Source organism: sulfur-oxidizing endosymbiont of Gigantopelta aegis (genome assembly GCF_016097415.1).
GTDB lineage: Bacteria > Pseudomonadota > Gammaproteobacteria > GRL18 > GRL18 > GRL18.
On record NZ_JAEHGE010000001.1, the window covers coordinates 2,831,701 to 3,062,386 of the forward strand.

214 protein-coding genes and 29 pseudogenes (1 of these 243 cut by a window edge) are annotated in these 230,686 nt (G+C 39.1%); 72 read left to right on the top strand and 171 right to left on the bottom strand.

Annotation, left to right across the window (positions count from 1 at the left end; all coding sequences use genetic code 11):
• A protein-coding gene (gene sat, locus JEU79_RS14300) for a sulfate adenylyltransferase (RefSeq protein ID WP_198264636.1) crosses the window boundary here: on the top strand, positions 1-840 show its 3' portion. It extends 351 nt beyond the left edge of the window; 840 of the gene's 1,191 nt are visible here — the last part of the coding sequence; its start codon lies off the left edge, out of view; it ends in the stop codon at positions 838-840.
• A 139-nt stretch (positions 841-979) separates the two neighbouring features.
• On the opposite strand, the gene JEU79_RS14305 is transcribed toward sat, so the two are convergent.
• The 11 genes from JEU79_RS14305 to JEU79_RS14355 form a co-directional block, all read right to left on the bottom strand.
• The gene (locus tag JEU79_RS14305; RefSeq protein WP_198264637.1) at positions 980-1,444 is read right to left on the bottom strand and encodes an FHA domain-containing protein; all 465 of its coding nucleotides are present in this window, start codon (positions 1,442-1,444) and stop codon (positions 980-982) included.
• A 114-nt stretch (positions 1,445-1,558) separates the two neighbouring features.
• Positions 1,559-3,118: a serine/threonine-protein kinase gene (locus JEU79_RS14310; RefSeq protein WP_281400914.1), complete on the bottom strand. Its 1,560-nt coding sequence runs from the start codon at positions 3,116-3,118 to the stop codon at positions 1,559-1,561.
• 90 nt (positions 3,119-3,208) lie between these two features.
• Positions 3,209-4,231 carry a serine/threonine protein kinase gene (locus JEU79_RS14315; RefSeq protein ID WP_198264639.1) on the bottom strand — a complete coding sequence of 341 codons (1,023 nt, stop codon included), beginning with the start codon at positions 4,229-4,231 and terminating at the stop codon, positions 3,209-3,211.
• Between the two features lie 319 nt (positions 4,232-4,550).
• Entirely contained in the window at positions 4,551-6,671 is a 2,121-nt protein-coding gene (pnp, locus tag JEU79_RS14320; RefSeq protein ID WP_198264640.1) for a polyribonucleotide nucleotidyltransferase, read from the bottom strand.
• 188 nt (positions 6,672-6,859) lie between these two features.
• On the bottom strand, positions 6,860-7,126 hold the full coding sequence (rpsO, locus tag JEU79_RS14325; RefSeq protein ID WP_198264641.1) for a 30S ribosomal protein S15: 267 nt from the start codon (positions 7,124-7,126) through the stop codon (positions 6,860-6,862).
• 261 nt (positions 7,127-7,387) lie between these two features.
• Complete coding sequence (truB, locus tag JEU79_RS14330; protein WP_198264642.1) at positions 7,388-8,371, bottom strand: tRNA pseudouridine(55) synthase TruB; 984 nt, start codon at positions 8,369-8,371, stop codon at positions 7,388-7,390.
• Positions 8,372-8,386: 15 nt separating this feature from the next.
• Positions 8,387-8,812, bottom strand: a complete 426-nt coding sequence (gene rbfA, locus JEU79_RS14335; protein WP_198264643.1) for a 30S ribosome-binding factor RbfA — start codon at positions 8,810-8,812, stop codon at positions 8,387-8,389.
• 96 nt (positions 8,813-8,908) lie between these two features.
• Positions 8,909-11,485, bottom strand: a complete 2,577-nt coding sequence (infB, locus tag JEU79_RS14340; RefSeq protein WP_198264644.1) for a translation initiation factor IF-2 — start codon at positions 11,483-11,485, stop codon at positions 8,909-8,911.
• A gap of 23 nt (positions 11,486-11,508) precedes the next feature.
• On the bottom strand, positions 11,509-13,080 hold the full coding sequence (nusA, locus tag JEU79_RS14345; RefSeq protein ID WP_198264645.1) for a transcription termination factor NusA: 1,572 nt from the start codon (positions 13,078-13,080) through the stop codon (positions 11,509-11,511).
• 40 nt (positions 13,081-13,120) lie between these two features.
• On the bottom strand, positions 13,121-13,582 hold the full coding sequence (gene rimP, locus JEU79_RS14350) for a ribosome maturation factor RimP (RefSeq protein WP_198264646.1): 462 nt from the start codon (positions 13,580-13,582) through the stop codon (positions 13,121-13,123).
• A 329-nt stretch (positions 13,583-13,911) separates the two neighbouring features.
• Entirely contained in the window at positions 13,912-15,075 is a 1,164-nt protein-coding gene (locus JEU79_RS14355) for an HPP family protein (protein WP_198264647.1), read from the bottom strand.
• A 186-nt stretch (positions 15,076-15,261) separates the two neighbouring features.
• Between JEU79_RS14355 and JEU79_RS14365 the strand changes: the two are divergent.
• The 3 genes and pseudogenes from JEU79_RS14365 (at position 15,262) to JEU79_RS14375 (ending at position 16,802) form a co-directional block, all read left to right on the top strand.
• Positions 15,262-16,175: pseudogene (locus JEU79_RS14365) on the top strand (HDOD domain-containing protein).
• Between the two features lie 118 nt (positions 16,176-16,293).
• Positions 16,294-16,500 (top strand): annotated as a pseudogene (locus JEU79_RS28670) (transposase); the annotation flags it as partial.
• A 107-nt stretch (positions 16,501-16,607) separates the two neighbouring features.
• Positions 16,608-16,802 carry a hypothetical protein gene (locus tag JEU79_RS14375; RefSeq protein ID WP_198264650.1) on the top strand — a complete coding sequence of 65 codons (195 nt, stop codon included), beginning with the start codon at positions 16,608-16,610 and terminating at the stop codon, positions 16,800-16,802.
• A 176-nt stretch (positions 16,803-16,978) separates the two neighbouring features.
• On the opposite strand, the pseudogene JEU79_RS28675 reads toward JEU79_RS14375, so the two are convergent.
• Positions 16,979-18,121, bottom strand: a pseudogene (locus tag JEU79_RS28675) (IS3 family transposase).
• A gap of 92 nt (positions 18,122-18,213) precedes the next feature.
• Between JEU79_RS28675 and JEU79_RS14405 the strand changes: the two are divergent.
• From JEU79_RS14405 to JEU79_RS14415, 3 genes and pseudogenes are all read left to right on the top strand, one after another.
• Positions 18,214-18,921: pseudogene (locus JEU79_RS14405) on the top strand (IS3 family transposase); the annotation flags it as partial.
• Between the two features lie 289 nt (positions 18,922-19,210).
• Positions 19,211-19,813: pseudogene (locus JEU79_RS14410) on the top strand (IS3 family transposase); the annotation flags it as partial.
• A gap of 183 nt (positions 19,814-19,996) precedes the next feature.
• Complete coding sequence (locus JEU79_RS14415) at positions 19,997-20,908, top strand: hypothetical protein (RefSeq protein WP_198264656.1); 912 nt, start codon at positions 19,997-19,999, stop codon at positions 20,906-20,908.
• 40 nt (positions 20,909-20,948) lie between these two features.
• Here the strand turns inward: JEU79_RS14415 and JEU79_RS14420 are convergent, their stop codons facing one another.
• The 3 genes from JEU79_RS14420 to cysM form a co-directional block, all read right to left on the bottom strand.
• Positions 20,949-21,626, bottom strand: coding sequence for a YdbL family probable chaperone protein (locus JEU79_RS14420; RefSeq protein ID WP_198264657.1), 678 nt, complete (start codon positions 21,624-21,626; stop codon positions 20,949-20,951).
• 116 nt (positions 21,627-21,742) lie between these two features.
• Positions 21,743-23,803 carry a hypothetical protein gene (locus tag JEU79_RS14425; protein ID WP_214660577.1) on the bottom strand — a complete coding sequence of 687 codons (2,061 nt, stop codon included), beginning with the start codon at positions 23,801-23,803 and terminating at the stop codon, positions 21,743-21,745.
• A 264-nt stretch (positions 23,804-24,067) separates the two neighbouring features.
• Positions 24,068-24,958, bottom strand: coding sequence for a cysteine synthase CysM (gene cysM, locus JEU79_RS14430; RefSeq protein ID WP_198264659.1), 891 nt, complete (start codon positions 24,956-24,958; stop codon positions 24,068-24,070).
• A gap of 106 nt (positions 24,959-25,064) precedes the next feature.
• Between cysM and JEU79_RS14435 the strand changes: the two genes are divergently transcribed.
• Entirely contained in the window at positions 25,065-25,409 is a 345-nt protein-coding gene (locus JEU79_RS14435) for an Hpt domain-containing protein (RefSeq protein WP_198264660.1), read from the top strand.
• 4 nt (positions 25,410-25,413) lie between these two features.
• Here JEU79_RS14435 and JEU79_RS14440 read toward each other — a convergent pair whose 3' ends face one another.
• The 6 genes from JEU79_RS14440 to JEU79_RS14465 all read right to left on the bottom strand — a co-directional run bounded on the left by JEU79_RS14440 (position 25,414) and on the right by JEU79_RS14465 (position 28,853).
• Complete coding sequence (locus tag JEU79_RS14440) at positions 25,414-25,947, bottom strand: hypothetical protein (protein WP_198264661.1); 534 nt, start codon at positions 25,945-25,947, stop codon at positions 25,414-25,416.
• 48 nt (positions 25,948-25,995) lie between these two features.
• On the bottom strand, positions 25,996-27,063 hold the full coding sequence (gene aroG, locus JEU79_RS14445; RefSeq protein ID WP_198264662.1) for a 3-deoxy-7-phosphoheptulonate synthase AroG: 1,068 nt from the start codon (positions 27,061-27,063) through the stop codon (positions 25,996-25,998).
• Positions 27,064-27,172: 109 nt separating this feature from the next.
• A complete protein-coding gene (locus JEU79_RS14450; RefSeq protein ID WP_198264663.1) occupies positions 27,173-27,604 on the bottom strand; it encodes a rhodanese-like domain-containing protein in 432 nt (143 codons plus the stop codon).
• Between the two features lie 242 nt (positions 27,605-27,846).
• Positions 27,847-28,191: a hypothetical protein gene (locus tag JEU79_RS14455; RefSeq protein ID WP_198264664.1), complete on the bottom strand. Its 345-nt coding sequence runs from the start codon at positions 28,189-28,191 to the stop codon at positions 27,847-27,849.
• 88 nt (positions 28,192-28,279) lie between these two features.
• On the bottom strand, positions 28,280-28,522 hold the full coding sequence (locus JEU79_RS14460; protein ID WP_198264665.1) for a hypothetical protein: 243 nt from the start codon (positions 28,520-28,522) through the stop codon (positions 28,280-28,282).
• 34 nt (positions 28,523-28,556) lie between these two features.
• Positions 28,557-28,853, bottom strand: a complete 297-nt coding sequence (locus JEU79_RS14465; RefSeq protein WP_198264666.1) for a hypothetical protein — start codon at positions 28,851-28,853, stop codon at positions 28,557-28,559.
• A 49-nt stretch (positions 28,854-28,902) separates the two neighbouring features.
• Between JEU79_RS14465 and JEU79_RS14470 the strand changes: the two are divergent.
• A pseudogene (locus JEU79_RS14470) lies at positions 28,903-30,049 on the top strand (IS3 family transposase); the annotation flags it as partial.
• 232 nt (positions 30,050-30,281) lie between these two features.
• On the opposite strand, the gene JEU79_RS27495 reads toward JEU79_RS14470, so the two are convergent.
• Complete coding sequence (locus JEU79_RS27495; RefSeq protein WP_281400916.1) at positions 30,282-30,413, bottom strand: hypothetical protein; 132 nt, start codon at positions 30,411-30,413, stop codon at positions 30,282-30,284.
• Positions 30,414-30,435: 22 nt separating this feature from the next.
• Complete coding sequence (locus JEU79_RS14475) at positions 30,436-30,687, bottom strand: hypothetical protein (RefSeq protein WP_198264667.1); 252 nt, start codon at positions 30,685-30,687, stop codon at positions 30,436-30,438.
• 813 nt (positions 30,688-31,500) lie between these two features.
• Here JEU79_RS14475 and JEU79_RS26580 point away from each other — a divergent pair.
• From JEU79_RS26580 to JEU79_RS14480, 3 genes and pseudogenes are all read left to right on the top strand, one after another.
• Positions 31,501-31,659 (top strand): annotated as a pseudogene (locus JEU79_RS26580) (transposase); the annotation flags it as partial.
• Positions 31,647-31,865 carry a hypothetical protein gene (locus JEU79_RS26585; protein ID WP_214660600.1) on the top strand — a complete coding sequence of 73 codons (219 nt, stop codon included), beginning with the start codon at positions 31,647-31,649 and terminating at the stop codon, positions 31,863-31,865. The pseudogene JEU79_RS26580 and the gene JEU79_RS26585, both read left to right, overlap by 13 nt.
• On the top strand, positions 31,766-32,575 hold the full coding sequence (locus JEU79_RS14480) for an IS3 family transposase (RefSeq protein WP_198263365.1): 810 nt from the start codon (positions 31,766-31,768) through the stop codon (positions 32,573-32,575). Before JEU79_RS26585 ends, JEU79_RS14480 begins: the two co-directional genes overlap by 100 nt.
• 291 nt (positions 32,576-32,866) lie before the next feature.
• Here the strand turns inward: JEU79_RS14480 and JEU79_RS14485 are convergent.
• The 13 genes and pseudogenes from JEU79_RS14485 to rpoE form a co-directional block, all read right to left on the bottom strand.
• Positions 32,867-33,457: pseudogene (locus JEU79_RS14485) on the bottom strand (ion transporter); the annotation flags it as partial.
• Between the two features lie 43 nt (positions 33,458-33,500).
• Positions 33,501-34,238 carry a pyridoxine 5'-phosphate synthase gene (gene pdxJ / locus JEU79_RS14490; protein WP_198264669.1) on the bottom strand — a complete coding sequence of 246 codons (738 nt, stop codon included), beginning with the start codon at positions 34,236-34,238 and terminating at the stop codon, positions 33,501-33,503.
• Between the two features lie 57 nt (positions 34,239-34,295).
• Positions 34,296-35,093 (bottom strand): DNA repair protein RecO, encoded by a 798-nt coding sequence (recO, locus tag JEU79_RS14495; protein ID WP_198264670.1) that lies wholly within the window; start codon positions 35,091-35,093, stop codon positions 34,296-34,298.
• The gene (era, locus tag JEU79_RS14500; protein WP_198264671.1) at positions 35,083-36,015 is read right to left on the bottom strand and encodes a GTPase Era; all 933 of its coding nucleotides are present in this window, start codon (positions 36,013-36,015) and stop codon (positions 35,083-35,085) included. Before era ends, recO begins: the two co-directional genes overlap by 11 nt.
• A 92-nt stretch (positions 36,016-36,107) precedes the next feature.
• Positions 36,108-36,782, bottom strand: coding sequence for a ribonuclease III (rnc, locus tag JEU79_RS14505; RefSeq protein WP_198264672.1), 675 nt, complete (start codon positions 36,780-36,782; stop codon positions 36,108-36,110).
• Entirely contained in the window at positions 36,779-37,165 is a 387-nt protein-coding gene (locus JEU79_RS14510) for a DUF4845 domain-containing protein (RefSeq protein ID WP_198266022.1), read from the bottom strand. Before JEU79_RS14510 ends, rnc begins: the two co-directional genes overlap by 4 nt.
• Before the next feature lie 66 nt (positions 37,166-37,231).
• Positions 37,232-38,095 (bottom strand): signal peptidase I, encoded by an 864-nt coding sequence (gene lepB / locus JEU79_RS14515; protein WP_198264673.1) that lies wholly within the window; start codon positions 38,093-38,095, stop codon positions 37,232-37,234.
• 58 nt (positions 38,096-38,153) lie between these two features.
• Positions 38,154-39,956 (bottom strand): translation elongation factor 4, encoded by a 1,803-nt coding sequence (gene lepA / locus JEU79_RS14520; protein WP_198264674.1) that lies wholly within the window; start codon positions 39,954-39,956, stop codon positions 38,154-38,156.
• Positions 39,957-40,044: 88 nt separating this feature from the next.
• Positions 40,045-40,281, bottom strand: coding sequence for a glutaredoxin family protein (locus JEU79_RS14525; protein ID WP_198264675.1), 237 nt, complete (start codon positions 40,279-40,281; stop codon positions 40,045-40,047).
• A 5-nt stretch (positions 40,282-40,286) separates the two neighbouring features.
• Positions 40,287-40,844, bottom strand: coding sequence for a SoxR reducing system RseC family protein (locus JEU79_RS14530; protein ID WP_198264676.1), 558 nt, complete (start codon positions 40,842-40,844; stop codon positions 40,287-40,289).
• The gene (locus JEU79_RS14535; RefSeq protein ID WP_198264677.1) at positions 40,837-41,856 is read right to left on the bottom strand and encodes a MucB/RseB C-terminal domain-containing protein; all 1,020 of its coding nucleotides are present in this window, start codon (positions 41,854-41,856) and stop codon (positions 40,837-40,839) included. The genes JEU79_RS14530 and JEU79_RS14535 overlap by 8 nt, the downstream gene beginning before the upstream one ends.
• A gap of 113 nt (positions 41,857-41,969) precedes the next feature.
• Positions 41,970-42,746: an RseA family anti-sigma factor gene (locus tag JEU79_RS14540; RefSeq protein WP_198264678.1), complete on the bottom strand. Its 777-nt coding sequence runs from the start codon at positions 42,744-42,746 to the stop codon at positions 41,970-41,972.
• Between the two features lie 114 nt (positions 42,747-42,860).
• Positions 42,861-43,445, bottom strand: coding sequence for an RNA polymerase sigma factor RpoE (gene rpoE / locus JEU79_RS14545; protein ID WP_198264679.1), 585 nt, complete (start codon positions 43,443-43,445; stop codon positions 42,861-42,863).
• A gap of 276 nt (positions 43,446-43,721) precedes the next feature.
• Here rpoE and nadB point away from each other — a divergent pair, with 276 nt between their 5' ends.
• Positions 43,722-45,356, top strand: a complete 1,635-nt coding sequence (gene nadB / locus JEU79_RS14550) for an L-aspartate oxidase (protein ID WP_198264680.1) — start codon at positions 43,722-43,724, stop codon at positions 45,354-45,356.
• A 208-nt stretch (positions 45,357-45,564) separates the two neighbouring features.
• Here the strand turns inward: nadB and JEU79_RS29105 are convergent, their stop codons facing one another.
• The 7 genes and pseudogenes from JEU79_RS29105 to sdhC form a co-directional block, all read right to left on the bottom strand.
• Positions 45,565-46,107, bottom strand: a complete 543-nt coding sequence (locus tag JEU79_RS29105) for a protein YgfX (protein WP_484637202.1) — start codon at positions 46,105-46,107, stop codon at positions 45,565-45,567.
• Entirely contained in the window at positions 46,040-46,309 is a 270-nt protein-coding gene (locus JEU79_RS14560; protein ID WP_198264682.1) for an FAD assembly factor SdhE, read from the bottom strand. The genes JEU79_RS29105 and JEU79_RS14560 overlap by 68 nt, the downstream gene beginning before the upstream one ends.
• Positions 46,310-47,008 (bottom strand): succinate dehydrogenase iron-sulfur subunit, encoded by a 699-nt coding sequence (locus JEU79_RS14565; RefSeq protein ID WP_198264683.1) that lies wholly within the window; start codon positions 47,006-47,008, stop codon positions 46,310-46,312.
• A 3-nt stretch (positions 47,009-47,011) separates the two neighbouring features.
• Positions 47,012-48,787: a succinate dehydrogenase flavoprotein subunit gene (gene sdhA, locus JEU79_RS14570; protein WP_198264684.1), complete on the bottom strand. Its 1,776-nt coding sequence runs from the start codon at positions 48,785-48,787 to the stop codon at positions 47,012-47,014.
• 27 nt (positions 48,788-48,814) lie between these two features.
• Positions 48,815-49,147 carry a succinate dehydrogenase, hydrophobic membrane anchor protein gene (gene sdhD / locus JEU79_RS14575; protein WP_198264685.1) on the bottom strand — a complete coding sequence of 111 codons (333 nt, stop codon included), beginning with the start codon at positions 49,145-49,147 and terminating at the stop codon, positions 48,815-48,817.
• A gap of 316 nt (positions 49,148-49,463) precedes the next feature.
• A pseudogene (locus tag JEU79_RS14580) lies at positions 49,464-50,621 on the bottom strand (IS3 family transposase).
• A 101-nt stretch (positions 50,622-50,722) separates the two neighbouring features.
• Positions 50,723-51,127 carry a succinate dehydrogenase, cytochrome b556 subunit gene (gene sdhC, locus JEU79_RS14585; RefSeq protein WP_198264686.1) on the bottom strand — a complete coding sequence of 135 codons (405 nt, stop codon included), beginning with the start codon at positions 51,125-51,127 and terminating at the stop codon, positions 50,723-50,725.
• A 155-nt stretch (positions 51,128-51,282) separates the two neighbouring features.
• Here sdhC and ygfZ point away from each other — a divergent pair, with 155 nt between their 5' ends.
• Together ygfZ and JEU79_RS14595 are read left to right on the top strand one after the other, a co-directional pair.
• The gene (gene ygfZ / locus JEU79_RS14590; protein ID WP_198264687.1) at positions 51,283-52,338 is read left to right on the top strand and encodes a CAF17-like 4Fe-4S cluster assembly/insertion protein YgfZ; all 1,056 of its coding nucleotides are present in this window, start codon (positions 51,283-51,285) and stop codon (positions 52,336-52,338) included.
• A 299-nt stretch (positions 52,339-52,637) separates the two neighbouring features.
• Positions 52,638-53,483 carry an HDOD domain-containing protein gene (locus JEU79_RS14595; protein ID WP_198264688.1) on the top strand — a complete coding sequence of 282 codons (846 nt, stop codon included), beginning with the start codon at positions 52,638-52,640 and terminating at the stop codon, positions 53,481-53,483.
• Between the two features lie 300 nt (positions 53,484-53,783).
• Here the strand turns inward: JEU79_RS14595 and lysS are convergent, their stop codons facing one another.
• Both lysS and prfB read right to left on the bottom strand, forming a co-directional pair.
• A complete protein-coding gene (gene lysS / locus JEU79_RS14600; protein WP_198264689.1) occupies positions 53,784-55,301 on the bottom strand; it encodes a lysine--tRNA ligase in 1,518 nt (505 codons plus the stop codon).
• A gap of 79 nt (positions 55,302-55,380) precedes the next feature.
• Positions 55,381-56,479 (bottom strand): peptide chain release factor 2 gene (gene prfB, locus JEU79_RS14605; RefSeq protein ID WP_198264690.1). Its coding sequence is split into 2 segments (ribosomal slippage): positions 55,381-56,403 and positions 56,405-56,479, totalling 1,098 coding nucleotides; the frame shifts between segments, so codons are not numbered across the junction.
• Between the two features lie 207 nt (positions 56,480-56,686).
• On the opposite strand from prfB, the gene JEU79_RS14610 reads away from it, so the two are divergent.
• Positions 56,687-57,256, top strand: coding sequence for a hypothetical protein (locus JEU79_RS14610; protein WP_198264691.1), 570 nt, complete (start codon positions 56,687-56,689; stop codon positions 57,254-57,256).
• A 13-nt stretch (positions 57,257-57,269) separates the two neighbouring features.
• Here JEU79_RS14610 and recJ read toward each other — a convergent pair whose 3' ends face one another.
• Genes recJ through crcB form a run of 4 tightly spaced genes read right to left on the bottom strand, consistent with a single transcriptional unit; the run spans position 57,270 to position 61,169 of the window.
• A complete protein-coding gene (recJ, locus tag JEU79_RS14615) occupies positions 57,270-59,075 on the bottom strand; it encodes a single-stranded-DNA-specific exonuclease RecJ (RefSeq protein WP_198264692.1) in 1,806 nt (601 codons plus the stop codon).
• Entirely contained in the window at positions 59,075-60,394 is a 1,320-nt protein-coding gene (serS, locus tag JEU79_RS14620; RefSeq protein ID WP_198264693.1) for a serine--tRNA ligase, read from the bottom strand. The genes recJ and serS overlap by 1 nt, the downstream gene beginning before the upstream one ends.
• Positions 60,395-60,408: 14 nt before the next feature.
• Positions 60,409-60,738 carry a DUF190 domain-containing protein gene (locus tag JEU79_RS14625; protein ID WP_198264694.1) on the bottom strand — a complete coding sequence of 110 codons (330 nt, stop codon included), beginning with the start codon at positions 60,736-60,738 and terminating at the stop codon, positions 60,409-60,411.
• Between the two features lie 56 nt (positions 60,739-60,794).
• Positions 60,795-61,169 (bottom strand): fluoride efflux transporter CrcB, encoded by a 375-nt coding sequence (crcB, locus tag JEU79_RS14630; protein ID WP_198264695.1) that lies wholly within the window; start codon positions 61,167-61,169, stop codon positions 60,795-60,797.
• Positions 61,170-61,613: 444 nt separating this feature from the next.
• Here crcB and JEU79_RS14635 point away from each other — a divergent pair, with 444 nt between their 5' ends.
• Positions 61,614-64,412, top strand: a complete 2,799-nt coding sequence (locus tag JEU79_RS14635) for a hybrid sensor histidine kinase/response regulator (protein ID WP_198264696.1) — start codon at positions 61,614-61,616, stop codon at positions 64,410-64,412.
• On the opposite strand, the gene JEU79_RS14640 is transcribed toward JEU79_RS14635, so the two are convergent.
• Complete coding sequence (locus tag JEU79_RS14640) at positions 64,403-65,398, bottom strand: IS30 family transposase (protein ID WP_198263143.1); 996 nt, start codon at positions 65,396-65,398, stop codon at positions 64,403-64,405. The genes JEU79_RS14635 and JEU79_RS14640 overlap by 10 nt on opposite strands.
• 404 nt (positions 65,399-65,802) lie before the next feature.
• Between JEU79_RS14640 and JEU79_RS14645 the strand changes: the two genes are divergently transcribed.
• The 5 genes and pseudogenes from JEU79_RS14645 (at position 65,803) to JEU79_RS14660 (ending at position 71,949) form a co-directional block, all read left to right on the top strand.
• Entirely contained in the window at positions 65,803-66,849 is a 1,047-nt protein-coding gene (locus tag JEU79_RS14645) for a cytochrome-c peroxidase (RefSeq protein WP_198264697.1), read from the top strand.
• On the top strand, positions 66,846-69,620 hold the full coding sequence (locus JEU79_RS14650) for a DAHL domain-containing protein (RefSeq protein WP_198264698.1): 2,775 nt from the start codon (positions 66,846-66,848) through the stop codon (positions 69,618-69,620). The genes JEU79_RS14645 and JEU79_RS14650 overlap by 4 nt, the downstream gene beginning before the upstream one ends.
• Positions 69,621-69,700: 80 nt before the next feature.
• Positions 69,701-70,630, top strand: coding sequence for a phosphate/phosphite/phosphonate ABC transporter substrate-binding protein (phnD, locus tag JEU79_RS14655; protein WP_198264699.1), 930 nt, complete (start codon positions 69,701-69,703; stop codon positions 70,628-70,630).
• Positions 70,627-70,761: a hypothetical protein gene (locus JEU79_RS27500; RefSeq protein WP_281400919.1), complete on the top strand. Its 135-nt coding sequence runs from the start codon at positions 70,627-70,629 to the stop codon at positions 70,759-70,761. The genes phnD and JEU79_RS27500 overlap by 4 nt, the downstream gene beginning before the upstream one ends.
• A 31-nt stretch (positions 70,762-70,792) precedes the next feature.
• A pseudogene (locus tag JEU79_RS14660) lies at positions 70,793-71,949 on the top strand (IS3 family transposase).
• Positions 71,950-72,837: 888 nt separating this feature from the next.
• On the opposite strand, the gene JEU79_RS14665 reads toward JEU79_RS14660, so the two are convergent.
• Positions 72,838-73,647 carry a hypothetical protein gene (locus JEU79_RS14665; RefSeq protein WP_198264700.1) on the bottom strand — a complete coding sequence of 270 codons (810 nt, stop codon included), beginning with the start codon at positions 73,645-73,647 and terminating at the stop codon, positions 72,838-72,840.
• Between the two features lie 301 nt (positions 73,648-73,948).
• On the opposite strand from JEU79_RS14665, the gene JEU79_RS14670 reads away from it, so the two are divergent.
• Positions 73,949-74,977 carry a transposase gene (locus JEU79_RS14670; RefSeq protein WP_198264701.1) on the top strand — a complete coding sequence of 343 codons (1,029 nt, stop codon included), beginning with the start codon at positions 73,949-73,951 and terminating at the stop codon, positions 74,975-74,977.
• 341 nt (positions 74,978-75,318) lie between these two features.
• On the opposite strand, the gene JEU79_RS14675 is transcribed toward JEU79_RS14670, so the two are convergent.
• The gene (locus JEU79_RS14675) at positions 75,319-75,546 is read right to left on the bottom strand and encodes a hypothetical protein (RefSeq protein ID WP_198264702.1); all 228 of its coding nucleotides are present in this window, start codon (positions 75,544-75,546) and stop codon (positions 75,319-75,321) included.
• Positions 75,547-75,694: 148 nt separating this feature from the next.
• On the opposite strand from JEU79_RS14675, the pseudogene JEU79_RS28680 reads away from it, so the two are divergent.
• A pseudogene (locus JEU79_RS28680) lies at positions 75,695-76,853 on the top strand (IS3 family transposase).
• Between the two features lie 494 nt (positions 76,854-77,347).
• On the opposite strand, the gene JEU79_RS14695 reads toward JEU79_RS28680, so the two are convergent.
• The 22 genes and pseudogenes from JEU79_RS14695 to JEU79_RS14820 all read right to left on the bottom strand — a co-directional run bounded on the left by JEU79_RS14695 (position 77,348) and on the right by JEU79_RS14820 (position 95,402).
• A complete protein-coding gene (locus tag JEU79_RS14695) occupies positions 77,348-77,656 on the bottom strand; it encodes a polyketide synthase dehydratase domain-containing protein (RefSeq protein ID WP_198264703.1) in 309 nt (102 codons plus the stop codon).
• A 48-nt stretch (positions 77,657-77,704) separates the two neighbouring features.
• On the bottom strand, positions 77,705-77,992 hold the full coding sequence (locus JEU79_RS14700) for a hypothetical protein (protein WP_198264704.1): 288 nt from the start codon (positions 77,990-77,992) through the stop codon (positions 77,705-77,707).
• Positions 77,989-78,252: a hypothetical protein gene (locus tag JEU79_RS14705; protein WP_198264705.1), complete on the bottom strand. Its 264-nt coding sequence runs from the start codon at positions 78,250-78,252 to the stop codon at positions 77,989-77,991. Before JEU79_RS14705 ends, JEU79_RS14700 begins: the two co-directional genes overlap by 4 nt.
• An 8-nt stretch (positions 78,253-78,260) precedes the next feature.
• Positions 78,261-78,635, bottom strand: coding sequence for a hypothetical protein (locus JEU79_RS14710; RefSeq protein ID WP_198264706.1), 375 nt, complete (start codon positions 78,633-78,635; stop codon positions 78,261-78,263).
• 364 nt (positions 78,636-78,999) lie between these two features.
• Positions 79,000-79,263, bottom strand: coding sequence for a hypothetical protein (locus JEU79_RS14715; protein WP_198264707.1), 264 nt, complete (start codon positions 79,261-79,263; stop codon positions 79,000-79,002).
• Positions 79,244-79,381, bottom strand: coding sequence for a hypothetical protein (locus JEU79_RS25780; protein WP_214660580.1), 138 nt, complete (start codon positions 79,379-79,381; stop codon positions 79,244-79,246). The genes JEU79_RS14715 and JEU79_RS25780 overlap by 20 nt, the downstream gene beginning before the upstream one ends.
• 145 nt (positions 79,382-79,526) lie before the next feature.
• A pseudogene (locus JEU79_RS28685) lies at positions 79,527-79,745 on the bottom strand (ketoacyl-synthetase C-terminal extension domain-containing protein); the annotation flags it as partial.
• 52 nt (positions 79,746-79,797) lie between these two features.
• Positions 79,798-79,997 (bottom strand): annotated as a pseudogene (locus JEU79_RS28690) (hypothetical protein); the annotation flags it as partial.
• Positions 79,969-80,124 carry a hypothetical protein gene (locus JEU79_RS28695; RefSeq protein WP_198264708.1) on the bottom strand — a complete coding sequence of 52 codons (156 nt, stop codon included), beginning with the start codon at positions 80,122-80,124 and terminating at the stop codon, positions 79,969-79,971. The pseudogene JEU79_RS28690 and the gene JEU79_RS28695, both read right to left, overlap by 29 nt.
• Positions 80,121-80,276: a beta-ketoacyl synthase N-terminal-like domain-containing protein gene (locus JEU79_RS14740; protein WP_281400920.1), complete on the bottom strand. Its 156-nt coding sequence runs from the start codon at positions 80,274-80,276 to the stop codon at positions 80,121-80,123. Before JEU79_RS14740 ends, JEU79_RS28695 begins: the two co-directional genes overlap by 4 nt.
• A gap of 214 nt (positions 80,277-80,490) precedes the next feature.
• Positions 80,491-81,128, bottom strand: a pseudogene (locus JEU79_RS14750) (IS3 family transposase); the annotation flags it as partial.
• A 16-nt stretch (positions 81,129-81,144) separates the two neighbouring features.
• Entirely contained in the window at positions 81,145-82,140 is a 996-nt protein-coding gene (locus JEU79_RS14755) for an IS30 family transposase (protein WP_198263143.1), read from the bottom strand.
• A gap of 36 nt (positions 82,141-82,176) precedes the next feature.
• A complete protein-coding gene (locus JEU79_RS14760; RefSeq protein WP_214660582.1) occupies positions 82,177-82,332 on the bottom strand; it encodes a hypothetical protein in 156 nt (51 codons plus the stop codon).
• A gap of 24 nt (positions 82,333-82,356) precedes the next feature.
• Complete coding sequence (locus tag JEU79_RS14765) at positions 82,357-82,578, bottom strand: hypothetical protein (protein ID WP_214660583.1); 222 nt, start codon at positions 82,576-82,578, stop codon at positions 82,357-82,359.
• 156 nt (positions 82,579-82,734) lie between these two features.
• Positions 82,735-82,881, bottom strand: coding sequence for a hypothetical protein (locus JEU79_RS14770; protein ID WP_198264713.1), 147 nt, complete (start codon positions 82,879-82,881; stop codon positions 82,735-82,737).
• A 33-nt stretch (positions 82,882-82,914) separates the two neighbouring features.
• Positions 82,915-85,848, bottom strand: coding sequence for a non-ribosomal peptide synthetase (locus tag JEU79_RS14775; protein WP_198264714.1), 2,934 nt, complete (start codon positions 85,846-85,848; stop codon positions 82,915-82,917).
• An 81-nt stretch (positions 85,849-85,929) separates the two neighbouring features.
• A complete protein-coding gene (locus tag JEU79_RS14780; RefSeq protein WP_198264715.1) occupies positions 85,930-87,237 on the bottom strand; it encodes an OmpP1/FadL family transporter in 1,308 nt (435 codons plus the stop codon).
• A gap of 402 nt (positions 87,238-87,639) precedes the next feature.
• Complete coding sequence (locus JEU79_RS14785; protein WP_198264716.1) at positions 87,640-91,806, bottom strand: efflux RND transporter permease subunit; 4,167 nt, start codon at positions 91,804-91,806, stop codon at positions 87,640-87,642.
• An 87-nt stretch (positions 91,807-91,893) separates the two neighbouring features.
• Complete coding sequence (locus JEU79_RS14790; protein WP_214660584.1) at positions 91,894-92,889, bottom strand: efflux RND transporter periplasmic adaptor subunit; 996 nt, start codon at positions 92,887-92,889, stop codon at positions 91,894-91,896.
• Positions 92,886-93,158: a hypothetical protein gene (locus JEU79_RS14795; protein ID WP_198264718.1), complete on the bottom strand. Its 273-nt coding sequence runs from the start codon at positions 93,156-93,158 to the stop codon at positions 92,886-92,888. The genes JEU79_RS14790 and JEU79_RS14795 overlap by 4 nt, the downstream gene beginning before the upstream one ends.
• Positions 93,159-93,411: 253 nt before the next feature.
• Positions 93,412-94,428: pseudogene (locus tag JEU79_RS28700) on the bottom strand (IS3 family transposase); the annotation flags it as partial.
• A 506-nt stretch (positions 94,429-94,934) separates the two neighbouring features.
• On the bottom strand, positions 94,935-95,402 hold the full coding sequence (locus JEU79_RS14820) for a hypothetical protein (protein ID WP_198264721.1): 468 nt from the start codon (positions 95,400-95,402) through the stop codon (positions 94,935-94,937).
• A 194-nt stretch (positions 95,403-95,596) separates the two neighbouring features.
• Here JEU79_RS14820 and JEU79_RS14825 point away from each other — a divergent pair.
• Positions 95,597-96,757 (top strand): annotated as a pseudogene (locus JEU79_RS14825) (IS3 family transposase).
• A 200-nt stretch (positions 96,758-96,957) separates the two neighbouring features.
• Here the strand turns inward: JEU79_RS14825 and JEU79_RS14830 are convergent.
• From JEU79_RS14830 to JEU79_RS14870, 9 genes are all read right to left on the bottom strand, one after another.
• On the bottom strand, positions 96,958-97,194 hold the full coding sequence (locus JEU79_RS14830) for a hypothetical protein (RefSeq protein WP_198264722.1): 237 nt from the start codon (positions 97,192-97,194) through the stop codon (positions 96,958-96,960).
• A 1-nt stretch (position 97,195) separates the two neighbouring features.
• On the bottom strand, positions 97,196-97,723 hold the full coding sequence (locus tag JEU79_RS14835; RefSeq protein WP_198264723.1) for a DNA methyltransferase family protein: 528 nt from the start codon (positions 97,721-97,723) through the stop codon (positions 97,196-97,198).
• Positions 97,690-98,076 carry a cupredoxin domain-containing protein gene (locus JEU79_RS14840; protein ID WP_198264724.1) on the bottom strand — a complete coding sequence of 129 codons (387 nt, stop codon included), beginning with the start codon at positions 98,074-98,076 and terminating at the stop codon, positions 97,690-97,692. Before JEU79_RS14840 ends, JEU79_RS14835 begins: the two co-directional genes overlap by 34 nt.
• Entirely contained in the window at positions 98,064-98,447 is a 384-nt protein-coding gene (locus JEU79_RS14845) for a hypothetical protein (protein ID WP_198264725.1), read from the bottom strand. Before JEU79_RS14845 ends, JEU79_RS14840 begins: the two co-directional genes overlap by 13 nt.
• Positions 98,448-98,577: 130 nt before the next feature.
• Positions 98,578-99,555: an IS1595 family transposase gene (locus tag JEU79_RS14850; RefSeq protein WP_198264726.1), complete on the bottom strand. Its 978-nt coding sequence runs from the start codon at positions 99,553-99,555 to the stop codon at positions 98,578-98,580.
• 84 nt (positions 99,556-99,639) lie between these two features.
• Positions 99,640-99,888 carry a hypothetical protein gene (locus tag JEU79_RS14855; protein WP_198264727.1) on the bottom strand — a complete coding sequence of 83 codons (249 nt, stop codon included), beginning with the start codon at positions 99,886-99,888 and terminating at the stop codon, positions 99,640-99,642.
• A gap of 225 nt (positions 99,889-100,113) precedes the next feature.
• Positions 100,114-100,257, bottom strand: a complete 144-nt coding sequence (locus JEU79_RS14860) for a hypothetical protein (RefSeq protein WP_198264728.1) — start codon at positions 100,255-100,257, stop codon at positions 100,114-100,116.
• Position 100,258: 1 nt separating this feature from the next.
• Complete coding sequence (locus tag JEU79_RS14865) at positions 100,259-100,576, bottom strand: hypothetical protein (RefSeq protein WP_198264729.1); 318 nt, start codon at positions 100,574-100,576, stop codon at positions 100,259-100,261.
• Positions 100,540-101,172: a hypothetical protein gene (locus tag JEU79_RS14870; RefSeq protein ID WP_198264730.1), complete on the bottom strand. Its 633-nt coding sequence runs from the start codon at positions 101,170-101,172 to the stop codon at positions 100,540-100,542. Before JEU79_RS14870 ends, JEU79_RS14865 begins: the two co-directional genes overlap by 37 nt.
• Positions 101,173-101,318: 146 nt before the next feature.
• Here JEU79_RS14870 and JEU79_RS14875 point away from each other — a divergent pair.
• Positions 101,319-102,464: pseudogene (locus tag JEU79_RS14875) on the top strand (IS3 family transposase); the annotation flags it as partial.
• 280 nt (positions 102,465-102,744) lie between these two features.
• Here the strand turns inward: JEU79_RS14875 and JEU79_RS14880 are convergent.
• The 22 genes from JEU79_RS14880 to surE all read right to left on the bottom strand — a co-directional run bounded on the left by JEU79_RS14880 (position 102,745) and on the right by surE (position 123,836).
• Positions 102,745-103,182 carry a hypothetical protein gene (locus JEU79_RS14880; RefSeq protein ID WP_198264731.1) on the bottom strand — a complete coding sequence of 146 codons (438 nt, stop codon included), beginning with the start codon at positions 103,180-103,182 and terminating at the stop codon, positions 102,745-102,747.
• Positions 103,183-103,249: 67 nt separating this feature from the next.
• A complete protein-coding gene (locus tag JEU79_RS14885) occupies positions 103,250-103,540 on the bottom strand; it encodes a hypothetical protein (protein WP_198264732.1) in 291 nt (96 codons plus the stop codon).
• Between the two features lie 498 nt (positions 103,541-104,038).
• Positions 104,039-104,350, bottom strand: a complete 312-nt coding sequence (locus JEU79_RS14890) for a hypothetical protein (protein ID WP_198264733.1) — start codon at positions 104,348-104,350, stop codon at positions 104,039-104,041.
• Positions 104,351-104,367: 17 nt separating this feature from the next.
• A complete protein-coding gene (locus tag JEU79_RS14895) occupies positions 104,368-105,393 on the bottom strand; it encodes a nucleoid-associated protein (RefSeq protein WP_214660585.1) in 1,026 nt (341 codons plus the stop codon).
• 198 nt (positions 105,394-105,591) lie between these two features.
• The gene (locus JEU79_RS14900; protein WP_198264735.1) at positions 105,592-106,962 is read right to left on the bottom strand and encodes a M18 family aminopeptidase; all 1,371 of its coding nucleotides are present in this window, start codon (positions 106,960-106,962) and stop codon (positions 105,592-105,594) included.
• A gap of 3 nt (positions 106,963-106,965) precedes the next feature.
• Positions 106,966-107,445 carry a DUF2846 domain-containing protein gene (locus JEU79_RS14905; protein WP_198264736.1) on the bottom strand — a complete coding sequence of 160 codons (480 nt, stop codon included), beginning with the start codon at positions 107,443-107,445 and terminating at the stop codon, positions 106,966-106,968.
• 74 nt (positions 107,446-107,519) lie between these two features.
• Positions 107,520-108,539: a quinone-dependent dihydroorotate dehydrogenase gene (locus JEU79_RS14910; protein WP_198264737.1), complete on the bottom strand. Its 1,020-nt coding sequence runs from the start codon at positions 108,537-108,539 to the stop codon at positions 107,520-107,522.
• 136 nt (positions 108,540-108,675) lie between these two features.
• Positions 108,676-108,963 carry a hypothetical protein gene (locus JEU79_RS14915; protein ID WP_198264738.1) on the bottom strand — a complete coding sequence of 96 codons (288 nt, stop codon included), beginning with the start codon at positions 108,961-108,963 and terminating at the stop codon, positions 108,676-108,678.
• Between the two features lie 88 nt (positions 108,964-109,051).
• Entirely contained in the window at positions 109,052-109,798 is a 747-nt protein-coding gene (locus tag JEU79_RS14920; protein WP_214660586.1) for a PilZ domain-containing protein, read from the bottom strand.
• Positions 109,799-110,060: 262 nt separating this feature from the next.
• Entirely contained in the window at positions 110,061-110,666 is a 606-nt protein-coding gene (locus JEU79_RS14925; RefSeq protein ID WP_214660587.1) for a hypothetical protein, read from the bottom strand.
• Between the two features lie 77 nt (positions 110,667-110,743).
• Positions 110,744-111,508 (bottom strand): GGDEF domain-containing protein, encoded by a 765-nt coding sequence (locus JEU79_RS14930; RefSeq protein ID WP_198264741.1) that lies wholly within the window; start codon positions 111,506-111,508, stop codon positions 110,744-110,746.
• 22 nt (positions 111,509-111,530) lie between these two features.
• Positions 111,531-111,905, bottom strand: a complete 375-nt coding sequence (locus JEU79_RS14935) for a DUF1987 domain-containing protein (protein ID WP_198264742.1) — start codon at positions 111,903-111,905, stop codon at positions 111,531-111,533.
• Positions 111,902-112,504, bottom strand: a complete 603-nt coding sequence (locus JEU79_RS14940) for a SiaB family protein kinase (protein WP_198264743.1) — start codon at positions 112,502-112,504, stop codon at positions 111,902-111,904. Before JEU79_RS14940 ends, JEU79_RS14935 begins: the two co-directional genes overlap by 4 nt.
• Positions 112,505-112,525: 21 nt before the next feature.
• Positions 112,526-113,170, bottom strand: a complete 645-nt coding sequence (locus tag JEU79_RS14945; RefSeq protein WP_214660588.1) for a PP2C family protein-serine/threonine phosphatase — start codon at positions 113,168-113,170, stop codon at positions 112,526-112,528.
• A 58-nt stretch (positions 113,171-113,228) separates the two neighbouring features.
• On the bottom strand, positions 113,229-114,137 hold the full coding sequence (locus JEU79_RS14950) for an IS1595 family transposase (RefSeq protein WP_198264745.1): 909 nt from the start codon (positions 114,135-114,137) through the stop codon (positions 113,229-113,231).
• 128 nt (positions 114,138-114,265) lie between these two features.
• Entirely contained in the window at positions 114,266-119,134 is a 4,869-nt protein-coding gene (locus JEU79_RS14955; RefSeq protein ID WP_198264746.1) for an AAA family ATPase, read from the bottom strand.
• 213 nt (positions 119,135-119,347) lie between these two features.
• Complete coding sequence (gene rpoS / locus JEU79_RS14960) at positions 119,348-120,193, bottom strand: RNA polymerase sigma factor RpoS (RefSeq protein ID WP_198264747.1); 846 nt, start codon at positions 120,191-120,193, stop codon at positions 119,348-119,350.
• Positions 120,190-120,552 (bottom strand): hypothetical protein, encoded by a 363-nt coding sequence (locus JEU79_RS14965; RefSeq protein ID WP_198264748.1) that lies wholly within the window; start codon positions 120,550-120,552, stop codon positions 120,190-120,192. Before JEU79_RS14965 ends, rpoS begins: the two co-directional genes overlap by 4 nt.
• A 154-nt stretch (positions 120,553-120,706) precedes the next feature.
• Positions 120,707-121,573, bottom strand: coding sequence for a peptidoglycan DD-metalloendopeptidase family protein (locus JEU79_RS14970; RefSeq protein WP_214660589.1), 867 nt, complete (start codon positions 121,571-121,573; stop codon positions 120,707-120,709).
• A gap of 151 nt (positions 121,574-121,724) precedes the next feature.
• A complete protein-coding gene (locus JEU79_RS14975; RefSeq protein WP_198264750.1) occupies positions 121,725-122,306 on the bottom strand; it encodes a YqaA family protein in 582 nt (193 codons plus the stop codon).
• A 37-nt stretch (positions 122,307-122,343) separates the two neighbouring features.
• Positions 122,344-123,003, bottom strand: coding sequence for a protein-L-isoaspartate(D-aspartate) O-methyltransferase (locus JEU79_RS14980; protein WP_198264751.1), 660 nt, complete (start codon positions 123,001-123,003; stop codon positions 122,344-122,346).
• 83 nt (positions 123,004-123,086) lie between these two features.
• Entirely contained in the window at positions 123,087-123,836 is a 750-nt protein-coding gene (surE, locus tag JEU79_RS14985; RefSeq protein ID WP_198264752.1) for a 5'/3'-nucleotidase SurE, read from the bottom strand.
• A gap of 226 nt (positions 123,837-124,062) precedes the next feature.
• Here surE and JEU79_RS14990 point away from each other — a divergent pair, with 226 nt between their 5' ends.
• Positions 124,063-124,614: a Smr/MutS family protein gene (locus tag JEU79_RS14990; RefSeq protein ID WP_198264753.1), complete on the top strand. Its 552-nt coding sequence runs from the start codon at positions 124,063-124,065 to the stop codon at positions 124,612-124,614.
• Here the strand turns inward: JEU79_RS14990 and JEU79_RS14995 are convergent.
• The 4 genes and pseudogenes from JEU79_RS14995 to JEU79_RS15005 form a co-directional block, all read right to left on the bottom strand.
• Positions 124,611-125,177 carry a thioredoxin family protein gene (locus JEU79_RS14995; protein ID WP_343075012.1) on the bottom strand — a complete coding sequence of 189 codons (567 nt, stop codon included), beginning with the start codon at positions 125,175-125,177 and terminating at the stop codon, positions 124,611-124,613. The genes JEU79_RS14990 and JEU79_RS14995 overlap by 4 nt on opposite strands.
• A 57-nt stretch (positions 125,178-125,234) precedes the next feature.
• A pseudogene (locus tag JEU79_RS28060) lies at positions 125,235-125,387 on the bottom strand (thioredoxin fold domain-containing protein); the annotation flags it as partial.
• A gap of 201 nt (positions 125,388-125,588) precedes the next feature.
• Positions 125,589-125,933, bottom strand: a pseudogene (locus JEU79_RS15000) (DDE-type integrase/transposase/recombinase); the annotation flags it as partial.
• Positions 125,870-126,040, bottom strand: coding sequence for a hypothetical protein (locus JEU79_RS15005; protein WP_198263505.1), 171 nt, complete (start codon positions 126,038-126,040; stop codon positions 125,870-125,872). The gene JEU79_RS15005 and the pseudogene JEU79_RS15000, both read right to left, overlap by 64 nt.
• Before the next feature lie 83 nt (positions 126,041-126,123).
• Between JEU79_RS15005 and JEU79_RS15010 the strand changes: the two genes are divergently transcribed.
• On the top strand, positions 126,124-126,993 hold the full coding sequence (locus JEU79_RS15010) for a GGDEF domain-containing protein (RefSeq protein ID WP_198264756.1): 870 nt from the start codon (positions 126,124-126,126) through the stop codon (positions 126,991-126,993).
• Positions 126,994-127,269: 276 nt separating this feature from the next.
• Positions 127,270-127,554: a hypothetical protein gene (locus JEU79_RS15015; RefSeq protein ID WP_198264757.1), complete on the top strand. Its 285-nt coding sequence runs from the start codon at positions 127,270-127,272 to the stop codon at positions 127,552-127,554.
• A 58-nt stretch (positions 127,555-127,612) separates the two neighbouring features.
• On the opposite strand, the gene rluB is transcribed toward JEU79_RS15015, so the two are convergent.
• The 10 genes and pseudogenes from rluB to JEU79_RS15065 all read right to left on the bottom strand — a co-directional run bounded on the left by rluB (position 127,613) and on the right by JEU79_RS15065 (position 137,863).
• Positions 127,613-128,701 (bottom strand): 23S rRNA pseudouridine(2605) synthase RluB, encoded by a 1,089-nt coding sequence (rluB, locus tag JEU79_RS15020; RefSeq protein ID WP_198264758.1) that lies wholly within the window; start codon positions 128,699-128,701, stop codon positions 127,613-127,615.
• A gap of 201 nt (positions 128,702-128,902) precedes the next feature.
• Positions 128,903-131,386, bottom strand: a complete 2,484-nt coding sequence (locus tag JEU79_RS26595) for a hypothetical protein (protein ID WP_246540324.1) — start codon at positions 131,384-131,386, stop codon at positions 128,903-128,905.
• A gap of 215 nt (positions 131,387-131,601) precedes the next feature.
• Positions 131,602-132,618: an SMC-Scp complex subunit ScpB gene (scpB, locus tag JEU79_RS15030; RefSeq protein ID WP_198264759.1), complete on the bottom strand. Its 1,017-nt coding sequence runs from the start codon at positions 132,616-132,618 to the stop codon at positions 131,602-131,604.
• 47 nt (positions 132,619-132,665) lie between these two features.
• On the bottom strand, positions 132,666-133,499 hold the full coding sequence (locus tag JEU79_RS15035; protein ID WP_198266029.1) for a segregation and condensation protein A: 834 nt from the start codon (positions 133,497-133,499) through the stop codon (positions 132,666-132,668).
• Between the two features lie 126 nt (positions 133,500-133,625).
• Positions 133,626-133,892: a DUF2442 domain-containing protein gene (locus JEU79_RS15040; RefSeq protein WP_198264760.1), complete on the bottom strand. Its 267-nt coding sequence runs from the start codon at positions 133,890-133,892 to the stop codon at positions 133,626-133,628.
• Positions 133,893-133,904: 12 nt separating this feature from the next.
• Positions 133,905-134,170: pseudogene (locus tag JEU79_RS15045) on the bottom strand (DUF4160 domain-containing protein).
• A gap of 32 nt (positions 134,171-134,202) precedes the next feature.
• Positions 134,203-135,420 (bottom strand): tryptophan--tRNA ligase, encoded by a 1,218-nt coding sequence (locus tag JEU79_RS15050; protein ID WP_425511181.1) that lies wholly within the window; start codon positions 135,418-135,420, stop codon positions 134,203-134,205.
• A 203-nt stretch (positions 135,421-135,623) separates the two neighbouring features.
• Positions 135,624-136,313 (bottom strand): site-2 protease family protein, encoded by a 690-nt coding sequence (locus JEU79_RS15055; protein ID WP_198264761.1) that lies wholly within the window; start codon positions 136,311-136,313, stop codon positions 135,624-135,626.
• Between the two features lie 68 nt (positions 136,314-136,381).
• Positions 136,382-137,002 (bottom strand): L-threonylcarbamoyladenylate synthase, encoded by a 621-nt coding sequence (locus JEU79_RS15060; RefSeq protein ID WP_198264762.1) that lies wholly within the window; start codon positions 137,000-137,002, stop codon positions 136,382-136,384.
• A gap of 33 nt (positions 137,003-137,035) precedes the next feature.
• Positions 137,036-137,863: a PHP domain-containing protein gene (locus tag JEU79_RS15065; RefSeq protein ID WP_343074974.1), complete on the bottom strand. Its 828-nt coding sequence runs from the start codon at positions 137,861-137,863 to the stop codon at positions 137,036-137,038.
• A 258-nt stretch (positions 137,864-138,121) separates the two neighbouring features.
• Here JEU79_RS15065 and JEU79_RS15070 point away from each other — a divergent pair, with 258 nt between their 5' ends.
• From JEU79_RS15070 to JEU79_RS28705, 6 genes and pseudogenes are all read left to right on the top strand, one after another.
• Entirely contained in the window at positions 138,122-138,724 is a 603-nt protein-coding gene (locus JEU79_RS15070; RefSeq protein ID WP_198264763.1) for a septation protein A, read from the top strand.
• Complete coding sequence (locus JEU79_RS15075; RefSeq protein WP_198264764.1) at positions 138,724-139,023, top strand: YciI family protein; 300 nt, start codon at positions 138,724-138,726, stop codon at positions 139,021-139,023. The genes JEU79_RS15070 and JEU79_RS15075 overlap by 1 nt, the downstream gene beginning before the upstream one ends.
• Before the next feature lie 57 nt (positions 139,024-139,080).
• Positions 139,081-139,890 (top strand): peptidylprolyl isomerase, encoded by an 810-nt coding sequence (locus JEU79_RS15080; protein WP_198264765.1) that lies wholly within the window; start codon positions 139,081-139,083, stop codon positions 139,888-139,890.
• A 183-nt stretch (positions 139,891-140,073) separates the two neighbouring features.
• A pseudogene (locus JEU79_RS15085) lies at positions 140,074-140,268 on the top strand (transposase); the annotation flags it as partial.
• Positions 140,269-140,352: 84 nt separating this feature from the next.
• A complete protein-coding gene (locus JEU79_RS27505; RefSeq protein WP_281400922.1) occupies positions 140,353-140,484 on the top strand; it encodes a hypothetical protein in 132 nt (43 codons plus the stop codon).
• 24 nt (positions 140,485-140,508) lie between these two features.
• Positions 140,509-140,838, top strand: coding sequence for an IS3 family transposase (locus JEU79_RS28705; RefSeq protein WP_198266032.1), 330 nt, complete (start codon positions 140,509-140,511; stop codon positions 140,836-140,838).
• Here the strand turns inward: JEU79_RS28705 and JEU79_RS15095 are convergent.
• The 8 genes from JEU79_RS15095 to JEU79_RS15130 form a co-directional block, all read right to left on the bottom strand.
• Complete coding sequence (locus JEU79_RS15095; protein WP_198264767.1) at positions 140,753-142,633, bottom strand: methyl-accepting chemotaxis protein; 1,881 nt, start codon at positions 142,631-142,633, stop codon at positions 140,753-140,755. The genes JEU79_RS28705 and JEU79_RS15095 overlap by 86 nt on opposite strands.
• Positions 142,634-142,721: 88 nt before the next feature.
• A complete protein-coding gene (locus tag JEU79_RS15100; protein ID WP_198264768.1) occupies positions 142,722-143,144 on the bottom strand; it encodes a rhodanese-like domain-containing protein in 423 nt (140 codons plus the stop codon).
• A 162-nt stretch (positions 143,145-143,306) separates the two neighbouring features.
• The gene (locus JEU79_RS15105; protein WP_198264769.1) at positions 143,307-144,566 is read right to left on the bottom strand and encodes an HD-GYP domain-containing protein; all 1,260 of its coding nucleotides are present in this window, start codon (positions 144,564-144,566) and stop codon (positions 143,307-143,309) included.
• 18 nt (positions 144,567-144,584) lie between these two features.
• Entirely contained in the window at positions 144,585-145,286 is a 702-nt protein-coding gene (gene lolD, locus JEU79_RS15110) for a lipoprotein-releasing ABC transporter ATP-binding protein LolD (RefSeq protein ID WP_198264770.1), read from the bottom strand.
• On the bottom strand, positions 145,279-146,526 hold the full coding sequence (locus JEU79_RS15115) for a lipoprotein-releasing ABC transporter permease subunit (protein ID WP_198264771.1): 1,248 nt from the start codon (positions 146,524-146,526) through the stop codon (positions 145,279-145,281). Before JEU79_RS15115 ends, lolD begins: the two co-directional genes overlap by 8 nt.
• 80 nt (positions 146,527-146,606) lie before the next feature.
• Positions 146,607-147,380, bottom strand: coding sequence for a DNA/RNA nuclease SfsA (sfsA, locus tag JEU79_RS15120; protein ID WP_198264772.1), 774 nt, complete (start codon positions 147,378-147,380; stop codon positions 146,607-146,609).
• The gene (locus JEU79_RS15125; protein ID WP_198264773.1) at positions 147,377-148,564 is read right to left on the bottom strand and encodes an aminotransferase class I/II-fold pyridoxal phosphate-dependent enzyme; all 1,188 of its coding nucleotides are present in this window, start codon (positions 148,562-148,564) and stop codon (positions 147,377-147,379) included. Before JEU79_RS15125 ends, sfsA begins: the two co-directional genes overlap by 4 nt.
• A gap of 68 nt (positions 148,565-148,632) precedes the next feature.
• Positions 148,633-149,430, bottom strand: a complete 798-nt coding sequence (locus JEU79_RS15130; RefSeq protein WP_198264774.1) for an HAD-IA family hydrolase — start codon at positions 149,428-149,430, stop codon at positions 148,633-148,635.
• A 409-nt stretch (positions 149,431-149,839) separates the two neighbouring features.
• On the opposite strand from JEU79_RS15130, the gene dksA reads away from it, so the two are divergent.
• Positions 149,840-150,277, top strand: coding sequence for an RNA polymerase-binding protein DksA (gene dksA / locus JEU79_RS15135; RefSeq protein ID WP_198264775.1), 438 nt, complete (start codon positions 149,840-149,842; stop codon positions 150,275-150,277).
• Positions 150,278-150,363: 86 nt separating this feature from the next.
• Here dksA and JEU79_RS15140 read toward each other — a convergent pair whose 3' ends face one another.
• A complete protein-coding gene (locus tag JEU79_RS15140; RefSeq protein ID WP_198264776.1) occupies positions 150,364-150,693 on the bottom strand; it encodes a DUF3579 domain-containing protein in 330 nt (109 codons plus the stop codon).
• Positions 150,694-150,948: 255 nt separating this feature from the next.
• Here JEU79_RS15140 and gluQRS point away from each other — a divergent pair, with 255 nt between their 5' ends.
• The 4 genes from gluQRS to JEU79_RS15160 all read left to right on the top strand — a co-directional run bounded on the left by gluQRS (position 150,949) and on the right by JEU79_RS15160 (position 155,263).
• A complete protein-coding gene (gene gluQRS, locus JEU79_RS15145; RefSeq protein WP_198264777.1) occupies positions 150,949-151,860 on the top strand; it encodes a tRNA glutamyl-Q(34) synthetase GluQRS in 912 nt (303 codons plus the stop codon).
• A 184-nt stretch (positions 151,861-152,044) separates the two neighbouring features.
• Positions 152,045-152,518: a hypothetical protein gene (locus tag JEU79_RS15150; protein WP_343074975.1), complete on the top strand. Its 474-nt coding sequence runs from the start codon at positions 152,045-152,047 to the stop codon at positions 152,516-152,518.
• A 181-nt stretch (positions 152,519-152,699) separates the two neighbouring features.
• Positions 152,700-154,652: an acetate--CoA ligase gene (acs, locus tag JEU79_RS15155; RefSeq protein WP_198264778.1), complete on the top strand. Its 1,953-nt coding sequence runs from the start codon at positions 152,700-152,702 to the stop codon at positions 154,650-154,652.
• 275 nt (positions 154,653-154,927) lie between these two features.
• On the top strand, positions 154,928-155,263 hold the full coding sequence (locus JEU79_RS15160; RefSeq protein WP_198264779.1) for a phage protein NinX family protein: 336 nt from the start codon (positions 154,928-154,930) through the stop codon (positions 155,261-155,263).
• A 22-nt stretch (positions 155,264-155,285) separates the two neighbouring features.
• Here JEU79_RS15160 and JEU79_RS15165 read toward each other — a convergent pair whose 3' ends face one another.
• On the bottom strand, positions 155,286-155,849 hold the full coding sequence (locus JEU79_RS15165; RefSeq protein WP_198264780.1) for a DNA-3-methyladenine glycosylase I: 564 nt from the start codon (positions 155,847-155,849) through the stop codon (positions 155,286-155,288).
• A 145-nt stretch (positions 155,850-155,994) separates the two neighbouring features.
• Here JEU79_RS15165 and JEU79_RS15170 point away from each other — a divergent pair, with 145 nt between their 5' ends.
• Entirely contained in the window at positions 155,995-156,174 is a 180-nt protein-coding gene (locus tag JEU79_RS15170; protein ID WP_198264781.1) for a YjfB family protein, read from the top strand.
• A gap of 120 nt (positions 156,175-156,294) precedes the next feature.
• On the opposite strand, the gene JEU79_RS15175 is transcribed toward JEU79_RS15170, so the two are convergent.
• From JEU79_RS15175 to JEU79_RS15185, 3 genes are all read right to left on the bottom strand, one after another.
• Positions 156,295-157,851 (bottom strand): SulP family inorganic anion transporter, encoded by a 1,557-nt coding sequence (locus JEU79_RS15175; protein ID WP_198264782.1) that lies wholly within the window; start codon positions 157,849-157,851, stop codon positions 156,295-156,297.
• 151 nt (positions 157,852-158,002) lie between these two features.
• Positions 158,003-159,169: a M20 aminoacylase family protein gene (locus JEU79_RS15180; protein WP_198264783.1), complete on the bottom strand. Its 1,167-nt coding sequence runs from the start codon at positions 159,167-159,169 to the stop codon at positions 158,003-158,005.
• A gap of 11 nt (positions 159,170-159,180) precedes the next feature.
• A complete protein-coding gene (locus tag JEU79_RS15185) occupies positions 159,181-159,636 on the bottom strand; it encodes a hypothetical protein (protein WP_198264784.1) in 456 nt (151 codons plus the stop codon).
• Positions 159,637-159,772: 136 nt separating this feature from the next.
• Here JEU79_RS15185 and JEU79_RS15190 point away from each other — a divergent pair, with 136 nt between their 5' ends.
• Positions 159,773-160,192, top strand: coding sequence for a hypothetical protein (locus JEU79_RS15190; protein ID WP_198264785.1), 420 nt, complete (start codon positions 159,773-159,775; stop codon positions 160,190-160,192).
• Between the two features lie 86 nt (positions 160,193-160,278).
• Here JEU79_RS15190 and JEU79_RS15195 read toward each other — a convergent pair whose 3' ends face one another.
• The gene (locus JEU79_RS15195) at positions 160,279-160,878 is read right to left on the bottom strand and encodes a GAF domain-containing protein (protein ID WP_198264786.1); all 600 of its coding nucleotides are present in this window, start codon (positions 160,876-160,878) and stop codon (positions 160,279-160,281) included.
• Between the two features lie 236 nt (positions 160,879-161,114).
• Here JEU79_RS15195 and JEU79_RS15200 point away from each other — a divergent pair, with 236 nt between their 5' ends.
• Positions 161,115-161,594, top strand: coding sequence for an Hsp20 family protein (locus tag JEU79_RS15200; RefSeq protein WP_198264787.1), 480 nt, complete (start codon positions 161,115-161,117; stop codon positions 161,592-161,594).
• A 66-nt stretch (positions 161,595-161,660) separates the two neighbouring features.
• Here the strand turns inward: JEU79_RS15200 and JEU79_RS15205 are convergent, their stop codons facing one another.
• On the bottom strand, positions 161,661-161,885 hold the full coding sequence (locus JEU79_RS15205; protein WP_198264788.1) for a hypothetical protein: 225 nt from the start codon (positions 161,883-161,885) through the stop codon (positions 161,661-161,663).
• A 142-nt stretch (positions 161,886-162,027) separates the two neighbouring features.
• Here JEU79_RS15205 and JEU79_RS15210 point away from each other — a divergent pair, with 142 nt between their 5' ends.
• Complete coding sequence (locus JEU79_RS15210) at positions 162,028-162,192, top strand: rubredoxin (RefSeq protein ID WP_198264789.1); 165 nt, start codon at positions 162,028-162,030, stop codon at positions 162,190-162,192.
• A gap of 235 nt (positions 162,193-162,427) precedes the next feature.
• Here JEU79_RS15210 and JEU79_RS15215 read toward each other — a convergent pair whose 3' ends face one another.
• Positions 162,428-162,694 carry a hypothetical protein gene (locus JEU79_RS15215; protein ID WP_214660590.1) on the bottom strand — a complete coding sequence of 89 codons (267 nt, stop codon included), beginning with the start codon at positions 162,692-162,694 and terminating at the stop codon, positions 162,428-162,430.
• 245 nt (positions 162,695-162,939) lie between these two features.
• On the opposite strand from JEU79_RS15215, the gene JEU79_RS15220 reads away from it, so the two are divergent.
• Positions 162,940-163,293, top strand: a complete 354-nt coding sequence (locus JEU79_RS15220) for a YebG family protein (RefSeq protein ID WP_198264791.1) — start codon at positions 162,940-162,942, stop codon at positions 163,291-163,293.
• Between the two features lie 178 nt (positions 163,294-163,471).
• On the opposite strand, the gene JEU79_RS15225 is transcribed toward JEU79_RS15220, so the two are convergent.
• Complete coding sequence (locus JEU79_RS15225) at positions 163,472-163,810, bottom strand: hypothetical protein (protein ID WP_198264792.1); 339 nt, start codon at positions 163,808-163,810, stop codon at positions 163,472-163,474.
• A 261-nt stretch (positions 163,811-164,071) separates the two neighbouring features.
• Here JEU79_RS15225 and JEU79_RS15230 point away from each other — a divergent pair, with 261 nt between their 5' ends.
• Positions 164,072-164,575, top strand: a complete 504-nt coding sequence (locus tag JEU79_RS15230) for a pseudouridine synthase (RefSeq protein ID WP_198264793.1) — start codon at positions 164,072-164,074, stop codon at positions 164,573-164,575.
• Between the two features lie 232 nt (positions 164,576-164,807).
• Here the strand turns inward: JEU79_RS15230 and JEU79_RS28710 are convergent.
• Positions 164,808-165,954, bottom strand: a pseudogene (locus tag JEU79_RS28710) (IS3 family transposase); the annotation flags it as partial.
• A gap of 77 nt (positions 165,955-166,031) precedes the next feature.
• Positions 166,032-166,250: pseudogene (locus tag JEU79_RS15250) on the bottom strand (transposase); the annotation flags it as partial.
• A 38-nt stretch (positions 166,251-166,288) separates the two neighbouring features.
• Between JEU79_RS15250 and JEU79_RS15255 the strand changes: the two are divergent.
• Entirely contained in the window at positions 166,289-166,774 is a 486-nt protein-coding gene (locus tag JEU79_RS15255) for a pseudouridine synthase (protein WP_198264796.1), read from the top strand.
• Positions 166,774-168,165 carry a nucleotide 5'-monophosphate nucleosidase PpnN gene (gene ppnN / locus JEU79_RS15260; RefSeq protein ID WP_246540327.1) on the top strand — a complete coding sequence of 464 codons (1,392 nt, stop codon included), beginning with the start codon at positions 166,774-166,776 and terminating at the stop codon, positions 168,163-168,165. The genes JEU79_RS15255 and ppnN overlap by 1 nt, the downstream gene beginning before the upstream one ends.
• Positions 168,166-168,323: 158 nt before the next feature.
• On the opposite strand, the gene JEU79_RS15265 is transcribed toward ppnN, so the two are convergent.
• The 5 genes from JEU79_RS15265 to galU form a co-directional block, all read right to left on the bottom strand.
• Positions 168,324-168,713: a hypothetical protein gene (locus JEU79_RS15265; RefSeq protein WP_198264797.1), complete on the bottom strand. Its 390-nt coding sequence runs from the start codon at positions 168,711-168,713 to the stop codon at positions 168,324-168,326.
• Between the two features lie 44 nt (positions 168,714-168,757).
• Positions 168,758-168,997 carry a hypothetical protein gene (locus tag JEU79_RS15270; RefSeq protein ID WP_198264798.1) on the bottom strand — a complete coding sequence of 80 codons (240 nt, stop codon included), beginning with the start codon at positions 168,995-168,997 and terminating at the stop codon, positions 168,758-168,760.
• A 100-nt stretch (positions 168,998-169,097) separates the two neighbouring features.
• Positions 169,098-171,500, bottom strand: a complete 2,403-nt coding sequence (locus tag JEU79_RS15275) for a lytic transglycosylase domain-containing protein (protein WP_198264799.1) — start codon at positions 171,498-171,500, stop codon at positions 169,098-169,100.
• Between the two features lie 43 nt (positions 171,501-171,543).
• Positions 171,544-172,095 carry a DUF2058 domain-containing protein gene (locus JEU79_RS15280; protein ID WP_198264800.1) on the bottom strand — a complete coding sequence of 184 codons (552 nt, stop codon included), beginning with the start codon at positions 172,093-172,095 and terminating at the stop codon, positions 171,544-171,546.
• Between the two features lie 30 nt (positions 172,096-172,125).
• Positions 172,126-172,950 carry a UTP--glucose-1-phosphate uridylyltransferase GalU gene (gene galU, locus JEU79_RS15285; protein ID WP_198264801.1) on the bottom strand — a complete coding sequence of 275 codons (825 nt, stop codon included), beginning with the start codon at positions 172,948-172,950 and terminating at the stop codon, positions 172,126-172,128.
• Between the two features lie 210 nt (positions 172,951-173,160).
• Between galU and JEU79_RS15290 the strand changes: the two genes are divergently transcribed.
• On the top strand, positions 173,161-174,105 hold the full coding sequence (locus tag JEU79_RS15290; protein WP_198264802.1) for a phosphatidate cytidylyltransferase: 945 nt from the start codon (positions 173,161-173,163) through the stop codon (positions 174,103-174,105).
• 123 nt (positions 174,106-174,228) lie between these two features.
• Here JEU79_RS15290 and JEU79_RS15295 read toward each other — a convergent pair whose 3' ends face one another.
• The 3 genes from JEU79_RS15295 to JEU79_RS15305 all read right to left on the bottom strand — a co-directional run bounded on the left by JEU79_RS15295 (position 174,229) and on the right by JEU79_RS15305 (position 175,997).
• Positions 174,229-174,900, bottom strand: coding sequence for a PEP-CTERM sorting domain-containing protein (locus tag JEU79_RS15295; RefSeq protein WP_198264803.1), 672 nt, complete (start codon positions 174,898-174,900; stop codon positions 174,229-174,231).
• A gap of 86 nt (positions 174,901-174,986) precedes the next feature.
• Complete coding sequence (locus JEU79_RS15300; protein WP_198264804.1) at positions 174,987-175,175, bottom strand: hypothetical protein; 189 nt, start codon at positions 175,173-175,175, stop codon at positions 174,987-174,989.
• A 174-nt stretch (positions 175,176-175,349) separates the two neighbouring features.
• Positions 175,350-175,997, bottom strand: a complete 648-nt coding sequence (locus JEU79_RS15305; RefSeq protein WP_198264805.1) for a hypothetical protein — start codon at positions 175,995-175,997, stop codon at positions 175,350-175,352.
• 111 nt (positions 175,998-176,108) lie between these two features.
• Between JEU79_RS15305 and JEU79_RS15315 the strand changes: the two are divergent.
• Both JEU79_RS15315 and mutS read left to right on the top strand, forming a co-directional pair.
• Positions 176,109-176,992 (top strand): annotated as a pseudogene (locus JEU79_RS15315) (IS3 family transposase); the annotation flags it as partial.
• A 490-nt stretch (positions 176,993-177,482) separates the two neighbouring features.
• The gene (gene mutS, locus JEU79_RS15320) at positions 177,483-180,023 is read left to right on the top strand and encodes a DNA mismatch repair protein MutS (protein WP_198264806.1); all 2,541 of its coding nucleotides are present in this window, start codon (positions 177,483-177,485) and stop codon (positions 180,021-180,023) included.
• A gap of 288 nt (positions 180,024-180,311) precedes the next feature.
• Here mutS and JEU79_RS15325 read toward each other — a convergent pair.
• Positions 180,312-181,455: pseudogene (locus JEU79_RS15325) on the bottom strand (IS3 family transposase); the annotation flags it as partial.
• A gap of 345 nt (positions 181,456-181,800) precedes the next feature.
• Between JEU79_RS15325 and JEU79_RS15330 the strand changes: the two are divergent.
• The 8 genes and pseudogenes from JEU79_RS15330 to JEU79_RS15385 all read left to right on the top strand — a co-directional run bounded on the left by JEU79_RS15330 (position 181,801) and on the right by JEU79_RS15385 (position 188,469).
• On the top strand, positions 181,801-182,001 hold the full coding sequence (locus JEU79_RS15330; RefSeq protein WP_198264807.1) for a hypothetical protein: 201 nt from the start codon (positions 181,801-181,803) through the stop codon (positions 181,999-182,001).
• An 11-nt stretch (positions 182,002-182,012) separates the two neighbouring features.
• The gene (locus JEU79_RS15335; protein WP_198263330.1) at positions 182,013-182,177 is read left to right on the top strand and encodes a hypothetical protein; all 165 of its coding nucleotides are present in this window, start codon (positions 182,013-182,015) and stop codon (positions 182,175-182,177) included.
• Positions 182,178-182,203: 26 nt separating this feature from the next.
• Positions 182,204-182,482 carry a hypothetical protein gene (locus tag JEU79_RS15340; protein WP_214660591.1) on the top strand — a complete coding sequence of 93 codons (279 nt, stop codon included), beginning with the start codon at positions 182,204-182,206 and terminating at the stop codon, positions 182,480-182,482.
• A complete protein-coding gene (locus JEU79_RS15345; RefSeq protein WP_198264808.1) occupies positions 182,476-183,144 on the top strand; it encodes a hypothetical protein in 669 nt (222 codons plus the stop codon). The genes JEU79_RS15340 and JEU79_RS15345 overlap by 7 nt, the downstream gene beginning before the upstream one ends.
• On the top strand, positions 183,141-183,329 hold the full coding sequence (locus JEU79_RS15350; protein WP_198264809.1) for an IS66 family transposase: 189 nt from the start codon (positions 183,141-183,143) through the stop codon (positions 183,327-183,329). The genes JEU79_RS15345 and JEU79_RS15350 overlap by 4 nt, the downstream gene beginning before the upstream one ends.
• 191 nt (positions 183,330-183,520) lie before the next feature.
• Positions 183,521-184,678 (top strand): annotated as a pseudogene (locus JEU79_RS28715) (IS3 family transposase).
• A 535-nt stretch (positions 184,679-185,213) separates the two neighbouring features.
• Positions 185,214-185,998: pseudogene (locus JEU79_RS28065) on the top strand (phosphate/phosphite/phosphonate ABC transporter substrate-binding protein).
• 98 nt (positions 185,999-186,096) lie between these two features.
• Positions 186,097-188,469, top strand: a complete 2,373-nt coding sequence (locus JEU79_RS15385; RefSeq protein WP_214660593.1) for an EAL domain-containing protein — start codon at positions 186,097-186,099, stop codon at positions 188,467-188,469.
• Between the two features lie 117 nt (positions 188,470-188,586).
• On the opposite strand, the gene JEU79_RS15390 is transcribed toward JEU79_RS15385, so the two are convergent.
• From JEU79_RS15390 to JEU79_RS15420, 7 genes are all read right to left on the bottom strand, one after another.
• Positions 188,587-189,195 carry a DUF938 domain-containing protein gene (locus tag JEU79_RS15390; protein WP_198264813.1) on the bottom strand — a complete coding sequence of 203 codons (609 nt, stop codon included), beginning with the start codon at positions 189,193-189,195 and terminating at the stop codon, positions 188,587-188,589.
• Positions 189,195-190,361 carry a GNAT family N-acetyltransferase gene (locus tag JEU79_RS15395; RefSeq protein ID WP_198264814.1) on the bottom strand — a complete coding sequence of 389 codons (1,167 nt, stop codon included), beginning with the start codon at positions 190,359-190,361 and terminating at the stop codon, positions 189,195-189,197. Before JEU79_RS15395 ends, JEU79_RS15390 begins: the two co-directional genes overlap by 1 nt.
• Before the next feature lie 38 nt (positions 190,362-190,399).
• Complete coding sequence (locus tag JEU79_RS15400) at positions 190,400-191,044, bottom strand: type IV pili methyl-accepting chemotaxis transducer N-terminal domain-containing protein (RefSeq protein ID WP_246540332.1); 645 nt, start codon at positions 191,042-191,044, stop codon at positions 190,400-190,402.
• 314 nt (positions 191,045-191,358) lie between these two features.
• Complete coding sequence (locus tag JEU79_RS15405) at positions 191,359-191,877, bottom strand: tetratricopeptide repeat protein (RefSeq protein WP_198264816.1); 519 nt, start codon at positions 191,875-191,877, stop codon at positions 191,359-191,361.
• A 187-nt stretch (positions 191,878-192,064) separates the two neighbouring features.
• Complete coding sequence (gene mrcB / locus JEU79_RS15410) at positions 192,065-194,413, bottom strand: penicillin-binding protein 1B (protein WP_198264817.1); 2,349 nt, start codon at positions 194,411-194,413, stop codon at positions 192,065-192,067.
• Between the two features lie 8 nt (positions 194,414-194,421).
• Positions 194,422-195,831, bottom strand: a complete 1,410-nt coding sequence (gene cysS / locus JEU79_RS15415) for a cysteine--tRNA ligase (RefSeq protein WP_198264818.1) — start codon at positions 195,829-195,831, stop codon at positions 194,422-194,424.
• Between the two features lie 19 nt (positions 195,832-195,850).
• Complete coding sequence (locus JEU79_RS15420; RefSeq protein ID WP_198264819.1) at positions 195,851-197,545, bottom strand: glutamine--tRNA ligase/YqeY domain fusion protein; 1,695 nt, start codon at positions 197,543-197,545, stop codon at positions 195,851-195,853.
• A 439-nt stretch (positions 197,546-197,984) separates the two neighbouring features.
• Here JEU79_RS15420 and JEU79_RS15425 point away from each other — a divergent pair, with 439 nt between their 5' ends.
• Positions 197,985-198,533 carry a peptidylprolyl isomerase gene (locus JEU79_RS15425; protein ID WP_281400925.1) on the top strand — a complete coding sequence of 183 codons (549 nt, stop codon included), beginning with the start codon at positions 197,985-197,987 and terminating at the stop codon, positions 198,531-198,533.
• Positions 198,534-198,595: 62 nt separating this feature from the next.
• Here the strand turns inward: JEU79_RS15425 and JEU79_RS15430 are convergent, their stop codons facing one another.
• Positions 198,596-200,188, bottom strand: coding sequence for a hypothetical protein (locus tag JEU79_RS15430; RefSeq protein ID WP_198264821.1), 1,593 nt, complete (start codon positions 200,186-200,188; stop codon positions 198,596-198,598).
• 122 nt (positions 200,189-200,310) lie between these two features.
• Here JEU79_RS15430 and JEU79_RS15435 point away from each other — a divergent pair, with 122 nt between their 5' ends.
• From JEU79_RS15435 to JEU79_RS15445, 3 genes are all read left to right on the top strand, one after another.
• Positions 200,311-200,919, top strand: coding sequence for a glutathione S-transferase family protein (locus tag JEU79_RS15435; RefSeq protein ID WP_198264822.1), 609 nt, complete (start codon positions 200,311-200,313; stop codon positions 200,917-200,919).
• Between the two features lie 121 nt (positions 200,920-201,040).
• Positions 201,041-201,532, top strand: coding sequence for a peptidylprolyl isomerase (locus JEU79_RS15440; RefSeq protein WP_198264823.1), 492 nt, complete (start codon positions 201,041-201,043; stop codon positions 201,530-201,532).
• Positions 201,533-201,696: 164 nt separating this feature from the next.
• Entirely contained in the window at positions 201,697-202,437 is a 741-nt protein-coding gene (locus JEU79_RS15445) for a UDP-2,3-diacylglucosamine diphosphatase (protein WP_198264824.1), read from the top strand.
• Here JEU79_RS15445 and JEU79_RS15450 read toward each other — a convergent pair.
• The 5 genes and pseudogenes from JEU79_RS15450 to JEU79_RS15470 all read right to left on the bottom strand — a co-directional run bounded on the left by JEU79_RS15450 (position 202,434) and on the right by JEU79_RS15470 (position 207,418).
• Positions 202,434-203,438 (bottom strand): HupE/UreJ family protein, encoded by a 1,005-nt coding sequence (locus tag JEU79_RS15450; protein ID WP_198264825.1) that lies wholly within the window; start codon positions 203,436-203,438, stop codon positions 202,434-202,436. The two genes, JEU79_RS15445 and JEU79_RS15450, sit on opposite strands and share 4 nt — an antisense overlap.
• Positions 203,435-204,289: a peptidyl-prolyl cis-trans isomerase gene (locus tag JEU79_RS15455; RefSeq protein ID WP_198264826.1), complete on the bottom strand. Its 855-nt coding sequence runs from the start codon at positions 204,287-204,289 to the stop codon at positions 203,435-203,437. Before JEU79_RS15455 ends, JEU79_RS15450 begins: the two co-directional genes overlap by 4 nt.
• A gap of 120 nt (positions 204,290-204,409) precedes the next feature.
• Positions 204,410-205,390, bottom strand: a pseudogene (locus JEU79_RS15460) (DUF3604 domain-containing protein); the annotation flags it as partial.
• A pseudogene (locus JEU79_RS15465) lies at positions 205,390-206,336 on the bottom strand (IS1595 family transposase). The pseudogenes JEU79_RS15460 and JEU79_RS15465, both read right to left, overlap by 1 nt.
• A 53-nt stretch (positions 206,337-206,389) precedes the next feature.
• Positions 206,390-207,418 carry a DUF3604 domain-containing protein gene (locus JEU79_RS15470; RefSeq protein ID WP_198264828.1) on the bottom strand — a complete coding sequence of 343 codons (1,029 nt, stop codon included), beginning with the start codon at positions 207,416-207,418 and terminating at the stop codon, positions 206,390-206,392.
• A 403-nt stretch (positions 207,419-207,821) separates the two neighbouring features.
• Here JEU79_RS15470 and JEU79_RS15475 point away from each other — a divergent pair, with 403 nt between their 5' ends.
• A complete protein-coding gene (locus tag JEU79_RS15475; protein WP_198264829.1) occupies positions 207,822-208,748 on the top strand; it encodes an MBL fold metallo-hydrolase in 927 nt (308 codons plus the stop codon).
• A gap of 148 nt (positions 208,749-208,896) precedes the next feature.
• Here the strand turns inward: JEU79_RS15475 and JEU79_RS15480 are convergent, their stop codons facing one another.
• From JEU79_RS15480 to acnB, 9 genes are all read right to left on the bottom strand, one after another.
• A complete protein-coding gene (locus JEU79_RS15480; RefSeq protein WP_198264830.1) occupies positions 208,897-209,706 on the bottom strand; it encodes a hypothetical protein in 810 nt (269 codons plus the stop codon).
• Between the two features lie 30 nt (positions 209,707-209,736).
• The gene (locus JEU79_RS15485; protein ID WP_214660595.1) at positions 209,737-210,804 is read right to left on the bottom strand and encodes a DUF1853 family protein; all 1,068 of its coding nucleotides are present in this window, start codon (positions 210,802-210,804) and stop codon (positions 209,737-209,739) included.
• A 59-nt stretch (positions 210,805-210,863) separates the two neighbouring features.
• Complete coding sequence (locus JEU79_RS15490; RefSeq protein WP_198264832.1) at positions 210,864-212,069, bottom strand: O-succinylhomoserine sulfhydrylase; 1,206 nt, start codon at positions 212,067-212,069, stop codon at positions 210,864-210,866.
• Between the two features lie 120 nt (positions 212,070-212,189).
• Positions 212,190-213,149 (bottom strand): spermine/spermidine synthase domain-containing protein, encoded by a 960-nt coding sequence (locus JEU79_RS15495; protein WP_198264833.1) that lies wholly within the window; start codon positions 213,147-213,149, stop codon positions 212,190-212,192.
• Entirely contained in the window at positions 213,149-213,526 is a 378-nt protein-coding gene (locus tag JEU79_RS15500; protein ID WP_198264834.1) for a hypothetical protein, read from the bottom strand. Before JEU79_RS15500 ends, JEU79_RS15495 begins: the two co-directional genes overlap by 1 nt.
• Before the next feature lie 99 nt (positions 213,527-213,625).
• Positions 213,626-214,276 (bottom strand): hypothetical protein, encoded by a 651-nt coding sequence (locus tag JEU79_RS15505; RefSeq protein ID WP_198264835.1) that lies wholly within the window; start codon positions 214,274-214,276, stop codon positions 213,626-213,628.
• A gap of 138 nt (positions 214,277-214,414) precedes the next feature.
• Positions 214,415-216,037 (bottom strand): alkaline phosphatase family protein, encoded by a 1,623-nt coding sequence (locus JEU79_RS15510; protein WP_198266034.1) that lies wholly within the window; start codon positions 216,035-216,037, stop codon positions 214,415-214,417.
• Between the two features lie 67 nt (positions 216,038-216,104).
• Entirely contained in the window at positions 216,105-217,052 is a 948-nt protein-coding gene (locus JEU79_RS15515) for an IS1595 family transposase (RefSeq protein ID WP_198262526.1), read from the bottom strand.
• Between the two features lie 298 nt (positions 217,053-217,350).
• A complete protein-coding gene (acnB, locus tag JEU79_RS15520; RefSeq protein WP_198264836.1) occupies positions 217,351-219,885 on the bottom strand; it encodes a bifunctional aconitate hydratase 2/2-methylisocitrate dehydratase in 2,535 nt (844 codons plus the stop codon).
• A 282-nt stretch (positions 219,886-220,167) separates the two neighbouring features.
• Here acnB and JEU79_RS15525 point away from each other — a divergent pair, with 282 nt between their 5' ends.
• From JEU79_RS15525 to ppk1, 8 genes are all read left to right on the top strand, one after another.
• Positions 220,168-221,079, top strand: coding sequence for an ABC transporter ATP-binding protein (locus JEU79_RS15525; RefSeq protein WP_198264837.1), 912 nt, complete (start codon positions 220,168-220,170; stop codon positions 221,077-221,079).
• Positions 221,076-222,062, top strand: coding sequence for an ABC transporter permease (locus JEU79_RS15530; protein WP_198264838.1), 987 nt, complete (start codon positions 221,076-221,078; stop codon positions 222,060-222,062). The genes JEU79_RS15525 and JEU79_RS15530 overlap by 4 nt, the downstream gene beginning before the upstream one ends.
• A gap of 115 nt (positions 222,063-222,177) precedes the next feature.
• Positions 222,178-223,545, top strand: coding sequence for an adenylosuccinate lyase (gene purB / locus JEU79_RS15535; RefSeq protein ID WP_198264839.1), 1,368 nt, complete (start codon positions 222,178-222,180; stop codon positions 223,543-223,545).
• Positions 223,546-223,814: 269 nt separating this feature from the next.
• On the top strand, positions 223,815-224,276 hold the full coding sequence (locus JEU79_RS15540) for a GNAT family N-acetyltransferase (protein WP_198264840.1): 462 nt from the start codon (positions 223,815-223,817) through the stop codon (positions 224,274-224,276).
• Positions 224,277-224,287: 11 nt separating this feature from the next.
• Positions 224,288-224,797, top strand: coding sequence for a DUF7931 domain-containing protein (locus JEU79_RS15545; RefSeq protein WP_198264841.1), 510 nt, complete (start codon positions 224,288-224,290; stop codon positions 224,795-224,797).
• Positions 224,798-224,847: 50 nt separating this feature from the next.
• Positions 224,848-225,744, top strand: coding sequence for a hypothetical protein (locus JEU79_RS15550; protein ID WP_198264842.1), 897 nt, complete (start codon positions 224,848-224,850; stop codon positions 225,742-225,744).
• 62 nt (positions 225,745-225,806) lie between these two features.
• Positions 225,807-227,312, top strand: coding sequence for an exopolyphosphatase (gene ppx, locus JEU79_RS15555; RefSeq protein ID WP_198264843.1), 1,506 nt, complete (start codon positions 225,807-225,809; stop codon positions 227,310-227,312).
• Positions 227,313-227,345: 33 nt separating this feature from the next.
• Positions 227,346-229,499: a polyphosphate kinase 1 gene (gene ppk1, locus JEU79_RS15560; protein WP_198264844.1), complete on the top strand. Its 2,154-nt coding sequence runs from the start codon at positions 227,346-227,348 to the stop codon at positions 229,497-229,499.
• A gap of 75 nt (positions 229,500-229,574) precedes the next feature.
• On the opposite strand, the gene JEU79_RS15565 is transcribed toward ppk1, so the two are convergent.
• Both JEU79_RS15565 and JEU79_RS15570 read right to left on the bottom strand, forming a co-directional pair.
• Positions 229,575-230,201 (bottom strand): hypothetical protein, encoded by a 627-nt coding sequence (locus tag JEU79_RS15565; protein ID WP_198264845.1) that lies wholly within the window; start codon positions 230,199-230,201, stop codon positions 229,575-229,577.
• Positions 230,202-230,304: 103 nt separating this feature from the next.
• Positions 230,305-230,634, bottom strand: a complete 330-nt coding sequence (locus JEU79_RS15570; RefSeq protein WP_198264846.1) for an Hpt domain-containing protein — start codon at positions 230,632-230,634, stop codon at positions 230,305-230,307.
• Positions 230,635-230,686: the final 52 nt, after the last annotated feature.

Sequence of the window (230,686 nt, forward strand, 5' to 3'; positions counted from 1 at the left end):
GAAGCTGTTGAAGAATTCAGTGATGACGATATCGCTTTGATTTCTGAAAAAGTCTATGCCCCTAGCCCTGATGAAGCACACCCGGGTGTTGATGCCTTTGTTGCACAAGGTAAAGTCTGTCTTTCAGGTTCTATCCAGGTATTAAACTTCTCTTACTTTATCACTGAATTTCCTGATACTTTCCGTACTGCCGTTGAAATTCGTAATGAAATTGCTGAACGCGGCTGGAACAAAATTGTTGCATTCCAAACACGCAACCCAATGCACCTGGCACACGAAGAACTTTGTCACATGGCAATGGATCGTTTAGAGTGTGATGGCTTAGTCATTCACATGTTATTGGGTAAACTTAAGCCCGGCGATATTCCTGCACCGGTACGTGATGCCGCTATTCGTAAGATGGTTGAATTGTACTTCCCTAAGAACAGTGCCATGGTAACCGGTTACGGTTTTGATATGTTGTATGCCGGTCCTCGTGAAGGCGTATTGCATGCTCTTTTCCGTCAAAACATGGGTGCTACCCACTTCATCATTGGTCGTGACCATGCTGGTGTTGGTGATCACTATGGTGCATTTGATGCACAAACTATCTTTGATAATGACGTCCCTGAAGGCGCATTAGAAATTGAGATTTTCAAAGCTGATCACACTGCTTATTCTAAGAAATTAGATAAAGTTGTTATGATGTGTGAAGCACCTGATCATACTAAGGATGACTTTGTATTGTTATCAGGTACTAAGGTACGTGAAATGTTAGGTAATGGCATTGCGCCACCTAAAGAGTTCTCACGTCCTGAAGTCGCTCAAATCTTAATGGACTACTATGAAAGCATCAAGTAATTGAGCGCTTCATAAGCAGCAAAAAAAAGGCCTAATCTAGCAATAGATTAGGCCTTTTTTTTGCTTTACTTAAACGTTACAAGCTATGATATTTTACAAGCTATGATCTAAAACCATAGCAGCTCAATCCTAGCAGCCTCTAAAAACCAAAGAATGCTTTAAATTTCTGAAAGAAAGTTAAAGGCTTGCGACTCGTTCTACTGGTAGTACGCTGGGTCACTTTACTTTTTGATAACTCGTCTTGAAGTTGTTGTTGAAAATCAGCCGACATCATGACAGTAGCTTCACTCTGATCGTCTGAGCCTGCGGTACTAAAAATAGATTGATGGAAAAATATGATCTGATGTTTACCCATACCAATAATATCCCCATCATTTAAGTTCTGCTGGATAATCTTCTTATCATTGACAAAAGTACCATTGGTACTTTTCATATCTTCCAGTATCACCCCATCGTCCGTGTCATGAATAGTGGCATGATGTGTACTGACTGCAAGATTATCTATCGCAATATCATTCGCAGGGGTTCGACCAATTGTTATTCTTGCTTTATCCAGAACAAATTCCTGAACATCCTGCCCGTCAAATCGTAAAACCAGTCTCATTTTTTCTCCCAAGCAAATAATTTCTTAACAAATTCGTGTAAAAACACGTTTTATAAATATTTTTGTTAATAATAGACCATTATTTCGATATTTACCTTGATGAAGAACTATTTATTACAAATTATTAAAAAAACTTTTCACTTTATTAAGTACCCGCTTTGGCTCATTTTGTAAATTAGCTTCTTTTTGCAGTTCAATCAGTCTTTCATTATTGGTATCAATGCTCAAACCACGGCTAATATGTGCCTGTGCTTTTTGGTAATTGTATTTTTCCAATTCAGCTCTGGCTAATATTTCATAGCGATAAACCACATCGTTAATGCCTTTTTTAGCCAATTTGTTTTTCCTATCTAATTCCAACACTTTTTGAAAATAATAGAGGGCATTATCGTTCAACGGGGTGGTTAATTGGTATTTTTTTAATGAATTATTACCCTTGCTGAGTAATTTACTAATAGTGTGTTTCTTATTAAGGCGCTTTTGGTGTGCTAATTTTTTCTGTATTTCAAGCTCTTTTTTTATTCTGGACAATTCAAAATTTGTTTGTTCAAGTAAAGTTTTTTGCTCCAGATGCTGCTGCTCTACTGCTTGGACTCGTAATGCTTCAAGTTGTGCATCTAAATTGCTTTTTTCTTGTGCCTTGAGTTTATCAGAGTCATTTAATACCAAACCTGAGGTATCCTCGATAATATTTTTTTCAAAAAACTGTTGCCATAATAAATCCTTATAAAACCAAAAGCTGGTTAATAAGGCTAATAAAAAGAAAATAGGTAGAAATAATACTTTTCGTTGTGTCGCCTGCATATTTTTTTTGTTTTTTGCAATATATTCCACCACGACCTCAGTATCGATTAACTTGGTATCTGACGAGCGTGTAAGATCCGGATGATCTTTTAAGTATTGCGTAATAAAGCGGGTGACTAGTTTTGTATCTGAAAGACGATCATCAGGTGACTTGGCTAACAAACTATCTAACAATGGCTGAAGTTCTTTGTAGGGTGCAGGAAGTTCGGGAATCGGATCTTGAATACTATTAGCAATGGTTTCAATTTCAGTTTTTCCAGTATAGGGCTTCTCTCCCAATAACATTTCATACATCATGATACCGAGACTATAAATATCCGTCCGATAATCAAATGGCTTACCTTGTATTAGTTCTGGTGAAGCATAGGTTGGACTGGCATAGAGTTCATCATTAGACAAATCCACTTCTTTCTTAGGCTCGACCCGATGAGAGATACCAAAGTCAGTCAGCAAGGGACAGCTACCCCGAAATAATATATTGCCCGGCTTGATATCACCATGAATAATACCCTGCTTATGAATGACATGCAGCGCATCAGAAACTTTACTGATAATTTCAAGTACAGTATAGGTATCAAGACGTTTTAAAAGACGAGTTTCCAGATCACCATCGGGGAGGAATTCCATGGCAAGAAAATTATTTTTGCCAATGCTGACAACATCATAAACAGTAATGATATTAGGATGTTTTAAAGAGGCAATGATCCGCCCTTCATCGATAAAGCGCTTTTTTATTGCCTCATCAAGTTTAGGGTTTAAAAACTTAAGAACCACCTGACGCTGTAATGAGGCTTGTTCTGCTAGGTAGATGGCTGCCATGCCACCTTTTGCAAGAAGTTTTATTACATTGTATCCAGCAATCGACTTCATATAATATTGTAACTATTGTCCTAATAACCAAAAAAGGATTTAGCCTAGGATAAGCCATAAATCATTATAGAAAAAACGATTTGCTCGCAACTAAATCACAAAGTGCCAAACTGACAGTGCAACTATAACAGAAAACAGTACAACAAGCAGAGGTAATAACATTTTTGATGAACTTATTGTCTCCGGTAGGCTTGTTGATGAGCTAGAATTAGAACTAGAATCAGAGACATATTCTAATACCACATCACCGTTAGCATTATTATCAATATCACTATTTTGCTGATTTTTTGTTTCAGAAGTATTAGGATGATCACGTAGATATTTCTTTATATAACGTGAAATCATCCGGGCATCGCCAATACGTTCATCCGGATCTTTTGCCAACATATGATCTAATAAAGGCTGCAATGATTTCAAATTATCAGGGAATAAGGGAATGGGCTGCTGAATGCTATTAGCCACTAATTCAGCCGGTGAGGCACCATTATAAGGCTTACTACCCACCAACATCTCATACATCATTACACCCAAGCTATAAATATCAACCTTATGGTTGAAACTTTGATTCTGCATAAGCTCTGGACTTGCATAACTAGGGCTGGCAAGAATATTGGCTGGCGAGTCATCCTTGGATGTTTCACTAGAGGAATAAGCAAGTTCGATACGCTTTGAAATGCCAAAATCAGTAATAACCGGACAGTCATCACTTCTAAAGACAATATTGGCTGGTTTAATGTCACCATGAATAATACCCTTGCTATGCACCAGATGCAAAGCATCTGATAGTTCAAGAATAATTTCCAAAACAGTATGTTTATCAATACCTTGAGCAATCCTTGTTTCTAAATCACCACCTTCTAAATATTCCATCGCATGATAAAAATGAATGCCCACACGACCGACATCAAAAACTGGGATAATATTAGGATGTTTTAAGGAAGCAATAATGCGACTTTCATCTAAAAAATGCTCCAACAAGGTCATGTCGAGTTTTGGATCTAAGATTTTTAAAGCGACTTGTCGCTTCAGTGATTCTTGCATGGCGATATAAACAGTTGCCATACCACCCTTAGCGAGAATGCTTTGTATTTGATACCCTTTGATAACACTCATAATGAAATAATCTATCACCTTCAAGTCGATAAACTGAGCAAAAACTGAGTAAGGACTTATTATATAATTTAAGTTTGACTACGAATACTTAGAAACAAATAGTTATAAATGAATTGTAGCTTATTTTTTGCTTAGTCTTTGTAATCTGAAACTGACATTAGCGTTTGGCTTGCTAAAATTATAGGACAGAATTTTAAGAATTGTAGGTTTTGAAGCAGTTTATGTGAAATTTATGAAGTTTGTCTATAGAAGGGGTAAAAACCTTCATTAACCACAAAAATAGCGATTAATGAAAAGTTTTTATGTCACTTAAAATCGCTTATTCTTCGCTAGTCGTTTCTGCACTTGCAGCTGCATCAGCAACAATTGCTTTCATACTCAGACGAATACGACCCTGCTTATCAATTTCAAGCACTTTAACATCAACAAATTCACCTTCAGTGAGCTTGTCAGTCACATTGTTCACACGTTCTTCACAAATTTGTGAAATATGAACCAAACCATCTTTACCTGGAATGATAGTAACAAAAGCACCGAAGTCCATGATCTTAGTCACACGACCATTATAGATTTTACCCACCTCAACATCTTGAGTAATTTCTTCGATACGACGCTGACATTCTTGAGCAGCAGTATTATCAGTAGAAGATATTTTAACAATGCCTTCTTCATTAATATCAATATTACAACCCGTCTCTTCGCTCAAACCTTTGATAGTTGAACCACCCTTACCTATCACATCACGAATCTTATCTGGATTGATTTGAATCGTCAGGATACGAGGTGCGAAATCAGACATATTAGTATTAGCACCAGAAATAACCGCATTCATCTGACCTAAGATGTTTATACGAGCATCTTTGGCTTGTTCCAAGGCGATTTCCATGATTTCTTTGGTGATACCTTCGATCTTAATATCCATTTGCAGGGCATTAACACCATTTTCAGTACCGGCTACTTTAAAGTCCATATCGCCTAAGTGATCTTCATCTCCCAAAATATCCGTCAGTACAGCAAAACCATCATCCTCTTTAATAAGACCCATCGCAATACCGGCAACAGGTGAAGAAATTGGTACGCCTGCATCCATCAAGGATAAGCTAGTACCACAAACAGAAGCCATAGAGCTGGAACCGTTAGATTCGGTAATTTCTGACACCACGCGAATGGTATAGGGAAATTCTTCCACGGTAGGTAATACCGCAGCAACACCACGTTTAGCTAAGCGACCATGGCCAATTTCACGACGTTTTGGTGTACCAACACGTCCGGTTTCACCAACACTGTATGGAGGGAAGTTATAATGCAACATGAAGGAGTCTTTATAACTTCCTTCTAAAGCATCAATAATCTGTGCATCACGGGCAGTACCCAAAGTCGTTACAACCAAGGCCTGAGTTTCACCACGAGTGAACAAAGCTGAACCGTGAGTACGCTCTAAAACGCCGGTACGAATGTGTAAAGGACGCACAGTTTTAGTATCACGACCATCAATACGAGGATTGCCAGCAATAATACTGCTACGCACAACATTCTTTTCCAGTTTGTAGAATGCACCAGACACATCAGAGTCTGTCCATTTTGCATCATCACCACTAGCTAGCTTGTCAATCAGAGCAGCACGCACGTCATCAAGCGTATTTAAACGCGCTAGCTTATCACTAATTTTATAGGCATCACTGACAGCAGTTTCACATTCAGCCTTAACCGCATCGACTAACGCTTGATCAACAGCAGCAGGTGTATATTCTGAACGTGTATTACCGACTTCAGCAACAAATGCTTTTATTTCATTAATCACTGTTTGGAATTGCTCATGGCCATACATGACCGCACCCAACATAACTTCTTCTGATAACTCATCAGCTTCTGATTCAACCATTAATACTGCGGTGTCAGTACCAGCAACCACTAAGTCCAACTCTGAATCATCTAACATTTCACGGCCGGGGTTCAGTACATATTGCTCGTCAATATAACCCACACGACAACAACCAATAGGACCATTAAAAGGTACGTCAGCTAATGACATAGCAGCAGAAGCACCAATCATTGCTGGAATATCAGGATCAATATCAGGGTTAAGAGAAACAACCGTACAGATAACCTGAACTTCGTTATAATAAGCTTTAGGGAATAATGGACGTAGGGGACGGTCAATTAAACGTGAAATTAAAGTTTCATTTTCACTAGGACGACCTTCACGTTTGAAAAAACCACCGGGAATTTTACCCGCAGCATAAGCTTTTTCTTGATAGTCTATGGTTAAAGGGAAAAAATCAGCACCAGGACGTGCGTCTTTTTTAGCCACGACAGTAACAAAAACTGAGGTACCCCCTACGCTGACCATCACTGCGCCAGATGCTTGACGGGCGATTTCGCCAGTCTCTAGTGTTACGGTGTCTTGTCCAAACTGAAATGTTTTTGTAATTGGTGTCACGCTATTTTTACTCCGTTCATTCGGCTGATTTGTGCCTGAAATCAAAATGCGCTAAAAATCAGCACTCTAAATCAGACAATTTAGAGTGTGACTCAATTTTTTTAGAAAGGCATTTTGATTCAGATACATTATGAAGTGCTTATTTTTATCAATTTTTTTAAAACTAATCTTTCAAGAACTAATAGAGATTACTTACGTAAACCTAATTTAGTAATCAGTGAACGATAACGCTCGCTGTCTTTTTTCTTTAAATAATCAAGCATTTTTCTACGCTTGCTAACCATTCTTAATAGACCCTGACGTGAATGGTGATCATGGATATGAACTTTGAAGTGTTCAGTCAGATCAGTAATCTTTGCGGACAATAAGGCCACTTGTACTTCTGGTGAACCCGTGTCGTTAGTGCCACGGCCATGTTCTTTTACTATTTCGCTTTTTTCTTCTACAGAAATCATTTACTACTCCTAAAACATTAAAGGATCAGAAAAAACAAATAAACAGTTGATTCTATTTACTTATTTAAACCAATGTACTCAACTAAAGAATTTATTAGATAAAGGATGAAACTATCACGTTAATTTAAACGTTAATTTAAACGTTAATTTGTAAGCTAAACTTACATGCTAACTCATAGCATCAAACAAGGCGTGTATTTTACCTGCTCAACTTGTTTAAAACAAGCAAGCATAGGCTTTTAATGACAATAATTATCAGCTTTATAAAAATAGCAGTCTTTTGGGCTTAAGTTGCATTTCATTATTATCATTTTTGACGGGAATTGCTAGGGCAATCAGGATGTTATTATAATAAAGTCGATAGTCACTTGAATGCTTTGTTAAGTCACTATCAGGCTGAAAATCAATATTAATCCCATGTTGAATTTTATCAAACTCTGCTGCATTAATTTCAATACTGGGAAAATTTTGTATGGCAGTATCAGTGGGCAATAAGAGTTGATCCATTGCCGTATAATCCTGCTCTTCAGGTATAGTTTCCAGCCCTTCTTCAGGTTTAAAACGTGTCAATAAGTCATCTAGAGTAATGGCCTGAGATAAGAGAAAAGGGCCGGAGTCTATGCGTCTTAAAGCACCAATATGCGCACCGCAACCTATTTTAGTGCCTATATCTTCACATAGGGTACGAATATAAGTCCCTTTAGAGCAACGAACTTCTATTTCAATAAAAGGCTTATCACTGTCTTTTGTTAAATCGTAGCTGAGTAACTTGATGCTAAATAGAGTGATGGGGCGTGATTTTCGTTCGATAACGATACCCTTGCGAGCATATTCATAGAGAGGTCGGCCATTGTGTTTCAAGGCCGAAAACATGGGTGGTGTTTGCTCTTGAGGGCCTTCAAAATCAGCTAGTATAGCCAATAAGTCACTTTCTAATAATTCTGGTACCGGTGTTTCACCAATAATATCACCATCAGAGTCACCGCTAGTCGTCACTTGGCCTAGAATGCATTTAGCACGATAGCTTTTATTAGAGTCGAGAAGATAGTGAGAAACTTTGGTGGCTTCCCCTAGGCAAATGGGCAAAACACCCGTTGCTAAAGGATCAAGACTACCGGTATGACCTGCTTTTTGAGCAAAAAACAGTCGTTTAACTTGTTGTAGGGCTTTATTAGATGACATTCCAGTGGGTTTATCTAATACTAGAATACCATTAACGAGACGGCCTTTTTTTCTTCGTGCCATTAATTGACTACTTTATCAGCTCGTTTTATCAGACTTATCATGATCGCTACGATCTTCATCTGTAGCAATGGCATTATCAATGAGTTGAGTTAATTGTGCACCATGTAAAACTGACTCATCATAGCGAAACTCTAAGCGAGGAACAATGCGTAATTTAATGCGCTGACCTAGTTCATAACGTAAAAAACCCGACGCTTTAACCAAAGCTTCTTTTACTTTAGCCTTATCTTCAGTGCGTTTCTCTTCGCTGCTCTTACTCTCATCATTATCAGTACTAATAATAGTGTAAAAGATTTTTGCAAATCCTAGATCTCGGGTCACATCGACCGCTGTTATAGAAACAAATGACAAACGAGGATCTTTAACATCCCGGGTTAGCATCGTTGCTAGTTCACGTTGAATAAGTTCACCCACGCGGCGACTACGATTAAAATCAGCCATTCCTAATCCCTATTTCTTAGAGCAATCTATTCTTTAAGAGCACTTTTTTATGAGCTATTTTTTAAGAACTACTCTTTAAGAGCTACTCTTTATAAACTAAAGTGTCCGCTTAACTTGGACTCGTTCATAGACTTCAATCTGATCGCCGGGTTTGACATCGTTATAGTTTTTCACGCCGATACCACATTCCAGTCCCGATTTAACTTCCTGAACATCATCTTTGAAACGTCTTAGTGATTCTAGCTCGCCTTCATAAATGACCACATTTTCACGTAGTACACGGATTGGGCTGCTACGCTTAAGCGTTCCATCAATGACCATACAACCCGCAATAGCACCGAGTTTAGGTGAACGGAAGACATCACGCACTTCTGCAAGTCCCATGATAACGTCTTTAAATTCAGGCGCTAACATACCGGTCATGGCAGTGGTGATTTCATCAATGATGTCATAAATAACACTATAATAATGTAAATCAACCGCTTCATTTTCGATGATACGCTTAGCAGAAGCATCTGCTCGAACATTAAAGCCTATAACTATCGCATTAGAAGCAACTGCAAGTTGCGCATCAGACTCATTAATTCCACCCACACCATCAGAAACGATAACGACTTTAATTTCATCCGTAGAGAGTTTTTTCAGCGCATCAGAAATTGCTTCAACGGAACCTTGAACATCGGCTTTTAGAACGATATTGAGGTTTTGTACATGGCCATTTTCCATTTTACTAAACATATTTTCAAGCTTAGCCGCTTGTTGACGAGCCAGTTTAACATCACGGTATTTACCCTGACGGAATAAAGCAACTTCACGCGCCTTACGCTCGTTTTTAACGACTAGCACTTCAGAACCTGCAGTCGGTGTACCGGAAAGACCCAATATTTCAACAGGAATTGAAGGCCCTGCTGACTTAATGATTTTGCCATTTTCATCCATCATGGCACGAATACGGCCATAATCCTGACCAGCGATAACCATATCACCCTTACTCAATAAACCACCTTGAATAAGAACGGTAGCCACTGTACCACGGCCTTTATCTAAACGAGACTCAATGACAACACCTTTGGCAGGGCCATTAGGTATCGCTTCGAGTTCCATCATTTCAGCCGTCACAGATATTGCGTCTAACAAGTCATCAATACCCTGCCCTGTTTTTGCAGAAACGGGCATAAACATCACATCACCACCCCAATCTTCCGGGATAACATCCAGTGCTGATAATTCATTTTTAACCCGTTCAGGATCGGAGTCTTCTTTATCAATTTTATTCACTGCGACAATAATAGGCACATTAGCCGCTTTAGCATGTTGAACCGCTTCTTTTGTCTGTGGCATCACACCATCATCAGCGGCAACCACAACAATAACGATATCGGTTGCATTGGCACCACGTGAACGCATTGAGGTGAAGGCAGCGTGTCCTGGTGTATCCAAAAAGGTAATCATTCCCTTACCTGTCTCAACGTGATATGCACCAATGTGCTGAGTAATACCACCCGCCTCACCATCGGCCACTTTTGCTTCACGAATATAATCAAGCAAGGAAGTCTTACCATGGTCAACGTGACCCATAATAGTCACCACAGGGGCACGAGGTGCTTTTTCACCATCAAGATGTTCTTCCATCAGGTTTTCTTCAATTTCTTCCTCTTTCATTAGAACGGGCTTATGACCCATTTCTTCAATAAGGATAGAAGCTGTTTCTTGATCAAGCATTTGGTTAATCGTCACCATACTGCCCATATTCATCATTATCTTGATGATTTCACCGGCTTTAACCGACATTTTTTGTGCTAAATCGCCCACTTTAATAGTTTCGGGGATCGCAACATCGATAACCTTAACTTCTGTTGGCATTTCAAAAACATGGCGCGTCTCGATATCTGGATCGTTAAAACGTTTCTTTTTACCACGATTATTTCCAAAGCGACCGCCTTTGCGTGACTTATTACCGGCAGCACCCGTATTAGAGCCTTTTTTAGGTGCATCTTTCGAAGTAAATTTCTTAGGCTTATCGGGATGGCGTTTTTTAGCTGCCGCAATTTTTTCATCAGGACTGGGTGCTCTAGGCGCTTCTTTAAGAATCGGCTTAGTTTGTTTGCGTGCCAATTGCTCTATTTCACGTGTCTCTTTGATCTTGTCTTGCTTTTGCTGTTGAGTCTTTTCCTGCGCCGCTATTTCCGCAACACGTTTTTTAGCCTCTTCTTCTTTCGCTAACTCATCTGCTTTCTTCGATTCTAAAGCAGATTCATGTTTGACCTTATCATCAAGGTCTTGTTGTGCTTTTGTTTCTTGTGCAACACGACGCGCCTCAAGTAATTCAGCATCCGCAGTATTTGGCGTTTCATCTAAAGAACTACGCTTAACATAAGTACGCTTTTTTCTAATTTCGACTTTAACTCTGCTACTCGACTTGCTAGCACCTGAGCCCGATGCAGAAGTCAATTCACTGGTTGTCTTACGCTTTAAAGTGATTTTATTCGGTGATGCCTTACTGACAGAACCGTGTTTGTCACGTAAATAATTTAATAATTCCTGCTTTTGCTCATCACTGATCAGCGACTCGGAATTCTCAACTTTAATTCCAGCACTGTGCATCTGTTCTATTAGACGTTCAACGGGCGTGCCGACTGTTTCGGCAAATTGTGCAACTTTTGTTTCTGACATTGTATAAATCTCCTCGCCCTAAATTACTGCTTATCTTCAGCGTCTGATGTTACGTTTGTTTCATTAGCGTCTGATGTGTTTTCTGTAGTCGTAGTATCATCGGCATCTTCAGCAAACCATGGCGCTCTTGCTGTCATAATAAGATCAGCTGCCACTTTTTCATCCATTGCCTGAACCTCTAATAGTTCATCAATTGATTGTTCGGCCAGATCTTCCATCGTAATGATACCTCTTGAAGCCAATTGATGTGCTAATTGCTCCGTCATACCATCCATAGTCAATAAATCTTCAGCGGGTTCTGTATCACCCAGCTGCTCTTCATCTGAAATTGCCTTAGTCAACAGAACATCCTTTGCCCGTTCACGCAATGCCATCACAGTGTCTTCATCTAAGTTATCTATATCCAGCATTTCCTGTAAAGGAACATAGGCCACTTCTTCAAGGGAAGTAAAACCTTCATTGAGCAGGATAATGGCTAAATCTTCATTAACATTCAGATCTTCCATTAACTGATTGAGAATGTTCTGGGTTTCTTCTTCATTTTTGTTTTCAGCATCTTCAACGGTCATGACATTTAATGTCCATCCCGTCAGTTGAGAGGCTAGCTTGATATTCTGTCCATTACGACCAATTGCCTGAGACAATTGCGACTCATCAACTGCAATATCCATAGAATTACTTTCTTCATCAACGACAATGGATTTCACTTCTGCCGGAGACATCGCATTAATAACAAATTGCGCTTCATTTTCATCCCAGAGAATAATATCAACGCGTTCACCTGCCAATTCATTTGAAACCACTTGCACACGTGAACCACGCATACCCACACAAGCACCCACTGGGTCAATACGGTCATCATGCGCTTCTACGGCAATTTTTGCGCGTAAACCCGGATCACGCGCAGCATTATGAATTTGAATTAAATCTTCACCTATTTCCGGCACTTCAATTTTAAATAACTCAACTAAATATTCTGGAGAAATACGGCTCAGGCTTAATTGCGGCCCTCTGGACTGGTTAGTCGCTTCATATAAATAGCCACGAATTCTATCACCATTTCGGACGGGTTCACGTGGAATCATATCTTCACGCTTAATGATGGCATCAATATTATTACCAATATCGACAATGACATTGCCACGTTCGATGCGTTTTACGACACCCGAAATGAGTTCGCCAATACGTTCCTGGTATTCGTCAGCTACTTTTTTGCGTTCTGCTTCACGTACTTTCTGCACGATAACCTGTTTTGCGGTTTGCGCGGCAATGCGGCCAAATTCAACTGAGTCCATCGGTTCTTCAATAAAGTCACCAAAGGCAATACCCGGATTATCATCAATTACACGAGTATATAAAACCTGACGGTCATAATATTCAAAAGGCTCTGTTTCATCATCCAGAACCTGCCAGCGTCGAAATGTTTCATAGTCGCCCGTTTCACGATCAATCGCGACACGCACCTCGATTTCTTTACCACTTTTTTTCTTAGTAGCAGAGGCTAATGCCGTTTCAAGCGCATCAAAAATGATTTCTTTTTCAATGCCACGCTCGTGAGAAACAGCATCTACGACTAGAAGGATTTCTTTGCTCATATTTTCACCTTAACAATTTCCAGTATTGTCAGTAATAGTATTAAAATTTTGCCACAATATTTGCTTTGTCTATATCAGAAAAAGGCACAGATAAATTATCACCATCAATTTCAAAGATGATATTGTTATTCTCTATAGCAATTATCTTACCTGTAAACTTGCGTTGACCATTCTCAAGTTGTGGACGAATGGTCTTAAACTTAACATCTTCGCCAATAAATCGTTCATATTGTGCCAATTTAAAGAGTGGTCTATTGAGTCCAGGAGAAGATATTTCCAAAGCATACTCAGTAGTAATTGGATCTTCTACATCTAGCACGGCACTCAATTGACGACTGACTTCAGCACAATCATCAACCCCCACTCCGTCTTCTGCATCGATAAAAACACGTAAAGTTGAATGGCGTCCCTGAGACATAAATTCCAAGCCCACAAACTCATAGTCCATAGAGCTGACAATAGGTTCCAGCAGTTCTTCTAATTGTTGTGTTTTAATGGCCATTTTATAGCTATCTCAGATATTTTTCTTGCACAAATAAAAAATGGGCCAAAGGCCCACTTAAAAAATCACTGTCTGTTATAAAAGCAAACAAAACAGCTTAGGAGAATCTATTCTTCCCCTAATAATACGTTAAACAATCTATGTCGTTAAAGTATCAAGTTAAGCACTAAGCCTAATAATAAGCTCTTGAAAACAAGCACCTTATAACAACAGTAAATTATTTGGCTAGATTATAGGGATATATTCACTTCATGGCAAGTAGTTTTTATTAAAATCAAAGTGATTATAATATAACTTGCAGGCCCATTAAAACAGGCATTAGCGAGAATTTATTGATCACTATTTTGAAAAGCCAATAATAGATCTTTTGGCGTAATGATTCCGACCAATTTATAATGCTCATTTATCACTGGCAAATGATGTATCTGATGAGAATAAAATAGCTCAAAAAGATCCAGAATATGCTGTTTTTCATTAATAGTAATCGCAGGCTTAGTCATTAAATGCCCTGCAAATTCAGGTTTTTCTGTTTTAGAACCATCAGTTTTTAAAATAAATTCAGATAGTTGACTTATAATACTCGATTTGAAATTAACTTTGATCTGATTAAGAAAGTCATCCATACTAATAACGCCTAATACATGGCCTACTCGATCAATGACCGGAAATGCATGTACTCGATATTCAACTAATAACTCCCAGACCTGTTCAATATCCGTATCATAATCAACACTGATCACATTAGAGGTCATTATATCCCGACATAGAATTTCGCCCATTTTCTTTTTATGCGTATGCATAAGCGATAAATTGAATATTTTATTCAATTCATCTTCTGATACATCAATAAACACATCCATTTCTTTTAAGGCATTATGTAAATCATTGCGATGTAATAGATTGGGTCGATTCAAAGCATCTTCCTGAGTGTTATCACTGTGTTTTTTGCTTTTACCTAAGTCCTTAATACCATTGGGATAACAACGATTGGGCAATAAATTATTAATGATCAAAGCCCAAATAAGCATGACAATAATATTAATAGTAATCGGTGTCAGCATATACCAATACCCCAAATCTGCGATAGCACTGCCACCCACAACGGCTGTTAAGGCGGTTGCGCCACCCGGCGGATGTAAAGAACGTGTTAAATACATAACAAAAATGGCGAGAGAAACAGCTAATGACGCGGCTATTAAAGGATCTGAAATGAGCTTTGCAATGGAAATACCTATAAATGCCGATAGCAAATGACCGGCGATAAAGGGCCATGGCTGTGACAGAGGCCCTTTAGGGACGGCAAAAAGTAACACCGCCGAAGCCCCCATGGAGGCCACTATCCAGGGCAAGGCATAAGCATCTAAAAATTGTTGGCTAACCAACATAATAAGACCAATACTAACCAATGCGGCCAATGCTGAGATAACTTTTTCATTGACAGAAACGGTTGTCTTAGCGGGACCAAATAATGCTAAAATTTGTTTAAGATTCATATTTAAATAATATTGTTAATAAAATTGTTAATTCAGAGAGAAAAAATACGATAAAGTGCTATAGTCAAATAACACAACACTCTGCAATGCTCTGAGTTTTATCAATTAGAGTGTTCGTTTAATATAGTGTGCGTTTTAAAATAGTATGCTTTTTAATATAGATTGATCTAACGAATAGTGAAAATAATGACAGAAATTGATCTCATCATAAATCAGTTTATTCTTGAGCAAGGTAAATTATACACTTTACCTGAAATCTATCATCAAATAGATAAAAAAATACAGTCCAAAACAGCATCCATTAATGAAATTGAAAATATCATTAGTACGGATGCAATTTTAACAGCCAAAGTTTTAAAAATGGCCAATAGTTCTATCTATGCCTTTAGGGCTGAAATTAGCACATTAAATCGTGCCCTTACATTGATAGGCATCAATGAAATAAAAACATTATTCTTGTTGAGTCAATGTCTGGTAATTTTAGCAATGCCTCACAATGCCCCAGCATTAAGTTTGAATCCTTTTGGCTACGCAGCATTTATTTAGCATTAATCGCTAAGCGCCTTGCGCTAAAAATCAAACTGTCAAACCCGGATAAACTCTTTGTTGCAGCAATTATGAGTAGGCTGGGGCAGCTAATTTGTTGTTCCACCATGCCTGCAAAAGTCACTCAAATTCTTGACTCACATATAAAAACACCGAATGAGGCTGAACTTGACATCGAAACAAGAGTTTTAGGTTTTACCTACAACCAACTCAGTGCAAAAATATTATCCCATTGGAAGCTTCCCGAAGAAATCATTCTCAGCCTCCAACATTTACATGAACCACACATTGTAGCCGATCCGACATTGCAAATGGAAAATGCCATTTTAAATGTAGCGACTATTGTTAGTGGATTACTTGAAATTGATGATTTAAGTTCAGGGATTGAAGATAACAATGAACAAGCAAAGCTTTATCTAGCTCAAATACATCCTGAGATACAAGCGAACCTCGATCTCACTACCGAAAACATGGATACTCTTTTATTTGAAATAGAATTGGATGCACTGGAAATTTTGGGAATTATTTTTCCCAATACATCTCTTATATTTTAGAGAAACTATTTACTACTTAATGTGGCTATACTTAACCGGACACACAACTTAAAATAACTAAAAGATAAAAAGTGTGACCTAAAATGAATGATCAAACAAAAAACCGAATAAAAGCTATACATCAGAATTTAAAGAATCAGCTGTCAAATTAGCTAATGAGACGGATCAACCCGTTTCTCAGACTGCCAGGGAGCTAGGTGTTAATGTAAATACTCTACATACCTGGATCAGTAAATATTCCAAACCGGTGAAGACGGTAGCCAATAGAAGTGATGAACACATTTATGATGAAGTAAAACGTCTGAAAAAGAATTGGCAAAAGTGATTCAGGAGCGTGATTTATTAAAAAGGCCACAGCGTACTTTGCAAGGGAAACTTTGTGAAGTACGCATGGATAACTGATCAGGCTAAAGATTACCCGGTAACGATTCTGTGCCGTTTTATGGATGTTTCCGTAGTTGCTATTATGATTGGGTTAGCTCTCCTAAAACGGATAGAGAGAAAGAAAATGAAGTGATGTGTCAACACTTTTCCGGACAGTTTTCTAAATATTTTTTGGCTGTTTCAAGTGATTTTTGTCATTTTGTATTTCCTATCATTTTAGTTTCTCATGTTAACTTTAAATAGATGAAGAGAAAGGGCTTTGCCCTCTGGAACGATAGAGCCGTTCCATTCACCCAAGGTATTTTCACAACGGTAATGATCCTGTTACAATATCTTCACGGCACAGGCTGAGGAGCCGATGGCCGTCAACGGTAATGGGCGGCATTTATGTCGCCTTTTACCCTCTTCAATCAATCGATTTAAGCTATTTCCTGCTGTATTTCATAATCGATTGGTGACAAATAATCATTAGCCGAATGAAGTCGCTCCCGATTATAAAATACCTCAATATATTCAAATATTGCCTGCTTTGCTTCTACTCTGGTTTTGAATCGACAATGGTGCGTCAATTCAGTTTTCAAACTATGAAAGAAGCTCTGATACAGCATTGTCCCAGCAATTTCCTTTGCGGCTCATAGACTGAATTATGTTATGATCCGACAATATTTTTCTATGACTATCAGAGGCATATTGGCTACCTCGGTCAGTATGCCAAAGCAATCCATCCATTGGTTTACGCTTCCATATGGCCATCAGTAAGCATCATTGACTAGCGGCTTTCATTCGCTCATCCATCGACCAGCCAACAATTTGCCTAGAGAATAAGTCAATGACAACCGCTAAATATAACCAGCCTTCCTTGGTGGCAATATAGGTAATATCACCCACATAGTAGCGATCAGGTTGAGAGACAGTAAACTCTCTTCCAGTAAATTTGGAGATATACGCTTATTATGCTTGGAATTAGTCGTCGCTTTAAAGCGTCTCTTCGTTTACAAAACAAACCGGCTTTTTCATTAATCGACCAATTCTCCGGCGGCTTATATGAACGCCTTTTTCAGCCAGTTTTCTTTTAAGACGACGGGTTCCATAAGTCTTGCGACTGTCTTCAAACAGTTTTTTAGCTGCTCAGTAAGCGCTTCATTTTCTTTCTCTATCCGTTTTAGGAGAGCTAACCCAATCATAATAGCAACTACGGAAACATCCATAAAACGGCACAGAATCGTTACCGGGTAATCTTTAGCCTGATCAGTTATCCATGCGTACTTCACAAAGTTTCCCTTGCAAAGTACGCTGTGGCCTTTTTAATAAATCACGCTCCTGAATCACTTTTGCCAATTCTTTTTCAGACGTTTTACTTCATCATAAATGTGTTCATCACTTCTATTGGCTACCGTCTTCACCGGTTTGGAATATTTACTGATCCAGGTATGTAGAGTATTTACATTAACACCTAGCTCCCTGGCAGTCTGAGAAACGGATTGATCCGTCTCATTAGCTAATTTGACAGCTGATTCTTTAAATTCTGATGTATAGCTTTTATTCGGTTTTTGTTTGATCATTCATTTTAGGTCACACTTTTTATCTTTTAGTTATTTTAAGTTGTGTGTCCGGTTAAGTATAGCCACATTAAAGCGCTTACTGAGCAGCTAAAAAACTGTTTGAAGACAGTCGCAAGACTTATGGAACCCGTCGTCTTAAAAGAAAACTGGCTGAAAAAGGCGTTCATATAAGCCGCCGGAGAATTGGTCGATTAATGAAAAAAGCCGGTTTGTTTTGTAAAACGAAGAGACGCTTTAAAGCGACGACTAATTCCAAGCATAATAAGCGTATATCTCCAAATTTACTGGAAAGAGAGTTTACTGTCTCTCAACCTGATCGCTACTATGTGGGTGATATTACCTATATTGCCACCAAGGAAGGCTGGTTATATTTAGCGGTTGTCATTGACTTATTCTCTAGGCAAATTGTTGGCTGGTCGATGGATGAGCGAATGAAAGCCAAGCTAGTCAATGATGCTTTACTGATGGCCATATGGAAGCGTAAACCAATGGATGGATTGCTTTGGCATACTGACCGAGGTAGCCAATATGCCTCTGATAGTCATAGAAAAATATTGTCGGATCATAACATAATTCAGTCTATGAGCCGCAAAGGAAATTGCTGGGACAATGCTGTATCAGAGAGCTTCTTTCATAGTTTGAAAACTGAATTGACGCACCATTGTCGATTCAAAACCAGAGTAGAAGCAAAGCAGGCAATATTTGAATATATTGAGGTATTTTATAATCGGGAGCGACTTCATTCGGCTAATGATTATTTGTCACCAGTCGATTATGAAATACAGCAGGAAATAGCTTAAATCGATTGATTGAAGAGGGGTAAAGGCGACATAAATGCCGCCCATTACCGTTGACGGCCATCGGCTCCTCAGCCTGTGCCGTGAAGATATTGTAACAGGATCATTACCGTTGTGAAAATACCTTGGGTGAATGGAACGGCTCTATCGTTCCAGAGGGCAAAGCCCTTTCTCTTCATCTGTTTAAAGTTAACATGAGAAACTAAAATGATAGGAAATACAAAATGACAAAAATCACTTGAAACAGCCAAAAAATATTTAGAAAACTGTCCGGAAAAGTGTTGACACATCAATGGGATTGGTTTCAGTGGCACCAAAACCCAATACCAGCAAGCCTTGCAAAGTAAATAACCTCTATCCATATTTGCTCAAAGGAATTGATATTAATAGGAATAACCAGGTTTGGTGCACAGATATCACGTATTTACGGATGCCACATGGATTTGTCTACCTAAGTGCTGTTATGGACTGGAGTAGCCGTTTTGTGCTGTCCTGGGAAGTGTCAACCAGCATGGAAGAAAGCTTTTGTATCAGTAGTCTGGAAACAGCACTGCGACGATATGGAAAGCCAGAAATCTTCAATACGGATCAAGGTGCTCAATATACTAGCAGAGCATTTACAGGTGTTCTAAAGGCCAATGATATAAAAATCAGCATGGACGGCAAAGGCAGAGCAATGGATAACATTATGATTGAACGACTCTGGCGAAGTGTAAAATATGAGGAAATTTACCTCAAGGATTACCAAAGTATTGATGAGCTAAAGAGCTCATTAAAGGAATATTTTGAGTTTTACAACCATGAACGACCACACAGTACACACGGTGGAAAAACGCCTGCAGAGATCTATGGCGTGATGAAAGAAGTTGTTCCAGACTTAAAACGGGCAGCATGATGAGAGGATAATCAACTTTACTGGCAACCGCCTTGTCCACATATCCACAGGCCAAGCCAGTAGCCCTGAGATATATCGCAAGCGTCTCTGGACTACTGGCAGACCTGTGGATATGTGGATAAGACTAATACTATAAATAACCAACAGAATTATATCTTAATATTTGAGAAAGCTGTCTTGACAATGGGGTCCACTGTAGTTTTCTATACCAATGAATTAAAAAATACCTACTATTCTTTCTCAATAAAACCCGAAATATCAACCGTTAAAATAGCGTTCAAGCCAAAAACAGAAGAGCCCTCATTGGTTTCCTATAATCCGGGCATGCTTGACTCTGAGCCTAATATTTCAAAATCCTATAAATTTAAACCATTAAACAAAGCAATACAAAATGATAATCCGGCCTGGTTAGGAAAAAAGTGGCCTGGAGATAAAACCAATTGGTCTAATGATTTCCCCTTTTACATCAATGTATTTATTCAGGATGCCAACCAAAAACAATCATCCTCTGAAAATAGAGATGCCGTTTTTTCCATAAAAACCAATCTAACACCCTTTATTACACAAAATATTACAGCAATAAAGTTATCTTTACTGGAAAGAAATAAAAGCCAACTTGATCAATTTATTGCATTCCATCAACAAGCAATGGATGCTAAAACTGAGGGGGATGATAAATTTTATTTAAGTGTTAATAAGGCCTTTAAATTATCCAAAGACCGTCAAGCCAATAAACATAGCAGTCATTTGCATGGGGAGTTGACGCTCTATTTACCAAAAACATTTAAAAGTCATTTAGAGCCTTATACATCCTTGGGACAAACAATTGATCTAGGGGAACTCAGTATAAAAAGCATTCGCCTTGATGGCAAACAGATTACCTTTGAGATCAGAGGTGAATTGCAAAAACTGGTGCAATTAAAACTGTATAATAAGGCTGATGAATTAATATCTGAGGTGTTTGAGTTACAGCATATTGAGAACAACAAAGCACATCTAAGCCTCGCTTATCAGGGCAATATTGATAAATTTAAAGTCGTTATGGCGCAAAGTCTGGCCGAAAAGAAATATCCCTTTTCTTTTTCGGACCAGTAATAACACACTTTTTAATATCGAATGGCTATTTACATTGCCCTTATTTACGTTGCCATTGCCCCGATGCATTCTGATACATCCAGCCTGATGCGATCTTATTTATCCAGGTTTTGCTAAAAGTTTTCTGAATATCAGCTTGCCATTCTGGGTGTCCATTAGCCGTCGCTATTTCCGTATACAATGCCATTCTATCGCTATTCTCAGACTTCACTAATTTTTTTACCGTCGATTTTTGTTTAATGGATAAACCTTTTTGACTGACGATGGCAATTAAGCCATTATTCGTAAATCCTACGGCACCAGAATTGTAATAAGCACTCAGTTTTGATTGTCGCTTGCCCATACTTTTGCGAATAGAATTGATTTTCGGCGTATTAATAGAAATGTTTGCCTGTCCTGCAGCAGATGCCGTAGGAACAAAGAAATCAACAATAGCAACTAAGGCTCTGGTAGAAAAAGGACGTGCTTGATTAGCGGGATTAAAATTAAGTAAACCTTGACTATTATTAACATCAGTTTCAGAATTTTTCTTCTGCCCATCTACAGGTCTTACGGATTTTAAAACATCATCAACAATCAACTCAGCCGCTTTTTCTGCGGCCGCCGCAGGAAAATAGATGTTTATCGTGACACAGGATACTGCGGTCAGGCTAAAGAATAATAGGGCAAATAAGTGATTAAGAGGATAGCTTCGTAAAGTATTTGTTGCTGTTTTCATAGTTTCACCAATACGGGTCATGTTAATGTCTAATGTTTAATGTTTTCGATAGTATTGCATAGTTTTACTGAATCAAAACTGAATTAGTGCTTTGATTCTCAATGAGCAGTCATCAATTACTCAATAGTGGCCTCATTGGCAAGTTGAATAGCTTTTAGGCGTGATGTTAGAGTTGACCAACTGACCTGCCGTTGAAAGCCCATAACGTCAATTCTGGGAATGCCACCACCTTTAACAATATAGTAGCTATTTCCCTTTGCTTCAACTCCGGACATCTGACAAACATTGTTTTTTAGTTTACAACTTAAACCGATCTTGTCATAGCGAAAGGATTCAAAAAAGCTTAAAAAGGTGCGTGACAATAAACCTGAAGCACCACCCAAACTAGAGATATTATCAATGGCTGTCTGACTTATACGATGCCGACTATCATCATTTTCAGGTGTTTTGAGGCTCGCATCAAAAGCAACGGGTTCCCAGGCACTGAGCTCAAGATCATGTAAATAACCACCAATACGCCCTTCTATTTGTCCAAAATTATAGGTTTTTGTCAATGATTCTAGGCTCAGGTTTATTAAATCGATATTGGCAAACAATTGTGCATAATCTTGTAAGGGTTCATCAATTCGCAAATCTTTTATAATGACAACTCCATCAAAGACTTTAAGCATTAATGCGCCACCTACCGTTAAATATTGTTCATTATAGGTGGTTGATGGAATCACTGCAGATAAACTTCCAGCTAATAAGGGCCAGTCATAATGTTCCGACAATAATGCTAATGACACGGGTTTGATCATCCCATCAACGGTTAAAGTCATCCCTTTGCTATGAGCTTCCTTATTTTTTTTAGATATGGCTTTATTAGATATGTTTTTTTGAGCAGTCCCTCGATTCTGGTGGGCTAATGAGGGATGAATATGGTCAATTTCAAGACTATTGATATGTAAGGCACCATCAAAAATAGGAATGTCTGTCCCTTTTAATAAGCTTAGATAGTCATTATGAAATACAAAATCAAATTTTGCTGCACCTAATGGTAATCCATTGAGTAATAGTTCCTGCCATGATAGATAACTATTCACCGCAGCCTTTGAGGATTTATTATTCCAGTTTAGCTTACCGTTGAGTGCAACCATTGCCAAGTTTTCATTTAATTCAACTGAAAAATCCCTAAATTTTGTATTCGCTGTTATTTTATTTTTATTGATCCTGAAGTGAGCAGTCAGTGCTCCTTCAACTTTAATTTCTTCATAGTCAGTACCTGATAAAATATTATTGAGATAATATTGATTAAAGCCAGCGAGATTGATAATCTCTAAAGAACTATCCAATTGTTTGAATTGCAGCGGTTTCTTATAATCTAACCAGCCTTTAGCATTAAGCTCGATAATCCCTTTTGAGCCTAAACTTAATTGTGCAACATGAATTCGCTGATTATTATAAATCGTAAATCGACTACGCAGTTTTTCTTTACCTGTTAAAGAAACATAGGTGTCACTTTGTAAGATCTCACCCGATAATGCATTAACAGACAAGCTCACATCATAGTCAGCCTTTGATGTTTTTTTCTTATTTTGTTTTAAATTGATAGCACTGGAAAAATTCAGGGCTAAATTTTCTGCCATATCATCACCATATTGATAATGTAGCTCCGATATTTTTCCTTTAATTTTAAGCACATTTAAAACACTTTCTGAAGATGTGTTATTAAAATATCCATTAGCCTGGCCGGAAAAGCTTACAATAGCACCTGCCTCTGCTAATTTTTCCGCCATTTCAGATAATTCATATTGTTTTAAATAATCCTGAATCAATGTTTTGAAATATTTATAATCCAGATCGATAGCCTTAAATGACGTAGACCACTTATCATTAGTGAGTTTAATTGCCAGTGATAATTCTGACTTAGATAAGTGTAAATTTTCCAGTGCGAATTCCAGACTATTCTTAGGCTTATCAAAATTGAAGGTAAAATCGGACTCTACTTCTGTCTGATTAATTAAACCTTTGAAGGCAATTTTCCCTTGCTGGCAGCTAATGAGCATTTCTGACAGCACTAGATCTGGGCATGAAATCGTTAATTGACTAACATTTTGATAGGGCGGAGGTAATTTTAACTGAGAAGAATTAATAATGAGTTTTAATGGTGACGATGACAGATCAATTGAAACCATTAATTCATCAAGTTTTAATTGTTGCAAAAATTCAATTTGCTGCTTATTTTGTGAGTCTGAAAGTAGTTGGGCTAGAGATACTTGCCCAATATTTAATTGTATGTTTTTAATCGAAAAACTACGCAGAGAAAATGATAATGCCGATAAAATGATGAGAGTTTGTAATACCCCAATAGCGCTTCGGCGGGAAAAAAAAGAACACTTTACCCTTTGCATGGATTTTAGCATTAAATAGCCACCAGAATTATCAGCATAAAGTTTTCATTATGCTGGAAAAACCCCCGTTGAAAGGTATCGATCACCTCGGTCACAAATGATAGCCACAATCGTTGCGTTTTCAATAGTGGCTGATAATTTTAAAGCAGCAGCGACAGCACCGCCAGAAGAGACCCCGGCAAAGATACCTTCTTCTGCCGCTAAACGTCTGACCGTCGTTTCTGCTTCATCCTGACTGACATCCAATAATTGATCAACTTCATCAGCAGAATAAATCTTAGGTAAATATTCTTCTGGCCAACGACGAATACCCGGTATTTTAGAACCTTCTTCTGGTTGCACACCGACAATTTGAATCATTTCATTTTTTTCTTTTAAAAAACGCGATGTGCCCATTATTGTACCCGTCGTTCCCATGGCACTGACAAAATGCGTAATTTCACCCTCAGTATCACGCCATATTTCAGGCCCCGTCCCTAAGTAATGGGCAATTGGATTATCAGCATTGGAAAACTGATCCAACACAATCCCCTCGCCCTTTGCTTCCATTTCTCTGGAGAGATCAATCGCGGCTTCCATGCTGCCTTCAGCAGGCGTTAGAATAATCTCTGCACCAAAAGCCTTCATGCTACCGCGACGTTCTTCACTCATGTTGTCAGGCATAATGAGGATCATTCTATAGCCCTTGATTGCCGCCGCCATCGCCAGCGCAATTCCGGTATTACCACTGGTCGCTTCAATCAGCGTATCACCCGGCTTAATATCACCTCGCTGTTCAGCACGTTTTATCATACTCAAAGCAGGACGATCTTTAACCGAACCTGCTGGATTATTGCCTTCAAGTTTGACCAAAATCTGGTTTGTCGTATTTCCGGGTAAACGCTGTAAGCGGACTAATGGGGTGTTGCCTACAAATTCTTCAATCGTGGGATAATTCATACTGTTCCAATATAGATAATGGTATCGTTTTTTTAATAAGATGCGGGTTATTTTAACGCTTTATGCTATATTCGTAAAATATAGCATACATTATAGGAAAGTTTATATGTCACAAAGTTTAGCCATACTTGATCAACAAAAAGCGCTAGAACGCGTTTCAGGTAATAAAAAATTAGCGGATGATTTATTAGCCATGTTGATAAAAGAACTGCCTGACTATAAACTGACCATCAAAGCTGAACTGCAAAAACAAGATAAAGAAGAACTGCGTAAGATAATCCACAAAATCCATGGTGGCCTGCGCTATTTGGGTGCTCCCGCATTGATGGATATCATCAGTCAAACAGATTATCAGTTATTTGACTTAAGTGACGACCAACTGAATAGTAATATTGAAACAATTTTCATGGAAATAGATCGCTTGCTTGAACTGGGGAAATATCCCGAGTAAATGGCTAACGACGGGCATTTACCTCAAGTAACTTAATCTTCCATTGCAATGAGTCAACATCAATTGTCTTGTCTTTTTTAGATTCAGACAAATTTTTGGCAAAAAGCTCTGGTTCTAATAAAATATGGCTGTCAATTTTTTTACTTTGCTGGGCAGCTAGGCGGGTATCAATTTTATGCTTTAATTGCAGTACCGACTGACAATTATTGGGGGTTGGACATTTGAATAATGATATTTGCAATATAATTGACTGTAGACGATAACGTGGCGAGTTATTTTTTATCTCTGCATTGAGTTTATAGAAGTTACCATAAGACCATTTGTGCTCAACCGTTGAAAGCTCAACCTGCTCCAAAGGAATTAGATGCTTTTTCTTTTCAACACGATTATCTTCTTGGAAATAGAAAAATACAGCGGTAATAACCATCACCAGTGCCAGTGCAATAACGACTTTACCAAAAGTGGGTTTCTTAATAGTGATATAGACCAATAGAAAAACAACAATTAAACTAACAACAGCACCAATAACAAATCCCATCCATCTACTCCATTATGCTCTCCCCATTATCATGGGAAGAGAAAATTATTAGTCACTCGACTGTTGCAAACGACGTTGCTGAACTGCTTTTGATAGTTGTTTCAATACGTTAAGACTATCTTCCCAATTGATACATGCATCGGTGATACTCTGACCATACTGAAGGTCTTCTTTATTATTGCAATTCTGACGCCCTTCAACTAAATGGCTTTCTATCATCGCACCAATAATACGCTTATCACCATCAGCAACTTGTTGACTGACGTTTTCAGCCACATCAATTTGTTTCTTAAATTGTTTCTGGCTATTGGCATGACTAAAGTCAATCATCAAATTGGGTACCAGAGAAGAGCTTTCCATGTCTTGTGCCACCGCTTCGACATGAGAGGCATCATAATTTGGCTCGGCACCACCACGTAAAATAATATGACAATCTTCATTACCTGAGGTGGAAAATATCGCCGATTTACCTTGTTTCGTGACCGATAAAAACACATGTGGCCGACTTGATGAAGAGATTGCATCAATGGCAACACGACTACCACCATCAGTGGCATTTTTAAATCCAACAGGACACGATAAACCTGAAGCCAATTCACGATGTACCTGACTTTCGGTTGTCCGGGCGCCAATGGCTCCCCAGCTGATTAAATCTGCCACATATTGTGGAGAAATCAGATCCAAAAATTCTGTTGCTGTGGGAATTCCCATGTTATTAACATTCACTAGAAATTCACGAGCAATTCCCAAACCCTTATTAATTTTAAATGAACCATCTAGATCAGGATCATTAATAAGACCTTTCCAACCGACAGTCGTTCGCGGTTTTTCAAAATAAACACGCATTACGATTAATAAATCGTCACTTAATTTTTCCCGGGTGGCTTTTAATAAGTGGGCATATTCAGTCGCTGCTTTAACATCATGAATAGAACATGGGCCGATAATAATAATTAGCCGATCATCTTCACCGCTTAGGATCTTATGAATTTCCTGACGCGCATTTGACACCGTTATTTTGGCATTTTCTGTACTTGGAAATTGCTCATGAATTTTTTCCGGAGCAATTACTTCATTTATACCAAGAATACGTAAATCGTCAGTTACAATAGTCATACCAAATTTCCAAATGGTTTATTAAAAATAATCTTAAGGCGTATTTAAGCCACAAAATCGGTGATTATAGCACAATAAAAAAAACAATAATCCGTAACACAAAGAATTATTATTTAACTGAAATGACTTTATTGCCTTTTTGAATCCAGTTTTTTATGCCGCGCTGCACATGATAAACCTGAGTATAGCCTAATTTCTTATCTAAAAAATGAGCAACTGTACCGGTTCGATTTCCGGTCCGACAAATTAAAATAAACTTGTCATTTTTAGCCACTATTTTATCCAATGCTTGTAACCATGTTTCAACATTATAATTACCTTTGGAGTCAAAAAAAGTAATTAAGTGACTATTTTCAACAATACCGGTCGATTGCCATTCATCATAGCGACGAAGATCAATAATGGGGACATTATCTGCAAGCATTTGTTTAAGTTGTTTATTACCTAAATTCACTACCTCAGCGGCAACATCAGATAAAAAGAACAGGGAAATAAAACAGACAGTCAAAAATGAATTAATTAGTTTGGCACGACAGATCATAGCAAAATCCTAAAATGAGGCCCTAAAAGATAAAACCGGATTTTAGCATATACTAATATATTTTGACAAAGAGAAGGAAAAAAACCAGCAAAACTCGGTGAAGTAACTTATTCTTATGAATTAAGCTGAAAACAGCATTTTTTGTTTGCCTGATGCTTTTTAAAATTTTTTTTGTTCTTTCTTTCTAAATAGCAGGCACGGGAGATGCTGCGTTTAATCGACGCATTTTCCCTAAAATAGGTTTATTTTCTTATTTTTACAGGTCTCATCTCCTCATAATCGTCTCTGTACAATAAAAAATCCATTAAATGTTCCCAGGAGTCCATCACAAAAAAGGTAATAACCCCTCTGAACTTTTCCCACATTAATTTTTTAGAGCCAAACTTTTTACGACAAGCTTGATAAGCCCCATCGGTTAATTCAAAAATTTGATGGAAATAAAAAGCCAGCAAGGTTAACAGATACATATTAAAGCTCAGGTGCTTCTTCCCATGACCATAATTATGCTCAATGTGATAGCCTTGGTTCTTTAATGTGTTGAAACATTCGTTTTCTATTTTCCAACGACATCGACCCGCCTGGGTCATTGTTTGAATATTATGTTCACTGATCTTTATGTCGGTGACCCAGCTATTTCGGTAGATAATTTTCCCTGCGGTATTGGTGAGGGTATATTCAAAAAGTTAACTTCAATGGCATTTTTTCGCCATGTAAATGGACATTATTTTTCCATCGATAATGATGTTGGTGCCCTTTTTCGTCAATCCAGTCCATTGATGGGAGTTCAGAAAATGCTTCAAGCCATTCAAATAAATATGTGTGATCACCAGGTTTGGCAACCAATAAATAATGCATCATTTCTTCAATTATATCTTCTATCATAGGTTGATGTGACATCAAACCATCACCACAAATCATAAATCCTTGTCTTGGATGTGCTTTTTTAGATTGGCTATAAAACGTTTGGCTGCATTACTTTCACAATCCTGTTTTTTGTACCATCCGTATTTTGTATTGCTTCAGGCATGACAGGGAGCACTTGTTTTTTATCGGGGTGCATAATGGCACCTTGTAAAACAGCATGACTGTAGGTTATTTCACCCGTTCTATGTTCTTTATGAAGACAACAGTCACAATGGATTTGCTTAGAGGAATAATATTGCGTGCCATCAATAACACAAAGCAATGTGTTGGGTAATATGGCATACTCTTCAAGATGCTTAATGTGGCTATACTTAACCGGACACACAACTTAAAATAACTAAAAGATAAAAAGTGTGACCTAAAATGAATGATCAAACAAAAAACCGAATAAAAGCTATACATCAGAATTTAAAGAATCAGCTGTCAAATTAGCTAATGAGACGGATCAACCCGTTTCTCAGACTGCCAGGGAGCTAGGTGTTAATGTAAATACTCTACATACCTGGATCAGTAAATATTCCAAACCGGTGAAGACGGTAGCCAATAGAAGTGATGAACACATTTATGATGAAGTAAAACGTCTGAAAAAGAATTGGCAAAAGTGATTCAGGAGCGTGATTTATTAAAAAGGCCACAGCGTACTTTGCAAGGAAACTTTGTGAAGTACGCATGGATAACTGATCAGGCTAAAGATTACCCGGTAACGATTCTGTGCCGTTTTATGGATGTTTCCCGTAGTTGCTATTATGATTGGGTTAGCTCTCCTAAAACGGATAGAGAGAAAGAAAATGAAGCGCTTACTGAGCAGCTAAAAAACTGTTTGAAGACAGTCGCAAGACTTATGGAACCCGTCGTCTTAAAAGAAAACTGGCTGAAAAAGGCGTTCATATAAGCCGCCGGAGAATTGGTCGATTAATGAAAAAAGCCGGTTTGTTTTGTAAAACGAAGAGACGCTTTAAAGCGACGACTAATTCCAAGCATAATAAGCGTATATCTCCAAATTTACTGGAAAGAGAGTTTACTGTCTCTCAACCTGATCGCTACTATGTGGGTGATATTACCTATATTGCCACCAAGGAAGGCTGGTTATATTTAGCGGTTGTCATTGACTTATTCTCTAGGCAAATTGTTGGCTGGTCGATGGATGAGCGAATGAAAGCCAAGCTAGTCAATGATGCTTTACTGATGGCCATATGGAAGCGTAAACCAATGGATGGATTGCTTTGGCATACTGACCGAGGTAGCCAATATGCCTCTGATAGTCATAGAAAAATATTGTCGGATCATAACATAATTCAGTCTATGAGCCGCAAAGGAAATTGCTGGGACAATGCTGTATCAGAGAGCTTCTTTCATAGTTTGAAAACTGAATTGACGCACCATTGTCGATTCAAAACCAGAGTAGAAGCAAAGCAGGCAATATTTGAATATATTGAGGTATTTTATAATCGGGAGCGACTTCATTCGGCTAATGATTATTTGTCACCAGTCGATTATGAAATACAGCAGGAAATAGCTTAAATCGATTGATTGAAGAGGGGTAAAAGGCGACATAAATGCCGCCCATTACCGTTGACGGCCATCGGCTCCTCAGCCTGTGCCGTGAAGATATTGTAACAGGATCATTACCGTTGTGAAAATACCTTGGGTGAATGGAACGGCTCTATCGTTCCAGAGGGCAAAGCCCTTTCTCTTCATCTGTTTAAAGTTAACATGAGAAACTAAAATGATAGGAAATACAAAATGACAAAAATCACTTGAAACAGCCAAAAAAATATTTAGAAAACTGTCCGGAAAAGTGTTGACACATCAGCTTATGTCGTCTGAGTCGTTCAAATAAATCTTTAAATGCAGGTGCAAATGTTTTAGAGGGTATGAGATCCAAAATGTCTCTTAGTTGACTATTTTTAGGAATTTTTCAACATTAAAAGAGTGCGTAAATTATTTTGATTCTGTTCCTCTTCCATCTGTTTCTGAAATTCACTTAAAGAGGGATCTTGAAAATACATGCAGGCAAAAGCACTCATAAGCACATCATGTTGACTGTAATCACACTTTCCTTGTACTCGGCTATCTTTGATTGCATGAAAGTGCAGTGAGATGGCCTGTTTCAGGGCAGAAAAACTTAAATGTTTTTTTTGCTGACTTAAAGAGGCCAAAATTCACAGTACCAAGCATATAAAAGGGAAATGTTTTTTAACATGAAGTCATTCAACCAATTGAAAAACAAGAGTTTGATCTCTTGTTTCTCAAAATGCAAGCTTTTTATTCGATTTTTTTAATTTTGCTAAAGTTACTGCGAAAAGTTTTTTTATTTCTGCTTGGTAAGCACCACTACAACTCAATTGGTCATCTCAGCGAGAATTGCTGGAAAAAACTTATGTTTTATGTATGGGGGCTTATTAAAGAGTATGAGCGTAGTGCTATCAGTTATTACTGAACTGAATTCTAGGCATGAAATTGTGCTGGATTTTAATATTGCTGCGCTTCGTGCCTCAGCAGCACCCTACACTTGTGCGAGTGATATTTGTAAGACAGTAGGATGCTGCTGAGGAACGAAGCGCATCACAAATGCTACAAACTAAACAATATTGTTAATTATTCACCAAAACACAGGTTAATTAAACGGTATTTAAAAAACTTATGTCTATGCTGATTTTTTATACTGGAACAGTCATTAACACAAGAAATACGCAGGCTAACACAAATAAAGTCATCATCTCATCTACCCTGACTAAAAAATGAGAATGTCCCTATACTTGAATCCATACTTACTCGAGAGTTAAGATTATATTATGATTTCAGGTAAACTAATTCCGTGAATAATGTGGCTATACTTAACCGGACACACAACTTAAAATAACTAAAAGATAAAAAGTGTGACCTAAAATGAATGATCAAACAAAAAACCGAATAAAAGCTATACATCAGAATTTAAAGAATCAGCTGTCAAATTAGCTAATGAGACGGATCAACCCGTTTCTCAGACTGCCAGGGAGCTAGGTGTTAATGTAAATACTCTACATACCTGGATCAGTAAATATTCCAAACCGGTGAAGACGGTAACCAATAGAAGTGATGAACACATTTATGATGAAGTAAAACGTCTGAAAAAGAATTGGCAAAAGTGATTCAGGAGCGTGATTTATTAAAAGGCCACAGCGTACTTTGCAAGGGAAACTTTGTGAAGTACGCATGGATAACTGATCAGGCTAAAGATTACCCGGTAACGATTCTGTGCCGTTTTATGGATGTTTCCGTAGTTGCTATTATGATTGGGTTAGCTCTCCTAAAACGGATAGAGAGAAAGAAAATGAAGCGCTTACTGAGCAGCTAAAAAACTGTTTGAAGACAGTCGCAAGACTTATGGAACCCGTCGTCTTAAAAAGAAAACTGGCTGAAAAAGGCGTTCATATAAGCCGCCGGAGAATTGGTCGATTAATGAAAAAAGCCGGTTTGTTTTGTAAAACGAAGAGACGCTTTAAAGCGACGACTAATTCCAAGCATAATAAGCGTATATCTCCAAATTTACTGGAAAGAGAGTTTACTGTCTCTCAACCTGATCGCTACTATGTGGGTGATATTACCTATATTGCCACCAAGGAAGGCTGGTTATATTTAGCGGTTGTCATTGACTTATTCTCTAGGCAAATTGTTGGCTGGTCGATGGATGAGCGAATGAAAGCCAAGCTAGTCAATGATGCTTTACTGATGGCCATATGGAAGCGTAAACCAATGGATGGATTGCTTTGGCATACTGACCGAGGTAGCCAATATGCCTCTGATAGTCATAGAAAAATATTGTCGGATCATAACATAATTCAGTCTATGAGCCGCAAAGGAAATTGCTGGGACAATGCTGTATCAGAGAGCTTCTTTCATAGTTTGAAAACTGAATTGACGCACCATTGTCGATTCAAAACCAGAGTAGAAGCAAAGCAGGCAATATTTGAATATATTGAGGTATTTTATAATCGGGAGCGACTTCATTCGGCTAATGATTATTTGTCACCAGTCGATTATGAAATACAGCAGGAAATAGCTTAAATCGATTGATTGAAGAGGGGTAAAAGGCGACATAAATGCCGCCCATTACCGTTGACGGCCATCGGCTCCTCAGCCTGTGCCGTGAAGATATTGTAACAGGATCATTACCGTTGTGAAAATACCTTGGGTGAATGGAACGGCTCTATCGTTCCAGAGGGCAAAGCCCTTTCTCTTCATCTGTTTAAAGTTAACATGAGAAACTAAAATGATAGGAAATACAAAATGACAAAAATCACTTGAAACAGCCAAAAAAATATTTAGAAAACTGTCCGGAAAAGTGTTGACACATCAGACTGCCATGGTTTCATACATCACATCAGTCCAGTCCTCAAAGGTCATCACACGGAACAATGTCAGCATTGAAATAGAAATATCATCCCATAACACCGGATTGATAGTAGCGAAGAAGGTACTGCCTATTGCTGCATAGATATAAAAGATAATAAACATCAATGCCACAATATAACCCAGTTGTGGCATTGCTTTGAGCAGTGAATTGAGCAGCATTTTAAGTTCAGGAATTATAGAAACCATTCTTAACACCCGAAAAATTCGAATCAAGCGCCCAATAATAGCTAATTCACTGTCTTCCACGGGAATTAAACTGGTAATAACAATCACGGTATCAAAAATATTCCAGCCCTGTTTAAAAAAATTCCGTTTCTTATCTTCACCTAAAAAACGAATAACAATTTCTGTGAGAAAGAAAAAGGTGATAAACCAATCCAACAAATGAATAAACCATAGGGTGGTTGGCGAGATATCATAGGTTTTAGCACCAATAACCAGTGCTGAAAAAATAATAATTGAAATAACAAAGAGTTCAAAAATTTTATTACTGCGAATACGATTAAATTTCGCTTGTAGTGATAATGACTGCATAATTTATACTTATTGACTTAAAAATTGGTTTTGATAACTAATTTTAGCGACGCGCATCTAGCATTAGTCCCTTCATATCCTTAATAGCCTGATCAAGACCACAAAATAACGCCTGAGCGATGATGGCATGGCCAATATTCAACTCTTCAATATCCATCAATGCTGCAATTGCTTGGACATTATGATAATGCAATCCATGTCCAGCATTGACTTGTAAGCCGAGTGACTTAGCATATAAAACGCCTTCTTTAATGCGTTCAAATTCCTTTTTTTGCTCTTTGCCCTGATAGTCAGCATAGTGACCGGTATGAATTTCAATCACTGGTGCTTTAACCTGTGCTGCGGCATCGATTTGTTTTTTATCCGCGTCTATAAACAATGAAACTCTGATATCAGCCGCTGCTAGACGTTGACAGGCATCAGTCATTTTATCTATCTGTGAAGCCACATCTAAACCACCTTCGGTGGTAAGTTCAGCTCTTTTTTCTGGCACCAAACAACAATCAGAGGGCTTCACTTTTTCAGCGATGGCCAGCATCGGATCAGTGACAGCCATTTCAAGATTCATGCGTGTTTGTAAGACATCGTTAATCAAGTACACATCACGCTCTTGTATATGCCGCCTGTCTTCACGTAAATGCAAAGTGATGGCATCGGCCCCTGCAAACTCAGCATCCATTGCCGCTTTTACTGGATCAGGATATCGCGTTCCCCTCGCCTGTCTCAAAGTGGCAATATGGTCAATATTAACACCCAGTAAAATTTCCGGTGAATTGCTCAAGTTTATATCCTCTTATCTAAATTTTATATCTGTTATATATTAAAAAAAGACGAATGTTTAACAATATAATTGCTTAAACATCTCACGACTTTTTAATGGCTGACTACCCAATTGCTCAGCAAGCGCCCATTTTAATAGTTGTTTACTTTCTTGCAAGGTTTTCTGATCATTTAATTGTGCCTGTGACAAATTCAATAAGGTTTTACCACTAATCAGCAAACTTTTTGTCCCTTCAAGTGGATTTTCAGTAGGTCCTGCATCTATAAAGTAATGATAGTTTTTGTGACTTTCAATGCTGCTACCGGTATTAATATCCAGCTCAAAGTTCAAACCATAACCAAGATATTCCAATAGCTTGAGTTCAAATAACCTTAAAGGCAATTCAAGATTCATCATTTCTGAGGCATGTTGGGATTGTTGTTGAGGCTTTTTGTTAGAAGATTGTGAAAAAAGACTAATAATATGAATATAAAGCTCAAAGATTTCAGTGCAGTCTGAGTGAGTAGGCAGAAGACGCAATAATAATTCGTTAAGATAATAGGCACAATAGAGTGATTTACCGGATAAGCGCCATAAATTCAAAGAATTGTCACTTTCTTCACATAATTCAACGCTTTTTAAAGTCAGCAAATCCCCCTTGCCAACTAAGGATATTTTCAGTTTTTGGAAGGGTTGTAATAAGACAACTTGATTGTTTTTAGCACTTTTACCTTTATTGCCTTTTATGCCTCTGGCAATAGCACTGACTTTACCAACATCCTGAAGAAATAAATTAACAATAACACTGCTATCGCGATAGCTATAAGAATGCAGGACTATCGCAGTTTTATCATCGAGTACGACTCTAGAATGCATCTGTTTTTAAATAATCAAAATAACCTAAACTTTTAAGTGCTTTTTGATCATCAGACCAGCCATCTTTCACTTTAACCCATAGTTTTAAAAACACCTTTTTATCGTACAAGTGCTCCATGGACTTTCGTGCTTGTTTGCCCACTTCTTTCAGTTGTTGGCCTTTGTGTCCAATAATAATGCTTTTTTGATTCCTACGCTCTACCCAGATAACAGCGGATATTTTGATGATCTTTTCTTCTTCTTCAAAGGCTTCGACTTCGACTGCAATCGCATAGGGTACTTCCTGGCCTAATAAACGCATTAATTTTTCACGTATCAGTTCTGAAGCAAGAAAACGATCTGATTTATCCGTTATTTGCTCTTCTGGAAAATAAGCAGGCGATAAATTCAAGTCAGACTCAATATGCGCTTCAAGTTCAGCAACATTCTTACCCTTGGCAGCTGAAACAGGTACGATATGGGCAAAATTGAGGCGCTGACTCAGCTGTTCAAGAAAAGGTAATAAAATCTCTTTATCTTTGATTTTATCAACCTTATTTACCGCCAGGATAATAGGCTGATCGCAGGGCTTGAGTAATTCAATAACATATTCATCTTCTTCCGTTAGCTTAATGCCATCGACAACAAAGACAATCACATCAACATCGTTTAAGGTAGACATGGCTTCTTTGTTCATATAAGTATGAATCGCACCCTTATGTTTTTGGTGCAAGCCCGGTGTATCAATATAAACTGACTGTGCTGTTTTTGTGGTTTTTATGCCTAATAAGCGATGCCGTGTTGTCTGCGGTTTTTTTGAGGTAATACTTAAATGAAAGCCCAAAATGTAATTCAATAAAGTAGATTTACCCACATTGGGACGACCAATAATAGCCACATAGCCACTTCGATAATTGTCAGGGTATTCAGTTTTTGTCATCATTTAATTAAAATTCACGTAGTTGATAAAAGAGTTGATAAAAGAGTTGATAATATAATTGGTAAAAAAGCTAATTAAGGATTGAGCATAAATGCTTATTCAAATTGAATTTTTTCCAACATCAGCTCAGCACTTTTCTGCTCTGCTGCACGTCGGCTACTACCTTCAGCAGTAATGTTGAGTTTAAGTTCTTTGACATGGCAATCAACTTGAAAAATCTGCGCATGTTCTTTGCCATTCACTGAAACAACTGTATATTTAGGCAATTCGAACTTTTTGGCTTGTAGTTGTTCTTGTAAGCGAGTTTTGGGATCTTTTAAATCCAAAGACTTAATATTATCAAGACGTTCTTTATACCATGACAATATACACGCTCTAGCTTCATCAATATTCGAATCAAGTGTTATTGCACCAATAATAGCTTCCATCGCATCGGCCAAAATTGAGGCACGTCGAAAGCCACCGCTTTTAAGCTCACCACCACCTAAGCGGAGGTATTCACCAACGCCCAGTTGACGAGCGATACTGGCTAGCGTATCCCCTTTTACCAATAAAGAACGATAGCGACTCAGATTACCTTCATTTTCATCACTAAAACGTAGGTAAAGCTCTTCAGCCATCACATAGCCAATTACTGAATCACCAAGAAATTCAAGGCGTTCATTATTGTTTTTACCTATACTACGATGACTTAAAGCGGTTTTGAGCAATGATGTTTGATTAAAGGTATAGCCTAATTTCTTGCTTAAACTGTCCAGATTAGTATTCAATTACGAACCAATTCAACCGATTTATTACGTTCAATCACAATAAAAATACTATTAGCAAATTTGATTTTATCATCATATTCAAGGTAGACCGTAACCGTATTATTTGACTTTACTATTTCAAAATCATCTTTAGTGATACTTCTCACTTGATTTACAATCATCCTGTTTTCTATCAGTCGCCAAATTTGACGCTTTGATTTTTGCGTGATGCCCGGTTCCTCTTTTAGAGACTCCAAAATGCGATTCATAGTATTATTACTGATTAAATAAGGCGTAATAATCATCGCTAGATAAGCAAAAAACAAAAAGATGGTAATGACAACCATCCAGCCTACCATGGTAAAGCCTTTTTGTTGTCTGTAATTGAATCGCTGTTTAAGCATTATTTTATCCCTTTTCACCAAGATTATTCACAATATGATATATTTAAGTATAGTAAATCAGAACATTTATTCAATTGAATTGCCAATGCGTTGCCAATAAAGACCTTGACCTACGTCCCAATTAAACCAAATCATAAAGGCTTTGCCAACCAGATTGGCTTCTGGCACTAAACCCCAAAAACGGCCATCATGGCTTTCATCACGATTATCACCCATAACAAAATAATGTCCTTCTGGCACCACCATATCAATCGTGCCATTTTTATAGAATTCGGGCACATACATGTGGCTGAGTTCAGGCTTGCCCGGTACTAATAACAAATCATGTTTCACACCTAATAAATCTTCATTAATTAAGCGAGCACCATTCATTTTTTCACCTGAACCCATGCCCTTATAAGCACCTAAACTCGTCTGACTCATCAGTTTATCATTGATATAAAGTGTTTTATTTTTATAAACCACATGATCACCGGGTATGCCAATGACACGCTTAATAAAGTTAATTTTTGGATTAACTGGAAAACGAAATACCGCCACATCACCATTTTTAGGATGCCCTGAATCAATAATCGTGGTATTTAAAACAGGTAGTTTGACACCATAGCTGAATTTATTCACCAGAATAAAATCACCTACCCATAAATTGGGCATCATGGATTGTGATGGAATGCGGAATGGCTCAAAAATAAAAGAACGAAGCACTAACACAATGAAAAAAACTGGGAATAATGATTTAGCATAGTCAATAATAACCGGATCAGCCAACATAGCATCACGTTCAAGCTCAGTAATCTCTTTCCCTTTACTCGCTATCGCTGCCTGTTGTTTAGCCTGACGGTCTTTTTCCCATAAAAATTTATCTAATAGCCAAATAACACCTGACACAAAGGATAATACGACCAATACTAATGCTATATCAAAATCCATTCTTTTCTCTTTTTTACTTTAAAAATTTGTAATTGTTTAGTGTTACTTGCATATCAACCTAATCCTTACCAATATGCAATACGGCTAAAAATGCTTCTTGAGGAATTTCCACACTACCAACTTGCTTCATGCGCTTTTTACCGGCTTTTTGTTTTTCCAGTAATTTACGCTTACGACTAACATCACCACCATAACATTTGGCGGTGACATTTTTTCGTAAGGCTTTCACATTGGTTCTAGCGATGACTTTAGAGCCGATAGCAGCCTGAATGGCAACATCAAACATTTGCCGTTGAATTAACTCTTTCATTTTTTCAGTTAAATCTCTGCCACGACTCAGGGCTAAATCTTCATGAATAATTATTGATAAGGCATCAACCGATTCACCATTAATCAAAATATCCATTTTAACGAGTTTCGCCGCTTCAAAACGCTCAAAATGATACTCAAGAGAAGCAAAACCACGACTAACGGATTTAAGGCGGTCAAAAAAGTCCAAAACAACTTCATTCATAGGCATTTCAAAGGTCATGTTGACCTGATTACCCACGTATTGCAATTTCTTTTGTACGCCACGTTTTTCAATACACAGACCAATCACATTACCAACATATTCATGAGGTAATAGGATATTAGCTGAAATAATCGGCTCTCGAATTTCATCAATAGTGGAACGATCGGGTAAAGCGGCAGGATTATCCACTTTTATAGTCTCACCCTTAGTCGTCAACACTTCAAAAATAACCGTGGGCGCAGTAGTGATCAAATCCAGATCATATTCACGTTCTAATCGTTCCTGAACAATTTCCATGTGTAACATACCCAGGAAACCACAACGAAAACCAAAGCCTAGTGCCTGAGAAACTTCTGGCTCAAAAAACAAGGCAGCATCATTGAGTTTTAACTTAGATAAGGCTTCACGCAGTCCCTCATAATCATCCGAGGTAACGGGGAAAAGTCCGGCAAAAACACGCGGCTGGATTTCTTTAAATCCTTTTAAGGGTTTATCACAGGGATGAGCAGCGGCAGTAAGCGTATCACCAACAGGTGCACCATAGATGTCTTTAATGCCGGCAATAACATAGCCTACTTCACCAGCCGTTAAATACTCTTTAGCTTCACGTTTAGGTGTAAAGATGCCTACACCATCAACCGTGTGAGCACGTCCGGTAGACATCACTAACATCTTATCGCGACGCTTAAGTGTACCCTGCATGACTCGCACTAAAGAGACCACGCCCAAATAAGAGTCAAACCAGGAATCAATAATTAATGCTTGTAAGGGTGCTTCTCTGTCTCCTTCTGGTGCAGGAATATGTTTAACCAAATACTCTAATAATTCTTCAACGCCTTCACCCGTTTTAGCACTACACTGCGGTGCTTCCATCGCATCAAGACCAATGACTTCTTCAATCTCAGTAATCACTCTATCAGGATCAGCAGCAGGCAAATCAATTTTGTTCAAAACAGGTAGGACTTCTAGCCCCTGTTCAATGGCAGTATAACAATTAGCCACACTTTGCGCTTCAACCCCTTGAGAGGCATCGACAACAAGCAAGGCACCATCACAAGCCGCTAAAGAACGGGAAACTTCATAGGAGAAATCAACATGACCGGGAGTATCAATGAAGTTAAGCTGATAGGTGTTACCATCTTGTGACTTGTAGTCCAGCGAAACGCTCTGCGCCTTAATGGTGATGCCACGTTCACGTTCAATATCCATCGAATCCAGAACCTGAGCTTGCATCTCACGATCAGTCAGACCTCCACAGAGGTGTATTATCCGATCAGCCAAAGTGGACTTACCATGATCAATATGGGCAATAATTGAAAAATTACGTATAAACTCTAATTCAGCCACTCAGTCTCCAGAAGAAAATTCTTTTTTGTCTATTAATAGGCGGAGAATGATAACAAAAAAAGGCGCAAAAGTAGAGCGGTAGCCCTTATTATTCACTCAGGGCTTGTTCAAAAGCTATTTTATCAAAAAAATAGTGACAGATTTCATTTTCCTCAGCATCACAAAGCACGGGTATTAAAATCCCATACCTTTTTTGTAGCTCCGGATCTTTGTCAACATTAATCATTTCGATGGAAATATTATGGCTGGATTCATAGGGCTGGAGTAATAAATACATGTCATCACAAAGGTGACAGCCAATACGGTAGAAAAACTTAAAATGCATAAAGCTTAGCTATCATATTGTATTTTGATGGGCTTAATATTAATGGGTACAAAGTCAGAGAGTTTCTTTAAAATAACTGGCTCATACTGAGCGGCAATAGCGCTATCTGAGCTTGGTTGTGAGCTATCCTGTGAAGAAGGATCAGGAGCGCATCGGGTCAATAAACGCGATATTTTGAACCCCAAAACAAGACCTAACAATGCGCCAATAATCGAAAACAGATCAACGCCTTCTGGCCACCAGCTTTTTGCACTAAAAACAGCTAAACCCGCAAATAAAATCATACTGGCTAGGGGTAATAAATACATAAGAAATGAGCCATTGAGTAAGGCTGATTCTTGTAAACCAATTAAGACACGATCACCCTCTTTGAGCTTTTGAGTCGCTAAACTATCAGGATTCAAGCAACGTACATAGGTGGTTTTATTACCCAGAACTTTAGACAATAATTGTGTCCCACAGCCATTTTTTACCGAACAATGTCCACAACTACTTTGCCGCTGAGTTTGCACCCAAACATATTGTTGTTCACATTTAATCACAACGGCCTGTTCTTCAATCATCGTTTTTGCTTAATGATGGATATTCATTATCCTTAATTTTGATTGCTTTAAGAAAATGTAAGGTACTGAGCACCGGCACCGCACCAATGACAGTCATCTGTGAATTACCTTTATTTCTTCCAGCCACATTAACGGGTCCCAATTGCACAACACCGTTAATCTGTTTTGTATCTGCTTCATTGTCTTCAATAAAAATTGACACCGCAGATAAGCCGTCACTGAGTTGAAATTGATGCGCTAGATGCTGATTATTATTAATAATGCCTTTACGAAAAGAAATGACTTGATAGCCTGGTGGGATTTTACCTGCATAAAAATGCTTACTAAAGGCCATATCCAAGCCTTGAAACTGTGTCTGACAAGTATTTAAAGGCTCAGTGCGCTCGACTTTTGCCACTAATGAATTAATTTTTATGTCGGTAAAGAAATATTGCTCAACCGCTTTTCCATTCTGGTCTAATAATTGATATTTTAATAAGGTAGCAGTTTTAGGTTCAAACCATAAATGATAACTATAACGATAGGCATCTTTGCTTTTGATTGACAAACCAATTGCAGGAATTCCCGCAACTATTTTATCGCCAGACAAAGTAAAGTCATAATTTTCACTCAGGACTGAATAATAATTATTGATTCGAAAAGGAAAGCTGGAAGACAGTGCCTGAAATTGATAAGCCCAATTATTATCCAATAAACAATATTGGTTTTTAAGCACTCTTGAAGTCATTTTCTTCTGGCTATCCATGGGCAAGAGTTGCTCAACAATATCACCATTGTCATCGAGTTCTCTATGGACTTTGATCGTTTGCACATCATCCTGGAAAAAGTAGACAAAGGTACCGTCGTATAGCTGTCTTGGACCATTCTCAACAAATTGCGTTAATAATGTTTCAATGGATACGTCAGTATTCGATTTTTCCTGGGCATAAGCAGATTTTTCTTGAGCATAGGCAAGAGTTGAGGAAAGAAAAAATGCCGCGATAAAGACTTTCCAGTAATAAGATTTTGTCATCATTGCAAGTATGAACCTGATGCTCATTTTTTGTGTCATATATTTTTTACCATAACATAACTCTATCGCAGAAAGCTCTGCAAAAACGCATACTTGCAACAAACAAAAAACTATTATTGGCTTATTTGATAGGTTGCAGTACGAATTTTAGGTTGTAGATTATAAGCCGCACGTTGTCGTTCATGTTCATTAACATATTGGCGGACTTGTCTTGAAAGCGCTGGATCAGCTTCTATCCATTTATATTGCTGCTTGGTATTTACGCCATTCCCACTCACTGAACCGAACGATGGATTCATGGAAACATAAGATGCTGGCAAATTATTGGCGGCACGAATTAAAGATGACTGACCAACAGAGGAAGCATTTACTATTGGCGCAATCTGCATTGAGTTAGAAGCAAAGTTATTCGCCCCCAATTGACTGCTGGCAAGATTGACGGCACGATCAGTGTTTGAATTCATGTCTGGATTAAGGTTAGTCACATTCTGTAGTGCAAATAAAGTAACAAACATCACCGAAGCAGCAACGGATAAGCCACTCAGAGTTCTGTTTTCTGATACTTTTTTGAACAGGTTCTGCCAAGCAGTCAGTTTTTCTACATCAGTTGTTTCCGTTGATTGCAAGGTCACTGCAGCATCGACAAAGTGCGCGGGCAATCCATCCAAAGTAGCACTGATATTCCCTGTCAGATCAGTCATTGAAAACGATTGTACGACTTCATTATGTAAATGGTCACTGCCTGATTGCATTCTAATATATTGTTGCTTAAAATCAGGATCACTCAGCAAGGCATCAATAACTTGAGACGTTTCTTGAGTAGATTGTTCAGCATCAATAAAGGCTGATAGCATTTCGTTAGCATGCTGTTCGTTGGTTTGCACTGGCATATTCATCTCATCATCTTAAAAAAACAGTCACAAAATAATTAAAGCGCTCTTAATACGAGTACTTTCTTAACGAAAGCAGCTTTAATAAAAACACTTTTAACAAGTGTACTTACTCTAAAGCAAGGCTTTAATTTCATTATCAATCGCCTCCCTGGCCCTGAAAATCCTTGAACGAACAGTCCCCACGGGACAATCCATAACATCTGCAATCTCGTCATAACTCATACCTTCGAATTCACGCAGACTGATGGCAACTTTCAATTCATCCGGTAAATCTGAGATCACCTGATTAATTGCCTCTTTAATCTGTTCAGTTGCTAAGACCGCTTCGGGTGTTGCATTATCATGCATCACGCTTCCACCATCATAAAATTCCGCATCAGCCGCATCGACATCCGTTCTCGGTGGTCTTCTGCTTTGTGCAGTCAAATAATTTTTTGACGTATTGATTGCAATTCGGTAAAGCCAGGTATAAAAGGCACTATCGCCCCTGAAGCGAGGCATAGCCTTATACGCTTTGATAAATGATTCTTGCACCACATCTAAAACATCGTCACGATCATGAACATAAGGCAGTACCAATTTGGCCAATTTATGCTGATATTTGATCACTAATAAATCAAATGCACTTTTATCACCGCGTTGTACTCGTTTCACAATCTCCAGATCAATTTTATTCTGCGATTCATTATCGCTCATCAGCTTCCCATTTTTCCATTTGAAGAGGTATACTCAAACCGTATTATAAAACAAATTAGCGCATAAGTGACCGAGTTTACAGTAATAAATACCTCACAAATGAATAATTGCTCGTTCTTGCTTATTATGACCGAGGCAATAGCAATAAGTTCACTTGCAACTCACTTTTATTGATGTGAATCAAGCAATAAAACCCACATTATTTGTTACTAGGTTTAAAACTATTAATTGTGCATAATATAGGCAGTTATATGAAGAGACTTATTAGCTAAAATTATGAATAACACATGTTTTGATGTCATTATCATTGGTACTGGTGCAGCAGGCTTAACGGTGGCTCTGGAGTTAGCAGATAAAATCAACGCTACAAGCCCTAAAGAGCAAACGCCAAAACCCAGTATTGCACTCATTTCCAAGGGGCCTATTCAGGAAGGCTCAACACTCTATGCACAGGGTGGGATTGCTGCTGTTCTGGATGAAGATAATGACAGTATCAGCTCTCATATCAATGACACCATCAATGCCGGTGCTGGATTATGCCATCCAGAACGGGTTAAATACACCATTGAACAGGGTAAAGAAGCCATACAATGGGTGATAGCAAAAGGCGTGAAATTTTCCCATGAAGCACAAACTGACGACTATCATCTGACTCGTGAAGGGGGTCATAGTCATCGACGTGTTATACACGCAGCCGACGCAACAGGCAAAGCACTTTCCGATGGTCTTTTGGCACAAGTGAAGCGAAACCCACACATACAAACCCTTGAACATCACATGGTTGTGGATCTAATTTTATCCAGCAACGCATCAAATCCCAAGCAATGCGTTGGCATTTACTTACTCAACACCAAAACAGATAAGGTCACAGGAGTCCCTGCAAAATTCACTATTTTAGCAACCGGTGGTGCCAGTAAGGTGTATTTGTATACCAGTAATCCAGATAGTTCTACAGGGGATGGCATTGCCATGGCCTGGCGAGCAGGATGCCGGGTTGTTAATATGGAATTCAATCAATTTCATCCGACCTGTCTCTATCACCCCAAGGCTAAATCATTTCTAGTTTCCGAAGCCCTACGGGGTGAGGGTGCAAAACTGACCTTGCCTGATGGTAGTGCATTTATGCACAAATTTGATGAACGTGAAGAATTAGCTCCACGGGATATTGTCGCTCAGGCCATTGATTATGAGATGAAACGCACCGGTTCTGATTTTGTTTATCTGGACATTAGTCATAAATCAGCTGATTTCATTAAATCACACTTCCCGACGATTTATAAACGCTGTTTATCTTATGGGATTGATATTACTCGTGAACCCATGCCCGTTGTCCCTGCGGCACACTATACCTGTGGCGGTGTAATGACCGATCTCAATGGCCAAACCGATATTAGCAATCTATATGCGATTGGTGAAACCGCTTTTACCGGTTTACATGGTGCAAATCGCATGGCAAGCAATTCCTTACTTGAATGTTTGGTATTTGCGAGGGCGGCGGCTAACAATATTAGTCTTGAACTAAAAGATTATGAATGTGAACCATTATTACCTGCCTGGGATGATAGTCGGGTAACGGGCTCTGAAGAAGTCGTGGTAGTGACGCATAACTGGGATGAATTACGACGTTTTATGTGGAACTATGTCGGTATTGTACGTAAAAACAAACGTTTATTATTAGCCAAGCAACGGGTTAAATTATTACAGCGTGAAATTGATGACTATTACCGTCAATATCATATTAATGGTGATTTAATTGAGTTACGGAATTTGGCCACTGTGGCAGAATTGATCATTGATAGTGCAATGCAAAGAAAAGAAAGTCGTGGCTTGCATTATACTTTGGATTATCCGTTTAAGGATGATAAGAAATTCTTACACGATACGGTATTAGTGCCAGAAAACTATTCTTAATACCCTTCAAATTATAAACCTAAAATAATCAGTTGAATCGTAGCGAGAGCGACTTAGTTGCTGAAGATTAAGGGTTTTACAGGTTATTTTGGCTTTATTCGTAGTCACCCTACGGGTGAAGTCAAAATATTCTGGAAAATCCTTAAGATTCAGTGCATAAGGCGGTCGCAGTAGGTTCAACTGATTTTTTTAGGATAAATATAACCAGTCACTTATTATCAGGCGCTTTGTGAAAATTTATAAAACGTAAATGGCGTTTCAGCTCTCTGAATTTTTCTTTAGTCAGTCTATTTTTGGTAAGAATGATTGAATGTTGATTGAGGATATTGAGTTTTTGCCAAAGTGATTCTGGGCTTTGTGGCTTTAAATTGAGAATGACTAAATGCTCTGTAAGAATGGTATCTTCGCTAATATCAGCCTTAAATACCCGATCATTATTGAGCTGCACATAACACCAGCCTAACTCGGTAAAAACCAGTTGTTTAATTGCGCTCGGTAAACTGAGCAGTATGTGTTGACGAAAAATTATTTGGCAATAAAAAGCTAAAATCACTATAAGGGGCAGTAATTGCCAGAAGTTTAGCGGCAATTGCAGTAAGGCAATCAATAAAAGTAGAAAGAAGCTAAGATAACAGTGGCTCAAGGCCGAGCTTAGAGACTCAGTAATTGAGTTCTGCTTCAGCTTAAAGACTAACCCGCTGGCGGGTAGCTGTTCTAATTGTTTGGACAATATCCCTAAGTCCATGATCATCCGGCTCGTCTGTTCCCATAAGATAGTCAAATAATACCGGATCGATGACCTTTAATAAATCAACAAAGTCACTTTTTTTGTCTGTGGATAAATTTTCATAGTCATTTTCTAAAAAATCATTTAAAAAAAGTTCCAGTTCCAACATACCACGACGACATTGCCAGCGTAATCTATCTTTATTAGGGAGGTTAATATTTGCCATTTAAACCATTTTCTTCAGCATCAGTTTTTTAATATGACCAATGGCCTTGGTTGGGTTAAGGTGTTTAGGACACACGTCAACACAATTCATAATGGTATGACAGCGGAATAATTTATACGGCCCTTCCAATTCCTCCAAGCGCTCTTCTGTCGCCTGATCACGACTATCTGAGAGAAAACGCCAAGATTGTAATAAGGCTGCCGGCCCCATGAATTTATCAGGGTTCCACCAGAATGAGGGGCAAGAAGTGGAACAACAAGCACAAAGTATGCACTCATAGAGGCCATCGAGTTTATCGCGTTGCTCCGGTAATTGTTTAAATTCAACTTCAGGGATAGGATCTTTAACAATGAGCCAAGGTTTAACTGCTCGGTATTGGGTATAAAACTGAGTCATGTCAATAACGAGATCACGAATGACCGGCATACCCGGTAAAGGGCGAATAACAATAGGCGTTTTTAAATCATCCACTGCCGTGACACAGGCTAAACCATTGCGACCATTAATATTCATACCATCTGAGCCACACACACCCTCACCACAGGAATGACGAAAAGAAAGACTTTGATCTTGTTCGTTTTTGATCCGTAATAAGGCATCACGCAGCATTGTGCCAGGCTCTACATCATGCAAGTCATATTGCTGCATATAAGGTTCAGCATCATTTTCTGGATTATAGCGATAAATAGTAAACTGCATGGCTTAGTAAACCCGTTCTTTAGGAGGAAAAGTATCAACCGTCAACGCTTTGGTTCGAACCGGCTTATAAAGTAATTTATTGTCCTGCATATAATACAGACTGTGTTTCATCCAGCTTTCGTCATCACGTTTGGTGAAATCAATACGCGAATGCGCGCCTCGACTTTCTTTACGTGCCTGAGCACTGATAACCGTTGCCAGACCAATTTCTATCAAATTTTCCAATTCCAATGCTTCAACACGAGCGGTATTAAAGACCGAAGAATGATCCGTTATAAAGGCTTTGTTTAGTTTCTCCTTAATACGTTTAACATCTTCTACACATTCAATAAGGACATCATCGGTGCGAAAAACTCCGCATTTTTCTTCCATAACACGCATCAGTTCGGCTTTTAATTCAGGTACAGAATAGGATTCCTCCGCAGGATCTTTTTTCTGCTCCCAACGCTCTAATCGGGCTAGGGCATCATTGATGCAATCATCCGATAAAATTTCATGATAACGATGTGATTTAAGGTACTCAATAATATGATTGCCCGCAGCACGACCAAAGACCACGATATCCAATAAAGAATTACCCCCCAGGCGATTAGCGCCATGAACGGATGCGCAGGCACATTCACCCGCTGCATACAAACCGGGTATGGCTTCTTCACCTCCTGTGCCGGCAGGAACAACTACTTCACCATGGCGGTTTGTAGGAATACCACCCATAGTATAATGTGCCGTTGGGAAAACAGGGATGGGTTCTTCGATGGGATCGATACCCAAAAAAGTCATACTGGTATCACGGATTCCCGGCAGGCGTTTTTTAATGACTTCACTGCCTAGATGATCCAGTTTTAATAATACATAATCTTTGTTGGGTCCACAGCCACGACCATCTCTGATCTCAATGGCAATGGCTCGACTAACCACATCCCGTGAAGCCAAATCTTTGGCATGAGGCGCATAGCGTTCCATAAAACGTTCGCCATCACCATTAACCAAATAGCCGCCTTCACCGCGCACACCTTCGGTGATCAGCATCCCTTTACCCGCAATGCCCGTGGGATGAAATTGAAAAAACTCCATGTCTTGCAAAGGAATGCCTGCTCTTAAAGCCATCGCCATGCCATCGCCGGTATTAATACTGGCATTGGTATTGGTACGGAACAACTGCCCTGCTCCACCGGTGGCAATCAAGGTGGTTTTTGCTTCAATAATAATTTTTTCACTGGTTTCAATATCATAAGCAATAGCACCTAAGACATCACCGGCATCATTCTTTAACAAATCCACAGCAAAATATTCATCGAAAAAATGCGTCTTGGCACGTATGTTTTGTTGATAGAGGGAATGTAACATGGCATGACCAGTACGATCAGCAGCGGCACAGGTACGAGCTGCCTGATCGCCACCAAAATCCTGGCTTTGACCACCAAAAGGACGCTGATAAATCTTGCCATTTTCTAAGCGTGAAAATGGCACACCAAAATGTTCCAGTTCGATTACGGTATTAGGGGCAGCACGGCACATATATTCGATGGCATCCTGATCACCCAGATAATCACTGCCTTTCACCGTATCATACATATGCCAATGCCAATTGTCTGGTGTGACATTGCCTAAGGCCGCATTCATACCGCCTTGTGCCGCCACAGTATGAGAGCGAGTCGGGAAAACTTTGGAGACTACCGCGACTTTGGTATCTGCCTGAGACAATTGTAATGCTGCTCTTAAGCCCGCACCACCAGCTCCAATCACTAACGTATCAAATTTTCTTCTAATAATATTCATTTAAGATGCCGTAGCGCCCTCGTGCAATTAAAGCGAAAAAAGTATTCGTAACATACCCAGACTGATGATGATAAGGAAAAAACTAATACAGGTTAAACTTAATAAGCGTAGACTATCATTACTTACATAATCCAAAACAATGTCTCTCATTCCTACCCAGGCATGGACTGCAAGATGGATAAAAAAGAGCCCTGATGCCGTGTTCATTAGCGGATGTGAAAACCATTCAAGCCATGCAACATAAGTCATTTCACTGGTCGTTAATATGACGCCCAAGAAATAAAGAATATAAAGCGCCATAAAAGCAGCGGTTAGCCGTTGAAACAGCCATGCTTGAAGGCCTTTTGCCTGATAAGTCATATTTGCCTACACCTATTTAGCATAATGATGTGTCAACACTTTTCCGGACAGTTTTCTAAATATTTTTTTGGCTGTTTCAAGTGATTTTTGTCATTTTGTATTTCCTATCATTTTAGTTTCTCATGTTAACTTTAAACAGATGAAGAGAAAGGGCTTTGCCCTCTGGAACGATAGAGCCGTTCCATTCACCCAAGGTATTTTCACAACGGTAATGATCCTGTTACAATATCTTCACGGCACAGGCTGAGGAGCCGATGGCCGTCAACGGTAATGGGCGGCATTTATGTCGCCTTTTACCCCTCTTCAATCAATCGATTTAAGCTATTTCCTGCTGTATTTCATAATCGACTGGTGACAAATAATCATTAGCCGAATGAAGTCGCTCCCGATTATAAAATACCTCAATATATTCAAATATTGCCTGCTTTGCTTCTACTCTGGTTTTGAATCGACAATGGTGCGTCAATTCAGTTTTCAAACTATGAAAGAAGCTCTCTGATACAGCATTGTCCCAGCAATTTCCTTTGCGGCTCATAGACTGAATTATGTTATGATCCGACAATATTTTTCTATGACTATCAGAGGCATATTGGCTACCTCGGTCAGTATGCCAAAGCAATCCATCCATTGGTTTACGCTTCCATATGGCCATCAGTAAAGCATCATTGACTAGCTTGGCTTTCATTCGCTCATCCATCGACCAGCCAACAATTTGCCTAGAGAATAAGTCAATGACAACCGCTAAATATAACCAGCCTTCCTTGGTGGCAATATAGGTAATATCACCCACATAGTAGCGATCAGGTTGAGAGACAGTAAACTCTCTTTCCAGTAAATTTGGAGATATACGCTTATTATGCTTGGAATTAGTCGTCGCTTTAAAGCGTCTCTTCGTTTTACAAAACAAACCGGCTTTTTTCATTAATCGACCAATTCTCCGGCGGCTTATATGAACGCCTTTTTCAGCCAGTTTTCTTTTAAGACGACGGGTTCCATAAGTCTTGCGACTGTCTTCAAACAGTTTTTTAGCTGCTCAGTAAGCGCTTCATTTTCTTTCTCTCTATCCGTTTTAGGAGAGCTAACCCAATCATAATAGCAACTACGGAAACATCCATAAACGGCACAGAATCGTTACCGGGTAATCTTTAGCCTGATCAGTTATCCATGCGTACTTCACAAAGTTTCCCTTGCAAAGTACGCTGTGGCCTTTTAATAAATCACGCTCCTGAATCACTTTTGCCAATTCTTTTTTCAGACGTTTTACTTCATCATAAATGTGTTCATCACTTCTATTGGCTACCGTCTTCACCGGTTTGGAATATTTACTGATCCAGGTATGTAGAGTATTTACATTAACACCTAGCTCCCTGGCAGTCTGAGAAACGGGTTGATCCGTCTCATTAGCTAATTTGACAGCTGATTCTTTAAATTCTGATGTATAGCTTTTATTCGGTTTTTTTGTTTGATCATTCATTTTAGGTCACACTTTTTATCTTTTAGTTATTTTAAGTTGTGTGTCCGGTTAAGTATAGCCACATTATAATCATTTTTTGCATAATCATTGTTTTAGCCTTTTCAAAAGAGTATAACTGCGCAGATAACGGCCACCACAAAACCACCTATCATTACAAATACAGCACTTTTTTGTGCCATTTCTCTTTTAATAGCAATATCAAAATCTAATAAAAAATACCGAATGCCGGCCAGAAAGTGATGTGCCAAGGCCCAAATAGCAATCAGCCAGAAAATTTTTGCCAGAGGACTTTGAAGTTCAGCCTTCGCCAGCGCAAAACCCGCCTCACTTGTCAGTGATAATTGTAATAAATACAGTAAATAAGGAATGGTGAGAAAGAGAAAAACACCTGCAGCTCTATGACCCACCGACATCACTGCTGACATAGGAAATTTAACTGAAAGCAAGTTAAGATTTTTAGGTCGCTTTCTTGGATGATTCGTATGTGGTTGACTGGGATCCAGCATTATGTTCCTTAGGCAAAGCCTAATAATATGCAGTACATTTAATAGGGCTATTCACAAGACAGGTGTAAAAAAAAATTGATCGGCTCACAAACATTGATTACTCGTTAAAACGTCATTATATATAGCATATACAATAATCAGAGTAGATCAAGCCCATGTCAAACAATTGGTACAATTTCCTTAGTCCTTTAGGGGCTATATTTAATGACGATAAAGAAGTCAGCTTTAACGCATCCGAACAATCCACTATTAGTTCATTGCAAGGTGATTTATATTTAACCGATTTATCCTATCTGGGATTAATTGAAGTCAGTGGTGATGATAAAAAAACCTACTTACAAGGGCAATTGACCAATGACATCAATGCCATCAGCTCAACATTGTCCCATCTAAGCGGTCTTTGTACGCCCAAAGGTCGTTTACGCGCATTATTTACCATCTTTGCACAGGGCAACAAGCTTTACTTGCAACTGCCTTATCCTTTATTAGAAGAAACACTCAAACGTCTTAAAATGTTTGTCATGATGAGTAAGGTTGAACTGACCAATGTTTCCGACAGCCTGATAAAAATTGGCGTTTTTGGCCAGCAGGCCATCAATCAACTCAAAGCATCTAATTTATCCATCCCCGGCGAGCCCAATATGGTCACCGAAACAGATGGTATTCAATTAATTCGCCTTGCCGGTGAAACTCCCCGCTTTGAATGTATTGGCTGTGTGGAAAAAATAACGGCATTATGGCAAGCATTACAGCCTAAAGCACAACTCATTAACACCAGTCATTGGCGTATTATGGATATTGAAGCAGGTATTCCCAACGTCTTTGCCAGTTCAAAAGAAGCCTTTATCCCACAGATGCTTAATTTACAGATTTTAAACGGCATCAACTTCAAAAAAGGCTGTTATACCGGTCAGGAAGTCGTTGCCAGAATGCAGTACCTGGGTAAACTTAAACGCAAAATGTACCGTGCTCATTGCGATGCAGAGCAAAATGTCCTACCCGGCGATTTGCTCTACTCTGAAAAATCCAAGAGTGGTCAGGGGGCGGGTCATATTGTTGATGCACAATTATCACCCAAGGGTGGTTTGGATTTGCTTGCTGTTATTACTAGCGATGCGGTTGATAATAATGACATTTTTCTTGATGAGGCGATGCAGCTACCACTAACAATTGTAGATCTACCTTATTCGCTTGAAATTGAGGAAAGTTAGTCTAATTGATGCGGTTCGTGCTTCACCACATCCTATGCCCTGTTCATACGTAGGGTGGGCATGGCTTCATTTGCCCACGCTGACTCAACTCCTTATTCACACTTTCAGCGTGGGCACAAAAAGCGTGCCCACCCTACGCATAAACCAGTAGGATGCGGTGAGGTGCGAACCGCATCAATACCTACTTATTTAAAAATTTTCAGATCGACAGCACATAATTTTTTATTTTTCTTCAATTATATGCTATACCTAAAGTCAGTAAATATTTTAATAACATTTTCAATACATAAAGGTTTCCCTTGAGTAATAAAGTTCTTGAAGATAAATTTTATGTTGCCCTATTAGATGACCTGGAAAAACAAAAGCTGGTCTTGCCCATATTGCCTGAGGTCGCATTAAAAGTACGTGACGCTGTTGCTGACGAAGATGCCAGTGCCAAGCAAATTGCAGAAGTCATTAGCTTAGATCCGGTGATTGCTGCCCGCATGATTCAGGTAGCCAATAGTCCATTATTGCGTGGTTCACAAAAAACGGACACTGTGGAACAAGCCATCACTCGAATGGGTCACTCGCTGGTAAAATCCATGGTCACCACCATGGCAATGGAACAAATCTTCAAAGCGACCAACCCGATCACTAAAAAATATATGGATGAGATTTGGACTCAAAGTACCCAAGTCGCATCCATCGCCTCGGCTATGGCCAAGCACTTCACCAAACTTAAGCCTGATCAGGCCATGCTAGCAGGCTTGGTGCATAATATTGGTGCCTTGCCCATCTTAACTCGGGCAGAAGAAATTCCAGCATTGGTTCAGGATGAAGAAGTTTTTAAATCCCTATTAGATCGTTTATCTGGGCCAGTAGGGACGTCCATTATGCAGAACTGGCATTTTCCAGAGGATCTGATTGCAGTCGCAAATGAACACAATAATTATCAATATGATAGTGAGAAAATTGATTATATCGATGTCGTTATTGTGGCTAAGTTACAAAATCTGGCCGATACCGATCATCCCGATGCACAATTAGACTGGAATACCATTCCGTCTTTTTGTAAGTTAGGCTTGGCCGGTGAAACGGAAGTGCTTGAGATTGAAGATGTGATTATTGAAGAGATTGAAATCACCCAACAGTTGTTTAGTTAAACCTAAAATAATCAGTTGAATCGTAGCAAGAGCGACTTAGGTGCTGAAGATTAAGGGTTTACAGGTTATTTTGGCTTTATTCGTAGTCACCCTACGGGTGAAGTCAAAATGTTCTGGAAAAACCTTAAGATTCAGTGCATAAGGCGGTCGCAGTAGGTTCAACTGATTTTTTTAGGTTAAAGGCTATGGGTAGGTCTAGTAGGATGTGGTGAGGCACGAACCGCATCATTGGTTTTAAACGAATATCTTAAATAAATGGCTTTGATGCGGTTCGTACCTCACCACATCCTACCTGTGCAATTAGGCTTCAGGCCTCATGTGCGGAAACAATAACACGTCTCTAATTGATGGTGCATCGGTCAATAACATCACCAATCGATCAATACCAATACCCTCACCTGCTGTAGGTGGCATTCCATGTTCTAAAGCAATGATATAATCTGCATCAAAATGCATCGCTTCATCATCACCGGCCTCTTTTTCTTCAACCTGTTTCTTAAAACGCTCGGCCTGATCTTCAGGGTCATTTAACTCAGAAAAACCATTAGCTAATTCACGGCCACCAACAAAAAATTCAAAGCGATCAGTCACAAACGGGTCGTCATTATTACGTCTTGCCAAGGGTGAAACTTCAGTGGGATAAGCAGTAATAAAAGTAGGTTCCAGCAAACGATCTTCAACCGTTTTCTCAAAAATTTCAATTTGTACCTTGCCCAAACCATAACCGTCTTTTAGAGGAATATCTAAAGACTCGGCAATCTGACGTGCGCTATCAATATCATCTAACTGACTTTCAGTCAGCTCAGGATTGAAATGCAAAATTGACTCTTTAATGGTCATCCGGGTAAAAGGCTTACCAAAATCAACTTCCATGCCCTGATATTGAAATACCGGACTGCCTAATACGCTTTGCGCCAAACCACGAAGCATTTCTTCAGTAATATCCATCAGATCATGATAATCAGCATAGGCCTGATAAAACTCAATCATGGTGAACTCAGGATTATGTCGCGTTGACAAACCTTCATTTCTGAAATTACGATTGATTTCAAATACCCGTTCAAAACCACCGACAACCAAACGTTTTAAGTATAATTCTGGAGCAATGCGTAAAAACAATTCCATATCCAAGGCATTATGATAGGTCGTAAACGGACGTGCCGTTGCACCACCAGGAATCGCCTGCATCATCGGCGTTTCAACTTCCATAAAATCTTTTTGTAACATGAAATTACGAATATAGGTAATGATCTTAGAACGTAGGGCAAACGTCTTACGGGTTTCAGCACTGGTGATCAAATCAATATAACGCTGACGATAGCGTGTTTCTTGATCAGACAAGCCTTTAAATTTTTCTGGTAACGGACGTAAGGCCTTGGTTAATAGCTCAATACTATCCACTCTAACCGATAGTTCATCTGTTTTAGTTTTAAACAACACACCTTTAGCGCCAATAATGTCACCCAAATCCCATTTTTTGAACTGTTCGTTATAAAACCCTTCAGGCAATGAATCACGCTGGACAAATAATTGTATCGAGCCGGACATGTCCTGAATAGTGGCAAAACTGGCCTTGCCCATAATACGTTGTAACATCATACGACCGGCAACAATGACTGACACATTTTTTTCAGCCAGTTCTTCTTTAGTCAAAGAGTCATAATCTTCATGTAATTTTTCAGCTAAGGAATCACGACGAAAATGATTAGGAAAGGCATTGCCCTGCTCTCTCAATTTAGCTAATTTTTCACGTCGTTGCGCAATTAGCTTATTTTCATCAACAGGTTCTTTCGCTTGTTCTTGTGCAGATTCTGACATCTATTTACTCACTTAAATATACTTGCAAATTAGTTTAATTTTTTAAAATTCTAATGACCATTCATTAAAATACATCAACTCACATATTAGACTTTAATGAAGCCTCAACAAAGGGTCTTAAATCGCCATCGAGTACCGCTTGGGTATTACTCGACTCATGTCCGGTGCGTAAATCTTTAATACGCGACTGATCCAATACATAGGAACGAATCTGGCTACCCCAGCCAATATCCGACTTAGTTTCTTCTAATTCTTGTTTTTCTGCATTACGCTTTTGCATTTCAACTTCATACAGTTTAGCTTTGAGCATTTTCATCGCAGCAGCTTTATTTTTATGCTGAGAACGATCACTTTGACACTGTACCACGACATTAGTCGGTAAATGAGTGATACGAATAGCAGAATCGGTTTTATTAATATGCTGACCACCCGCACCACTGGCACGATAGGTATCAATGCGTAAATCCGCAGGGTTGATATCAATGTCAATGTCATCATCCACTTCAGGGTAGGCAAACACCGATGCAAAGGAAGTATGACGGCGATTACCTGAATCAAAGGGTGATTTTCTCACCAGACGATGCACGCCGGTTTCTGTTCTTAGCCAACCAAAAGCATACTCACCCGTGAACTTAATAGTCGCACCTTTAATGCCCGCGACATCACCATCAGAGACTTCCAAAACTTCGGTTTTAAAACCTTCTTTTTCGCCAAAACGTAAAAACATTCTGAGCAACATACTGGCCCAATCCTGAGCTTCCGTTCCGCCCGAACCAGACTGAATGTCAATAAAGGCATTATTGGCATCCATTTCACCGGAAAACATCCGTCTGAATTCAAGCTCTTCGACTTCTTTTTCTAATTCATCCAATTCGGCAATAATATCACTGACAGCCTCTTCATCATCTTCTGCCAATGCCATTTCCAGTAATTCACCAATATCGGCCAAGCCGGAAAATAAGGTTTCTAAGCCATTGACTATTTTTTCCAGAGTAACTTTTTTCTGCCCTAAAGCCTGAGCATTTTCAGGGTTGTCCCAAACCTGCGGAGATTCAAGCTCTAAATTGACTTCTTCAAGTTGTTCTTTGCGCAGATCAAAGTCAAAGATACCCCCTAAGCAGTTCTGAACGCTTGCTTATATCAGAGATTCTGGATTTTAATCCCGTGGTTTCGATCATGTGTTTGCCTAAATGCCAGTATAATTAAAGAATTCTTAAAATAGCCCGACATTTTACACCAGAATGGCCTAATATCTTAGATATTTATGCGACAAAACTCAGAATAAATAACAAATAAATGTATTTTTTCAATAAATTGACTGCAATTGTTAATTTTACATCTATAATTGAAAGAAATTATAGAAAATTCAGCTTTTAAGGAACATCATGACGACTTCTACGACAGGTTCATCCGCATTAAATCCTGATTTAGACTGGAGCCAATTAAAAGAAACGGTATTAATGCTCAATTTATCCGTGGCGCAAATTGATCAGTCGATGAATGAAGGTAATGCCTCAGTCGATACCCTGGCCAGTTCATTCACAACTTTGGCAAGTAATTTAAGTGAAATTCAAAACTCTGTCACACAGCTGAATGAAGGTGATAATAGTGAACAAATAAAACAAGCAATACAACATTCAGCGGCCACTGCATTAGACAAAGTTCAATCAGCCATTATCGCCTTTCAATTTTACGACAAACTCACTCAACGACTGGATCATGTCAGCCAGAGTTTATCTTCGCTAACGGCCTTGATTGCAAACCCTGCGGCATTATATTCACCACCTGAATGGCAAGCCTTGCAAGAAGCTATTCGCAGCAAATACACCATGGAAGAAGAACGCAGAATGTTTGACAAAGTGCTGTCTGGTATTCCCATTGAAAAAGCCTTAGAAGAATTTAAAACAGAAATGGATAACAAGGCTGAGGAAGATGATGATATCGAGCTTTTTTAACATTTTTATAGAATTATAAACTGGCATGTTCGATATGCAATTGAATGGAAAAATTGCCTCGATAATAATTCTCTTTGAGTTGATAAACAGCTCGAATCAACTGCCCTTGCACAAAGGGAAATGGATCAGATTTTTTTTCTAAAGCACGAAACCATACGGCTCGAAATACGTGTTTTTCAGTGGCTAAGTCTAACATTAAATGGTTAGCCTCAGAACCAATTGCGCGAATACTCTGGACTTTAAAATCACCTTCAAAAATCGGCACTTCAAACTCTCGGCCATAAGGTTCTAAATACTTTAAATCCGCAATCGTCTGAAAGCTCATATCACTTTCGTCCAATTCACCATCGGTTAAAATAATCGGTCTAAGATTGTCACTTCCCTCTAATTGCAGCGCTACTGCAGCATCAAACAAGCCCCTAAAGGCATCGACTGATTCACTATTCAATTTTAAACCCGCAGCGCCTTTATGACCGCCAAAGCCTAATACCATTTCTGGATGCGCATTAGCCACCTGTTCAATGGCATCACGGATATGTACGCCGGGTATAGTACGAGCAGAACCGGTGTGTTTTTGCTTATCATTGGTTGGACTCAAAACAATCACCGGGCGACCAAATTTATCCATCAATCTTGAAGCCACAATCCCCTGCACACCGGCATGAAAGGCATCATCATAAATCACTAAAGACCATTTTTGGCTGACCAATTGCTCTTTTGCCAGGCGATAGGCAATTTCCAGCATATCCTTTTCAGTGTCTTTACGGGTTTGATTATCCTTATCTAATTCCTGTAAATATTGCATGGACTTCATCGCTGTTGGGGCACAAAGATAATGCAATGCCATATAGGGATCGGACATGCGACTGCGGGCATTAATTCTAGGCCCTATCTGAAAGCCTAAATCCTCTGCAGTAAAGACCTGAAAGTCTCGATCAAGTAGTTTTTTTATCACTTGCCAGCAGGGTCGTTGCAATTGGTTCATGACTTTTAAGCCGACATTCACCACTGCGCGATTAATCGGGCTACTTAAGGACACAGCATCAGCCACCGTACCCAAAGCAACAAAGTCCAATAAGCCCGATAGTTTTGCCGTGTTTTTAGCAAGCGAATCTGCTTGAATTAAATGTGTGCGTAATTGGCTCATGAGCAACCAACTCACCATACAGCCCGCAATGGTATTATCAGGATAATCACAATCATCACGGGTAGGATTAATGGTAGCCAGAGCGGAGCCAGGAATTCCTTCCTGTGGTATTGCATGGTGATCAGTCACAATCACATCAATGCCCCGCTGTTTAAGCTGGGCTATTTGCAACTCATCAGAAGAGCCACAATCAGCACTAATGATTAAATCAGGTAGCGTATCATCATTAAGAATACGCTCGATTAAGCCCTGACTAATGCCATAACCATCTTCTATGCGATGACCGATTAGGTGCAGAATGTTTTTTTCTTCAACAACAAAATAATCTCGTAGAGCATGAAATAAAATAGCATGTGAAGTAATACCATCCACATCATAATCAGTGAGCAAGCCTATGGTTTCATCCTGCTTTATCGCCAGAGCAATACGTTGCACCGCAATATCACTGTCTTTTAATAAGGCCGGTGAAGCAATATTTTTTAATGAGGGCGTAACGAGAGCTTCTAAGGACTGAGCAGGATCGGTCAAAGAATTATGAGTTAAAGCGCTGCGATTCGCAACAATTCTTGCTTGCAAAGAAGATAAGGACAAGGTTTGCGAAAGAGTCATTACCCGTTCAGCAAAGCTTGTCTCGTCCTGTCCCGCATGACGGGAAACAATTTCAGGTACCACTAACGTATAACTTCCAAGCCACCCATATAAGGAATTAACGCATCAGGCACTTTAATTGAGCCGTCTTCTTGTTGATAATTTTCAACAATAGCAACCAATGTACGCCCTACAGCCAGGCCAGAACCATTCACAGTATGGACTAATTCAGGCTTACCCGTTGCTTTATTACGCCAGCGAGCCAGCATACGACGTGCCTGAAAATCGGCGAAATTACTACAGGATGAAATTTCACGATAGGTTTGTTGTGCGGGCACCCAAACCTCTAAATCAAAGGTCTTAGTGGCAGAAAAACCAATATCACCGGTACAGAGCGCCATGACTCGATAAGGTAAATTGAGTAATTGCAGAATTTTTTCCGCATGACCCAATAATTCATCTAAAGCCGCCATCGAGTTCTCCGGCTTAACGATTTGCACCAATTCTACTTTTTCAAACTGATGCTGACGAATCAGGCCACGCACATCCTTACCATAAGCACCGGCCTCAGAACGAAAGCAAGGGGTATGCGCTGTTAAGCGTAAGGGCAATTCGGACTCTTCCAAAATAGATTCACGCACCATATTGGTCACCGGCACTTCAGCCGTTGGAATCAAATGTAATTGCTTGTCGCCCTGAATGGTTTCATCATCGGATTCCATCGCAAACAAATCTTCTTTAAATTTGGGTAATTGTCCGGTGCCTCTCAATGCCTCGGGACGCACTAAATAAGGCACATAGTTTTCGCTATAGCCATGCACTTCGGTGTGAGTATTCAACATCAGTTGAATCAGGGCGCGATGCATTCTCGCTAATGCACCTTTTAAGGTGCTAAAACGTGCTCCCGATAGTTTGGCAGCCGTTTCAAAATCCATTAAACCACCCTTTGCATTCCAGCCATCACCCAGAGCAGCACCTAAATCCACATGATCCTTAAGCTCAAAAGCGAACTCAGGAATATCACCCCAACGGCGCAATTCCACATTGTCATCTTCATCTTTGCCATCCGGCGTTGATTCATGCGGCACATTTGGAATAGTCATAAAAATGGCATTGGTTTCATCTTGCAGCTCTTTAAGACGCGCTTCTGCCACTTTTAATTCATCGGCCATGGTTGCGACCGCAGCAAATATTTCACTGGCATCTTCACCGTTCTTTTTTGCGATACCAATTTCTTTGGATTTACTTTTGCGTTCTGCCTGTAATGCCTGAGTTCTGGCTTGCAACACTTTACGTTCGGCTTCCAATTCTGATATTCTTCCAGTATCCAGAGTAAAACCTCGTCTAGCCAATTGTGCAGCAATTTCATCGAGGTTATTTCTTAAATTTTTTGGATCCAGCATGTTATATAATATTCCTAAGCTAAATGTTCGAAGGAAAGATTCACTTCCCAACTGATAATATGTGCATTACTTATTTTTTGATGGACAAAATCAATGAGTTCTTCTGATTTTTCACTTTTATGGTAAAACTCAATAACAATAGGCAAATGACCGGACAAATCCAGCAAACTGTTTTGATGAATATGCCCCTGATCGCCAAAACCAGCAATACCACGAAAAATAGTAGTGCCAATAACATCGCAACGTTGATGTAATTGTTCCAGCATCGAACTGATATGCCCATTACTATCGTCAGTGTAAACACGCACCAGAGTCACCGCTTGTTGTTTTATTTTTTTACTCATTTATTTGTCACCTACTTGTGAGTTGCTCGTAAACTGCACGTAAAGATAGTCCCATTTTATATTGATCTAGCCAGCATAATCCCAGCCCAAGTTGCAAAAAGGCATAGCGTAACACTGAGAACCATATTGAGTGCCGCCCTAAGTAACAAGCCTTCTTGTAGTAATAATAATGTTTCTAAAGAAAAAGTAGAAAAAGTAGTAAATGCACCAAGAAAACCAATGAGGATAAAGGCTCTCATTTCACTGCCCAGACTTAAGCGCTCAGTCAAAAAGATAAATGCGATACCGATAAAAAAAGATCCCAACAAGTTGACACTCAGCGTACCATAAGGAAAATTACGGCCTAAGAGTGTATAAATTCCACCTGACATCCAAAAGCGCATGACAGATCCTAATGCACCACCCGCCGCAATTGCACTCAATTCACCCAAAATTATTTCCCAGAGACATAAAAAGGCATTATTTTATGCTTTTATAGTGATTTTTTCATGTTTTTTAATAAATTATTGTTATTTTGTCAATAAAAATAACTTAATTATCTTTATCTTACGTTACTTCATACAAAAAATGTCTATAATAGATATTAAAAATCTGTCAATGGGGAATACTGCAATATGCTAAAACAAGTCATCTCACTCACACTGGTAAGCGTCACCAGTTTATCAATTATCATTGGTTTTTTATTTGTTTATCCAATCTGAAACTGATTAGATTAAACACCCTATTCTCATGCAAATCTATTTATTTTAGCTATACTGAATATTGACTGTTAAAAAAATTATCAATTAGGGAGAACAAATGGATTTCAGTAATTTATGTTCTTTTTTGGACATAATACTAAACAAAATAATATTAGTCAGAATAAGGCATATTTTATGAGTAATATTTTTGATAAATATGAACGCTACACAGTATTTCTTATTTTTTTATCCCTTGCCCTTTTTTCTGCGCTTGGAAGCGCTACATTTTATTATTTTGAACGTAATAAACAACTCGATGAATCAAAAGAACATGCCACTAATGAAATAAAATCCTTAACTCAGCTTATAGCACCGGCCATACAAAACAAGCAATTATTCAAGGTAAAAGAACAGGCTCGCCAATGGGCTAAGAATCACCCTGAATTAATAGAAATATTACTCATAGATAATAAAGGGGAAAACCTTGCATTTCAGAACCATGAAATAACATCAGCCTATTCAATTGATATTTTCCATAAGTTTCCACTCAATAAGCATGAAAACATTAATATTAAACTGGTTTGGGATACCACTCCCGTTCACCAAAATCTAAATCACTTACTCATTTACTTAATTACAATCGCACTTGTATTTATAATATTTATACTGTCATTTCTCTGGATCATTTTAAAGCGTACATTATTGAATCCTTTGCAGAATGAGTTGAAAACCAGCGAGCATTACAATCGCATGCTCTTCGAAAATACACCTATTGGCCTGGCTCTAAGTAAAATGGATGGTGAACTGGTTGATATAAATCCGGCCTTAGCTAAAATTCTTGGTCGCACTATCATTGAAACACTACAAATAAATTATCACGACATCAATCCTAAAAGCCGTGGAACCATAGAACAACAGCAATTTAAGCAGTTTATCGATACCGAGCATTATGGCCCTTATGATAAAGAATTTTTGCACAAAGATGGTCGTTTAATCCCAGTTCGAATACAGGGAATTATTTTAGATAAAAATGGTGAACAATTAATTTTATCCAGCATAGAAAATATTTCTGAACAAAAAAATACTGAAGAAATGGTACTGAATATTGCAGAAGGCATATCAGAACAAACTGGCGAAGCTTTTTTTTATTCCTTAATACACCATTTAGCTAATATTTTTACATCCAAGTATATTTTTATCGGCCTGCTCAACAAGGACGACAATGAACTTGTTGAAACTCTCGTGGTGAGTGTTCATGGTAAAATAGTCGATAACATTCGCTATAATTTGAATAAAACACCCTGTGAACACGTTATAAAAAGTATTTGTCCCAGTATCCAGGCTTTCCCCGAAAATCTCCAACAATTATTCCCCGATGATGAAATGATCATTGAAATGAATGCCCAAAGCTATGTTGGCGTACCATTGGTCGATAGCTATAATAAGCCCATAGGTCTGATTAGTATTCTCGATAGCAAGCCCATGGAAAACACCGAGCAAATCAGCATTATTTTGAAAATATTTGCCGCAAGAGCTGCCTGGGAGATGGAGCATTTAAAATCAGAAGCGGCATTACATGAACAAGAACAACAAATCAGAGATTTACTTGAATCCACCGCTGAGGCTATTTATGGCTTGGATACAAATGGTTTATGCACTTTCGCTAATCCTGCTTGTTTACGCATGTTAGGCTATAAAAAAGAGCATCATTTACTGGGCAAGGATATGCATTTATTAAACCATCATACCCGTATTGATGGCAGCGATTATCCAGCGGATCAATGCCCCATATACCAGGTCATAGAAACAGGCATTAGCGTTAACTTAGACAACGAACACTTTTGGCGGGCTGATGGTAGTAGCTTTCCTGTAGAATATTGGTCATATCCCATCAAGCGCGGCACAAAAATCACCGGCGCTGTGGTCACCTTTCTCGATATTAGCAAACGTATACAAACAGAAGAAAGCCTTAGACGTTCACAAAAAATGGAAGCTATCGGGCAATTATCCGGTGGTATTGCCCATGACTTTAATAATCAACTAGGTGTTATTATTGGTTATCTAGACTTTCTTGATGATTATACTCACGCTCAAAAAGATGCTCAGCAATGGGTTAAAACTGCTACCCGAGCGACCCTGCGTTGCATGGATCTCACCCGTCAATTACTGGCATTTTCCCGTCGTCAGGTGATGGAAAAAAGCATCGTAAGCCTCAATGACTCTTTTAGCGAATTAGAAACCATGATCACCCGTTCCGTCACCCCTGAAGTGCAAGTACAATATCATCTAGCGCCTGATTTATGCTTAACAGAAATTGATTCAGGTGAATTCCATGATGCTATTCTCAACCTCATCATCAATGCAAGAGATGCTATGCTAAATGGTGGTCAATTACTCATAGAAACAAAAAACACTTTTTTAGATGCCGATTTTGTTGCCCTTAACCCTGAAGCAAAAACAGGTGACTATATTCAATTAAGTATCAGTGATACTGGCACGGGTATGGACAAAGAAACACTGGAGCATATTTTTGAACCTTTCTTTAGCACCAAATCAAAGGACAAAGGCACTGGTCTCGGCATGGCAATGGTTTATGGTTTTATGCAGCGCTATGATGGCTTTATAAAAGTTTACTCTGAGCAGGATATCGGCACTACAATAGATCTTTATTTCCCTCGCTCCACTGATAATAAAACACTTGCTAATAATAGTTTAATTCAGGATACAGAACTCCCTCATGGCAATGAAAGCATTTTAATTGTCGATGATGAAACCAGTCTCTTAGAGTTGGCTAATAAATATTTGCAGGATTTAGGCTATACTACTTATTTAGCTAAAAATGCTCAGCAAGCATTAGATATTTTATCTAAAAATAACAATATTGATTTACTTTTCAGTGATGTAGTCATGCCTGGTGGAATGAATGGCTACGAGTTAGCCCAACAGGCAACAACTGATAACACTGAATTAAAAGTTTCGCGGATTCAACTCTGAAGTGCAACGCAGGAAATTCCAGTTCTTGCAAATGATTTTTTCATTGCCTGGAATGGTGTTTGAAAGCCGAGTGCCTTTCTAGGTCTATTATTAAGTTTTTCCATCATGTTGTAAACCTCTTTATCAGTCACTTCTTTAAAGTCTGTATCTTTAGGAAAATATTGTCTAATCAGTCCATTAGTATTTTCATTTAACCCTCGCTCCCATGAAGAATAAGGGTGGGCAAAATAAAATGCTGTATCAAGAGCTTTGCTTACCTGCTCATGATAAGCAAACTCTTTACCATTGTCTGCGGTAATACTATGAAGCCTGTCTTTAAAGGGTTTAAGCAATTGTATTGTTGCTTGTGTCACCCAATCAGCCTGTTTGCCATTCACTCTTGCTACTAATGTGTAAAGCGTTTTTCTTTCTACAATCGTGACCAGAGCACCACTGTGTCCTTTACCGATCACTGTATCAATTTCCCAGTCACCAACACGACGTTTATCATCAACAATCTTAGGACGGTCATCAATGGAAATTCGATTAATTATTTGTCCTCGACTGCTTTTACCGTTACTACCACGCTTTTGGTATTTCTTTCCCTGACGCCTTAAATACTGATGTAAATCACCACCTTGCTTCTTATCATCCCATATGTGTTGATAAATACGTTCATGGCTAAGAAGTAGCATTTTGTCATTCAGTAACCAACCTGATATCTGTTCAGGACTCCACTGGTGCTGTGAAAGCTTTTCATCAATAAGGGCAATCATGTCATCCGTCATTTTAATTGCTTTAGAAGCATTGTAGCGACGCTTAACGGCTTTTTCTTGAGCTTGCTTAAATCGATAGCCACGTAAACCAGCGTTGCGTTTAATTTCACGGCATATAGTAGATTTACTCACCTCAATCGCCTGAGCAATTTTAGACTGGGAAATGCCATTTTTAATCTCAGTCGAAATGTAGTATCTTTGTTCTTGTGTCAATTGCTTGTAAGTTCTCATAAGTCACTTTACTCTTGCAGGAGAAAATGGCCGATTTTACAAGCAATTGGCCATTTTTTCGAGCAAATCATTGCTGTACTTATGATTTTTTTAGTAGCGCCGTCAGGCGCGTCGCTGGCTCATGAAATTCCCGGGGTGGCCATCGCTACGCTCGGCCACCCCGGGAATTTCATGAGCCAGCGATAAACCAGCAAATATCACAAATACAACCAAATAGTGTTGCACTTATGAGTTGAATCTAAGTTTTATTAAGCTCTGGCTTTACCTCAAAAACCATTGTACAACAGGGTTTATTAAAATTTTCCAAGCAACTTTTAGCTAAGCCTTATCGTAAAGCAGAATTAGCGCATCGCATTCGACTTATCCTCGATAAAAAACAATAAGATTAATGGATTTATTGGTACATGATAAAATTTAAAATATTAACAATGGAAATATTAAGCACAATAAGCATCACTCTGATCTGCTTAATTAATTCCCCCGTACAAGCCATCGAAAGTAAAACCGCTTTAAATCAGGCCTTACAACATGAGCCCATCCAACCGATACATGCAGCTGAGGGACTTGACAAAGACAAAATAGCATTAGGTGAAGCCTTGTTTGTTGACTCCCGTTTAAGTTTCGATAATACAATGGCCTGTATTACCTGCCATGCTCTGGGAGACAATGGTGCCGATCATCAAGCACTCACACCCGGTCGCAATAGTCAGCAATTAGATGTTAACACACCTACGGTTTTTAATAGCAGCTTGAATCATCAACAGTTTTGGGATGGTCGTGCTCAAAATCTTGAAGATCAAATAAACTTTGTCGTCGATAGCAAAAAAGAGTTTGCCTCCAATTGGCCATTAATTATAAGCAAGCTCAATCAAGATAATAATTATAAAACGAATTTTAACAAGCTTTATTCTGATGGTATTACAGCAGATAATATCCGCAACGCCATTGCTATTTTTGAACAAAGCTTGCTCACCATCAATTCTCCTTTTGATCGTTATCTTTTGGGTGATGCTAGTGCTATTAGCTCGGATGCTAAGGAAGGTTATCGTTTATTTAAAGATTATGGCTGTGTCGCCTGCCATCAAGGCAGTAATATTGGTGGTAATCTATTTATGAAATTTGGTGTATTTGGTGACTATTTTGTCAAAAAGGGCAACAATACACGGGCTGATCTCGGACGCTATAATATCACGGGAAAAGCATCTGACCGCCATGTGTTTCGTGTGCCCAGCCTACGACTCAGCGTACTGACAGCGCCCTACTTTCACGATGGTTCGGTCGACAATCTGAGTGATGCAATTAAAATCATGGCAAAGCATCAACTAGGACGAACTATATCAACACAAGATATTGATTATATTATTGCCTTTTTAAAAACACTACCGGGTGAATACAAAGGACAAGCTCTGGGTGCAACAATGAGATTGCAAGCTCAGGAAAAATTAAAATGAGTCAATTTCGTATAAAATATATGTTGTTAGGCGCTTGTGCATTAATAGTGATGTCCTTTCTCTATTTTAAAACGCAATCAGCCGACATTGAACAACATAATAAAATTATCAGTAAAATCAGTCAATTCAAACATATTGATGCGTCATTAAATCAGTCTATTTTAGAAGTACGTTTGGGTCTGCTGCCTTATTATGATCCCGTTGTATCCAGGCTGAAAGATCTTGAAACCCTTTATCAAAAAATCAATGCAAACTTTAAAAAGGCTAATAAAAACACCACGAAAATAATAATAGAGGACAGTGAAGTTGTTAAACAAGCCTTATTAATAAAAAAACAAGCCATCGAATCATTTAAGTCCAGCAATGCCATATTGAATAATTCATTACGCTATCTTCCTACAGCAACAATTGAACTAACATCTCAATTAAGTTATCAAACGGCAGATAACAATTTAAGACAAGCGGTGAATACTTTATTACGTGACATCATGATCTACAACATGACGAGTGATGTACTATTATACGAAAAAATAACTACATCAAGCCAGGCGCTTGACAAACAATTCAGTCATTATTCAAGCAACATTCAGGATACCTTTTTTCTGTTCAACACCCATATTCATATTGTCCTAGATAACAAAAAGCAACTGAATAAATTACTCTATGAATTACTCAATGTACCTACTTCAATCGGCATAGATAACTTATTGCAAGTCTATACCCGTCAATACAATCAAATAGCTCAGACCGCTGACAACTATCGCTTACTTTTATATGCCTTTTCATTGTTTTTATTGGCTTATATCGGGCTTATCTTATTTCGTCTCAATCAGACAACCAGCACTTTACGTCACACAGTTAAAGATCTAAATTATCAAAAGTTCGCCTTGGATCAACATGCCATTGTCAGTATCAGTGATAAAGATGGAATCATTACCTATGTTAATGATAAATTTTGTCAGATAAGTCAACAAAGCGCCGAAGAACTGATTGGTAAAAACCATCGAGTTTCTAAGTCTGGTTATCATCCCGATTCTTTTTACCAAGCCATGTGGGATGTAATTTCTTCTGGTGAAGTCTGGCATGGAAAAATCAAAAATCGAAATAAAAATGGTCAATTCTTCTGGGTAGATACGACTATCGTTCCCTATATGGATGATAATGGTGTGCCCTATCAATATGTTGCTATTCGCACAGATATTAGCGAAATAAAAAAAGCGGAAGAACAACTACGGTTGCAATCCGCAGCACTCAAAATGGCCGCCAATGGCATCGTCATTACCGATCAGAATGGTAAAATTCAATGGGTTAATGATGCCTTTAGTCATTTAACCGGCTATGACCGGGATGAAGTGATAGGACAAAAACCAAGCATACTGAAATCAGACAAACAGACAGACAAATTTTATAAAAACATGTGGGACACCGTTTTATCAGGCCAAATATGGCATGGTGAACTCATTAACCGCAAAAAAAATGGTAATCAATACACTGAAGAACAAACCATCTCCCCCGTCTATGACATGAAGGGTAACATCAGTCATTTTATCGCCATTAAGCAGGATATCAGCGATCGTCTTCAAACAGAAGAAGCCTTACGCCGCTCACAAAAAATGGATGCTATCGGTCAACTATCCGGTGGTATTGCCCATGACTTTAATAATCAATTGGGTGTGATCATCGGCTATCTGGATTTTCTTGATGAATATCTTGAAAACACCGATTGTTTAAACGAAACCGACTCGAAAAAAACCAAACAATGGATTAACACTGCCACACGTGCAACTATTCGTTGTATTGATTTAACCCGTCAATTATTGTCTTTTTCACGCAAACAAACACAGGCCAAAACAAGACTAAAACTGAACGACACTTTAAGCGAGATGAAGACAGTTATTAGCGGCTCAATAACGCCTCAAGTGGAAGTAAACTATGCTTTAAATCAAGACCAATGGTTTACAGAAGTGAACTCAGGTGAATTGCAGGATGCTATCTTAAATATTATCATCAATGCCCGTGATGCCATGCCCAAGGGGGGTAAATTATTAATTCAAACATCTAATCAATCTCTTGGCGAAGAAAGTAATAAAATCAATCCCGAAGCACATTCAGGTAATTATGTACAAATAAGTGTCAGTGACACGGGTCATGGCATGAATCAAGAATCAAGAGAACGCATATTTGAACCTTTTTTTACCACCAAAGAAAAAGACAAGGGCACAGGCTTGGGTATGTCTATTGTCTATGGTTTTGTTAAACGTTCTGGTGGTTTTATTAATATAGAATCAGAAGTAAATGTTGGTACAATTGTGCACCTCTATTTACCCTGTAGTAATGAAGAATCTTCATCGCAAATACATAACAGTGATAGCTCCAGTATAGAAGGAAAAGAAATACTCGGTGGCAAGGAATGTATATTAATTGTTGATGATGAAAATGACCTATTACACCTCGCGGACAAATATCTAAAAGAATTGGGTTATAGCACCTACTTAGCAGAAAATGCCTCTCAAGCAATGGATGTTCTCTCGACACAGCCCAATATTGACCTGCTGTTTAGTGACATTATTATGCCTGGAGAAATGAATGGCTATGAATTAGCAGAAAAGGCAACTCATGTTCATAGTAAGCTAAAGGTTTTACTCTCATCAGGTTTTACTTCAAAAGCAATTGCTGACAGTGGGCAAATTCGTTTTCAGAATAATCTCCTCAATAAGCCCTATCGAAAGATCGAACTGGCAAAGTCTATTCGAAAAACGCTTGATTCATAACAATATTTTAATCAATAACATAAGGACTACTTAACATGTCGTTGAAGCGACCATTTTTTGTCATCATACTAATATCAAGTTTGCTTTTGGGCTGTGATTCATCGGATAACATTCAAGTGCAGAATGTCGATGACAATCAACGCTTAAGTGATGTTGAATTACAAAAAATCCAAAAACAATCATTCCCTGCTGTTACAGGAATTTATAAATTTGGCTTTGATTTACGTGCTAGTCCACAAGAAGATACAGCACAATACCTACCCTTTTTAGACTATCTTAAACAAGCTACTGGCTACCAGTTTAAATTGCATTTTACCCCCAGAGGCAGTACCGCTGCAGATGAGTTAGGCTTAAATCATACTCAATTTGCTTCCATCGGTGCAACCAGTTTCCTTTATGCCCAAACTCGCTTTAACGCTATCACCCTAGTACGAGGGCTCAACCCACAAGGTAAAGCAGAATATCAATCCGTTTTTGTTGTCGCTCCCGATAGTGATATTAGTAGCATTAGTGATTTTATTGGTCGTAAACTGGCTTTTGGCAGTATGGATTCAACTCAGGGACATCTTATTCCTCGCATTATGCTCAATGACCATAATATAAATTTGCAAGCATTAAACAATTATCAGTATACCGGCTCACATCAAAATTGTGCCGAAGCGGTAGTTTCCAAAAAAGTAGATATCTGTGGAATGCAAGATCAATTAGCGAAAAAATTACAAGATGAGGGCAAAGTAAAAATCATTCATAGCTCACGTTATTATCCTTCTAGTGGTATAGCGGCTAATAAAGATGTGCCGTCAGAAGTTCGAGAAAAAGTGAAGCAAGCCTTATTGGATTTCGATCCAATAGGTGCTGATAGTGCCACCATGTATCATTGGGAACGCACTGAAATGCCCAAAGGTTTTACCGATAGTAAAGATGGTGATTATGCTGAATTACGTCAATGGTCGATTAAGCTCGGTTTTTTGCCTGAGCCAGAAACAGCGGTATCGGAAGAAAAACAATGAGACTTACCCAACGTATTTTTTTATTAATTTTCATTACTGTCTCACTCAGTAGTCTGGGCAATTTTTTCCTCACCCAATACCAGGAATATGAACTACTAATGTGGCTATACTTAACCGGACACACAACTTAAAATAACTAAAAGATAAAAAGTGTGACCTAAAATGAATGATCAAACAAAAAAACCGAATAAAAGCTATACATCAGAATTTAAAGAATCAGCTGTCAAATTAGCTAATGAGACGGATCAACCCGTTTCTCAGACTGCCAGGGAGCTAGGTGTTAATGTAAATACTCTACATACCTGGATCAGTAAATATTCCAAACCGGTGAAGACGGTAGCCAATAGAAGTGATGAACACATTTATGATGAAGTAAAACGTCTGAAAAAGAATTGGCAAAAGTGATTCAGGAGCGTGATTTATTAAAAGGCCACAGCGTACTTTGCAAGGGAAACTTTGTGAAGTACGCATGGATAACTGATCAGGCTAAAGATTACCCGGTAACGATTCTGTGCCGTTTTATGGATGTTTCCGTAGTTGCTATTATGATTGGGTTAGCTCTCCTAAAACGGATAGAGAGAAAGAAAATGAAGCGCTTACTGAGCAGCTAAAAAACTGTTTGAAGACAGTCGCAAGACTTATGGAACCCGTCGTCTTAAAAGAAAACTGGCTGAAAAAGGCGTTCATATAAGCCGCCGGAGAATTGGTCGATTAATGAAAAAGCCGGTTTGTTTTGTAAAACGAAGAGACGCTTTAAAGCGACGACTAATTCCAAGCATAATAAGCGTATATCTCCAAATTTACTGGAAAGAGAGTTTACTGTCTCTCAACCTGATCGCTACTATGTGGGTGATATTACCTATATTGCCACCAAGGAAGGCTGGTTATATTTAGCGGTTGTCATTGACTTATTCTCTAGGCAAATTGTTGGCTGGTCGATGGATGAGCGAATGAAAGCCAAGCTAGTCAATGATGCTTTACTGATGGCCATATGGAAGCGTAAACCAATGGATGGATTGCTTTGGCATACTGACCGAGGTAGCCAATATGCCTCTGATAGTCATAGAAAAATATTGTCGGATCATAACATAATTCAGTCTATGAGCCGCAAAGGAAATTGCTGGGACAATGCTGTATCAGAGAGCTTCTTTCATAGTTTGAAAACTGAATTGACGCACCATTGTCGATTCAAAACCAGAGTAGAAGCAAAGCAGGCAATATTTGAATATATTGAGGTATTTTATAATCGGGAGCGACTTCATTCGGCTAATGATTATTTGTCACCAGTCGATTATGAAATACAGCAGGAAATAGCTTAAATCGATTGATTGAAGAGGGGTAAAGGCGACATAAATGCCGCCCATTACCGTTGACGGCCATCGGCTCCTCAGCCTGTGCCGTGAAGATATTGTAACAGGATCATTACCGTTGTGAAAATACCTTGGGTGAATGGAACGGCTCTATCGTTCCAGAGGGCAAAGCCCTTTCTCTTCATCTGTTTAAAGTTAACATGAGAAACTAAAATGATAGGAAATACAAAATGACAAAAATCACTTGAAACAGCCAAAAAAATATTTAGAAAACTGTCCGGAAAAGTGTTGACACATCAATAAGCACATCATGTTGACTGTAATCACACTTTCCTTGTACTCGGCTATCTTTGATTGCATGAAAGTGCAGTGAGATGGCCTGTTTCAGGGCAGAAAAACTTAAATGTTTTTTTTGCTGACTTAAAGAGGCCAAAATTCACAGTACCAAGCATATAAAAGGGAAATATTTTTTAACATGAAGTCATTCAACCAATTGAAAAACAAGAGTTTGATCTCTTGTTTCTCAAAATGCAAGCTTTTTATTCGATTTTTTTAATTTTGCTAAAGTTACTGCGAAAAGTTTTTTTATTTCTGCTTGGTAAGCACCACTACAACTCAATTGTTCATCTCAGCGAGAATTGCTGTCGATTAATGCTCTAAGCTGACGTTCACTATTAGGACTATGAACTAGTGCTGTCGTCCCTGACTAGCAGGTTATGTAATTTTAAGAACTAATGGTGGTAACTCAAAATAACGATTATTAGAAAATTATTTCTCCTATAAAACGGTACAACAGCCCATAAAATCATTGTACTCATGCTAAAAATGGAAAAATTTAGGGGTAAGATTAGAAAACGAGCAAGCAGGTTTTCCCTTAAAGATTAAGAGAATTTCATATTATTTTAATTTCTCAAAACAAGGAACTCCCATAGCTAACATTACATCACAATCCACAATTTTTGCTTTGGCTTTTAATTTGTCAGCTAGATGTATAACGTATGCTCGTCCATTGGAACATGCAACATTATAGTACACTGCATTCTCAGAATCTGTTCCTTGTAAGAAATTAACAGTTGCTGAACAAGGCGTACCACTGGCCTTTAATATACTGGAAAGGTTTTTATTTTTCTCTTTATTGCTCATGGTAAGAAACTGCACATACCATATATTTGCATACTTTTCAGTGGATCTATCTTTTTTAACTTCGTTAGATTTAATATTTGAGCTATTCACACCATACATTTTTTCAATTTTAGAACCTTTGCAAGGACTGTCTTGGTAACTAATACCTCCTTTTGCATCAACACATTTAAATGCATTTACCTGAGTGGAACCTTTAATTATAGTTAAGTGCTCTTGGAGCTCCTTGGCAAGAGTCATGGCTGAAGAAAGATTATTAGAAGCATCCGACGACAAATCGGTGCTTATTTCATTTAATTTATCAGAATAATTATCTATTTTATCAAATTTACTAATAATCAAACCCATCTCTTTTTCTAGCTTTCTCGCTTTACTACAATATCCACGCATATCACTAAAGTGCATATCGACATCAGAGCCACATTTATTTACATAACCTTTGTAGGTCACAATCAGCTCTTTGAATTTTTTTGTCCCTTCAATTAATACACCTCTTTCATCACTACTAATAGAATATGAATTTAAAGGTATTAGCATTGCCATTATAGTAAATATTAATATTTTCATTAGATTCTCAATTTATTCCACTTTATCGTGGCTGATAAGAGGAATTCTATGGTTTTTATTAGCAAACAGCTAAAATAACAGTTTATATGAAGGTAGTATGGGGTGACCCAAATAGTCCCTCATTAGCTAGAATATTATCATTATTCTAGAAGACCGTCTTGGCCACCCATGATCTAAACCCAGTGTAATACAAATAATAAGCTGAAACAAATACTATTGTGACAGTAATGTTTGAATGTCGTACAGATATATTCTATACTCTCCATTGTAGCCGTCATCCCGATTAAATGGAGTTAATCAAATGCCCACACCAAGAAGCCAACAAATTAGCCTTTCAGATACCCCTTACTATCATTGCATCTCTCGCTGTGTCCGCAGAACGTTCTTATGTGGTATCGATAGCGTCACCAACAAAGATTACAGTTACCGTAAACAATGGTTCATTGAACGACTGGCCTTACTATCAAAAACCTTTGCCATTGACGTCTGCGCCTACGCTATTATGTCCAATCACCTGCACACAGTATTGAAAATCAACGCCTCACTTGCCCAAAGTTGGTCAGATGAAACCGTAATACAACACTGGCAACAACTTTGTTCAATTCCAGTATTGGTAGACCGCTACCTTAATGGTAAATGTCATTCTAAGGCTGAGCAAAATAGGGCACAAGAAACCATTGCCGTCTTCAGAGACCGGTTAATGGATATCAGTTGGTTCATGCGTTGCCTCAATGAACACATTGCTCGCAGAGCCAATGCTGAAGATAAATGTACAGGTCGTTTTTGGGAAGGACGTTTTAAGAGCCAGGCATTGCTTGATGAGCAAGCCATTCTTAGCTGCATGGTCTATGTTGATTTAAATCCCATTAGAGCGGATATCAGCCAAACATTAGAAGACTCTGATTACACCTCAGTAAAACAGCGTATCGACTCAATTAAAAAGACAAAAAGCATTAGCAAAAAAATAACGCAACAAAGCACAGCCACTATTAAGCTCGCCCCCTTTATCGGTAGCTCACTCAAATACAAGGGTATTGCCTTTGATCTTAATGACTATCTGGAACTTGCAGAATGGACGGGACGAATAAAGAGGGATGATAAACGAGGCTATATCAAATCGGGCACTCCCGCTATATTACAAAAATTACAACTCAATGAAGATACTTGGCTAGAAACAGTCGATGGTTTTTCAAAGGGCTTTCATTCCTTTGTTGGCCCGGAAGAACAATTAAAATCCTTATGTCTGAAACAAAAACGGCATTGGGTGCGCGGTATTAATTTGTGTAGGAAATTATTTAAAATCAATTCTGCCGCCCCCATCACGACTTAAACATAACAGCCTACCAAAGCACACACCTTAGCAGAACAGTGCAGGCCTCCCTTGTTCGTCATGCAGAGCAACTCATTCAATTAGCTACTTTTACTACCCACTCCACTGAAAAATATTCAATTTTTTTAAATTCATATTTCGAGAAGAAATTTTTTACAATTTAGCTTTGATATTGCTTTTTATTAGGTGGGTGGCAATAAAGACTTACCCCACTGAAAAATATTCAATTTTTTAAATTCATATTTCGAGAAGAAATTTTTTACAATTTAGCTTTGATATTGCTTTTATTAGGTGGGTGGCAATAAAGACTCTTGATAAAGACTCTTGGCTACCTGATTTAGCTACCGGTTGATATATACCTTTGCAGCTTCTTTTAATTCTTGAGAGAACTTAGCTCTTTTAAGCTCATAATCAGAAGGAAACCCAACCATATCAATAATTTCATGGCATTTCTCGAAAACAGAAACGTATGATTTATTATTTGAATTCAAAGACTTAATTATTTTACTTGCATACTTATCGGCTTTGTTTGATGCAGAAACAATATTATCAACCTTTTCATGAAGCACCCATTTAAACAGCTGAATGATATGCCAGCGCAATTTTGTGTATTTTTGTGCGTTAGCCTTTCGACCGTTAATTAATGTGTTGTAATGTGGCTATACTTAACCGGACACACAACTTAAAATAACTAAAAGATAAAAAGTGTGACCTAAAATGAATGATCAAACAAAAAAACCGAATAAAAGCTATACATCAGAATTTAAAGAATCAGCTGTCAAATTAGCTAATGAGACGGATCAACCCGTTTCTCAGACTGCCAGGGAGCTAGGTGTTAATGTAAATACTCTACATACCTGGATCAGTAAATATTCCAAACCGGTGAAGACGGTAGCCAATAGAAGTGATGAACACATTTATGATGAAGTAAAACGTCTGAAAAAGAATTGGCAAAAGTGATTCAGGAGCGTGATTTATTAAAAAGGCCACAGCGTACTTTGCAAGGGAAACTTTGTGAAGTACGCATGGATAACTGATCAGGCTAAAGATTACCCGGTAACGATTCTGTGCCGTTTTATGGATGTTTCCCGTAGTTGCTATTATGATTGGGTTAGCTCTCCTAAAACGGATAGAGAGAAAGAAAATGAAGCGCTTACTGAGCAGCTAAAAAACTGTTTGAAGACAGTCGCAAGACTTATGGAACCCGTCGTCTTAAAAGAAAACTGGCTGAAAAAGGCGTTCATATAAGCCGCCGGAGAATTGGTCGATTAATGAAAAAGCCGGTTTGTTTTGTAAAACGAAGAGACGCTTTAAAGCGACGACTAATTCCAAGCATAATAAGCGTATATCTCCAAATTTACTGGAAAGAGAGTTTACTGTCTCTCAACCTGATCGCTACTATGTGGGTGATATTACCTATATTGCCACCAAGGAAGGCTGGTTATATTTAGCGGTTGTCATTGACTTATTCTCTAGGCAAATTGTTGGCTGGTCGATGGATGAGCGAATGAAAGCCAAGCTAGTCAATGATGCTTTACTGATGGCCATATGGAAGCGTAAACCAATGGATGGATTGCTTTGGCATACTGACCGAGGTAGCCAATATGCCTCTGATAGTCATAGAAAAATATTGTCGGATCATAACATAATTCAGTCTATGAGCCGCAAAGGAAATTGCTGGGACAATGCTGTATCAGAGAGCTTCTTTCATAGTTTGAAAACTGAATTGACGCACCATTGTCGATTCAAAACCAGAGTAGAAGCAAAGCAGGCAATATTTGAATATATTGAGGTATTTTATAATCGGGAGCGACTTCATTCGGCTAATGATTATTTGTCACCAGTCGATTATGAAATACAGCAGGAAATAGCTTAAATCGATTGATTGAAGAGGGTAAAGGCGACATAAATGCCGCCCATTACCGTTGACGGCCATCGGCCCTCAGCCTGTGCCGTGAAGATATTGTAACAGGATCATTACCGTTGTGAAAATACCTTGGGTGAATGGAACGGCTCTATCGTTCCAGAGGGCAAAGCCCTTTCTCTTCATCTGTTTAAAGTTAACATGAGAAACTAAAATGATAGGAAATACAAAATGACAAAAATCACTTGAAACAGCCAAAAAATATTTAGAAAACTGTCCGGAAAAGTGTTGACACATCACAAGACTATTATCAAGCAATTCAATACGTTGGGCCGTAAAGTTTTTAATCTCAATAACAATATTACCCTTAGTATCACAGATATCAATATCACAATGAATGAGTTTGTCATTTTATCTTGTAGACGAATAATATGACTAAAATAATGATCACCATTTAATGGCTGATACATCCTAATTTGATCAATCTTAATAGGGAAAAGACACAATTAGCTTTTTTGTATCGTTATTATCCAGTGTTGTAGGCGCAATAATATTTGCCAGGTGACAACCAATAAAAGCTTGTACTGATGAGTCGAGAATTCCAGGTGTAAATTACTGGTACTCGCACGTTTATTTTCATCCGAAATAATAATTTCAGCTAAGACTTCATCACGATTACTATGAATTGTATTCAAATTCCGATAAAACTGACCATAATCAATTCCTGCATGACTAAAATAGTCATAAATCTGGCTATGAGTAAATTGATGCTTCAAGCGCATTTTATCGCAGCAATGTCTTTGGTATTTTTTCACAAAGTCTCTAGTATCAATATTACCACTCAAATACGCTTGTGCCCCTGCTCACCCGATGGAATAACAAAAATTGCTTATTATTTTGCTGAAAAACAATATCAAAATCACCTTCATCCTGGGCATTTTTTTGAAAACCAAATTATCCAATACGTTTGCTATCTGACCGTAAGCCAGCTTATAACTATGAGCGATTAATTCACACTGTCCAATACCCGGCATCAGAGATTCATTAATATTTAAGCGGGAAAAAATAGGATTGTTTTTATCGGGTGAAATTGTATATCGCCCTAATCCAACCTGTTTCATCATTGAATTAAAGAAATCATCATTATTCAAGGTGTTTTGCTGAATCCATGCTTCTTTCTTTGGAACGGATAGGTAGGTATATTAATCAACTTCCCACGTGATGAAGATACACTATAATTTTTATTGTTAGTTTGAGCTTCATATCCTTTATTGTCTATTAATCTTGCTTTTGAAGCCTCGATTAAATCTTTTTCTGATGGCTCATTGGCATCATCTACAACATCGTATTGACTGGCATAATAACAATTGTCCCAATTAAAATTAAGGCCATCGACATACAGTTTTCCCATTATCTTAATCAAGTGTAATTGCTGCTTATTAGAAAATCTTTATTGATACCATTGGATAATGCAACCACTTTTGAGTCTGCTGAATTATTGTCAATACTGATTCGATCTTCATTCTTTTTATAATTTGGGAGTGAGGATTCCAGCCAACAATGTGGATCAATAATTTCTTGACAGTATTCACTCAGAGTATTCGATGAACCCACCTCAAGGAATCGGGTAAAACCTTTATCTAAAATATATTGAATGCCATGTTCAAAACTGGATAATGAATTGATGTGTTCAATCCAATAATATTTATTATTTTCCAAACTATTAACAAAATCACCAATATAGGATGAAATCCATGGCCTGATCGGTGCTTTAAAATTAATTTCATCCAACATTCTGCTAAATTTGTTTATTTTTATTGGACTGAGATTATTGAATGAATAGTGGATATCCAAATACTTAAAAGTAACATTATTATCATGTAAAATTTTAATTATTTGATCACAATTATTTCTCACACATTGTATGGTAATTGAATTGTGACTATTCAGTGAAAATATCTTAGGTTGATAATCTGCTTTTGGCTAATAACTTTAAATGTTTCCAAATTACACTCTAGCTCTAGCGTAATTGCATCACAGCAAGAAGGAGTGCTATTACATTCCAATAGCTCCACTCGTGCTAAGAGCATTTTTATCGCATCGTCAAGAGTAATGGCATCAGAAACACATGCAGCAACATAATCCCCTACACCAAAACCTAATACAGCACCTGGTGTGATGCCTTTTGCAACCAAATCTGAGCCAGAGAATAATCAAACACAAAAGCCAGTAGTTGATTGATTTTTGCTGATTCAAGCACCTTACTACTGACCGGTTCGGTTAATAGTGAAACCAACGATAGATTAAGATTGTTTTGGCCATAGTTTTTAGCTGCTTTAGATTCAAGTGCATCAAAAATGATCTGACAATGGACAACTGACTTTCTAAACTCAGGTTCAAAATCATAAAGCGTCTTGGCCATTGCGGAAATACATTGAGTTCGCCAGAGAAAATAAAACCGGATTATTTTTCGAAGGTTTAATATCTTTCCGGGCAATTAACACTTTTTTCTGTTCTAATTCCTGAGCAGTTTTTGTCAAAGAAAATTCAGAGAGTAATAAGCGTAAATGGGGAATTGAATTACAAACAAATGCCGCTCGATTATCACTAAAATGTGATTTTTAGCATTTAAACTATAGCAAATATCAACCAGTTCATGTTCCTGATGATTAGCCAAAAACACTTTTAAATCATCAATTGATTTTGAAAAAGCTTTTTATGATGTGCTGATATTGTTACCATTTGATAGACATTGGATGGCTTTTGTCGTTTCACTTCAACTTGGTCATATTCTTCCATCACCAAATGACAATTTGTCCCGCCAAAGCCAAAGGCATGAACCCCTGCCCTTCTCTTTTCGTGGCTTGTATCCCAGTCTTTTAATGTTTGATTAATATAAAAAGGTGACTGAGAAAAATTAACTGAGGTTTTTCTTTCTTAAAATTAATGGTCGGAATTAATTTTTATTATATAAAGATAATGACGTTTTTATAATTGACGCAATACCTGATGCGGCTAACAAATGACCTATATTATTTTTAACTGTACCTATAGCACATTGTTGTATTGAGGCATTAGCCTCTTTAAAACATTACTTAATGAGCGTAATTCAATAAGATCACTGATTTCAGACCCTGTTCCATGTGCTTCTATATATGAAACAGAAGCGGATCAATACCGGATTTTTATACGCTTCTTTGATGACTGAAACCTGTCCCTGCGGATTAGGTGCCATAATGCCCAATGAACGTCCGTCATTATTAACAGCTGAACCTTTTATCACTGAAAAACTCGATCACCATCTGCTACCGCTTGTTTATAAGATTTAACGATAATTGCTCCAGCACCCTCGCCTGGAATAAAGCCATCAGCACTTTCATCAAAGGCATTACATTGATCACCATGTGACAAAGCGCCCGCCTTACTAAACATCACATAGGGTGCAGATGAATACAGTGGACCCCATTGTCAAGACAGCTTTCTCAAATATTAAGATATAATTCTGTTGGTTATTTATAGTATTAGTCTTATCCACATATCCACAGGTCTGCCAGTAGTCCAGAGACGCTTGCGATATATCTCAGGGCTACTGGCTTGGCCTGTGGATATGTGGACAAGGCGGTTGCCAATAAAGTTGATTATCCTCTCATCATGCTGCCCGTTTTAAGTCTGGAACAACTTCTTTCATCACGCCATAGATCTCTGCAGGCGTTTTTCCACCGTGTGTACTGTGTGGTCGTTCATGGTTGTAAAACTCAAAATATTCCTTTAATGAGCTCTTTAGCTCATCAATACTTTGTAATCCTTGAGGTAAATTTCCTCATATTTTACACTTCGCCAGAGTCGTTCAATCATAATGTTATCCATTGCTCTGCCTTTGCCGTCCATGCTGATTTTTATATCATTGGCCTTTAGAACACCTGTAAATGCTCTGCTAGTATATTGAGCACCTTGATCCGTATTGAAGATTTCTGGCTTTCCATATCGTCGCAGTGCTGTTTCCAGACTACTGATACAAAAGCTTTCTTCCATGCTGGTTGACACTTCCCAGGACAGCACAAAACGGCTACTCCAGTCCATAACAGCACTTAGGTAGACAAATCCATGTGGCATCCGTAAATACGTGATATCTGTGCACCAAACCTGGTTATTCCTATTAATATCAATTCCTTTGAGCAAATATGGATAGAGGTTATTTACTTTGCAAGGCTTGCTGGTATTGGGTTTTGGTGCCACTGAAACCAATCCCATGATCCGCATAAGCCGTTGAACTTTTTTACGATTAATTTTATAACACGCGGATTCAACTCTGAAGTGCAACGCAGGAAATTCCAGTTCTTGCAAATGATTTTTTCATTGCCTGGAATGGTGTTTGAAAGCCGAGTGCCTTTCTAGGTCTATTATTAAGTTTTTCCATCATGTTGTAAACCTCTTTATCAGTCACTTCTTTAAAGTCTGTATCTTTAGGAAAATATTGTCTAATCAGTCCATTAGTATTTTCATTTAACCCTCGCTCCCATGAAGAATAAGGGTGGGCAAAATAAAATGCTGTATCAAGAGCTTTGCTTACCTGCTCATGATAAGCAAACTCTTTACCATTGTCTGCGGTAATACTATGAAGCCTGTCTTTAAAGGGTTTAAGCAATTGTATTGTTGCTTGTGTCACCCAATCAGCCTGTTTGCCATTCACTCTTGCTACTAATGTGTAAAGCGTTTTTCTTTCTACAATCGTGACCAGAGCACCACTGTGTCCTTTACCGATCACTGTATCAATTTCCCAGTCACCAACACGACGTTTATCATCAACAATCTTAGGACGGTCATCAATGGAAATTCGATTAATTATTTGTCCTCGACTGCTTTTACCGTTACTACCACGCTTTTGGTATTTCTTTCCCTGACGCCTTAAATACTGATGTAAATCACCACCTTGCTTCTTATCATCCCATATGTGTTGATAAATACGTTCATGGCTAAGAAGTAGCATTTTGTCATTCAGTAACCAACCTGATATCTGTTCAGGACTCCACTGGTGCTGTGAAAGCTTTTCATCAATAAGGGCAATCATGTCATCCGTCATTTTAATTGCTTTAGAAGCATTGTAGCGACGCTTAACGGCTTTTTCTTGAGCTTGCTTAAATCGATAGCCACGTAAACCAGCGTTGCGTTTAATTTCACGGCATATAGTAGATTTACTCACCTCAATCGCCTGAGCAATTTTAGACTGGGAAATGCCATTTTTAATCTCAGTCGAAATGTAGTATCTTTGTTCTTGTGTCAATTGCTTGTAAGTTCTCATAAGTCACTTTACTCTTGCAGGAGAAAATGGCCGATTTTACAAGCAATTGGCCATTTTTTCGAGCAAATCATTGCTGTACTTATGATTTTTTAGTAGCGCCGTCAGGCGCTGTTCATGAAATTCCCGGTGGCCATCGCTACGCTCGGCCACCCCGGGAATTTCATGAGCCAGCGATAAACCAGCAAATATCACAAATACAACCAAATAGTGTTGCACTTATGAGTTGAATCTAAGACATTTCAATCTTAATGCATTACGAATTTGACGACTGCCATAGAATGGATGTTTTATGTACAACTCATCAATCAAATTCATTAATGTTAAATCTTTATTTTGCAGAGGCTTTTTAGGTTGATAGTAATAGCTTGAACGGTTCAGGCCGATAAGCTCACATTGTTTTTGATGCTCAACTGAGGGTGCTCTTTTTCTATGCAACACCGCTTTTCTGCTCTACTCAGTTGAACATCTTCAACTTTTTGACAGCCAGTCAGCCTCTACTTTTAGTTGACCTATTTGGCTGTACAGGTGTTCTTTTTCCTTTTCATGTTCAGCATCTTTATTCTCTAATTTTTTGAAAAAGTATCGGCTGCACCATCAAGCATCTGCTTTTCCAGCTATTGACCTGGGTGGTGTGCACTTCAAATTCTGACGCAATTTCTGCGACTGTTTTTGACCTTTCAAAGCCTCAATGGCTACTTTTGCTTTAAATTTGTTGTTGAATGTTTTTCTTTTTGTGCTCATTTTTTTGTTCCCCGTTAGGTTAGCTCTTATATCTTAACCTATTGTCCAGTTTTCGGGGTCCACTATAGAAAGGTTTAATTGAATCCCCCCCACTAAAGCCATGTCACATTCGCCAGAAAGAATACTATTGCTAGCCAAATGCAAGGCCACCAGTGCAGATGAACAGCCAGTATCAATAGTCAGGGCTGGGCCATTGAGATTGTAGGTATGAGCCACTCGTGCCGCTATCATATTGGTTAAATTACCCGTCATGGTACTGGCATGAATATCAACCGTATCAAAACGATTGATAAAGTTTTCCATATAACCATTAAACCCGGCACCCACATAAACACCGACTTTCTTGTCTTTAGGTTTAATATAGCCTGAGTTTTCTAATGCTAGCCAGGCAATTTCAAGAAACAAGCGCTGCTGAGGATCCATTTGTTGGGCTTCATCTTCTGGGATATTAAAAAATTCAGCATCAAATTCACGGATATCTTCTAAAAATCCACCCCATTTTGAATAACTTTTATTGGGTTCCTTGCCGGTAGGATCAAAAAATTGTTCGACATCCCAACGATCTTTGGGGATTTCTGAGATACAATCTTTTCCTTCCGTAAGAGTTTCCCAAAAGCGTCTTAAATTGTAACTGCCGGGAAAACGACAGGACATGCCAATAATGGCAATATCATTATCCTGATTATTTGCTGTTTGTTCAGTACCTGAAGCTTTATTACTGCCTTGCTCAGTCTGTTCAACAGATGTTAGATTTTCACATAATTGAAGATTATTGCTGACAATATAATTCGCGATGTCACTAATAGTCTGATAATTACTAATCACATCCTGTGCAATTGAACAGCCTATATTCTCTTCTGCTAAGGCTATCATTTCGACAGCCTTAATTGAATTTCCACCTAGCTGAAAAAAAGAATCATTTAATCCAATACGACTGATGGGTAATTGCAGTATATTGGCCCATACTTCTTTCAGTATTAACTCTATCTTGGTTTGCAATTCATACTGGTTTAATTGAATTGTTGCGTTTGCGGTTTTAATGTCATTTGAGTTATTATCAGATCGAGATGGATGCTCAACAGCAATTAATTGTTCAGTTGTATAGCTGTTATATTTAAATAATTTTTTTTGAAAACTGGCTATCATTTCATTGCGTTGTAACTTGCCGCTGGTTGTTTTTAATACCTGACCGGCTTTAAGAGCAATAAAAAAGTCAGGTGAAAAACCGAATAAGAAATTTATTTTATCTCTTACTTTATTCAACACAATTTGTGTAGCAAGTTCTTTGTCATCGGCTAGAAGACGCAGTTTTTTATTGTCAGGAACAACAAAGACAACAATTTTTTCCAGCCCGGAATCAATATCCTGATAGCCGCCAGCCACAACCTGAGCAACGTCCTCAAGTTCCATTGCCTCATGCTCAAGATCATGAGCATAAAAATTTTGTCCATTTACAAAAATAATATCTTTTGAGCGACCTGTTAGTGTTAAACGTTCATCATGAATAAAACCAATATCACCCGTTCTGACCCAACCATCAACATGGTTAAACGCTGCTGTCGCTTCTGGGTTGTTATAGTATCCAGAACTAACATTAGGCCCTTTAATTTGGATATGACCAATTTGATTGTCATTCAATACACGATCTTTATCATCAAGTACGCGTAATTCCAAGCCACTGATAGGATACCCCTCTACCATAAACAAAATAGAGTTTTTGTCATCTTCCAGAACATACTCTACATCTTCACCAATGCCTAGTTTTAAACGATTCAGGGAAATATGATCATTCTGATGCCCCAAGTGTGCAAAAGAGACACCTAAACAAGCTTCCGCCATGCCATAAACTGGACACATGGCATCGCTTCTTAAGCCACACAAATCACCTAATTTTTTCATAAAACGCTGGGTAAGAGAAACAGAAATAGGTTCTGCACCATTACAAATCAAACGTAAACTAGATAAATCAAACTTGGCAAGTTCTTTATCTGATAGTTTATCTAAGATACGCTTTAAACCAAAATTGGGTGTCGATGTAAAAGTGATTTTATGATCAGAAATTTTTTGCAGCAGTAATTGTGGACGTTTTACAAATGCAAAGGGAGACATTTGATAAGAAGATGACGTGGTTAAAATCGAAGTGAGGAATGAACCAATTAAGCCCATGTCATGGTAAAAAGGCATCCAATTAATAATTATTTCAGATGAGTTTAATTCAGAGGCTTCAGCCAAACTATGGATATTAGCAATCAAATTTTTATGCTTTAAAATCACACCTTTGGGATTTCCGGTACTGCCTGATGTAAATTGTAAAAAAGCAATGTCATCAGGCTGAACAGAAAATATTTTTGCATCATCTGAATCTTTTTGAAACACTTCAAACATCAATGGCTTGATCGTTTGAGCATCCATATCATTGAGAATTTTACCACTGTCCGATGATGGATCAGCCAATGCTTTTATTAGTGCAGAAGGAATATAATCGGTAACAATATAAGGCTTATTTAAAAGATGCCAAATATAGGTGAATTTTTCAAAGCCATTTTTCCCAGGATCTATAGCAAAACTACTGGCAACTGGAGCAGGAATAATTCCACCTAATATAGCCCCCCAATAAGCGATAGCAAATTTATACTTATCATTAATTTGTATAATAAGCTTATCACCTGGCTTTATTCCCTTTGCCTGTAAACCAGCGAGAAAAGATTGAGCCTCTAGTAATAATTGAGAAAAACTTAGCCAGTTTTCATCACCATTATCTGAGACAAATGTAATACCACGTTCTGGCGCTTCAAAGGCCGCTTTAAAAAGCAGTTCATTTAATGTTTTGGGGGCATTCGGTAAATAAATAATAGAACGTGCTATCGTATGTGAAGAAATATTATCTGCATACAATTCAAATTCTGAGGGACAACTTCCCTCAGAATTTGAATTATCACTATAGTCATTATTATTATAATTTAGCATGAACAAACCTTGTTTTTTTATAGAACTAAAGCGAATAAATTATTACTAATTTCAAATTCTGCTTAATATAAGCCTTTATAATTAGTACTTATATCCCAGTCCAAATTCAAGCGCATATTCTTCCAACCAGATATCAACACCTTCGGAGATACCTTCCCCCTTAACAGTTTCTTTGGGTGAGTAAAGAAAATTCATATTCAAGTCAATATTTTCACTAAATTGATGACTCATACCTGCGGTAAAATGCTCAGTAATAGTGGCTGGTGCCAGCATGGGGAATAAGGTGCCATTTTTTGGAATAATTTGATCCTGATACGCATAACCAACACGCCAAATGTATTTGGGTAAAGAGGCCATTTTAAATTGATAGCCCACTTTATAGACAATTGAATCTTCAAAACCAAAACCAGCACCGTCTTTATTGCCTAGAGGCACAATGGGTAAAGGATTATCCTCACTCGGATCCCTAAATAAATATTCAAATTTATTACCCGGTGCAGGTATTTGGCTATATTGAATCCATTGAACATCAAAACTCAAAGCAGAGGTTCTATTGGGTTTATAGGTCATACCAATATTGGTTATTGGTGCAAGGCTGAAATCGCCCTCATCAGCAAAAAGTCCTGTATATTTATCATGAGTTAATTTGATTTTAGAATAATAAGAAGCAGCAACACTAAACTGATCATTAATATTCCATTGGATACCGGTATTAAAACCTAAACCAAATGCCCAGTCACCTTCACCACTTTTAATTTTTCCTTGAGAAATCATCTGAAAAGCACCCAGACCCTTTGCTTTAAAGCGTTGAGCAGCTCCAACTAAACCGACCCCGATTGAAATGTCATCGGTTATTTTACTGGCAAAATGTAAGTTTGCCATGATCAACAAGAGATCCACTCCCGTTGAACCATCCATAAAGGTACCATTAATACCTTGTGTTTTGGTAAAGTTAACATCTTCCCCATTTATATTTGCAATCACATCAGGTGTATCATCACGGTCATATTCAGTTCCCATACCAGCACCATAAATTGAGAAGCCAATAGCATTACCATGAGGTAATTGTTTAACTATTCCCATAGATGGGATTAAAAAACCAATATCTGATTCCATCGCATTCTTAGAGCTTTCTATTGAATAAGTCTGATTAATAGCACCAAAGGCATCTCCGGCATTGGTTAAATTAAAACTTGAATTTGAATCAAATGTAGACTTACCCGGTGCTGAAATTTTATAGCCACGATTGGGTTTAAAGAGTTCACCACCCACATCCACTCTATCACCAACCCAAACAGCACCGGCTGGATTAGTTGCACCGGCCATAGCATCCTGAGGGTTAGCACTTCCTGCCCCACCCAATGCCTTATTAGCACCATAGCCATGCATAAGATAACCATTTGTGGCATAGGATGCAGAAGATATTCCGAAAATGAGTATACTTAAAAGAATTGAAGTATTAAGAATGGATTTAGAAAAAATAAATTTCAAATGTGAAAAAGACTTCTCTGGACGCAAAGAGGTGCACCACTTCCCTAACATATTGATACCTTCCATAGTTTCTAGCAAAATTTATAAATAAATTACAGCAATTTTTTGTATTTTTTTAGAATAAAAGAATGATCATCCCGATCATTTTTTATTCCTTAATTATGCTTAAATGATAAACAAATTGATGGGATAGACCTATTAGAAGTTACCCTTAGTATAAACGGATAGTAACTAATTAGTTTAAAAAATATCAGTAGTAGCAGTAAGGAATTTTATTAACAGGTCGTGTTGAAAGTATAATCAAACAATATCAACCATTGTTTCTATACCTTTATAAAAGTGTGTAGATAATTGTTGGAAGGAATCATGATCACTCTGGCTAAATTGCTTATCCGGATCTTTTGGCACTGCATAAATGATTCCCATAGGATGTCCCATAAGATATACCGACATAATAATAAAACTATCCGTAGCGATAAAGCCTTTCAACTCATGACTCATAAAACGTTCAAACTGAGAATAGTTTTTTCCATTAATGCTTACAATCTGTGATTTTTGTAATAATCTATCGAAGAATTGAGCATGTTCATCCGGCACACGATATTGCTCAAAAATAGTTTGATTTCCCATTATGACCTGATAGATAAAGAAATCAAAATCATCATTTGAAGGCACAACAAAACTTATTTCTGAAAAATTTGTTTCAAATTTAAAACTGTCTATTTTACTTTGAATTAATGACTCGAAATTAGACATCTTATCAAATTTATATTTTTCAATTTCTTCATTTTTCTGGCTTTCCGCTTGTTCTTTTTTTATTATTGATACTTCACGTTCAATCGAACGAGAAATTTTATCCAGTTCAGTTTCTTCTTGATCAGCTAAAACATTACCTTTAATATTATCTTTTATAATATCTTTGACTATTCCCTTAGTTTTATTTTCTGTTTTTATAGAGTCACTATCAAATTCATTCCCTATTACGCTATCAGCCACATGTTGTTTTTTATATGCAGTTGTTTTTTTGTTAACATCTTTGTTTTTCAACTCAGTGTCTAAATCTACTTCAAAAGAATCATCAAATAATAATTCGGAATTACTTAATGCAAAAGCAGGTTCATTTTCGCCGTGTACAAATTTTTTCACAAGATCAGTTGTTGATGTAAAGTCAAATAAATTATCATCTTCACTTACCTTAAAGCGATCAATAATATCGTATAAAATTGCATAACATACAGGCACTAAGATTAATGTCACAATGGTCGCAAAAGCAACACCATAAGCCATTGATACAGCCATTGGAATGAGATGCTGTGCATGTGCATTTGTTTCCATCATCAAGGGGGTCAAACCAACAAAGGTTGTTATAGAAGTCAATAAAATGGGTCTAAAACGAACCACGCCAGCGGTTCGAATAGCCCTATTAATTGACTGCCCTTCTAAGCGTTTTTTATTAATATAATCCATTAATACTAAACTATCATTTACCACAATGCCTGTGACTGCAACAATGCCCGTCATTGATAACAAACTTAAATCAATGCCAATAATCATGTGACCATATATGGCTCCCACAAAACCAAAGGGGATGGCAGTCATCACTATAAGTGGCTGTAAATAGGATGAAAAAGGAATTGCCATTAAGGCATAAATAACAATGAGAGCCAAAAGAAAGTTTCTTGCCAAGGTACCAATAAATTCTTTTTTAGCTTTCTGTGCACCAAAAGTACCAATGCTTAAGCCTGGGTATTTTTTCTCAATAGAGTTAAAAACCTGAGTACGCTCAAATTGCAGCATAATTTCTTTGCTACTCGCAACCGCTGAATCTATGCTCGCTGTTATTTGTAGCGTTCTTTTACGATCATTTCTTTGAATATCAGCCAGGCCACGACCAAACGATACATCAGCCACAGCAGAAAAAGGAATTTCTGCACCATCCGGTGTGCGTATAAACATATTTTCAATGTCTACAATAGAGCGTCGGTATTTTTTTGGATAACGAACAATAACACGTATATCATCCTTTCCACGTTGAATTCGTTGGGCTTCAATGCCATGAAAACCCTGACGAATTTGTTGTGCTAAATCTTTAATCGATAGACCTAAATTTTCCGCATTCGGCTTAATAGCAATTTGGATTTCTTCTTTGCCCAGACGGTAGGAATCCACGATATCATAGACGCCATCATATTTGACCAGTTCATTTTTAATCAATTGAGCAGCTTCAGGCATAATGGCATGATCGGCTGATGACAATTCGATATTAATTGATTCTTTTTGGTTTTCACTATTAAAATCAAACTTCAGTTCGACTGCTTCTGGAATTTCTCCAACCACTTCACGCCAACGATTTAAAAAATCACTGATACTCAGTTCCGCATCATCAAATGAATTTAATTCTACATTGACTTCACCAAGGTGGGTGGCAATATTAGCCTTTCCCCAGCGACCACCCCAATTATGTTCACCAATAACTGACATGGTATTTCTTACTACTGAATGGCTCAAGACATCATAGACTTTTTCATTGCCTAGCGGATCAGAAAACTCATCATTATAGGCATTATAGCCTGATGCTTCATTATTTGAATCCGAAGAAAAGAAGCTACCATTAAATATTTTTGTTATCAAGGAGGCATCTGAATTTTTATCTTTTGGAAAACCTAATTGCTCATCAAATTCTTTGGTGACTTGAATCAGTGAACGCTCAATATGATTAACAATTTCAGCGGTATCTTCAATGGGCGTACCTTGTGGCAAGGTCAAAGTGGCAATTAAAATATCTTCATTCATATCGGGATAGAAAACCATTCTAACCCATCCTGAAGAGACGACTGACATAGTGATCATAAAAATGGAGATAAAAAAAGCTAAAATGAGATAGCGCCAGCTTAAGCAGAATTCTAAAATTGGTCGATAAACATTTAAAATAAATGATTCTAATAAGGTTGTCATTGTTTCATGAATCAAGGTAAAAATTGAACGTTTTTTATTAATGACATTCTTTTCTTTCACCATGGATAAATGCGCAGGCAATATAAACATCGACTCGATTAATGAAAAGAACAAGGTCAAGATAATAACAATGGGAATAGCCTGATATAAATTACCTGTAATGCCCGGCAAGAATAATACCGGTGAAAAAGCGACCATCGTGGTCAACACTGAAAAAGTTAAGGGCTTGGCTACTTCTTTGGTACCTTCAATCGCTCCTTGTAAGCCCGGCATACCATTTTCTTGTTTATGGTGAATGCTCTCACCCACAATAATGGCATCATCCACTAAAATACCCAATACTAAAATAAGTGCAAATAATGATATTTCATTAAATGACACCCCTAAAAGAGGCATCAACCAAAAAGCCCCTAAAAATGAAACCGGAATGCCCAGGCTTACCCAGAAGGCTAATCTAAAACGCAAAAAGACCAGCAGAACAATTAACACTAATAAGAAACCATAGACAGCACTATCAAACAGAATATCAAGACGGCCTTTAAAATAAGACGATTCATCTAACCAAGTGGTTAAATAAATATTTTCCGGCATATCCAGATTTTCTTCTTTAACATAATCTCTAACTTCTTTTGATAATTCCAGAATATCTTGATCGCCAACTCTAAAAATTCGGATCATCGCAGCGGGCTTACCATTGAAGCGGGCAAAATTTTCTTCTTCCACAAAACCATCTTTAACTGTGGCGATGTCACCAATCGTCAAACGTGTGCCGTCCAGTGTTGTGAGTACAATAATTTCTTCAAATTCTGCCGCTGTAAATGCCTGGGCATTGGTCTTTAATAAGACTTCGCCACCGGCTGAAGAAATAGCTCCACTCGGTAAGTCGATTGAGGAGTTTCTGATCGCTTTAACCACATCTTTGATAGTCAACTGATAGCGATTTAAGCTGTATTCTGATATCTCAATGCCAATTTCATAAGGACGTACATTTGATAAATCAGCTTGCGATACACCGGGCAAGGCAACAATATCATCACGTATTTTTTCACTGATTTTTTTTAAGGTTTTCTCATCGGTATCACCGGACACAGCGATACTGATGGTACGGATTTTGAGAATTTTTTCTTTGATGATAGGTTCTTCAGCATCTTTGGGAAAAGATGGAATGGCATCGATCTGATTTTTTACTTCATTAAGCACATTGGTGACATCACTATTATCTTCGACTTCAATAGTCACTGATGCCATGCCTTCTTTGGCTAAAGAAGAGATGTTTTCAACCCCGGGCAAGCCTTGAATAGCTTCCTCGATTTTAATAATAATACTTTTTTCAATTTCTTCGGCACTGGCACCAGGATAAGGAACAGCAATGACAATTTTATCCAGAGAAAGTGCAGGATAAAGTTCTTTTCGTATTTGTGGCAGCGTTAACAGACCTGCCGCTAAAATAAATAGCATTAAAAGATTCGCTGCAACGCGATTATTAGCAAACCAGACTATCATTCCATTCATAATCCGTACCCCTTACTTTTTTATTGTTATTACTCAGCGAAGCAAATTTAAAATCAAGTATGCAAACTGATATTACTGACTATTAATTTAACCTTCAAAATTATCCGGTGTTCTCACTTTCATACCACCAACTGCCGTATCCAATGGACTAACAACAATTTTATCCCCTGATGCCAGACCATTACTGACCAAAACACGATTACGCTCATTTCTCAATAGCTCAATGGTTCTTAGCTCCAGGGTATTGTCACTTAATACCACAAATACCTGATTGTTTTGTCTGACAGCTTGTCGAGGCAGCACATAGACATTTTTATATAATTTGCCTTCTATCTCAGCATTAATAAAACGCCCTATTTCCAATGGTGGCTTATCATTTTCTGTCCGTAAGGCATAAGGATCATCCACTTCAGCAACAACATATTGAACACGGCTCTTAGTATCCAAGCCTGCTTCGGTCCTAACCACTTTGCCTAACCAAATATACTCTTTACCCGCAAACACCGTATGGATTGTTACGGTTGGTTTTATCTCTTGATGGTCAACTTTATTATTTAAAATATATGATTTTGGTAAATTAAGAAAACTCAGCTGCGAATCACTTAAGGGTAAGCGAATTTCGGCCTTATCGATTGAATATATATGACCGACTACCTGTCCTGCTGTCACGTATTGCCCTAGGTCAATGCTCTTTTCCATAACACGCCCGGTATAGGGTGCTCTAATTTCTGTTCTCTTGCGACGCAAACGAGCATCAGACAGTTCTGCCATAGAAGCTTGTAAATTGGCTTTTGCTTCAGCAATTTGTGGCTTTTTTAAAATTAAATCATTCGGTATGTCGGTGGTATTTCCGCGTAATGCCTGCCAGTCTTCCAGTCTAACCTGGGATTCTTGGCGCAAGCTATACAAGCGTTGACGTGATTGGGCAACTTTAGCTTTAGCCTTGAGGATTTCAACTTCATATTCTTTAGGATCAATAACCGCTAGCAATTCCCCTTTTTTAAAGAAGCTACCCGGAGAAAATGACAAGCCGATAAACAAAGGTGTTGATATTTTTGTATAAAAACACCCATATTTGCTCAAAGTAATGAATTTCCAAGTTTAGAAATAGTTTTTAACAATGCTTGTCTTTTGATTTTGTTATCTTCATTATGTGCTACTTCACTTAATGCTGATAACTCTTTATGTTTCTTATTATCTGCATCAAATTCTGGTAAATTCATGTGTTTAAACACATTACCCACTTGAATTGAAATATTATGACTATCAATAAAAGCTTGTACTGTAGAGCTGTTTAGTAAACCACAAAGATAATAGGCTGGCTCTGAATCATAAAAATCAACAAAAAACAATTTGTGGTCGGGAACAAAAACTTTTTGACCACTGATGATTTTTGATCGTTGTATTTCCTATACCTTTTTCTAATGACTGCCGCTCTAAATGATTTTCCATTGCCAGGCTGTTCAGGCCATACCACTTTAAATGGTGCGAAAGTATAAGAAGCTCTCTGATTATAAAATACATTGTCCCATAATTTCCTATGCGGCTCATAGACTGAATTATTTATGATCCGACAATATTTTTCTATGACTATCAGAATCTTCAATGGTGCGTCAATTCAGTTTTCAAACTAGAAAGATGCCTGATACAGCATTGTCCAGCAATTTCCTTTGCGGCTCATAGACTGAATTATGTTATGATCCGACAATATTTTTCTATGACTATCAGAGGCATATTGGCTACCTCGGTCAGTATGCCAAAGCAATCCATCCATTGGTTTACGCTTCCATATGGCCATCAGACCAGCATCATTGACTATTTGCCTTTCATTCGCTAATCCATCGACCAGCCAACAATTTGCCTAGAGAATAAGTCAATGACAACCGCTAAATATAACCAGCCTTCCTTGGTGGCAATATAGGTAATATCACCCACATAGTAGCGATCAGGTTGAGAGACAGTAAACTCTCTTTCCAGTAAATTTGGAGATATACGCTTATTATGCTTGGAATTAGTCGTCGCTTTAAAGCGTCTCTTCGTTTTACAAAACAAACCGGCTTTTTTCATTAATCGACCAATTCTCCGGCGGCTTATATGAACGCCTTTTTCAGCCAGTTTTCTTTTTTTCTTTTTAAGACGACGGGTTCCATAAGTCTTGCGACTGTCTTCAAACAGTTTTTTAGCTGCTCAGTAAGCGCTTCATTTTCTTTCTCTCTATCCGTTTTAGGAGAGCTAACCCAATCATAATAGCAACTACGGGAAACATCCATAAAACGGCACAGAATCGTTACCGGGTAATCTTTAGCCTGATCAGTTATCCATGCGTACTTCACAAAGTTTCCCTTGCAAAGTACGCTGTGGCCTTTTTAATAAATCACGCTCCTGAATCACTTTTGCCAATTCTTTTTTCAGACGTTTTACTTCATCATAAATGTGTTCATCACTTCTATTGGCTACCGTCTTCACCGGTTTGGAATATTTACTGATCCAGGTATGTAGAGTATTTACATTAACACCTAGCTCCCTGGCAGTCTGAGAAACGGGTTGATCCGTCTCATTAGCTAATTTGACAGCTGATTCTTTAAATTCTGATGTATAGCTTTTATTCGGTTTTTTGTTTGATCATTCATTTTAGGTCACACTTTTTATCTTTTAGTTATTTTAAGTTGTGTGTCCATTCATTTAAACAGCAGGAAATTTATCTTTTAGTTATTTTAAGTTGTGTGTCACATTAAACTGCCAACATTTGAAATACAGAAATAAGGTGCGTGTTCTGTCATTCGTTTGCTATATGTTGATCTTAAAATAAGCTGGTCTTGATAGGTGCTAAAAATCCTTCACACTTTGGTTTGTCTTCCATGTCATTTTCACAATCTTCTAATAACTGTTTTGTGATCCCCTTATTAGGCACCAGTACATATAAATCTTTTTTGATTGAGACATAACATTCCTGTATATCTCCAGCCCCTTAACTAAAGGATATAGAAAATCAGGTTCTATCCAAAACTTTCTTGCTGGTTTTACTTTTTCATTTCTTCCAAAGTCAGGGCAGGTTTTAATTTGCACCAAATTATTATTTTTATTTGTATCAATAATTTTTACAAAATAAATACCATTTAATTCTGTGGTTACTCCTTTTCTGCCGTTAACCCAAGTGCTTGCACCAGTGATCTTTTAAATGCTTTAAAACCACCTTTCGGTGTAATAGCCCATGGTGAATCACCTCCCGTAACAGGGGTTGCCTCACACTTATCAATGTCAACTGAATCAAGAGCTTCTTGTTTTGTGAGGTGAGCAGGGATTGCTTTTTTATTTCCTTTAGCCGCTTCCCATATAGCATAGGGTATAGGATATTTTATTGTGTTACCTTTGCATTTTTTAGCAATAAAAATAGCTGTTTTATTGGCTGCATCAGGAAATGGCTTTAAAGCTTTTAGATCATCAATCCCTACAGGTTGAATGATCTGATTATTTCCGATATAAAATGATCGAAAACCTGCTGAAGATGGTGATTGAAAATGAGTTTGCGTGATAACAAATGCTAAAATTCCGTCTTCATCTTTGAGCCATTTATCTGCAACGGTATAGGTGATCATTCCTGATATATCAAGTTCATTTCCACCATGAAATTTTGTTTTTGAGAAAATTCCATAATGATCACAGGTTGGCTTTATACGTTCACGGTATAATTCGGGTAATTTTGACCATCTGACCCAAGGTGGATTAATGTGGCTATACTTAACCGGACACACAACTTAAAATAACTAAAAGATAAAAAGTGTGACCTAAAATGAATGATCAAACAAAAAAACCGAATAAAAGCTATACATCAGAATTTAAAGAATCAGCTGTCAAATTAGCTAATGAGACGGATCAACCTGTTTCTCAGACTGCCAGGGAGCTAGGTGTTAATGTAAATACTCTACATACCTGGATCAGTAAATATTCCAAACCGGTGAAGACGGTAGCCAATAGAAGTGATGAACACATTTATGATGAAGTAAAACGTCTGAAAAAAGAATTGGCAAAAGTGATTCAGGAGCGTGATTTATTAAAAAGGCCACAGCGTACTTTGCAAGGGAAACTTTGTGAAGTACGCATGGATAACTGATCAGGCTAAAGATTACCCGGTAACGATTCTGTGCCGTTTTATGGATGTTTCCCGTAGTTGCTATTATGATTGGGTTAGCTCTCCTAAAACGGATAGAGAGAAAGAAAATGAAGCGCTTACTGAGCAGCTAAAAAACTGTTTGAAGACAGTCGCAAGACTTATGGAACCCGTCGTCTTAAAAGAAAACTGGCTGAAAAAGGCGTTCATATAAGCCGCCGGAGAATTGGTCGATTAATGAAAAAAGCCGGTTTGTTTTGTAAAACGAAGAGACGCTTTAAAGCGACGACTAATTCCAAGCATAATAAGCGTATATCTCCAAATTTACTGGAAAGAGAGTTTACTGTCTCTCAACCTGATCGCTACTATGTGGGTGATATTACCTATATTGCCACCAAGGAAGGCTGGTTATATTTAGCGGTTGTCATTGACTTATTCTCTAGGCAAATTGTTGGCTGGTCGATGGATGAGCGAATGAAAGCCAAGCTAGTCAATGATGCTTTACTGATGGCCATATGGAAGCGTAAACCAATGGATGGATTGCTTTGGCATACTGACCGAGGTAGCCAATATGCCTCTGATAGTCATAGAAAAATATTGTCGGATCATAACATAATTCAGTCTATGAGCCGCAAAGGAAATTGCTGGGACAATGCTGTATCAGAGAGCTTCTTTCATAGTTTGAAAACTGAATTGACGCACCATTGTCGATTCAAAACCAGAGTAGAAGCAAAGCAGGCAATATTTGAATATATTGAGGTATTTTATAATCGGGAGCGACTTCATTCGGCTAATGATTATTTGTCACCAGTCGATTATGAAATACAGCAGGAAATAGCTTAAATCGATTGATTGAAGAGGGGTAAAAGGCGACATAAATGCCGCCCATTACCGTTGACGGCCATCGGCTCCTCAGCCTGTGCCGTGAAGATATTGTAACAGGATCATTACCGTTGTGAAAATACCTTGGGTGAATGGAACGGCTCTATCGTTCCAGAGGGCAAAGCCCTTTCTCTTCATCTGTTTAAAGTTAACATGAGAAACTAAAATGATAGGAAATACAAAATGACAAAAATCACTTGAAACAGCCAAAAAAATTTAGAAAACTGTCCGGAAAAGTGTTGACACATCAGATTACCAACAACCACATCAAACTTTCCTGCAATAGCAGACCAGAAGAAATTACGCACTATACGAAACCAGATACCATTCCAGTTTCTTTCATGTAAATCCAGAATTTTTTCATAAGTATGCTTGAGTGGTGATCTCCATTCTTTCATTTCATTGGATGTAATTAATTTTTTTTGTATTAATTTTTTTTTCTGTCTCACGCCACTGAGTACTTTTTGAAACTAAATTATCCATTAGTAAAAATACGGAATCTAAACGACTTCTATCAAAAGCCAATTCTGAAGGCAATAAAATTTCAAGATCGGCTACTTCACTACCAATTTTATAAGAGACAATCAATTCATCTTTTTTAGGATTTCGAGCTGGGGAATACACTGCATCCGCTAAAAGAATCGGTATTTCTATATCTGTTCCTTTGTTATTGTCTAATAAATCAGAAATAGCGATTAATATATTCACTCGGGCAGTCTGGACTGCTAAAGGATTTAAATCAAAGCCCCAGACATTGTTTATGATGTGTTTTAACACTTCTAAATCACCCCACCCATCATCTGTTGCTTGTATTTTTATTTTCCTGATTAAAGCCAGTAAGAAAGAAGCTGAACCACATGTTGGATCAAGAAATCGTTGAGTTAAAAAATTTTTTACATTGATTCTATCCAGAGTGACTTCAACCAACCATTCTGGTGTATAAACTTCACCCAGACTTTTCGTAGCTCATTTGGCACGAGATCTTGATAAAACGACTTAAGAACATCTTTTGAACGTGCGGAAGTTAATTTATCCGCTCTATACATGGAGAATGAAAGCAAAATACCTTTTAATCCATCAATTATTTTGGCTTGATGTTGTTTCAATCTTGCAACATCAAGATACCAACTGAAAATAACTTCTTCTCCAAACCCATTTATTCCAGCACCAGAAAAGAAATTACCCTGTTCAATTTCATATTCCATTCGGTCAATTAATAATTGACCATCAAGGCTGACTGTTTCTCTGATAAATCCTTTATAAGTGGTTAGTGCATGCATTCGGCAACAACTTCTGCACCAAGAATTTTTATCAAAAGAGAGTTGTAAGTATGTATGACAAAAAGTGCAACAGGGATCTTCAATTCTTCAGACTTTTTTTTGTTCAGAGAAATTGACTTGAAATCAATATTATCAAGAATCCCATTCACTTGGCTGATGGAAAGATTTGATGTTTGTCCATAAAGAGCTTTCCACTCTTCAAAGATCATTTTTATTTTATTATTATTTTTCTTTTCCAGTCGCTCTGATAATGCGTCAGATAAAGCCTGTAACATATTACAGCCAGCATCAGAACTATGACCAAAATCAGTGATTAGATTTTCTGATGTAACAGGAACCCATTTACAATCAGTCAGAGCCTTAACTATCAAAGATACACTGGATTCACTTAATGGTAATAATGCATCATGAACTATTTTTCCTCGGCTGTACCGTGCAAATGCAATATGCTCTGCATCGGTAACTATTCCAATATAATCCTCATTGTCGAGGGATTCGAGTTTAGCACGAGTCGGGATATATTTTTTCTTGATTACCCATAAAGTCCGCCATTTTTAGGAGCTTTCCATTCATAGGTGGCGTTTTCATCGCCACGCATAAAAACCTTGGCATCATGTCTTTTAAGTTAAAGCGTCTATTAAACCGATAACAAAATTCAGCAAGATACCGAGGTAAATGTTTTGAGTTAATGGAATGATAGCTTCCCTTCATAGAGTTTTTAATATTACCTATCATAGTGTTAACCCAGATAAACTCAATTTTATCAACACTTGCCGCACCACCACCCGTGACGATTGGAACATGCTTACAGTCAGCTTCTTTAACCGCAGGAAAACAATTTAACCCATCTGAGTAAACAGTACTTCCAGGTGTTAAATGAGTTTGTGCCCATCGTTTTATTTCACTGGATTTAAACCCTTTAAGCACATTTAAATTCATTGCAATCGGGTGTCCATCTTCATTAGTAGAAACGGCTGCAACGAACGGTGTTTTATTTTCTGAACCACGACCTCTGGAGCCGCCTCTGTGCTCACCACCCCAGTAGGCATCATCAATTTGAATGATGCCTGATAAAGGTTTACTGTCATCACGTTCTTTCATAACCTGCATGATCTTTTGTTTCATACTCCAGGCTGTATTGTAGCTTACCTTAAGCTGTCTCTTTAATTCTAATGCTGAAACCGCTGTCTTCAATTGAGTCATAAGATGAATCGCTAAAAACCACTTAGATAAAGGCAGTTTGGTACTATCAAATATTGTCCCACAGGTTGCTGATGTCTGATGATGACAATGGTGGCACTGATAAAGATGGCGATGTTCTAGAGTGCAATAAGTCTTATTGCCACACTCTGGGCAAACAAATCCATCAGGAAATTTCCATTTAAATAAGGCTTGTCGGCACTGTTTGTCAGTGCCATAATCATTAAAAAGCTCAAATAAACTATAACCTTCTTGAAACTGAATTTTATTTTTTGACATCATTCTACTCCACACATAATCTATACTTTAATTATAGTATAATTATAGTATAATTATCGAAATATGGCGGAGCTTTGTGGGTAATCAAGTATTTTTTAAGCGATCAAACACCGCATTTTTAAATGCAGAACTGGAAGTACTGCCATTAAATAAGCCCTTATCCTTAAATTCAATAATAACTCTGTTATAACTGGCATCAACTCTTTGCCTCTCCATTTGAAAAGGAATATTTAAAGCATCACCAATAATCTTTATCCATCCCTGGCGTACTTCTGTTTCATTGAGCCAGTTACCTTTGTCTTTCTTAAGTTGTTTGAAAATTGTTTTATTCATAATGGCTCATAGTTAATTAGGTGAAAAATAAATGATGTCTTCTGGACTAACAATGCCTTTTGCCAGACCTAAACGCATAGCGGGTGTTTTTTTTCTCTTTTCCTGCAATACAATAATTATAATAAACTCGGAATATATCGAGTAACTTAACAATGTTCTTTGGGTTGTAAGCAGAATACCCATACCACCTTCTGCCAGAACTGCTGGCAGATGAAATAGCTCGCTCTAATAATGATAATCTACGTCTAACCTGCATAAAAAATTATCAATCCCATGCATGGAGGCTTTGTTATATAACCATGCCTGATGGTCTTCATCATAGTCACCATAATCAGTAAGATAACAAATCGCTTTTTCTGGTTCAGACATATTAGGAAAAGGGTGTAAAAAGCCATTTATCTTTCCAGTTTCCAATTTCCTGCATGTTTTCTAATCGATCTTTTATTATTTTTAATTTTATTTTATTTTTTGATAAATCAGGGTGTTCTTTTTGCTGATCTGAAAAATAGTTCCTGGAATCATTTAAAGTTCTCCGCTTTTCATCAACAGTTAAATCCTTTGTTATTCGAACATAAAAAGCATCACAGCTTCTATTTTTTATTTCGTTATGGAAAGCTGTTAAGCAGGTTGCTCTCATTCCAGAATCTTGATCTAAAAAGAATCTGATTTTTTCAACACCACTGAACAATTTATGTATAAAAAAGAAATGTCCATACATCGTATATTCAGAATGGATCTGCATTCCATTTGAGGCAATTTTTGTACTTGATAGAGAGCTTCTGATTCTTCTATATCATCACGAGAAATTGCATCCTTGTATGTTGCTGATATATCGGCACTTAAAGATGATCCATTTGTCTTTTTGGATCTTGAATTTTTCACACTCTCTTTATAATCACCATTCAACCAGAATCTTGCATGTTTTCGATAGGCGTATTGGGCATTATAATCATTAACAGATAAAGCATTTTCTTCTATTTCAATAGGGCTAATACAAGGATCATAGTTTAAATTCATTTGAAATACGTAGCCCGTTTCATTGTCAGCACTACCGATTGCTGAAAGTTTAATATTTCGTTTATCTTCTCGTCTTGTCCAATTAACAATATATTCCTGTCTATCCACGCTAACATAAAGTCGCTTTATATTGCTTTTAATTAACCTCTGTTCTCTTTCTGATACAAAGGTCATGCACTGTTTATGCAGAAAATCAATTTTTGCATAAACAGTCGCCATACCAACATCAGCAACTTCACAGATTCGCCTTAAAGGGGATTTATTCATTAGAAGTTTGAAAATAAGATTGTTTTTATGAGGCTGTTTTTGACCAGTTGTAGATTGTTTAACTAATGTGGCTATACTTAACCGGACACACAACTTAAAATAACTAAAAGATAAAAAGTGTGACCTAAAATGAATGATCAAACAAAAAAAAACCGAATAAAAGCTATACATCAGAATTTAAAGAATCAGCTGTCAAATTAGCTAATGAGACGGATCAACCCGTTTCTCAGACTGCCAGGGAGCTAGGTGTTAATGTAAATACTCTACATACCTGGATCAGTAAATATTCCAAACCGGTGAAGACGGTAGCCAATAGAAGTGATGAACACATTTATGATGAAGTAAAACGTCTGAAAAAAGAATTGGCAAAAGTGATTCAGGAGCGTGATTTATTAAAAAGGCCACAGCGTACTTTGCAAGGGAAACTTTGTGAAGTACGCATGGATAACTGATCAGGCTAAAGATTACCCGGTAACGATTCTGTGCCGTTTTATGGATGTTTCCCGTAGTTGCTATTATGATTGGGTTAGCTCTCCTAAAACGGATAGAGAGAAAGAAAATGAAGCGCTTACTGAGCAGCTAAAAAACTGTTTGAAGACAGTCGCAAGACTTATGGAACCCGTCGTCTTAAAAGAAAACTGGCTGAAAAAGGCGTTCATATAAGCCGCCGGAGAATTGGTCGATTAATGAAAAAAGCCGGTTTGTTTTGTAAAACGAAGAGACGCTTTAAAGCGACGACTAATTCCAAGCATAATAAGCGTATATCTCCAAATTTACTGGAAAGAGAGTTTACTGTCTCTCAACCTGATCGCTACTATGTGGGTGATATTACCTATATTGCCACCAAGGAAGGCTGGTTATATTTAGCGGTTGTCATTGACTTATTCTCTAGGCAAATTGTTGGCTGGTCGATGGATGAGCGAATGAAAGCCAAGCTAGTCAATGATGCTTTACTGATGGCCATATGGAAGCGTAAACCAATGGATGGATTGCTTTGGCATACTGACCGAGGTAGCCAATATGCCTCTGATAGTCATAGAAAAATATTGTCGGATCATAACATAATTCAGTCTATGAGCCGCAAAGGAAATTGCTGGGACAATGCTGTATCAGAGAGCTTCTTTCATAGTTTGAAAACTGAATTGACGCACCATTGTCGATTCAAAACCAGAGTAGAAGCAAAGCAGGCAATATTTGAATATATTGAGGTATTTTATAATCGGGAGCGACTTCATTCGGCTAATGATTATTTGTCACCAGTCGATTATGAAATACAGCAGGAAATAGCTTAAATCGATTGATTGAAGAGGGGTAAAAGGCGACATAAATGCCGCCCATTACCGTTGACGGCCATCGGCTCCTCAGCCTGTGTGCCGTGAAGATATTGTAACAGGATCATTACCGTTGTGAAAATACCTTGGGTGAATGGAACGGCTCTATCGTTTCCAGAGGGCAAAGCCCTTTCTCTTCATCTGTTTAAAGTTAACATGAGAAACTAAAATGATAGGAAATACACAAATGACAAAAATGAGCCAAAAAAATTTTCTTACTGTCCGGAAAAGTGTTGACACATCAAACTGAAAATGTTTTCTTACAAGACTTGCATCGATAACGACTAGAACCTGATTTTGTTTTCCCAAAAGACTGGTAAAATTCTTTTCCTAACTTAATACTAATGAGATTATTTTTACATGAATTATCAGGGCATGACACCTCTGGAGTTTCTTTTAAATATTCTTCAATTCGCTGTAATTCATCCCAAATTCCTTGATTGCTCTTAACTGGGAATAACTCATTACAAGACTTGCAAATCAGTTTAGTAACTGGCTTTCGACTACCACTTGATAATTTGTAGCAGTCTTTTTGTGATTTATGGAGTTTAACTTGGCTTTCTGTGCTGGCAGGAACACCATAATTTTGGCACAATGGATTTTTGCAAAAATTAACCTGAATATCGTTAATTTCAACTGGAATTCTTGGTTGTTTTATATCAGAAGATATTTTATCCATTTAGATATCCCCTTAAATGTTGATTTTACAAGAATAATAGCTTAATTTATCGCATTTATCAACACCTTTATTTATCGGCTTGAGAAAATGATGGGGTGACTTTGAGAACTCGTCCAGGCATTTCTGCCACTAAATCAATTTCTGATTTGGCTTTAACACTGCCCTGGCTTCTGACATTCAAACGGACATCTTGTGGAAAAACTTCCAGAACCCTAACCAAGGGTGGTTGGGACTCCAAATCCATGGGCATTAATTCACGCTCGTTGTGAGCCAGTAATTGTGAAATAACAACGCCCACAACTAACATGACTATGGGTAAGGCGATTTTTAAAAAGGTGTTATTCGATTTATTTTTCATCGTTATATCTTTTATAATTTATTAGTATCAATAACAGAACATGAAAAATTCAAATAGATGGGATACTGATGCGGTATTTTAAAAAACTTAAGTTAAAATAAATGGAATGGTTAGAAAATAGAGAAGAAGATAAATAAAACGACATTATTTATCCTATATCTGAGTCATCCATAAACTCGAGTCAACATTGACAAAACTTATTCCTTAAAATAAAACGACACATTCCCTTGTTGTTACTAACAAATTTTTTTTCTGCTGCCAACAAACATTGATTGAGCTTTACTGTCCTTAATTGACAGTATAAAAACATATATAGATTTTCAAATCAAATAGGATAACCCTAGGTGTTTCTAGGAATAACGGCAGGTAAAAGCATTCATTTCACGATAAACCCAATAGCGACAAGCGGTTTAACAGGAGATTGTTTTTGTACCACAAACAAGTATTTTTTGAAAATGTGATACAGTTCCAATAGGCTCGACTATACCCCCATGATACTTATTCTTCATTATCTGAAGGCTCACTATTAGCGCCTTTGGAAACAGCCATCGCAGTGGCGCATTCGACGATAGTTTTAGCCGCTAATTCATTAAATTCATCACTTAATGAATCATTTTCTAATTCCTTCACAAAGCCCGAAAAACTTTGAGTGTTTTTGTCTTCATCAACCTGATATTGTATTTTTAAATGCGCCAATGAAGTGCCTAACAATTTAATACAGGTCGCCAATTGTTCCTTGCTCGCTTGATGTAAGGTGTCATCTAGCAACACATTTAAACGTGTTACATCATCCAGAGAGAGTTTTTTCATACGGTATAAGGCCTTTGTTAGCGGTTTAATATCTGTGCTTTTAGGGAAGCAGGTAGATCAGAAAAAGTCAGGGTTTCTTTTTCGGCATCATAAATCACCGTATTGCCCAGTGCTTCTTCATTAATGGTAATGCTGACTTGTTGATTACGACCGCTAATTTTATTAAAGCGTCGAATAACGGTTTTATTGGGGGATATTTCATTGTTCAGCTCATATTGCTCGCTTTTGATATAATTCATAAAATCATCTACGGCACTATCAGCAACATAGCCAGAAAAATCTTTTAGTACCACATTTTGACCTTTATCGGCCTGCTCTAAACAAAAATCAGCTGATTTTTGTTTAAACTGTGATTTTTCTTCTTCATCCTGAATATGATCATCACAAAATTGATTCACAGCACTGAGTAATTCACTGGTTTCTTTCTTCGAATTAATAGTTTCATCACTACCAATAAATTTACAAAAATATTCAGATAATTTGTTGCTTTCGATGCCCTTGATCATGGAAATATAACGATCCGAATCAGGTGCTTCCTGCCATAAACTTAAATCAACACGTGCAGCAAGGTGTAATTTATTAATGTCCAGATAATCAACAGCATTTATTCCTAACTCATCATTGATTGCAATACCTGCCACATTGTTTAACATCACCACCATCATAAAGTCACTACCGAACAGCGTATAATGGACAAAAACAATATAGCCACCTGTTGCCTTGCTGGCTTGATCAATATAATGTTTTAACAAATTCATTGATTGCTGAGTGTATTCAATAAAATTAATTTGTTCGTCAAGATAACCACTGAGTAAATTCTTATTACTATTAACGGCTTCGTCTGCCGATGCATCATTATCATGAGTTTCAACAAAACGACCAAACACCTTGCTAGGCTTAGCATTATAAATCTTATTCAAGTCTTCCAGAAAGCCTTCAAGCGTCTTTGATGGCTCAAGTCCATGCTCGCTTAAGGATAAGGTGGAGGGTCCAGCATCCACCTGTTTATCAATTAAATGTACAACAATATTTTTTATAATCATTATCTAAAACTACTCATCATGAAAAAGAGGTAAAAGCATCGTTTATTGGGAACTGACCCAATAAGCCCATTTATCTTTACACTTGTAGGATGTGGTGAGGAACGAACCACATCAAAAATATTTGTTTAAAGCCTTTGATGCGGTTCGTTCCTCACCACATCCTACATTTGAAATGTAAAGCAGGTTGAGCAATCCCGTTTATTGAATCTCAATACGTTTTGAAAAGTCAAAAAAGTGCTGTAATACTGAATACAAATACCAGGTGTCTTTATTGCCACACAATTCTCTAATCGAATGCATGGCAAACGTAGGAACGCCCACATCCAAGGTTTTCACCCCTATTTCAGTGGCTGCAATAGGTCCTATGGTACTACCACAGCCCATATCCGTGCGTACCACAAAACTTTGAGTGGGCACATCGGCACTTTCAGCCAGCACTTTAAATACCGCGCCGGTTTCGCAATTAGAGGCATAGCGTTGATTGGCATTGACTTTGATCACCGGTCCCTGATTAATCAACGGGCCATGATTGGCATCGTGCTTATCTGAAAAATTTGGATGAATCGCATGGGCATTGTCCGCAGAAATCATCATTGATTGGTCAACCATGCGGGTCAAGGATTCAGCCGAGCCCGCCAAGCGTTCCAGTACAGATTTTAGAAAAGTACCCTGCGCCCCTGAGGTCGAAGCACTGCCCACTTCTTCATGGTCACTACAGACTAATAAACTGCTTCCCTGAGTATCCGCTCGCATTAAGGCATAAGTACCGGCAAAACAACTGAGTAAGTTATCCAGACGACTACTGGCAATAAAATCATCATTTAAGCCGACATAAGCAGCTTTTTGATAGTCAAAAAAGCTTAGTTCGAAATCTAAAATCTGTGCTATTTTCAAGTCATCATATTGCCGTTTAATCTGCTCCATGAGAATATTATCCAGCAAATCTTTTGATGATTTTTTATTTGCCGTGCTTGAATCAGACTGTGCCAAGACCATCAACACAGGAGGAATATCTGTTTGTGCATTAATGCTTCGATTCTTATTGGCTTCGCGATCCAGATGAATCGCCAAACTAGGAATCGTAGCGATAGGTTTATCAAAATTAATGAGTAAGGATTTCATCACTTGTTTATCATCACGATAAACAATTTTGCCTGCCAAAGACAAGTCACGATCAAACCAGGGGTTTAATAATACCCCACCATAGACTTCAACGCCCAACTTCAAATACGACTGTGCCACAATCTCTGCATTGGGTTTTACTTTTAAGCAAGGGCTATCGGTATGCGCACCTAACATTCGCACGCCACTGTTTAACAGCTCATCATGCCCATAAACAAAAGCAATAAGCGATGAACCATTGCGTGTTACATAATAGCGTTTACCTTTTTCTAATTGCCAAGCATCTGCTTCACAAAGCCCTTCAAAGCCATAGGATTCTAATAAGGCTATCTGATTTTTCACCACATGATAGGGCGTGGGTGAGGCATCAAGAAAAGCAAATAAATCCTGATTAAAATTGTCTAATTCAATTGGGTCAATATGATCAACAGCTCTGACATCACTCATATTTTATTGCTCAGTATGAACATTATAAGTGGCGGAACGATTTTTTGCCGGTACTACATATTTACGTGAAGCTAATAGTTTTTTTGCTTCTGAGGCTTTCACCTCAGTAAAAATAGGCGAACCACCTAGGGCTTTGTATTCAACATCAACTCGTACATAATAAGTCTTTCCCGCTTCGACAGTCATTTTAATTGAGCTACCCTGCTGTTCATATTGATCCGCCACTTGATAAGTATGTTCTCCAGCCTCAGTAAATAGATAAAAATAGCTGTCCTGCGCCATCGCCCCGACAACATTATCACCTTCAGAGACATTAAAGCGATACGTCGAGCCAATAAAACCCGGTGTGCGATAAAAATAAATCAAAGCCTGATCAGCCTTAGCTTCAGGAAAAACCTTCTTTTGTGAGTAATCAACCGAAGCGCAAGCACTTAAAATTGATAATAGAGCTGTAATAATGATTAAACGTATCATATTGTTCATTGTTCTAAATATTCCTTTTTTAACTGTTCAGTAAACTTCCCATTGCAAACTCAATAGCTTGTCTTTGCAGAAGCCTATTTAAGTGTCTTAGCACAATCTCGGATCAGCTCATGCCCCTGATAAATAAACCCGGTGTAAATCTGTACTAATTCTGCCCCAGCAGCAATTTTATCCTGAGCATCCTGAGCTGAAAAAATGCCTCCAGCGGCGATGATGGGAATCTGTCCCTGTAGACAGTCAGATAAAACTTTCACCACATGAGTCGATTGCTGAAACACCGGCACACCGCTCAATCCACCCTGCTCATCAGCATTAGGCAATCCTGTGACGGCATCACGGGAAATGGTCGTATTCGTAGCAATCACGGCATCAATTTCTAATGCTAATAACAATTCAGCAATGGCTTTTATATCATTGTCTTCCATGTCAGGGGCAATTTTTACTGCTAAAGGCACATACTTCTTAGTCTTTTTAGCGAGTACATCTTGTTCTGCTTTAAGCACCGACAAAAGGTGTTTCAATTCGTCACCAAATTGTAAACTGCGTAAGCCCGGCGTATTCGGAGAAGAAATATTAATGGTGATGTAATCGGCTAAGTCATAAACTTTTTGCAAGGCAATTTTGTAATCATCCGCTGCCGATTCAACCGGCGTAGAAAAATTTTTACCAATATTAATACCAATAATTGTCTCAGCCTGAGAGTGCTTTACCTGTTCAACTAAATGTTCCACACCCTTATTATTAAAGCCCATGCGGTTGACAATTGCCTGTGCTTCAGGGATACGAAATAAACGTGGTGCGGGATTGCCAGGCTGAGGTCTGGGAGTCACAGTACCTATCTCAATAAAACCGAAGCCCACAGCCACTAGGCCATCAATATAATCACCATTTTTATCCAATCCCGCCGCCAGTCCAACAGAGTTGGAGAAAGTCAGACCCATGACTGTTTTGGGTGCCACAATAGGCTGGCCAAAGATAAAGGAGGATAATTTTAATGAATGGACGAGCTTAATTGCTTTTAAGCCCAATAGATGTGCTTTTTCAGCATCAATACTGAAGAAAAAACGCCGGATCAGAGGATAAATAAATGACATGAATGTGCTCAGAAGCCTTTGGATAATTGACAGCAAACATGAAATTACTAATGATTGCCAATAAAGCAGTGATTATCCTAAATAACACCTGATAAATCCAGTCTTCACTCATTCAATTTTGCCCAAAGCAGGCGGGCTATTGAGATAAAAAGAGGTAGATACCGCTTGCAGAAGCAAAAATTGCAACGACAATATTCATTACTTTAATTTTTGTAGTAGTACTATTTTTTTCCTGCTTCATTGAAGTCAATGCGCCAAAAGCCGCAACAACCATTACCACTTCACAGAAAAACACCGCAATCACTGTCGCAATTTTATCATCGCCACCCCATTGCTGCGTATAAGACAAATAAGCCATGCTAAAACCAATAAAAGCAACAAAAAAGGGAAAAAGTGATGCGTAAAACCAAATACTTTGTTTCATAGAGACCCACTGAAGCTTATTAAAAGCTATATTATAACAATAATAAGCACAAGGTCATTATTAAAATAAGCAACTCTCTTGATTCATCTCAAGCAAATCTGCGATCTGCCTTTTCACGTTGTAAAACCCGCTGCCCTGCGGTTAAAAAATTATCGAGTTGATGCTGGTGCAAAGGCTGTAGATTTTTTAATTGCCCACCAATAAAAGTTCTGCGCCCTGGAAAAGGCTCAAAATCAATATAACGCACATTAATATTACAGTTAAAGTTCATAAAATCCATATCAATATGACAGGATACGATGGCATTATTATCTCCCTCGCAGGCAGGCTCAGGCCAATAACCTTCTACAGTAAACAAAACACCATTGGTTGATAGATTGCTCACCTGTCCTGAGTACACCGAATGATTAATAAGCACTTCTGAGGGGGAGTTAATATTCATGCGAAACTCTTTACGACGTTGGCCTTTTTCCAATCGCCTAGGAATTTTTACTTCATACAAAATATCACCATCATCCAAAATAATATTGCTTACTTTGGAATTAAACGAAAATACTTCATGATCACTATTGGCCTGAGTCACAATCATCACTGGATCATTCGCCTCTAAAATCACCCGTCCCTGAGCGCTTTTCTCCGCAATAATAAGACTATTACGCTTCCTATCCATAGTGATTGCAGTTGATAGCCGTTGTTCCCCTGAAGCAGATATCAACTCCAAAGTGCTATCCTGTCTCAATTGATAGATAAACTCATCCCTGAGTAATTTTTCCAGAATTTTTTCAGCACTTTCCTGCTGAAACATTTTGTTGGACATAAATTTAAAAAAAGACATACGCTTAAAACCTATAAAGGGCAAAATTTTGCCGGTGTATTCAGTTGTTCTAAAATTATTAGTTTAACCTAAAAAAATCAGTTGAACCTACTGCGACCGCCTTATGCACTGAATCTTAAGGATTTTCCAGAACATTTTGACTTCACCCGTAGGGTGACTACGAATAAAGCCAAAATAACCTGTAAAGCCCTTAATCTTCAGCACCTAAGTCGCTCTCGCTACGATTCAACTGATTATTTTAGGTTTAAACCTAGAAAATCACTTAAACCTCACCCCAGTCATGCACTTGTGACTTATTGGCAATCTGCTGTTGAGATGAGGCAGTCTGTGCAATAGAGTCTCGATAGGATGGCCACTCATCATTCGAGTATTCATCAAACATTTGAGCAAAAAAAGGATTGCTCTCTTCCTGTTGAAAATCGAGTCGTGGCGAAGCTGTTGGTGTAGAAATATTTTGCATCACAAAGCTATTTTTCTGCGCTTCATCCTGATCACCCCATATATCATCCAGTGATTCCTCAGCAACCATTAATAGCTGCTCACCGAGATCATATTGAGTCTCGTGTCGTATCGCTGAATTGGCCATAGATGTCAAAATACCGGCTACACCGCCCATTAAAGCACCAAATAACGCGCCGCCGACCAAGCGCGATCCTTCAGAGGCATCATCCTGGGTTTGTTCTCGATAATATTTTGCTATCACAGGCATGTGCTGCATAGGGTTCACCATGTCGATAACATCAGCGAAGTTAAAGCCATCTTTGCCCCAAAATGGTTCAGCTCCTACTGCTTTGCTAGACTGATTAGGCGTTTTATCTGCGGTTATAGCGGTCGCTTGTGTGCTTGATATGATAGGCAGTAATTGCATGGCCAATAATTCCTCTTAAAATATCCTTAGATCAAGAGATGCAATCATTAAGCCAATTATTTGATAGATTAAGTGAATTAACAAACCACCTTGGGATTATAAACAACGAACTTATTTTTACCCTCGGCTTTGGCCTGATACAGAGCCGTATCTGCCTTAAACAATACATCATCTGAGTCTTTGTGATCGCCAAGGTTGGAATCAGTGACACCCAGACTGATCGTACAATTGACGCGATTCTTTTTTAAACTGAAATCCGTGCGCATAATACTCTCTCTGATTTTTTCAGCAATGATTGAAGCGCCGTTGAAATCAGTATTAGGCATAATGATCATAAATTCCTCACCACCATAACGTCCTAAAATATCCGTTGAACGGATCTGATCAGAGGCTATACCGGCAATATTTTCAATAACCACATCTCCCATCTGATGCCCATAAGTATCATTAACCTGTTTAAAATCATCAATATCAAACAGAATACAAGCGAAGGTTTCGTTGAAGCGCTTACTACGCTCAAATTCTGTTTCCAATGATTCCATTAAAAAAGCACGATTATAAATATTACTGAGCTGATCGACAGTGGCTGCTTTGTATAAAATAACTTTTTGTTTTTCTACCTCATTATAAGAATCAAAGAGTTTTTTCTGATTAATATCACTAATTTTTGTTATCTTGACAAACTCTTGTAGTAAGTCACTATAATGTCCAGCCAACTTAGAATATGCCTCATTTAACTCCGGAAAATCAATATCTTTCTTGTTCAACACTAGCTCAATTTCTTTGAGCGTTTTGTACTCACCTTTAAAAACCAATTCTAATTTTCCTAATTCAATATCCATGATACCTTTGCACTCCGATAATTTAGTAGGAAATTAATTCAAATGGCACTTCCATATCTTCCTGAAATTCTTTACCGGTCTCTTCTATGTCCTTATCATTGGCTTTAAAATACCACTTCACCTGCACCGTACCGCCAGCATTAAAATATTCTTCAACCCGATCAATGATATCAAACAAACATTTTGTTGAACTGGAGTTTAAATAATTAATACGTAAATTCAGTGTTATAGCACCTTTTACATCGCTAATATAATCATCCATCCAGTCAAATATCGGACTAAAAAATTCGGCCGCATCAACAGGATAGGAGTTACCATCCATATTAATATCACCATTTTGGGCATCGCAGGCAATACCCAGGGTATCCTTAGAAGCGGAAATCATTAAATTATTCATTTTTCCTCCTTAGCGATACAAATAGTGATTATTAAAAAGTGGTGCTGTTCATCAATTTTTTTCATTTCATAAGCTATCGGATTACCCGACTTTCTCAACATTTCAATAAGGCCAATACCAGCGCCTCGTTTGCTTTCATTACGTGCTTCACGTAATTTTAGTTTATACAGTTTTCTTAGCTCTGAATCATTAAGCCCATTCAGATGCTCAATATATTGCGCTAATTCTTCTATTTTTTCTTTTTTAATCAAATTGCCGGATTCAATATTATAGCAATCATCATTTTCTCTAATGATGATTATCCCCTCACCTTCAGAGTTTTTATCCGTAACATTTCTTTCCGATGAGTGATTTTGTAGGTTTTGTGCTAATTCAATGAATACAGAATAAATTTTTCGTACTAAATATTTTTTATTTTCCTCAGGCGTTTTTTGTTCTTCACCACCTTCTGAATTATTATCCTCTTCATCCATCAGTTTCATTTTCAAGGTATCAACAAGCGTTATTAACACACCTTGAGAAATCTGACCTTCAAATGATAAAATAATATTATTTTCAATAATTTCATGTCGAAAACTCATTAAATCAAACTCACTCATACTATCCCCTATCCCCTATCCCTAATAAATAACATTTTTGGTTTGAGCGCCCGCTATTTGAACACCAACAAGCGTAATATCATCCCTTTGGGACTCATTATTTTGATGGCGGTGTAACAACTCCAAAAGCAATTCTTTTTGTTCAACCATATTTTTATGTGCTATAGCTTCCAACTTAGCTTGCAGTTTAACTGAACCTAGTTTTTCATCTTGAGCATTATGCTGATCGACCAGGCCATCACTGCTCATATAAAGCATATCACCTTCATGAATTTCTAACTCATGGTTAGTAAATTGCCGTTTTTCCTCTTTTTGCCTACCACCAATGGACTTTCGATCACCCTTAATTTCAATCAGCTTATTATGTTCGTCTTCACCATTGGAATTACTAATAATTAAATATAAAGGCCGTCTAGCACCTGCAAAAACGACTTTATTATTATCAAGATCTATCTGACAAAGGCCAATATCCATGCCTTCATTCCCTTGTCTTTGTTTACCATTCTGCTTTAACACCTTTCTCATATCATCATGCAAACGTTCGAGAATAATGGCTGGACTCAGGGAATTATCTTCATTAACAATTTTATTCAATAGCATATTGCCAATCATTGATAAAAATGCCCCGGGAACACCATGCCCCGTACAATCAGCCACCGCTAACAAAACTTTATTAGCGGTTTTATAGAACCAATAAAAATCACCGGAAACAATTTGCTTGGGTTTACTTGATTGTTTTCATCGCCACGCATAAAAACCTTGGCATCATGTCTTTTAAGTTAAAGCGTCTATTAAACCGATAACAAAATTCAGCAAGATACCGAGGTAAATGTTTTGAGTTAATGGAATGATAGCTTCCCTTCATAGAGTTTTTAATATTACCTATCATAGTGTTAACCCAGATAAACTCAATTTTATCAACACTTGCCGCACCACCACCCGTGACGATTGGAACATGCTTACAGTCAGCTTCTTTAACCGCAGGAAAACAATTTAACCCATCTGAGTAAACAGTACTTCCAGGTGTTAAATGAGTTTGTGCCCATCGTTTTATTTCACTGGATTTAAACCCTTTAAGCACATTTAAATTCATTGCAATCGGGTGTCCATCTTCATTAGTAGAAACGGCTGCAACGAACGGTGTTTTATTTTCTGAACCACGACCTCTGGAGCCGCCTCTGTGCTCACCACCCCAGTAGGCATCATCAATTTGAATGATGCCTGATAAAGGTTTACTGTCATCACGTTCTTTCATAACCTGCATGATCTTTTGTTTCATACTCCAGGCTGTATTGTAGCTTACCTTAAGCTGTCTCTTTAATTCTAATGCTGAAACCGCTGTCTTCAATTGAGTCATAAGATGAATCGCTAAAAACCACTTAGATAAAGGCAGTTTGGTACTATCAAATATTGTCCCACAGGTTGCTGATGTCTGATGATGACAATGGTGGCACTGATAAAGATGGCGATGTTCTAGAGTGCAATAAGTCTTATTGCCACACTCTGGGCAAACAAATCCATCAGGAAATTTCCATTTAAATAAGGCTTGTCGGCACTGTTTGTCAGTGCCATAATCATTAAAAAGCTCAAATAAACTATAACCTTCTTGAAACTGAATTTTATTTTTTGACATCATTCTACTCCACACATAATCTATACTTTAATTATAGTATAATTATAGTATAATTATAGTATAATTATAGTATAATTATAGTATAATTATAGTATAATTATCGAAATATGGCGGAGCTTTGTGGGTAATCAAGTGGGTTTATATATAATAAACATTTGCTGTAAAGATTCCAGTATTTTTTTATCAACCGGTAATACAGCCTGCTGAATTTTTTCTGCATATTGAATACTATGAGTAATATGCTGGTTCTTTTCTTCAATAATCTTCTTAGTTTCCTCAATTTCCATGTTCTTTTCCAACAAGGCTTTATTCATACTATTGAGTTCTTGGGTTCTGACATTCACCCGCTCTTCCAAGGTTTGATTATTGACTTCTAAATCACTATAAAGTCGGGCATTCTCTAAAGCAATGGCAATTTCTGCGGATAAAATCTTTAACACTTCAACCCTTTTCGGAATAAAAGAATTACTCACTAGGTTATTTTCTAAATATAAAATCCCCACCAACTTAGATTTATCCACTAGAGGCACACACAAAATCGATTTAATGCCATGTTCACAGATATATGGGTCAGTGCTAAATTGTCCCAACTTTGCTGCATCTTCCAAGACGATCACTTCTTTACTACGGGCAACATAACGTACTAGCGGAATAGAAACGTTATCCGCTTCATCCAGAGGCACTTCAATCTGCTTAAATATCTCCTGCTCAAATTCAGTCGTCACCTGTGCAACAATGTTTAATTCGCTATCGCCTTTAAGAATAAGCGCACCTTTTTGAGCGCCTGCATTTTCAATCAAAAACTGCATGAGTTTTTGTAATAGTTTATCCATCACAATTTCACCGGAGAGTGTTTGTGAAGCCTTACTCAGAGTCGCAATATCCAGTCTTGATTCATGACTGGATGACTGAGTACGAGAGCCATCAATCACCGTATCAATTGAAGTCACTGTATCAATTGAAGTCACTGTTTCAACCAAAGTGGCGGTGTCTAAAAACTTGGCGGTTTGATTAACAGCAACATTTAATAAGCGTGAATATTTTTTACTTAAAAAGCGTAACTTACCTTTTGCACCCCAACGATAATAAAGATATGAGGCTTCATTCATATACAGTGAAGCAATTTTATAGTTACGTTTTTTTGACCAGAAACAGGCATATAACTCATTGGACAAACTTTCCAGCCACAATGATTCTATTTCCTTCGCATGTTTAATGGCTGCTTCATAATGATAACAAGCTTGATCAGTCTGGCCAGCTAAAACCGACTCCTCTGCCATAACGAGATTCCACATGGTAGAAAAGTTTTCAGGACATAATTCATACCATTGTGTTAACTTCTTTTTTAATTTTTTATAGATTTTTTTATGTATAGCATTAATTTCTGAGGCATTATCCTGATTTGTCTTTGCTAAGATAGCTAAACAAGTAAAAAATACATAAATAACCCGCGTAAAAGTACCATCCTTAATCACATCATCGGTAATTTCGGGCTGGGTCGCAATATCAACGGCAGCCTCAAACTCTTCGTAATAATAATGTAGCATCAAGCGACAAACCACATGATAAAACTTACCCATTGTTGAGGTAACATTGGTTTTAAAATAAGCCAAAGCTTCAGCTTCTTGACCCTCCAGCATATCTAAGGCACCATCACCAGTGCCATCCTTTAAGGTTTCACCCGCCAAGTTCTTAAATAAATTTTGATGCAGGGTATGCACATAAAAAGGTTCTAGCTGTTTCGCTTTATCTGAAAAATTAATTTCTCTATGGGTGATTTTAAAAATATCATCCAGTGATTTAGAAAGCACCACTTCTTGCCAAAAACCAAATAGATAAATATAACTTCCCCAGAAATATTCCCCCGTATCAATCAATTTTTGCAAACCAATTCGTCGCGGTTCCTGAGATTCAATTAATGCTTGCTTCCAATACAAAGCAAAACTGGTTGACATAAAATAACACCGCGCTTCCATCGGTGGATTGTTAATTTTTGTATTATATTCCATTGCCAGCACACCGAAGCGATGTGACTCTTCAAAATCATCTAATTTTGACCACAATAGTGCATAACCAGAATAAGCAAAAGACGCAACAGGGCCGTTACCATGCTTTAATGTCAAATAGAACATACGCAAAATAATATAGGGCAACAAATTTGTTTCACCCTGTAAATAGGTGGGTGCAACTAACTCTTTAAGCAAACTAAACACAGCATCAATGTCTTTGTCCTTACCGGTGTTGCCAAAAGTTGGCATCGCCATCAGTTCCTGACTAGACTTCTTACCTAATTTTATTTTTGTTCGAGCTAACTCACCCAGCAGTTGCAGCATATTGGGATTGCGTGGTAAGTTCACATCAAAATAACGTAACGACTCTAAGGCGATATCAATTGCCTTATCCATTTTTCCCGCACCGCCGAAATAAAGAATCAAAAGGTTATTGACTGCAACCTTATCTTCGACACTCTGACAATTAGCCAATAATTCTTCAGCCTGTTTAATGCCATTTTCAACGTCACTGAGCAGAAAATAACATTCAACCAAGCCCTTTCTTAAACCAAAATCCAGACGATAAAATTTGTTTTTGTCATCTTGGCTTGAACTGCTTTGATTAATTTTTCCAAGATACTGAATGCCAAACAAAAAATATTGTAATGCTGGCTGATAAGTTGTAGCACTCTTCGCTTTTTTACCCACGATTTTATTAATATCAGCGAGTTTAAAACATTCATCATTCGTGGTAATTAAAGCAATGCTTTTGTTAAAGTGTTCAATAATATCAAAAAAATAAACTTCCTGCTCAGCTTCATTCTGTTCGCGTAACAAATCATCCAGTAACAAACGACCAATTTTTAAATGCACTTCCTGCTTTTTATTTTCATCAATTAATGAATAAGCAGCTTGTTGAACACGATCATGTAAAAAACGTTCGACTATTTTTACAAATTCAATATCAGCATCATTATCATCATCATCCATGCTAACCAAAAGTGCATGCGCCTCACCCTCGGCATATAATAAACCCATTTTTACCGCAGGCCATAAATGCTTTGCCGTACTAATTAAGTTTTGTTCACTAATAATGGCCAGGTTTTTTAAATCAAAGGAATTACCAATGCATGCGCCCAGACGCAATAATTCTCGTGTTTCTACCGAAAGCACCTCCATTTCAGATACCATCAAATCAACCACATTATCTGAACTACTCTGCGCTTCGATCTGAGCCAAATCCCAAGACCAAGCTTCTTTATTCACATCAAAACTGAGCAAGCTATTTTTATAAATATTATTTAAAAAGTGATTAACAAAGAAGGGGTTTCCGGCAGTCTTCTTCATCACTAACTCAGCTAGCGGTAGAGACTTAGGCAGTTCTGTATAAATCGTTTCACAAATCAGTTGATTAACATGATCCAAACCCAAGGATTCCAGGGTCAGTTTTGGCACTCTCATCCCTGTTGCTCTGATTTCATTGATAGCGATAACAAATGGATGATGTTCGTCTACTTCATTGTCACGAAAAGCACCTAGTAACAAGAAATGATTCAGTTGATCACCACTCATAAACAATTTAATTAAATTTAAAGTGGCTGAATCCACCCATTGTAAATCATCAATAAATAAGACTAGCGGGTGTTCTTTTTTTGTGAATAATTTCAAAAACTCCTGAAAGACACGATTAAAACGGTTTTGATTTTCTTCTGTGCCTAAATGAGCAACCTCTGGCTGAGAACCAATGATTTTTTCCAGTTCAGGAATAATATCAATCAAGACCTGACCATTTGGCCCCAGGGCTGATAACAATTTTTCACGCCAGGCTTGTAATTTTTCTGTTGATTCTGACAACAATTGCTTAATCAAGCCTTGAAAAGCATCTGAAATTGCAGAGTAGGGAATATTACGCTGATACTGATCAAACTTACCACTGATAAAATAGCCTTTTTTGGCAACAATAGGCTTATGTACTTCGTTAATTAAAGCTGACTTACCAATACCTGAATAACCACCCACCAAAAACAAAGCACTGCCATCATTGGCAATTTCAGCAAAGCTAGCCATCAGGCTGGCAATTTCTTTTTCACGGCCATAGAGCTTTTGTGGAATTTCAAAACGCTCCGAAATATCCTGAGTACCCGGTTTAAAATGACTGATCGTGCCTGTTTTTTGCCATTGAGTTCGACAAAGTTCTAAATCATATTTCAGTCCAAAAGCACTTTTATAACGATCTTCTGCATTTTTTGCCATCAGTTTGAAAATAATAGCACTGAGGGCTGAATTAGCAGTTTTTTCTATCCCCGAAAGAGGCATGGGTTCTTTGGCAATATGACAATGCACCCAACTCATTGAATCATCAGCGGCATCATAAGGTAATTTACCACTGAGTAATTCAAAGAAAGTAACCCCAAGCGAATAAAAATCGGTGCGATAATCAATTGCCCGGTTCATTCTGCCTGTTTGCTCGGGTGAAATATAAGCGAGGGAACCTTTAAGAAGATCGGTATTATGACTTTGTTTTTCCCGAGATAATTCCGTTGCAATACCAAAATCAATAATCCGAATTGATTCTGTTTGTGGGTTCCATAAAATATTTTGCGGCTTTATATCTTTATGAATAATATATTTTTGATGAATCTCACCTAAGCTCTGGGCAATCTGAATGGCAATCTTAAAGAAAAAATCTAAGGAAAAACTTTGTTGTTGCTTACGAAGAAAGGAGAGGTCTTTACCTGAAACATATTCAAGAACGATGATATGCTTATTTTCAAAGTTTTCTAAAGAAAAAACATTGGCAACACCTTCTATATTATCAGCCAAGTTTTTTTGAAGTTGGTATTCATGCTTAAATCGCGCTATGTCATGGCGACTCGGATAGTTATCCATAAGCATTTTAATGGCAACAGGTACATTATCTGATTCACGTATTGCATGATAGATAATACTTCTGGACGAGCTATATAATAGTTCGGTAACATTATAGCCCGCAATTTTTGGATTCATTTTCAACTCTTTTATTTCACTCTATTTCTGTGATAATTATCCTACATAATAGCTCATAGATTTCAAACACACCAGTATCATATTCGCATAATTTATGAATGACACTCTTACTGATAATAGAGTACTCGTAAAACTTTAGTTTCAAGCAAAAAAAAGCGCCAATTCTTTAGAAAAGGCGCTTAAATATTTGCTTATAGCAATATGTTCTACTGCTTAATTATTTAATAATGATTCCCCAGTATAACCATCATTTTCAAGAATTTCCCGCAATCTTTTTAGCGCTTCAAGCTGAATTTGTCTAACCCGTTCTCGTGTTACACCAATTTCATTACCCACTTCTTCCAAAGTAGCGGTATCATAACCATGTAAACCAAAACGGCGATCCACCACTTCACGCTGTTTATCATTTAATTGCATCATCCACTTATCGAGGCTATCACGCATATTTTCATCTTGTAAAAATGCAAATGGCTCAGGATTTTCCGTATCGGGAATAGCATCAAGTAATGGACGATCTGCATCAGGCCCCATGGGTACATCAATTGATGAAATACGCTCATTCAGACCAAACATCTTTTGCACATCTTTAACCGGACGATCCAGTAAGTGGGCAATTTCTTCAGGGCTGGGTTCATGATCGAGCTTTTGCGTAAGCTCTCTGGCAGCTCTGAGATAAATGTTAATTTCTTTAACAACATGAATGGGCAAACGAATGGTTCGGGTTTGATTCATCAAGCCACGTTCGATGGTTTGTCTAATCCACCAAGTAGCATAAGTAGAAAAACGGAAACCGCGCTCAGGATCAAATTTTTCTACCGCACGAATCAAGCCCAAATTACCTTCTTCAATTAAATCAAGCAAAGGTAAGCCACGGTTCAAATAACGGCGAGAGATTTTAACCACCAAACGCAGATTACATTCAATCATACGTTTACGGCCTTCCTCAATCCCTTTTTGCGCCATTCTAGAGTATTTGACTTCTTGTTCCGCTGTTAGCAAGGCGGCAAAGCCAATTTCATTCAAATAGAGACGTGTGGCATCCATGTCCCCCTTAGTCATTTCTCTACGGCGTCTGCCAGTGCTGGTTTTTTCTCGGCTACATCTTTTTTGACGCTTGCCTTTGCTTTGGCAGCAACTTTCTTAAGCGGTGACTTTTTGGCAACAGTTTTTTTAGCCGCAGGCTTTTTTGCAACAACTTTTTTAGCTATAGTTTTTTTAGCGACGGTCTTTTTCGCAACAGGCTTCTTCTTTGCAACTTTACTTTTAGTGGCTGCTTTTGTTTTTCTAACCGGTGTGATGGTCACTTCCTGTTTACCAACAACATCTATAACATCATCATGTTCAGAATTGAACGCATCAATCATCGCATTTGAAGATACATTACTTAAGCACTGTTCTTTTGATTCCATAGACTCCATTGAGTCACCCCTTTTTTAATGGTCTGGGCACATAGCCTAAGCCTGTCCCCACGGAAGTTATTTGTTCAGTAGGCCGACCGACAATATTTCTATCATCGTTCGACTAAGATTAATTTATCAAAAAATCAAATACTACGCAGAACTATTCAACGTATTATTTGCGTGGTAGGTAGCTTATAGGATTAACCGGTGTGCCATTTTTCCGAATTTCGAAATGCAGCTTGTACCGATTGGTTCCTGAGCGTCCTAAACGAGCAATACCCTGCCCTTTTTTAACAACTTGTCCCTCATTAACTAATAAGCTCTGATTATGAGCATAAGCACTCAAATAAGTTTCATTGTGCTTAATAATAATTAGCCTTCCATAACCAACTAGACCTTGACCGCTATAGACTACTTTTCCAGCCTCAGCAGACTTAATCAAAATTCCCTGTGCGGCACTTATATCAATGCCTTTTTTACCACTTCCCGGTGAGAATCGCTGAATGACTTTGCCTTTAACCGGCCAGCTCCAACGAAGTCGTTTACTTCCTGTAAACGTGGCAGCCTTATTTTTTTTCGTGGCTACTCTTTTGTTATTCTTGCTTTTTGTCTTAGTGGTTTTTAAGGCCACTTTTTTCGACGATGTTTTCTTGCTCTTTTTTGTCTTACTACTAGAGTATTTGCGGCTTTTATTGCTATAAACTTTAGCTTTATTTGTGTTAGTTTTTCTAGCCGTCTTAATTAAGCGTATTTTATTACCCACATATATCTTATAGGGTGGTTTAATATTATTTCTATAAGCAATGTTTTTATAGTCTTGACTGTATCGCCAAGCTATTGAATACAGTGTTTCGCCCTTTCTCACTCGATGGTAGGTCGGGGTTTTGCCGGTATGTTTTTTTTTTACATCATACGATGTCGAATGTCGATGTTCAACCGGTGCATAGGTAGTCGAACATCCAACTAAAAAAACAAATATCAGGCTATAAAATGTCAACGCTATAACGAAAGAACTGGCTACTTTATTATTGTTCTTCACTGGCCGTTTTTTATTACAAAAAAGCCCCTTTAACCACAATTTTACCGTGTGAATAGCGTTTTTTTTCATTTTTGTGCTTAAATTATTGCTTACAATAGTAATATTAAGTACATTATGAACATTTTTTGTGAGCCAAAAAGTCATAGTACACTTATATTTTATAAATAATATAAGCAATTACCCCAAGAAACACCACGAACCACCCTAAAAATTCAACATATTGCTTGAGTTTGAGTTCCATTTCTTTCCCTCCCCACTTTATTAAAGAGGCAATTAAAAAGAAACGCGCCCCCCGACCGATAGCAGAAGCAATCACAAAAGGAAAAAATAACATCCCGACAGCACCGGCTGTAATGGTGAATACTTTATAGGGTATAGGGGAAAATCCGGCAATAAAAATAGCCCAAACCCCCCACTCAGAAAACCACGCCTGAGCACGTAGATAATGCGCTTCCCAACGGCCTCCATCACCGATAAGTGATTGAAATAAATCTAAAAACCACATTCCCAGGGCATAACCAAAAATACCGCCAGCCACTGAAGCGAGGGTGGTTATCAAGGCAAAACGAAACGCCTTGTCAGTTTTTGCAAGCGACATCGGTGCCAGCATCACATCGGGAGGAATAGGGAAAAAAGATGACTCAGCAAAACTTAACCCCGCTAAATATCGTTCTGCATGAGGATGACGGGACCAGTTCATGACTTTATCATAGAGTGCTGAAAATAATTTCATTTTAAATTTTATCCATTTTTATAAAAATACAATATTTCTAAGTTCGACCTTTAAGAAGTGGGACAAAACTTACTTTTTCGAGTGTTTTTTTGTGAAATTTATTACCGACCCTTTGAAAAAGCAACAATTCCTGTTCACCTTTTTTCCCCATAGGAATAATGAGTCTACCACCATCAACCAATTGTTCTAACAACGAGGTGGGCAATACTTCCGGTGCTGCAGTGACGATAATGGCATCAAAAGGGGCTTTTTCAGGCCATCCCCAGCCGCCATCACTATAGCGGGTCAGGACGTTATTTAATTTTAATTGACGAAATTTGTCTTTAGCAGTGTCCAATAGAGGTCTAATTCGTTCGACACTGAAGACACTAAAAACAAGTTTCGATAAAATAGCCGTTTGATAGCCCGAGCCTGTTCCTACTTCTAAAACCCGCTTAATGGGGCCATCAGCAAGCAATAACTCAGTCATACGAGCAACCATATAGGGTTGTGAAATGGTCTGACCATGACCAATAGGTAATGAGATATTTTCATAGGCGCGACTAGAAAGCGCCTCATCGACAAATAAATGCCGAGGCGTTGAAGCGATAACACTGAGCACATCTTCATTTTCAATCTGATGTTCTCGAAGAATATTAATTAACCGATCCCTGGTTCGTTGTGACGTCATCCCTACTCCGTTAATGGAGAGGCTCATATACAATGTATCCTTTTTCTCACAGCGAATTTAATCTCCCGTTAAAAATTATGGTAACTATTCAGTGAAATTTCCGTATCAGTTTAAAGCTTTTGTAACCAAGCGCCCAATTGTTCCTGGGCCTCGTAATTGGTTAAATCAATCTTAATGGGTGTCACAGATGCCTGATTATGATTAAGTGCATAAAAATCAGTCCCAGGACCGGCATCAGCTTCATCGCCCACTGGCCCTAACCAATAGACTTTTCGGTTTCTGGGATCGATGGCCTCAACTGCTGGTTCAGCCTTATGCCTTTTCCCTAGGCGGGTTACTTGCACCGATTCTAATTGTTCATAGTCAATATCAGGCACATTGATATTTAAAATTGTATCTGATGCTAAGGGTTCGACTTGTAATTTATTGATAATTTTAACAATGAGGCGTGCCGCTGTAGAAAAATGTTTCCCTTCAAAACTGCCCAGAGACACCGCAATAGCTGGCAAACCTAAGAACCGTCCTTCGGTTGCCGCAGCCACCGTACCGGAATAAAGAATATCATCGCCCATATTAGGACCACGATTAATACCGGAAACAATAATGTCCGGTGGATCATCTTTTAATAGTGCCGTGATAGCGATGTGTACACAATCTGTTGGCGTGCCATTAATCGCAATAAAGCCATTGCTAGCCTGTTCAGGCAATAAAGGTCGATCCAGGGTCAAGGAATTGCTAGCACCACTGCGATCTGACTGAGGTGCAACCACGGTCACACGGGCAATCTTTTGCAGGTGTTCAACCAGACAATTAAGTCCTTCTGCTAAATAACCATCATCATTACTAACAAGAATATGCATTCAGTTTCTTTTTTATATTTAGCAAATTCATACAGATTCACATCCATACGTCATAAAATTTTATTTGTTTGCTTGCGTTTTACTTTTGTTTACTTTTGTTTTTTTTTGTTTTTTTTTAGCTTTACAATAAGTCACGTGCGATAATACTTAAAATTTTACTATTTTCATACAGTTGCGGACAATTATTTGTCCTTTTAATGTTTTTTTACTGAATAAATGAATTTGCATGACTAAAAAGCAGACAAATGACGATTTTTCCAGCTTTAAGGCAGCCATAAAAGGCGTTAAGCCTATAAAAAATGATCGCATCGATCTTTATGCACACCCGGAAAACACGCGGCCTTTTAAAGATAACAGCCAATACCACGACGAAGCGACACATGCACACTTATCGGATGAATGGGAATCACCCGAAGTTTCCGGTGAAGAAATCCTCTTTTTTGCCCGTCCCGGCTTACAGTTCAAAGCACAGAAACAATTAAGACAAGGCAAAATCATCATCGATGATCACCTCGATTTACATGGGCTCACGATCAGCGAAGCCAGAGAAACTTTATTAGAATTTATTCTCTTTGCGCAAAAACAACAAATTCGCTGTATTCGACTCGTGCATGGCAAGGGCTATCGCGCAACGACTGAAAAGCCGGTATTAAAAAACAAGGTCAATAGCTGGTTAAGACAACACCCCGACGTCCTCGCCTTCGCTTCTGCTCAGCCTAAAGACGGTGGTGCGGGGGCAATGTATATTATTCTTAAGAATGTTGATTTTTTAGGTTAATCCCACAAATCAACTTCCTGACCCTCTTCTCGCATACGATCAGCACGACGTTGTACAAAACGTTGAAACTCAGATTCCTTTAAATATTCTTGAGTCAAAACATAATCAAACAATGCCTGCACATGGAAGGTTTTTAAATAAGCATCAGAACGAAAAACAACCTTATCACTGCCTGCCTCATAAAACAGCATCGAAGGCGTATATTGAACATCTAACATGGTGGCTAATTCCTTCTGCGTCACAGACTGCCCCTTGGGGCCGATAATTTTTTTATCTGAAGTAATATCAACCTGAGCAATGGTGAATTGTTTTAATTGCTTAAAAACAGGCAAGCGTCTAAACACATTACCATGTAATTCATCACATTCAAGACAACTGCCCTGCTCAAATAATAACATCACTGGTTTTTTACTGCTTTTAATCAACCCGGCCAGATCATCAGACTTATGAATGAATTTTTCAGTTTTTATATTAGGTCGTGCTGTTTTTTTTGCAACAGACTCTTTAAGCTGAGATTTTTTTTCTGCTTTGAAGTAATCATTAAAGCTTGAGACATCAGCCAATGATTTACCCGATTTAACGAGCTCTGTTTTGAGTAAACTATAGTTGAGTGCTGAGAGAAATTTATCCGGCGCATAATAACCATTCATGCGAAATTGAGACTGCCCTTGCGCATCCCAAATCACCAACGTTGGAGTGAACATAATTTTCATTTTTTTGGCAAATGCTTTTTCCGTCAGTTCCTTGCCATCTAATAGCGTGACAGTTTTATCTGATGTGTCAACACTTTTCCGGACAGTTTTCTAAATATTTTTTTGGCTGTTTCAAGTGATTTTTGTCATTTTGTATTTCCTATCATTTTAGTTTCTCATGTTAACTTTAAACAGATGAAGAGAAAGGGCTTTGCCCTCTGGAACGATAGAGCCGTTCCATTCACCCAAGGTATTTTCACAACGGTAATGATCCTGTTACAATATGACTAGCTTGGCTTTCATTCGCTCATCCATCGACCAGCCAACAATTTGCCTAGAGAATAAGTCAATGACAACCGCTAAATATAACCAGCCTTCCTTGGTGGCAATATAGGTAATATCACCCACATAGTAGCGATCAGGTTGAGAGACAGTAAACTCTCTTTCCAGTAAATTTGGAGATATACGCTTATTATGCTTGGAATTAGTCGTCGCTTTAAAGCGTCTCTTCGTTTTACAAAACAAACCGGCTTTTTTCATTAATCGACCAATTCTCCGGCGGCTTATATGAACGCCTTTTTCAGCCAGTTTTCTTTTAAGACGACGGGTTCCATAAGTCTTGCGACTGTCTTCAAACAGTTTTTTAGCTGCTCAGTAAGCGCTTCATTTTCTTTCTCTCTATCCGTTTTAGGAGAGCTAACCCAATCATAATAGCAACTACGGGAAACATCCATAAAACGGCACAGAATCGTTACCGGGTAATCTTTAGCCTGATCAGTTATCCAAATTCTGATGTATATTTTATTCGTTTTTTTGTTTGAGTCATAGTAGTCGCATTAGCAAAACCATTGACAACCTCAGTGCCGACAAGCAAACACTATTGGAGTTAAGCAATAAACTGCATTCAACATTGGACTTAGACAGTTTAATTACTTTACTCAAGCTTGATATCACACCGATACTCAATTTAGATGATATGCTTTACCAAACACCAGAAAATACTGATAGCATTGATCCCAAGGGTCGTCACCTTATTTCTTATCAACTCGTGTTGCAAAAAAAGAATTTGGGCGAAATAGCTTTAATCCGACGCACTCGTTTCAATGACAAAGAACAGCAATTTATCGAAAAAATCTTAGTTGCACTACTCTCGCCATTAAATAATGCACTGGAATATCAACATGCCATGAAATTGGCTCTACATGATCCCCTAACCGGTGTGTTTAATCGTTTTGCCATGGATTCTATGGTGTCACGTGAAATCGATCTATCACAACGCAATAATACTCCACTGGCCATGTTGGCCATTGATATTGACTTCTTCAAAAGAGTCAATGATAACTACGGCCATGCTTATGGTGATGCTGTTCTGAAGCAGATGACCAAATGTGTCAAAGAATGTACCCGTACTTCTGATGCCATGTTCCGTTATGGTGGTGAGGAATTTAATTTATTATTAAATAATACTGATTTATCAGGCGCTCAAGAATTAGCAGAAAGAATTCGCCAGCACATTGAAACAACAGCCTGTGAACATGAAGGACAAAGCACTCATATTACTGTCAGCATAGGAATCAGTATTCTTAATGATGATGATAATCAGGCCAGTTTTTTTAAACGCGCTGATAATGGACTTTATCAGGCTAAGAAAAATGGACGTAATCAGGTAGTGAATAGCAAAAAGTAATAGCAAAAAATAACAATTCGGATATAAAATACCCTTCAGTTCACAGTTTGTTCACATACCATCTGCTATACTTATACCCAAGATATTTGCAAGTACAAAAAGCGAAACGATTGAGAACAACATGAACCAAGAACACCTTGAAAATTAATTTCAACGGGCTATAAACTCATTGCTCTGGAAACAGACTCCCCCGAACAAACCATTAATGATTTTCGACCTCTCGTCAGAGAAGGCAAAGCAATCTACCTTTGGGAAAAAGAGACGGGTCTAAGTCGTATGGAAGCATCACATATTACTATCCCCAATACTAAAACACCCGAGATGGTTATAAATCACATCAGACAGAGTAATCTCTACGGTATTTATTTATTGGTTGGTTTTAATAATGACATTGCGAAATACAGTTTACAAACTTCTTTTGAGCAAATAGCTGATGATAGAAATACTAATAAAATCGTTATTTTTGTTGATCACTATTTTAACTACCCCCATAAACTCATGAGAAAGTTACTCATTACTCAAGAGCCTTCAGTCAAAGCCAGAAATTCTCAAATAGCTTAAACTGAGTTTCATCGCAGAAATACGTACTTTTTCATGTGTCAGGCTTTATATTGCGGAATTAACGCTTTCGGCTTTGTACTTTTTTCTTTTTCTTTGATTTTCTACGATTATCCGGCATGACCAAGCGCTTCTTGTTTTTACCACGCTGAGTTTTCAGCGGATTAACAACCCGTCCACGATGATCCATTTCAGGCTTATTAATGTGCAGGCCGACACTCTCATAAAGATCCAGCATCTGTTTTTCATCCAGGTCTTCCCAACGCCCCGGTTTTTGCCCACGCGGTAAAGAAATAACGCCATAGCGAACCCGTTGCAAACGACTGACAGTGGCGCCGATAGCTTCCCACATACGGCGTACTTCACGGTTACGACCTTCTTTAAGTGTCACATGGTACCAGTGATTAGCACCCTGCCCCCCCTGATAACTGACCTTTTCAAAATTGGCCAGACCATCGTCTAAAGTAATGCCTTCTTTCAATTGACTGACATCATCATCGGTCACTTCACCCAAAACACGTACTGCATATTCTCGAACAATTTCACTTGATGGATGCATTAGCAGATTGGCTAATTCACCGTCATTGGTCAGTAAAATCAAGCCCGAAGTATTGATATCCAAACGACCAACAGAAATCCAACGCCCAACTTTCAGGCTTGGCAAGTCATCAAAAATGGTTTTTGAATGTTCCGGATCATTACGACTACAAATTTCACCCGGTGGTTTGTGGTAGGCAAGGACTCGTTGTCGAGGTTTTTCCCAGGCTATAAATAATTCTTTATCATCTAGAAAAATACGTTCTGAACCAACAACCCGATCACCTAACTTGGCCACTTCTTTATCAATTTTAAAACGTCCCTGAGCAATTAATCGCTCCGTTTCACGACGTGAAGCATGACCAGAGCGTGCAATGACTTTTTGCAGTTTCTCACCTTCAGGTTGCCATTGTGGCACTTCGCGTTCAGCCTCTTCTCGTTCTTCCTGTTCAATGAATTCTTCTTTAGAAGGTAATTCTTCCTTTTTTTGAAAAATTCTATTAGGATCTTGCACCGTCTGTTGAGGTGCTGAATGCTTCTTCGGTGAGCTGTGTTGCCCTGATTTCTTCTTATTTGTTTGATTAGAAGAGGAGGAACGATAATAGTTTGTCATTTTAGGGAGTCTTTATTTAATTCTGTATCAATAGATGGGTATCGTTTAGATTATAGCATCTTTCTAATTTACAGGCATAAATAATGGCAGGGAATCATATTGCTAAGATAAATCAATTTGAAATAGTAATTTTACTGAAGAGTAATTTAAGAATTACCACCAGCTGAATGGACTCAGCAGGTGGTACGTTCTCCTTATATTTTAATTTTTGCCAGGGGCAAGTTCATTATCATGACAGAGAGAACAGGTCACAACATCACCTTTTTTCAGGTTAATGGTTTTACCTTCATTGCTTAGCGTTCTATTGGTTGCAGCACGAGAAAGCACTGAGCCTTCACCCGCCAAACCATGACAAGCACGACAGCTATCGCCATTCTTTTCCGCCAGATCTTCATGACCGCCATCGGAGAAACGTGTATCCCCAACTGGATGCATACCATGAGGTCCTTCCAGAGTCACACCTAAATCACCTTCGTGACAAGTGGTACACTCGATAATAGCGCCCGTATGTCCCTGCAAATCCATAGCCGCTTTATTATCATTGGCAAAGGGATTTTTATTAGGCCAAATAGCATGGGTACTACCATGACAGCCTTCACAACTTAAGCCGCCATGACCTTTGCCACTGCCATTATCTGCACCACTTAAGCGATACAAGCCCTCTGTCGTAGCAAAACGTGAGTCAGGGAATTTAAAGATTGATAAATCATCCGGTCCACCATTGCTCTTATGATCAGACAAACGATAGGACATCAGCAAACGCAAACCGTCCGGATTATTAGCACTATCAATCGTATTCATCACCGTATCATTTAAACTGCCACTTTGTTTTAGCTGCTCAACTTCCATCACATCACCGACATGACAACTATCACAGGCAGGCTCAGATGCCCAGGAAACCCGTTTGGATAAATCAGCACCTGCGGGAAAACCTGCAATGGGGAAGTTTTCAGTGAAATCATCACCCACTTGAGTCATCTGACCATGACAATCCTGACAGACTGTACCTGAGCCTCCCATCGCACCACGTAAGCATTTAGCTCGCTTGCCCGGATGACAGTTATAACAAGTTTCCATTAAGGTTTCTTCGGCCAATAATGGATCACGGTTTAAGCCAGGAGGTGGCATAATGGGGAAAAGATGCCCATAACTATTCGGATCGGTTTGTGGCAATGAACCATGTACACTATGCATCGCACGCGACATACTGATATGGTTTTCCTGTTCTTTACCGTTCTCATTAGTCGGACCTAAATGTGCCAGATCCAATGCGGGTGAATAGTGACAATTGGCGCAGACAATATTAGGACTTGTTCCATCACCATTGGTGCCGTCAGCAGCCGTACCAGCAATTGCAGTCTGATATTTAAAGTCATGCAAGCGTACAATATTAATTTTTGCACTATTGATGACTTGCTGCTCTACAGTAGTACCGATCACCATATTTGCATCCGTGACAAAATTAACATCCTGAAGGTAATTATCATTGGCTATATTGTCACACACCAGAGTATTGCTCGTATCGTGATCACAGATATTCTGACTGGCATGACATATTGCACAATCCGCTTCAGAGGCAACCGGAACAACAGCATCAACCGAAGCCAGAACATTATTGCTAGCATCTCTGGCTTCGATACGCATTAATGGATAAGGGTTTGAACGACCGTTATCATCTACCGCAGAAATAGGCACACCTTCAGCCGTATAACGCTTATAGTTATTTATCGTATAACCAAAGGGAAAGTTAACAAAGAATGGATAAGTCTCTACAAAGCCATTAAATGGTTGTGGCTCATTCAGTGAACCTGGCATCGCAGACTGTTCGGCATGTAAGCCCAGACCCAATATATACAACTTTTCTACATCGGGTGCTGGCAAACCTAAGTCAGGCGTTGAAGGAAAAAGCGCCAGAATATCCGTTGGATAAAGCGCTTCATAAGCAATGAAACCTATTTTATCAATACCTGTCGAGGATGGGGGTACCGTATCCCAGAAGTTATTCTTAAAAATCCCCGGTAGATTATAACCCGTACTAGTAAACGAATCACTTGCATCGGGTGGACGGTTAGAATCAGTCAGATCAGAAAAATAGTTTGAATTGACTGCCTTATAAGTCACATGAATGCCATCAATCGGTGACATCATTTGTGGTTCTTTGCCTTTTTTCAGCACTTGAGCATTAATGACATTATAAGGTGGCAAAATACTGAAAATACGGAAATCTTGATCGGCACAGTGCATACCTAGATCATTAGCCGCCAGTATAGTGAAATTCCCAAGAGGATTACCCGGTGGAGGTGTACCGCCGTTGCCATCATCACAATCGCTTGGGGCATTTTTTACTTTTTTTTCAGCACTTGAACCATCAGATTGCACCGCTTTGATTCGACAAGGAACGGATGTCAAATTATATTCTTTGACTTTCCATTTTTTATCATCGACTTCATCACTGCCAATAACGGCGTTACTTGAAGCGTTGTACACAATGACTTCTTTGCCATTACGTCCTTTGCCTTTGATTTTTATACGGGACTTTTCATCGTCCCATTTTGCTTCCTTAATGGAAAACTTTTTTTTATTTGAATCATCGTCATCACTGGCGATGGCTGTTTGCATTGACATCGATAAAAATACTACCGATATCCCTAACAGAATATGCCCTTTTTTGTTATTTAAACTCATTAGATTCTCCTTCCTAATTACAGTTATAAATTTAAAGAAACATCTGTAGACTATATTAAGTCCCCTCTTACAGAATGAAGCAAGACTAGCATACGAAAATGAATTAAACCTTAAATCCCTTAAGGTTTGGGATGTTTTTTAGTTTTATGCGTTTTTTTATGACGACTATCACGTACTGATACCTGCTTTACGGTCAAAACTATCATTTGTATGCATTAGTTACTGCCTTTATCTATATTCTCAGCCATATCATCTGAAGTATCATTGGATGCCTGTTCAGTATTTTTCTTTTCCTGAGCATCCATTTGCTGATAAGTTTCCCGTAAGGCATCTAGCTCAGCATCAATATCTATGCGTTCGTTAATTGGTGCTTGCTCATCATTTTCACTATCCACATCAACAGAAATGGCTATATTTGCCAAAGAATCATCATTAGATTCCGGATCAGTTTCACTATCCGATGACACGGCTTGAGCGGTAGCTCCATCCCCAAAATCCAACTCTGCATTAATCACATCAAGATCACGTATTTCTGATAAGGGTGGTAGTTCATCCAGTTTTTTCAAACCAAAGTAATCTAAAAATGTTTTTGTGGTCGCATACATTGCCGGTTTACCCGGTACATCACGATGACCAATAATACGTACCCATTCTCTTTCAACTAAAGTACGCATGATCTGACTACTAACACTCACGCCACGAATTTCTTCAATTTCACCACGAGTCACCGGCTGTCTATAAGCGACCAAGGCCAAGGTTTCTAGCAAGGCACGAGAATATTTCTGTGGTCGCTCTTCCCATAAACGTGACACCCAAGGTGCAACACTTTGTACCACTTGAAAACGAAAGCCACTGCTCACTTCAATTAATTCCACGCCTCGCGACTCATAATCCTGCATTAATTGCTCTATGGCCTGACGAACAGCCTCTTTACTCACACTTTCCTGATCCATAAATAAGGCACAGATTTTATCCAGAGAAAGGGCTTTTGAGGCCGCTAAAATTGCCGCTTCAACAATGTTTTTTATGCTTTCGGGGGTATGGATATGATGGGCAGTTGTTACCTTTGAATTTGCTTCAGATTGAGTCTCTTTTTTAGCTTCTTCTTTAGAGCGTTGTTTCAGAGAGGCCAGAATATCGGGCACTTCCTCCTTGATGGCGGCCTGAGGTATAGGCGTTTGCTCTTCAGTACTATTATCGTTAGAGGCTATATTGTCATTGTCATTGCTCATAGGCTTGCTCATTACTTATAAATTTGCTTATACAGTTGCTTATACTATCAATTATCAAAAGAACTATCATTCATGGCTATTTCTGCACCCTCTGCCCCATCATTATCCAAGGCACTGCCCGATAATGGTTTGACGTGAATTGAACCATAGGTTTCAGTTTGCACAATTTCCAATAGACGTTGCTTGCTCAGTTCTAAAATGGCTAAAAAAGTGACCACGACGCCGCCACGACCTTCCTCATACGTAAACAATGCCGTAAAGCGTGTAAAGCCCTGACTACCCACTTTTTCCAGTACCATACTCATACGTTCACGTACCGATAATGTTTCTCGTTCAATATTGTGATGGGTAAACATCGAAGCACGTTGCATCACATCTTTTAAGGCTAACATCAGCTCTTTCATACTGATATCAGGCTGATGGGCGGGAGTACTATAATCAATATCGGTTGAGACTGAAAAAACATCCCTGCCCATGCGCGGTAATTCATCAATATCCATCGCCGCTTTTTTAAAACGTTCGTATTCTTGTAAACGGCGAATGAGTTCTGCGCGTGGATCGGCTTCATCATCTTCTATAGCTTCCAAACGCGGTAGCAACATACGCGATTTAATTTCTGCTAACATCGCCGCCATGACCAAGTATTCTGCGGCTAATTCAAACTGAAAATCTTGCATCAATTCAACATATTTAACATATTGTTCAGTGATTTCTGCAATGGGGATTTCCAGAATATCGAGATTCTGACGTTTGATAAGATAAAGTAGTAAATCCAGCGGCCCTTCAAAGGCTTCCAGAAAAACTTCTAATGCTTCGGGGGGAATATATAAATCTTTTGGCAGCTCAGTAACCGGCGCACCCTGCACATAGGCAAAGGGCATTTCTTCCTGCTGAGGATTTTGCTGCGCTGGCTGTTCAGCCACGTTTTTTACATCCTGTTTAGATTGGGTATCAGTGCTTTGGTTGTTATCCACTGGTACGCTCAAGCAACTTAATATTCATGATTATTATCCATGCACATGATCTTTTTGTAACTTCTGTTTACTATGACATTTGGAATAGACAAACTCAGGATCGAGATCAGCACCCGAATTCCATTCAATCGTGTCAAAAACAACATGAACACTTTTAAACTCATTATGATTTTTTAATTCTTTAAACACACCCTTATCTAAGAATGGCTTCATATCTAAAATACCACACTCACCATTATCAAATTCAATAATAAGCTCGTAGTCACTGCTCGCTGTTACTGTTTTTACTGATGGGTACATAGAGTTTAATTCTCACTTTAAGGGCTGAATTTTAAAAGGCTCTTCGCTATTCATGACTAAATTCCAATCAGCCATTAATTCTTCCTGATGCAACTCGGCCCAAGCCAAAACTAATTTTGACTGTTTCCTTGGTAAGTCACCTTGCAGGATTTCACATATCCGAATATCTACTGTTGCCTTATGCTCAGCATAATAAACATGAAAATGAGGTGGGGGTGTTCACCTGGAGCATAATACATACGAACAATAATACCATAAAACATTGAAATTGTTGGCATAACTGTTATCTCTTATTTAGCACATTATGTAATTAACGATACTGAATACCAATTGCCTGACGCACTTCATCCAGGGTATCACTGGCTAAATCAGAGGCAAATTCGCGACCTTCGGCAACAATTTTTCGTACCATAGCACGGTTTTGACTGAACTCTTTGGCACGCTCCTGCATCGGTTTTAGTTCTGCTTGCACAGCATCAATGATGGGACGTTTACAATCCAGACAGCCGATACCTGCGGTTTTACAACCTTCCTGCACCCAGTCTTTTACATCATCCGTGGAATATACTTCATGTAATTGCCAAACAGGGCATTTTTTTGGGTCGCCCGGATCAGTTAAACGCACACGATTAGTATCCGTCGGCATTTTACGCAGTTTTTCATCAATAGCGTCCATATCATCTCTTAAAGAAATGGTATTGCCATAAGATTTTGACATTTTCTGGCCATCTAAGCCCGGCATTTTTGATGCAGGGGTTAATAGCGCCTGAGGTTCAGGCAGAATGATTTTTCCTGAACCTTCAAGATAACCAAATAAACGCTCTCTATCGGCCATGGTAAGGTTTTGCTGACCTTCTAATAAGGCTTTGGCTGTTTCCAGTGCTTCATGATCGCCCTGCTCTTGAAAGCGATTGCGTAATTGTTTATATAATTTCGCTTGTTTTTTACCCATTTTTTTAATGGATGTTTCAGATTTTTCTTCAAAACCTGGCTCTCTACCATAAATATGGTTAAAGCGACGCGCGACTTCACGGGTTAACTCTACGTGTGCCACCTGATCTTCACCGACAGGCACTAAACCGGCACGATAGATCAAAATGTCAGCGCTTTGCAGTAGTGGATAACCAAGGAAACCATAAGTTGCCAAATCTTTTTCTTTTAATTTAAGTTGCTGATCTTTAAAGGACGGCACACGTTCTAACCAGCCCAAAGGCGTGATCATTGACAGTAATAAATGCAACTCAGCATGTTGTGGTACTTGAGATTGAATAAATATTTTCGCAGAGCCGGGATTCACGCCAGCCGCCAGCCAGTCAATCACCATTTCCCAGGTGCTTTCTTCGATATTTTCAGTTTCAGCATAATGGGTTGTTAGCGCATGCCAGTCAGCAGCAAAAAACAGACAATCATATTCGTGTTGCAGCTTAATCCAGTTTTTTAATACCCCATGATAATGCCCCAGATGAAGCTGACCTGTAGGTCTCATGCCTGATAAAACGCGCTGTTGATGAATCGGTACGACCAAAATTAACTCCGAAAAAATTATAAATAAAAAGAAACGGTTCAGTGTAGTTCCCGTACCCGATTAAATAGCTTGTCTTTACAGGGACGCTCAAACACATCCATGTGATCGCTTTATGAAAATATCCCTATTTTCAAAACCCTGTAAAGACAAGCTATTCAACCGGATACTCAATTGATACTTAAAATCTGTTGAATAGTTACAAAAACTTACTGAATACCATTCAATAAGCGATAAAACACTTCAGCATCCAAGCCTGAGATAGCCGCCAATGTCACCATGAACAGACTCACTACAGGGAAAATAATGTAAGACAGCATCCCCGTCACCATTAAGCCAATGATAATAAAAAAACCATAGGGTTCAATTTTACCATATTGCTGAGATGCTCTGGGTGATAACAAACCGGCCATAATTCGCCCGCCATCTAAGGGAGGAATAGGCAATAAATTCAATACGCCCAGAATGACGTTAATCGTAATACCCGCCACGGGCATTAATAGAAAAAACAGGCTAATTGACGAGCGACTATCAACAAACATTACACTAAAATGCAGTATAATAGCCCAGATAAAAGCCATAATGAAATTACTGGCTGGCCCTGCCAATGCGACCCACATCATATCTTTTTTCGGATTGCGTAAGTTTCTCACGTCAATCGGCACCGGCTTCGCCCAGCCAAAAGCAAAGCCCGTCAAAGTAATCATCAAAATTGGCACGACTACCGTACCAATGGGATCAATATGTTTAAACGGATTAAAGGTCAAACGACCTAACAAACGTGCCGTGGAATCGCCCTTACGATCCGCCATCCAGGCATGAGCTGCCTCATGTAAAGATACTGCAAAAAGTACCGGTAAAATCCAAATTGTTATTTTTTGTATTGTCGCTGCGTCCATTAAAAAATTATACCATTTTATAAAATGAAAAGCCCTCAAGCAAAAAGAGCACTGACTTTATCGCACAATCACTCAAACGGTGATGCATCTCCCAAGCCTTTACGCACCACCACTGGCACATCTTCTTCAAAATCAATCACCGTCGTCGCCTCGAACCCACAAAAACCACCATCAATAATCAAATCTAATTGATGTTCCAGTAATTGTCTGATCTCATAGGGATCCGTCATCGGCATATCATCATTGGGTAAAATTAAGGTCGAACTCAGTAAAGGTTCGCCGAGTTCTTCCAATAAAGCCTGTGCAATGGCATTATCCGGCACTCGAATGCCAATGGTTTTACGTTTAGGATGCATCAACCGCTTTGGCACTTCACGAGTGGCCTTTAAAATAAAGGTATAAGCACCGGGCGTATGGGCTTTTAATAAGCGATAATGGGAGTTGTCCGCCTGAGCATAGGTGCTGATTTCAGACAAATCACGACACACTAAAGTAAAATTATGCTGTTTATCTAATTGTCTAATTGAACGAATTTTGTCCATCGACTGCTTATCACCGATATGACAACCAATGGCATAACCGGAATCTGTGGGATACACAATCACTCCGCCCTGACGCACAATATCTGCTGCCTGTCGCACCAGACGGCTTTGAGGATTCTGATCATGTATTTGAAAAAACTGACTCATTAATAAATTTCCATACTCGTAAATAAAAAAGTGTTATAAAAACAAATCCCACACGGGCTTACACTTTGCTGGTAACTCAGGCAAACGCCCTAATTTAATCCAGGGAAAAGCGGGATCATGAAAGTCAGAACCCGACGAAGCATATAGGTCAAAATCATCGGCATGACAGGCCATAGTTTTCATTTCATTGACATCATGACTCCCAGAAACCACCTCAATGGCCTGACCTCCTGCAGTCACAAAATCCTTAAGCAGCTTGCGCAACTTGGTGCGAGTCAATTTGTAACGCGCCGGATGAGCAATGACTGCCACACCACCCGAACCGGTGATCCAACTCACCACATCTTCCAGACTCGCCCAGTCACCCGTCACATGCCCCGGTTTGTTATTCACCAGATAATGCTTAAAGACACTGCGCACATTTTTCGAGTAACCTGCTTCAACTAAAAAGTTTGCAAAATGCATACGGCCTAACATATTTCCACCGGATTGACGTTTAGCCCCTTCGTAGGCACCTTTAATACCGGATTTTTCCAGCTTTTCCGCCATTTCCACCGCACGTGTCTCACGAAAATCCTGCAAACCTTGAATGCCCGCTTTCAACGGTACATATTCAGGGTCAATATTCAGTCCCACAATATGCACCGTGCGCTTATCCCAGGTCACCGATAACTCGATGCCATTAATAAAACGAATACCTAATTCATCAGCACTCTGCCGCGCTTCGTCCAAACCATCCGTACCGTCATGATCAGTTAAAGCCAGCACCTCAACACCAAATTCGGCGGCCCGGGCAACTAAATCTGCCGGTGCTAGGCGACCGTCTGAGGCCGTTGAATGTGTATGGAGATCTATTTGCATAATTGTCTTAATGTTAAATGAGTCATAAAACCACCAATTTTAACCTATTTATCGGACTAAAATGCGCTTTTCACTGAATTTATTCACAAATAGTGAGTCGAAGCTATTTATCACGGTAAAAATTTGTTCTTATGACTTTAAAATGGCAAAATGTCAGGCGCTTTGGCTGTTTAATTAGTTTAATTAAGTGACCTTGGACTTAACACGACTTATTGCAACAGCGCCCATAAACCCGTTGGGGAAAAACCACAGACCACTATGCTAAAATTTATCTACGATTTTTTACCCATCATTATCTTTTTCGCCACTTATAAATTAACCGATAATGATATCTATGCTGCCACTACCGCAGCCATCATTGCCACTCTAATCCATACCGCTATCCAATGGTTTATGCACAAAAAGTTGGAAAAACAACATATCATTAACCTCGTCGTCATTTTGCTCTTCGGCGGCATGACGCTACTCTTTCATGATGATACTTTTATCAAATGGAAAGTCACCGTCATCAACTGGATATTTGGTCTGGTTTTATTAGGCAGTCAGTTTTATGGTGAAAAAAATATTATCCAGAGACAATTAGACGAGGCTATACAATTACCCGATAACATCTGGTTCAGACTCAATATGATGTGGGTGGTCTTTTTTATGTTCTGTGGCTTACTGAACCTATACGTTGCTTTTTATTATGGCTTATCACTCAGCGAAGAAGCACGACAAGCATTTTGGGTCGATTTCAAAATGTATGGCATGCTGGGGCAGACCTTTGTTTTTATGATCTTTCAGATAATCTATTTACAACGTCATATACTCGTCCCCGAAGAATCCGATGAAAACACCCGTAACAAGGAAATCAATTAATGCTATATGCCATTATTGCCAGCGATATCGAAAACACCTTAAGCAAACGCTTGGCCGCACGCCCTGATCATTTAGCCCGTTTAGAAACACTTAAAGATGAAGGCCGTTTAATTATTGCCGGCCCTCACCCAGCCATTGACAGCAATGACCCCGGCGAAGCAGGTTTCACCGGCTCACTGGTCATTGCCGAATTTGGAAGCTTAGACGATGCTCAAAAATGGGCAGATAAGGATCCCTATATCAGTGCCGGCGTTTATGACAAGATCGTCGTAAAACCCTTTAAAAAAGTTTTACCATAATATCGCCAAGTAGCAAATTAACAGTCAATTAATAAATCCACTTAAGGAAAGATAGTGATGAAAGCAAATACTTATACAAAAAAAAACCTTTTAGTTTTAGCCATTTCCAGCCTATTATTAAGCAGCTCAATCGCGATAGCAGCTGATGCGGTCTTAGCCACCGTCAATGGTAAAGACGTGACACAAAGCCAGTTAGAAATCGCCGCTGCTCAGAGTAAAGTTGATCTCAAAGCCATTACCCCTGAACAAAAGAAATTACTCACTGAAGCTCTCGTCAATCGTCAACTGGTATTAGACGAAGCCATCAAAGCTAAATATGACCAAAAGCCAGATATTGCAGCACGGGTCAAAGCACTCACAGAAAGTTATATTGCCGCTAATTACCTTGCTTCAATCGCTAAAGAATTCAAAGCAGATGACAATACACTGAAAGCTTATTACGATAAAAATGTCATTAAAAATGTACCCAAGGAATACAAGGCGCGTCATATTCTAGTCAAAACAGAAGACGAAGCAAAAGCGCTGATTAAAGAATTGGATGGTGGTGCTGATTTTGCAAAACTAGCCAAAGAAAAGTCCACTGACTCGGGTTCCGGTTCTCGTGGTGGTGACTTAGGTTGGTTTACTGACAAAGATATGGTCGCCCCTTTTGCTGAAAAAGTGGCGGGGTTAAAAAAAGGTGAACTAAGCAAAACGCCAGTGAAATCACAATTCGGCTGGCACGTCGTTCAATTGGACGATACCCGTGATACCACACCACCAAAATTTGAAGCGGTTAAAAACGAAATTGAAAAAGTGCTAATCAAAGAAAAACTCAATCAATACCTAGATGATTTGAATGCCAAAGCTAAGGTTATTTTAAAATAAATTGCTGGGGATATTAAAATATCCCCGCTCCCCAGCTGTTTTGGCTCATACTTTAAATTGCACGATCATATTATCCAATTCATCAGATAGTTGTTTAAGCGCGTTACTAATATTTACTAATGTGGCTATACTTAACCGGACACACAACTTAAAATAACTAAAAGATAAAAAGTGTGACCTAAAATGAATGATCAAACAAAAAAACCGAATAAAAGCTATACATCAGAATTTAAAGAATCAGCTGTCAAATTAGCTAATGAGACGGATCAACCCGTTTCTCAGACTGCCAGGGAGCTAGGTGTTAATGTAAATACTCTACATACCTGGATCAGTAAATATTCCAAACCGGTGAAGACGGTAGCCAATAGAAGTGATGAACAATTTATGATGAAGTCGTCAACTGCCAGGAGCTTCAGGCGTGATTTATAAAAGCTATACAGCGTACTTTGCAAGGGAAACTTTGTGAAGTACGCATGGATAACTGATCAGGCTAAAGATTACCCGGTAACGATTCTGTGCCGTTTTATGGATGTTTCCCGTAGTTGCTATTATGATTGGGTTAGCTCTCCTAAAACGGATAGAGAGAAAAAATGAAGCGCTTACTGAGCAGCTAAAAAACTGTTTGAAGACAGTCGCAAGACTTATGGAACCCGTCGTCTTAAAAAGAAAACGGCTGAAAAAGGCGTTCATATAAGCCGCCGGAGAATTGGTCGATTAATGAAAAAAGCCGGTTTGTTTTGTAAAACGAAGAACGCTTTAAAGCGACGACTAATTCCAAGCATAATAAGCGTATATCTCCAAATTTACTGGAAAGAGAGTTTACTGTCTCTCAACCTGATCGCTACTATGTGGGTGATATTACCTATATTGCCACCAAGGAAGGCTGGTTATATTGAGCGGTTGTCATTGACTTATTCTCTAACGAATTGTTGGCTGGTCGATGGATGAGTGCATCTAAATTTCGTTTGACATTATTCTCTGATAACTGACTAATTGTTAGGATATTTTCGTTAATACCTTCTATGGCGGCTTTTTGTTCGCTAATGGAATTGTTTATTTCAATATTACTGGTTTCTATTTGAGAGACCTTGGGAGTAATGACTCTTAGGGAGGCTTCTGTCTGATTGGCTAAATCGACACAGGCTTCAACTTCATTACTGCTATTTTTCATTTCATTGACAGCTGAGTTCACGCCCTTCTTCAGCAGGTCTATCATCTGTTCAATTTCCAGTGTCGATTCCTGTGTTTTACCCGCAAGGGAGCGGACTTCATCTGCCACAACCGCAAAACCACGTCCCTGCTCTCCTGCTCTTGCTGCTTCGATGGCAGCATTAAGTGCTAATAAGTTAGTTTGCTCCGCAATACTTTTTATAACATCTAAAATTCCGCCTATTGACTCCGTTTCTTCGGACAATTCATTAATCACAACTTCTGAACGTTCTACATGAGTCGCTATTTTTTTAATTGAATTAATAGTTTCTTGAATGATTTTATCTCCCTTACAAAGCTCCCTATTTGTTTCTTTAGAATGAGAGGTCATTTCCTGACTATTTTGCGAAATATTGGCAATAGCAGTTTCTACACCCATTGCAGCATTGCTGAGCTGTTTTATATTATCTTTTTGCTGACTAATATTACTCTGGTTGGTCATCATAGATTCGGATAGTCCCTCGGATGATTGATTGACTTCATAAACCAAGGGTTTGATCTTAGAAACAAGTCCATGTAATTTATTGATTGTATTAGAAATTGCTTTTTCAATTTCAGCAATTTCATCCTGACGCTCACTTTGGGCTATAACAACCGTTAAATCACCTTGGCTCACCGCAGTTAATGACTTGGATATTGAATGAAGTGGTTTTAACGATTTACCAAGATATAAGTAGATAAAAATAATAGCTGCAATGCTAATTATTATTAATAACAATATTGCAGTGATATTAATATTTTTTTGTGAATTATAACTAGCTGTATTATCGCTAATTGTTATCAAATTTCCAATTAATTGCTCACCATGTTTAATAGTCAATATCGTTGTTGAATAAATTTTATCATCTTTTTTGATAACAAAATGTGCTTCCTTTTCAACCGGCCAATCATACTGACTTAACTCCTCATTCAAATCAACTTCAGAATATGATTTTATCCGTCCTGAGATATCGGCAATGTAAACCTGTATATGTTGGCCATTTTTTAGTAAATTAATGGCTTTATCAAAATATAAAGAAAATGAACCCACACCAATTACTTTACCTCTTTTAGTGATTGGAAAAACAAGTTCCGCTTGAAACTCACCGTTAGAGCTTAATGTAATATCAGGTTTATTTTTCTTTTCTTTAATGGCTAAAAGTGATAACTGATTATTTTTTCCTAGATTATTTTTATCCAGTGCATCAAAAATAATTTTACCCGTATTGTCCGTTAACTGTAAATTTGAAATAACCCCCTGACTGACTAAGGAATTAAAAGTTGTTGAAACGTTTTCGTATAAGTAATTAATATCCTTTTTTTCAATCGCTTTTTTTAATTTCCGATCCCGTGTGATATTTTTTATATTGGGTTCCATCTGAGCATATTGATTAACAGAAATTAAATCCCATAATTGTTTTTTACCATTAATTGCCAGTTCATTGTAGCGTTCCTCTGCTTCATTAACATTCAGATAGCTAGAAATAAACCCCGCAGTAACGATGATAACAATCATAACAATGACAGTGATAACAATTCTGTTTTTTAAACTCATAATGCTCAACTTCCATTTAACTATATAAAGTTTATGGAAACTTTATTCAAATAAAAAAGCTTCCATCAACATTGTTGCAAGTAATTTTTCATTCAACTGGGTAGCCTGCTTTTTTCCAGGCAGGAAAACCATCACGATAATAATAAATATTAGTAAATCCCCAGGAAACTGCTTTTTTTGTTGCGTTCGAGCTTCGCATACAACGCTCACCATTACAGTAAATAACCGCAGGCTCTGTTTTTTTCATTTCTTTTAATAAGTTTTCTTCTGAAAAATTTGTTTTAACATTTAATTGAATAGCATCTGAAACTCGCCCTGCATTCCAGTCTTTATCCTTACGTACATCAACGAATAATACCCCATCATCAAAAAGTTTTTTTGCTTCTTCTGTCGTGACAGACTTAGCACCATCTACCGTCATTGGTGAAACCTTATCACCCGCAAAAGAGATTTGAATACAGGCAAAGCCTAACAAAAAGATGACCGCTAAACTTTGAATATGATTTTGCATAAAATTTTTCATTTTTCTTCCTTTTCAACTATATCGGTAATTATCGACATTACTTTAACCTAAAAAATCAGCGCTTAAAATAACCGTGATAATTTAGAGTATAGGAGGAATTATGGAAAAATATAGAAGAAAAAGTTTAAAATATTGTGAAAAAATTATTTTTTACTTATTTTGAGAATTATAATAGCTTACATCAGCAAGTTTGATTTCAGATCGCTTCAAACCACAAGCTTTTTCACTCACGGACTGTTTAATGGTGTAAATTTCACCACCAATATCTTTGTCTCGATCAGCCAAAACGATTAATTTTTGTTTTTTAGTCTGTTTATCTGCACCCAGGAGCAAAATGATATTCGGGCGTAATGGTTCTTCATAATGACTATCAACCACAATGGCCACATCATCATTACTCAGTTGTACCAATGTACCGGGAGGATAGAACCCCAAACATTCTACAAACTTCGTCATCAAGGCAAAATCCAGATGATTACCACTTTTTTGTTGCATAATTTCTATGGCATTTTCATGGCTACATTCCTGCCGATAGCTTCGATCACTGGTAAGCGCATCATACATGTCTGCGATTGCAACAATACGAGTTGCCAGCGTCAACTTATCCCAGCCAATCCCTCTCGGATAGCCCTTGCCATCGACTCGTTCATGATGCGAGTAAGCGACACTAATGACTGAGAGAGGTATTTTCCCTGGTGATTTTTTTAAGATTTTTAGACCCAGAACCGTATGGTACTTCATGATCTGAATCTCTTTGCCCGCAAGCTTGCCCGGTTTATTAAGAATTTTTTCCGGGACAAGCCCTTTACCCATATCAAACAGCAATCCACACAAACCTAATTCTTTTAGCCTTACCACCGATAGTCCAATATGACGCCCCAGCACAAGGGACAAGACACAGGTATTCACCGTATGTTGGATGGTATAATTGTTACTGCTTTTCCATTGCGTCAGCCAGAGAAAGGTATCCGGTGTTTTAATAATACTGGCAACCAATAGCGCGATCACCTTTTCTGCTTCTAATAACTCAAGCGTCTGTTTCTGTTCGATGCGTTTGAACAAGCCTTCAACTAGCGTATTGAGTTGTTTGAAAATAGCCCCTGCCTGATTTATTTCCGTAAAAAAAGAGCTGTTTTTGCTGGGCATTACTGGATAAACAAGTTGCCGTAATTGTTCTTGCTGTAGCGATTTTATTTCTATTTCAAAAATACGAGAGCGATCGACAATAACAAATTCACAATGCGCCTGCACAATGGCAATATGTTCGTCTATGGAAAGAAAAAAACCATGAAATACAAATGGCGATACCAGCCAGGAGCGATCCAATTCAGTCACATACATCCCCAATGTCAATTGCGACACGGGGATTTTTATTTGACTAAGATGATTGTCTGGTGGATTTTTTTTCATTTTAATCTGCTTAAAAATTCATAATGCCAGTGTGGACAAGTTACCATCAGCAAGCATGAGTACGCTGTCCATTCGTGATGCAAGTTTTTCATCATGCGTCACTAGGACCAGACTAATATTCATTTCTTCATTCAGTTTGATTAATAAATCATAAACTTGCTTGGCCGTATGATTATCCAAATTCCCCGTTGGTTCATCTGCCAATAAGCACTTGGGATTGGTCACTAAGGCACGCGCAATCGCCGCACGTTGTCGTTCACCACCAGAAAGTTCGCCTGGCTTGTGTTTAAGTCGATGGCTCAGCCCCACTTGATCTAGCAGATAAGCCGCTTGCTCCTTTGCCTGAGCTGTACTATCACCACGTATCAATAGTGGCATGGCGACATTTTCTAACGCAGAAAACTCATGCAATAAATGGTGAAACTGATAAACAAAACCCAAGGTATGATTGCGTAGCACGCCCAATTTTTTAGGGTTTAAACGACTGACATCCTGACCATCAATGATCAGTTTACCGGATTTAATTTTATCCAAGCCACCCATCATATAAAGCAAGGTGCTTTTTCCTGAGCCTGATGCACCGACAATTGCCAGGCGTTGCCCAGCCGTCACTTGCAAATTAATATCTTTAAAAATATCGACACGGCTAGTACCGTCATCAAAATACTGAGTGATATTCTGGCAATCGATAATGATCTCTTTATTAGCAGTCTTATTCATAACGTAAGGCCTCCGCAGGTTGTACTCGGGAGGCTCGCCATGCCGGATAAATAGTTGCTAGCACGGTCAGACTGAATGAAATAATGCCTGTTGTCAGTACATCCGACCATTTCATTTCAGAAGGTAAATCGCTAATCAGATATATTTCCGGGGCAAGAAATTTTATACCCAGCACACTTTCTAACGCAGGGACAATGGTTTGAATGTTTTGCGCGGTTAAGATGCCTGAAGCCATGCCCAGTAGTGTGCCAACGATGCCAATCACCATGCCTTGAGCGATAAAAATCCGCATAATCATTCCCGGACTCGCCCCCAGAGTACGTAAAATAGCAATGTCTGCTTGTTTGTCACTCACGACGATCACCAGTGTTGAAACAATATTAAATGCTGCCACAGCAATAATCAATGAGAGGATAATAAGCATCATAGTTTTTTCAATATTGATGGCACGAAACAGATTAGCATGGTGTTGTGTCCAATCAATCACGCGGTGATAGCCCGGTATTTTTTGCTCAATTTCACGGCTAATTTTGGGTGCATTATAAAGATCATCTAACTTCAGACGGATACCAGTGACCAAGCCTTTCATTTTAAATAACACTTGGGCATCGCGAATATGAATAAGCGCCATATTAGCATCATATTGATTATGCCCCATTTCAAAGATACCCACGACAGTGAAACGCTTGAGTCGGGGCATTATACCTGCGGGAGTCACATTAGCAGACGGTGTGACCATGGTGATTTTCGAACCGACTGTTGCACCGATAGAGCGTGCCAGGAAACGTCCTAAAATAATGCCATATTTGGTATCATTGAGAGCCTCATAGCTACCTCGGTAGATTTTTAAGGAGACTTCTGACACGCTTTTTTCTTCTTCGGGGTCAATACCACGTACCAACGCACCATGTACATTAGAAGCATTGGTAAGCATGGCTTCTTTTAGAATGTAGGGAGCAGAGCCTTCAACATGGGGCTGTTGTTCCACCAGTTTATCGACATCTTGCCAGTTTTGTATTTTACCATTCATGCCACTGATCGTTGCATGTGATGCCATACCGAGAATGCGATCACGAATTTCAGATTGAAAACCGTTCATTACCGATAGCACTGTAATCAATGCCCAAACACCAATAGCAATGCCGGTGAATGAACTGAGGGTGATAAAGGAGATAAACTGGTTTCGTCGTTTAGCACGGGTATAGCGGAAGCCAAGAAAGAGTGAAAGAGGTTTAAACATAGTTGCTTTGGATGTTTCCTATTTTATGTGTGTTTTATGTGTGTTTTATGTGTGTTTTATGTATAGTTGTGTGCTTGTTTTTAGCAAGAGCGTATAAAATTGAGTTGTTTAACCAGTTCTATACCTTCAGGTGCTTTAGCGCCGGTAAATCTTACGCCATAGGCCAGTACTTCTACGCCATTTTTTTCTGCTTGTGCCAATGTTTGTGCATAAAGAAGATCAATTTCATGGGCGGCACGAACACTTTCTATGTCATCGCGTTGCACACAAAAAAGTATCACGCCCCGATGTCCCTGTTGCACCATGAGCTCTAACTCACGCAGATGTTTTGTACCCCGTGCGGTCACGGCATCAGGAAAAGCAGCCACGCCTGCTTCAAAACTGGCGGTGACGTTTTTCACCTCAATATAACATTTTTGACCATCAATTTGGGTTAATAATAGGTCTATGCGGCTTTTTTCTTCACCATAGGGCACTTCGGTTTGAATTTGAGCAATATCACTCAATTCATGAATCGCCCCTTTTTCAATGGCTTCATAAACGAGTTTATTAGCCAGTAGAGTATTAATGCCGATCAAGCCCCCACTTGCTGAGCGCGACGAACTAATATCCTGAGTACTTGAAAGCTCCCAGCTATAAAGGTATTTACGTTTAGGATTATGGCTATTGCTGATCCATATAGCGCTGTCAGGAATAGCACAGCCCTGCATAGAACCGGTATTAGCCGTGTGGATGGTAATAAATTTTATTGCTTGGCCATCAACGTCTATCGCCTCAGCCAATTCAATATCAGCTAAAAAGCGTTTATAGCGTTTAATTAAACGTGCCTTGATCAGTGGCTCTGAATATTTCACCCTAAGAAATCCTGCAAGCGTTGCACTGCGTCTTGTAGGTAGCTAATATCCTGGGTATAGGCGAAACGAATATAGCGCTCTGGATGATGATTGCCAAAGTCGATGCCTGGTGTCAGTGCAAGCCCCGTGGCATTGAGCACATCATGGGCAAACACCATGCTGTCATTTTTGTGATTTTTGGTATGAGCACTACAATCACAATAGAGATAAAATGCCCCCTGAGGTTTGACCGGCAGTTTAAAATCCAGCGCCTGTAGCTGAGGATAGAGAAAGTCTCGACGTTGTTGAAAAATAGCTCGACGTTGCTCTAAAATTTCAATCGTCTCCGGTAAAAAAGCCGCCATAGCCGCATATTGTGCGGTAGTTGGTGCGGCCAGAAAGAGATTTTGTGCTAAATGATCACAGGCCTGCACCAGATGCTCAGGCACAATACACCAGCCCAAACGCCAGCCAGTCATCTGGAAGTATTTTGAAAAACTATTGACAATAATAATGTGTTGTTCGTATTGGTTCGGCTGCTGATCGTATTGTTGATTAGGCACACATGATAAGGCACAACTGGATTCAATCTCATAAACCAGCCCTTGATAAATCTCATCAACAATGAGATAGGCATTTTTATCTGTCACCAATTGAATGATTTTTTGCATCTCATCCTTCGGCACGATAGTCCCAGTAGGATTAGCCGGTGAGGCAATGAGTACGGCTTTGGTGTTTTTTTGCCAATTTTTTTCGATAATTTCAGCAGTTAATTGATAGGCACTGGATTCATCCACGGCAATTGCCTGAATTTCTCCAGAAACAAAACGGACAAAGTTTTGATTACAGGGGTAGCCCGGATCAGCGAGCATGACCCCATCACCCCGATCAATTAAAGCCCCCATTATCAATAACAAAGCACCCGAAGCGCCCGGCGTTACAACGACACGTGAGGCGGGAATATCGAGCGCATAAGTGCTTTGATAATAATCGGCAATAGCCTGTCTTAAAGCCATAAGCCCCAGACTCGGGGTGTAATGAATATTGCCTTGTTGCAGGGCGGCAATCCCTGCGTCAATAATAGGCTGAGGGGTTTTAAAGTCTGGCTCCCCGACTTCCAGATGAATAATATCACGTCCTTGGAGTTCCAACGCCTTTGCCTTGCCCAACAAGGACATCACATGAAAGGGCTGAATCACATCCATGCGCTGTGCCAGAGCGCTTACAGTCCTAGTGCTAGAAGCGTTAGTGCTAGAAGACTTGGCGCTTTGGCTCATGCCTGAAACATTTTTTGCGCAGTTTTCAGGCTAAAATAACTATCGTCACAGTCACCTTGTAGTACGGTCATTGGCTGCTCGGGATCACCAAAGTCAGAAAGCACTAAAGTCGCACCTGCACCAGCAAAATCATCATCAGCCGTATAGCCATTGATGGTCACGATGGTTTTTAAATTTGCACCGCAAGAGGATAAAACCCCATTATAGGAATCTTCAAAAGCCAAACATTGCTCAGCTTTAAGGTGCATTTTTTCCATGGCATAAACATAAATATCAGCGGCTGGTTTCTTAGCAGGAACGATATCGCCTGCCGCAATCACTTCAAACCAGTCAAGCGACTCAGCACCCAGCGTATGAGTTAATAAGGAGGTCACATTAGCCGGTGTTGTCGTGGTCGCAATGGCCATACGCATGCCTGCATCACGTGCTTCCTGAATCAGGCGTACAACGCCGGTGCGCAATGGCACAGCACCATCGGCCATTAACTGAATATAGAATTCAGTTTTAGAAGCATGCAGTGCCGCAACAAAAGCAGCAAAATCAGTTTCACCGGGTTTAGTTTGCTCAAGCGAAAACTCCTGGCCACGTTCATCGGGAAAAAAGTCTTTGAGATAATAACGAATACGTTCTTTGCCACCGGTTACTGCCAGTAACTTGCCATAAAGCTCAACACTCCAGTGCCAGTCAAGCCCAGCTTTTTCAAAAGCCATATTAAAGGCAACCAGATGCCCATCTCGCTCAGTATCAGCCAATGTCCCATCGACATCAAAAATTAACGCTTCTAATTGACTCATGTCACTCTCTCTGTTCTTTAATTTTGTTAAATATAACTACTCTATATGGCTATTATACCCCTAATACTTGGAAATGCAGGCTTCGTTATTTTAATTTATAACCTCAATCATGTAGTACTTATACAATCAATCGGCTATAAATCAAAATGCCTCGCTGCATTTCCATGTATCCGGGGTATAGTCACCAAAAACTCAAGTCAATCCGAACTATAAATAACACTATTTAAGGCCTCTTTTTAATCCTTTATAAAATAATGATATTTCATTCAAAAATTACTTTTACCTGTAAAAAATCACAAATTAGGACTAAAATGTAAGTAATAAACAAAAAAGCCGTTTAAAATTTGCCATAGTGCGTGGATTTTGTTATATATTCACATCTTTTTAAAAACAGGCTGGAGTCCAATCGATGCCAACACAAAAAAGCACACAACCAGAAAGTGCTAAAGATGCCTTTGTACCTTATAAGGAAAAAAAAGGCGAAGAGTATATGAACGAAAACCAGCAAGCGCATTTTAGCTCCATTTTGCTTGCCTGGAAAAAAGAATTAATGGAAGAAGTCGATAAGACTGTAACGCATATGAAAGATGATGCAACCAACTTCCCCGATCCCAGTGACCGCGCTTCTCAAGAAGAAGAATTCGCCCTGGAACTCAGAACTCGTGATCGTGAACGTAAGCTTATTAAGAAAATTGATGAGTCAATAGAAGCGATGGATTCTCAGGAATATGGTTTTTGCGAAACCTGTGGTATTGAAATCGGTATTCGACGTCTTGAAGCACGCCCTACTGCGACTCAATGTATTGATTGCAAAGAGTTGGATGAAAGAAAAGAAAAAACCAGTTAATAGCGTTTTTTAAACTAATTGGTTTGAATCAATTGTATTTGACTCATAAGACACATGAGTCAAAAACGATTTAAAATCGGTTGACTCTAAGCTAATACCCTCCTACTACGTCTTTCACTATTCACCTGTTGTTCTTCCTGCCTTCTATCTTCCTGCACTCTGAGTTTGTTTTCTGAAGCAAAGGCCATTAAAAAAGTAAATGAATCCGGCGATTTTGTTTCTAAATCTCGATCCACAATCAAGCAATTAACACCATTAATAATACAGGGGTGGGCACTTTTACAATAGTGCAAGCGTTGATCTTCGCCAAAGCTGGCCAGCGTTGTCGCTAAACGTTCACACCAGTCACTGGGTCTGAACTTATTTCCATCTTCCTTAATCCCTTCGATAATAATGCGTTCCGAATTTGCTGACATTTAATTCTCTCTCCCTCATCACACACTTTAATTAAAATGCTATGCTTGGCTAATGATTTTTACTTTATTATTGTATGTATACCCATGACACTTGGAAATGCAGCAAGGCATTTTGGCTAAGAGCCGATTGATTGTATAAATACTACATGATTGAGGCTTTTAGTTACATCTCTTAACAAAGAGAACGAAGTCTGCATTTCCAAGTGTCATGGGTATATATACGTGACACTGTACCAATAACTATAGACACTGACTTTGAAAAAAACCAATTTAAAGACAAATAATTATCGTGGACGCTTTGCACCTTCACCCACGGGTGAATTGCACTTCGGTTCTTTATTAGCTGCAATGGCCAGCTATACGGATGCAAAAAAAAATAATGGCCTATGGTTATTGCGTATCGATGACATCGATCAGGCTCGCGTGATCGACCAATCCGACTTGCACATCCTCAACACGCTGGAACAATGTGGCTTTGAATGGGATGAAAGCGTGACCTACCAAAGCCAGTGTCTTAAGCACTACCAATTGGCATTAGAACAACTTGAGCATTCAGGACTAAGTTATGCTTGTTCTTGTTCACGAAAACAAATTCAGGCGATAATAGAGAAGAATCATCTCCCCCCGAGCATCTACCCCGGCACTTGCCGAAATCAATCTATTATCGCAGACAATTCTGCCACTCGTATTCAAGTAGCTGATACGCCAATCGGCTTTAATGATTTAATTCAGGGAGATTGCAGCTCTATTCTTAGCGAAGACAGTGGTGATTTTATTATTTTGCGCCGGGATAAAACTTTTTCCTATCAACTGAGCGTGGTTGTGGATGATTTTCGCAGTCAAATTACCCATGTAGTACGAGGCGCTGATCTACTTAATTCCACTGCTCGGCAAATTTATTTACAACAACAATTAGCCTATCCCAGCCCTCAGTATGCCCATATTCCATTAGCAGTCAGCTCGGATAACCTTAAATTAAGCAAGCTCAGTCAAGCTAAAAAAATCCGCTGTGATCTTAAAACATTGACCCTTGCAGCTGATTTTTTAGGACAAAGACCAATAAATCATCACGACTTAGAAAGCAAAGCTGACTTTTGGCAATACCTACTCAATGTTTGGGATATAAATCGAGTTCCAAAGATGGAAAAGCAGATGGTTTTGGTTTAATCTAAGGTCTGATACCCGTGATACTTGGAAATGCAGCGAGGCATTTTGACTGAGAGCCGATTGAGTGTATAAGTACTACATGATTGAGGCTTTTAGTTACATTTCTTAACAAAGAGAACGAAGTCTGCATTTTCAAGTATCTTGGGTATATTACAAATTTATTTCAATAGAATCGGAGCCACCATTGGTCGAAGCAGTCACTCAAGTTGAACATCCCTTTATGGAAAAATTCAATGGTCGCCTTATAGGCGTATTACGTTGGGAACAATTGAATGAATTATGGGTCACAATACAAACCGGCAAAACAGATGACTGGTTCATTTATCACATTGGCGAAGCCCCCCCTGTTACCGCTTGTAAGCCCGAAAAACTCCATCACTTCGTTGAAGAAATAGATAAACTGCTTAAACATGATCATGAACATGATTATTGTGGTATCGTTTATGCCGATGACAAAGATGCCCCTACATTTATCAAAATATATGACCCCAATAATCTTGGCCATGTTTGCGGTTCCAGTGGCGCACCACCGCCACTACCCGGCTGGATCTTAAGTAAAGTTCAGCCTATCGATTTAGAAGTTGCCATCGCCCCCCTGGAAACAGAAGGCGTTGGTGGCAGAAAATTTTTAGTTAGATGCAACTATTCAGCATATTAAAGTCTACCCATAGAGTATCCGCTTGAATAGCTTGTCTTTACAGGGTTATGAAAACAGGATGTTTTCATAAAGCGTCACAGGGATGTGCTCGAGCGGCCCTGTAAAGACAAGCTATTTAATCAGATACGGGAATTATTACAATTAAATTTACATATTAGTTTCACATAAAGGAAAGTACATAATGTCAGATGATAAGGTCTATCCAATCCCATCCGCTGTCGCCGAAAAAGCATATATTACTGAAGATAAATATCAGACAATGTATCAACAATCCATTGATGATCCTGATACTTTCTGGGGAAATATGGCTAAAGATTTTCTCAGTTTTTCACAAGACTGGGACAAGGTCAGTGACTGCACCTTTGGTGATGCAACAAACAACAATGTCAGCATTAAATGGTTCACTGGTGCAAAACTCAATGTCACCTACAATTGTATCGATCGCCATCTGGCCAAACGTGCCGATCAAACAGCCATTATTTGGGAAAGTGATGATCCCAATGTGTCAAAAAACATTACTTATCAACAGCTCTCTGATGATGTTAATCGTTTTGCTAATGTACTAAAAGCCCGTGGAGTAAAAAAAGGCGATCGAGTCTGCATCTATATGCCTATGATCCCTGAGGCCGCCTATGCCATGTTAGCCTGTGCACGTATTGGTGCAGTGCATTCAGTCGTCTTTGGTGGTTTTTCTCCTGAAGCATTAAAAGACCGCATTCAAGATTCTGACTGCCAAGTGGTGATTACCGCTGATGAAGGTGTCCGTGGTGGCAAATCCGTTCCCTTGAAGAAAAATGCTGATACTGCCGTGGCACAATGCCCTAATGTCCATACCGTATTGGTCATTCAGCATACTCAGGGTGATGTGGTCTGGAACGACAAGCATGATGTCTGGTATCACGAAATTTCTGCCACCGTTGATAGCAATTGTGAGCCGGAAGAAATGGATGCTGAAGACCCGCTATTCATTCTTTATACCTCAGGCTCAACTGGCAAGCCTAAAGGCGTACTACACACCACCGCAGGCTATTTACTTTATGCCGCTGTGACTCACAAATACACCTTTGATTACAAAGACGGCGATATTTATTGGTGTACCGCTGATGTGGGTTGGATCACCGGTCATAGTTATATTCTTTATGGTCCTCTGGCCAATGGTGCAACCACTTTAATGTTTGAAGGTATTCCAAGTTATCCCGATGCTTCCCGCTTCTGGCAGGTGATAGATAAACATCAGGTCAATACTTTCTACACTGCCCCTACAGCCATTAGAGCTTTAATGAGTGAAGGTGATGAGCCGGTTAAGAAAACTGATCGTAGCAGTTTACACCTCTTAGGATCGGTTGGCGAACCCATCAATCCTGAAGCCTGGGAATGGTATTATAATGTTGTCGGTGAAACCAACTGCCCTATCGTTGATACCTGGTGGCAGACAGAAACCGGTGGTTTTATGATCACCCCACTACCTGGTGCAACGCCCTTAAAACCCGGTTCTGCTTCAAAGCCATTCTTTGGTGTTAAGCCTAACCTCATGGATTCTGATGGCAAGATTATGGCTGGCGAAGCTTCGGGTTCACTGGTTATTAGTGCCAGTTGGCCAGGTCAGATGCGCACCATTTATGGTGATCATGAGCGTTTCATTGAGACCTATTTTAAAACCTATCCAGGACATTATTTCACCAGCGATGGCTGTCGCCGTGATGCCGATGGTTATTATTGGATCACCGGTCGTGTCGATGATGTGCTCAATGTCTCCGGTCACCGTCTTGGCACGGCTGAAATTGAAAGTGCTTTAGTATTGCATAGGACTGTGGCTGAAGCCGCTATCGTTGGCTACCCTCATGATATTAAGGGACAAGGTATTTATTCCTATATCACCTTGGTTAAAGGCGTTGAAGCCACTGATGAATTAAAAATAGAATTGGTGAAACAAGTGCGTAAAGAAATCGGCCCCATTGCCACTCTGGATTTCATTCAATGGGCACCCGGTTTACCCAAAACCCGCTCTGGTAAAATCATGCGCCGCATTTTGCGTAAAATTGCCATCAATGAGTTAGATAGCATGGGCGACACCAGCACACTCGCTGATCCCGATGTGGTTAATCAACTGGTAGAAAACCGCGAAAACAAATAATCTCATTAATTTCCGGCTTAAATATTGCATGTTTTAAAACATATTTTTAACAATCATTATCCTAAAAAAATCAGTTGAACCTACTGCGACCGCCTTATGCACTGAATCTTAAGGATTTTCCAGAACATTTTGACTTCACCCGTAGGGTGACTGCGAATAAAGCCAAAATAACCTGTAAAACCCTTAATCTTCAGCACCTAAGTCGCTCTCGCTACGATTCAACTGATTATTTTAGGATTATCTTTTGAAATATGTAATATTTGAGCAATCCTTATATGGAAAATATTAATCAACTTTCTTCAGTCAAACTGGATATTCTCGTTGCAGAAGCAGTGGGAATTGATGTTTTTTATCCTGACAATCACAATAAACTCAGCTATTTTCCACGCACAGGTTTCCCCCATCGTGAATGGGCACCTAGTCGTTTCTGGTCACAGGGCGGACCTTTACTGGAACAACATAAAATTGATTTGAATTGGGGCTGGGAAGAGCTGAGTGAGTGGACAGCATCCATAGAACCAGACATCAATGTCCAAGGGGCGACGGTGCTGGAAGCCGCAATGCGTGCAATAGTATGCTTAAAACTACCCAATTATATTCATTTCGACTGAGCATCATCGGTCGTAGCCTGCATCAAGATAATTCCTGATGGCGAAAACAATCCATTGTATGGTCATTCACCATTCCCACAGCTTGCATATAGGCATAGCAAATCGTGGTGCCAACAAATTTAAAGCCTCTCTTCTTTAAATCCTTACTCATAGCATCTGATGCTTGGGTACTGGTGGGAATGTCAGCCAAATTATTCCAGTGATTAATTTTTGGCTCGCCATCGACAAATTGCCAGATATAATCAGCAAATGAACCGTATTGAGACTGAATGTCTAAAAAGAAACGTGCATTTGTCACCGTTGAATTCACTTTTAGACGATTACGAATGATCCCTGCATCCTGCAATAATTGAGCAATTTTATGCTCATCATATTGGGCAATTTTTTGCACATCAAAGTGATCAAAAACTTGTTGATAATGTGCCCTTTTACGCAATACTGTAATCCAGCTTAAGCCGGCTTGAGCACCTTCCAATGTTAGCATTTCAAATAAATGCGCATCTTTATGGTTTGGTACTCCCCATTCAGTATCATGATAGTGTTGGTATAATTCATCCTCACCACACCACTCACATCGTTGTGTCATTATTTTCTTCCTTTTTAATAATGATTAGTGACCAAAATTGCTTGTAGTTTAAAAGAAAACAAAGCAAAACTAAAGTTCGAGTTTAGCAGGACGCTATAGAGTTAACGAAAAAAAAAAGCGTTTTTCAAAAAAGAGGAGACTCAGCGTGAGTATTTCAGGTGTAGAAACGGCTAGTTTAGCAGCCAATGTCAGCCAAAATGATAGTGTGGGTATTTCTGTATTGAAAAAAGCCCTCGATATTCAAGAGCAATCGGCTTTAAAATTAATTGAGTCCATTCCTCAAGCCAGTGGTAACTCAGGTCAAAACATCAATATAAAGGTATAAACTGTGTGTTGAGATCTAATAAACCCACTTATTTTTGTAGGATGTGGTGAGGAACGAACCGCATCAAATTTTCCTGTTTAAAACATTGATGCGCTTCGTTCCTCAGCACATCCTACACTACTAACCGAGCTTATCATCCGCAACATGATATTTAGGATCTTCGATCACATTCACTTCACACAACTCACCAGCTTTGGTTAATAATACCTTACATTCAGGACTCATGTGTCGAAGGTGTAAGCGTTTGTGTTCGCTTAAATAACGTTCCGCTAGAGTATCAATGGCCTCAATGGCTGAATGGTCTGACACACGCGAATATTTAAACTCTACGACTACATCATCCGGATCATTTTTAGGGTCAAATAAATCCTGAAAGTTATGCACTGAACCAAAAAATAAGGGACCGTGTAATTCATATACTTTTGAATCTTCGTTGTCACGGGTGATATTCACCGTAATATGTTTAGCATGATTCCAGGCAAACACCAGGGCAGCAAGAATAACCCCAATAAAGACCGCTATCGCCAGATTATCCGTAATCACAGTAATCGCTGAAACAGCAATCAAAATAAAAGCATCGGTTTTGGGGATTTTGGCTAAAATTCGAAAGCTAGACCACTCAAAAGTACCAATCACCACCATGAACATGACGCCAACCAGAGCCGCTAGTGGTATTTGAGAAATCAGCTCTGAGGCAAACATAATAAAACTCAATAAAAACAGCGCCGCCGCAATACCTGATAAACGACTACGACCACCTGAATTCACGTTAATCATTGACTGACCAATCATGGCACAGCCTCCCATGCTCCCAAAAAAACCACTGGTAATATTAGCAAGACCCTGTCCCACACATTCTTTATTACCATGACCACGGGTTTCAGTCATTTCATCAATCAAGGTCAATGTCAGTAATGACTCGGTTAAACCAATAGCAGCAAATGCCAAAGAATAAGGCAGGATAATGATTAAAGTGTCTAATATTTCATCCATGCTCGCAAAAGGAATCATAGGAATATGAAACTCAGGAAAACCACCGGAAATAGAAGCAATATCACCCACGGTTCTGGCCGGCAGAGCAAAGGCAATGGCAATGAAAGAAACGACTAAAATACCCACTAAAGGTGCAGGAATAGCCTTGGTGAATTTGGGTAAATAATGAATAATTGCCATAGTAAGCAAAATAAGCCCTAGCATTGTCCATAGCAAACTACCTTCCATCCAAACCATGGCTTCACTGCCTTGTGGATCAGGGATTTTAAACTGGCCAATTTGTGCCAGAAAAATAACTATGGCTAAACCATTCACAAAGCCCAGCATCACAGGATGGGGGACTAGGCGAATAAAGACACCCAAGCGCAAGGCTCCAAAAACAATTTGAATTATCCCCATCAGCACCACGGCCGCAAAAAGATATTCCACACCATGTATCACCACCAAGCCCGTCATAATGACGGCCAACGCCCCTGTCGCACCAGAAATCATACCCGGACGACCACCAAAGGTAGCGGTAATTAAACCGACAATAAAGGCAGCATATAAACCCACTAGCGGATCAACCTGAGCCACAAAGGCAAAGGCAATGGCTTCGGGCACCAGTGCCAGGGCAACTGTCAAACCGGATAGAATTTCAGTTTTAATATTGCAGGGTTGATCTGCAGGACAAATGTCAATCATAGATGATCCAGGGATATAAGGCGATTTTTGGTTTTTAAAGGTATGCTTTACTTGTTTGTTAATAAACAAATAAAAATGTGTTTAAAAAAGGTGCTGTATTATATATAAATCTATGATTTTTTTCCAGTTAATTTTCCAAGCCGCTTGCCCGTTAAGCTAACTGCATTGCCACAATTTTTGCCCAATAACTCGCACCAATAGGCAAAATTTCATCATTAAAATCATAATGTGGGTTATGTAAGGATGCGCTTTTACCATTACCAATGGACACATAACAGCCCTTGGATTCATTTAATAAAAATGAAAAATCTTCTGAGCCCATACTCGGTGGATTATCATGGAGAATATTACCACTGCCCACCACATCCATTGCCGCCAGTACCGAATTTTCGGTTTCAACCACATTATTGATCGTTGCTGGATAACGCTTTTGATAAGTCATATCAGCGCTTGCGCCATAAGCCTGACAAGTGATCTCAGCCAATTGTTTTAGCTGCGCCATCACTTTTTCCTGTGCTGTATGACTAAAGGTTCTCACCGTGCCTGATAACTGCGCCGTTTCAGGAATCACATTATAACTATCACCCGCATGCATACGAGTGATTGACAGCACCACAGCATCTTGTGGATTAGCATGCCGTGAAGTGATTGTTTGTAAGGCATTGATCACCTGTGCGGCAATCACTATGGGATCGATAGCATTATGAGGGGCTGCAGCATGACCACCCTTGGCCTGTATGGTAATATCAAACACATCATAAGCCGCCATTACTGGGCCACTACGAATGGCAAACTTGCCGACATCCAGTCCAGGCCAATTATGCATGCCATAAATAGCATCAATCGGATATTTATCAAAAAAACCTTCTTCAACCATGACCCGACCACCCCCTTCATTTTCTTCCGCTGGCTGAAAAATGAAATAAACAATGCCATTAAAATGGCGCTGTTCTGCTAAGTAGCAAGCCGCACCCAATAGCATTGCTGTATGACCATCATGACCACAAGCATGCATCATTCCCTCATGGGCAGAGCAATAACTTACACCGGTTTTTTCAATAATAGGCAAGGCATCCAGATCGGCTCTTAAGGCGATAGCCTTAGACTTATCCTCAGAGGTTTTATCACCTATTAGTGAACCAATAACGCCCGTCCCCGCGATTCTTGGATGGACAGTTACACCAAATGAAGCGAGTTTTTGCTCTACAAATTGTGCCGTTTGCTCTTCATTAAAGGCTATTTCCGGCATCGCATGTAATTGATGACGCCATTGGGTCATCTGTTCTTTTTTATCAACAATAGCAGCAATCAGAGGCATCCAGGTTTTTCCTAATGTGAGGGTTTATTTTGTTTTACTTTAAGCGTAATTAAAATTTTAACTTTAGCAAAGCTATCTGAATCCAATTCTGACAAATTGATGTCAATGCGTTCTTGGCTATTAAATTCATCAGTCACTAATAATTCAATTTTTTTATCAGCATGATAGCTGACTTGTTTTATTTCTGACCACTTGATGGGATGATTAAACTGCTTAATATTAAAGAGGACTATACCCTCTTTATTCATCACTATTTTATAAACATAGAGGTTAATCCCTCCCACCAGAAAAATAAAACTGACCGTAAATAAAACCCCAGGCAAATAACTATGACCTTGTTGCTTTTTTAATCGATTTCGCCAACGTCGGCTGATAAAAAAACACAACAGACCGGCGAGCAACAACAATGCCATCCATGCAGGCGTGTATTTAATAATAAATTGGTCGGGTAAAATCAATAATTCCATAAATAAGTACAGTTTAGTATTGTAAAATTAGCTATTCACTATCGGCCAAAGCAGTCACGAATGTCTAGCATACCCTGTATCTTATCGAATGTATAAGCTAGAATTTAGCTATTATTTATCCTTGAGACTTTCAGCCATGCTTGATTATATTTTTTTCCACGAAACACCATTAAAGAAATTCCAAAAATACCTCGATAAGAAAGAAATCCCCTATAAAAACGATACCGAGTTTCAGGCATCCGTTGAAGAAACAGGATTTACCATCAGCATTAGCGATGATTATGAGCGGGACATACTCAAACAGATAGAAGATTTTTATGATGAGATGATGGAGTTAAATGCTGAATTGATTTCTGCTGATGAAGAAATAGAAGAAATAAGCAATGCAGGCATCAGTGTTCAATTAGCAGATGGCAGTACTGTATTGGCTGACGTTGATGCGAATTTAATATATAAACTATCTGATGCACTGACACCCAAAGAAATTTTAGAACTCGTACATGCCATAGCCAGCGCTGTTGAAAATCCGGATAAAAGGCCTTTATGCAAACGCTAAGCTAAAAGTGTAAATGCTAAAAAGAGTGCAAACGCTGGAACCGATCGATCTGCTTTGCACTTCAAATGTAGGATGTGGTGTAAAGGTTAAGCAGGTCTGATGGATTTGAACAGCTCTTTTTGCTTATCAATCAATATCTTTGATGACAAAGTAAAAGCAGTTTGTAAAACAAATAAATTCACCAGATCTTTATCATTGTCATTAAACACTCGAATCGTATCAAGATCATTTTTCGCATTGATTAGCTGAATCACACCAATGATTTTTTTCTCAAAATCAAAAATAGGCACGGTGAGAATTGAATGGGTTCGATAGCCCGTTTTCTCATCAAACGCTCGAGTGCCGGAAAAATTATAAGCATTTTCATCATAAATATCATCGATTAAAATACTCGTTTCTAACAACACACTATTAACGACCACCATTGATGCATTAGCAACACCATCTTCATGAATAGGGATATTAGGGAAATCAATGTTTGGCGCTTGTTTATTAATCTCTAATGAGCGGTTTAGCACCACCTCAAATTTGAGCGCTTCATTATCAACAATTGAATACAGCGTTCCGGCATCTGCATGAGTCAGATCCATCGCCCCTTCAACGACGATGGCTAATTGTGCCTGCAAGTCCGTTTCTCGAGAAAGTTTGCTTGAAATTTGATTAAAAATTGCTGTGCTATTAGCCATTATTTTCTATCCATTTACTTGAAAATAAAATACCCATCCCCACCTTTTATAGTGTAGCAGATGCTCAATGAGGTTTGTTACTACAAAATGACTGGACTGTTAAGTCGGTCACTCAACTTATGTTTGTCTAACGCTTAATAGCTTTTGTTTAGCTCTAAAACTACTTAGCCCTAAACATGACTAATAGTAAGTGTAGACCAGCTAAATAAATATTGCTTAAATGAAAGGATATTATTATGAACACATTTGATTTTGCTCCCCTATTTCGTTCTGCTGTCGGTTTTGATCACCTCTATTCCAAGCTTGATCGTGCCACTCGTACTGCACAGAGCCAACCTAGCTATCCACCCTATAATATTGAGCTGATCGATGAAGACAGCTACCGTATTACAATGGCATTAGCGGGTTTCAATGAGTCTCAACTCAATATAAAAACAGAAAGTAATGTACTGACGATTACCGGTGATCAAGACGAACAAAAAGATGCTGAATCTCGCCAATATCTGCATCGTGGTATTGCCGCACGCAACTTTGAACATCGCTTCCAATTAGCTGAGCATGTCAAAGTGACCTCTGCCAGCTTAGTCAATGGCTTATTAAATATTGAATTGGTAAGAGAAATCCCCGAAGCAATGAAGCCACATACGATTTCTATCAATACCTCAGCCGATAGCAATCCTCAGAAACTAAAGAGTGCTTCAATCAAAGCTGCGTAAATCATTATTTAGTAGCATAAAGGGAGCTTGAGTGTAACAACTTAAGCTCCTTTTTTTATTCTTGTTCTACTGAGATGCCTGATCAATTTCTTGCCGTTGTTCCTCAGCGTGATCATTTACCAACTGTTCTACGCCTTTGGCTTTTTCAAGTGCCTGCATTTGACTATTTAAAATTGAACTATTTTGCTTCATGTGCTCATTGTTTGCCTGATGTTCATCAGAGCAAGCAACCAATAGGTATGCGGCGAAGATAATCGGCACAATATAAAGCACTTCCCTCAGTTTTTTCATAGTAATTCTCCAGTTAAAAATAATATCATAAATGAATCCCAGCAAAAATAACGAGAATTGCTCATATTTTTGACAAAAAAAGTAAATCTATCTAAAATACCTTACATTATTACTTGGTTATTAATTTTTTAGGAGTTTTTTAATGAAAACATGGCGTTGCAAGGTTTGCAATTTTGTATATGATGAAGAAGAAGGTTTTCCAGAAGAAAACATAGCACCTGGCACACGTTGGGAAGATGTACCCGAAGACTGGGTCTGTCCTGATTGCTCAAAAGGTAAAAATGAATTTGAAATGGAAGAAATTTAAACTTGTTTCAACCTAAAATAATCAGTTGAATCGTAGCGAGAGCGACTTAGGTGCTGAAGATTAAGGGTTTTACAGGTTATTTTGGCTTTATTCGTAGTCACCCTAAGGGTGAAGTCAAAATGTTCTGGAAAATTCTTAAGATTCAGTGCATAAGGCGGTCGCAGTAGGTTCAACTGATTTTTTTAGGTTCAACTTCGGGGCTAATTCTATGACCCCACTCATTATCTTTGAAACATCAGTCGAACCACTCTACCAAATAAAAAATCATAAAGCCCTCCGATGACTTGGCCGGACCTATCACCTCTGCTGCATACATTTTACTATCATGATCTTGTTCTGCTATTGCTTCCTCTTTTGACTCATAAACAGTCACCGTGGTTGAGGGAAAACGATCGCGTTTTTTTCTTGGCGAGTAAACTACCGCAAAATGCCGTCCAGCGACATTGGCTCCGGGATGTGGATCGAGACTATAACCTTGCATAACAACCTTTTTAAAAATCAAATATTGTTAACATTATACCGTGTTTACAGATTTCATCGTTAATTTTATCGCTAATTTCATAGGCCGTAGGGTGGGCACGCTTTTGTGCCCACCCTACGGATAAGACTAATTCGCTAACAAAAACTCTATCTGCTACTGCGATAGCGCTGGTGAAAGACAAAATTATATTGTACAATTATCAAAATTAATAATCGAACCCCAAACATGCCATTTAATTTACAAAATATTTCTCAGGAGCAAAATAAATGTCAATTAGACTTGAATACATCGTGTGCAATAAAAAAGGTGATGAATTGAATCGTTTCGACATAAAATCAGAAGCCGAAGCTTATGATTCTGTCATTTGTGCTGCAGAAGACATTAGCATGTTATTAGAACCACTGAAAAAAAAGCTGGCTCTTAACGAAGATCAAATTTATGCCATTTCTGAACACCTAGCCTTTCAGTCTGATGAAGTAAAATTAGCTTTGAAACAAATCAAAAAAGTTAAAGTCGCATCCCCCATTGAAGAAAAAATAGAAGAAAAAGCCGAGGAAGAAACTGAGACAAAAGACTCAGATAATAAGACCGCAAGCAAAAAAGCCCCACGGAAAAAATAGATAAAATAGGCCAATTTATATTCGTAGGATGCGGTGAGGCACGAACCGCATCAAAAACGTCGGTTTAAAACCATTGATACTTAAAACCATAGATGCTTAAAAACATTGATGCGGTTCGTGCCTCACCACATCCTACATCTGAAGTAGGTTGATCTGCTCCCACATAAATTGGGATTGGTTAATGCCCTAAATATCGGTCAATACAAAGTGTCAGGCTTTTGTGAAGTTCATGTTCAAAATCTGGCAACTTGACATCAAACAAAGCCAAAAACTTTGCCGCTTGAGCTTGATTAAGCTTTTTATTATTAATCAGGTATTGCATCTCAGGCAAGGATTTATCCCTTCTGGGGATAATATCCCAATAGACGAAATCTGAAAACAAGGTGGCAAATTCACTCTTTGCCACTTGGCAAAATTTTTCAATATGGGATTCGCCTTCCGGCCCCAAACAACCGGACTCAAGTCTAAATAGCACTGTTAATTTTTTGTCTTGTGCTAATGGTAAATTATTCTTCATACACTCGCTTCTTTCAAACTATACCCGTAACATTTGGGAATATACTGTATTTTAATGACAACGCATTGAAAAAATAAAAAGATTAATGTTACTCTAAGTGTCATAAAAGATTGCTACAATTAAATAAGTGACAATCAGATTAAACTTTCATGACACTCTTTTAATCTGCATACTATTACTATAGCAATAGAAATAGAAGATATAAATAGTAAATAGACATTACAAATAAATATAAGCCATAAAACTAACCAGTCGAGATAAATGACAAGCAATACGTCAACCAATACTTCAGAGCGATTTGAAAAACATTTGCAGATTGCTCATGACAATGTCACAGCAATTGATATTTTAGCCGAACATACCGGCTTTTCTCGGCAGAAAGTCAAACAAATCATGCAAAAAGGAGCTGTTTGGCTCACACAGGGCAAGTCAACGCGCCGCATCCGACGTGCCAGCAAAAAGCTGCAAAAAGACCATACCCTGCACTTATATTACGATGCAAAAATTCTAGCTCAAACAGAATTTAACGCCCACCTTATTGCCGATGAAGGCGATTATAGCGTCTGGTATAAGCCTTCCGGTATGCTTTCACAGGGTAGCAAATACGGTGATCACGGTGCTATCTATCGCTGGGCTGAAACACATATAAGCCCACAACGTAATGCCTTTTTAGTCCACCGCCTTGATCGCGCCACCAGCGGATTAATGATGTGTCAACACTTTTCCGGACAGTTTTCTAAATATTTTTTTGGCTGTTTCAAGTGATTTTTGTCATTTTGTATTTCCTATCATTTTAGTTTCTCATGTTAACTTTAAACAGATGAAGAGAAAGGGCTTTGCCCTCTGGAACGATAGAGCCGTTCCATTCACCCAAGGTATTTTCACAACGGTAATGATCCTGTTACAATATCTTCACGGCACAGGCTGAGGAGCCGATGGCCGTCAACGGTAATGGGCGGCATTTATGTCGCCTTTTACCCCTCTTCAATCAATCGATTTAAGCTATTTCCTGCTGTATTTCATAATCGACTGGTGACAAATAATCATTAGCCGAATGAAGTCGCTCCCGATTATAAAATACCTCAATATATTCAAATATTGCCTGCTTTGCTTCTACTCTGGTTTTGAATCGACAATGGTGCGTCAATTCAGTTTTCAAACTATGAAAGAAGCTCTCTGATACAGCATTGTCCCAGCAATTTCCTTTGCGGCTCATAGACTGAATTATGTTATGATCCGACAATATTTTTCTATGACTATCAGAGGCATATTGGCTACCTCGGTCAGTATGCCAAAGCAATCCATCCATTGGTTTACGCTTCCATATGGCCATCAGTAAAGCATCATTGACTAGCTTGGCTTTCATTCGCTCATCCATCGACCAGCCAACAATTTGCCTAGAGAATAAGTCAATGACAACCGCTAAATATAACCAGCCTTCCTTGGTGGCAATATAGGTAATATCACCCACATAGTAGCGATCAGGTTGAGAGACAGTAAACTCTCTTTCCAGTAAATTTGGAGATATACGCTTATTATGCTTGGAATTAGTCGTCGCTTTAAAGCGTCTCTTCGTTTAAAACAAACCGGCTTTTTTCATTAATCGACCAATTCTCCGGCGGCTTATATGAACGCCTTTTTCAGCCAGTTTTCTTTTTAAGACGACGGGTTCCATAAGTCTTGCGACTGTCTTCAAACAGTTTTTTAGCTGCTCAGTAAGCGCTTCATTTTCTTTCTCTCTATCCGTTTTAGGAGAGCTAACCCAATCATAATAGCAACTACGGGAAACATCCATAAAACGGCACAGAATCGTTACCGGGTAATCTTTAGCCTGATCAGTTATCCATGCGTACTTCACAAAGTTTCCCTTGCAAAGTACGCTGTGGCCTTTTTAATAAATCACGCTCCTGAATCACTTTTGCCAATTCTTTTTTCAGACGTTTTACTTCATCATAAATGTGTTCATCACTTCTATTGGCTACCGTCTTCACCGGTTTGGAATATTTACTGATCCAGGTATGTAGAGTATTTACATTAACACCTAGCTCCCTGGCAGTCTGAGAAACGGATTGATCCGTCTCATTAGCTAATTTGACAGCTGATTCTTTAAATTCTGATGTATAGCTTTTATTCGGTTTTTTGTTTGATCATTCATTTTAGGTCACACTTTTTATCTTTTAGTTATTTTAAGTTGTGTGTCCGGTTAAGTATAGCCACATTAACGTTTTACTTCATCATAAATGTGTTCATCACTTCTATTGGCTACCGTCTTCACCGGTTTGGAATATTTACTGATCCAGGTATGTAGAGTATTTACATTAACACCTAGCTCCCTGGCAGTCTGAGAAACGGGTTGATCCGTCTCATTAGCTAATTTGACAGCTGATTCTTTAAATTCTGATGTATAGCTTTTATTCGGTTTTTTTGTTTGATCATTCATTTTAGGTCACACTTTTTATCTTTTAGTTATTTTAAGTTGTGTGTCCGGTTAAGTATAGCCACATTATAATCCTTATTGCTCATAGTAAAACGGCAGCCAGAATATTATCAGAAATGTTTAAAACACGTACTATCAACAAATACTACAAGGCATTGGTACAGGGCCATCCCGATGCCCCCCAAACACTGGATACACCACTAGAAGATAAAAAGGCCATAACAAAAATACTCAGTACAAACGAACAGACAGATAATGCCTATAGCCTGCTTGATATTCAAATTTTAACCGGTAGAAAACACCAAATTCGTCAACACCTTGCTGATATTGGCTTCCCAATCATTGGTGATCGTCTCTATGGTTCCAAACCAAAGGGACAAACGAGCAATGATGCAGTCAATTTATGCTTAACAGCCTATAAAATGAGTTTTGAATCACCTTTTAATAGCCCCTCTCAGGCAAAGCATTATGAACTGGGAAGCGAATTTTACCCTCACTATTCTCACAAAGACACAAGCAATCAATAATGGATAAAGCAATGCAGAAAGTAAATGAACGTCTTACCCCCGAAGGCAAAATGGATGTACTATCAAAGTGGGAAGTCCACACCCTGCTCACTGCCAGCAAGGAAAGATTTTCCTATGAATTCCGTGCCTGCTCACTTGCAGTATTAAATACCGGCAGCACCGAAGACAATGCCAAAGCAGTACTGGAACAATATCCTGATTTTAAAATTGAAGTCATCCAACAGGAACGGGGAATTAAATTACAGGTATCCAATGCACCGGCACAAGCCTTTGTCGATGGTGAAATGATCACCGGTATCAAGGAGCACCTTTTTTCGGTATTACGTGACATTGTATTTGTCGGCAATGAAATTGAAACCAATCCACGTTTTGACTTAGAAAAAACCGAAGACATTACCAATGCGATTTTTCATATTTTACGTAATGCCAAGGCTTTGCAGACCGAAGTATTACCCAATATCGCCGTCTGTTGGGGCGGTCATTCAATTAATCGCATAGAATATGAATATACCAAAGAAGTGGGCTATCAACTCGGTCTACGCTATCTGAATGTCTGTACCGGTTGTGGCCCTGGAGCAATGAAAGGCCCAATGAAAGGAGCTAATATCGCCCATGCCAAACAACGCATCACCGATGGACGCTATATCGGCATTACTGAACCGGGCATTATTGCGGCTGAATCACCCAATCCCATCGTAAATGAACTCATCATCCTACCGGATATTGAAAAACGTCTGGAAGCTTTTGTGCGCATGGGACATGGCGTGATTGTATTTCCTGGTGGGCCAGGAACAGCCGAAGAAATTCTTTATTTATTAGGTATCTTATTACACCCAAAAAACAAAGAAGTGCCCTTTCCAATGATCCTAACTGGGCCTAAAAGCAGTGAAGATTATTTCAAACAGATTCACCATTTTATTGAAAGCACTCTGGGCTTTGAAGCACAGCAAAAATATAAAATTATTATCGATGATCCGGCATTAGTTGCCCGGGAAATGCGCTCCATGATAGAAGACGTATCCGATTATAGGCGCAGTACCAGCGATGCTTATTATTACAATTGGATATTACACATTGATAAAGAATTTCAATTACCATTTATACCAAGCCATGAAAATATGAGTCAATTAGAACTGCATAAGGATCAGGAAACACATTTATTGGCCGCTAACCTGCGCAGGGCATTTTCCGGTATTGTCGCTGGTAATGTCAAAGAAGAAGGTATTCTTTCCATTGAAGAAAATGGGAAGTTTCAAATCAGCGGTGATGAAGAAATAATGACACCCTTAGATAAATTACTCAGTGCCTTTGTCGAACAAAAGCGCATGAAATTACCCGGTAGCGAATATATTCCCTGCTATGAAATCGTTAAACCTAGAAACCTCAGTTGAATCGTAGCGAGAGCGTTCAAGGTGCTGTAGATTCAAGGCTTTACAAGTTATTTTAGCTTTATTCGTAGTCACCCTACGGGTGAAGTTAAAATATTTTGGGAAGTCTTGTAGATTCAGTGCATTGGACGTTCGCAGTAGGTTCAACTGAGGTTTCTAGGTTAAATGAGTGCTCTAATCTGAGCTTCACTGACCGGTTGAGCAAGTACATAGTCGGCATTGTATTGAAAATCATAATGCCCCTCTAACTTACTGACAAATTCATATTCTCGTTTGCTGACCATAATAATTAATTTTGGCTGGTAATCGGGATATTTTTGCAGAGTAATCAACAAAGTATCTAAATTACAGATATGATTGCTGGCATAGTTGGTACCAAAGGCATAAAAAAACTCTGCCACAATAACATCGGGCTTATTTTTCTTTAAAGCTGCCAAGGTTTTTCTAATTGAATTAAATTGCAGTTCCTCATACCCCAGTTCATCGTATAAGCCTGACAATTTAGGATGCAGGGCTGATTCTATAATAGAAAATACAATGGGTTTTGGCACGCACTCACTCCAACTTCTTTAGCTAACTTCTTTAGCTAACTTCTTTAGCTAACTTGACCAAGACTAAAAACTGGCATTCTCAAAATAGCCTTTAAATGATTTTGAATAAGGCCACTTTGAGAATACCAGTCTTTGCTGAAACGTACTTTTTCTGCTCGACGCTTTGCCTTGCCGGGCTTGTCGTGAACATGAGATTTTTTCATTAAAGGGTGGTTGAACAAGGGATTTCTGGGTGCTGTTAACAGCGTTTCAGCTTTACGCGCTGAGCGTTTCTTGCGAGACATATTGTGTTCCTTTTTTTTACCTTTATGTTTGTAAGAGCTTTATATTCTACAGCTATGCGCTATTTTAACGCAAAGCCATTCAGTAAAAAAGCCTTTATCCTTATTCACGATGTTGTACCTTAGGAAAAGTGATAATTTTATCAGCCGTAATATGGTTTAAATTCAAATCCGGATTATATTGCCGTAATAACCAAAAAGGGATTTTGTAGGTTTTTCGAGTCAGTATCCAGACTGACTCGCCCCGGTTTAAGCGATATTTATCGGTGCCAACAATTTGATTGCGAACAAAAAATTCTTCTTGTAAGTTTTTATGATACAAAACGCGTTGTGCTTCAAATTCTTCTACCGACACCTTAACAAAACTCAGTTTAAGGCGCTTTCCCACCACCATTGGCTTACCATATTTTATTTTATTCAGGCGCCTCAAATCTCTGGCTCTGATTTGCAACCATTCTGCATAATGGCCTAAAGTTTCTGCCGCCTGAATCTCAATTGATTTATCCTCACTCACTGAATAATCACTGGGATCAGCCAATAGTTCCGTTGATTCCGCTTTTGTTAATTCTGAGTCTATAAGCTCAATATCCTCTGGAGCTTCACCTTCTGCAACCATCGTTTCTTTTTCTACAGGATCTACTTTGTCAACAACAGCGATAGAATCTACAACCGCTATCGAATCTACAGCGACAGGAGCAAGCAACTCAGTTTCAGCATCACCCGAAGCAAATGCTTCCGCTACTATCGTAGGCTTATTGGCCAATGCTTTATCAATTTGAGCCAATTGTACTTTTTCTTGCTGCACAATTTCTTCAGGCTTGACCAAGGTAAGTTTTTGCCCCGGATAAATTTTCTTTTTATTCGATAAATACTGATGGGTCATATTATTTAAACGCAATAATTGCCTAACACTTAATTCATTTTTACGCGCAATACGCTCCAGACTATCACCCTTTTTAACCACATAAATCCCATCTTCTGCCACAGCGATTGGCTCAGGAATGGGTGGATTTTGCTCCTTAACGGCTGGCTTTTTATTGCTTGCCAAAACAAGCTGTTTGCCCTGTTTTTGTGGCAGAATCAGCACCTGACCAATACGAATAATATGCTTATTACGCATATTATTACTCTCAACTAGGTCTCTCATGCTGATACCATAGCGTGCGGCAATAAGCGATAGCGTCTGCCCCTTGGTAACACGGTGAAAACGATCTGCCTTTTGCTTGTCAAAGCGCTCATTGGCCGCTACATTTTGTAGCTCGCTAATAGCCAATGCCACATTGTCTGAAGTTGAACGCTCAATACGCAAGTCATACTGTTTCGGCACATATTTGTTGCCATTCCAAACCGCCGGACGCAAGGCCGGATTAGCCGCCATTAAGTCTTCTCGACTAATTTTTAGCGCCTTAAGCACCGTAGCCATATTCATATAATCAGCCATTTTAAGCATTTCATAATCCGCAGGTGCAGCAAGGTTTATATTGTTAAAATATTTTTCTGGCTGTTGGGCGATTGCCAAAGCCGCTAAAAAGGAGGGATAAAAATTACGCGAGGCAAAACCAAAACTACGGCTTTTGTAACGACGAATAATCACATCAATATCAGTAGTACCGACTTTTTTTGCCGCTCTACGCATGCCAGCAGCACCATGATTATAAGCAGTGAGTGCTAATGGCCAGGTGCCTGTCACAGCATAATTATTTTTTAATAATCTCGCCGCTGCCACAGTAGCAATAAAGGGATCGAGCCGTTCATCTAAGACCTGATCGATCTGCATATAGCGACGCCCAGTGGAGCGAGTGAATTGCCACATACCGGCTGCCCCGACCTTTGAATAAGCCCTATAATTAAAAGAGGATTCAACATGAGGTAGGACAGCAATCTCAAGGGGCAAATTCATTTCTTTCAACACTGAAATAATATAGGGTCGCCACTTGCCGGAACGTACTATACCCGCACGAAACTTATTAGCCTGTCCCAATTGAAAGCGGATACGTTTTTTTGCCTTGCGTAATTCCTTTGCCGTGACATTTTTTGGCCATAAGGCCAGCACCCGCTGTTCTTCTTTACTGAGTTGTATGGCTTTATTTTTACCACCAGAACGCTGAAACTTTATGAGTTTGTCCAGAATACGCTGATATTTCTTTTTTATTTTTTTGCTCAGTTTTGCACGCGCTTTATAACTTAAGCCTTTGGGCAGCTTAATGGTTTCATAGATAATGGACAAATTGACATTATCATGTAAATAACCTTCTGAGGTGGAAATTTTTGTGTAGACCTGAGTCCAGAATTGCACCGCAGGGACGAGACTTTCAGGCTTAGGGAAATGCTTGTTTTGCCAGACAGCAGGTTGCGCCTGGGCGGTCTGATGGTCAGTGACTGGCTTGGCATAAAGAGCAGCGCAAGTAAAAAAATAACTGAGAATAAAAATTGTGAGACTGAATACGACAAAATTCTTTCTGCCTTTTAAAACCAGACGAATAAGGCCAGACTGTTCCATTGTCATGTATTTCCCAATTTATTGTCATAAAAACATATTAAATCACTCATTACCACATCAAGTCATCAGGGATTTCATAGTCCGCATAAAATTCATCGGCTTCGGCATCCGCTTCTTGCTTCGATGGATCATTACGCAAGAGAATATAACTTGCATCTCGTTGCATTATTTTGTCTGCCACTGGCCCCGGTACAATTTCATACTGCCCTTCAAGCTTAACAATCGCCAAACGCCCTAGCGCAATATCATCATGGGTCTCCTGGGTAACAAAGATCCGTTTCACATTTTTGTTATCTTCAAAATTATATGCCAGGTCATCGCCATTGCCCTTGCGCACTTTATTGCTAAGAATCAATTGCTTGATTTGCGCAATAATGGCTTTGTGCTGAGCCTTTTCATCCCGTTGACGATTCAGCTCTCTATCCTTGGCAGCCTTTTCCTGAATGGCTTTTTCCGCCAATTGCTTAGCTTCATCAACAATAGTCTGATTATTGCTACGCTGATGTTTCATTTTTTTATGCTTAACATTTTTAGCACGATTAGCCTGATTTTTATCGACCAAACCTGCCTTGAGTAGCTGATCTTGTAAAGCGTTTCCCACGACTTATCCTCTTACTTTTAAAGCGATATTCTATTCGTATAAATTTTCAAAACAATAATTAGTCGCTTCAACAAAGCCAGCAACACTGCCGCAATCAAAACGTCGCCCCTTAAACTTATACGCCAACACACAACCGTCTTTTGCTTGCTGCATCAAAGCATCTGTGATCTGTACTTCACCACCCACACCCGGCTTGGTATTACGCAAAATATCAAAGATATCCGGCGTTAAGATATAACGGCCAATAATGGCTAAATTACTGGGGGCATCTTCCGGTGCTGGTTTTTCAACCATTTCGGTGACTTTAAAGATATCATCTCGGATCATATCGCCTTTTATCACCCCGTATTTTTGCGTATCTTCCATAGGCACTTCTTCTACCGCAACAATACTGCAACGAAACTGCTTATACAGGCCAACCATTTGCGCTAGCACACCATCTGTTTCAGGTGAAATACACAAATCATCCGCCAACACCACGGCAAACGGTTCATCGCCAATCAATGTTTCGCCTGACAAGATAGCATGTCCCAAACCCTTCATTTCAATTTGACGGGTATAGGAAAATACACTTTTATCCATAATGCTACGGATACCTTCCAGATATTCTTCCTTGGAACTGCCTTTTATCTGGTGCTCCAGTTCATAGTTGACATCAAAATGATCTTCCATTGCCCGTTTGCCACGCCCTGTCACAATGGCCATCGTAGTCAATCCCGCATCAATGGCTTCTTCTACACCATATTGAATCAAAGGCTTGTTAACCACAGGCAACATTTCTTTAGGCATCGACTTGGTCGCAGGTAAAAAGCGCGTGCCATAGCCCGCCGCTGGAAATAAGCACTTCTTAATCATAAATAATTCCTAACATTATTATCTTTAATTTATTTTGCTCTATTATCTTTTAATTCCACACTTTTGACTATCTTTTTCACACATCAAGCTAATTATTAGAAAAATAAGGCAGAATTTCAATTTAGCAATATCGTCATAAATACTTTAAACTGTCGATGACGCTCACTACCTTGAAAACCTAATCACTCCTAGCGATAAAGAAGAATAAGCATGTTTAATATCCCTGAAAACTCATTTTGGGTCATGGTGGCCGTTTTATGTTTACTCGTCATTGCCTCCATTAGCCGATTTATCATAGAAAAAAGCCATCCCGATAAAGACTATACCGAGTTGCGTCAACGGATTCAGTCCTGGTGGTGGATGATTGGGATTTTATTTGTATTCATGACTCTGGGACAGACTTCAGGAAAGACCTATGGCATTATTTTATTTGCTTTTATCAGCTTTCTAGCCCTAAAAGAGTTCTTTTCCATCGTTCCTACGCGCCAATGTGACCGTCGGGTTATCTTTTGGGCTTATTTAGCCATCCCCATTCAATACTATCTCATTAGCATCGAATGGTATGGGCTATTTATTATCTTTATTCCCGTTTACTTATTCCTATTCCTGCCCATGCGCATGGTCTTAATCGGTGAAACTCAGGGCTTTATCCGCGCCGCAGGCGTTATCCATTGGGCAGTGATGTTAACCGTTTACTGTCTCAGCCATATTGCCTATTTATTGGTCTTACCAGAGAAAAACCCTGATGCCGGGAGCATGGGACTGGTGATCTTTTTATTATTTATGACTCAATTCAACGATGTCAGTCAATATATCTGGGGTAAAGCCCTTGGCAAACACCCTATCATTCCCAAAGTCAGCCCTAATAAAACCTGGGAAGGCTTCCTTGGTGGTATGTTCACCATCGCCATCAGTGCAGCATTCATTGGCCCATTGCTCACACCACTGAATATGCAACTCAGTTTAATTGCCGGACTTATTATCAATGCCTCAGGATTTATTGGCGATGTGGTCATTTCATCGGTCAAGCGTGACTTAGCCATCAAGGACAGTGGCGATTTGATTCCCGGTCATGGCGGCATATTGGATCGTTTTGATAGTTTGATTTTTACCGCACCCTTATTCTTTCATTACTTGTATTATATGGCTTACTAAGCACTTTCATATTACAAAAATGTGTTTTGAATATCTATCTTTATCATAAAGCACTTAATTAGTATGCAAAAAAAAGCCCCAATATCACTATTGAGGCTTTTCTATGAAGCGAATTAATTTAAGTTATTTTTTCTTCCTAGTAAATCCAACACCTACTAGGCCAAAAGCTAATAGAGCTAAGCTTGAAGGTTCGGGAATCACAGAAAATGCGACTTCTCCCATTGAGGTATAAGTAAATGCATTCCCATTTTGATCAGTATAAGTAACACCCGTTAATTCTAATCGTATATAAGATGCATTAACTGCAGTAAAAGACAATACATCGGCAAAATAATTTACATTTTTTGCATTATCTGTCAAATCACCATTTAACACACTAAAGTTACCCAAAGATAATATGTTTGTAAATGATGCATCATTAGATGCAAAGATAGAAACGCTACTGATACCGTACCAATCTTCATTCCAGATTGCGATTTTATCAACTGTAAATACACGACCTAAATAATAATCAATAGTTTCTGTTGCGTCTAACTCAGAGTACCACTCATTATTTTCAGCAGAATAAATATGCGATGCACCTGTAACAGAGTTGGTAAATGTATCGAAATCTGTAATACCATTATTATAATTATCACTCAAACCCGACTGGTTTATAGTATTAATAACTCCATAACCTGCAGCAACTTTTGATACTGTGTTAGAGACACTTTCAGCGCCTCGAATAACTGTTGCCCCCGCAGTAGACGCAACGCTAAAAAATACTATAAATGTTAATAACCGCTTAATTTTCATTAATTATAATCCCATTACTAGTTTATTATTTTGCTAATCGAGTTGTTTACTGATTTTTATTATTAGTTAACAAGTAGTACTTTATTCTAGAATCCCGGACCTGGTATGCCAGGAGGTCCTGTATCACTCGTAGCAGCCGCATTTTGACTGATAACCAATGATGTCATCAAAGGCGCAGCATAAGCAGCATATTTGCTTTTTCTCAAAAAATCACGACGAGACTGATCGGTCTTGCCCTGTTCTTGTTTTTCTTCTTGCTGTTCATCTTTAGTCATGCGATTAACCCTATTTAATACTTATATACCAATACAGAATAATGTATAAATTTGCTTCATAATTTAAATTGTATAATAAATAAGCAATTAAAGCCAATTTAAATTGAATACTTTACATGATTAAGTAATATATTACCATAAAAACAAGGGTTTTCCTATTATTTTTAGGGAATACTAGAACAAAACAGCTTCCAATTCCAATTTAGCCAAATTAATATCAGAATACTTCAAATAATAGCAGGGCAACGCCTCAAGCATTTTAAGCACCGATGCCAATTCATGCTCTTTCATTCGTCGCCCCGATGAGCCACATTCAAGAAAACGTAGCAATGCTTCAGTCTTATCAATGACGACTAATTCACAAGCAATACTTTGCTCATATTGAGGAAATACTATTGCCTGTAGTGTCGCTCCCACATCAAACGACAAAGCAGCGTTCTTAATCGGTAAATAACGCACATTTTTTTTATCCAGTCGACAATATTGTTTCAGTTTTTCAATCAAGGGATAACAATCAACTAAATATTTAACCGCCCCATCCTTAACACAGACAGGTAATGGACATGAGAAAACCTGTTTTGTATCAGGCACAACAATCGATAACTCATCAGTAAAAAACGACCAGCCTTTAGCCGCCAACAGTGCCGCTAAAGTACTCTTCCCTGCCCCTGACTGCGCAGGGAAAAGCACAGCCTTATTATCTTTATCAGCTAATGTTGCCGCATGAAACATCAAATAGGGATGTCTACCCTGCTCCTGCTGCTCCGTTTTTGATTGCCAGATAGTTTCAAAAACAATACCAAACACATAAGGAACAACCACTGTTAGAGAAAGCCCTGTACAGACACAACTCTTATCAACAAAAATAGAATAGACATCAAGTGCCTGAACTATTTGTATTAAACGGGCAGTTAATGTGGCTATACTTAACCGGTACTTTGCAAGGGAAACTTTGTGAAGTACGCATGGATAACTGATCAGGCTAAAGATTACCCGGTAACGATTCTGTGCCGTTTTATGGATGTTTCCCGTAGTTGCTATTATGATTGGGTTAGCTCTCCTAAAACGGATAGAGAGAAAGAAAATGAAGCGCTTACTGAGCAGCTAAAAAACTGTTTGAAGACAGTCGCAAGACTTATGGAACCCGTCGTCTTAAAAGAAAACTGGCTGAAAAAGGCGTTCATATAAGCCGCCGGAGAATTGGTCGATTAATGAAAAAAGCCGGTTTGTTTTGTAAAACGAAGAGACGCTTTAAAGCGACGACTAATTCCAAGCATAATAAGCGTATATCTCCAAATTTACTGGAAAGAGAGTTTACTGTCTCTCAACCTGATCGCTACTATGTGGGTGATATTACCTATATTGCCACCAAGGAAGGCTGGTTATATTTAGCGGTTGTCATTGACTTATTCTCTAGGCAAATTGTTGGCTGGTCGATGGATGAGCGAATGAAAGCCAAGCTAGTCAATGATGCTTTACTGATGGCCATATGGAAGCGTAAACCAATGGATGGATTGCTTTGGCATACTGACCGAGGTAGCCAATATGCCTCTGATAGTCATAGAAAAATATTGTCGGATCATAACATAATTCAGTCTATGAGCCGCAAAGGAAATTGCTGGGACAATGCTGTATCAGAGAGCTTCTTTCATAGTTTGAAAACTGAATTGACGCACCATTGTCGATTCAAAACCAGAGTAGAAGCAAAGCAGGCAATATTTGAATATATTGAGGTATTTTATAATCGGGAGCGACTTCATTCGGCTAATGATTATTTGTCACCAGTCGATTATGAAATACAGCAGGAAATAGCTTAAATCGATTGATTGAAGAGGGGTAAAAGGCGACATAAATGCCGCCCATTACCGTTGACGGCCATCGGCTCCTCAGCCTGTGCCGTGAAGATATTGTAACAGGATCATTACCGTTGTGAAAATACCTTGGGTGAATGGAACGGCTCTATCGTTCCAGAGGGCAAAGCCCTTTCTCTTCATCTGTTTAAAGTTAACATGAGAAACTAAAATGATAGGAAATACAAAATGACAAAAATCACTTGAAACAGCCAAAAAAATATTTAGAAAACTGTCCGGAAAAGTGTTGACACATCAAACTTAGTATCCTGACTCATTATTTCCTACACACCATTCATTAGCATTTCTGATCATGCAATAAAGATAGACCTTAGAAAAATAACTGTCAAGATTGCAGCTTTAAGATAAAAGAGATGCTTTTTACTCACTGTTTATTATCATATAATGGGGTTTTCATCTAACCTCACACTTCAACAAAGCCAGTTATTAAAAATTTATGAGCACAAATACAGCAGCAAGTAAAAAAACACCTAAAAACACGCCGATGATCGAGCAATATTTAAAGATAAAGGCAGAATTTCCCAATATGCTGCTATTTTATCGGATGGGTGATTTTTACGAACTTTTTTTTGATGATGCCAAACGTGCCTCACAGCTTTTGGACTTATCCTTAACTGCTCGTGGACGCTCTGGCGGCGAACCCATTCCCATGGCAGGCCTACCCTACCATGCAGTTGATAATTATTTGATTAAATTGGTTAAACTCAATCAATCTGTCGCTATTTGTGAGCAAATTGGCGATCCGGCCACATCAAAAGGGCCGGTAGAAAGAAAGGTAGTACGCATAATAACCCCCGGCACCATTACCGAAGACAACTTACTGGAAGATAGAAAAGACAACTTGCTAGCCGCTATTTTTATTGCTTCAGAAGCAAGCTTAAATGCAGTTTCAACAGAGGCTTCAGAGCACTTACACACACATCCAGCAATCATTGAACGCGCCTTTGGACTGGCGGTATTAGATCTGACCAGTGGTCACTTTACTATTTCTGAACTGGATTCATTAGAAGCACTACAATCCGAATTAGAACGCCATCGCCCCTCCGAATTATTATTGACCGAAAACAACCCTATCAAAGCCCTTTTACAACAGCAATTGGGCAAGCAAACAGCTTTTGCAGAACAGCCCGCTTGGTGGTTTGAGGAACAATCTGCGCGTCAATGTCTCAATCAGCAATTTGCCACACAAGATTTAAAAGGCTTTGGTTGTGACGACTATGACACCGCCCTATGCGCTGCAGGTTGCTTATTACAATATGTGCAAAATACGCAACGCACCGCCCTGCCCCATATCCATAAACTCAAAGTAGAACAACACGAAACAGCCGTCATTTTGGATACCGTCAGTCGCCGTAATCTAGAAATTGACATGGCATTAAATGGCAATAAAGAACATAGTTTGATGTCGGTTATGGATAACACCTCGACGACAATGGGCAGTCGTTTACTCGGGCGTTGGCTAAACCGCCCATTGCGAGATCATACACAGCTCAAGCAACGCTATCAAAGCATTGCCCAACTACAAACCGATAGCCAGTTTGAGCTCATACAGCCACACCTCAAACAAATTGGCGACATTGAGCGTGTCCTCACACGCATTGCGTTAAGAACAGCACGCCCTAGAGATTTTGAGCGTTTAAGGAATTCATTGGCCGTCTTGCCCTTATTGCAAAGTGAATTAGTCAATCTTAACGAGCCATTATTGCAACAATTATCTCAGCTCATTGCAGTCTTTCCAGAACAACATGACTTACTCAAACGAGCCATAATCGACAACCCTCCCGTACTGATTCGGGACGGTGGAGTCATTGCCCCGGGTTATAATGCTGAATTGGATGAGCTGCGTAATATTCAAAAAAATGCCAATCAATTTTTAATCGATCTTGAAAGCCGTGAAAAAGAGCGTAGCGGTATCCCCACCTTAAAAGTGAATTATAATCGTGTTCATGGCTATTTTATCGAAGTCAGTCGCGCCCAATCTGCCAACGTACCCGATAATTATCAACGCAAACAAACCTTAAAAACCAATGAGCGTTATATTACCCCTGAACTCAAAGCCTTTGAAGATAAAGTACTAAGCGCCAATGAAAAAGCCTTAAGCAAAGAAAAAGCACTCTATGAAGCATTATTCGACACTCTAGCCCCCCATTTAAGAGCCTTACAAATGAGTGCGCAAGCGATCTGTGAACTGGATGTTTTAAGCAATTTTGCTGAACGTGCTATCAGCCTGCAATGGTGCCAGCCTCAACTAAACTCTGAACCCTGCTTATCCATTCAGCAAGGCCGTCATCCCGTGGTGGAAAAAATTCAGGACAGCCCTTTTGTTGCCAATGATATGTTGCTAGATGATTCACGTCGTATGTTATTGATCACCGGTCCCAATATGGGTGGTAAATCAACCTATATGCGTCAAGCTGCCCTACTCACTCTCATGGCACATATTGGCAGTTATGTACCCGCTAAATCTGCAAGTTTTGGTCCCGTAGATCGCATTTTTACCCGTATAGGTGCTTCAGATGATCTGGCTGGTGGACGTTCTACTTTTATGGTTGAAATGACCGAGACAGCCAATATCTTACATAATGCCACCAAGCAAAGTCTGGTGCTCATGGATGAAATTGGTCGTGGCACCAGTACCTATGACGGCCTCTCCCTCGCTTATGCATCAGCCCATTATTTAGCTAAGACTTGCCAGGCTTTTACCTTATTCGCCACACACTATTTTGAACTAACACAATTACCGGAAAACTTTGCGCAAATAGTTAATGTACACATGGATGCCATCGAGCATGGTGAAAAAATCGTATTTTTACATAAAGTGCAAGAAGGCAGTGCCTCACAAAGCTATGGCATCCAGGTCGCCGCACTTGCCGGAGTGCCTCAGACTGTCATTAGTATGGCCAAGGCCAAGCTAATAAGTCTAGAAAAAAATGCACAACAGAACAATCCAACACAAGAAAAAGATATACCCTCTTGATGTGTCAACACTTTTCCGGACAGTTTTCTAAATATTTTTTTGGCTGTTTCAAGTGATTTTTGTCATTTTGTATTTCCTATCATTTTAGTTTCTCATGTTAACTTTAAACAGATGAAGAGAAAGGGCTTTGCCCTCTGGAACGATAGAGCCGTTCCATTCACCCAAGGTATTTTCACAACGGTAATGATCCTGTTACAATATCTTCACGGCACAGGCTGAGGAGCCGATGGCCGTCAACGGTAATGGGCGGCATTTATGTCGCCTTTTACCCCTCTTCAATCAATCGATTTAAGCTATTTCCTGCTGTATTTCATAATCGACTGGTGACAAATAATCATTAGCCGAATGAAGTCGCTCCCGATTATAAAATACCTCAATATATTCAAATATTGCCTGCTTTGCTTCTACTCTGGTTTTGAATCGACAATGGTGCGTCAATTCAGTTTTCAAACTATGAAAGAAGCTCTCTGATACAGCATTGTCCCAGCAATTTCCTTTGCGGCTCATAGACTGAATTATGTTATGATCCGACAATATTTTTCTATGACTATCAGAGGCATATTGGCTACCTCGGTCAGTATGCCAAAGCAATCCATCCATTGGTTTACGCTTCCATATGGCCATCAGTAAAGCATCATTGACTAGCTTGGCTTTCATTCGCTCATCCATCGACCAGCCAACAATTTGCCTAGAGAATAAGTCAATGACAACCGCTAAATATAACCAGCCTTCCTTGGTGGCAATATAGGTAATATCACCCACATAGTAGCGATCAGGTTGAGAGACAGTAAACTCTCTTTCCAGTAAATTTGGAGATATACGCTTATTATGCTTGGAATTAGTCGTCGCTTTAAAGCGTCTCTTCGTTTTACAAAACAAACCGGCTTTTTCATTAATCGACCAATTCTCCGGCGGCTTATATGAACGCCTTTTTCAGCCAGTTTTCTTTTAAGACGACGGGTTCCATAAGTCTTGCGACTGTCTTCAAACAGTTTTTTAGCTGCTCAGTAAGCGCTTCATTTTCTTTCTCTCATCCGTTTTAGGAGAGCTAACCCAATCATAATAGCAACTACGGAAACATCCATAAAACGGCACAGAATCGTTACCGGGTAATCTTTAGCCTGATCAGTTATCCATGCGTACTTCACAAAGTTTCCCTTGCAAAGTACGCTGTGGCCTTTTAATAAATCACGCTCCTGAATCACTTTTGCCAATTCTTTTTCAGACGTTTTACTTCATCATAAATGTGTTCATCACTTCTATTGGCTACCGTCTTCACCGGTTTGGAATATTTACTGATCCAGGTATGTAGAGTATTTACATTAACACCTAGCTCCCTGGCAGTCTGAGAAACGGGTTGATCCGTCTCATTAGCTAATTTGACAGCTGATTCTTTAAATTCTGATGTATAGCTTTTATTCGGTTTTTTGTTTGATCATTCATTTTAGGTCACACTTTTTATCTTTTAGTTATTTTAAGTTGTGTGTCCGGTTAAGTATAGCCACATTATCTAAAACAATCAACAACTTAAGCGAAATAACGGTAACTTCTCAATAAGTCTGTGCAAAACTTGAAATAAAAACAAAAAAGTCTTGACAGCATTTTAGAGGACAAAATTGCATTTTCACTGCCCCATGTAATTTATCCCTATAAATGATCCTGTCGATCTGTCTCAGATCGAAATAGAATATTTTTGAATATTATCTTAACTGAGAGGGAGTTTGATCAACACAGGGCAAACTAAAGAGCCTTAAAAAGCCATGATACAATTGTTTTATTGAAAACAACCTGTATTGATTATAGTGAAAAATTACCTCCAATTCCAGAGATACCTGAAGAAGAAAAGACACCGGTAGTCCGATTACTCCTTGCTTTCATGGAGCAACAACAGGAAATCATTCAAAACCAACAGGTTGAAATCGATGCCCTTAAAACAGAAGTTGCTAAGCTTAAAAGCTACCTCCAAAGCCTAAAATAAGAGCCAGTAAATTGCCAAAGGATGATGACAATGATAATCCGACAGGTCATTCAGGAAGCAAGAAAAACAACTCAGGAAATGGGACTAGTAAAAGTCGTAAACGAAAGAAGAAATTGGCTATTCATAAAACCACCGTTATCAAACCAGATAACCTGCCAGAACATTCACGTTTTTAGGGTATCAGGATTATTTTGTTCAGGAGTTGCTGATTAAGCCTTTCAATACTCGTTATCGATTGGCTCGCTATAAAACACCCGATGGTGATACCTGTATAGGAAAATTGAGCTTTGATACACATATAGGACATTTTGGCCATACATTACAGAGTTATATCGTTTATCAATATTATCACCAGAGAGTGACTCAGCCATTGATAATACAACAATTAACAGAATTAGGTTTTGATATTTCAACGGGTCAGATCAATGAGATTTTAATCCATGACAAAGACCATTTTCATACTGAAAAAATACATTGCTAACTGCCGGTATCAACAATAGTACTTATATCCATGTTGATGATACGGGTAGTCGTCATGATGGAAAGAATGGTTATTGTACTCACGTTGGCAATGAAACCTTTGCCTGGTTTTCAAGTACTCGATATAAGAGCCGGATTAATTTTCTACAATTGTTACGAGGTGCTGCTGTTGATTATACGCTCAACGATGCAGCACTTGATTATATGAGAGCAGAAAAATTACCTCACAAGCCATTGAGCGTTATTGAACAAAGTCATCAGACTTGCTTTGATAATGAAGAAGCCTGGAAATACTATCTGCAGAACAATAGTATCATAACACAACGGCATGTTCGCATTGCCACAGAAGGCGCTTTACTGGGGGCATTAATTAACAGTGGCTTTCCAAGTGATTTGGTGATTGTGAGTGATGATGCAGGACAATTTGATATTTTGTTGCACGCATTATGTTGGATACATGCAGACAGAGTGTTTCAGCGGATACTACCACTCAATGAGCGACATGATAAAGAACTGAACTGGGTACATACTCAGATTTGGGAACTATTTTATGATCTCAAACAATATAAACTTGAGCCAGATGATCCGTTGAAGTCAGCGATTGCTGAACATTTTGATGAATTGTGCCGGACTAAAACAAGCTTTGAAGCTTTGAAACGTTGAATCAGGCACTGAAACGATTGGCAAGAAATAAAACAGAATTACTGCTGGTATTGGAACGGCCTGATATTCCTCTTCATAATAATTTGAGTGAAAATGATATTCGAGAATATGTTATTAAGCGTAAAATTAGTGGTAGTACACGCTCAAAGGATGGGCAACTTTGCAGAATACCTTTGTCAGTTTAAAGAAAACTTGTTTGAAACAAGGAATTTCATTCTGGGATTTTATTAATGACCGGATCAGCAAGAGAAATTTGATCCCATATCTGCCTGAGTTGCTGAAAGGTAAAGTTTGTGCTGTTTAAATGCACTAATGTGGCTATACTTAACCGGACACACAACTTAAAATAACTAAAAGATAAAAAGTGTGACCTAAAATGAATGATCAAACAAAAAAACCGAATAAAAGCTATACATCAGAATTTAAAGAATCAGCTGTCAAATTAGCTAATGAGACGGATCAACCTGTTTCTCAGACTGCCAGGGAGCTAGGTGTTAATGTAAATACTCTACATACCTGGATCAGTAAATATTCCAAACCGGTGAAGACGGTAGCCAATAGAAGTGATGAACACATTTATGATGAAGTAAAACGTCTGAAAAAGAATTGGCAAAAGTGATTCAGGAGCGTGATTTATTAAAAAGGCCACAGCGTACTTTGCAAGGGAAACTTTGTGAAGTACGCATGGATAACTGATCAGGCTAAAGATTACCCGGTAACGATTCTGTGCCGTTTTATGGATGTTTCCGTAGTTGCTATTATGATTGGGTTAGCTCTCCTAAAACGGATAGAGAGAAAGAAAATGAAGCGCTTACTGAGCAGCTAAAAAACTGTTTGAAGACAGTCGCAAGACTTATGGAACCCGTCGTCTTAAAAGAAAACTGGCTGAAAAAGGCGTTCATATAAGCCGCCGGAGAATTGGTCGATTAATGAAAAAGCCGGTTTGTTTTGTAAAACGAAGAGACGCTTTAAAGCGACGACTAATTCCAAGCATAATAAGCGTATATCTCCAAATTTACTGGAAAGAGAGTTTACTGTCTCTCAACCTGATCGCTACTATGTGGGTGATATTACCTATATTGCCACCAAGGAAGGCTGGTTATATTTAGCGGTTGTCATTGACTTATTCTCTAGGCAAATTGTTGGCTGGTCGATGGATGAGCGAATGAAAGCCAAGCTAGTCAATGATGCTTTACTGATGGCCATATGGAAGCGTAAACCAATGGATGGATTGCTTTGGCATACTGACCGAGGTAGCCAATATGCCTCTGATAGTCATAGAAAAATATTGTCGGATCATAACATAATTCAGTCTATGAGCCGCAAAGGAAATTGCTGGGACAATGCTGTATCAGAGAGCTTCTTTCATAGTTTGAAAACTGAATTGACGCACCATTGTCGATTCAAAACCAGAGTAGAAGCAAAGCAGGCAATATTTGAATATATTGAGGTATTTTATAATCGGGAGCGACTTCATTCGGCTAATGATTATTTGTCACCAGTCGATTATGAAATACAGCAGGAAATAGCTTAAATCGATTGATTGAAGAGGGTAAAAGGCGACATAAATGCCGCCCATTACCGTTGACGGCCATCGGCTCCTCAGCCTGTGCCGTGAAGATATTGTAACAGGATCATTACCGTTGTGAAAATACCTTGGGTGAATGGAACGGCTCTATCGTTCCAGAGGGCAAAGCCCTTTCTCTTCATCTGTTTAAAGTTAACATGAGAAACTAAAATGATAGGAAATACAAAATGACAAAAATCACTTGAAACAGCCAAAAAATATTTAGAAAACTGTCCGGAAAAGTGTTGACACATCACACAGACTTATTGAGAAGTTACAAATAACGCATGAAATAGTCATAGCAGTTGAAAAAATTAATCCTGATGAGCTTTCTCCTAAAGCAGCACTTGATCTCATTTATGCCTTAAAGAAAAGTTATAAATATCGTCTGACAATCAAATATTTTTATATTATCATTGAAAAATAACATATTTTTGCCTATTTTTAAGATAGAAAAGAAATGAGTCGCTTATACCCTCGAGATAATCGGTAAATGAAAATAATGAAAAATAAACTGAAACTCCCATTAGTACTCCACACTATTTTTTTCATCCTAATTTTTTCTTCTTTATCGTTCTCGGCATTTGCAAAGGATAAAGCACTCACATTCGGCGTACTACCTTACGTCACGTCTAGTAAATTAATAAAACATCAGGGAAAACTAATCCTCTATTTAGAGCAACAAATAGGCTCTAAAATATCTATCGTGACGGCTCCCAACTTTAAATCATTTATCCAACGAAGCAATAAGAATACATATGATCTCATACTGACAGCACCTCATCATGGTCGTTATTTAGAGGTTCAAGGTTTATACCAGCCTATAGCGATGACACAAACAAGAATTCAAGGCTTATATATTGTTCTTAAAGACTCACCCTATCAGAGTTTGGATGATATTAAGGAGCAAAAGTAGCCATCATGCCTCCCATTACTATGTTGTCTCAAGTCGTTTATGAACAATTAACTCAGCATGGCATTAAACGCTCAGACTTAGAATTCATTCCAACCAAAACCTATAATAATGCTATCTACTCCGTCATTAATCATGATAGTGATGTATCAGTCACTGGAATTAAGATATATCAACGACTTAAAGCAAGCGATAAAGCAAAGTTAAGAATTTTAGATGAAACTAAAAAAATACCTGGGTTTTTCTTAATGGTTTCTAAAAATGTTGAGCCATCTAAAATCAAAAAATACAAGAATCCATCATGCATTTTGAAAACACAAAATATATATTTAAAGGCTTTGAACCTGTTCACAAACAGATCCGTCAGGAGCTGAATGAATACACCCACGTTTTCAAACAGTTTTAATCCATTAATATGCGTCATTCACTTCGAACCAAACTTATTTCTACCAGTATTATCATTGAGGTAGTCATGCTGACTATCTTATTGGGCAATAGTTTTCGTTTAAGCAACAATCTCATCGAAGAGCAGACTGAACTGCGTATTCAATCCATTAATCCCCTACTCAATGCTTCATTAAGTGGTGCACTTTTTCAGCGTGACTATGAAGAGATCAATAATATTATTGAGCACCTTAAAGGTGATGAAATAGAAAGTTTTGAATACATTATTGTGCTTGACAGCCATAACAAGATTTATGCTCAAACGGATGAATTTAGTATCGACAAGTTGCCAACATTAGATGAAAATTTTAACAATGCCATGAACCAGGGTATTTTTAATGGCGCATACCCTTTGGACATCTCTGGACAGAAAGTCGGTGAAGTCCGATATGGATTGTCCATTGCCTCTTTTGTTGCTGGTAAGGAAAAAATATTACAACAAGGTTTTTTGATTGCTAATATTGGCGTCATATTAACGGCCTTGTTGTTAGCCCTCAGTATTTATTATTATACTCGAAATTTAGGCGTGCTCATCAAGAGCACGGAGTCTATTCGACAGGGTAATTATGATATCAATATCAGAATAAAAACCAAGGATGAAATTGGTCTGCTTGCCAATAAGTTTAATTTAATGGCTCAGGCCATTCATTCAAGAATCGATGCGCTCAACAACTCCAAACATGATCTAGCATTGATTCTTAACGACTTAAGCAAAGAAAAAGAGTTAGCTCAGGTCACACTCGAATCCATTGCTGATGCCGTTATTACTACCGATGCCAAGGGTTTAATTGAATATATGAACCCCAATGCAGAGATGCTGCTGGGCTGGAATCGGCATGAATCAAGTGGCCTGCTTATAGACGATATTTTCAAAATCTATAACGAGATAACCGGCGCCCCTCTGGAAAACCCCGTCACACAATGCCTGCAAACACAAAAAACCATTGCCACGATCAGCAACACCTTATTAATCAGCCAACAGGGCAAACAATATTTAATTGAAGAGTCTGCCGCCCCCATGATTGATGAACAGGAAAATATCATTGGTGTGGTGCTGACATTCAGGGATGTCAGCAGCTCTAGAAAAATGGCGGATGAAATCAGATGGCGAGCCAGCCATGACTCACTGACAGGCTTATACAATCGGCAAGAGTTTGAAAATGAATTACACCTGTCGATACTCAGTGCTAAAGAAATAGGGCTGACACATTGCTTGCTGTACATGGATCTGGCTCAATTTAAAGTCGTGAATGATACCTGCGGGCATATCGCAGGTGATGAATTATTGCGCCAGTTATCTGAGCAGTTTAAGAATCTGTGCCGTGAGAGTGATTCTCTAGCACGATTAGGCGGTGATGAGTTTGGTTTGTTAATGAGAAACTGCCCACTTCCTCAGGCCATGAGCCGGGCTAAAAGTTTTCTGGAATTACTGGAAGATTATCGTTTTAGCTGGGACAATAATGCTTTCACTTTGGGCATGAGCATCGGTTTGGTGCAAATTGATCATTCGTTAAATAATATCGCAGAAGTCCTAAGTCTTGCTGATATGGCTTGTTATGCGGCCAAGGATGATGGTAGAAACCGCATTCACATCTATCAATCAAATGATGATGAATTAATCAAACGTCAGGGTGAAGTACGCTGGGTCAGTAAAATAAAAGATGCCCTGGAGAATAATTATTTTTGTCTCTATGCACAAACCATCAGTCCCATACAAACATCAGCTAACGAACAAAATGACTTTATCAAGCATTTTGAAATACTCATACGGCTCAAAGACAAAGAGGGGAAGATTATATCCCCCATTGCCTTTTTACCTGCCGCAGAATGCTATAATCTCATGCCTCAGGTTGATCGTTGGGTTGTGAAAACGGCAATTAATTATTTGTCTGATAATAAAATTGATGATTGTATCTTATCACTCAATCTTTCCGGTCAAACGTTAGGCGATGATACCTTTCTTGATTTTATCATTGATTTATTAAACAGCAGTCATGTGTCTAATGGGTTGATTTGCTTTGAAATAACAGAAACGGCGGCTATTTCAAATTTCAATAAGGCCTTGAAGTTTATTTCTGAACTTAAAAAAATGGGTTGCTCATTTTCTCTGGATGACTTTGGCAGTGGCTTGTCTTCGTTTAGTTATCTGAAAAACTTTCCCGTTGATTATTTAAAAATTGATGGTTGCTTTGTGAAGAATATTGTCGATGATCGAATTGATGAGGCGATGGTGACGGCGATTAATACTATCGGTCATGAAATGAATATCAAAACCATTGCAGAGTTTGTTGAGAATGATGACATATTAAAAAAATTAGCCAGCATTAAGGTTGATTATGCGCAGGGCTATGGTATTGCTAAACCCATTCCTATTGAGGAAGCGGTTATTTGTAGACATTAGTTAGCGTAGGGTGGGCAGGCTTTATGTGCCCACGCAGTGAGAGTGTGAACGTGGGTGTTGAGCCAGCGTGGGCAGATAAAGCCTTGCCCACCCTACGTTTAAAGCAATACCTTGTAGTTAACCCTTCTTCTTCCAGCAAAGAATTCTATTATTAGCTGGCATCGGATAGTCTTGCAGGAGTTTGAGGCCTTGTGCTTCTGCTAAGGTGTTCACTGCTGAAAAATCTCGAATAGCACTATTCTCATCATGGTTCTTTAACCAGACATCAAATTGTCGATTGCTTTCACTGGTGTATTGCCCTTGGTAGTTGAACGGGCCATAAACGATTAAGAGGCCATTATCATTGAGTAAGGCAGGTGCCTGGGAAAAGAATTTTTCAACATCATCCCAAGACATAATATGTAGGGTATTGGCACTAAACAGCGCATCCACTTTTATCTCAGGCCAGGTGCTTTGTTGCACGTCTAAAATAATGGGTGCTTGAAGATTGTCCAGCTTGCCATCGACACAATATTCATCTAACCACATCTGAATGCCCTGATTCATCCTATCTGAGCGTTCGCTGGTTTGCCATTGAATATGAGGCATGACGTGAGAAAAATAAACCGCATGTTGTCCTGTGCCACTACCGATTTCTAATAGGCTGTTACTTTGTGCGAGCAGTGGCTGTATCACTTGCAAAATAGCGGCTTTATTTTGTTCGCATGATTCGGAATACGGCTTCATTAAGGTGACTTTCCTATCTGTTTTTTATAAGGCAAATGCTGATTGATTTCATCAATGTATTTTAGCACGTGATTTTTTTCATGTTCGACAAATTGTTCGAGTGATTGCTTAAAATGATCTTGCATTAAATAATGTGCTGAGCGTGTCAAGGTGGGGACAAAGCCACGGGAGACTTTATGCTCTCCCTGAGCACCAGGTTCAAATACGGATAAGTTGTTTTCAATACAGTATTCGATTCCCTGATAATAACAGGCTTCAAAATGTAAGCCTTTTATGGTTTTATCACAGCCCCAAAAGCGGCCATAGAGTCGGGTGTCACTCAAGAACATTAATGAGCCTGCAATGCATTCACCGTCTAGTTCAGCTAATACCAATAAGACCTGATCGGGTAATTGTTGGGCAATCGCTTGAAAAAAATCATAGTTGAGTGTGGGCGTTCCCCATTTTTCTTTAAAGGTGCGTTCATAAAAGTGTGCCATTTTTTGCCAGTCTTGAGCGCTGGCCTGATGACCATTCAGGCGCTTTAGCGTCACCCCTGATTGCGCGACAGACTGACGTTCTTTAATGATGTTTTTTCGTTTGCGTGATGAAAACTGTGCTAAAAAATCATCAAAATTTTGATAGTTTTTATTATGCCAATGGAACTGACAGTCATGGCGGATCAACATATTTTGTGTTTTAAGCCATTCTAGTTGGTTATCAAGAGGAAATAGGATATGAAAACCACTGACTGATAACTGGCTAGCGACATCCTTCAAGGCGTCAAGAAACAAAGGCATTATTGTTTCGCTAGCAGTACCGGCTTTTATTAGAAAGCGTTGTCCTAGGGTGGGGGTATAGGGAATAGACGATACTAGCTTGGGGAAATATTGCAGACCATTTTGCTGCCAGGCTTCAGCCCAGGATTGATCGAAGACAAACTCACCATAGCTATTGTATTTTTCATACAAGGGCATGGCGGCAACCATTTCCTCATTTTGATAGATAGCAAGATGCCTTGGCAGCCAACCAAATTTTTCCCGGCCATTTTTTCCTACACAATGATGTGTCTCTAATGCATTAAGAAATTCATGACGTAAAAAGGGGTTATTGTCTTCTACTAAAGCATTCCATTGTTGTGCATCAATCAGTGCTATTTCATTAAACACTTTGACTTGTAACGACATCAATCACATCTCGCAAAAAGAACTCTATTAATTAAGCGTTACATTTTACTATATAAATATGTTGCCGTATCCATATATTTTAATAGTTGATTGACGGTCAGAGAGACCAGAAAGGCGTTGTGGGTATTATCCAGGGAATGACTAAATAAATTAAATGAGCGATCAGCCTTTGCCAAAAGCCCTTCGACTTCAGGGGTATTATGCTTATACTGATTCAAATATACTAAGCCCTCAGTAAAAGCCTGGCGTGACTCAGCTAATTCATCACGATAGAAATCATCGTTAAAGCCCCAGTCACGTAACAAATAAAATAGTTCAATGCGTTGACTTAACATCCGCTGACGACCAGCCACATTAACAATTTTAGCCAGTTCTTTACCTGACTTTTTTTCTAAATCCAGTACGATTTGATGGGATAATGCGAGTAATTTTTCGTTCATTTTAATCAGTGGAGGGATATTATCTTTTGTTGCCGGAGCCAAAATCAAAGTTTTGTATTGTGGCATCATTTGCTTGATACTTTTCAGTGAATCATTAATTTCTTCAATATCAGTAAATTCACTGATTAATAATAGGCCATTTTCAAAACGACTGAGGGATTTATAGAGCTTTTTTTCTGGTTGATTATAGAATTGATCCTGGCCTATCTGACAATAGGATTTTAGGATTTTCTGAGTGAGCATTCGCTGCAAGCCAGCGCGGTTTATTGCCTCATTCAGCTCTGTGTCTGAATGTGTAGTCGATGCATTCACAGGTAAAATGAGTATCAGACTAAATAGTATCAAAAAAATTATCTGAGTGGGGGTATTTGAACAAAAGTGAGTTTTGACCATTATGTTACCTAATTTAAGCTTGGGTTCTGGTTGATAATTAACTTTAATGTTCGGTAGTGCTGTACTGTATTGGTGCGCTTGGTTTGACTTATAATATCAAAATTAAAAAAAAATGAAACTAGTTAGGGTAATTACTTAGTTGACTTCTTGATCAATATCAAATTTCAGTATTTTTGTGCCTTCTGAGGTTCACCCAATTCAATATAGCTTTGTTTGATGACTTTGGAGTTGTTCTTTTTTAATTGCGGGTTATTTTTACCCAGATTATTGGATTTTAATGCTTGCTGAATGGCTTGCTGATAATCTTGCTGATAAAACTTTAATACTGCCATATTGTGCCATAGCCAGGCATTGCCCGGTTCTATGCGCAGGGCACGTTTTAGCAGATTTTCTGCACTATTATAATCATATTGTTCAATGGCTGATTTTGACTGTGCAAGCAGATCCAGTACAGCTTCACGACTGGCAGGTGGAGAGGATTTTTTGCGTGTCATCGGGGTGCCACGATCCAGCGCCGCAGTAGTAATAACTTTGGGCTGGTGTTGGTCTTCGCTATTCACTGTGCGATCTTCTACCGGTGGTTTATCTGGCATGCTCGTGCGATTGTAGGGGGAATCTTTAATGCTGGTACAACCATTGATTAGACTGAGAATGAAGATGATTAATAAGTATATTTTGATCATTTTAGGCTCATTGAGTATTGAATTTAGCTTCTCCCTTTGAAAATGAGGGGAGGTGACTGTAGGGTGGGCACGCTTTTTGTGCCCACGCTGAAAGAGTAAATATAGAGTATTGAGTCAGCGTGGGCAGATAAAGCCATGCCCACCCTACTATTTTATACTGATAAATAGCCCTATTTACGGATGGGCACTAATTAAATAAACGATCTAACCAGTTTACCTTATTTTTGCCACAAGTCTGAGTGTTTTGTGGTTCACTGCCAATGATAAAGGGCAAATATTCAGTATTTTCACAACGTCCGGTCAATGTTAATTGCTTCATCGAATCAATCCAGAACCATTTTATATTTTCTGGCTGGTTTTGCTCCAAGACTCCAACATCCAATTGTTTCATCATCTTGCCCCATACTTTTAACGCCCCCGAAGATCCGGTTAGGCCTGCTGGGCTGTTGTCGTCATGCCCAAGCCAGACAACTCCGACCAGGTTATTACCAAAACCTGCAAACCAGCTATCACGCAATTCATTGGTAGTGCCAGTTTTGCCCGCCAAGTTATAATGGGCTGGAATATAACGAGTCATTCCCCGACCGGTACCCATGCTCACCGCTTCTTGTAGGTTGGCATTGACCAGATAAGTGGCACTTGCGTCCACTTTGCGCTCCACTCTTACCGGAAACTGTTGCAAGGACTCATTATTTTCATCTTGTACCGATACAATGGTATGCAAGGGTGAATAAAATCCCTGATCGGCCAGTGTTTGATACATTTGTGCCACCTGAATAGGTGATAGTGTCAAGGAGCCTAATAAGACTGCCGGATAGGGTAAGGCATCGGTGTCAACACCTAGTTTTCGCACCGTATTAAGCACTTTATCAACGCCTATTTCCATGCCCAGTCTAGCGGTTGAAAGGTTATAGGACTTTGCCAGAGCAAGGTGTAAAGGCACTAAGCCATGTTCTTTTTTATCAAAGTTTTTCGGTTTCCATAATTTACCTTTAACACTTTTGGCGGAAAAGGATTTATCTTTTATTAACGACGCTAAAGTATAACCCTGTTCCATCGCCGTGAGGTAAATTGCTGGTTTAATCAAGGAACCAATGGGTCGGCGGGCATTAATGGCGCGGTTAAAGTCCCCTTCCCGACTTTCTTTGCCCCCCACAATGGCTAAGATTTCTGCGGAATCCCGATGGCTGACCACAATCGCACCTTGTAGTTGTTTTGAGAACTTTTTACCCCAACTTTTGAGCTGACTCGCAAGGGCATTTTCTGCCGCCCATTGTACTTGTGGATTCAGGGTAGTGAAGATGCGCAAGCCTTTGTCAGTCAGATCATCCTGATCATAATTTTCCTGTAACTGGGTTTTCACACTATCCAAAAAGGCGGGAAAAGGTGAATTGCTTAATGACCAGCGACGACTGATCCCCAAGCTACTTGTTATTGCCTTTTGATAATGATTTTGCGTCAATAAGCCTTGCTCTAACATAACTTTTAATACGGTATTGCGACGTTTTAGCGCACGCTTTTTGTTATTTCTAGGATTGTAAAAAGAAGGGCCTTTAACCAGTCCCACCAATAAGGCGATTTGTGGCTGGCTCAATTGTGTCACCGGACGCTTGAAATAGTATTCACTGGCCAGGGCAAAACCATGAATAGCACGGCGACCATCCTGACCGAGATAGACTTCATTAATATAAGCCGTGAGAATTTCATCTTTAGAATAATGGTATTCCAGCAATAAGGACATAATGGCCTCATTGATTTTTCTCACTAGGGTGCGTTCACGGGTTAGAAAATAATTTTTCACTAGTTGCTGAGTTAAAGTACTGCCCCCCTGCACGGTTGCACCCGCTTTAAGATTAGCCCACATTGCTCTGGCAATACCCTTGGGGTCAATGCCATAGTGCTGATAGAAATTTCTATCTTCGACGGCCAATAAAGTATTTTTGAGTTTTTGCGGAATGTCTTCCTGACTCAGCAATAGGCGATCTTCATGTAAGCGCGGATGGATACTACCAATTTGAGCGGGGTCAAGGCGCACTAAGGCGAGTTTTTTTCGTTTTTCCCTATCATAAATTGAGCTAATGCCCCGAGTATTGAATTGAATACGTAATTTATGAGACGCTTCTTCACCATCGGGGAAAGCAAATTTACGGGTGACTAATTCAATGCGCTGACCACCTCGGGCAAAGCTACCCTGAGTAGATGCCTGTCGATCTTTTCGATACGCGGCAAGCTTGAGTTCCTGCTCAAATTGCTTGGCGGTAATTTTGAGTCCGGGATAAATTTCGAGAGAACGCGCATACACTTTTGCCGGAATCGACCAGCGCCGCCCTTCAAATTTGTCTTTGATGATATTGTTTAGATAAAGCGTGTAAAACGTTAGGATAATACTACCGAACAAAAAACTCCAAAGGATGAGTTTTTTTAAACCCTGCCATACACGCCCGAAAAAAGAGCGTTTATTAGCAGCGCGCTTTTTACGGCCTTTTTTTGCACGTTTTTTAGCACTTTTATGAGTAGTCGCTTTTTTTACCGGCATATTCAGACTTATTTCCTGCGCCAGCGTGTGCCTTCAGCAGTATCTTCCAATAAAATGTCTTCGCCATCCAGCACATCACGAATGCGATCACATTCTGACCAGTTTTTTTCTTGCTTGGCGGTCGCACGTTGCTCAATTAATGCGTTGATCTCATCATCGGATAAACCACCTTCTGTACTACTGCCTTGTAAAAACTGCTGGGCATCGTTCTCTAATAGGCCTAATAATTCCGCCAAAAGCTTTAGTTGCCCCGCCAGTGCAGTCGCCTGTGCTGTGTCCGATGTTTTTAAGCGATTAATTTCATGGCTCATATCAAAGAGTACGGAAATCGCCATTGGGGTATTAAAATCATCATCCATCGCTTGGAAAAAACGCTGTGCATAGCCCTGTACATAGTCGCTCTGTTCATCCAAAACCGTCGCATCCGACAATTCTAAACCTAATAAAGCCTGATACAAGGTGGTCAGAGACGATTTTGCTTTATCCAGATTTTCATCAGAATAATTCAAGGGGCTCATATAGTGACTATTGAGAATAAAATAGCGAATGACTTCCGGTGCATAGGTTTTCAGTACATCACGAATAATGAAGAAGTTGCCCAAGGATTTAGACATTTTTTCATCATCAACACGTACAAAACCGTTATGAATCCAATAATTAACAAATTTATGTCCGGTACAGCCTTCAGATTGAGCGATTTCATTTTCATGATGGGGAAATTTCAGATCCAAACCACCCCCATGAATATCAAAGTGATCACCTAGACATTTAACGGACATGGCTGAACATTCAATATGCCAACCGGGACGTCCCTCACCCCAGGGTGATGCCCAACTAGGCTCACCGGGTTTGGCTTTTTTCCACAAAACGAAATCCATGGGGTCACGCTTGGCCTGTTCGACTTCAACGCGACTACCCGACTGCAAGTCATCGAGGTTCTTTTTTGCCAGTTTGCCATAATCGGCAAATTGACTCACTTGATAATAGACATCACCATTGTCAGCATAGTAGGCCATTCCCTTATCAATCAAGGTTTGGATCATGGCTAAAAGTTCATCCATGTGTTCCGTTGCACGGGGTTCTAAGTCCGGGCGTTTCACCCCCAGGGCATCGGCATCTTCATGCATAGCCTGAATAAAACGGGCGGTCAGTGTGCCTATGTCTTCACCATTTTCAATTGCACGGGAAATAATTTTGTCATCAATATCGGTGACATTGCGAACATAGGTGACATTCTCTGGGCCATAGATTTTCCGTAAATAACGGGTGATCACATCAAAAACGACGAGTACGCGGGCATGGCCGATATGACAGAAATCATAGACCGTCATACCACAGACATACATTTTTACTTTGCCTGCCTGAATCGGTGTAAACAGTTCTTTTTTGCCTGTTAAGGTATTTTGAATATGTAACATAATCGATTATTTTCCTGCCCTATTTGCCTACTTTTACCCATGAATCTCTCAGACTCACTGTACGATTGAACACTAATTTATCTGCACTGGAATCTGCATCGGTGGTGAAATAGCCTTCGCGTTCAAATTGATATGAATCACCTGCCTGACTCGTTGCCAATGACATTTCTGCACGGGCATCAGGCATTACCTGCAATGAATCAGGGTTTAAGAAATCCAGAAAATGGCTATTTTCATCATCATGTTGTTTGGCTGCAGCATCGGGATTTTCGGCACTGAACAAGCGGTCATAAATACGCACTTCTGCTGGTACACTATACGCTTGAGACACCCAATGAATTACCCCTTTCACCTTGCGCCCTTCGGGTTTTTTACCCAGAGTATCTACATCATGGCTACAGATAAGCTCGATAACTTCACCTGCATCATTCTTAATGACTTTATTGCATTTAATCACATAAGAATTTCTTAAACGCACTTCTTTATCCACTGTTAAGCGCTTGTATTTGGGTGGCGGTACTTCTTCAAAATCACTGCGATCAATATAAATGACTTTGGTCATTTTTATGCTACGTCTTCCCATGGACTCATCCTTCGGATGACAGGGTGCGGATAACTCTTCTACCTGATCATCAGCCCAGCTCTCAATGGTGACTTTCAATGGATTAATGACACACATTGCCCGTGGTGCAGAGCTTTCTAAATCTTCACGGATACAAAATTCCAGAGTCCCCATGTCTACGACACCATCGACTTTGGTCACGCCAATACGTTCACTGAATTCACGAATCGATGCCGCTGTATAGCCACGACGTCTTAGGCCGGAAATCGTCGGCATTCTGGGATCATCCCAGCCCGTCACATGCTTATCATCAACCAATAACTTTAATTTACGCTTACTGGTAATGGTGTAGTTTAAGTTCAAACGAGCAAATTCTATCTGCTGTGGGTGGCAAGGGGTTTGTAATTGATCCAGCACCCAATCATATAGAGGGCGGTGATCTTCAAATTCCAGGGTACAAAGGGAATGGGTAATACCTTCGATGGCATCTGAGAGACAATGAGTATAGTCATACATGGGATAAATACACCACGCATTGCCGGTCTGATGATGCTCCACTTTACGAATACGGTAAATAATGGGATCACGCATATTGATATTAGCTGAGGCCATATCAATTTTGGCACGTAAGACCTTTGCACCTTCGTCAAACTCACCGGCTTTCATGCGCTCAAATAAATCCAGGTTTTCTTCAACACTTTGCTCACGATAGGGGCTGTCTTTGCCTGCCTCGGTGAGTGAACCACGGTATTCACGTGCTTCTTCTGGACTCAAAGAACACACATAAGCCTTGCCCAATTTGATCAGTTCAACGGCATAGTCATAGAGTTGTTGAAAATAATCTGATGAAAACTTCGGTTCATCATTCCATTCAAAGCCCAACCAGGACACATCTTTTTTAATGGAATCGATATATTCCATGTCTTCTTTTTCAGGATTGGTATCATCAAAGCGTAAGTTACAACGGCCTTTATAATCTTCTGCTAGACCAAAGTTGAGACATATGGATTTAGCATGACCGATATGTAAGTAACCATTCGGTTCGGGGGGAAAACGAGTCACCACCGCACCATTATGCTTATTGCTGCTGATATCGGCATCAATGATATGACGAATAAAATTACTGGAAGGTTTTGTCTCTGTATCGCTCATTATTCTCGTTTATCTCGTATTTTGTAAATTAGGGGTCGAACCCTAGCACCATTTTAGGTTTAAGCAGTGATTTTAATGAATTAACAGACAAAAATAAATCATTCCTTTGAATCACGGCATTAAAACCGTTATATTATTCGAAACAGAGTGTTTTATCTCTCTTTTAATTTTAACCTAAAATAATCAGTTGAATCGTAGCGAGAGCGACTTAGGTGCTGAAGATTAAGGGTTTTACAGGTTATTTTGGCTTTATTCGTAGTCACCCTACGGGTGAAGTCAAAATGTTCTGGAAAATCCTTAAGATTCAGTGCATAAGGCGGTCGCAGTAGGTTCAACTGATTTTTTTAGGTTTAATGCTTGCTTCTATTTAAACTATTTATAAGGTTCAAAGATGATACGATTCAAATATTTAGCGTTTAGTTTTGCTCTGAGCATCTTTTTGCTCAGTTTTAGTGTCAACAGTGTTGCTGCTACCGATGCCAATAATACTGTAAAAATCAAAATGACCACCAATCAGGGTGATATCATCCTTGAGCTGTATCCTGATAAAGCCCCGCTCACAGTCAAAAACTTTGTCAATTATACCGAAAAGCATTTTTATAGAAAAACCATCTTTCACCGTGTCATTGATGGTTTTATGATTCAAGGTGGTGGTTTCATTAATGCTCAGGATCGAAAAAGACCGCTCAGTCCCATTAAAAATGAAGCCTATAATGGCTTGAAAAATGATCGTTATACCATTGCTATGGCAAGAACAAGTAATCCGCACTCGGCAACATCACAGTTTTTTATCAACCTAAAAGATAATAACTTCCTTAACTTTACCCGTAAATCAATGAATGGTTGGGGTTATACGGTGTTTGGAAAGGTCATTGAAGGTCAGGATGTTGTTGATAAGATTGCCAAGGTTAAAACCATTAAAGCAGCAGGTCAGCAAAATATTCCTCTTGATCCAATTTATATTGAAGATGTGGAAGTGATTAAATAATTAGTGTTCATCCGTTTATTCTAGAATTATTTGATAATTGTGACTGTAGGGTGGGCAATAAATTAACAACCTGCATGGGTGACAATAAAGACCCCGAATAATTCCTTGGGATCATCCCCTTCATCGGGATTAATCGCACCTTCTAGGCCATGAGGCTGGGGAGGAGCGACTGTTCCCATTGGCAGGTTAACCATTCCGCCCTGGTACACCCCACTGATCACCGCTTTACCAAACAAATCAAAGACCGAATGAATCCGATAGGCGGCTCCAACACTGACAATTTTTGATAAATCAACAGCAACAGTAGCATCTCTATCATAGTTATAAACTGTAATACGTCCTCGACGGGGGTCGTATTCGTTTTTAATGTAAAAGATTTTTTTACCACTGCTAGGTTCTGTGCCGGTAAATACATTAGCCCCTAGATTATTGATCTGGTCATCATTACCTGATGTACCATGAAAAACGGAGTTTCCGGTCATATTGATGCTTTGCCAATTACCATTTACTTTAAAGTTTTGCACTAAATAATTATCAATGAGCGTGGCATCTGCATTGGAAAAAGCATTGCCTTTGTAGCTACTTGCATAGCCAATCATGGTTCGACCGATATCTGAATAGCCCTGATTATTTTTGATCAGTAAATTTCTAACGGGTTGGTAGCCACCGACTAAACAATCGTATTTTTTCATGCCCTTGCGTATATCCGACGCGCCGGTTAAAAACCAGGTATTGTCCTGAATATCAAAGTTTTCAATGCCTCGATTATTTTGGTTGCCGGTCTGGTAGGCATGAATGCCTGTACCAAAGCCATAAAAAATCACATTATTGGTAATCTTTTTTACACCATCAAAGTTTTGCATATACATCGCATGGCCATGACCACGGCCATAAGAGCCATCGGCAGGCTGTGCACTCCAGCCATTATTGTAAATGATGCTGCCATAGGTTTCGGTATCAATACCCGTAAAGCCATCCTGTCTTTTACTCCAGGCATTAATCCCCCCGGTATTATCATGGGAGATAAAATTAATCACCCGATTGGTTGAGCCAATGATATTAACCCCACCATTGAGTGTGATATCCGAAGGATTTGAGGAGTTATCTACCCTAGAAACACGATTATTGTCGAAGCTAGTCACTTCGATGCCATAATAATGCGTCCAAGCGCCATTGATAGTCAAACCTGAGCCTGAAGGCGCATTAGTGGTATCAATAACAACACGTTTGCCCGGATAAGGTTTGACTGAAATCGGAGCGTTGGCACTGCCTCTCAATTCACTGGTGAACGTACCTTTATACGTCCCTTCCATTAGCCAGAGCGTATCACCATCTTTCACTATGTCATTATTGGCCAGTGCTGTAGCTAAATCCAAAGGATCTTTTTCTGTGCCTGTAGCATTAGCATAACCTGTTGGTGAAGCAAAAATACCCTGCGGCTTAACAATCGGCAACGCATTGCATGAAGATTTGTAAAAGGTGGCTTCGTTGTAGGCATTAAAAGCATCGGGAGAGGGAATGCTCGATACTGGCTTTGTTAAAATTGACAGTTTCAGTGATGAAGACATGCCCATTTCTGCACTGGCTTCAGTCACAGTAAAAAAACACCAACCGACCACAAGATAAGATTTAAATCGTCTATTAATAAAACCCATTAACATTCCTATGTTTTTATAAATTATAGGCTGTTTTTTATCTTTAATCTGTGAAGTGAACACCATTAAAACAATGATGCTACAATATTTCTTTTGGGATGAGTAATAATAGGGACAAAACAATGAAACTAACACTTTATGGATTTCCACAAACACGCTCCATGCGGGTTCAGTGGTTGTTAGAAGAGATGGCGCTCGATTATGAATTTGTTGAAATTAATATTTTTCAGGGTGAGGGTTTTGCCAAAACCTATCGAAGAATACACCCCCATGGTCAAGTACCTGCATTGGATGTTGATGGTAAAATCATGTTTGAATCCGGAGCAATTTGCCATTGGCTGGCCGATCAATTTCCTGAAAAATGCTTGGCTCCGGCAATCAATGAGCCATTACGAATGGACTATGAGCAATGGATGTTTTATGCCCCGTCTACGCTAGAGCCTCCTGCTTTTCAATATTTGCTGCACAGTGTATTGCTACCCGAAGAACAACGCATAGCAGAGATTGTGGAGTGGAATAAAACAACTTACCTGAAATTAATAAAAACCCTAAATCGCTTGCTCAAAAATAAGCAATATTTACTGGGTGAACAGTTTTCTACTGCTGATATTATGTTGGGTTATTTATTGCTTTGGTTTCCTAAGCATTTGGAGGGCTTGCCTGCGTTAAATGATTATTGTCAACGGCTCAGTGGGCGTGAGGCTTATAAAAAAATCATTGATAGTTTCTGACGGCGGCACGAATTTCGAACGCCAAAAACTTTAAAACCTTGATTTTTTATGCTTTCACCCTTATAAAGTAGTCAGGAATTTAATTCAATCAACTCATTCAACTAGCTGGTTAATATAAACTATGATAACAATGCAAACTAACTATGGCACAATCACCATAGAACTTGATACTGAAAAAGCCCCTGAAACTTGTGCTAACTTTGAACAATATGTCAAAGATGGCTTTTACGACGGTACTATCTTTCACCGCGTCATTGATGGTTTTATGATTCAAGGCGGCGGTATGGAACCAGGCATGGCGGAAAAAGAAACCCGTGCCAATATCAAAAATGAAGCAACTAATGGCCTAACCAATGAGCGCGGCACTTTAGCAATGGCTAGAACGCCTGATCCTCATTCTGCTTCTTCTCAGTTTTTTATTAACCTGAAAGACAATTCATTCCTGAATTTCCGCAGTGAAACAGCCGATGGTTGGGGTTATTGTGTTTTTGCTAAGGTCACTGATGGTATGGATGTGGTTGATGCGATTAAAGGTGTCAAAACTGGCAATTCTGGTCATCATTCAGATGTGCCAGTTGAAGATGTTGTGATTGAGAAAGTGACTATTTCTTAGAGCTATTTATTAGGGTGGGCATGGCTTTATCTGCCCACGCTGACTCAATACTTTGTGTTCACACATTCAGCGTGGGCACAAAAATCGTGCCCACCCTACGATCTGATGCGTTTCGTGTCTCAGCAACATTTTGAGAATATGAAAAGTTTAAACAATAGTTAAGTATGAAAACACTCTTTATTTCCGACCTTCACCTCAATCCTAAACGACCTGATATTCAGGCCTGTTTTGATCAATTTATAAGCGCCTGTTTACAGCCAAAAAAAAATCAAACCATTGACTCACTCTATATTCTCGGTGATTTATTTGAATTTTGGATCGGCGACGATGCTTCCCTGCCCGTTTATGCACAGACTATCCAGCAACTCAGGCAACTAGTCGATAGCGGTATCCCGATATATGTTATGCATGGTAATCGAGATTTTCTTTTAGGGGCTGAATTTGAACAGGTCAGTGGCTGTCAATTAATTCCTGATCTTTATCACTTGCCTATTGCCAACACTGATAAAAACGACTCTGTATTACTTTCACATGGTGATATTTTCTGCACTGATGATAAAGACTATATGCAATTTCGCCAAATGGTACGTAATCCTGATTGGCAGAGGGATTTTTTAGCTCAAACTGTCGCCGAAAGATTAGCCATTGCCCAGTCTATGCGCGAACAAAGTAAACAACAAGGCAAACAAAAGAGCAGTGAAATTACTGATGTGAATCAGCAGACGGTAGAAAAAATAATGCTTGAACAACAGTGCATGACACTGATTCATGGCCATACTCATCGACCTGCAATACATGAATTTACGCTATCCAATCAGCAAGCAGTTGAACGAATACTTAAACGAATACTTAAACGAATAGTACTACCCGACTGGACACCCGATGCTAAAATCTTTGAGCTTTAAAAGGTACTCATACGTTCAAACAACCACAGTGATGATAAGCTACCAATTGCATAAATAGCAATATTTTCAGCTTGCTCAAGTCGTTTCACTTGGCTGATTTTTATCATCAATTGCCGCAATAACCAGCCCGACACTAACACCGCTGCAACAAAAATAAGTTGCCCTATTTCCACGCCAATATTAAAGAAGATCAGCGTCAAAGGAATGGCCTGCTCAGGCAAGCCAATTTCTGCCAATGCCCCGGCAAAACCAAAGCCATGCAACAAGCCGAATAAAAAAGCGATCATCCAAGGCCAGCGTTCCGCAGCACCTATTCGCCCCTGTTTACTATGCCTTAATTCCACAGCAAGAAATAAAATACTCAGAGCAATCACTGCTTCTACCGGTTGCTGAGGGACATGAACAAGTCCTAATGTTGCAGCACCTAAGGTAATGCTATGTGCCAGAGTAAATGATGTAATAGTCATCACTAAGCGGCGGGTATTATGTACGATCAGTAGGAGTGCAAAAACAAATAACAGGTGATCCAAGCCAAGTAAAATATGGCTAATGCCTAAACCCAAATAAGTAATTGCAATATCGGTATTGCTACTCTTTTCAGGGATACGATAGATCGGCTCTGAGGGTTTTAATAAGGCCGTTGAAACACTTGAATCTAACCATTTGATGCGCAGTAAAACATCGGTATTATTACGACTGATATTATTTATGCTCAAATCCCGTCCCACTAGACCTGTATCACAATGTATGTACCAGCGTTGCAATAATGTGCCATTCATAAACTGAGTATTAATTTCAGATTTATTTTCACAGGACTCGGGTAGTTTGGGTGACAAAACTTGCGTCTGGGCATTTTTTTGTGGGATTTTCCACAACACCAAGAACACCTGATTGCTTTCTTCATTCAGTTCCAAATAACCCGGACGTATTTCATCAGCATAGCTGGATTGCACGAGTAAAATAAGACTGAAGATGAATAATTTATAACACACTTTTTTCACTGCTTATCACTCTCGTTTAAATCAAGAATAATCTCATAGCGTTGTGATAAATTTTTATAAAACAATTTATTCGCTTTAGCTTGCTGATAGTCTTTCCAATCCCGCTGCAATTTATCACGAATCTCTACCAATGCAGGTAAACGAGGACTAACACGCTTATGCACAAAAACAAGATGTTCACCATATTCGGAACTGATAGGCCCTTGCCATTGCTGTAAGTCCAGCTTAAAAAGCGCTAGTGAAAATTCGTCACCAAATAACCTGCTTATTTCCACTTTTCTTTCATCTTGAAACTCATAGGGTAATAATGATCGATCGCCTAAATTAATGCTATCGACTATTTCCTTGTCCGTACGCAACTGCTGTAATATTGTTGTTGCTCGTTGTGTATTATTTTTTGACGGTGTTAGAAAAATTTGTTCAAAACTGATGCTGGCGGGAAGTATATAGTTATCTTTATGTGCCGTTAAGTAGGTATTTAATTCGACCTCTGTTGGCTCAGGAATAAAGCTTAAATCATTAAATAAATATTCCATTTTTCTTGCCAGACGACGACGTACGATCACATCATCCTTGTCCAAGCCTAATGCCATTGCTTCACGATAGAGTATTTTTTCTCGTATCAACTGGCTTAGTTGGTGTTCTCTTTCTTCGGCACTTGCAGGTCTTCCCCTGTTGCGTATCCAAGTGTTCGCTAATTGGTCTAAATCAGCCTGATGGATAATAATGACCTTCTCTGTTGTATCTTGCTGATCACTTATTTGATAAAAAAGTACAAAAAGTCCTGCGCCTATTACTAAAAAATGTAATAAAGGTTCATGTAATAAATAACTCAGTCGGGATTGTTTCATGCTTGGATTATATGGGAAAATGGAAGGAGAATGCAGATAAGTTTCTACATTATTATGTGTAATGATTTAAAAATGCTCGTAGGGTGGACATGGCTTTATCTACCCACCCTACGATGCCACCTAACCTTTCTTCGGTGTATACCAAATAGGCGAAGTATAAGCACGTTCAGTGGTTGTCATAGGGACATCTTTAGGCATTTGTATCTTATAATACTCAGCCTCATAAGCAGTCCAGCGAGGCGTTGGGATCTCAATCACACGCGCATAATAGAATGCACTCTGACTGGCATCAAAATCAGGGTCAGTCCAGACAGTGATCAATTCTGGTGCACCAATTGAGTTCATCCAAGTTGCATTAGCCACATCAACCGTGTTGCCAACAGAAGGTAATTTACCTTTAGCATCAATTTTACGTCCATCCGACCATACCACGTCATACACTTTTTCATGTAATTTGTTGTTGCTATCCAACCAGCCTTTGATCACTTGAATACGATCCAGATTACCACTCAAGGGATCTTTCATTGCGGCTAATAGGAAACTAGGTGCTTTTTTACCTTTTGGCACTGAGGGTAAATCACCACCCATAGGGACACCTTTAGCATAACCAAGTTTTGCCGGTAGGCGATTATTCGCATCAGCAGCAGCAAAATCCCAGCCGCCAAAGAAACGAACCGTCATGCGACTGCCTGTGGTGGCATAAGTTTCTTTACGTTGCATGGCATCAAAGATTGAAGCACGAGTATTCTCCTGTGCCCAAACTGCGGCATAGCCCGATGCGAGAGGGTAGTAGCCCTTGTATTCTAGATCGCCCATTTTAGCCATTGGATGCTTATAACGATCTTTATTAGGCTCACCACCGGAGTGCTTGCCAAAGAAGTTATCTTCCTGTGCTGTTGCCAGTCCAGTATGACTATCGGTTGAGCCTATCATGCCGAATTTATAAGGATTAGTACCGAGATTTTTCTCCATACGTAAGCCTAATTTCAAAGCAGAACGGGCATATTCATGCTTCAGCATTGCATTTTTCTTAATAGTGCTCAGATCTAGATTACCCTGATCCCAAGTACCATAATCGGCAAATTCATCATTTTTCTTGATTACCCATAAAGCTCCGCCATTTTTAGGAGCTTTCCATTCATAGGTGGCGTTTTCATCGCCACGCATAAAAACCTTGGCATCATGTCTTTTAAGTTAAAGCGTCTATTAAACCGATAACAAAATTCAGCAAGATACCGAGGTAAATGTTTTGAGTTAATGGAATGATAGCTTCCCTTCATAGAGTTTTTAATATTACCTATCATAGTGTTAACCCAGATAAACTCAATTTTATCAACACTTGCCGCACCACCACCCGTGACGATTGGAACATGCTTACAGTCAGCTTCTTTAACCGCAGGAAAACAATTTAACCCATCTGAGTAAACAGTACTTCCAGGTGTTAAATGAGTTTGTGCCCATCGTTTTATTTCACTGGATTTAAACCCTTTAAGCACATTTAAATTCATTGCAATCGGGTGTCCATCTTCATTAGTAGAAACGGCTGCAACGAACGGTGTTTTATTTTCTGAACCACGACCTCTGGAGCCGCCTCTGTGCTCACCACCCCAGTAGGCATCATCAATTTGAATGATGCCTGATAAAGGTTTACTGTCATCACGTTCTTTCATAACCTGCATGATCTTTTGTTTCATACTCCAGGCTGTATTGTAGCTTACCTTAAGCTGTCTCTTTAATTCTAATGCTGAAACCGCTGTCTTCAATTGAGTCATAAGATGAATCGCTAAAACCACTTAGATAAAGGCAGTTTGGTACTATCAAATATTGTCCCACAGGTTGCTGATGTCTGATGATGACAATGGTGGCACTGATAAAGATGGCGATGTTCTAGAGTGCAATAAGTCTTATTGCCACACTCTGGGCAAACAAATCCATCAGGAAATTTCCATTTAAATATAGCTTGTCGGCACTGTTTGTCAGTGCCATAATCATTAAAAAGCTCAAATAAACTATAACCTTCTTGAAACTGAATTTTATTTTTTGACATCATTCTACTCCACACATAATCTATACTTTAATTATAGTATAATTATAGTATAATTATAGTATAATTATAGTATAATTATCGAAATATGGCGGAGCTTTGTGGGTAATCAAGTCATTTTTTGACAAGAATGGATGGGCTTCACCATCACCTTTTATTTGAGTGGCTTCATAAAGACGCTCACGTTTAGCACGCATTTCTACGTATTTTTTACCAATCTTTTTACCAAAGGCTTTGGTCTCAGGAAACATGATGCCATTACTGAGATTACCATTATGTGCAATGGCTAATACCTGTCCCGCAGTCTTTGCTTCGTATTCATCCATCCAATTCCATAAATCAACCGGGTTAGTGCTACCCAATGGTGGTGTTGCGGTAAAGGGTTCCATGAGCTTAGCTCTATCAGCATTATCCCGATACATCACAACACGATGTAAGTTATTACCTTTAACCAGTGAGGTCCACTCATAGCCGATAAAAGCAGTAAATCGCCCCGGTTCATTGGCCTCTTCAGCTGCATCGATAATGCTATCCCAGGTGTTACGATAAACACTGGTACCAGGCAATGAAGCCAGTTCTTTAGGAAATTTATCCTGTGAGAATGCGGCAATGAGTTCACCGGCGGCCTTAACCCCCTCTTGGCCCCCCTTGTTTACCATAGCATTCCAGCGACGGCCTTTTTCACTGGCCATGACATAGGGTGCGCCAGCTTGTAGATCAGGAAAGAAGCCCATATTATCAGAGTGATCAGCAACAACTAAAAAATCCAACGGACGCGATAAACGTACTGGCTGGCCAGTTGAGGAAATGACTTCTTTACCCTTGGCAAAACGATAGGCATCCGGTGGTAATAAATTCGCACCAAAGGCACCTGCATCAAATGAAATTGCTGTATGTAAGTGAGTATCACCCCATAGCGGCCGATCAGGGAAATTACGCTGTGCATAGGGGGAGTATGGTACTTTCTTTTCTGTGGCGTGCAGAGATGCTTCGTCATCAGTGACAATCCCTCCACCAGAGGCGATTGCTATCTGGCTAATAGCCATATTTAAACAAGCTATAGAGGCCAGTCGTGTTAATTTCATTATTAGTTTCCTTTCGCTTTTTTTTCCTGCTGAATATGCCGTTATTTTTTAACATAAAATGGTAAAAAAATCTCTGCACAAAATTCATTTAGGGAATTTTGACCTAAAAGAACATAAAATGAGCTAAATAAACCTATTTTTAATATTTATGGTTTTAACCTAAAAAAATCAGTTGAATCTACTGCGACCGCCTTATGCACTGAATCTTAAGGATTTTCCAGAACATTTTGACTTCACCCGTAGGGTGACTACGAATAAAGCCAAAATAACCTGTAAAACCCTTAATCTTCAGCACCTAAGTCGCTCTCGCTACGATTCAACTGATTATTTTAGGTTTAATGATGACAAAAGCAAACATTTTAGGTAGTTTATACTTCCACCCACACAAATTAAGGAAAATAGTATGACTTTTAAAAAATCAGGCTTGCTGGCAACCCTGTATTTGACTTGCCTATTGTTAGCTTTAGCTCTCACCTCCAGTCCATCTATGGCCGAAAAACATCATTCTGATAGTCCAGATTTTAAAACCATCAAAGTCAGTGATAAAATCTGGATGTTACAAGGGAAAGGCGGAAATATTGCTTTATTAGCGGGCCAACAAGGTTTGTTAATGGTTGACGATGATTATAAGGTCATGTCCAAAGCGTTGATAAAAGAACTGCAACAATTTGGTGGTTTGAATAAGCTCACCTATATTATCAACACCCATTGGCATGGTGATCATACCGAGGGTAATTTGGCTTTGGGCACTGAGGCGCATATTGTCGCCCATAATAATGTAAGAACACGCTTACTGACCGCTCAGGAAATTAAGCTGTTTAAAATGAAATCAGCACCCTATCCTGAATCTGCCTTACCCGATGTCACTTATACTTCAGCCATGACCTTGCACATCAATAAGGAAGTGGTCAATATTGTTCACTATGCCAATGGTCATACCGATGGTGATTCCATTGTGTTCTTTAAAAAAGCCAATGTCGTACACATGGGCGATCACCATTTCTCTGGATTTTTTCCCTTTGTTGACATCGACCACGGTGGCAATGTCCTGCACATGGCAGAAAATGTTAAACAGGTGCTGACTTTGATTGATGATAAAACTCAGGTTATCCCCGGTCATGGCCCCCTATCGAAAAAAACCGATTTGCAGGACTTTTATGAGATGCTGATTGGCACTTCTGCTGAGGTAAAAGCCATGATGGATTCCGGGCTTTCACTCACGCAGATACAGGAGAAAGGTTTATCGTCTCAATGGCAAGCCTGGACCGATGGATTTTTATCGACTGAGGTTTGGATCAGTATTGTTTATAATAGTTTGTTGACGTCTTGATCTTTTTGGAGTGAGGGATAAGAACGTAGGGTGGGCACGCTTTTTGTGCCCACGCTGAAAGTGTAAATATTAGGATGATCAGCGTGGGCAGATAAAGCCATGCCCACCCTACGTTTTGCATATAAAGAATCCTCTTTACGGATAGATACTAATTAATAGGCACAATCGCATAATCAGGCAATACAAAAAGTGCTGTCGAGACTTTTTCCTGACTAAAATTAACTAAGTTTCTTGCCTGTTTAATGCCTTTTTTGACTTTAGTAGAACCTTCTTCAGCTTGCTCATGCACTTGAAAAATCATAGGGAAGCCGTTTTTTAAATGGCTTTTAGGATTAAAGGTATGAATGGTTAAATCACAGGCTTCATGCAAATCACTGGGGATATAAGGTAGGGTTTCAGCCTGTTGGCCTGCTAAGACTTGATAAAAATCACCCATGGCAGTCACAACATCCGGCATGAGGCCGGGCACACTGACTAAGTTATAACACAATTTTTCATTAACATAGAGTTGGTAGCTTTGTGCTTTTTTCCCTGCCACCAAGGGTGCTTGTTCATCCACGGGTAATTGCACTAAATTGAGTTTTAAGTCTATGGGTGATGGCATTGTCACCGCCACTGATTTAATTTTGATGATCTGCTTCTCATCTGAACTCACACTATAAATCGCCTTTTCCTGACGGTCATAAAGTATATAGCCGGTATCAGCTTCTTCATCTTCACTCGCTTGATTCAAGTTGTCATCAATACGCAGAAATTTATCCGTAATGGTCATTGTAACCGGATTTTTTCCGGTCAATGGTTCATAATCTGAAAAGTGGATAATGGTTGCAGCAATGTTTTCTTTGTCTGTTAGACTATTTTTTTCGTTATCTGCATAACTCAGCAAAGGCACTGACAAACACACAATTAAACTCGCACTGATGGTCTTTATTTTTTTTCTATATGTGCTATTGATCATTGATTTTAATTAACTCCTAAATTTTTTTGTTTACAATTTTTTATTTTCATTAAGATCTTGGGTTCTTTGACCGGCCTTCTCAAACATAGTTTCAATTGAACGCTCAAAAACGGGCCAATATTTATCAACAACCATCACCCGTTGTTGTTCCAGCCATAATTGTGATACTTCATCAAAATCCAGACGAGCAATCAGAATGCTCCGTCGCGTATTGTGAAAATGAGCCTTTAATTTATAGGCCATTTCTTTGGCTGTGAATAATTTATCTTCGAGCTCTGGATAGGATGGTGCATAAACCTGGGGTTCAAGCCAGGACAGTTTCTCTAAGATCACCCAACGCCCTATCTCACCGGGATCAGCTAAATACCAATTTTGAATTGTTCCCCAACTACCGGCATAAAATTCTGGATTAAGGAGGTCTTTTTCATTGTCATTTAAACTTCCCTCTTCGGTCACCGGTAGAAAAATCATGCCCTTAATTAAGCCCTGATGTTGGCAAGAAACCTGTTCAATATCAAGCTCAAAGTGCTCTACTAATTTGTTTTTTCCATCCTGAGTCTCAGACAAGGGCAATTGTTTTTTAAACAGGTGTTCAAGCTTACGCTGATACCAATCGCCACCATTAGGCCCAATCAGACGTTCAAAACCAAACGCATTGGCTTTGAGCAGATAAAATTTAACCGCCAGTTCCAGGTGATGCAGTTGCGAGTCCTTCTCCTGATAGACAAGATCCATTTCACCCAGGGTTTTGCTAAAAGGGCCTTGACCTAATTGGGTTTGTACTTGCAGGTGAGTGGCGTATGACTGACAGTCATGCTGTTTTTTTAATAGCTCAAAAATAAACGCCCAATAGGCTTCAAAACGAATACCTAAGCGCCATGATTTATAATTTTCCAACCAGTGTTTTAATTCACTTGGATCATCATTTAATTGTGCTAAGGCAGGTTGAATTTGTTCATAGACTGATTGACACCATTGTTGCGTGGCACAAGTAGGATAAACACCGGACTCATTGACTAGTCCGGGGCTTAGTAATGACCACACTAAAGCGCGCACTTGGGGGTCGCTATATTGACTGTATAGAAGAATATCTTTCATTTACAAGAGGTTATTTACAGAGGTCATAATGCTTCTGCTAAATTTTGCTTTGCCTACCATTAAAGCGTAGCAAGACCGCGTTGCAAATCATTTTGAATATCTTCTATCGTTTCCAAGCCCACAGCAATGCGCAATAAACCGTCACTGATACCGGCTTTTTCACGATCTTCCACCGGCACTCGACCATGGGTCGTTGTAGCAGGATGGGTAATGGTTGATTTCACATCGCCCAAATTAGCCGTAATTGACAATAAGCGGGTGTGATCCACCACTTGCCAGGCTTTTTCACGACTCTTATTTTTCAACTCAAAAGATAATAAACCACCAAATGCTGATTGTTGCGATGCCGCTAATTGATGGCCGGGATGATCTGCAAGGCCGGGATAATGCACTTTGCCAATTGCAGGGTGTTGATCTAACCACTGAGCTAATTGCATAGCATTATCACAATGTGCCTTCATTCTCAGGTTTAAAGTTTCCAGCCCTTTAAGAAAGATCCAGGCATTAAAGGGACTCATGGTCGGGCCAGTGGTTCTTAACACGCCATAGACTTCACCACCCACCAGATCATTTGAACCTAAAACTGCACCACCAATGCCCCGCCCCTGACCATCAATGTATTTTGTTGCCGAGTGGATGACTACATCTGCGCCCATTGCCAGCGGTTTTTGCAGGGCAGGCGTACAGAGGCAATTGTCTACGACCAAGAGACAATCATGCTGATGTGCCAGATCAGCTAATTGCTGTATATCGGCAATTTCCACCAATGGATTTGACGGTGTTTCTAAAAACAAGATCCGGGTATTGTCCTGAATTGCCGCTTCCCAGGCACTTAGATCGGTTAAATCAACATAGCTAGTCTGCACACCAAAACGTGCCATGTAGTTATTGAATAGCACCACGGTAGAACCAAAAATAGACCGTGAGGAGACGATATGATCACCCGTTTTCAACAAGCCCAAACAGGTACTCATAATCGCAGCCATACCCGAAGCCGTGGCCACACAGCGCTCAGCACCTTCAAGTGCAGCTAAACGCTGTTCAAAGGTTCTAACTGTCGGGTTAGTAAAACGAGAGTAGATATTGCCCGGCTCATCACCGGAAAATCGTGCGGCAGCCTGTGCAGCAGAGTTGTAGACATAGCTTGATGTGGGAAATATGGCCTCATCATGCTCTGCTTCGTGAGTTCGTTGGTAGCCTGCTCTGATAGCTAGAGTATCAAAGCCAAGTTCTGCTTCAAAGGCAGAAAGATCGTCGCCATTCATGTGTTTTTCTCGTGTCGTCTGTGGTCTTAATGGTTAGCAATTGCCTAGCATAATTCATTTATTAAAAATTGGCTAGAGTCTTAGCGATAGCATCATAAATCACTCAGCAAATACAGGAATTTATTTGGCACCAATGATAGTGAGACTCGCCACAAATTGCTCAAATTCAATGGCATATTTTTCTTGGCATTCACTGGCTCTTTGCTGCAATTCAATCATGTCGATAGATTGTGGCGATTTGAATGCCAGCACAATGATATTTTGGTCATTTTTTAATGATAAACAAAGGCTGGTAGCGGTGAAACTTTGTCTCAATGCTAACATGATGGGTAAAAAATCTTGTTCTTGCTGGATCAATAAATTAAAAACCAACACTCCCTCAGCACTTAATGCCTGATGACATTGTGTAAGAAAGTCAGACTTTGATAAGAATTCAGGTAGAGATTGACCATCATGTAAGTCAATTAGAATGACATCTTGATTTTTTAGCGGCGTATTTTCCAAAAAAGACGCGGCATCACAATTATGAATATTAATTTGAGGCACTTCAGGCAATTCGAAATACTGCTTGGCAATGGCGATGATACGCTCATTAATATCCACTGCCTGTATTGCTAACTGTGGAAACCAGTGGTGTAAAAAGTGGATGATACTCCCGCCTCCCAGACCAAAGAGTAATAATGATTTTGGCTGTGATTTAAACAGCAGAAAGCTCATCATGGCACGGGAATATTGTTTGAGTAATTGATGTTTTTGCGCCAAATCTAATTGACTTTGTATGGCGATATCATCATGAAGGTATAAAGAACGAATACTGTCACTCTGCCAAACTTCAACCTTAGCCCAGTGGGTTTCTTCAGCAATGAGTAAATTTTTCTTGGGCTTAACACTCACAATTTTGCTTAATGTCGTCTGCCATTGAGGGTTTGCTTGTTCCTTGTCGATACGAACACATTGCCCCACTTCATTTTCATACCAACCGGTAAAGTGTTGTAAGGGTTCGACTTCATAAGCCCACCAAGTGCCATCAGCATCCTGTGCCCGCCAATGTGCCCAATCAGGGAGATTATGGCGAAGCATTATTTAAGTCTCTGGCAGATGAAGCCACCCTGAAATAAAGCATCCAATGTAAACTGATGTTCGCATTCCGCCTCTTCCCAAGTACAGGTCCATTGGCGTCGTTGATCATATTGACCACCGGTGATTTTGGTTTCAAAGAGGATGGGTTTATCATCAAGATTACTAAACAGGGAGTGGTCAACACCTAAAAAAACAGTGCTGACATTAATAATACAATTGGGATCGGAAATTTTAAATAAGAAGCGATTTTCATCACTCATGGGGATATCAGTGGATTGCACTAATCGATCAGACTTAGCATACCAAAATTTCCATTTTTCTAAATCTGATTCTTCGATAGGCGTTTTATTGATCAACGTATAGCGTTTAGTTTTCATGGTGCAAATTGTATTTTTCAGTTTGAATCGGCAATTAATTTAGTTCATGATTGACCATTTTATCACCTAAATCAATCATTATTTATCGCCTATACAGTCTTAATGATGCTTATTTCCCAAACTTGCCCAAATAGGATCGGCTTCATTGTCACCTAAGTCAGCAAAATCCATTGTAAGAAAATGTTCAATTTCAGCTCTTTTCCAAGGGGATTTTTCTTGTGGATAAATGGCTAATAAATGCACGCTATATGTCATATTAGATTTAATTTGTCGAATCATAGCGGGTAATTGCAAATCATCAATCCAGATCACGGTTAAGTCAACACCCTGTATCTGCCCTGAATATTGACTTGCCTCATAGCCTAACACTTTCAGACTGGCAGTTTTAGTTAATTGATTTAATAATTCAGGTGAAATTAAATGTTGTACTCGATCCCAGTTCGGCACCTGCCCTAAAGATCGTAAGTCTCCAGCGTTATATTCAATAATACGTTGTTGCTCTAAAAAAACATGACTGAAGGAAATGTCTTGAGCATTTTTTTCCCAGATTTCGATTTCATTTTTGTGCATATTTTTGGCTTCTTGATAGCTTTTTTCAACTCGATTTTTCGAACGCCAAAATTGCCATTGTTGTTTGTTTAGTTGTGGCTGTAATGCAATTTTAATTTGTCGTGTTTCATATAATGCAACAATTGGCTTGTCTGCATCTACACCGTTAAAAGCCGCTGCATTAGCCGTTGCTATTGTCATGATGAAGCATAAAGAAATAAATATCATTTTGTATCGTAACCTATTAATTTTTCTTAATTAATGATCGTTAATCGAATGTAGTGGTAGCATATTATTGCTAAGAGCATGGCATCACGCCTATGCTCCCAGAGTATTTCCTTAATCCTCTCTTTCACGCCACTCATTACGCACCATGCGTCGTTCTTTGTCATGCCCATGCTCAGCACGCTTTTCTATACGCGAGGCTGTATTCATCACGTGATAAATAACATTTTGCTCCTGTACGCCGTGAAACAGATAAGCGCCCGGTCCTTGAGAATAAATAGCCACATCTTCTGCGGAATGCGTTTCAGAACTTAAAGGTACTAAAGCTTCTTGGTGAAAGCCTTGATCCTGAGTATCAACAAAACTTAAATCAACGGTTCTTCCGGTATTAATTGCTTCTGCATAATGGGTATCACCACCTGTACCTAACATTGCAAAACCACGACCATTGGCATAGCTGACGGTTGTATAGGGCATGTTATCTTTAGCCAGGGAAATTTCAGCGGGGTTGCCGGAACTATCATTACCCAGCACATTACCTAAAATGGGATTACCACGGGTAGGATAACCTGCAATAGTGAAAGCATGACTATGATCAGCGGTCACAATTATCAATGTATCGCGTGGGTCAGTGTTTTCCATAGCTGCTTTAATCGCATTAGAAAAAGCAATGGTATCATCCAAGGCGCGAAAAGCATTACCAGCATGATGTCCATGATCGATACGTCCACTTTCGACCATCAAAAAATAACCTTTACGATTATTATCAAGAATATTAATTGCTTTTGTGGTCATTTCTGCAATAGAAGGTTCACCGGCATTATCATTGGGCAGGTCATAATTGTATTGCATATGTGAGCGGTTAAATAAGCCTAATAAGTGATCGATGTTTTCAGTGTCAATGGCATCAAACTGATCTTTATTCCAGACAAATGCTGCATTATCATATTGTGCGACCCATTCTTCTGTTAAATTACGACCGTCTTCACGTTCGCCGGTCTTGCCCGCATCTTCAAGATCATCACGATTACGAGGCCAGAAGCTACGGCGACCACCACCCATGGCGACTTCAATACCATCACCATAAGGAAATTCAATTAATTGACGGGCTATATCCTTACAACCATTCTCTTTTGCTTCTAGTGGCAAGTCTCGATCATCTTCCCAATTACGTTCAGGTGTATGGGCATAAGTTGCTGCAGGTGTTGCATGGGTTAATCGAGCAGTTGTTACAACTCCCGTAGACATACCGGCTTGTTCTGCTTGTTCAAGGAAGGTTTTTAAATGGGCATTTTGGGACGAGGCACAATCACCTCGGGTCACGCTTTGATCGACACTGATGACTCCTGCCTTACTTTTAATACCTGACATCATGGCAGTCATAGTACCCGCTGAATCAGGGGTTTGTTGATTGGTATTATAGGTTTTAGAAAGTGCCAGATAAGGCATTTTTTCGAAGCTCAGTAAATTTTCTTCGCCGCTTTCACCCCGCAATTGTCCTTCTAAAATGCGTGCAGCGGTGACGGTTGAAATTCCCATTCCATCGCCCACAAATAAAATAACATTTTTTGCCCGGTGTTTATTCGCTCTTAATTGCTGAGCATCTTCTATGCTTGATGCACCCGCTTCATACCAAAGTTGTGCGCTTTCGTTAGCATTAACATTAGAAAAATCATTAGCCAATACTGTTAGCGGTAATACTGTCGATAATACGAGAGAGAGTCCTTTACCTGTCATGTTCATTGATACATCCTCATAATTTGAACCATTGTTGATAGTCAAATATTAGCAAGGAAATACTTGATTACCCATAAAGCTCCGCCATTTTTAGGAGCTTTCCATTCATAGGTGGCGTTTTCATCGCCACGCATAAAAACCTTGGCATCATGTCTTTTAAGTTAAAGCGTCTATTAAACCGATAACAAAATTCAGCAAGATACCGAGGTAAATGTTTTGAGTTAATGGAATGATAGCTTCCCTTCATAGAGTTTTTAATATTACCTATCATAGTGTTAACCCAGATAAACTCAATTTTATCAACACTTGCCGCACCACCACCCGTGACGATTGGAACATGCTTACAGTCAGCTTCTTTAACCGCAGGAAAACAATTTAACCCATCTGAGTAAACAGTACTTCCAGGTGTTAAATGAGTTTGTGCCCATCGTTTTATTTCACTGGATTTAAACCCTTTAAGCACATTTAAATTCATTGCAATCGGGTGTCCATCTTCATTAGTAGAAACGGCTGCAACGAACGGTGTTTTATTTTCTGAACCACGACCTCTGGAGCCGCCTCTGTGCTCACCACCCCAGTAGGCATCATCAATTTGAATGATGCCTGATAAAGGTTTACTGTCATCACGTTCTTTCATAACCTGCATGATCTTTTGTTTCATACTCCAGGCTGTATTGTAGCTTACCTTAAGCTGTCTCTTTAATTCTAATGCTGAAACCGCTGTCTTCAATTGAGTCATAAGATGAATCGCTAAAAACCACTTAGATAAAGGCAGTTTGGTACTATCAAATATTGTCCCACAGGTTGCTGATGTCTGATGATGACAATGGTGGCACTGATAAAGATGGCGATGTTCTAGAGTGCAATAAGTCTTATTGCCACACTCTGGGCAAACAAATCCATCAGGAAATTTCCATTTAAATAAGGCTTGTCGGCACTGTTTGTCAGTGCCATAATCATTAAAAAGCTCAAATAAACTATAACCTTCTTGAAACTGAATTTTATTTTTTGACATCATTCTACTCCACACATAATCTATACTTTAATTATAGTATAATTATAGTATAATTATAGTATAATTATAGTATAATTATCGAAATATGGCGGAGCTTTGTGGGTAATCAAGAGGAAATATGACAATGATATTATGCTTTTATGAACAAAACATGTCACTTAATACTGGTGCGCTTCGCTCCTCAGCAACAGCCTACTTTGTCTACAAATGATGTAAGAACGTCTACAAATGATGCCAGAACAGTAGGATGCTGCTGAGGAACGAAGCGTATCACAAAGAGTACAAACGATACTGTTAACTATAAGTACTCAGACATTTCATTAAAGTTCAGATACTGATAGATTTCACCATCACTCGCTAAGGCTTTAACTGCGTCCTGATATTCAGCAACTGAGGGCATTCTGCCCATGGTTGAAACAACCGCAGACAGTTCCGCAGAAGCAAGAAAGACCTTAGCATCTTTACCTAAGCGATTGGGGAAGTTTCGAGTTGACGTGGAAACCACATTTGACTCATCCGCGACCCGTGCCTGATTACCCATACATAAGGAACAACCCGGCATTTCAGTTCTTGCACCTGCACGGCCAAAGATACTGAATACACCTTCATTGATCAGTTGTTTTTCATCCATCTTAGTCGGTGGTGCAATCCATAAACGGGTTGGAATCGCTCCCCCGCCATTATTCAGATGAGCTGCAAGCACTTTAGAGGTCGCACGATAGTGGCCAATATTGGTCATACAAGAACCAATAAAGACTTCCTGAATTTCCTGTCCGGCTAAGTCAGACAGTAACTTGACATCATCTGGATCATTCGGGCAAGCCAGAATGGGTTCTTTAATGGTATCTAAGTCAATTTCAATGATATCAGCATATTCTGCATCGTCATCCGGCCCTAATAATTGTGGGTTTTCCAACCAGGTTTGCATGCCATCAATACGACGTTGCAAGGTCTTAGCATCCTGATAACCTTCACGGATCATCCAGCTTAATAAGGCGATGTTTGATTTTAGATATTCAATCACCGGCTCTTTGTTCAAATGCACCGTACAACCATTGGCTGAACGCTCTGCTGAGGAATCAGCTAATTCAAATGCCTGTTCAACTTTCAGATCGGGTAGGCCTTCGATTTCAAGAATACGGCCATTAAATACATTGATCTTATTGGCTTTATCAACGGTGAGTTTACCATCCTGAATCGCTTGCCAGGGAATGGCGTTCACTAAGTCACGCAGGGTAATACCCGGCTGTAAAGCCCCTTTAAAGCGAACTAATACTGACTCAGACATATCCAAAGGCATCACGCCCATTGCTGAAGCAAAGGCCACAAGACCAGAACCGGCTGGGAATGAAATACCTAGAGGAAAACGGGTATGGGAATCACCACCCGTACCGACTTGATCAGGCAATAACATCCGGTTTAACCAGGAGTGAATAATGCCATCACCCGGACGCAGTGAAACACCACCACGCTGGGTAATAAAGTCCGGTAGACTGCCTTGTAGTTTAATATCAACAGGCTTGGGATAAGCTGCTGTGTGACAAAAACTTTGCATGACTAAGTCAGAAGCAAAACCCATACAGGCCAGTTCTTTCAGCTCATCACGGGTCATTGCACCGGTCGTGTCTTGTGAGCCAACGGTGGAAATTCTAGGTTCACAATAAGTACCGGGACGGACACCATCAACACCACAGGCTTTACCGACAATTTTTTGTGCCAAGGTAAAACCTTTGCCAGTATCTGCGGCTGTAAGTGGACGAGTAAAAATATCCGTTGGCTCTAAGCCCAAAGCTTCACGGGTTTTATCCGTCAGGCCACGACCAATAATCAGCGGAATACGACCACCGGCTTGCACTTCGTTTGGCAAGGTATTAGGGCTGAGGTCAAAGGTGCTGATCACATTGCCCTGCTGGTCAATAATTTCACCGGCATAAGGCTTAATGGTGATCACATCACCGGTATTTATTTTTGACACATCACATTCAATCGGTAATGCACCTGAATCTTCTGCGGTGTTAAAGAAAATTGGCGCTATTTTGCCACCTAATACCACCCCCCCCTGACGCTTATTAGGCACATAATCAATATCATCGCCCATGTGCCATAACACTGAGTTAATCGCTGATTTTCTTGATGAACCCGTACCCACTACATCACCGACATAGGCAATTGCATAGCCTTTTTTCTTCAATTTTGCAATCGTAGTCAAAGCATCTGGCATTTTGGTCACTAGCATGGATTTAGCATGTAGGGGAATATCAGGACGCGACCAGGCTTCTGTGGCTGGAGACAGGTCATCGGTATTAGTTTCACCATCGATTTTTAACACTGTCACGGTGATGCTATCGGCTAATTTAGCTCGACTGGTAAACCACTCACCAGCTGACCAGGCATCGACAATTTGTTTGGCATAGGGGTTTGTTTTGGCTTTTTCCATAATGCTATGCCAGGCATCAGCAATTAATAAGGCGCGGGATAAGGCCGTTACAACGATAGGCGCTAGTTGTTCATTGTCCAATAAATCAACCAAGGGCTGAATATTATAACCACCACCCATGGTACCAAGAATTTCAGTGGCTTTTTCAGGACTGACGAGAGGAGAACTTTGTTTACCTGTGACAATATCATTAAGGAACTCAGCTTTTACTTTAGCCGCATCGTCAACACCGGGGGGAATACGATTAATGAACAAGTCCATTAAAAAGTCTTCTTCACCTGCCGGTACTTGCACTAATAATTCAATTAATTGTGCGGTTTGTTGTGTATCCAGAGCCAATGGTGGCAAGTCCTGCTCAGCGCGCTCGGTCACATGTTGTCTGTATTCTGTTAACATAAAATCTCTCTAACTACTCTCTAACTGATTAAGCCTGACACGATTTATTCCCCTGAGGGAGGGCAAAAGAGTCAGACCGACTAAAAATATTTTACCGTCAATTATAGCCTAAAATGGGCTTATTACCCATTATCTTTACAACAGCAAATAGAAAATAGCTCAAAATGGGGTTTTAGAAACGGAGGCTTTGCTACTTGAGTTGGTCTTTCTTTACAAAGATAACGGGTATATCAGCATCAACCACTATATAATATCTGCAATTTCATTGATCACCCTGCAGCCATGACCGCCATACTTGAAGTATATTCTCTGAGCAAAAGTTATCAGAAAACCACTGTGGTGGATAATATCGCCTTTAAAATCAAGCAAGGTCAGTGTTTTGGTATGCTGGGACCTAATGGCGCGGGCAAAACCACCACGATGGAGATGATGGAAGGTATTTGTGAGCCCTCTTCCGGGCAAATTTTATATAAGGGCGAGCCCATCGGGCAGTTATTTCGCTCCCAATGCGGCATTCAATTTCAAAATACCTCTCTACAAGACTTTCTGACCGTCAGAGAGACCCTTAAACTCTTTGCCGGGCTCTATCCACACAGCTCAGACATTGATGATCTAATTGCACGTTGTCATTTGACTGAATTTCTTGATAGTGACAATCGCAAGCTATCCGGTGGACAACGCCAACGTATGTTGCTGGCCATTGCCCTGATCAATGATCCAGAAATCGTTTTTCTCGATGAACCGACTACCGGCCTCGATCCCCAGGCACGGCATAATTTCTGGGATCTGATCAAAAATGTGCTCAGCCGTGGGACGACAGTTATTCTTTCTACCCATTATATGGATGAGGCGGCTGAACTCTGCGACGAAATCATTATTATGGATCATGGCCATATTATCGCTCAGGGTTCACCCACTGAGCTATTACAGCAACACTTTAGTGAACGGCTGGTGCGAATTCCTCAAAGCTACTTATCCTCTGAACATTTAGCCGAATTGACCGCTAAGCATCCCGATTTAATCCACCATGCTCAGCTACAAGGTGATGACTGGACTGAAATACCCACCAGTGATGTGAATCAGACCATGAAATACTTATTAGATGAAGGCATTGACCTGAGCTTTGTGCAAATTCGTCAACGAAACCTGGAAGATCTCTTCTTGCAACTGACCGGGAGAGATTTACGCTTATGAAACGCTTTCTGGCTATTTTTCATGCCCGTAATATTGAGTTTATGCGTGATCGGGCAGCGCTGGCATGGGGACTTATTTTTCCTACCGCTCTCATGTTCGGCTTTGCCTTCTTGTTTTCAAGTGGCGATCAGACACTTTATAAAGTGGGTGTTGCAGGCAATATCGAACACCCTTTTATGCACACTCAGTACATTAATTTTATTCCGGTGAAAAATCTGGAAACAGCCATTACAAAAGTAGAGCGGCATCAATTAGACTTATTAATTGCCCCGGAACAATCACGCTATTGGGTTAATGCCAGCTCACCTGCCGGATATATTAGCGAGCAATTACTCAAAGTCAGTGGTGGTGAAACACTGCAACGCAGTCCTGTCAGCGGCAAAGAAGTTCGCTATATTGATTGGCTATTACCCGGTGTATTGGGCATGAATATGATGTTCAGTGCGCTATTCGGCATTGGTTTTGTGATTGTCCGTTATCGCAAAAACGGGGTGCTAAAACGTTTGCGGGGCACGCCCTTATCTGCCACTGAGTTTTTACTGGCGCAAATTTTCTCGCGGCTATTATTGATTATTTTTGTCACCACCATCGTTTATATCGGCTGTGATCTTATCTTAGATTTCACCATGCACGGCTCTTATTTTAATTTATTTCTAGTCTTTAGCTTAGGTTCACTGGCTATGATTGCCTTCGGTTTACTCATTGCTTCGCGGCTAAAAAGTGACGAAGTCGCCGCCGGTATTACCAACGCCATATCTATTCCCATGATGCTCTTATCCGGAGTATGGTTTTCATTGGAAGGCTCGCCATCCTGGGTCACATTTGTTTCGGATTTATTGCCTTTGACCCATGTCGTCGATGCCTCCCGCGCCATCATGCTGGATGGCGCGGGACTATTGGATATTAGTCAGCATATTATTGCTCTGGCGGTCATGCTGGTGGTTTTTCTACTACTTGGTGTGAAGCTTTTTCGCTGGGAATAATTCACTCACAATAATTTGAAGAACCATAAATTGCTATTTCAGTGCTGTAATTTCAGTTATAATAGCGCCCAAATTCAACACATCTTATAGTTAAAAGCAGGCGAGGTCCTTGAGAATGGATTTAAATAGTTTAAGCGCAGTATCACCCATTGATGGTCGTTATGGCAGTAAAACAGCCAATTTACGCCCCCTTTTCAGTGAATTTGGCTTAATTCGTCATCGTGTTCTAGTCGAAGTCCGTTGGTTACAAATGCTGGCCAACAATGCTGATATCAAGGAAGTCCCTACGCTTTCAGAGCCTGCCAGCAGTTTGCTTGACAGCATCGTGGATAATTTTTCTACCGAGGATGCCGAAGCGGTTAAAACCATTGAGCGTACCACCAACCATGATGTGAAAGCGGTGGAATATTTTCTCAAAGACAAAATCAAAGACAATGATGAGCTGATGGCCATCAATGAGTTCATTCATTTTGCCTGTACCTCAGAAGACATTAATAATTTATCCCATGCCCTGATGCTCAATAGCGCTCGCAGTGATGTCATATTACCGCAATTGCGTGAAATCATTGATGCCATTACTGGATTAGCCCATGACTTGGCAGACACACCAATGCTTTGTCGTACCCATGGACAACCTGCCTCACCTTCAACCATGGGCAAGGAAATGGCTAATACGGCCTATCGCCTAGAACGTCAGTTCAAGCAATTAAAAGCCGTGCCGGTGATGGGAAAAATCAATGGCGCAGTGGGTAACTATAATGCTCACTATAGTGCTTATCCTGAATTAGATTGGGCTGACATTGCCAAGACGTTTGTTGAAAGTCTGGGCATAGATTTTAATCCTTATACTATTCAAATTGAGCCACATGATTATATTGCTGAATATTTCGATGCACTGGCACGTTTTAATACCATTTTAATTGATTTTGATCGGGACATCTGGAGCTATATTTCGCTGGGTTATTTCAAGCAAAAAACCATTGCTGGTGAAGTGGGTTCATCTACCATGCCACACAAGGTTAACCCTATTGACTTTGAAAACTCCGAAGGCAACCTCGGTATTGCCAATGCCTTAATGAATCATTTAAGCAGCAAACTGCCTATTTCTCGCTGGCAGCGTGACCTAACAGACTCCACCGTATTAAGAAACCTAGGTGTGGGTATTGCTCATGCTATGATTGCTTATTCATCAACCATGCGTGGCATCAGTAAGTTACAAATTAATAAGAATGCCCTGGCAGCTGATTTAGATAACACCTGGGAAATTCTTGCTGAACCCATTCAAACCGTCATGCGTCGTTATGGCATTGAACAGCCTTATGAGAAGTTAAAAGAACTCACTCGTGGGCAAACTATTACTGCTGAAACGCTAAAAGCCTTTGTGGATACTTTAGACATGCCCGAAGCCGCGAAAAAAGAACTGCAATCACTGACACCGGCGACTTACATTGGTAATGCAGTTGCTCAAGCGAAGAACGTTTAGCACAAAGACGAAACGGAACAGATCAAGTAAGCCAATTTATCGTTACATTGGTAGGACTATGGTGATTGCTAGGATGTGGTGAGGAACGAACCGCATCAAAAACCTCTATTGAAAGCCATTGATGCGGTTCGTTCCTCACCACATCCTACATCTGAAGCCTAAAGTAGGTTTGAACTGTCCCAAAAAGACTAGCAATAATAGAATGAACACTATCCCTTCTATTATTGCTAACCAGTATTTTTTAATCAACATAGCAATTGAGACTTCTTATGACAAGCAGTCAATTACAGCCGCCAATTTCTATCACCCCAGTCAACTGGCAAAGCCATCAAGAACAATTACAACACATTCGTGAAACCGTGTTTATTCAAGAGCAGAAAGTCCCCGTCAAATTAGAGTGGGATGGTTTGGATGAACAAGCCCTGCATATTATTGCCATTGAAGAGAATAATCAACAGGCCATTGGCAGCGCTCGAATTTTGTTCACTGACTCCCATGCTCACATAGGTCGAATGGCGGTATTATCCGACTGGCGTGGACAAGGTATCGGTAGTCAAATATTGCAATGCTGTATCGAGCAATGCAGAAAAAAGCAGGTACAAAAAATCATTTTAAATGCGCAAGTCTATGTCATGGAATTTTATACCCAAGCCGATTTTAAAATCACTAGTGATGAATTTTTAGATGCCGGTATTGCGCATCGGGAAATGACACTGGCATTAAATATCTAAGGATAACAAAGATGGATCTCAGCAATTATATTTTAGGTGAAACAAATGAATTGATTGATGTGCAACTCAGGGATGAACTGCAACAATTAATCCTCGGCATGAGCCAACAGGCCAAGCATCGAATTCTTATCTTCAGTCATGCCCTGGATCAGCATTTATTTGATAACGATGCACTCTATGAGGCGATTAAAACACTCGCTATTGCTAGTCAGCGTACCTATATTAATATCCTTGTTCAGGATGCTCGTCCAATGACTCAACGAAGTCATCGACTATTAACACTGGCACAACGCCTCAGCAGCCACATCAAGCTAAAAATTACCGCCAAAGAACATAAAGATCGCTTAGACAATTTTATTATCATTGATGATCAAGCTTATATTGTGCAAAACAATCCGGAGCGTTATGAAGCCTATGGTAATTTTTATGAACCACTCAAAGCACGCTATCTGGAAGAGCAATTTACTGAACTCTGGGAGCGCGGTGTGATCGACAGCTCATTACGCCGTTTAAGTCTGTAATTTTTGTGCTAAAATGAAGCACAGGTAAAGAAGCGATTAAAGGTATTAAAATGATCAAAATCAAATTAAAGTGGTTCACTATCACGACACAAACTTTAATTTTAATTTCGTCGCTACTCCTAATCACAGCCCCATCATGGGCTGAATCTAATTTTAGAACCTTTCAGACTCAACAACATGCCCAAGGCCTAATCGACACCATTGCGCCCTTATATGGCAATCAAGCACGCTTTAGTGCTAAAAATAATACTTTAATCGTCAAAGCACCCGTTGCCATTTTAAATGAAATTGAACAACTGCTCAAAGAATTAGACAGGCCATCACGCAATCTATTAATTGAAGTCGCTAGTTCATTGGATGGTGGTGGCAACTATCAACAAGACAGTATCGAAGGGCGTATAAAAATCGGTAATAATACCGTTATTAAAAACCGGGCTCCAGCCCATGAGCAACCCAATGCTTCTATTCGTTATACTAAAGATGGTTCGGTCATAAAAACCACTCATACTCGCCGTAGTAATACCCGAAATAATCCCAACAATTTTAAAGTCCGCACGACAGAAGGTCGTTGGGCATTTATACAAACAGGTCAGCAAGTGCCCTATTACAATCGCTCACCCTATCCTTATGGCTCTGGTTATGGCTATGGACAAAACTCAGTGCAATTTGCGGATGTCACTTCGGGCTTTGAAGTTTTTCCCCTACTCAACGGCGAACAAGTGACTTTAAAAGTTCGTCCTAAAAATCGCTCCATGAACCGTGAATACCCCGGTCGTATTGATACCCGCTCAATGGAAACCATTGTTTCTGGCCGATTGTGCGAATGGATTTATTTAGGCGGTGCCAGTAATCAAATTAATGAGCAGAGTAGTGGGACATTACATTCCACCAAACGCTATTCAAATCAGGACGCTAATTACCGTATTAGAGTCAATCTTATTAACTAAATGGGGACTTAGCCCCCCTAGCTCAGAGCACTAACAACTTGATAGACAACAATCCCTCTGAAGTGCAAAAAGAAATTTTTGCCGCCATCGATTTAGGCTCCAATAGCTTTCATTTAATTGTTGCCGAATTAAAAAATGATCAACTGCTTATTATTGATCGTATGAAAGAAATGGTCAGACTCGCTTCTGGTTTAAATGATAAAGGCAAGCTTTCTAAAGAAGCACAACAAATAGGCTTGGACTGTCTGGCCCGTTTTGGCCAACGCTTAAAAAATATTCCACCACAAAATATCCGTATCGTCGGCACCAACACCTTGCGTAAAGCAAAAAATGGTGCAAAATTTATTGCGCAGGCAGAAAAATACCTTAATCATTCCATCGAAGTTGTCGCCGGACGAGAAGAAGCACGACTCATTTATTTAGGCGTTGCCCATAGTCAATCAGACAATAGTGAAAACCGTTTAGTCATTGATATTGGTGGTGGTAGTACAGAATTTATTATTGGTCAGGGCTTTAGTCCCAGCTATACCGAAAGTTTACACATGGGCTGTGTCAGTATGACCATCAAAGCTTTTGCCGATGGCAAACTCAGTGAGAATAATTTTAAAATTGCCGAACTTTATGCTCGTCTGGAATTACAAACCATAAAAAACACCTATCGCAATGTCGGCTGGACTTATGCAACTGGTGCATCCGGTACCATTAAAGCCATTGGCAAAGTCCTCCGCGCCCATCATGACAGCAAAGAAACCACCGAAGCCTATCCAGGAATTACCACCAAGGGTTTAAAATGGCTGATTAAAGAAATGATCGGCCAGGAGTCTATCGACTCATTGGAAATCGAAGGACTTAACATTGAACGACAGGCTATTTTCTGTGGTGGTGTCGCGGTACTCTACGCAGCCTTTAAAGTATTAAAAATCACTGCCATGAATGTGTCTGATAGTGCCTTGCGTGAAGGTGTAATCTACGACCTGCAAGGACGTTTAAGCCACGAAGATGTACGTCAACGCACCATCAATCATTTACTCAAACAATACCATGTGGATACTCGACAGGCTTTAGAAGTCAAAAACACGCTAAATCATTTATACCAGCAAGTTCAGGAACAATGGGGCATACAACAATTTTCCAGTGAACAAACCTTAAAATGGATTGCCAGCCTACATGAAGTCGGCCTATCCATTGCCCACAACCAATACCATAAGCATGGTGCTTATATTATTGAAAATTCAGATCTACCCGGTTTCTCTCGCCAGGAACAACACCGTCTAGCCTTACTCATTCGTGCCCAGCGCAGAAAATTTCCTAAACAGGATTTTAAAACACTGACGAAGGGCTGCAAGCAATCCGTCACTTATTTGGCCATACTCTTACGCTTGAGTATTTTATTACACCGGGATCGCAGTGAAAATGCCTTACCAGAAATAAAAGCAATCGCCACAGAACAAGCAATCACTTTATATTTTCCTAATGACTTTTTTGAACTGCATCCTTTAACATTGGTCGATTTACAACAAGAAGCAGATTATCTTAAAACCATTAAGTTTTCCTTGGCACTCGATTAAATTTTTTTAAAAATACCATAGGCTTTTACTACAATGTCTCCACATACAATTACCGCATTAAACTCTGATGACGATGAAATTAATTTAAAAAATCCGGAATATTTTATCAATCGTGAACTCAGCTTATTAGAGTTTAATCGCCGGGTACTGGATCTTGCAAAAAATGAAGACATTCCTTTTCTGGAACGTTTATTGTATTTATGTATTTCAAGTTCTAATCTCGATGAGTTTTTTGAGGTGCGGGCAGCAGGCGTTAAGCAACAAATTAATTTGAATATTCCCGCTTCCGGTGCTGATAATATGACGCCAGAAGAAGTGATGAAAAATATCGGTTTAACCGCACAGGAGTTAGTCAAAGAACAATACCGAGTGCTGCATGAAATTATATTGCCCGGCTTTGAAGAAATCGATGTGCGTTTTACCCGACGTGAATCCTGGAATGAAGAACAGGCCAAATGGGTGAAAGAATATTTTGAAAATCAATTACTCCCGGTTATTAGTCCCTTGGGTTTAGATCCGGCACACCCCTTTCCTAAAGTCATGAACAAAAGTTTAAACTTTATCGTTTCACTCGAAGGCAAAGATGCCTTTGGGCGGGATAGTGGCTTAGCGGTGGTACAAGCCCCTCGTTCCCTACCCCGCATAGTTAGCTTTCCTGATGATATTGCCACCTGTGAGCATGAATTTATCTTTCTCTCCTCCATTATTCACACCCATGTCAGCATGATGTTTCCAGGTATGAAGGCAACCGGATGCTATCAATTTCGGGTTACGCGTAATAGTGAATTATTTGTTGATGATGAAGAGGTTGATGATTTACTCAGAGCCCTAAAAGGCGAACTACCACAGCGCCGCTTCGGTGATGCTGTACGCTTGGAAGTAGCCGATAACTGCCCGCAGAATATGATTGAATATTTACTCAAACAAGTAAATCTCAGCTGGGATGATTTATATCAGGTCAATGGGCCGGTCAATTTGGAACGCCTTAAAGAAGTTTATTCATTGGTCAACAAACCGGCGCTGAGATTCCCGTTTTTCTCACCGGGCAAGCCCTCAGCCTTAAAGAATAGCAATTTATTTGAGAGTATTCGCCAAAATGATATTCTCTTACACCACCCCTATGAGTCCTTCACACCCATCGTCAAGCTATTACAGCAATCAGCCAATGATCCTAAAGTACTCGCCATTAAACAGACCCTCTACCGCACGGGTAGCGATTCTGCCATTGTTAAAGCACTGGTTGATGCAGCCAAAGCAGGCAAAGAAGTCACGGTTGTTATCGAACTACGCGCACGCTTTGATGAAGCAGCCAACATTGGTCTGGCCACAGTTTTACAAAAAGCCGGTGCGCACGTGGTTTATGGTATCGTTGGCTTAAAGACCCATGCCAAAATGCTCTTGATTATTCGCCGTGAAGGACAAAGTATTCGTCGCTATGCACACCTCGGAACAGGCAACTATCATGCGGGCACTGCCCGTTTGTATACGGATTATGGTTTACTGACCTCCGATCCCACAATGACCGAAGATGTGCATAAGTTATTTTTACAATTAACAGGCCTAGGTAAGATTGTAAAACTAAAAAAATTATTACAATCCCCTTTTACTTTACACGGCACGATGATGGATTATATTCAACGTGAAATTGATCATATCAAAGTGGGCAAGCCTGCACGTATTATTGTGAAGATGAATTCATTGGTTGAGCCACAGATCATCTCTAAACTCTATGAAGCATCTCAGGCTGGAATAAAAATTGATTTAATCATTCGCGGCGTCTGTTGTTTACGCCCAGGCATTAAAGATGTATCCGAGAATATTACCGTCCGTTCTATTATTGGTCGTTTTCTGGAACATACTCGAATTTTTTATTTTCAAAATGCACAAAGCACCGACGACAAATTTGACCCAAAAACAAGTCTCGACTCTGCGGTGTTATTATTGAGTAGTGCTGACTGGATGAACCGTAACTTTTTTAAGCGCGTGGAAGCGTGTTTTCCTATCGAAGAGAAAAAGCTCAAGAAACGTTTATTTGAAGAGTTGCAAATACACTTGGAAGATAATTCGCAAGCTTGGATATTGGATCAGAAAGGCCAATATAATCTGATTCAAATTGATGAAACAGAGGAAAAGTTTTTTGCTCAAAAAGCTTTATTAAAAGCAATGTCAAAATTGGCAATGAATTAATCGCTAAGAAAAATCACAAAAAAAAGGGTTAAGCATCTGCTTAACCCTTTTTTGTCTTTAGCGTTTAAAAGAAATTTAACTAGAAGTTTTAGCCGCTTTCTTTTTTGCTATTGCTGCTTTTTTTCTGGCTCTCGCCGCAGCAACTTTGTTTCTAGCTTGTGCTTTTTGTTTGGCCGCTAATTTTCTTAAGTAATCTTTTTCCCATTTCGCTGCAAATACAGCAATGGCTTTATCTTTCAATGCAATCATCTTTGCCATTTCAGCAGCCATTGCTTCATGACCTTTAACCGCAGCGTATTGTGCAGTTAATTTCCCAGCCGCTTCTTTTTGTTTTGCTTTTAATGCAACAACACGTGCTTTAGCTTTAACCGCTGCATTTTTTTGTGCAGGGCGTTTTGTTTGTGCTGCTTTTGCAATAGCTGCTTTTGCTTTATCCGTAGCGGCGCTAACAGCACTGATTGCTTTGCTTAATGCAATAGATGCTTTATCAGCTGCTGAAATTGCTTGAGTATGTTCTTTCGTTAAAGTAGCGCTTGCAACAACGACTGTAGTTTTTGCAGCTTTCTTTTTAACGACTACTTTTCTTTTTTTCTTTCTAGCGACTGTTTTATTATTTACAGCGGCTTTTGCCTTAGCTATTTTAGGCTTAGCAACTTTTGCTCTAGCTTTCTTTTTTATTGCAACTTTTTTCTTTACAGCCATGATAAAACACCTCAACGATTATGGAACATGTAATTATATACTGCAAATCATATAGTTACAAATTTACCTGCAAAAAAAAGCAAAAAATATTAAAAAAAACAAGCTAAAAATTATCTTTTAATACTTTTTTTGCAACATCATAGTCACTAATAATTTTTTCTAAATCATTAATGGCATCTTCCAGAGAACCTTCAGATGCTTTATGTTCTAAAACGCGACAACTTTCCGATAAAACATTAACTCCGAGGTTTGCACTACTGCCTTTTAGGGTATGAGCAATACGTCGTGTTTCCTCTATGTTAAAAGTATCAATTGCTGTTTTTAGTTTGTCAATCTGCGTTTGACCATCAGCAATAAACACCGTAATCAGCTCATCAAAATCATCTTCCATTAGCTCTTTTAATTCATTTAAAGTATTAAGATCAACTGACATAATTATTCCATCTATTTAAGTATTATTGACAAATTATCACGTGAACACTTTT

What these genes read in the sequence shown, in the direction of transcription:
- JEU79_RS15485 (WP_214660595.1), bottom strand. Translation starts at nt 210,804, where the DNA reads ATGAAAGATATTCTTCTATACAGTCAATATAGCGACCCCCAAGTGCGC.
- JEU79_RS14910 (WP_198264737.1), bottom strand. Translation starts at nt 108,539, where the DNA reads ATGTCATTTATTTATCCTCTGATCCGGCGTTTTTTCTTCAGTATTGAT.
- JEU79_RS15440 (WP_198264823.1), top strand. Translation starts at nt 201,041, where the DNA reads ATGATAACAATGCAAACTAACTATGGCACAATCACCATAGAACTTGAT.
- JEU79_RS15400 (WP_246540332.1), bottom strand. Translation starts at nt 191,044, where the DNA reads ATGCTCACTCAGAAAATCCTAAAATCCTATTGTCAGATAGGCCAGGAT.
- JEU79_RS15125 (WP_198264773.1), bottom strand. Translation starts at nt 148,564, where the DNA reads ATGGATGTGATTCAGCCCTTTCATGTGATGTCCTTGTTGGGCAAGGCA.
- JEU79_RS15525 (WP_198264837.1), top strand. Translation starts at nt 220,168, where the DNA reads ATGACCGCCATACTTGAAGTATATTCTCTGAGCAAAAGTTATCAGAAA.
- JEU79_RS14860 (WP_198264728.1), bottom strand. Translation starts at nt 100,257, where the DNA reads ATGTCTGAACCAGAAAAAGCGATTTGTTATCTTACTGATTATGGTGAC.
- galU (WP_198264801.1), bottom strand. Translation starts at nt 172,950, where the DNA reads ATGATTAAGAAGTGCTTATTTCCAGCGGCGGGCTATGGCACGCGCTTT.
- rpoE (WP_198264679.1), bottom strand. Translation starts at nt 43,445, where the DNA reads ATGAGCGATAATGAATCGCAGAATAAAATTGATCTGGAGATTGTGAAA.
- truB (WP_198264642.1), bottom strand. Translation starts at nt 8,371, where the DNA reads ATGGCACGAAGAAAAAAAGGCCGTCTCGTTAATGGTATTCTAGTATTA.
- mutS (WP_198264806.1), top strand. Translation starts at nt 177,483, where the DNA reads ATGAGCACAAATACAGCAGCAAGTAAAAAAACACCTAAAAACACGCCG.
- JEU79_RS14830 (WP_198264722.1), bottom strand. Translation starts at nt 97,194, where the DNA reads ATGAAAGAATGGAGATCACCACTCAAGCATACTTATGAAAAAATTCTG.
- JEU79_RS15490 (WP_198264832.1), bottom strand. Translation starts at nt 212,069, where the DNA reads ATGAATGGCGACGATCTTTCTGCCTTTGAAGCAGAACTTGGCTTTGAT.
- JEU79_RS27500 (WP_281400919.1), top strand. Translation starts at nt 70,627, where the DNA reads ATGAGACTTACCCAACGTATTTTTTTATTAATTTTCATTACTGTCTCA.
- JEU79_RS15040 (WP_198264760.1), bottom strand. Translation starts at nt 133,892, where the DNA reads ATGTACCCATCAGTAAAAACAGTAACAGCGAGCAGTGACTACGAGCTT.
- ppnN (WP_246540327.1), top strand. Translation starts at nt 166,774, where the DNA reads ATGGATAAAGCAATGCAGAAAGTAAATGAACGTCTTACCCCCGAAGGC.
- acnB (WP_198264836.1), bottom strand. Translation starts at nt 219,885, where the DNA reads ATGTTAACAGAATACAGACAACATGTGACCGAGCGCGCTGAGCAGGAC.
- JEU79_RS14650 (WP_198264698.1), top strand. Translation starts at nt 66,846, where the DNA reads ATGAGTCAATTTCGTATAAAATATATGTTGTTAGGCGCTTGTGCATTA.
- JEU79_RS15545 (WP_198264841.1), top strand. Translation starts at nt 224,288, where the DNA reads ATGGATCTCAGCAATTATATTTTAGGTGAAACAAATGAATTGATTGAT.
- JEU79_RS14895 (WP_214660585.1), bottom strand. Translation starts at nt 105,393, where the DNA reads ATGATTATAAAAAATATTGTTGTACATTTAATTGATAAACAGGTGGAT.
- JEU79_RS14440 (WP_198264661.1), bottom strand. Translation starts at nt 25,947, where the DNA reads ATGGGATTTGTTATTGGTGCTGTTGTTAGTTTAATTGTTGTTTTTCTA.
- rpoS (WP_198264747.1), bottom strand. Translation starts at nt 120,193, where the DNA reads ATGACTAAGGGGGACATGGATGCCACACGTCTCTATTTGAATGAAATT.
- JEU79_RS15075 (WP_198264764.1), top strand. Translation starts at nt 138,724, where the DNA reads ATGCTATATGCCATTATTGCCAGCGATATCGAAAACACCTTAAGCAAA.
- JEU79_RS15195 (WP_198264786.1), bottom strand. Translation starts at nt 160,878, where the DNA reads ATGGCTAATAGCACAGCAATTTTTAATCAAATTTCAAGCAAACTTTCT.
- serS (WP_198264693.1), bottom strand. Translation starts at nt 60,394, where the DNA reads ATGCTGGATCCAAAAAATTTAAGAAATAACCTCGATGAAATTGCTGCA.
- JEU79_RS14925 (WP_214660587.1), bottom strand. Translation starts at nt 110,666, where the DNA reads ATGCAATTACTGCCTATCATATCAAGCACACAAGCGACCGCTATAACC.
- JEU79_RS15500 (WP_198264834.1), bottom strand. Translation starts at nt 213,526, where the DNA reads ATGAAAACTAAACGCTATACGTTGATCAATAAAACGCCTATCGAAGAA.
- JEU79_RS14715 (WP_198264707.1), bottom strand. Translation starts at nt 79,263, where the DNA reads ATGGCCAAGACGCTTTATGATTTTGAACCTGAGTTTAGAAAGTCAGTT.
- JEU79_RS15205 (WP_198264788.1), bottom strand. Translation starts at nt 161,885, where the DNA reads ATGAAAAAACTGAGGGAAGTGCTTTATATTGTGCCGATTATCTTCGCC.
- JEU79_RS14625 (WP_198264694.1), bottom strand. Translation starts at nt 60,738, where the DNA reads ATGAGTAAAAAAATAAAACAACAAGCGGTGACTCTGGTGCGTGTTTAC.
- JEU79_RS14885 (WP_198264732.1), bottom strand. Translation starts at nt 103,540, where the DNA reads ATGAAAAATAAATCGAATAACACCTTTTTAAAAATCGCCTTACCCATA.
- JEU79_RS14420 (WP_198264657.1), bottom strand. Translation starts at nt 21,626, where the DNA reads ATGAAAACAGCAACAAATACTTTACGAAGCTATCCTCTTAATCACTTA.
- JEU79_RS14665 (WP_198264700.1), bottom strand. Translation starts at nt 73,647, where the DNA reads ATGAAAATATTAATATTTACTATAATGGCAATGCTAATACCTTTAAAT.
- JEU79_RS15430 (WP_198264821.1), bottom strand. Translation starts at nt 200,188, where the DNA reads ATGGGTTTTATTAATAGACGATTTAAATCTTATCTTGTGGTCGGTTGG.
- JEU79_RS15395 (WP_198264814.1), bottom strand. Translation starts at nt 190,361, where the DNA reads ATGTCGTTACAAGTCAAAGTGTTTAATGAAATAGCACTGATTGATGCA.
- JEU79_RS15455 (WP_198264826.1), bottom strand. Translation starts at nt 204,289, where the DNA reads ATGAAACAATCCCGACTGAGTTATTTATTACATGAACCTTTATTACAT.
- JEU79_RS15060 (WP_198264762.1), bottom strand. Translation starts at nt 137,002, where the DNA reads ATGAGTCAGTTTTTTCAAATACATGATCAGAATCCTCAAAGCCGTCTG.
- JEU79_RS14870 (WP_198264730.1), bottom strand. Translation starts at nt 101,172, where the DNA reads ATGAATAAATCCCCTTTAAGGCGAATCTGTGAAGTTGCTGATGTTGGT.
- JEU79_RS14920 (WP_214660586.1), bottom strand. Translation starts at nt 109,798, where the DNA reads ATGTCTTTTTTTAAATTTATGTCCAACAAAATGTTTCAGCAGGAAAGT.
- JEU79_RS15165 (WP_198264780.1), bottom strand. Translation starts at nt 155,849, where the DNA reads ATGACACAACGATGTGAGTGGTGTGGTGAGGATGAATTATACCAACAC.
- JEU79_RS15035 (WP_198266029.1), bottom strand. Translation starts at nt 133,499, where the DNA reads ATGCCCTTTGCCTATGTGCAGGGTGCGCCGGTTACTGAGCTGCCAAAA.
- JEU79_RS15570 (WP_198264846.1), bottom strand. Translation starts at nt 230,634, where the DNA reads ATGTCAGTTGATCTTAATACTTTAAATGAATTAAAAGAGCTAATGGAA.
- JEU79_RS15275 (WP_198264799.1), bottom strand. Translation starts at nt 171,500, where the DNA reads ATGACAATGGAACAGTCTGGCCTTATTCGTCTGGTTTTAAAAGGCAGA.
- JEU79_RS14305 (WP_198264637.1), bottom strand. Translation starts at nt 1,444, where the DNA reads ATGAGACTGGTTTTACGATTTGACGGGCAGGATGTTCAGGAATTTGTT.
- JEU79_RS14635 (WP_198264696.1), top strand. Translation starts at nt 61,614, where the DNA reads ATGAGTAATATTTTTGATAAATATGAACGCTACACAGTATTTCTTATT.
- JEU79_RS15270 (WP_198264798.1), bottom strand. Translation starts at nt 168,997, where the DNA reads ATGTCTCGCAAGAAACGCTCAGCGCGTAAAGCTGAAACGCTGTTAACA.
- JEU79_RS14850 (WP_198264726.1), bottom strand. Translation starts at nt 99,555, where the DNA reads ATGTCAAAAAATAAAATTCAGTTTCAAGAAGGTTATAGTTTATTTGAG.
- JEU79_RS14890 (WP_198264733.1), bottom strand. Translation starts at nt 104,350, where the DNA reads ATGAAAAAACTCTCTCTGGATGATGTAACACGTTTAAATGTGTTGCTA.
- sdhD (WP_198264685.1), bottom strand. Translation starts at nt 49,147, where the DNA reads ATGACTTATCAGGCAAAAGGCCTTCAAGCATGGCTGTTTCAACGGCTA.
- JEU79_RS14425 (WP_214660577.1), bottom strand. Translation starts at nt 23,803, where the DNA reads ATGGTTTCAATTGATCTGTCATCGTCACCATTAAAACTCATTATTAAT.
- JEU79_RS14435 (WP_198264660.1), top strand. Translation starts at nt 25,065, where the DNA reads ATGTCACAAAGTTTAGCCATACTTGATCAACAAAAAGCGCTAGAACGC.
- JEU79_RS14415 (WP_198264656.1), top strand. Translation starts at nt 19,997, where the DNA reads ATGGGGTCCACTGTAGTTTTCTATACCAATGAATTAAAAAATACCTAC.
- JEU79_RS14565 (WP_198264683.1), bottom strand. Translation starts at nt 47,008, where the DNA reads ATGCAGTTTACTATTTATCGCTATAATCCAGAAAATGATGCTGAACCT.
- JEU79_RS15510 (WP_198266034.1), bottom strand. Translation starts at nt 216,037, where the DNA reads ATGACAGGTAAAGGACTCTCTCTCGTATTATCGACAGTATTACCGCTA.
- JEU79_RS15495 (WP_198264833.1), bottom strand. Translation starts at nt 213,149, where the DNA reads ATGCTTCGCCATAATCTCCCTGATTGGGCACATTGGCGGGCACAGGAT.
- JEU79_RS15540 (WP_198264840.1), top strand. Translation starts at nt 223,815, where the DNA reads ATGACAAGCAGTCAATTACAGCCGCCAATTTCTATCACCCCAGTCAAC.
- JEU79_RS15180 (WP_198264783.1), bottom strand. Translation starts at nt 159,169, where the DNA reads ATGCCTCTGATTGCTGCTATTGTTGATAAAAAAGAACAGATGACCCAA.
- JEU79_RS14855 (WP_198264727.1), bottom strand. Translation starts at nt 99,888, where the DNA reads ATGAATAAAACAATTTTCAAACAACTTAAGAAAGACAAAGGTAACTGG.
- JEU79_RS29105 (WP_484637202.1), bottom strand. Translation starts at nt 46,107, where the DNA reads ATGATCATGGACTTAGGGATATTGTCCAAACAATTAGAACAGCTACCC.
- JEU79_RS15420 (WP_198264819.1), bottom strand. Translation starts at nt 197,545, where the DNA reads ATGAGCGATACAGAGACAAAACCTTCCAGTAATTTTATTCGTCATATC.
- JEU79_RS14755 (WP_198263143.1), bottom strand. Translation starts at nt 82,140, where the DNA reads ATGAGAACTTACAAGCAATTGACACAAGAACAAAGATACTACATTTCG.
- nusA (WP_198264645.1), bottom strand. Translation starts at nt 13,080, where the DNA reads ATGAGCAAAGAAATCCTTCTAGTCGTAGATGCTGTTTCTCACGAGCGT.
- JEU79_RS15470 (WP_198264828.1), bottom strand. Translation starts at nt 207,418, where the DNA reads ATGAAATTAACACGACTGGCCTCTATAGCTTGTTTAAATATGGCTATT.
- JEU79_RS15565 (WP_198264845.1), bottom strand. Translation starts at nt 230,201, where the DNA reads ATGGCTGTAAAGAAAAAAGTTGCAATAAAAAAGAAAGCTAGAGCAAAA.
- cysM (WP_198264659.1), bottom strand. Translation starts at nt 24,958, where the DNA reads ATGAATTATCCCACGATTGAAGAATTTGTAGGCAACACCCCATTAGTC.
- JEU79_RS14315 (WP_198264639.1), bottom strand. Translation starts at nt 4,231, where the DNA reads ATGAGTGTTATCAAAGGGTATCAAATACAAAGCATTCTCGCTAAGGGT.
- JEU79_RS14670 (WP_198264701.1), top strand. Translation starts at nt 73,949, where the DNA reads ATGCCCACACCAAGAAGCCAACAAATTAGCCTTTCAGATACCCCTTAC.
- JEU79_RS15445 (WP_198264824.1), top strand. Translation starts at nt 201,697, where the DNA reads ATGAAAACACTCTTTATTTCCGACCTTCACCTCAATCCTAAACGACCT.
- JEU79_RS15475 (WP_198264829.1), top strand. Translation starts at nt 207,822, where the DNA reads ATGACTTTTAAAAAATCAGGCTTGCTGGCAACCCTGTATTTGACTTGC.
- JEU79_RS15100 (WP_198264768.1), bottom strand. Translation starts at nt 143,144, where the DNA reads ATGCAAAATCATATTCAAAGTTTAGCGGTCATCTTTTTGTTAGGCTTT.
- JEU79_RS15190 (WP_198264785.1), top strand. Translation starts at nt 159,773, where the DNA reads ATGCTTGATTATATTTTTTTCCACGAAACACCATTAAAGAAATTCCAA.
- JEU79_RS14705 (WP_198264705.1), bottom strand. Translation starts at nt 78,252, where the DNA reads ATGGGAAAACTGTATGTCGATGGCCTTAATTTTAATTGGGACAATTGT.
- JEU79_RS14710 (WP_198264706.1), bottom strand. Translation starts at nt 78,635, where the DNA reads ATGTTGGATGAAATTAATTTTAAAGCACCGATCAGGCCATGGATTTCA.
- dksA (WP_198264775.1), top strand. Translation starts at nt 149,840, where the DNA reads ATGCCAACACAAAAAAGCACACAACCAGAAAGTGCTAAAGATGCCTTT.
- JEU79_RS14450 (WP_198264663.1), bottom strand. Translation starts at nt 27,604, where the DNA reads ATGATCTGTCGTGCCAAACTAATTAATTCATTTTTGACTGTCTGTTTT.
- rbfA (WP_198264643.1), bottom strand. Translation starts at nt 8,812, where the DNA reads ATGGCTGATTTTAATCGTAGTCGCCGCGTGGGTGAACTTATTCAACGT.
- JEU79_RS15515 (WP_198262526.1), bottom strand. Translation starts at nt 217,052, where the DNA reads ATGTCAAAAAATAAAATTCAGTTTCAAGAAGGTTATAGTTTATTTGAG.
- JEU79_RS15160 (WP_198264779.1), top strand. Translation starts at nt 154,928, where the DNA reads ATGGAAAATATTAATCAACTTTCTTCAGTCAAACTGGATATTCTCGTT.
- JEU79_RS14930 (WP_198264741.1), bottom strand. Translation starts at nt 111,508, where the DNA reads ATGGATATTGAATTAGGAAAATTAGAATTGGTTTTTAAAGGTGAGTAC.
- JEU79_RS14905 (WP_198264736.1), bottom strand. Translation starts at nt 107,445, where the DNA reads ATGAACAATATGATACGTTTAATCATTATTACAGCTCTATTATCAATT.
- recO (WP_198264670.1), bottom strand. Translation starts at nt 35,093, where the DNA reads ATGCATTCTAGAGTCGTACTCGATGATAAAACTGCGATAGTCCTGCAT.
- JEU79_RS15005 (WP_198263505.1), bottom strand. Translation starts at nt 126,040, where the DNA reads ATGGATGTTTCCCGTAGTTGCTATTATGATTGGGTTAGCTCTCCTAAA.
- JEU79_RS26595 (WP_246540324.1), bottom strand. Translation starts at nt 131,386, where the DNA reads ATGAGTTTAAATAACAAAAAAGGGCATATTCTGTTAGGGATATCGGTA.
- JEU79_RS15210 (WP_198264789.1), top strand. Translation starts at nt 162,028, where the DNA reads ATGAAAACATGGCGTTGCAAGGTTTGCAATTTTGTATATGATGAAGAA.
- JEU79_RS14980 (WP_198264751.1), bottom strand. Translation starts at nt 123,003, where the DNA reads ATGAGCCTCTCCATTAACGGAGTAGGGATGACGTCACAACGAACCAGG.
- JEU79_RS14915 (WP_198264738.1), bottom strand. Translation starts at nt 108,963, where the DNA reads ATGAAACAAAGTATTTGGTTTTACGCATCACTTTTTCCCTTTTTTGTT.
- JEU79_RS15230 (WP_198264793.1), top strand. Translation starts at nt 164,072, where the DNA reads ATGACAAGCAATACGTCAACCAATACTTCAGAGCGATTTGAAAAACAT.
- JEU79_RS15185 (WP_198264784.1), bottom strand. Translation starts at nt 159,636, where the DNA reads ATGGAATTATTGATTTTACCCGACCAATTTATTATTAAATACACGCCT.
- JEU79_RS15105 (WP_198264769.1), bottom strand. Translation starts at nt 144,566, where the DNA reads ATGAAAAAAAATCCACCAGACAATCATCTTAGTCAAATAAAAATCCCC.
- JEU79_RS15550 (WP_198264842.1), top strand. Translation starts at nt 224,848, where the DNA reads ATGATCAAAATCAAATTAAAGTGGTTCACTATCACGACACAAACTTTA.
- JEU79_RS14940 (WP_198264743.1), bottom strand. Translation starts at nt 112,504, where the DNA reads ATGAGTGAGTTTGATTTAATGAGTTTTCGACATGAAATTATTGAAAAT.
- JEU79_RS15115 (WP_198264771.1), bottom strand. Translation starts at nt 146,526, where the DNA reads ATGTTTAAACCTCTTTCACTCTTTCTTGGCTTCCGCTATACCCGTGCT.
- JEU79_RS14820 (WP_198264721.1), bottom strand. Translation starts at nt 95,402, where the DNA reads ATGATCACCTATACCGTTGCAGATAAATGGCTCAAAGATGAAGACGGA.
- era (WP_198264671.1), bottom strand. Translation starts at nt 36,015, where the DNA reads ATGATGACAAAAACTGAATACCCTGACAATTATCGAAGTGGCTATGTG.
- JEU79_RS15290 (WP_198264802.1), top strand. Translation starts at nt 173,161, where the DNA reads ATGTTTAATATCCCTGAAAACTCATTTTGGGTCATGGTGGCCGTTTTA.
- JEU79_RS14990 (WP_198264753.1), top strand. Translation starts at nt 124,063, where the DNA reads ATGACTAAAAAGCAGACAAATGACGATTTTTCCAGCTTTAAGGCAGCC.
- lysS (WP_198264689.1), bottom strand. Translation starts at nt 55,301, where the DNA reads ATGTCAGAATCTGCACAAGAACAAGCGAAAGAACCTGTTGATGAAAAT.
- rpsO (WP_198264641.1), bottom strand. Translation starts at nt 7,126, where the DNA reads ATGATTTCTGTAGAAGAAAAAAGCGAAATAGTAAAAGAACATGGCCGT.
- JEU79_RS15385 (WP_214660593.1), top strand. Translation starts at nt 186,097, where the DNA reads ATGCTGACTATCTTATTGGGCAATAGTTTTCGTTTAAGCAACAATCTC.
- JEU79_RS14950 (WP_198264745.1), bottom strand. Translation starts at nt 114,137, where the DNA reads ATGTCAAAAAATAAAATTCAGTTTCAAGAAGGTTATAGTTTATTTGAG.
- aroG (WP_198264662.1), bottom strand. Translation starts at nt 27,063, where the DNA reads ATGACTATTGTAACTGACGATTTACGTATTCTTGGTATAAATGAAGTA.
- JEU79_RS15140 (WP_198264776.1), bottom strand. Translation starts at nt 150,693, where the DNA reads ATGTCAGCAAATTCGGAACGCATTATTATCGAAGGGATTAAGGAAGAT.
- JEU79_RS14455 (WP_198264664.1), bottom strand. Translation starts at nt 28,191, where the DNA reads ATGACCCAGGCGGGTCGATGTCGTTGGAAAATAGAAAACGAATGTTTC.
- JEU79_RS14965 (WP_198264748.1), bottom strand. Translation starts at nt 120,552, where the DNA reads ATGGAGTCTATGGAATCAAAAGAACAGTGCTTAAGTAATGTATCTTCA.
- ppk1 (WP_198264844.1), top strand. Translation starts at nt 227,346, where the DNA reads ATGTCTCCACATACAATTACCGCATTAAACTCTGATGACGATGAAATT.
- JEU79_RS14645 (WP_198264697.1), top strand. Translation starts at nt 65,803, where the DNA reads ATGATAAAATTTAAAATATTAACAATGGAAATATTAAGCACAATAAGC.
- JEU79_RS15220 (WP_198264791.1), top strand. Translation starts at nt 162,940, where the DNA reads ATGTCAATTAGACTTGAATACATCGTGTGCAATAAAAAAGGTGATGAA.
- JEU79_RS15480 (WP_198264830.1), bottom strand. Translation starts at nt 209,706, where the DNA reads ATGATCAATAGCACATATAGAAAAAAAATAAAGACCATCAGTGCGAGT.
- scpB (WP_198264759.1), bottom strand. Translation starts at nt 132,618, where the DNA reads ATGAGCAATGACAATGACAATATAGCCTCTAACGATAATAGTACTGAA.
- JEU79_RS14355 (WP_198264647.1), bottom strand. Translation starts at nt 15,075, where the DNA reads ATGAATCTTAAACAAATTTTAGCATTATTTGGTCCCGCTAAGACAACC.
- JEU79_RS15505 (WP_198264835.1), bottom strand. Translation starts at nt 214,276, where the DNA reads ATGACAATAGCAACGGCTAATGCAGCGGCTTTTAACGGTGTAGATGCA.
- JEU79_RS15225 (WP_198264792.1), bottom strand. Translation starts at nt 163,810, where the DNA reads ATGAAGAATAATTTACCATTAGCACAAGACAAAAAATTAACAGTGCTA.
- purB (WP_198264839.1), top strand. Translation starts at nt 222,178, where the DNA reads ATGGATTTAAATAGTTTAAGCGCAGTATCACCCATTGATGGTCGTTAT.
- JEU79_RS15065 (WP_343074974.1), bottom strand. Translation starts at nt 137,863, where the DNA reads ATGCAAATAGATCTCCATACACATTCAACGGCCTCAGACGGTCGCCTA.
- JEU79_RS15200 (WP_198264787.1), top strand. Translation starts at nt 161,115, where the DNA reads ATGAACACATTTGATTTTGCTCCCCTATTTCGTTCTGCTGTCGGTTTT.
- JEU79_RS14560 (WP_198264682.1), bottom strand. Translation starts at nt 46,309, where the DNA reads ATGGCAAATATTAACCTCCCTAATAAAGATAGATTACGCTGGCAATGT.
- JEU79_RS14900 (WP_198264735.1), bottom strand. Translation starts at nt 106,962, where the DNA reads ATGAGTGATGTCAGAGCTGTTGATCATATTGACCCAATTGAATTAGAC.
- JEU79_RS14775 (WP_198264714.1), bottom strand. Translation starts at nt 85,848, where the DNA reads ATGCTAAATTATAATAATAATGACTATAGTGATAATTCAAATTCTGAG.
- JEU79_RS14840 (WP_198264724.1), bottom strand. Translation starts at nt 98,076, where the DNA reads ATGCATGCACTAACCACTTATAAAGGATTTATCAGAGAAACAGTCAGC.
- JEU79_RS14610 (WP_198264691.1), top strand. Translation starts at nt 56,687, where the DNA reads ATGACGACTTCTACGACAGGTTCATCCGCATTAAATCCTGATTTAGAC.
- JEU79_RS15435 (WP_198264822.1), top strand. Translation starts at nt 200,311, where the DNA reads ATGAAACTAACACTTTATGGATTTCCACAAACACGCTCCATGCGGGTT.
- nadB (WP_198264680.1), top strand. Translation starts at nt 43,722, where the DNA reads ATGAATAACACATGTTTTGATGTCATTATCATTGGTACTGGTGCAGCA.
- JEU79_RS14460 (WP_198264665.1), bottom strand. Translation starts at nt 28,522, where the DNA reads ATGATTTGTGGTGATGGTTTGATGTCACATCAACCTATGATAGAAGAT.
- rimP (WP_198264646.1), bottom strand. Translation starts at nt 13,582, where the DNA reads ATGGCCATTAAAACACAACAATTAGAAGAACTGCTGGAACCTATTGTC.
- rluB (WP_198264758.1), bottom strand. Translation starts at nt 128,701, where the DNA reads ATGACAAACTATTATCGTTCCTCCTCTTCTAATCAAACAAATAAGAAG.
- JEU79_RS15070 (WP_198264763.1), top strand. Translation starts at nt 138,122, where the DNA reads ATGCTAAAATTTATCTACGATTTTTTACCCATCATTATCTTTTTCGCC.
- JEU79_RS14955 (WP_198264746.1), bottom strand. Translation starts at nt 119,134, where the DNA reads ATGAATCCAAAAATTGCGGGCTATAATGTTACCGAACTATTATATAGC.
- JEU79_RS14525 (WP_198264675.1), bottom strand. Translation starts at nt 40,281, where the DNA reads ATGCATTTTAAGTTTTTCTACCGTATTGGCTGTCACCTTTGTGATGAC.
- JEU79_RS15405 (WP_198264816.1), bottom strand. Translation starts at nt 191,877, where the DNA reads ATGATCAAAATATACTTATTAATCATCTTCATTCTCAGTCTAATCAAT.
- JEU79_RS14310 (WP_281400914.1), bottom strand. Translation starts at nt 3,118, where the DNA reads ATGAAGTCGATTGCTGGATACAATGTAATAAAACTTCTTGCAAAAGGT.
- surE (WP_198264752.1), bottom strand. Translation starts at nt 123,836, where the DNA reads ATGCATATTCTTGTTAGTAATGATGATGGTTATTTAGCAGAAGGACTT.
- JEU79_RS14535 (WP_198264677.1), bottom strand. Translation starts at nt 41,856, where the DNA reads ATGACAAAATCTTATTACTGGAAAGTCTTTATCGCGGCATTTTTTCTT.
- JEU79_RS14540 (WP_198264678.1), bottom strand. Translation starts at nt 42,746, where the DNA reads ATGCCAGTGCAAACCAACGAACAGCATGCTAACGAAATGCTATCAGCC.
- JEU79_RS14880 (WP_198264731.1), bottom strand. Translation starts at nt 103,182, where the DNA reads ATGGATAAAATATCTTCTGATATAAAACAACCAAGAATTCCAGTTGAA.
- JEU79_RS15095 (WP_198264767.1), bottom strand. Translation starts at nt 142,633, where the DNA reads ATGAGTTTAAAAAACAGAATTGTTATCACTGTCATTGTTATGATTGTT.
- JEU79_RS14780 (WP_198264715.1), bottom strand. Translation starts at nt 87,237, where the DNA reads ATGCATGGCTATGGTGCTAATAAGGCATTGGGTGGGGCAGGAAGTGCT.
- lepB (WP_198264673.1), bottom strand. Translation starts at nt 38,095, where the DNA reads ATGGATTTTGATATAGCATTAGTATTGGTCGTATTATCCTTTGTGTCA.
- ygfZ (WP_198264687.1), top strand. Translation starts at nt 51,283, where the DNA reads ATGTCAAACAATTGGTACAATTTCCTTAGTCCTTTAGGGGCTATATTT.
- JEU79_RS15530 (WP_198264838.1), top strand. Translation starts at nt 221,076, where the DNA reads ATGAAACGCTTTCTGGCTATTTTTCATGCCCGTAATATTGAGTTTATG.
- mrcB (WP_198264817.1), bottom strand. Translation starts at nt 194,413, where the DNA reads ATGCCGGTAAAAAAAGCGACTACTCATAAAAGTGCTAAAAAACGTGCA.
- JEU79_RS15175 (WP_198264782.1), bottom strand. Translation starts at nt 157,851, where the DNA reads ATGATTGACATTTGTCCTGCAGATCAACCCTGCAATATTAAAACTGAA.
- sdhC (WP_198264686.1), bottom strand. Translation starts at nt 51,127, where the DNA reads ATGCTGGATCCCAGTCAACCACATACGAATCATCCAAGAAAGCGACCT.
- JEU79_RS15055 (WP_198264761.1), bottom strand. Translation starts at nt 136,313, where the DNA reads ATGGACGCAGCGACAATACAAAAAATAACAATTTGGATTTTACCGGTA.
- JEU79_RS15080 (WP_198264765.1), top strand. Translation starts at nt 139,081, where the DNA reads ATGAAAGCAAATACTTATACAAAAAAAAACCTTTTAGTTTTAGCCATT.
- JEU79_RS14785 (WP_198264716.1), bottom strand. Translation starts at nt 91,806, where the DNA reads ATGAATGGAATGATAGTCTGGTTTGCTAATAATCGCGTTGCAGCGAAT.
- JEU79_RS14510 (WP_198266022.1), bottom strand. Translation starts at nt 37,165, where the DNA reads ATGCTTAAACAGCGATTCAATTACAGACAACAAAAAGGCTTTACCATG.
- acs (WP_198264778.1), top strand. Translation starts at nt 152,700, where the DNA reads ATGTCAGATGATAAGGTCTATCCAATCCCATCCGCTGTCGCCGAAAAA.
- JEU79_RS15130 (WP_198264774.1), bottom strand. Translation starts at nt 149,430, where the DNA reads ATGAGTCAATTAGAAGCGTTAATTTTTGATGTCGATGGGACATTGGCT.
- JEU79_RS15300 (WP_198264804.1), bottom strand. Translation starts at nt 175,175, where the DNA reads ATGACTAAAGATGAACAGCAAGAAGAAAAACAAGAACAGGGCAAGACC.
- JEU79_RS15295 (WP_198264803.1), bottom strand. Translation starts at nt 174,900, where the DNA reads ATGAAAATTAAGCGGTTATTAACATTTATAGTATTTTTTAGCGTTGCG.
- JEU79_RS14935 (WP_198264742.1), bottom strand. Translation starts at nt 111,905, where the DNA reads ATGAATAATTTAATGATTTCCGCTTCTAAGGATACCCTGGGTATTGCC.
- JEU79_RS14640 (WP_198263143.1), bottom strand. Translation starts at nt 65,398, where the DNA reads ATGAGAACTTACAAGCAATTGACACAAGAACAAAGATACTACATTTCG.
- JEU79_RS14975 (WP_198264750.1), bottom strand. Translation starts at nt 122,306, where the DNA reads ATGAAATTATTTTCAGCACTCTATGATAAAGTCATGAACTGGTCCCGT.
- lolD (WP_198264770.1), bottom strand. Translation starts at nt 145,286, where the DNA reads ATGAATAAGACTGCTAATAAAGAGATCATTATCGATTGCCAGAATATC.
- JEU79_RS14530 (WP_198264676.1), bottom strand. Translation starts at nt 40,844, where the DNA reads ATGATTGAAGAACAGGCCGTTGTGATTAAATGTGAACAACAATATGTT.
- JEU79_RS14770 (WP_198264713.1), bottom strand. Translation starts at nt 82,881, where the DNA reads ATGAGCACAAAAAGAAAAACATTCAACAACAAATTTAAAGCAAAAGTA.
- JEU79_RS15390 (WP_198264813.1), bottom strand. Translation starts at nt 189,195, where the DNA reads ATGAAGCCGTATTCCGAATCATGCGAACAAAATAAAGCCGCTATTTTG.
- JEU79_RS15015 (WP_198264757.1), top strand. Translation starts at nt 127,270, where the DNA reads ATGGAAGCATCACATATTACTATCCCCAATACTAAAACACCCGAGATG.
- cysS (WP_198264818.1), bottom strand. Translation starts at nt 195,831, where the DNA reads ATGTTACATATTCAAAATACCTTAACAGGCAAAAAAGAACTGTTTACA.
- sdhA (WP_198264684.1), bottom strand. Translation starts at nt 48,787, where the DNA reads ATGAATATTATTAGAAGAAAATTTGATACGTTAGTGATTGGAGCTGGT.
- infB (WP_198264644.1), bottom strand. Translation starts at nt 11,485, where the DNA reads ATGTCAGAAACAAAAGTTGCACAATTTGCCGAAACAGTCGGCACGCCC.